The following is a 227,358-nucleotide window of genomic DNA, read 5'->3' as shown; positions in this document are numbered from 1 at the left end:
GCGGCGCCCGCCGGGCCACCGCCGGGGCGCTCGTGCGCCGCGTGCTGCCCGGCGGGCCGGTCACCCGGGCCGCCGCCCGGCACGGGGTGACCCGCTACGTGCTGCTGCTGGCCGCCTACGTCGCCACCCTGGCCCGGATCTGCGGGCAGCGCGACGTCGTGGTCGGCAGCCCGGCGAGCGGGCGGACCCACCCGGCGCTGGAGCGGACCGTCGGCATGTTCGTCAACACCGTGTGCCTGCGGGCCGAGTTCGGCGCCACCACCACCTTCGGTGACCTGGTCGGGCACGTGGCGCGGCGGGTGGCCGAGGCACTGACCCACCAGGCGGTGCCGCACCGGCGGATCGCCGAGGCGCTGGGCGTGCCGAGGGACCCGGCGCGCAACCCGCTGTTCGACGTGTTCTTCGCCGTGCACGACCTCGGCCTGCACGAGCGGCGGGTCGAGCTGCTCAACCCCGGCACCACCCGGTTCGACCTCAACCTGCAGATCCACCCCCGGGGCGAAGAGCTGGGCCTGGACCTGGAGTACGCCACCGCGCTGTTCGACCACGCGTCGGCGGAGTTCCTGCTCGGCGCGTACGTCGCCGTGCTCGACGAGCTGCTGGCCGCCCCGCACGCCCCCGCCGTCCCGGCGCGCCCCGGCAGCTCGCCGGTCGCCCTGGCCGAGTTCGACCTCTGAGGATGCCGATGACCAACGTTCTCGAACAGAGCCAGGCCGCGCACGCCCATCCCGCGCAGGTCGCGTTCTGGCGCGGGGAGATCGCCGCGCTCGGCGCGCCAACCCGGCTGCCCAGGGACTACCTGCACGCCCAGGCCCCGCGCCCGGTGCGCACCGCCACCGCCGCCCTCGACGCGGCGACGCTGGCGGCGGTCGGCCGGATCACCCACGACGACCCGGTGCTGGTGCGGGTGCTGTACGCCGCCGTGCTGGCGGTGCTGGCCGCGCGCGCCACCGACCGGGACCGGGTGGCGGTGGTGCTGCCGGTGTCCGGGCAGGCCGTCGCGGTGGCGCTGGACGTGCCCCGGGCGGCGCCGTTCCGGGCGCTGCTGGCCGCGACCCGCGACGCGGTGGGGCGGGCGTCGGCCAACCTGGACGTCCCGGTCGGCCACCTGTTCGGGCAGGCGGGGGCCGCGCCGACCGACCTGGCGCTGACCGTCGGCGCCGACCTCGACCCGGTGGCCCTGGAGCCGTTCGGCTGCGTGCTGCGCGTGGACGTCACCACCCGGGTCGCGGTGGCCTACCGCGCGGACCTGTTCACCGCCGCGACCGCCGGCGACCTCGCCCTGGCCTACGCCGACCTGCTCGCCGAGGTCGCCGCCGACCCGGCGGTGCCGCTGGCGCGGCTGCTCGACGCCGGGCCCCGGGACCGGGCGCGGCTCGCGGCGTTCAACGACACCGCCGCCGCGCTGCCCGACGACGGGCCGCTGCACCGGTTCCTGGAGCGGCGGGCCGCCGCCGAGCCGGACCGGGTGGCGGTCGCCGGTCTGACCTACGGCGAGGTCGACCGGCGGGCCAACCGGCTCGCCGCGCGGCTGCGCGGTCTGGGCGTGCGCCGGGGCGACGTGGTCGGCGTCGGCCTGCCGCGCGGGCGGGACGCGGTCGTCGCGGTGCACGCCGTGCTCAAGGCCGGCGCCGCGTTCCTGCCGATCGACCCCGCGCTGCCGCCGGCGCGGATCACCCGGCTGCTCACCGGCGGCGGCGCGACGGTGGTCCTCGGCGCACCGCTGGTTCCCGGGGTCGCGACCTGGGTTGACGTCCCGACCGACGGCGATCTGTCCACTGTGGATGATGGGGCCGGTCCGGACGACGCCTGCTACCTGATCCACACCTCCGGCTCGACCGGCCACCCCAAGGGCGTGCTGGTCAGCCACCGGGCGATCGTGAACCGGATCGCCTGGATGCAGCGCGCCTACCCCCTCGGCGCCCAGGACGTGGTGCTGCACAAGACACCCTGTGGTTTCGACGTGTCGGTGTGGGAGCTGTTCTGGTGGGCGCTGGCCGGCGCGTCGGTGTGCACGGTCGCGCCCGGCGACGAACGTGACCCGGAGCGGATCGTCGCGGCCATCGCCCGGCACCGGGTCACCACCGTCCATTTCGTACCGTCGATGCTCGGCGCGTTCCTGCGCTACGTCGAGGCCACCGGCACGGCCGGCTCGCTGCGCTCGCTGCGGACCGTGTTCGCCAGCGGCGAGGCACTCACCGGCGCGCACGTCGAGGCCGCCCGCCGGCTGCTCGGCGACACCGCGCTGGTGAACCTCTACGGCCCCACCGAGGCCGCGATCGACGTCACCCACTTCGACTGCGCGGGCGCCGACCCGCGCCGCCCGGTGCCCATCGGCCGGCCGATCGCCAACACCGCGCTGCACGTGCGCACCCGCGCCGGCGGCCTCGCGCCCGTCGGCACCCCCGGCGAGCTGTCCATCTCCGGGACGGGCCTGGCCATCGGCTACCGCGACGACCCGGCCCGGACCGCCACGGCGTTCGTCCCGGACCCCGCCGGGCGCGCCTACCGCACCGGCGACCTGGCGCGCTGGCTGCCCGACGGCACCCTGGAGTTCCTCGGCCGGCTCGACGGCCAGCTCAAGCTGCGCGGCCAGCGGATCGAGCCCGGCGAGATCGAACACGTCGCCCGCCAGGACGCCACGGTCGCCGACTGCGCGGTGACCGTCGTCGCCGGGGCGCTGTGCGCCTACGTCGTGGTCACCAACGGGTTCGACGAGCGACGCCTGGCGGCCCGGTTCGCCGCCGAACTGCCGGCCGGCCTGGTGCCCGCGTTCGTCCTGCCGGTGCCGGGTTTCCCGGTGGGCCCCACCGGCAAGCGCGACCTGTCCGGGCTGCCGGCGCCCGCCGGCCCGGCCGGGCACGTCGCGCCGCGCACCCCCGAGGAGACCAGCCTGGCCGCCATCTGGGCGCGGGCACTGCGCCGCGAACGGGTCGGCGTGCGGGACAACTTCTTCGCCCTCGGCGGCGACTCGATCACCTTCATCGGCGTGCTGGCCGCCGCCCGCGAGGCCGGGTTCGACTTCACCTTCCAGGACCTGTTCGCCACCCCCACCGTCGAGCAGCTCGCCGGGCGGCGCGGCGGCGCCCGGTCCGGCCGGCGCACCGGGCCGTTCGCCCTGCTCGACCCGGCCGACCGCGACCGGCTGCCGGCCGGCGCGGTCGACGCCTACCCGCTCTCGGCGTTGCAGGCTGGCCTGCTGTACGAGACCGCGCGCCGGGGCCCCGGCCTCTACCACGACGTCGCCAGCTACCGGCTGCCCGAACCGGTGCGGGTGGACGCCTTCCGCGCCGCCGTCGCGGCCGTCGTCGACCACCACCCGGCACTGCGCACGTCCTTCCACACCGGCGGGTACACCGAGCCGATCCAGGTCGTGCACCGGCGGATCGCCGACCCGCTGGTCGTCGAACCGCTCACCGCCGAGGCGCTCGCCGGCTTCCACGACGCCGAGCTGGCCGCCGGGTTCACCCCCGGTGCCACCGACCTGGTCCGGTTCCGGCTGTTCGTGTCGGCGCACCGGGCCCACTACGGCATCAGCTACCACGCCGCCGCGCTGGACGGGTGGAGCGTGAGCCTGGTCAACCGGGACGTGTTCGCCGCCTACGCCGCGATCCTGCGCGGCGAGCGCCCGGTGTTCACCACCCCCTCGGTGTCGGTCGCCGACTTCGTCGCCCTGGAACGCGCCGACGCCGGGTCCGGTGAGCGGCGCGAGTTCTGGGCCGCGCACCTGGACGGCGCGCACGGCACCCGCCTGCCGCGCCCGGACCGCCCGGCCGGCACCCCGCCCGGGGTCGCCGTGCACGACGTGCCGGTGCCCGAGGAGCTGTCGGCGGCGCTGCGGCGGGTCGCGGCGGAGCTGGCGGTCCCGGTGAAGTCGGTGCTGCTGGCCGCGCACGTCGCCGTGCTGGCCGTGGTGTCCGGCTCCGACGACGTGCTCACCGGCTACGAGCACAGCGGCCGGCCGGAGGAACACGGCGGCGAGCACCTGGCCGGGCTGTTCCTCAACACGCTGCCGCTGCGCGTGCGGGTGCCCGGCGGGACCTGGGCGGAGCTGGTGCGCGCGGTGTACCGGGCCGAGACCGACCTGCTGCCCCACCGCCGGTTCCCGCTCTCGGCGGTGACCCGCGCGCTGGGGGAGCGGGCACCGGCGATCGAGGCGGTGTTCAACTTCACCCACTTCCACGCGCTGCGCGACCTCGGCTTCGACCTGGTGCGCACCGCGATCACCTCGCGCACCGAGTTCCCGTTGCGCGCCGAGTTCTGGCAGGACCCGTTCACCGACCACATCGGACTGTCCGTTCACCACGACCCGGCGGAGTTCGGCCGCGCCCAGATCGACCGGATCGCCGGCTACTACCGGCGGGCCCTGGAGCTGCTCACCACCCACACCGGCGAGGACCACCGCGCGCACCCACTGCTGTCCCCGGCCGAGCTGGCCACGCTCACCGACCGGTTCGCCGGCCCGGCCCGGCCGCTGCCCGCCGGCACCGCCCTCGACCTGATCGCCGAGCAGGTCCGCACCCGCCCGGACGCCCTCGCCCTGGTCGCCGACGGGCAGCGGCTGGACTACCGCACCCTCGACCGACGCGGCGGTGACCTGGCCGGCCACCTCGCCGCCGAGGGCGTGCGTCCCGGTGACGTGGTCGCCGTGGCCCTGGACCGTGGCCTGCCGTGGGCGCTGACCGTGCTGGCGCTGCTGCGCCTTGGCGCGGTCTACCTTCCGCTCGACCCGGCCGACCCGCCCGCCCGGCTCGCCGCCATGGTCCGCCACGCCGGCTGCCGGCACGTGGTCGCCACCGGGGACGTGGGCGACCTGCCGGCCACGGTGCTGCGCCCCGAGGACGTCCGGCCCGCGCCGGAGCCGGCGCACCGGCCCGCCGCCGGGGACCTCGCCTACGTCATCTTCACCTCCGGGTCGACCGGCGAGCCCAAGGGCGCGCTGATCCGCCACCTCGGCCTGCTCAACCACCTGCTGGCCAAGGTCACCGACCTGGGGCTGGGGCCGGACGCCGTCGTGGCGCAGACCGCCACCCAGTGCTTCGACATCTCCGTCTGGCAGTTGCTGGTGGCGTGGCTGGCCGGCGGCACGACGGTGGTGTACGGCCGGGACGTGGTCGCCGACCCGCCGGCGCTGCTCGACGCGCTGGCCGCCGACGCGGTGACCGTCGTCGAGGTCGTGCCCCCGCACCTGGACGCGCTGCTGACCGAGGTGGAACACCGCCCACGGCCACTGCCCGCGCTGCGCCACGCGCTGGTCACCGGCGAGACCCTGCCGCCGGCCCTGACCCGCCGCTGGTTCGCCCGGTACCCGGTGCCGCTGGTCAACGCCTACGGCCCCACCGAGGCCTCCGACGACGTCACCCACCACGTCCTGCGCGGCGCGGCCGGCGGCGAGCGGGTCCCGGTCGGCACCCCGGTGCTCAACACCCACCTGTACGTCGTGGCCGGCGACGGCCGGCTGGCGCCGCTCGGCACCTACGGCGAGGTCTGCGTGACCGGCCCTGGGGTCGGCGCCGGCTACGTCAACGACCCGCGGCGCACGGCCATCGCCTTTCGCCCCAACGGGTTCGACGACACCTCGGCGCTGCTCTACCGCACCGGCGACCTCGGCCGCTGGCTGCCCGGCGGGGTGCTGGACTGCGCCGGTCGGGTCGACCAGCAGGTCAAGATCCGCGGCCACCGCGTCGAGCTGAGCGAGATCGAGGGCGCGCTGGCCGGCCTGGCCGGCATCGACCACGCCGTCGCCCTGGTCACCGGTGGCCGGCTGGTGGCCCACTGCACCGGCCCCGCCGTGCCAGCCGCCGCCGAGGTCCGCGCGGCCCTGGCCGCCACCCTGCCCCGGCACATGCTGCCCGACGTCGTCGCGCCGTGCGCGGCGTTCCCGGTCAACCGCAACGGAAAGGTCGACCGCGACGCGCTGGCCCGGCGTGCCCTGCCCGAGCCAGACCACCGCCGCGAACCACCCGCCGGCGAGACCGAGACCCGGCTGCTGGCGCTGTTCGCGGAGGTCCTGCGCCGCGAGCCGGGCGAGATCGGCGTGACCGACAACTTCTTCGCCGTCGGCGGCCACTCGCTGGCCGCCATGCGCCTGGCCTCGCGCCTGGACACCGGGGTCCGCGACGTCCTGGACCACCCCACCGTCCGCTCCCTGGCCGCCAGGATCGGCACCGCCGGCCGCGCGCCGCTGGTCGACCTGACCGCCGCCGCCGGCCGCCGCCTGACCGCGCCGGCCCTCACCCTGGTGTGTGTCCCGGCCGCCGGTGGCGACCCGGTCGGCTACCTGCCGCTGGCCAGGGCCGCCGGCCCGGCCGTGCGGGTGCTGGCCGTCGACCCGGCCGCCCGCGAACCGGCCCAACGGCTGGCCGCCGCCCTGCCCGAGGGTCCCGTGGTGCTGCTCGGCCACTCGGCCGGCGCCGGGCCGGCGCTGGCCATCGCGTTCGCCCGCGAACGGCTCGGCCGGCGGGTCGCCCACCTGGTCGTCGCCGGCACCGTCCTCACCTCGCTCGACCCCGGCGACCACACCGACGGCCCCGAACCCACCGACGACCAGGTGCGGCAGTGGCTGGTGCGGACCGCCGGCCTGGCCCGGGCCGACCTCGTCGACCCGGCCGCGTTCCGCCACGACAGCGCCCTGGCCCGCCGCGCCTACCGCGAGGCGCTGCTGGCGCGCCGCCGCCTGGCCTGCCCGGTGACCGTCGTGCTGGCCGCCGACGACCCGGTCACCGCCGGACGCGAGGACCGGGCGCGGCTGTGGGGCCGGTTCGCCACCGGCGTCGAGGTCGTGGTCGCCGACGGCGGCGGCCACCAACTCCCCACGACCCGCCCGGAGCTGATCACCGGGCTGGTGCACAGGCTCGGGGGGACGCCGTGATCGCCGACCACGCCTACGAGGTCTCCGCCGGCCAGGTGTTCCTGCGCCTGCCGTGGCTGGCGACCGCGTTCGACCCGTACCTCAAGCTGGAGGGCCTCAACCCGGCCGGCTCGATCAAGCTCAAGGCCGCGCGGGAGATCATCGAGACCGCCGAGGCCCAGGGTCTGCTCGGACCGGGCGCCTCGATCATCGAGTCCACCTCCGGCAACCTCGGTATCGCGCTGGCCACCCTCTGCGCCGCCAAGGGCTACCGGATCACGCTGGTCACCGACCCGAACGCCAACCCGCGCGGCCTGGCGCACATGCGTGCCCTCGGCGCCACCGTCGTGGTCATCGACCGGCGCGACCGCGACGGCGGCTACCTGCAGGCCAGGATCGACCACATCCTCGGCGAGCTGGCCGCCGACCCGACCCTGGTGTGGCTCAACCAGTACGCCAACCCGGCCAACGTCGCCGCCCACCGCCGGCACACCGCGCGGGAGATCGTCGAGGGCTTCGGCGTGCCGGACTGGCTGTTCGTCGGGGTCGGCACCTCGGGCACGCTGATGGGCTGCGTCGACCACTTCCGGGACACCGCCACCACCATCGTGGCCGTCGACTCGGTCGGCTCGGTCACCTTCGGCGCACCGCCGGCCCCCCGGTTCGTCCCCGGCATCGGCACCTCGCGGCGCCCGGAGCTGGTCCGCGACGAGAACGCCTTCCGGCTGGTGTACGTGTCCGAACTGGACGCCATCCGCCTGTGCCGGCGGCTGGCCCGGGAACGCGGGCTGCTGCTCGGCGGGTCCAGCGGCAGCGTGCTCGCCGCGATGCTCGCGCTGGGCGAGCAGATCCCGGCCGGCGCCAGGGTGCTGGGGCTGTCCCCGGACCTGGGGGACCGCTACCTGGACACGATCTACGACAACGACTGGGTCACCGAGCGCTTCGGCCGCGACGCGCTCACCGTTCGAGGAAGGAACACAGCGTGCTCGTCGACGAGATGATGACCGGGTCGCGACCGGACTGGCTGCGCGTCCCACCGGACCTCAACGCGTTGGCGCCCCGGCTGTGGCCGCGCTCCGCCCGGCGCGACCCGGACGGCGTGGTCAGCGTCGGCGGCGTGGCGGTCACCGAGGTCGCGCACCGGTTCGCCACCCCCGCCTACCTGTTCGACGAGGCCGAGTTCCTGGCCCGCTGCGCGGAGTTCCGCGCCGCGTTCCACGACTTCGACATCTTCTACGCCGGGAAGTCGTTCCTGTGCAAGGCGGTCGCCCGGCTGGTCGCCGGCGCCGGGCTGAACCTGGACGTGTGCACCGGCGGCGAACTGGCCGTGGCGCTGGCCGCCGGGTTCCCGGCGGAGCGGATCGTCATGCACGGCAACAACAAGTCCGCCGCCGAACTCGACCGCGCGCTGCGCGCCGGGGTCGGCCGGATCGTCGTCGACTCGTTCGACGAGATCACCCTGCTGACCGAGCTGGCCCTGGCCGCCGGGGTCCGCCAGACCGTGCTGGTGCGGGCCACCGTCGGGGTGCGGGCCGACACCCACAGCCACATCGCCACCGCCCACGACGACCAGAAGTTCGGCCTGTCGGTCACCTCCGGCGCCGCCGCCGAGGCCGTCCGGCGGATCCTGGCCGCCGGGGTGCTGGACCTCGCCGGCCTGCACACCCACATCGGGTCGCAGATCTTCGGCACCGGGGAGTTCGCCGAGGCCGCCCACCGCGCGGTCGCCCTGCACGCCGAGATCGCCCACGAGCACGGCGTCGCACTGCCCGAACTCAGCCTCGGCGGCGGCTTCGGCATCGCCTACGTCGCCCCGCACGACCCCGTGCCGCCCGGCGTGCTGGCCGAGCGGCTGCGCACCCTGGTCGCCAAGGAGTGCGCCGAACTCGGTGTCGCCCCACCGAGACTGGCGATCGAACCCGGCCGGGCGATCAGCGGCCCGTCCGGCGTGACGCTCTACCGGGTCGGCGTCCTCAAGCACCTGCCCGGGTTGCGGACCTACGTCGGGGTCGACGGCGGCATGAGCGACAACATCCGCCCGCCGCTCTACGGCGGCGTGTACACCGCGGCGCTGGGCAACCGCACCTCGACCGCCGGCCCGATGCTCTCCCGCGTGGTCGGCAAGCACTGCGACGCCGGGGACATCGTCGTGCCCGACGAGTACCTGCCGGCCGACCTCGCCGTGGGGGACCTGCTCGTGGTGCCCAACACCGGGGCGTACTGCCGGAGCCTGTCGAACAACTTCAACCACGTGCCGCGCCCACCGGTGCTCGCGGTCGCCGACGGCCAGGTCCGGGTGATCATCCGGGGCGAGACCGAGGACGACCTGCTGCGCCTGGACGTGGGATAGGAGGCCCCGGTGAGTCGAAGCATCGCGCTGCTGCGCCAGTACCTCGCCCCCCACTGGCGCAAGGCCACCGCCCTGGCTGTCCTGGTCCTGCTCAACGCCGGCCTCTCGGTGGCCATCCCGCTCATGCTCGGCCGGTTCGTCGACACCGCCCAGACCGGCGGGGAGGTCAGGGCGCTGCTGGTCATCGCCGGCACGTTCATCGGCCTGACCCTGGTCAACCAGGTGATCGTGTCGACGGCGGCCTACCACAGCGAGGACCTTGGGTGGCTGGCCACCAACCGGATGCGCGCCGACCTCGTCGGCCACACCCTGGACCTGGACCAGGACTTCCACCAGCGGCACACGCCCGGCGAGCTGATCGAACGGGTCGACGGCGACGTCACCACCCTCGCCCAGTTCTTCTCCAGCTTCGTGTTCCACGTCCTGGGCAACACGCTGCTGGCCATCGGCATCGTGGTCGCCAGCTTCTTCCTCGACTGGCGGATCGGCCTGGTGCTGCTCACCTTCGGCGTCGCGGCGGTGCTCGTGCTGCGCCGCACCCAGCACGTGGCGGTGCCGTACTTCACGGCGCTGCGCCAGACCAACGCCGACCTGTCGGGCTTCCTGGAGGAGCGGCTGGCCGCCACCGAGGACATCCGGGGCAACGGCACCCGCAACCACGTCGTCGGCCGGCTCACCGGGCTGCTCGACGAGCTGACCCGGTCGATGCGCCGCGCCGGGGTCGCCTCCCGCGCCTCCTCCAGCGCGCTGGAACTGAGCGTGGCGCTGGCCACGGTCGGGATCCTCGCGCTGGGCTCGGTGCTGCTGGGCGCCGGCACGATGACCCTCGGCGCGCTCTACGTCGGCTACCACTACGCCGGCCTGCTCAGCATGACCCTGTTCAAGATCAGCTACCGGATCGACCAGCTCCAGCTGGCGGTGGCCAGCGTCGGGCGCATCGCCGAGATCCACGACCGGCCAAGCGCCGTGGTCGACGGGCCGGGCGCCGACCTGCCGGCCGGCCCGCTGTCGGTGGCCTACCGTGACGTCTCCTTCGCCTACACCGAAGGAAAACCCGCGCTGCGCGAGGTGTCCTTCGAGCTGGCGCCCGGCGAGACGATGGGGCTGCTCGGCCGCACCGGCAGCGGCAAGACCACCGTCGGCCGGCTGCTGTACCGCGGCCAGGACGCCGGTGCGGGCCAGATCCTTGTCGGTGGCGTGGACGTGCGGGAGCTGACCCTGGAGCAGCTGCGCTCGCGGGTGGCCGTGGTGACCCAGGACGTGCGGCTGTTCGCGGCCAGCGTGCGGGACAACCTGACACTGTTCGACGACACCGTGCCCGACGAGCGGATCGTCGCCGCCATCGCCGAGGTCGGCCTCGCTGGCTGGCTCGACGCGCTGCCCGAGGGGCTGGACACGCCGATCGGCGAGGGCGGCGGCGCCCTGTCCGCCGGGGAGTCCCAGCTGCTGGCCTTCGCCAGGGTGTTCCTGGGCGAGCCGGACGTGGTGATCCTCGACGAGGCCTCCTCCCGGCTGGACCCGGCGACCGAACGGCTCACCCAGGGCGCCCAGCAGCGGCTGCTGGCCGGGCGCACGGCGATCGTCATCGCCCACCACCTGGCGACCGTGCGCTGCCTGGACCACATCGTGGTGCTCGACGACGGGCGGATCGTCGAGTCCGGCCGCCGCGAGCACCTCACCGACGATCCCGGGTCGCGGTACTCGGCACTGCTGGCGGGGGTGGGCGCGTGAGCGCGGCACGGATGTTCTGGGAGGTCGTGCGGTACACGCCCGGCCTGTTCGCGCTGGACCTGGTGCTCCAGCTGTTCCGCAGCGGCATCCCGCTGATCCCCGGCCTGATCGTGCGCGAGGTGCTCAACGAGCTGAGCGACGGCTCGTCGGTGGACGGCGCGGTGGACACCGCCGTGTGGCTGCTGCTGGCGTTCCTGGTCGGCGCGGTGCTCGCCCGGCTGACCGCCCTGCTGTTCTGCGTCGCGGTCGACGAGACGTGCGAGGCGCGCGGGCAGGGACTGCTGGTGCGCAACGGGTTCTCCCGGATCCTGGCCGCCCCGGGCGCCCAGCGGCCACGGCACGCGCGCGGTGACCTGGTCAGCCGGCTGACCGGCGACTCGCGGTCGGTGTCCCAGGTCGTGGTGTACACGTTCATGGTCATCGGCGCCGGGTTCCAGGCGGCGCTGGCGCTGGTGGTGATGTTCAGCATCGACCCGCTGGTGACGCTGGTGGTGTGCGTGCCGATGGCGGCCGGCGGGGTGCTGATCACCATCGCCAGCGTGCGGATCCGCAAGTACCACGCGCAGAGCCGCGAGGCCGCCGGGGACGTGAGCGCGTTCCTCGGCGAGATGTACAACTCCGTGCGGACCATCCAGCTCGGCAACGCCCAGTCGCGGGTGCTGGGCCGGTTCCGCGAGCTGAACGAGTCCCGCCGCCGGCGCACCCTCAAGAGCCGGCTGTTCACCGACGTGTTCCTCGGGTCGGTGTGGACCAACACCTCCACGCTGGCCACCGGTGTGGTGCTGGTGCTGGCCGCGCAGGGCTTCGGCTCCGGCCGGTTCACCGTCGGCGACCTCGCGCTGTTCGTCGTCTACGTCGGCTGGACCAGCGACTTCACCGCGCTGTTCAGCCAGAACCTGGCGCTGTTCAAGCAGTCGGCGGCGTCGGTGAAGCGGCTGACCGACGCCGTGCCCGGCCCGCCGGACGAGCTGGTCGCCCACCGCGTGCCCGACGTGCCGGAGCCCGAGCGGGTGGCGCTGTCGCGGCTGTCGGTCACCGGGCTGACCCACCGGTTCGACGGCGGCGGCGGGGTGTCCGAAGTGGACTTTGAGGTCGCGCGCGGCGAGTTCGTGGTGATCACCGGCCGGGTCGGCGCCGGGAAGACCACGCTGCTGCGCACGGTCCTTGGCCTGCTGCCCCGGCAGGCCGGCACGGTGACCTGGAACGGCACCGAGGTCGACGAGCTGGTGCCGCCGCTGACCGCCTACACCCCGCAGCTGCCCCACCTGACCAGCGAGACCGTGCGGGACAACATTCTGGAGGGCCTGCCGGCTGACCGGCGCCACCTCGACCTGGCCGTGCACTCGGCGGTGCTCGAACGCGACCTGAGCGCCCTCGACGACGGCCTGGACACCCTGCTCGGCCCCAAGGGCGCCAAGCTCTCCGGCGGGCAGGCCCAGCGCGTGGCCGCGGCGCGGATGTTCGCCAGGGACCCGGAGCTGCTGGTGTTCGACGACGTGTCCAGCGCGTTGGACGTGGACACCGAGCGGCAGCTGTGGGAAAGGCTGTTCGCCCGCGCCGGCGTCACCTGCCTGGCGGTCTCGCACCGGCGGGCGGCGTTCGAACGCGCCAGCCGGATCGTCGTGCTCAGGGCGGGCCGCGTGCACGCCGTGGGCACCCTCGCCGACCTGCTGGCCGGGGACGCCGAGATGCGTCACCTCTGGCAGGCCGACACCCGACAGTCCGCGATGGCACAGGAGTAGGCATGTCCGAGAACGGTCGGTACGTCGCGCCGAGGAACCCGCGCGAGGAGATCCTGTGTGCGCTGTTCGCCGAGCTGCTCGGGGTGGCGCGGGTCGGGATCGACGACGGCTTCTTCGAGCTGGGCGGGCATTCGCTGCTGGCCACCCGGCTGATGAGCCGGGTCCGGTCGACGCTGGGCGCCGAGCTGACGATCCGTGACCTGTTCGCCTCGCCGACCGTCGCCGGGCTGGCCCTGCGGCTGGACCGCGAACGGGTGAGCCGGCCGCCGCTGGTGCCGGCCCCCCGGGACGGGGACGTGCCGCTGTCGTTCGCCCAGCGGCGGCTGTGGTTCCTCCACCAGCTCGACGGTCCGAGCCCGCTCTACAACATCCCGCTGGCGTTCCGGGTGACCGGTGCGCTGGACGTCGACGCGTTGCGCGCGGCCGTCGGGGACCTCGTCGTGCGTCACGAGAGCCTGCGGACGGTGTTCGCCGAGTCCGACGGTGTCCCGGTCCAGCGGGTCCTCGACGAGGTCACCGTCGCGTTCGAGGTGCTCGACGTGGACGAGTCGGAGGTGGACAAGCGGCTGGTCGACGCGACCGGTCACTGTTTCGACCTGGCGGCCGAACCGCCGGTACGGGTGTCGGTGTTCCGGGTGCCCGACGGGGCCGTGGTGCTGGTGCTGCTGCACCACGTCGCCGGGGACGGCTGGTCGCTGGGCCCGCTGTGCGGTGACCTGTCGGTGGCCTACGCGGCCCGCGTGGGCGGCGGGTCGCCGGTCTGGGACGCGTTGCCCGTGCAGTACGGGGACTTCGCCGTGTGGCAACGGGAGGCGCTGGGTTCGGAGGCCGACGAGGACTCGGTGTTCGCCCGCCAGGTCGGGTTCTGGCGCGAGGCGCTGGCCGGGGCGCCCGACGAGCTGGTGCTGCCGGCCGACCGGCCCCGGCCGGTGGCCGGCACGTTCGGCGGGGACTCGGTCGAGTTCACTGTGGACAGTGAGCTGCATGCGGGGCTGGTTGGCCTGGCGCGTTCCGGCCGGGCGAGCCTGTTCATGGTGTTGCAGGCCGGGATCGCCGGTCTGCTGTCGCGACTGGGCGCCGGCCGGGACATCGTGGTCGGCTCGCCGATCGCCGGCCGGCTCGACGACCAGCTCGACGACCTGGTCGGGTTCTTCGTCAACACGTTGGTGCTGCGGACCGACGTGTCGGGGGATCCGAACTTCGCCGAGCTGGTGGCGCGGGTGCGGGAGTGGGACCTGGCGGCCTACGAGAACCAGGACGTGCCGTTCGAGCGGCTCGTCGAGGAACTGGCGCCCACCCGGTCGCTGTCGCGCCACCCGCTGTTCCAGGTGCTGCTGGTGCTGCAGAACAACGTCGAAGGTGTGCTGGAGCTGCCGGGGGCGCAAGTCCAGGAGGTGCCCGTCGGCGCCGGGGTGGCCAAGTTCGACCTGGAGTTCTTCTTCACCGAGCGGCGCGGGGAGCACGGCGAACCCCTCGGCCTGGCCGGCGAGATCGAGTTCAGCACCGACCGGTTCGACCGGTCCACCGTCGAGGCGCTCGTGGGGCGGCTGGAGGCGTTGCTGCGCGCGGTGGTCGTCGACCCCGACCGTCCACTCAGCACGGTCGAGCTGCTGACCGCCGCCGAACACCGCCAGCTCACCGCGTGGACCACCACGCCCGTGCCGGACACCTCGCCGTCGGAGTCCTTCGAACGCCAGGCCGAGCGCACCCCGGACGCCATCGCGCTGGTCTTCGAGGACGTCCAGCTCACCTACGCCGAGCTCAACGCCCGCGCCAACCAGGTCGCCCACGGGCTGATCGCGCGCGGCGCCGGCCCCGAACACGTCGTCGCCGTGCGGCTGCCGCGTTCCCTGGACCTGGTCGTCGCCGTGCTCGGTGTGCTCAAGTCCGGGGCGGCGTTCCTGCCGGTCGACCCCGGCTACCCCGCCGAGCGGACCGGGTTCATGCTCGCCGACGCCGCCCCCACGGCCGTGCTCGACGACCTCGCCGGGTTCGCCGGCGAACCGACCGCCAACCCGTCGACCGTGGGGCGGCTGCCCGGCCACCCCGCGTACGTCATCTACACCTCGGGCTCCACCGGCACCCCCAAGGCCGTGGTGATGCCCACCTCGGCCGTGGTCAACATGCTGGCCTGGCAGGCCGGCGAGGTCGGCACCGACCCGGCCGGGCGCACCGCCCAGTTCACCTCGATCAGCTTCGACGTCGCCGTCCAGGAGATCTTCTCCGCCCTGTGGCACGGCAAGACGCTGGTCGTCCCCGGCGAGTACACCCGCCGCAGCGCCGCCGACCTCGCCCAGTGGCTCGCCGACCACGCCGTGACCGAGCTGTTCGCCCCCAACCTGGTCATCGACGCCCTGTGCGAGGCCGCCAACGAGAACGGCCTTGACCTGCCGGCGCTGCGGGTGCTCGCCCAGGCCGGCGAGGCGCTCGTGTTCGGCGACACCCTGCGCGCCTTCCTCGCCCGGCACCCGCACGTCGTGGTGCACAACCACTACGGCCCCACCGAGACCCACGCCGCCACCAGCCACGTCGTGCGTGGCGAACCGGAGTCCCCGGCGCCGATCGGCACCCCGATCACCAACGCCAGGGTGTACCTGCTCGACGAGTGGTACCGGCCCGTGCCGCCCGGTGTGCTCGGCGAGGTCTGGGTCGCCGGCGCCGGCCTCGCCCGGGGCTACCTGCGCCGCCCCGGCCTGACCGCCGAGCGGTTCCTGCCCGACCCGTTCGGTCCGCCCGGCGAGCGGATGTACCGCACCGGCGACCTGGCCCGCCGCGACCCCGCCGGGCTGCTGCACTTCGGCGGCCGGGTCGACCACCAGGTCAAGATCCGGGGGATGCGGGTGGAGCTCGGCGAGATCGAGGCCGTCCTCACCCGCCACCCGGACGTCACCCGGGCGGCGGTCGTCGCGCACGGCGGCACCCGCCTGGTCGCCCACGTCGTCACCGCCGGACCGCGCGACGCCGGGGAGTTGCGCGCGCACGCCGCCGCCACGCTGCCTGGCCACATGGTCCCCTCACTGGTGCTGTTCACCGACGCGCTTCCGTTGACCCCCAACGGGAAGCTCGACCGCGCCCGGCTGCCGGAGCCGGCCTCGGACCGGCCGGTCACCCGGAGTGCGCGCACCCCGCAGGAGGAGATCCTGTGCGAGCTGTTCGGTGAGCTGCTGGACGTGCCGCTGGTCGGCATCGACGACGACTTCTTCGAGCTGGGCGGCCACTCGCTGCTGGCCACCCGGCTGGTCAGCCGCATCCGGTCCACCCTGGGCGTGCGGGTCGCGGTGCGGGCGCTGTTCGAGCACCCCACGGTCGCCGGCCTGGCCGCCGCCCTGCGCGAGGACGGCCCGCCCCGCCCGCCGCTGCGGCCCGTGCCCCGGGGCGAGGACGTGCCGATGTCCTTCGCCCAGCAACGCCTGTGGTTCCTCCACCAGCTCGCCGAGGGCGACGAGGCCTACCACCTGCCGCTGGCCTACCGGGTGACCGGCGAGCTGGACGTCGACGCGTTGCGCGCGGCCGTCGGGGACCTCGTCGTCCGCCACGAGAGCCTGCGGACGGTGTTCGTCGAGCGCGACGGCGTCCCGGTCCAACACGTGGTCGCCGACCCGGACGTGCCGTTCACCGTCGGCACACCGCTCGACGAGGCCCTCGGCCACCGGTTCGACCTGGCGCGCGAGCTGCCGCTGCGGGTGTCGGTCCACCCCGACCCCGACGGGTGCGTGGTGCTGGTGCTGCTGCACCACATCGCCGCCGACGGCTGGTCGCAGGGCCCGCTGTGCCGCGACCTGGCCACGGCCTACGCCGCCCGTCTCGGCGGCGCGGCGCCGCGCTGGGAGCCGCTGCCCGTGCGGTACGCGGACTTCGCCGTGTGGCAGCGGGAACTGCTGGAGTCGGTGTCCGCCGGCCAGATCGGGTTCTGGCGCGACGCGCTGGCCGGGGTGCCCGACGAGCTGGCGCTGCTCACCGACCGGCCCCGGCCGGCGATCGGGAGCGTCGCCGCCGACGGCGTCGAGTTCCACCTCGACCGGGAGCTGCACCAGGCCCTGGTGGCCCTGGCCCGCTCCGGCGGGGCGAGCCTGTTCATGGTCGTGCAGGCCGGGCTCGCCGGCCTGCTGACCCGGCTGGGCGCGGGCACCGACGTGGTCCTCGGCTCCCCGCTGGCCGGCCGGCTCGACGACCAGCTCGACGACCTGGTCGGGTTCTTCGTGAACACGCTGGTGCTGCGGACCGACGTGTCGGGGGATCCGGGTTTCGCCGAGCTGGTGGCGCGGGTGCGGGAGTGGGACCTGGCGGCCTACGAGAACCAGGACGTGCCGTTCGAGCGGCTGGTCGAGGAACTGCGCCCGGCGCGGTCGCTGGGCCGCCACCCGCTGTTCCAGGTGCTGCTGGCGTTGCAGAACACCGAGGGGGAGACCCTCGACCTGACCGGCGCCGAGGTCACCGACCACCCCGTTGGCGGCGCCGTCGCCAAGTTCGACCTGGAGTTCGTGCTCAGCGAGACACCCGACGGCCTGACCGGCGTGCTCAACTACCGCACCGACCTGTTCGACCGGTCCACCGCCGAGTCACTGGTCGCCCGCCTGGAGACGGTGCTGCGCGCGGTGGTCGCCGACCCCGACCGTCCACTCAGTACGGTCGACCTGCTCACCGCCGCCGAACGCCACCAGCTGCTCGTCGAGTGGAACGACACCGCCACCGCCGTGCCGGCCACCACCCTGCCGGTGCTGTTCGAACGCCAGGTCGCCAGCACCCCCGACGCCACCGCGCTGGTCTTCGAGGACGACGAGCTGACCTACGCCCAGCTCAACGCCGCCGCCAACCGCCTCGCCCACCAGCTCATCGCCGGTGGTGTCGGCCCCGAGGACGTCGTCGCGCTGGTGCTGCCGCGCTCGGTCGCGCTGACCGTCGCCGTCCTCGGCGTGCTCAAGGCCGGCGCGGCGTTCCTGCCCGTCGACCCCGGCTACCCGGCCGAGCGCCTGCGGTACATGCTCGACGACGCCCGGCCCGGCGCGGTCCTCGACGACCCGGCCGTCGTGCTCGCCGCCACCGGCGCCGACACCGACCCCACCGACGCGCAGCGCACCGCGCCGCTGCTGGCGGCCCACCCCGCCTACGTCCTCTACACCTCCGGCTCCACCGGCCGGCCCAAGGCCGCCCAGGTCACCCACCACGGCCTGCCCAGCATCGTCGGCGCCTACCGCGACCGGATGGGCATCACCGCGCACAGCCGGGTCCTGCAGTGGTACTCGCCGAGCTTCGACGCCTCCTACCTGGAGTTCTTCGGCGCGCTGCTGTCCGGCGCGTGCCTGATCGGCGCCCCCGCGCACCGGCTGCTGCCCGGCGACCCGCTGGTGGACGTGGTCGCCCAGCACCGGGCGACGCACACCGGGATGACCCCGAGCGTCGCGTCGGTCCTGCGCGCCGACCAGTTCCCCAGCCTGGTCGCCGTCGGGCTCGGCGGCGAACAGGTCCCGGTCGACGTCGTGGACCGGTGGGCGCCGGGGCGGGTGCTGCTCAACGTGTACGGGCCGACCGAGTGCACGATCGCCAACACCCTGCACCGGCTGGTCCCCGGCAGCCCGATCCCGCTCGGCGCGCCGGCCGCCAACTCCCGCGCCTACGTGCTCGACGCGGCGCTCAACCCGGTCCCGGCCGGGGTCGCCGGCGAGCTGTACATCGCCGGGCACGGCCTGGCCCGGGGCTACCTGCGCCGCCCGGGCCTGACCGCGCAACGGTTCGGGCCCAACCCGTTCGGGCCGCCCGGCAGCCGGATGTACCGCACCGGCGACCTCGCGCGGTGGAACCGCGACGGCCAGGTCGAGTACCTCGGCCGGATCGACCACCAGGTGAAGCTGCGCGGGTTCCGGGTCGAACCCGGTGAGGTCGAGACCGTCCTGACCCGCCACCCGGCGGTCACCACCGCCGCCGTCCTCGCCCGCGAGGACCGGCTGGTCGCCTACGTGGTGCTCGCCACCGCCCTGGCCGACCTCTCGGCGGAGTTGCGGGCGCACTGCGCGGCCACCCTGCCCGAGTTCATGGTGCCATCGGCCTACCTCGTGATCCCGGAACTTCCGTTGAACCCCAACGGAAAGCTCCTGCGCACGGCGCTGCCCGACCCGGCGGTACGCACCAGTGAACCGGTGGCCGCGCGCACAGCGGCGCAACGGTTGCTGTGCCGGCTGTTCGCCGAGGCGGTCGGGATCGAGCGGGTCGGCATCGACGACGACTTCTTCGCCATCGGCGGCCACTCGCTGCTGGTCACCACGGTGATCAGCCGGCTGCGCGCCGAGCACGGCCTGCACCTGGGGGTCCGGGACTTCTTCGCCACCCCGACCGTGCGCGGCCTGGCCACCGGTCTGCGCGCCGACGACCTGCCGGCCACGATCCTGCCGCTGCACACCGAAGGCAGCCGGCCGCCGCTGTTCTGCGTGCACCCGGTGGCCGGCCTGAGCACCAGTTACGCCACCCTCGCCGAGTACCTCGGCCCCGACCAGCCGGTCTACGGCCTCACCGCGCGCGGCCCCGGCGAGCTGCCGGCCAGCCTCCGGGAGATGGCGCGCGACTACCTCGCCGCGATCCGGGCCGTGGCACCCACCGGGCCCTACCACCTGTTCGGCTGGTCGTTCGGCGGGTACGTCGCGCACGAGATCGCCACCCTGCTCCAGGCCGCCGGCGAGCGGGTGGCGCTGCTCGCCCTGGCCGACACCTACCCCCGGCTGGCCGGCGACCGCCACGAGCCGTTCGACGAGGACACCGCGCGGGAACTGCTCGCCGAGTACCTCGACCACTCCGACCGGGAAACCGACTTCGCCCAGATCGTGGACCACCAGACGGCGGTGATCGTGAACAACGGGAAAATGATGGCCGAATTCATTCCGGGACGGTACGGTGGAGATTGTCTGTTCTTCCTGGCGGAGGACACCGAAACGGCCGGCGAATTCCGGCCGGACCGCTGGCGGCCGCATGTGGCCGGCCGGCTGGACATCGTGAAGGTCGCCGCCGATCACCGCGAGATGATGCTGCCGCGACCGGCTTCCCGGATCGCCGCGGCGCTGGCCAGGGAAATGGGGTGACCGACATGTTCTCCACCCTGCACCACGTGTGTGTCGTGGTGGCCGACATCGACCGCGCCGTGCGTTTCTACGAGAGCGTCGGCATCGGCCCGTGGCACGACTACCCACCGCTCACCCAGTACGTCGACCTGCACGTACCCGACCGCGACGCGTTCCTCGACCTCACCTACAAGTACGCCGACCTGGCCAACGCACAGTTCCAGCTCGTCGCACCCGGCCGGGGCGAATCACCACAGCGCACGTTTCTGGAAACCCACGGCGAGGGTGTGTTCCACGTCGGTTTCTCGGTGCCGGACGTCACCGCCGCCGAGAAATCCTCCGCATTACCCGTCCTCATGCGCGGGCGGCGCACCGACGGCAGCGGATTCACCTACTTCGACACCAGTGAACACGCCGGAGTCACGTTGGAGATCAGGCAGAACCGGGGAAGCGAATGATTACTGGAACCAGGCCGGACGTGACCTCGCCGGCCATTCACCGGCTGGTCGGCGAGGTCGCCGCCAGGAATCCGGAGGCGGTCGCCGTGTCCTGGCCGGGCGGCACGCTCACCTACCGCGCACTGATGGCGCGGGCCAACGCGCTGGCCGCCGAACTGGCCGGCCACGGCGTCGGCCCCGAGTCGCGGGTCGCGGTGGCACTGAGCCGCTCGGCGGACTTCGTCGTCGCCGTGCTGGCCGTGCTCAAGGCCGGCGGCGCGTACGTGCCGGTCGACCCCGCCTATCCCGCGGCGCGGCGCGAGCTGATGCTGGCCGACGCCGGCGCCGACCTGGTGATCGCCGCCGAGGGTGACGGCCACCGCACCCTCGGGCTGGCCGGGCGCACCTGGCCGGCGTTCGCGCCGGAGGTCGACGTGCCGGTCGGCCCGGACAACCTGGCCTACCTGATCTACACCTCCGGCTCGACCGGTGTCCCCAAGGGCGTCGCCGTCACCCACGGCGCCGTGCTCAACCTGGTCACCGGCGACGGGCGGCTGGCGACCGGCGCGGGGGACGTCGTGGCCCACCTCGCGCCGACGGCTTTCGACGCCTCGGTGTTCGAGATCTGGTGCGCGCTGGGCAACGGCGCCCGGGTGGCGCTGCTGGGCGAGGGCCAGCTGTCCATCGGCGAGCTCGGCGCCGCGCTGCGGTCCGTGCGACCCGACCGGCTGTTCCTCACCACCGGCCTGTTCCACCTGCTCGTGGACCACGACGTGGACGCGCTGGGCAGCGTCGGCGTGCTGTACACCGGCGGCGACGTGCTCTCCCCCCGGCACGTGCTGGCCGCCTCGGCGGCGATCGGCGACCGGGTGCACGCCGCCTACGGCCCCACCGAGACCACGGTCTTCGCGTCCCTGCACGCCATCGGCCGGGGGACCGTGGGCGAGCGGGTCCCGCTGGGCACCGCGTTGGGCGGCAGGACGATGCACGTCCTGGGCCCCGACCTCGCCCCGGTGCCCGACGGCGAGCCGGGGGAGATCTGCCTGGGCGGCGCCGGGGTCGCCCGCGGCTACCACCGCCGCCCCGGCCTGACCGCCGAGCGGTTCGTGCCCGACCCGTTCTCACCGGAGCCCGGCGCGCGGCTCTACCGCACCGGCGACCTCGGCCGCCTCCTGCCCGAGGGCACCGTCGAGTTCCTCGGCCGGGCCGACCGGCAGGTCAAGGTGCGCGGCTTCCGCGTGGAGCTCGGCGAGATCGAGGCGGCGCTGGCCGCGCACGAGGCCGTCGGCGCCGCCGCCGTGGTGGCCGCGCAGGACGGCCACGGCAAGCGGGTGGTGGCCTACGCCGCCCCCGCCGCCGGGGGGTCGCTGACCGCCGCCCGGCTGCGGTCGTGGCTGGCGCGGCGGCTGCCCGAGTACCTGCACCCGGCCAACTACGTGCTGCTCGACGCGCTGCCGCTGGACCCCAACGGCAAGGTCGACCGGGCCGCCCTGCCGACCCCGTGGACGGTGCGCGCCGAGCTCGCGCACCTGGACCTGCCGCCGTACGTGCGGCCGAGCACCGACACCGAACGCGCGGTGTGCGCGGCGTTCATGGACGTGCTGGCGCTCGACCAGGTCGGCGTGCACGACAACTTCTTCCAGCTCGGCGGCGACTCGCTGCGCAGCGTCCAGGTCCTGCAACAGCTGCGGGACCACGGCATCGACGTCGGCGCCCGCCAGTTCTTCCGCAACCCGACCGCCGCGCAGCTGGTCGGGCTGGTCGAGACCTGAGGGGGACCCGATGCGCAACGACACCGTGGACCGGCACGACCGCGTCCCGCTGGAGACCATCGACCTGTTCGACGAGGAGCGCTACCGCACGTCCTCGCAGCACGCCGCCTGGCACACGCTGCGCGCCGAGGCCCCGGTCTGGGCCCAGGAGTCCCAGGACGGCACGAGGTTCTGGTCGGTGACCCGCTACGCCGACGTGCTGCGGGTGATCAAGGACCACCGCACGTTCAGTTCGGAGAACGGCACGATCCTGGCCGTGCTCGGCGGCGACAGCGCCGGCGGGCGCACCATCAACCTGATGGACCTCCCACGGCACAAGGGAATCCGCGTGCCGACGATGAAACTGCTTTCCACCTCGGCGGTGCACCGGATCACCGCCACGCTGCGCCGGCGGGTACGGGAGCTGGTCGAGCCGCTGCGCGAGGGCGGCGAACTGGACCTGGTGCCGCTGATGCTGCGGCTGCCGATGCTGGTCGTCGGCGACATCATCGGCATCCCGGAGTCCTACTGGGGTGACGTCGCCCGCTGGACCATGGCCGGCGTCGCACCGGAGGACCCGGTCTATCTCCAGGGCAGCCGCGAGGAGACCCTGCGCAACGTCCACTTCGAACTGTTCGCCATGTTCGCCGACGTGGTCGCCGACCGGAAGGTGCGGCGCCGCGAGGACGTCGCCTCCACACTGCTCGACCTGGAGATCGACGGCGAGAAGCTGTCCTACGAGGAGGTCGTGCTCAACTGCTACAGCTTCTCCATGGGGGCCAACACCACCACCCCGCACGTCGCCTCCCAGCTGCTGCTCGGCCTGACCGAGCACCCCGAGCAGTGGCACGCCCTGCGCACCGGGAAGTCCGATGTGGACCGTGCGGTCGAGGAGGGCCTGCGCTGGGCAACGCCGACCAACCACCTCGTGCGCTGCGCCAACACCGACGTGGAGATCGCCGGTACCCGCATCGCGCGCGGCGAGCAGGTCTGCGCCTGGGTCGCCTCGGCCAACCGCGACGAGCGGGTGTTCACCCGGCCCTACGACTTCGACACCGCCCGCGCGTACAACCCGCACATCGCCTTCGGCAACGGCATCCACTACTGCAACGGCGCCCCCGGCGCCCGGCTGGTGCTGCGCCTGCTGCTGGAGGAGCTGCTGGCGATCGTGGACGGGTGGCAGCCGGCGGGACCGGTGCGCCACCTGCGGTCCAACTTCATCAACGGCATCACCGAACTGCCGGTCCTGGTCCAGCCCGATCCCGTTCCGGGGCCACGGTCACGGACCGCCGTGACCGCCGTGACCGCCTGCCCGGTGCACCACTGACCCCGGCACGAGAGAGCGAGCCATGACAACGACCAGGTCGGCCACCCGGGCCACCCCGTGGCTGGTCCACGGATCGCCGGGCGACGCGGAGTTCCTGCTGTTCGGCTTCCACTACGCCGGGGTCGGCGCCGCGTCCAGCTACCGCGACTGGCCGGCCAGGATCGGCGGCGGCTGGTTCTGCCCGCTGCAACCACCCGGCCGCGAGGACCGGATCATGGAGGAGCCGCTGCGAAGCCACCGCGCGTTCGCCGAGGACCTGGTGCCGGTGCTGCGCGAGCGGCTGGACCGGCCCTACGCGTTCGTCGGCCACTGCGGGGCCTACACCTACATGCTCGACACCACCCTGCACCTGGCCGAACTGGGCCTGCCGCTGCCGGCGAAGCTGTTCGCGTCCTCGTGGGGCGCGCCGCACGCCGGCCTGTACGGGCGGCTGAACTTCCTCGACCTCGACGACGCCGGCATCGAGACCGACCTCGTCGCCGAGATCCAGGACGTCTCGCTGGCCAGGACCGGTCAGCCGCTGCCGGCCGACCTCGCCGAGCTGGCCGCCGAGACCCTCCTGTTCGACCTGCGGGTCCAGCGCGCCTACCGCTACGACGGGACGCCGAAGGTCCCGGTGCCGACCGTGGTGGTCTCCTGGCGCCAGGACACGGTCGTGCCGCCGGAGCTGGTGGTGCCCGGCTGGCAGGAGTGCGCCGAGGTCACCTTCCACGAGTTCGACGGCGACCACTGGGAGTTCCTGCGCTGCCCGGAGGCGCTGCGGTCGCTGATCGTGGCGGAGATGTCGTGAGCCGGTGGCTGCGGCGCCTGGGGACCACGGCCGGGCCGGTGTCCCGGCTGTTCTGCTTCCACTCCGCGGGCGGCGCCGCGTCGGCCTACCAGGGTTGGGCCGAACCGCTGTCCGACGGAGTGGAAGTGGTGGCCGTGCAGCTGCCGGGCCGGGAGAACCGGTTCACCGAGCCGCCGCACGACCGGATGGCGCCGCTGGTCGAGGAGCTGACCGAGGTCCTGGAGCCGTTGCTGGACCTGCCGTTCGCGTTCTTCGGGCACAGCATGGGCGCGCGGGTCGCGTTCTGCCTCGCCCACGCGCTCGGCGACGCCGGGCCCGGCCGGCTGTTCGTCGCCGGCAGCCCGGCGCCGAGCCTGCGCGTGCCGGTGCCGGCGTGGAACGGCAGCGACGCCGGCCTGGCCCGCTACCTCGCCGACCTCGGCGGCACCCCGCCGCAGGTCCTCGCCGACCCCGAGCTGCTCTCGCTGCTGCTGCCCACCCTGCGCGCGGACCTGACGGTCGTGGCGACCTGGGACCACCCCGATCCCGCGCCGCTGGCCTGCGACCTGCACGCGCTGTCCGGGCGCCTGGACCCGTACGCGCCGCCCGCGCGGATGGCTGCCTGGGCCAGGGAGACCTCGGCGACGTTCACGCTGGACCCGTTGCCCGGCGGGCACTTCTTCGTGCGGACCGAGCTGTCGCCGGTCCTGGACATCGTTCGCCGGGCCATGGCGAACCTCGCGGAAAGGGGGGCACATGCCGCTCGATGACACCCAGCTCGACCGCTACCGACAGGAGGGCTACCTGGTCGTCGACTCGCTGTTCGCGCCGGCCGAGATCGAGGTGCTGCTGGCGGCCTTCGCCAGGGACGCGCGCGTCGAGGGCCCGCAGCGGATCCTGGAGGAGGACGGGACCGGTGTGCGCGCGGTGTACGCCTCGCACCTGCGCCAGCCCGAGTTCGCCGACCTGGTTCGCTCGCCCCGGGTCCTCGGGGTGGCCCGCCAGCTGCTCGACGACGAGCTGTACCTGTACCAGCTCAAGATCAACGCCAAGCCGGCGCTGGGCGGCGAACGCTGGGCCTGGCACCAGGACTTCCCGGCCTGGCGGATCATGGACGACCTGCCGGCGCCCCGGCTGGTGAACGTCGCGGTGTTCCTCGACGACGTCACCGAGTTCAACGGCCCGGTGGTCTACGTCCCCGGCTCGCACCAGGCCGGCACGCTCGCCGACACCCGGCGCGGCCCGGCGCGCTCGGCCCAGCACCTCGACCCCGACGACATCGCGCTGCGCCCCGACCAGCTCGCCGGCCTGATGGGCCGCCACGGGATGGTCAGCCCCAAGGGCCCGGCCGGCACGGTGGTCTTCTTCTCCCCGCAGATCGTGCACGGCTCGGCGCAGAACATGTCCCCGCACGCCCGCCGGCTGCTGATCCTGACGTTCAACGAGGTCACCAACCAGCCCCGGCACCGGGGCGCGCCGCGCGCCGAGTACCTCGTCGGGCGGGACACCACGCCGCTGGTCGTCGCCGGCGGCACGCTGACCGGGGCGGCCCGGTGACGCGGGCGGTCGTGCTGCCCGCGTTCGGCGAGCCGGTGCGGGTGCGCGAGTACCCGCCGCCGCGGCCGGTCCCCGGCGGGATGGTCATCGCCCCGACCTACGGCGGCATCTGCGGCACCGACCTGCACCTTCAGCGGGGACACCTGCCGATCCCCACCCCGATCGTGCTGGGCCACGAGGGCCTTGGCCTGGTCCACGAACTCGGCGAGGGCACCGGGACCGACGCCAACGGCGAGCCGCTGGCGCCCGGCGACCCGGTGATGTGGGCGTCCTCGATCGCCTGCGGCACCTGCCCGGCGTGCCGGCTGCACCGCGAGCCGACGCTGTGCGCGCACCGCCGCACCTACGGCGTCAACCGGCCGGTGGCCGAGGAGCCGTTGTCCGGGGCGTGGGCCGAACGGATCGCCCTGCATCCCGGGGCGACCGTGGTGAAGGTCCCCGACCAGGTGGATCCGGTGGCCGCCATGGCTTTCGCCTGCGCCGGGCCGACCCTGGTGCACGCGCTGTTCGAACGCCGCCCGGTGCGGGTGGGGGAGACGGTGATCGTGCAGGGCAGCGGCCCGGTCGGGCTGGCCGCCGCCGCCCTGGCGTCGCTGGCCGGCGCGGCGAGGGTCGTGGTCCTCGGCGGCCCGGCCGGGCGGCTGGACCTGGCCAAGGCCGCCGGGATCGGCGACGCGCACGTCGACCTCGTCGGCGAACCCGATCCGGAGACCGCGCTCGCGCGGGCCAGGGACCTGGCCGGCGGAGCCGGCGCCGACCTGGTCATCGAGTGCGCCGGTGCGCCGGTGGCGGTGGCCCAGGGCCTGACGCTGCCCCGGCGGGGCGGCGCGTACCTGGTCGTCGGTCAGTACACCGACGGCGGCGACACCCTGGTCAACCCGCACCAGATCGTGCACCGGCAGCTGGACGTGATCGGCTCGTGGGCGTTCACCGGCGCGCACGTCGTCGAGTACGTGCGGCTGCTGCCGGCGCTGGCCGCCCGGTTCGACCTGGCCAGCCTGGTCACCGCGTTCCCGTTGGCCGACGCCGAACGCGCGCTGCGCGCGGTCGCCGCCGGCACCGTGCTCAAGGCTGTCCTGGAGGTGGCGGCGTGACGGTCAACTACAGCATCATCCCGCGCCGGGGAACCGGCGAGGTGCTCCTGGTCCGCGAGCCCGGCGGCTGGTCGCTGCCCGGCCACTCGCTGCCCGGCGCGGCCGAGATCAACGCCGACCTGGCGCGCCGTTTCGGGCTGGAGGTCGTACTGACCGGGTTCGTGCAGCAGTTCGTCGACGAGGACCGGGGCCTGTGGTTCGTGTTCGCCCACGAGAACGCCAGCACGGCCGAGCCGGCCGGCGGCGCCCGCTGGGTCGGGCCGGCGGAGCTGGCCGGGCTGGACCTGGCCGAGCCCCGGCTGCGTGCGGTCCTGGCCGAGTGGTTCGCCGAGACCAGCGACGGCGTGTCCCCCCTGGGGCACCTGCCGTGGGCGCGCGCCGGCTGGCTCGACGAGGTCGACGCGTGGGTGCGCGAGCGGCTCGCCGGCCACGGCCTGACCGCGACCGGGCGCGTCGAGCAGTCCCACTCCCAGCCGTGGTCGTGCGTGTCGCGGGTGGCGACCTCCACCGGCGCGGCCTACCTCAAGGCGGTGCCGGCGTCGCTGGACCATGAGCCGAGGCTGACCGCCGCGCTGGCCGACTGGTTCCCCGAGACGCTGCCCCGGGTGCTCGCGGTCGACGAGGCCCGCCACTGGCTGCTGACCGAGGACGTCGGCCCGTTCGACGAGTACGTCGCGACCGCCGAGCACGCCGCCCGGTTCGAGCCGGTCCTGGCGACGGTCGCGGCGATGCAACGCGACACCGCCACCCGCACCGGCGACCTGCTGGCGCTGGGCTGTCCCGACCGCCGCCCGGCGGCGCTGCCCGGCCTGTTCGCCGACCTGCTGGCCGACACCGGCCAGTTCCTGATCGGCCAGGACGGCGGGCTGACGGCCCAGGACCACGACCGGCTGGTGGCCTACCTGCCGGCGTTCGAGCGGACGTGTGCGCTGCTGGCCGACGCCGGCCTGCCCGACACCCTGCACCACGACGACTGCGGCGCCGGCAACATCGCCTTCGCCAGGACCCGCACGGTGATCTTCGACTGGGGCGAGAGTGCCGTCGCGCACCCGTTCTTCAGCCTGCGGGCGTTCCTGCGCGACGTCGGCGACGAGCGGGCGCGCGACCGGCTGCGCACGGCCTACCTGCGGGAGTGGGGCGACCACGGCTCGCCCGAGCGGCTCGCCGGGACCTACGAGCTGACCGCCGCGCCGGCCGCGCTGTGCCGGGCACTGAGCTGGCGGGCGGCGCTGGCCGCCCTGGGGGAGCGACGACCGTTCGTCTACCGGTACGTGATGGCAAGGGCGGTACGGCAACTGGTGCCGTTCGCCGTGGAACTCAGCGAAGGAGTACGGGCATGAGCGAGGTCTACCAGGTGGTCGTGAACGAGGAGGAGCAGTACTCGATCTGGCCGGCGGACCGGGAGATCCCGGCCGGCTGGTCGGCGACCGGCCCGAGCGGGTCCCAGGACGACTGCCTGGCCCACATCGAGGAGGTGTGGACCGACATGCGTCCGCTGAGCCTGCGCCAGCGGATGGCCGCCGACCAGGCCGGCTGAGCGGTGGCCGCCACGTCCTCGCCCGGGGCCGGGCTGCTGGGCAGGCTGGCCGACCTGGCGCGCGGGTCGGTGATCCCGCCCCGCGCGCCCGGTGCCCGGGCCCCGCTGTCCAGCGCGCAGGAACGCCTGTGGTTCCTCGACCAGCTGGAACCGGGCAGCCCCACCTACACCATGCCCGAGGCGTTGCGGCTGGCCGGCGACCTGGACCGGGCCGCGTTCGAGCGGGCCTTCCACGCGCTGGTCGACCGGCACGAGATCCTGCGATCGGTGGTCGGCGAGCAGGACGGGCAGCCGTACCAGACGGCGACCGCCGCGCCGGTGCTGACCTACGAGGAACTCCCGCCGGAGGCCGTGCGGTCACGTCTGGCCGCCGACGCCGCCCGGGGTTTCGATCTGGCCACCGGGCCGCTGGTGTCCGCGCACCTGATCCGGGTCGCCGACCGCGACCACGTGCTGGCGCTGAACATGCACCACATCGTGTCCGACGGCTGGTCGATGGACGTGCTGTGCGCGGACTGGGCGGAGCTGTACCGCGCGGAGCTGTCCGGGGCGCCGCCGGACCTGGCGCCGCTGCCGATCCAGTACGCGGACTACGCGGTGTGGCAACGGGACTGGCTGACCAGCGCCGAGTGCGCCGCGCAGGAGGCGTACTGGCGAAGCCACCTGGCCGGCGCGCCGCTCGTGCACGCCCTGCCGACGGCGCCGCGCCCCGACGCCCTCGGCGGCCCGGCCGGCACGGTCGAGTTCCCGGTGCCCGGCGGTGGTGTCCCGGTCGAGGGGGTCACGCCGACGATGGTCTACCTGGCGGCGTTCCAGCTGGTGCTGGCGGAGGTCGGCGGGGTCGACGACGTGGTCGTCGGCCTGCCGACCGCCGGCCGGTCCCGCCCGGAGACCGAGCCGCTGGTCGGGTTCTTCGTCAACTCGCTGGCCGTGCGCACGGACCTGTCGGGGCGGCCGACGTTGCGGGCGGCGGTGGGCCGGGTCCGCGAGGTGTGCCTGGCGGCCTACGACAACCAGGACGTCCCGTTCGAGCGGCTGGTCGAGGTGCTGCGCCCGCCGCGCAGTCTGGGCAGCCTGCCGCTGTTCCAGATCATGTTCTCCTACGAGCCGCCCGGTGACACCCCGTCGTGGCCCGGCCTGACCGTGCGGCGCCTTCCCCAGGAGTCCGGGGCGTCCAAGTTCGACCTCGGCCTGTCGGTCACCGGGAACCGCGGGGTTTTCAGCTACCGCACCGATCTCATCGACCCCGCCTTGGCCGCCACGCTGTCCACGAGGTTCCAGGACCTGCTGCGCGCCGACCCCGACCTGCGCCGCCGGTGAACGCCGCGTCCATACTCCAGGAGAACCCGCTCCCGGAGAGGACCCGCCGTGCCCGCGACCCGGTACCTGTACCTCACCCGCCACGCCGAGGCCACCCCCGACGAGACGACCCTCACCGACGCGGGCCGCCGCCAGGCCACCCTGCTGGCCGAACGCCTGGCGGGCACGGAGTTCGACGCCGTCCACCACGGTCCGCTGGCCAGAGCCGCCGAGACCGCCGCGATCCTCGCCGCCAGGACCGGCGCGCCACCGCACCGGACCGAGCTGGCCGGGGACTACGTCCCGCACGTCCCCGGACGGGCCGACCTGCCCGCCGGGTCGGCCGACGCGTACCTGGGTTTCCTCGACCAGTTCCCGGAAGCCGACCGGGACAACGGCGCCCGGCTGGCGGCCGGGGCGGTGGCCGAGTTCACCGGCCCGTGCGCCGGGGACCGGCCGCGCCGCGACCTGGTCGTCACCCACCTGTACCTGATCGGCTGGCTGGTCAGGGCGTCGCAGGAGACACCGCCGTGGCGCTGGTTGAGCGTCCAGCACTGCAACGCGGCGCTGACCGTCATCCGCTACGCCCCGCACCGCCCGCCGACCCTGGTGATGTACAACGAGATGAGCCACCTGCCGCCGGAGCTGCGGTGGACCGGCTTCCCCCCGGAGAACCGGATCTGACCGATCCGCGCTAGGCCGGCTCGCGGTAGTGGTGCAGCAGGTTGGTGAACCGCCGGAGCGTGTCGACCACGTTCTCGGGCATCGGGTCCGGGTGGAAGTGCATGACCTTGTTGCGGATGAGGCGGATCTCGTCCAGCCGGGCGATGAAGCTGGGCCGGTCCAGCGGCCACCCCAGGGCGTCCCAGGCCTCCTTGTTCTCCAGGATCCGTTGGTAGTCGCCCAGGGTGAGGTCGTCGAAGCCGCGCACGGCCCTGGTGCACAACCGCCGCACGGTCCCGATGTCCATGGCACGCCCCAGGACCCAGCGCAGCGTCTGGTCGATCTCGCCCAGTTGGAAGAACGGCGTGGCCAGCACACCGAAGTGCCGGGCCACGTCGGCCGTGGTGACGATGCCCGCGATGGACCGGCTCTCGTCGGCGACGAACACGAACTCGCGTTGCCGCAGCAGGGGCAGGACCTCGACGAGGTCCCGGTCGTAGGTGACGAGCTCGACATGCGGGTCGATCGCCTCGGCCACGGTTCCCGCCGACCGCTGGCGGGCCACCAGCGCGATCGAGCGCCAGGTCACCGCTCCTCGCAGGTTGCGCGGGCCGTTGAGCACCGCCAGCTGCGAGTAGTCGTTGAGCTGCATCTTGGTGACGGCCTCGTCCAGGGTGCTGTTCGGGGCGACCGACTCGACGCCCCGCAGCGGCGAGAGGTTCCCGACCGTCAGGCGCACGTCGAGGTCCGTGTCGCCCTCGTCGTCGCCGGTGACCGGCCGGTCCTCGGCGGTGGCCGGTTCGGCGGTCGCCGCCTCGTCGTCGGGTGGTGTGCTCAGCGCGACCACCGTGTCGAGGGTGACCGCGCGGAAGTTCGGTGAGGTGACCAGCCCGTGGTTGGCCAGGTCCGCCTCGATCCGGCCCACCTGCTCGCCCCGGTCGGCCGCGCCCCACAGCGCCAGCAGGTCCCTGACCGAGACGCGTTCCGGGGTGCCGCCGTCGGCGTTGCCGCGCGCCCGCCGCAGCCGCTCGTGGACGCACTGCCGGGTCGCGTTCCGGCGGTCGGCGGCGACCGTGGCGATGGCCTGGTCGAGGAAGTCCTGGCGCACGGAGTCCAGCAGCCGGTCCTGGCCGGCCAGCTGCCACGCCCGCCAGCCGTCGACCGCGCGCATGCCGGCCGCCACGGCCGCCGCGCGCGAGGGCGAGCGGAACTCCTCGCCGCCGGCGTCGAGCCGGATCCGGCCCTGGTCGGTCACGGTCGCCTCGAAGCTGGTGCCGATCCGTTTGCGGTCGAACCGCAGCCTCGTGCCGGCGGGCAGAAGCCCGGCGGCCTGGAGGTCGGACACCGTGACCCGCCGGCCGCCGATCAGGTGCATCGTGCGGGCGCCGGGATCGGTCGGCGTCTCCTCGGCGACGGGCCTCACCATTTGCGCAGCCCGGAGAACTTGCGGCGGGCGCCGATCGCCTGTTTGAGCACCCGTCTCGCCAGTTCCGGCTGGCTGAGCCGGTCGACCCGGGTGAGCCGCAGTTCGGCGGCCACCGCGAGCAGGTCGTCGCGCCCGAGTTCCTGGGAGCGCAGGTAGTCGGCGCCCTGCTCCTCGGTCTCGGTCGCGCGCAGCGTCGCCGCCACCGCCGCCGCGTCGATCCGCGACGCCTCCGCCCCCGGCACCGCCACCGGCTCCGCCACCGGCTCAGGCCGAGGTCGCGGTGTCGGTCGCGGTGTCGGTGTCGGTGTCGGTCGTGGTGTCGGTGGCGGAGCCGGCGGCGGGTCGGCCGCCGGCTCGGGGGCCGGGGCCTGGTCGTGGCCGGCGAGCCGGGTCACCAGGTCGTCGCGGCGCAGCCGGCTGTAGTTGCGCAGGCCGCACAGCCTGGCGACCTGCCGCAGCTCCGTGGTGGTCAGCCCGCTCGTGTCCAGCAGGGCGTGCCGCTCCCGCTCGCCGGACAGCGTCCCGAGGCGCAGCGCCAGCCGCTGGGGTGTCATCGCCGGTTCCCCGGCTGGTTCCCTCGCCGGTTCCCCGGCCTGTTTCCCGGTCGGTGCGGCGCCGGTGGTGGTCAGCGTCGTCGTTCCGTCGATGATCGCGAGGACGGTGGCGTCGTCCAGTCCTTCCAGGAACGTCCAGACCCTGGCCTGGAGCGCGAGGACCTCGCGCAGGCCGGTCACCGGGAACCACTCAGGGCCAGCGCACCGAGCACCTCGTCGGTCAGGCCGTCGAACTCGCGCAGGACGTCGTCGCGCCCGCCGGCCCGCAGCATCGCCGGCACACCGGTCTCGCCGGCGTCGCCGAAGTGTCGCGGGCTGTTGCGGATCTTGTTCGCCAGCACGGGGACCACGGAGTTCAACCGCACCTCCTCGATGTAGTGGTGCTGGGCGAGGGTGACCTGCTGGGAGTAGATCTGCACCATGGTGAACACCACCCCCAGGAAGTCGGTCCTGACCGGCTGGTGGTGCCCGTCGCGTTTGTGGTTCACGAAGTCGTTGAACTGCTCCATCAGCTCGGTGCAGTGGCCGACGAGGTACTCCAGCCCGAGGGTGGACAGGTAGTCGGCCTTCGCCGGCACGAGGATGAACTCACTGGCCACGATCGCGGTCTTGGTGACGAGGCCGAAGTTCGGGGCGCAGTCGATCAGCACCAGGTCGTAGCGGTCGAAGTAGGGGTCGGTCAGTGCCTGCCGCAGGCTGTCGTGCAGGTCGAGGAACTTCTTCTTCGACCCGTCGAGCGTGGTCGCCCCGCCGAGCCGGGCGGCGAGTTCCAGGTCGATGTCGATGAGACCGAGATGGGAGGAGATCAGGTCGAGCTGCCCGGAATTGTTTCCAACGGCTCTGTTCACCCGGTCCGGGGTGACCACGAGTTCGGACAGCGGGGTGTTCTGGCCGGGAATCTCGGCGTCGTACCACTGGCGGATCGTACGTTTGTCCTTGAGCTGGTCGTGCCAGCCGTCAATCGAGAAGAACGAGAAAGTCAGGTTGGTCTGCGGGTCGAGGTCCAGCAGGAGTACGCGCTGGCCGCGACGGGCGGCCAGCGCGCCGAGATTGGCCGTGACCGTGGTCTTTCCCACGCCACCCTTGTAGTTCATGACGGCCACGACCCGCATGGGTTCCCCCCTTCAGTGCCGTCTCGACTTTCGCAGATGCGGGCCGTGGAAGGCAATAGATAAATCGGGGGGAAATGTGTCCAGAAATTGTCCTGTTTTACGTCGCCCGACCGGTGATCAGGAACTGGAGTTGGATCTCGTGGCCGTCGGCCACCCCGAACCGGCGGTCCAGTTCGAGAATGTCCGTCAGCGGGGTGACCACCACGTCGCTGAAACCCGCCGCGCGCACGAGGTCGGCGGTCGCCTCGATCGAGGACGCCTCGGCGAGCGGGAGCAGGGACAGGACATCGCGGTCGTAGAGGTCGCGGAAGGTCGGCAGGTCGTCCAGCGCCCGAGGACCCGGTGACGGGTGCACCCCGCCCGGGAACCACGTGCTGTCCACCGCCGCGAGGACGCCACCCGGGCGCAGCAGCCGGCGCCAGTGGCGCAGGGCCGTCTCCGGGGTGCGCAGGGTCCACAGGACGTAGCGGCTGGTGACGGCGTCGAAACTTCCCGGCGGGAACTCCGGCGCCACCGCGTCGCCCACCCGCAGCTCGGGCGGGTTCGGCAGGGCGGCGGCCTTCTCGCGGGCCTTGGCGAGCATGCCGGGGGACAGGTCGATCCCCACCACGTCGTGGCCCTGGCCGGCCAGCATCAGCGACACGTGCCCGGTTCCGGTGCCGGCGTCGAGGACCCGCCCCGGCGTGGGCAGCGCCGTGCGCCACACGTCTTCCCAGGCGGCACGGATCGCCGGGGTGGCGAGCTGGTCGACGTGGTGGGCGTCGTAGGAGTCGGCGCGGCCGGTCCAGTAGCGGTTGATGTTGTCCTGGGCGGTCATGTCGGATCCTGTTCGTCGAGCGGGCGGAACAGCAGTTGGACACCGTCGTCGGTGGGGATGCGGTGCACGCCGATCTCGTAGACCGGCTCCAGCACTTCGGGGCGCAGCACGGCGTCGGGGGTGCCGGTGGCGGCCACCGTGCCGCCGTCGAGCAGGACGAGCTCGTCGCAGTAGCGGGCGGCCAGGTTGAGGTCGTGCAGCACCACCACCGTGGTCACCTCAAGGCGGCGGACCAGCGACAGGACCTCGTGCTGGTAGCGGATGTCCAGGTGGTTGGTCGGCTCGTCCAGCAGCAGGTGGTCGGCCCGCTGCGCCAGCGCCCTGGCGATCAGCACGCGTTGCTTCTCACCGCCGGACAGGCCGGCGAAGACCCGGTCGGCCAGGTGCCGCACGCCGACCCGGGTCAGCGCGGCCGCGGCGATGCGGTGGTCCTGGCGGCTGGGGCGCTGGAAGGTCGCCAGGTGGGGGGAACGGCCCAGCAGCACCGTGTCGGCGACGGTGAGCGGGAGCTCGGCGGCGCCCTCCTGGGCCACCACCGACAGCCGCCGGGCCAGCGCGCGGGGTTCGAGACCGGCCAGGGGACGCCCGTCGAGGGTGACCAGGCCGGCGCGCGGGGTCAGCGAGGCGTAGAGGGTGCGCAGCAACGTCGTCTTGCCGCTGCCGTTGGGGCCGATGAGACCGACGACCTGACCCGGCTCGACGGTCAGCCCGACGTCGTCGAGGACCAGGGCGCGGCCGTAGCCGAAGGAGACCCCGTCGGCGGTGATCACCGGGAGGCGCCGAAGTGGTCGGCGATGCGCTCCAGGCCGTCCATCGACAGCGGGGTCGGCGGCTCGGTGAAGTTGAACAGCTGCACCAGGATCTGGCCGTCGCGCACCGCGCGCAGGCTCTGCGCGCCGGGCAGCGACTCCACCGCCCCTCGGACCTCGCGGGGGTCGCCGTCGGTGTGCAGCAGGACCAGCACCTCGGGGTCGGCGGCGATCAGCTGCTCGGTGGTGACCTCGAAGACCCGCTCGTCCACGTCGCCGAAGACGTTGGTGAAGCCGGCCGCAGCCAGCTGCGGGTGGGCCATGCTCCGATTGCCGTAGGCGTAACCACTTCCGCCGCCGACGGTCGGGTACAGCACGGCGGCCGTGCGCTGCGGGCGCCCCTCGACCGACCGCTCGACCTCGGTGACCCGCTCCCGCAGCCCGGCGATCATCGTCGTGGCCCGCTCGGCGCGGTCGAAGACCGTGCCGTAGGTCTCGATCTGTTCGTAGACGTCGTCGAAGGTCGTCGCGTCGACGTCGTCGGGGCAGTACACCGGTTGCACCAGCGTGTTGATCCCGTTGCCGGACAGGCTTTCCCGGGTGATGCCGTCGGGCAGGCCCAGCACCAGCTCCGGTTGCTGGGCGATGATCGACTCCTGGGACAGCTGCAGATGCCCGCTGGTGTCGACGTTCTCGCCGAGCGACTCGATGCCGGCGATCGCCCGGTTGGTCGGCTCGTCGTAGTACTCCTCGGGGAACGCGCCGGCCCGCAGCACCGCCCGGTCCAGCACCCCCAGCCCGTCCAGGATCGTCACCGGCGCGCTCTCCAGCAACGCGACCCGCTCCGGCGGCGCGTCGAACCGGACCTCCGCGCCGCAGTTGCGCACGGTCAGCGGAAATCCGCCGGCGCCGGCCGGTGCGTCACCACTGTCGGCACCACTGTCGGCGCTGCCGCACGCGGTGGCGACCATGGCGAGCGTCAGGACGAGAACGCGCGGGCGGAAGGTCATCGGTCTCCTCGGTGGTCAGGTGCTCGTCGCGTGGAAGCGGCGGACCAGGATCAGCAGGAACGGGGCGCCGACGAGGGCGGTGATGATGCCGATGGGCAGCTCGCGCGGCTCCAGCAGCGTGCGGGCCGCGACGTCGGCCCACACCAGGAAGATCGCGCCGATCAGCGCCGCCACCGGGATGACCCGGCCGTGCGCCGCGCCGACGAACCGGCGGGCGACGTGCGGGATCACCAGCCCGATGAACCCGATGCCGCCCGAGGCGGCGACGACCGCGCCGACGCACAGCGCCACCACGACCAGCAGCCGCACCCGGAACCGGGTCGGCGGCACCCCGAGTGTGTGCGCGGTCTCGTCGCCGACGGCCAGCGCGTCCAGCTTCCGGCCCCAGACCATCAGCGCGGCGACGCTCAGGCACACCACCACGGCCACCACCGCGAGCGGCACCGACCAGCGGGCCAGCCCCAGCGAGCCGAGCAGCCAGAACAGCACCGACCGGGCGCCCTCGGCCGAGTCGGCGGCGAAGATCAGGAAGCTGGTGGCCGCGTAGAGCGCGTAGCCGACCGCGACGCCGGCCATCAGCAGCCGCAGCGAGGTGATCCGCCCGCCGGCCCTGGCCACCAGGAACACCGCGAGCGAGGCGGCCAGCGCCCCGAGGAACGCGCTGGCCGACAGCGCGTTCTCGCCGAACCCGGCGCCCAGTCCGAACAGGATGGCCGCCGCCGCGCCGGTCGACGCGCCGGAGGTGACGCCCAGCAGGTACGGGTCGGCCAGCAGGTTGCGGACCATCGCCTGCAACGCCACCCCGCACACCGCGAGGCCGGCGCCGACCAGCAGGCCCAGCACCACCCTGGGCAGCCGCACCCGCCAGACGATCGACTCCTCCGCCGAGGTCGCGCTGACCTCGCCCGGCCAGCCGACCAGGTGGTGGCCCACGATCCGCGCGACCGTCGCCGGGGAGATCGCCACGGCGCCCAGGCCGACCGCCAGGACGAGGGTCACCAGCAGACCGGCGGTCAGCCCGCCGATCCACAGCGCGGTGGAGCGCCGGCGGGCGGCGTGGTCGAGGTCGTCGTCGAGGTCGTCGTCAACGTCGTCGTCGAGGTCGTCCGGGTCGGGTCCGGTGTCGACGGCCGTGGTCAGTCCCATGCCCCCCGCCAGATCCTCGCTACTGCGACCTACTTGCAACAGCGTAGGCGGTTGGAGCGGCTCGGACCTGTAACCCTCACCACAACGGGATGGTCCATACTCCCGCGAATGCGTAACCGCGAGCGGGCCGCCAGTTACCGGGACGTGTTCGCCGTCGGGGAGTTCCGGGTGCTGTTCGGCACCCACGTGGTGTCCATCGCCGGGGACCAGATGGCCCGGGTCGCGCTGGCGGTGCTGGTGTTCGACCGCACCGGCTCCTCGGCGATGGCCGCGCTCACCTACGCGCTGACCCTGCTGCCCGAACTGGTCGCCGGGCCGCTGCTGGCCGGGCTCGCCGACCGCTACCCCCGGCGCACCACGATGATCGTCTGCGATCTGGTCCGCGCGGGGGTCGTCGCGCTGATGGCGTTACCCGGGCTGCCGCTGTGGGCGCTGGGGGTGCTGGTGTTCGCGGTGCCGCTGGCCGGCGCGCCCTACAAGGCGGCCCGCGCGGCGATCATGCCGACGATCCTGCCGGGGGACCGCTACGAGGTCGGGATGGGGCTGACGTTCACCGCGTTGCAGGTCGGCATCCTCGGCGGGTACGCGGCCGGCGCCCCGCTGGTGGCCTGGCTGGGGCCGGCGTGGGCGCTGCTGATCGACGCCGGCACGTTCGTCGTCGCGGCGGTGCTGGTCGCGCTGGGACTCGGCGCGCACCCGCCGGTGGCGGCGGACCGGCGCCCGGCGCTGCTGGCGTCGTTCGGGTCGCTGCTGGGGTTGGTGTGGCGTGACCGGCGGCTGCGGTACCTGATGGCCTTCGGCTGTCTGGCCGGCTGTTACACCGTGCCGGCCGGGTTGGCGGTCCCGCTGGCCGACCAGATCGGCGTCGGCACGGCGGCGGTCGGGCTGCTGCTGGCCGCGCACCCGGCCGGCAGCGCGCTGGGCGCGACGCTGCTCACCCGGCTGGTGCCGCCGGGACGCCGGCTGGTCCTGCTCGGACCGTTGGCGGTGGCCACCAGCGCCGTGCTGCTCCCCATCGGAGTGGCGCCGGGGCTGGTGCTGGTCGTCGCGGCGTGCGCGGTGTGCGGGCTGCTGTCGGGGCACGACGCGGTGGCCGTCGCGACGTTCACCAGGACGGTTCCGGACGAGGTTCGGGGCCAAGCCTACGGGTTGGCGCTGGCGGTGGTGCGCGCGACCCAGGGGCTGGGCGCGCTGCTGGCCGGTGTCCTCGCCCAGTTCAGCGACCCGTCGACGGCGATCGCGGTGTTCGCCGCGCTGGGAGTGCTGGGCGGCGCCGGTGTCGCCACAGGGTGGCGGCGGGCCAGCTGAGATGATCCACTGAGAGTTTTTCCTTGCCCCACACCGAATCCGGACTACTATGCTGCCCGTGACAATTCCCGGCCGGACGGTCCTGGCCAGCGACGACGTCCTTGCCCTTGTCGAACTCCATGACGGTGAACGGGAATCCGTCCTGGAACGGTGCGACGACACCTTCGACCCCGATCCGGACGACCGGCCGATACCGCTGACGGTTCCGCGCTCGTGGGCCGGTCTGGTGCTGGTGGAGACCGGTGAGGTGCTCGGCACGATGAGCTGGCGGCCGGTGCCGCACATCGTCTCGGTGGCCGGGATCGGTTGGAACCAGGGGTTCCACCTGCTGCCGACCGTCCAGGGCAGGGGCCTGAGTTCGCGCGGCGGCCTGCTGCTGGCCCGGTACCTGTTCGACACCACCGAGATGGACCGCATCCAGGCGGTGACCGACCCGGAGAACGTGCCGGCCAGGCGCGGCCTGGAAGGTGCCGGGTTCCGGCTGGAGGGCCGGGTCCGCGGGGTGGTGCGGCGGGCCGGTGTGCCCCGGGACCTGTTGATGTACAGCATGATGCGTGCCGACCTGGACGCCGCCGACGCCGAGCGGGAGGTGCTCGTGCGGGGTGGCGGCGTGCTGCTCGCGACCTCCAGGCCCGGCGACCGTCGCGTTGTCGCCGCTGGTGGCGATGACCCGTTCCGGGTGGACCGCGATCACCGGCTCTCCCCGGAGGCGCCCCGCACGCCCAGTACGGCCGCGGTGCTCGACGAGGCCTCCGGTGACCTGCTCGGCGTGGTTCGCTGGCACGCCGTCGGCCACGGTGACACGTTCGGCTGTGCCGCCTGGACGATCGCCGCCGACCTGGTTCCCGCCGGGCGGGACGTGGCGGTGGCGGTGCACCGGATGCTGGCCGGGCACCTGTTCGACACGACCGGTCTTGACCGGGTGGAGGCCGGGGTGGACGCCGAGGACGAGTCGGGCCGGCGCGTCCTGGAGAAGGCCGGTTTCCAGCTCGACGGCGTCCTGCGCGGTGCCCGGGTCCGCGACGGCCGACGCCGCGACCTCGCCCTCTACGGCCTGCTCCGCACCGAGTGTCCTAAGTGGACATGCAGCCTGGCTCGGTGACCAGGTCCGTGCTGGACCCGGACGAGCGGACCGTCGGCGAGTGGATCGAGACCGCCGGCCGGTTCGTCACCTCCTTCCTCGGCGACCTGGACGACGCGCCGGCGGTTGGCCCCGCCCTGCCGGCGGCACTGGCCCACCGGCTCGGCCAGCCCCCACCGGCCGCCCCCGGCCGCTTCGAGGACCTGCTGGCCACCTTCGGCGAGGCCGCCGGGCACGCCATGTCCACCGCCGGCCCCCGGTTCTTCGCCTACGTCCCCGGCGGCGGGCTGATGTCCAGCGCGATCGCCGAGATGCTGGCCCGCGCGGTCAACCGGCAGACCGCGGTGGCCTGGGCCGCCCCCGGCCTGGTCACCCTGGAACAGGGCGTACTGCGCTGGCTGTGCGCCGAGTTCGGCCTGCCGGAGGGCTCCTCCGGCGTGATCACCACCGGCGCGTCGATGGGCACGCTGTCGGTCGTGGTCGCCGCCCGCCACCGCCACCTTGGCGAGGAGTTCGGCGACGGCGTGCTCTACGTCAGCGACCACACCCACTTCTGTGTCGCCAAGGCCGCCAGGATCGCCGGGCTGCGGCACGTGCGCGTGGTGCCGTCCACGGCCGAGCTGACCATGGACGTGCCGGCCGTCGCCAGGATGATCGCGCGGGACCGCGCGGCCGGGCTGCGCCCGTTCCTGGTGGTGGGCAATGCCGGCACCACCTCCACCGGCGCAGTGGACCGGCTCGACGACCTCGCCGCGCTCGCCCGCCGCGAGGACCTGTGGCTGCACGTCGACGGCGCCTACGGCGGCTTCTTCCAGCTCACCCGCCGGGGCCGCGACCTGTTCACCGGGATCGGTGAGGCCGACTCCGTCACGCTCGACCCGCACAAGGGCCTGTTCCTGCCCTACGGCACCGGTGTCCTGCTCGTCCGCGACCTCGCGGCGCTGCGGGCCGCCCACGCCGAGGACGCCCCGTACCTGACCGGCGACGACGCCGTGCTGCCCAACTACGGCGACCTCGGCGCCGAGCTGACCCGCGAGTTCCGTGGCCTGCGCCTGTGGCTGCCGCTGCACCTGCACGGCGTGGACGCCTTCCGCGCCACCCTGGACGAGATGCTCGACCTGGCCGCCCACGCGCACGAGGTCCTGCGGGAGACCCCCGGTGTCGCGGCGCCGTGGCCGCCGCCACTGTCCACGGCGGTCTTCCGGTCGGTGGACGGCAACGAGGCGACCCGGCGCCTGCTGGAGCGGGTGCACGCGGCGAACACGGTGTCGTTGTCGGCCACCACGGTCCACGAGCGGACGATGATCCGGATGTGTCTGCTCAGCCACCGGTCCCACCAGGTCCACGTGGATGAGGCACTGGACCTGGTGCGCGCGGCGGCCTCCGGTCAGGACTTCGGGAGCAGCTCCAGCAGGCCCCCGGCGGCCCAGATCTGACGGACGAACTCGCCAGGAGGCGTGAGGGCGATGGTGGTGCCGTCCCCGGTGCGCAGCCTCGCCCGGTCCGGGTCGACGCTCACGCGCTGGCCGGTGGTCAGCCGCTCCAGGTCGGCCGGGTCGTCGAAGGTCAGACAGGGCAGGCCGTTGTTGGTGGCGTTGCGGAAGAAGATCCGGGCGAAGTCGACGGCGATCACCGCGCCGATGTGGTTGAGCTTGAGCGCGCGGATCGAGGTCTCCCGGCTGGAGCCGCAGCCGAAGTTGCGGCCGGCGACCACGACGTCCCCCGGCTCCAGGTTGGGTTGCAGTTCGGGGTCGTAGCCGTGGAACAGGCCCCGGCGGACCTTGTCCGGGTCCAGGCTGTAGAACGCCGGCGGGTGGATGACGTCGGTGTTCAGGTCGTCGCCGAAGAGCCACACCCGGCCCGAGATCGGGTTCACGAGTCCTCCCGCGTGCCGTACAGGTCGGGGGCCAGGACACCCCGGATCGCGGCGCGGGCCACGGTTCTGGGGCTGGCCAGGTAGGTCCGGCTCTGCCAGTGGCCCATCCGGCCCCGGAAGTTCCGGTTGGAACTGGACACGCACACGTCCTGCGCGCCGAGCACGCCCTTGTCGATGCCGCCGCACGCCCCGCAGCTGGAGTGGTTGACGATCGCGCCGGCCTCGGTGAGCGTCTCGACGTAGCCGGCGCGCAGCGCCTGCTGGAACACCGCGACCGACGCCGGGATCACCACGAACCGCACCTCGGGGTGCACCTTGCGATCGGCAAGTTCCTCGGCCACGGCCGCGATGTCCGACAGTCGCCCACTCGCGCAGGAACCCAGGAAGGCACTGGTGATCCGCACCGGTTCGAGTTCCCGCAGCGGCACCACGTTCGCCGGCGACCACGGCTTGGCGACCCGCGCGTCCAGCCCGCTCAGGTCGAGGTCGATCACCCGCTCGTACACCGCGTCGGCGTCCGGGCGCACCGGGGTGCCGAGGAACTCGCCGTCGCGCTGGAGGTAGTAGTCCTCGGTGACCTCGTCCGGGACGAACACACCGAACTTCGCGCCGATCTCCACCGCCATGTTCGCGATGGCGAACCGGTCGTCCTGGCCGAGCCGGGTCGTCGACTCGTCGTGGAACTCCAGCGACCGGTACTGCGCGCCGCTCTCGCCGAGCACGGCCAGCAGCGCCAGCACGACGTCGCGGCCGGCGGACTGCGCCGGCAGTTCCCCGTGCAGCCGCACGGCGATGGTCTCCGGCCTGCGCAGCCAGGTCGTCCCGGTGGCCAGGGTGAACAGGATGTCGGTGGCGCCCATGCCGGTCGCGCACGCGCCGATGCCGCCGGCCATCACCGTGTGGCTGTCGGCGCCGACGATCAGCCCGCCGGCCTGGCACAGCCTGTGTTCCACCAGCAGCTGGTGGCAGATCCCCCGGTCCAGCATGAGGTTGGGGATGTCCTGCTCGCGGGCGAAGGCCAGGAACCGGTTGGAGATGTCGGCCCGCTCGGCCGTCGCGGGCGGTGAGAAGTGGTCGTTGGCCAGCAACACCCTGCTTCGGTCCCAGATGGACACTCCGCGCCGCTCGAAGTCGTCGATCAGCAGGGCGGTGGTGGCGTCGTGGCCGAGGACCGCGTCGACCGTGACCCGGCGGAACAGGTTGGTGTCGTGCTCGTCGACGGTGTGCGCGTCGATCACCTTGTCGCTGAGGGTGCGCCCGCTCACGAGGTGCTCGCCAGCCGGTCGTACTCGGCGATCAGCAGCTCCGGCGACACCCCGGCCAGCGCGTCCTCGGTGAACGCCTGCTTGGCGCTGTAGGCGCGCTCGTGCCCGGCCTTGCCGCCGCTCTCCACCGCCTGCTTCACCACGTCGACCAGCGCCCGCGCCAGGTCGTCGTCCACCGCGCGCGGTGGATCGGTCTGGCCGAGGATGTGGCGGACCAGCGAGGTCCCGGAGTGCTTGCCCAGCACGTAACCCCGGTCCTGGCCGGTCCACCCCGGCGGCAGCATCTCGTAGCTGCGGGTGTCCTTGAGCATGCTGTCCACGTGCACCCCGGACTCGTGGCGGTACACGTTGTACCCGGTGACCGGTTTGGTGGCACTCATGTGGATTCCGCTGGCCCGTTCGACGAACCCGGCCAGCTCCGGCAGCGCCTCACCGCGCACGCCGTGCCGCACGCCGTAGAGGTGGGTCAGCGCGGCCAGGCACTCGGCGAGGTCGGCGTTGCCGGCCCGTTCGCCGATCCCGTTGACCGTGCAGGTGATCGCGCGGGCCCCGGCGTCCACCGCCGCCAGGGTGTTCGCGGTGGCCAGGCCGTAGTCGTTGTGCGCGTGGGTGCAGATCGCGATGCCGTTGTCCAGGCGTTCGGCCAGTGTCCTGACCAGCCGGCGCATCCCGTCCGGGTGCGCGCAGCCCACCGAGTCGGCCAGCACCAGCCGGGTGACGGTGCCCGGTGCGCACGTCTGGTCGACCAGCCGGACCAGGTGCTCGGGGTCGGCGCGGGTGGCGTCCTCGAACACCAGGTTCACGCCCATGCCCTCGCCGAGCGCCTCGTCCATCCCGGTTCGCATCGTACGGATGGCCTGATCACGGCTCATACCAAGGGTTTCCCGCAGGCGCAGGTCGCTGGTCGGGAAGAACATGAAGACCTCGTGCGCCTGGGCCTTGGCGGCGGCGGCGATGTCCGCGCGCAGCGGGCGGGCGGTGGCGCCGATCCTCGCGGTAACACCCGAACGGCGCATTTCCTGCATGGCTTCGAGATCCGCGCCCGACGCGCCGGGAAAACCGGCGTCCAGCAGGCCGATACCGGCCTCTGCCAGGAGTTTCGCCAGTTCCACCTTCTCCTCGACGGTGAACCAGACCCCCGGTGTCTGCTCGCCGTCGCGCAACGTGCAGTCGATCACCTCGACCGCGGCGGGCATGGTGGATGAAGCAGTGAGCCGGATGTCCGCCACTGAACCAATTCCTCCTGGCTGGAAGTGCCGATGTATGTCGGTGTACGCCGCGCGACGGGGCAGAATCAAACAGTGCACAACGGTCCGCAGTCAATACCGTTCGCGGCCGAATCTCGGCGGTGTCCGGAAAACGCTGGTGGCGCCGATTCATGATGATCTTCGGAGTTCGTCACATGGGAACGGATGGCGTTGTGCGCCTTGGTGTGTCTAGACTGCGCCGGCGGTTTGACCGTCGCCGACAGATACCCGCTAGTGCGTTTGGACGTAGCGCTGCGTCCGGCTGGCGACGGTAGTGCCAATTCGGACCGTTGGACCTTTCAGAGGAACGGTATGCGGCTGACATATGCCTTTGTGGACGATGAACGCGCGGAATTGCAGGACCTGCTGCTGACGGTGGCCGCGCATCCTTACCGGGACCCGCTCGGGTTCTCGGCCGAGATCGCCGGGTTGGTCGACCAGGGGAAGGTCCCGGCGTCGCTGGTCGCGGCCACCGACCGGGTGCGCGAGGACCGCGAGTCCGGGAACGCCTTCGCCCACGCGCTGCGCAACTGTCCGCTCGACGAGCACGTCCCGCTGCTGGACCAGGAGGATCCGCTCACCGACAAGTACGCCAGGAAGACCACCTTCGTCGCCGAGGGATTCCTCCAGCTGTTCGGCCATCTGGTCGCCACCCCGCTGATGTCCTACGGCACCCGGTTCAACGGCGACTTCTTCATCGACGTGATCGCGATCAACCGGTACCGGGGCAAGCAGACCGGCTACAGCGACGGCGAACTGGCCTTCCACAACGACCGCACGGCACACCCGGTGCGCGCCGACTACATCACCCTGCTCGGCATGCGCTGCCCGGAAGAGGACATCACCTACACCGGGTTCGTCTCCGGCCCCGATCTGCTGGCCCACCTCACCGAGGGTGAGCGGCACACGTTGCGTCAGCCGTACTACTACACCCCGTTCGACGTGCTGTCCCGCGACCAGAACGCGACGCTGACCGTCTCGGACAACCATCCGGTCTTCTACGGCGAGCACAGCGTGCGCTACGTCGACACACACACCACGGTGGCGCCGGAGGCGCCGCCCGAGGCCACGGACGCGCTGCTGTCGCTGAAGAACGCGCTCGTGCGGGTGGACAAGGCGCGCCACCGCATCCGCACCGGCGACCTGTTCACCTTCGCCAACCAGGACGGCCTGCACAGCCGCGAACACCTGGAGATCAACGACCCGGAGCGGGCGCGGACCCGCTGGCTGCTCAAGACCTACGGTTTCCGGGACGAGGCCGCCGCCGCGCGGCACGCCGACCGGTGGCTCGACGGCGTGCCGGGCCGGGTCGGTGACTGAGACCGGCCGGTGGGGCTGGTTGCTGATCACCGCCTAGGGCATCCGGCCCAGCGGCACTGCTCCTCGGCAAAACATACCGTTGGCCTGGCAGCGATCTTGCGGTAAGACGGTGCACCGGAAATCGTGAAGGTCCCGACAACCGGACGGTGGACGTATGACGGCACAGGTGGATCCGGCGGCGCTGCGCGCGATGCTGGACCGGGTCGCACACGGATCGGCCTACCTGCGCGGAAAACTCGAGGCGGCCGGGGTACGGCCACAGGACGTCAGCGAGCCCGACGACCTGTACCGCCTCCCGTTCACCACGAAGGCGGAGATCCGCGAAACGCCCGTACTGGACTACGCGGCAGTGCCCGACGAGCGGATCGTGCGCGTGCACGCCTCCACCGGGACCACCGGCCGCCGCACCGTATGCGCATACACCGCCCGCGATGTCGAGGACTGGACCGAGATGGTGGCCCGGTGCCTGCGCTACGCGGGGGTGACTGAGCAGGACCGGGTGCAGATCGCCGTCGGCTACGGGTTGTGGGCGGCCGGCGTGGGGTTCCAGTCGGGCGTGGAGCGGGTCGGCGCGATGGTCGTACCGACCGGCGCCGGCAACACCCAGCTCCAGGTGGAGATGCTCGGCGAAATGCGCAGTACGGTCCTGTGGGCGACCTCGTCGTTCACCCTGCTGCTGGCCGAACTGGTCGCCCGGGACGAACTGCGCGCCGACCTCGCGCTGCGGATCGCGCTCACCGGCTCGGAACGCTGGGGTGAGGGCACCCGCGCGCGGATCGAGTCGCTGCTGGGCGTGCGGACCTTCGACCTGTACGGGCTGACCGAGCTGTGGGGCGGCGGCGTGGGCGTGGAATGCGACCGGCACGACGGCATCCACGTGTGGGACGACAACTTCCACGTGGAGATCATCGACCCGGACACCCTCCAACCGGTGCCGGCGGGCACCCCGGGCGAACTGGTGGTGACCACGCTGCGCAAGGAGGCCACGCCGCTGATCCGCTACCGCACCCGCGACCTCACCCACCTCTACGACGAGCCCTGCCCGTGCGGCAGCCCGTACCCGAGGATCGGCCGCATCCAGGGCCGCTCCGACGACCAGATCAAGGTCCGCGGGGTGATCTTCCTGCCGATGCAGGTGGACACCGTGCTGGCCGAGATGCCCGGTGTCGGCCCGGAGTTCCAGGCGCACGTCGACCGCGACGCCGGCGGGCGCGACAGCCTCACGGTGCGGGTGGAGACCGACGACCGGGACGCGGTCGGCGAGCTGGAGAGACGGTTGCGGGACAAGATCGGCCTGCGGATCGGGGTCGAGCTGGTCGAGCCGGGCTCGCTGCCCCGCAGCGAACGCAAGACCCAGCGGGTGTTCGACCACCGCGTGCTGTGAGGTACACCCGCGTCGTCCACCACGGCCGGCCGCGGTGGGCCAGGCTGGAGGGCGGCGCCCAGGACGGTGTCGCGCACCTGCTGTCCGGCTCACCCGTCGACGGCGACCCGGTCGACGTCGCGACCGTGCCGCTGGATGGTCTCGGACGGCTGCCGCCGGTGGTGCCGGGCGTGTTCTACGCCGTCGGCCTGAACTACCGCGCCCACCTCGACCGGGCGCGGGAACTGGGACTGGCCGGCCGCCCGGAGGTCGGCTACCGGGCGTCCAACGCGCTGGTCGGCGACGGCGCGGCGATCCGCGTGCCGCCCGACCTGACCGGCCAGCTGGAGGCCGAGGGGGAGCTGGTGGCGGTCATCGGCGCGCCGCTGCGCCGGGCCAGCCGCGAGCAGGCGCGAGCGGCGGTGTTCGGCTGGACGATCGGCAACGACGTCAGCGCGCGGGACTGGCAGCGCACCGACAGCTCCCTGCTGCGCGCCAAGAACAGCGACACCTTCAAGCCGATGGGCCCGTGGATCGAGACCGACGTCGACCCGATGGCCCAGACCACGACCGTGCGGGTGAACGGTGTGCCCGCCGCCAGCTTCGCCACCGGCGACATGATCTTCGACCCGTGGGAGCACCTGGTCGAGGCGTCCCGCTACGTGACCTTCCACCCCGGCGACGTGCTGTGGCTGGGCACCGGCGCCGCCTGCCCGATCACGGCCGGCGACGTGGTCGAGGTGGAGATCACCGGCATCGGCACGTTGACCAACCCGGTGGAGTGAGCCTCACCCGGCGAGGAAGTCCACGGCGCGTTTGGCCAGCGCCGGCCGGTCGGGGCTGGCGGTCTTGGTGAGCAGGCTCGCCACGTGCTTCTCGACCGTGCGCGGCGAGATGTGCAGCCGTTCGGCGATGCCGCGCGTGTCCAGGCGTTCGATGAGCAGCTCCAGCACCTCGAACTCCCGCAGGGTGACGCCCAGCGCCCGCAGGGTCCTGGGCACCCGCTCGGTGCCGGCGCGGCGCTGCTGGACCGACACGCCCAGCTGGCGCAGCAGGCCGCGGCAGGCGCTGGCGACCGCCGGCACCTGGCCGTCGTGGAAGTACTCCTCGGCGGTGCGCAGCCACCCGGCCGGGTCGCCCCAGCCGTCGGTGACCGCCGCCTCGGCCACCAGCCGCAGGCCCAGCTGGCGGGCCATGGCGAAGGGCGCGGCGCTGTGCTGGGCGGTCACCACGGCCGCCGCCGCCTCACCGACCCGGCCCGACCGTCCCAACAGGACAGCGCGGGACAGTTCGACGAACTGGCGGTTCCAGCGCATCGCGCCCTGGGCGGTGTCGCGGACCTGCTCGTAGCGCGCCCAGCCCGCCTCACCTTCCAGCACGGCCAGCAGCAGGTCCAGCCCGTGGCGGCCGTAGAGGCTGAACGTGGTCGGGTTGACGTCGTCGCTGGCCAGCGCCTGCGCCAGGTCGTCGCGGGCGCGGTCGCGGTCCTCCTCCAGCAACGCGCAGAACGCGCGCGCCAGGCCCAGCGCCATCGGCTGTTCCTGCGACCGTTCGCCGTCGAGGCGCTGGAAGTCCAGCAGCGCCGCCTCCATCTCGCGTCGCCGGCCCTGGTGGGCGGCGACCACCGCCCGCGACATCAGCACGTGCCGGCCGACGAGCTCCAGCTGCATCCGCCGCGCGGCCGCCCAACACTCGTCGATCACCGGCACGGCGGCGGTGAAGTCCCCGCACAGCACCAGGTGCAGCGCCATCGTGGCGTCCACGATCTGACCCATGGTGATCGCGCCGACCCGCTGGGCCTCCCGCCCGGCGGTGAGCAGACCCTCCGGGTCGGCCTCGGCCAGCCACTCGTTGCCGGCCATCCGGACCAGCCCGTGCACCCGCCACATCGGCAGGTGGTGGTTCTCGGCGAGGTCGCGCACCCGCTCGTAGCAGGCGGTCGACTCGGCCAGGTTCCGCTCGCGCACGATCGCGCCGATCGCCAGCCACGCCTGGCAGGCGATCGTGGGCAGCGGCACCCGTTCGGCGGCGGCGACCGCCCGCCGGGCCAACTGCTCGGCCTCCTCCTTGCGCCGCGCGCCGGGCGCCTCCAGGGCCAGGTCGGCGTCGACCGCGTCCAGCGGCGCGGTGTCCTCGTCGGCGGCGTCGGGCCCGAGCAGCTTGCGGGCGACCGCCAGCTGCGCGAGCCCGTCGGTCCAGCGCCCGGCCAGGTGGGCGACCCAGGCCAGCCGCACGTGCAGCGCGGCCCGGCGCCCGGCCGGCAGGCCCGCGCTGCCCAGGTCGTCGAGGGTGTGCGCGAGCTGGAAGGCCCGCTCGAACTGGCTGCCCTCGGCCAGCGCGTAGAGCAGGGTCTCGATCACGTCGGCGCGCAGCCGGGTGTCCTCGTGGTCGCCCAGCAGCGCCTCGGCCTGCTCCAGCAGGGTGACCGCCGAGCCCGGCGCGCCGTCGGCCAGCGCGCGGCGGCCGGCGTCGGCGAACAGCCGGGTCGCCTCGACACCGTGCCCGGCGCGCAGCCGCAGCGCGGCGACCCGCTGGCACCACTCGCCGGGCAGCCCCGGGTGCAGGCTCTCGATCGCGTCGGCGGCCTGCGCGGACAGCTCGGCCTGCTCGGTCGGGGTGAGCCTGGCCAGCAGCGCCTCGCCGGTGAGCGGGTGCGCGAAGGCGTACCAGTCCGGCGCCGGCTCGTCGGTGGTCACCAGCCGGGCGGCCACCCCGGCGTGCAGGTGGCGCAGCAGCTCGTCGTAGCTCAGGCCGGTGACCGTGTGCACCACCGAGAGCGGGAACCGGTGCCCGAGCACCGCGGCGACCGAGAGCATCCGGCGGCCCTGCGGGCCGAGCCGGTCGGTGCGCTCGGCGATCGTGCGGACCAGGCTGGCCGGGACCTCGGTACGGATCCGACCGGTGACCCGCCAGCCGTCGGGGCCGGCCACCAGCTGGCCGTTGGTGACCAGCCCGTGCAGCAGCTCCTCGACCATGTAGGGGCTGCCGCCGCTGTCGGCCCACAGCTGCTCGGCCACCACGTCGGGCACGTCCCCGGTCTCCAGACAGGCTCCGATCAGCTCTCGCACGTGCGGCGGGCCGAGCCGGTCCAGTTCCAGGACCGTGCCGGCGCCGCGCTGCACGGTGGCCTGGGCCAGCCGCAGCGCCTCGCACGGCCCGTTGCGCAGGGTCGCCACCAGCAGGGCGGGCAGTCCGTCGAGGTTGTCCACGACGTACTCGACGACCGCGAGGGTCTCCACGTCGGCGTCGTGCAGGTCCTCCAGTACCACCAGGCAACCCTGGTCACGGCCCAGGAGCGCGATCAGCCGCAGCACCGCCTCGGCGAGCACCACCAGCGACCCGCCGTCGGTGCCGTCACCCGGCTCGTGCCAGTCGGGCACCAGCCGGCCCAGCACCGGGCGGTAGGGGCCGAGGGTGTCCACCGGCGGCGCGTTTCCCCCGCGCAGCAACGACATCAGCGCCTCGGACAGCGCGCGGAAGGGCACCGCCGGCCCGAGCCCGCTGGCCCGGCCGCGCAGCACCCGCATGCCGGCGGCGACCGCGAGACCGGTGCCCTCCAACGCCAGGCGCGACTTGCCGATCCCCGGTTCGCCGGTCACGAAAGTGGCGCCACCGCGACCCGCCCTGGCCGAGGCCAGGGCGTGCCCGAGATGGGTCAGCTCCGTGTCACGGCCGACGACGACCGGCGAATGTGGGTGCATGGGTGGCCGAACGGGCGAAGGGCGGACCGGCCCGGGTTCAGGGTGCGCTGGTGGTGTGCGGGATGTGCTCGGCGGCGGTGATCAGCGCGCCCATGGCGAGCCCGCCCAGCGCGGTGACCTTCAGACCGATGGCCCTGGCCGGTGAGAGCCGGATCTCCCCGGCCGGGTTGGGTTCGGTGTCGTCCCCGGTGGATTCTTCTGCCGGCAGCTGATCGTCCCGCACGGTGCTCTCCCCACACGTCGATGCCCACGAGTTGTCCGTCGTTCTCCCGACTCCGACCCGGAAACCATAGGCCCAGTGGCCCACCGTGGTCGAGGGATCACGGTCCGCTCGTCCGAGGTGTCGTCGTCCGGTCGGGAATCGTCAGGCCCCGGCTTCGAGCCGCAGCACGGACGGCACCGAATCCGGAAAACCCAGCCGCAGCAGACCGTAGCCGATTCCGGACAGACCGGAAAGGAGCCCCGGCGTGGGTACGCCGTCCGGGGTGGCGCAGCGCGGCCCGCGTTGCTCGACCGCGCCGAGCACGCGGGCGGTGTGGCGCTCCAGTGCGTCCCGCGCGGCGTCCTCGCCACGGCGCGACAGGACGAGCAGCGACTCGAGAACACCGAGTTCACCGTGGCACAAGCTGGTGTCCCGCAACGGTTCGCGTGTGCGAAGACGTTGCGCCATCCGGTCGAACGGGTCGCCAGGCGCGGGCAGCGCGGACGCGGCGAGGACGGTGCCGGCGAGGCCGGAGCACCACGCGTGGTGGGCGCCGGGGCCCGGGACGCGGCGCAGCGCGGCCAGGCCGGCGGTCGCGTACCGCTGGCCGCCGCCGGCCGCCGCGTGGCGCAGCAGCGCGTGACCGGTGCCGGCCGGGCCGTCGGCGAAGCCGTGGTCCACACCGGATCCCACGCGGTCGTCGTCGGTGAGCCGGTCGGCCAGCACACCGGCGAGTTCCTTCGCCCGCGCCAGACCGGTCCGTTCGTGCACGGCCAGCAACGCCAGCAGCCCACCGGCGCGGCCGTCGCGGACGCCGTTGTCGGTGTTTCCCGTGTCGCTGTCGGCCAGCAGCTCGACGGCGGCCGGGAGCCAGCCGGCGACCTCGGACCCGGTGAGCGCGGCGATCTCGGCCAGGGCGTAACAGATCCCGCCGAAACCGTGGAAGCCGCCCGGCCCCACGGCCGAGACGAGTTCGGGGTTGTCGGCCAGCGCGACGAACAGCGACGGCAGCGCGGGCAGCGCCCGCTCGGCCAGCGCGGTGTAGCGGCCCTCGCCGGTGAGCGCGCCGAGCCGGGCGAGGAACAGCGCCACCCCGGGGTAGCCGTCGGCGAGGCCGGCGCCCAACGGGAGCACCGACCAGTGCCGGCCATCGACCGCCTCCACGCCCAGCCAGTTCGCGCGGGCCTCGTCGTGCACGGCGCTGGCCACGAGCCGGTCGCCGATGCCGCGCGCGGCGGCCAGCAGCCGCGCCGGGTCGGGCCCGGCGGGCGTGACCGCACCGGGCAGCACGTCGCCCGCCCGGTGGTCGGGGCCGTCGTCGCGGGTGGCCAGGGCGGCGGTGATCAGCCACTCCTGACAGCGCCGGTCGGCCGGGCCCAGCGCGGCGAGCTTGGCGTGCACGGCGCTCAGACCGGGGACGTCGAGCACGTCCGGCAGCCGGTCGCCGGCGGCGGTCCACGCGTCACGGCTGTCGGTGCGGCCGGTGAACAGCGGGACGTCGCCGGCCCACAGGTCGGCCTGTTCCCGTCCGACCAGTCGGGTTCGGACGGGGTCGTGCGCGGAGTCGGCCCACAGCACGTCCAGGACCTGGTCGCGCTCCAGCGCGTCGCGCAGGACGTCGGGGTGGGTGGACTCGTCGAGCAGCGTGACGTAGGCGCGGGTCGCCCGGACCACGATCCGGATCTCGTCGCCGGCGAAGCGGTCCAGCGGCCCGCCGGGCGCGCCGAGGGCGTCGCGGCCGGCGACGATCGCGTCGTAGGCGACGCGGAAACCGTCGAGCAGCGCGGTCCGGTGGGCCACCGGGTCGGCGTCGGCACCGTCGAGCAGCGGGCGGTTGACCGCGCCGGTGAACTCCACCGGCCGGCGGGTCAGGCGCATCCGGTCGGTGCCGGCGGCCTCCCAGACCACCCCGTCGGTCGGGTACGGGGAGCCCTTGTCGCCGCCGAGCCCGGAGATGTCCAGCGCGCCGTGCTCGCCGAGCAGCTTCTGCGGCAGGATCGCCGATCGGTGCACCGACGCGGCGAGTGCCGCCGCCGCCGGGTCGGCGCCGGCGAGCACGGCGATCGGCAGCGTCGGGTGGAACAGGGTCTCCACGTCAACCAGCACGGGCGAGTCGCCGCAGGCGATCAGGTTCTGGAAGTGGATGTCGGTGCCGTCCACCAGGTACAGCAGCGCGAGCAGCGCGCCCTGCCGGCGGTAGAACCGGACCACGTCGTCGGCCCCGGCGCACGGCCGGTGCGCGATGTACTCCAGCCAGCCGTAGCCGGGGCGCACCAGCGCCCGGACCGCGCGCAGGCCCAGCCCCGGGACGGCGTCGTTGAGCCAGCCGACCAGTTCGCCGAAGTGGGTGTGCACGGCCAGCGGCCGGGGCTTGTACACCACGGTCGCGCCACCGGCGAAGCGCAGCACGGCCACCGCCCGGCCGCCCTGGTGCCGGTCGCCGGAGCCGGCCTCGACGGCGACCAGCGGCCCGGGGTCGGTGCCGCCGAGCAGGCCGGTGACGATCGCCGCGCGGTCGGCGGACAACCGCCCGAGCAGCTCCAGGGTGCTGGTGACCGTCTGCTCGCAGGTCTGGGCCAGCAGCCGGCCGAGCACCGGGTAGCGGCCGAACAGCTCACCGAGCGCGGACCGGGTGCCCAGCCGGGCGAGGAAGTCGGCGAACCGCGCGGTCGGTGTGTCGCCGGTCAGCCGGCCGGCTTCCCGTGCCCGGTGCAGTTCCAGGACCGCGGTCCTGGCGGCCAGCCCGGCCAGCCGGGTGGCGAGGTCCCCGACCACCCCGTCGGCGACCGCCTCGGGCGCCCCACCGGCGACCAGCCGGTCGCGGGCCGCGTCGACGAACGGCGCCAGCGGCACGGCGAACGCCGCCGGCGCCTCCGGCACGGGGTCGACCGCGACGGGGGTGTGCGGCGCCGCGGCGACCGCGCGTTCGACCACTTCGGCCCAGCCCGGACGGTCGGTCCTGGCGGCGAGCGCGGCGGGCGGCTCGGCCAGCAGCGCCGCCAGCGTCGCCTCGGTGAGGCCGGCGTCGGCCAGCATCGGCGCGAACTGTCCGGTGGCGCCCAGGTCGTGCGCCGCGCGCCACCGCGCCAGCCGCTCGCCACCGGCGCCACCGGGCGGCGGCGGGGTCGTCAGGCGCTCCCGGAGGGTGAGACCGCTGGCCCACCACGGGAAATCCGGCGTCGAGGAGGCAACCATGCCGTCATCGTGCCCGGCCTCCGTCGGCGAGGTCGTGGCGGCGCACCGAATCTGGGTACCGGCTACCCATGTCACCCCGCCCGGCGTTCTGTGACCATCGGCGCCATGCTGACCCCCGCGCAGCTGGCCCGCCGCGCCCGGCTGTCCATGCCGCTGGCGCGTCGCGAGAACGCGCTGCGCACCGGGGTGCTCGATCCGGCCGAGTTCCGCGCGGACCTCGTCGCGCACGTCGACGAACTCGACCCGGTGCTCGGCGCGTTCACCGGCGCCCGGCCGGAGGTCCTGCGCCTGGCGAGCCTGCCGTGGAACCCGTCGGTCACCTACAACGACACCATCGACGTCGCCGGCTACCCGACGACGCTGGGCATCCGCGCCGGCCACGCGCCGACCCCCGCGACCTCCGCGCAGATCGTGCGGCTGATGGCCAACCAGGGACTCGCCGGCATCGGCAAGGTCGCCAGCACGGAGTGCGCGCTGGACACCGAGGGCCCCAGCCGCAACCCGCGCTACCCGCACGTGTCCGCCCCTGGCGCGGGAACCGGCGGGGCGGTGGCCGTGGCGGCCGGGTTCTGCGACGTGTCGGTCGTGGCCGACGCGGGCGGTTCGCTGCGCTGGCCGGCGGTCCACTGCGGGGCGACGGCGCTGCGGCTGACCCCGACCCCGGCGCTGCTCGACGGCGTGCACTGCGTGTCGCCGAGCCTGGAGTCGGTCGGGCTGGTCACCCGCAGCCCGGCCGACCTGGCGTGGCTGTGGCGCGCGCACGAACTGGCGCGGGCGCTGGGGCTGCGCACCGAACCGGGGTGGCACCCGCTGCGGGTGGCGGTGGCCAGGCCGCCGGCACCGGTGCACCCCGACCTGCTGGCCGCGCTGGGCCGGATGCGCGACCGGCTGACCGAACTCGGCCACCGCACCCACGAGCCGCCGCTGCCGGCGGTGTGGGAGATGGTCGCGCCGGCCAGCGCGCTGCTCGCCGGGGAGGCCAGCGTCAGCTTCGGGTGGCTGCGCCGCGAACCCGGGGTGGCACTGCGCCCGGGGACGCTGCGCGAGATCGAACGCGGGGAGGCCGTCGGCTCGGTGCGCCTGGCCGGGCTGCGTCAGACCCAGCGGCGGGCCGGGGCGCACCTGCGCCACCTGCTGACCCGCGAGTTCGACCTGCTGGTGATGCCGCTGGAGACCCGGCTGCCCGGCCACCGGGCGCCGGCCGGGGAGGGGTCGCTGGCGCTGGTCGCGAACTTCGCGGTGCTCCCGGTGCTCGCACTGCCGGTCGCACTGTCCTGTGAGGACTCCCCGGCGGGCGTTCAGGTGTTGGCCGCACCCGGCCGGGAGGATCTGCTGGTCACGGTGGGCGAGGCCGTGGCCGGCGACGCCGAGTTCGGCGCGGGCCGATGGATGGGGGCCGACGGCGCCTGAGTCCACACCATCGAGCCGGCCGGCTCGATGGTGTGCCACGACGAACGGATCATCGACAGCGGTCGGCGCCGGCCACCGCATCCCGAAACCGCCGCACGTGCTGATGGGTGCGACGTCGTCGAGCCCGGTCCACCCGTGGTGGTGTCTAGGGTGGGGACACGTCGTGTGATGGGGGCGGACTTGGCGGACTACTCGGGCGTGGAGCGGAGCTTCGTCGAGCTGTGGGAGCGGCTGGGGCACCACGAGCGCACGGGCGAGGTCGCCGCTCTGCATGACACCGAAGCCCTTGTCGACATCCTGCGGCCCTACTCCGTCTTCCTCGCGCCCGAGCGGGGGCTGCCGCCGTTGGTGGTGGACTGGGAGGTGACGCTGCTGCTCGCCACCTGGCACCACGCCGTGGGTCAGACGGCTCAGGCCGCCGCGTTGTTCTCCATGGTGAACGTGGTGGCGCCGGACGCGGTGCCGGAACCGCTGCGTGAGCGGGTGCGAGCGCTGCCGGTCCCGGACGTCACCGATCTCACCGGTGCGGGGAACGAGTCCCTCAAGGCCTTCGCCCGGTGGGAGGCGGAGGGGGACCGGGACGCGCTCGAGGGCATGGTTCGGTTGTCCTCGTGGGCCGCTGCGGGGATTCCGGACGGGCATCCGGACAAGCCGGTCTTTCTGACGAACCTGTGTGCCGGGCTGCGGGGCCGGTTCTCCGTGACGGGGGACACTGCCGATCTCGACAACGCTGTCGCCGTGGGGTGGGCGGCGGTGGGCCTTGCTCCGGATGATCATCCGGAGTTGGGGCTGATCCTCAATAATCTCAGTTTCGCCTGCTACGGGCGGTTTCCGCGCAGCCGGTCGGCGGCCGACCTCGATCACGCGGTCGATCTCGCCCGGCGGGCCGCCACCCTGGCGGGCGCGCCGGTGGCGACGTGTCTGTTCAACGCCGCCACGGCGTTGATGGTGCGGCACGAACTTCGGGACGATCTCGACGACCTCGACCAGAGCGTGGACACCTTTCGCCGCGCTGCGGCGTCGGGCGCTGACCCGCCCTTGCTGGCCAACGTGTTGGCCAACCTCGCGCTCGCCCTGCGCACCCGGTACAACCGGCTCGGAACGACGGCGGACATCGACGCCGCCACGCAGGCGGCCGAGGACGCGGTGGCGGCCTGTCCGGCGCACCATCCCCGCCTCGCCCACTGTCTGACCGTCATCGGGCAGGTGCGGACGGCGCGGTTTCGGCACAGCCGCGATCCGCGCGACCTGGAGATCGCCGTTGACGCCGCCCGGCGGGCGGTGGCGGCCACCCGGGACGGTGACCCGGCCCTGGCCGATCGGCTCGACACGCTGGGGCTCGCGTTGCTTCGTCAGGACGTGCCCGAGGCGGTGCGGGTGCTGGAACGGGCGGTCGCGGTCGAACCGGACGCCCAGTACCTCGTCAGCCTGGGGCGGGCGCGGGCCAGGCTGTTCGAGGAGACCGGGGACCTGGCCGACCTCGACGCCGCGGTGGACGCGGGGCGGCGGGGGCTGGGAGAGGGCGACCAGGTCGGGGCGATGGTGGCGTTGGCCGCGACCCTCCAGGTCCGGGCCGATCGGATGCCCGCGCTCGACGACCTCGACGAGGCGATCGGGTTGTTGCGGCGGGTGGAGAACATCACCTCCGCCGGGCATCCGGCGCGGGCCAACGCGCTGTCGGAACTCGGCGGCGCCTACTCGGCGCGGTTCCAGATCACCTCCGATCTCGCCGATCTGGACGCGGGGATCGACGCGACGCGGCAGGTCGTCGGGCGCGACGATCCGGAGAGGGTGGTCGACGTGACCAACCTGGCGGGCGCCTACCAACTCCGGTTCGGGCGGACCGAGGACCTCGCGGACCTGCGGACGGCCGTCGAGTGGGGACAGGAGGCTCTGCGGATCACACCGGAGGACCACGCGTCCCGGGCCGGCGCGGAGTTCCATCTCGGGCGGGCGATGCAGAGCCGCTACGAGCGGACCGGGGAGCCCGCCGACCTGGACGAGGCGGTGCGGTTGTTCGACAGCGCCGAAGCACGGTCGCGGACCGAACCGGTCAGCCACGCCAAGATGCTGTCCAACCTGGGCGCGGCGCTGCGGCACCGGTACGAGCGCCGGGACGAGCCGGCCGACGGGGACCGGGCCATCGACCTGAGCCGGCGGGCGGTCGAGGTCGTTCCGGCCGCGCACCCCGACCGCGCCATCTACCTGGCCAACCTGACCACCGCGCTGTTCACCCGCGCCACCAGAACCGGGGCGCCGCAGGACATCGAGGCCGCGGTGGGGGCCGCCAGACAGGCGGTGCGGCTCACCGAGGGGCAGGGGCTCGGCCACGCCATCAACCTGACCACCCTGGCCACCGCGCTGCGCCGGCGCCACGAACTGACCTCGGCGCTCACCGACCTCGACGAGGCCATCGGGGCCAACCGTCAGGCCGTCGCGGTCGCCCCGACCGATCACCCGCTGCGGGTGGTGATGCTGTCCAACCTGTCGGTCGCGCTGATGTCGCGGTACCACCGCACCCGGGACGCCGCCGTGCTGGACGAGCTGATCGACGCGTCCCTCGCGGCCGTCGACGCCACGCCGGCCGACCACGCCGGCCGGCCCCGCGTCCTGGCCAACCACGCCAACGCGCTGCACCAACGCCACCTGCTCACCGGCGACCCCGGTGACGCGGAGGACGGGCTGAGGGCACTGCGAACCGCGTTGCGGCTCACCCCGCCCGACCATCCGAACCGCATGCTGTACCTGGGAAATCTGGCCCTCGCGCTCCAGGACCGGTACACCCGCACGGCCGACCCGGCCGACCTCGACGCGGTGATCGAGGCCGGGCGGGCGGCCGTGGCGGCGGCCCCGGCCGGGCATCCCGGCGGCGGACGCTGCCGCTACAACCTCGGCCGCGCCCTGCTCCTGCGCGCCAGGAAGTCCGATGTGGACACCGCGGTGGCGTTGTTCAAGGAGGTGGCCGGCGACGACATCGTGCCGACCGAACTGCGGGTTCGTGGCGCCCGGTCCTGGGGCGCCACCGCCGCCGTGCTGGAGAACTGGGCCGAGGCGGTCGCCGGCTACCGGACGGCGATCGAACTGCTGCCGGTCCTGGCCTGGCACGGGCTCGACCGCGACGACCGGGTCAGCGTGCTGGGCGAGTTCGCCGGTCTCGCCAGCGACGCCGCGGCCGCCGCGCTCAGGCTCGGCGACCAGGAGCAGGCGCTGCGCCTGCTCGAACACGGCCGGGGCGTGCTGCTCGCCCAGGCCCTGGACGCCCGCGACGACCTCGGCGAACTCAGCGCCGTCGACCCCGGCCTGGCCGACCGGGTGCGGGCCGTGCGCGCCGAACTCGACGCCGCCGCCCCGGACCTGCTCACCGGCGAACCCGAACCCGACCCCACCGAACGCCGCCGCGCGCTGGCCCGTGAGTGGGACACGCTGCTCGCCAGGGCCCGCGCCCTGCCGGGGCTGGCCGGGTTCCTGCGGCCGCCGTCGCTGGACCGGTTGCGGGGCGCGGCGGCCGGCGGCCCGGTCGTGGTGGTCAACGTCCACCGCGACCGCTGCGACGCCCTGATCCTGACCACCGCCGGCCTGACCACCGTCGGGCTGCGCGACCTCGACGAGGACGCGGTCGCGCGGCGGGCCACCGCGCTGCTGGAGGCGTTGACACACACCGGGTCCGCGACCGGGCTGTGGCGCGCGCGGCAGATGCTGACCCGGCTGCTGGGCTGGCTGTGGGACACCGTGGCCAGGCCGGTGCTCGACGCCCTGCCGGGCGACCCGGAACGGCTGTGGTGGTGCCCGACCGGCCTGCTGACCTTCCTGCCGGTGCACGCCGCCGGCCACCACGGCTCCGGCGACACCCTGCTCGACCGGGTCACCTGCTCCTACACGCCGACCCTGCGCGCGCTGGCCGAAACCCGTGCCGGCGCGACGGGCGCGGCCAGTCTGCTGGCCGTCGGGCAGCCGGCGACCCCGGGGCTCACGCCACTGCCCAACGCGGCGACCGAGATCGCTGACCTCGCCGCCCTCGTCCCCGGCGCGACCGTGCTCACCGGTGAGGACGCCACCCGCGCGGCGGTGCTCGCCGCCCTGCCCGCGCACACCCACCTGCACTTCGCCGGGCACGGCAGCCAGGACCCGCTCGACCCGGCCGGCGGCGCGCTGTACTGCGCCGACCACCAGCGGACCGCGCCGATCACCGTCGGGGACATCGCGCGGCTGCGGCTGGACCGCGCCGAACTGGTCTTCCTGTCCGCCTGCGAGACCGCGCGCGGCGTGCTCACCGTGCCCGACGAGGCCCTGCACCTGGCCGGCGCGCTGCGGCTGGCCGGGTTCACCCACGTCGTGGCCACCCAGTGGGTCGTCAGCGACGCGCACGCCGCCCGGATCGCCGCCCGGTTCTACGCGGGGCTCGGCGGTGGGGCGTCGCCGCTGGCCAGCGACCGTGCGGCGACCGCGTTGCGGGACGCGGTGGCGCGACTGCGCGCCGAGAACCCGGATCCGGTGCTGTGGGCGTCGTACGTGCACACCGGTCCGTGACCGAGGACAGGGTTACGTCGTAAGGCTAGCCTGGGCTAAGTTCTACGCCGTCGAAGCAATCGGCCGCGCATGCGCGGTCCAGGCCAGTGGTGAGGTTATCCGGATGAACCGTCGTGCCCAGACCCACCCGATCATGAGCCGGCGGCGGTTCCTCACGGTGAGCGCGGCCGGTGTGGGAGCGGCGGCGTTACTGGCGGCCTGCGGTACCGAGGAGCCGGCCGAACCGGCCGAGGGCGGCGGCGCGACCGGCGGCGGTTTCCCCGTCACCGTCGAGGACACGTTCGGCCAGGTGACCGTCGAGGCCGCGCCGACGCGGGTGCTGTCGCTGGGCCGCACCGACCACGACGTGTTGCTGGCGTTGGGAATCGTGCCCGTCGGGGTGTTCCGGTTCGTGCCGACGATGGAGCGCGGGGTCGGGGTGTGGGCGGAGGACCGGCTCGGGGACACCACGCCCGAGTTCTTCCGGCCGCCGTTCAACTTCGAACTGGTCGGCCAGCTCGAACCGGACCTGATCGTCAACGTGCAGTCCTCCGGCGACGACGCCGAACACGAGACCCTCGTCGGCTACGGCACGACCGTCGGGCTCGCGAAGGGCTGCGAGCCCAACCAGGTGCCGTGGCAGACCTCCACCGAGCTGATCTCCCGCGCGGTCGGCAAGGGCGACGAAGGCGCCGAACTGGTTTCCCAGACCAGGGCCGCGCTGGACGCGGTCGGCAGGGACAACCCCGGCTTCGCCGGCAAAACCGTGTCGATCCTGTTGGCCTACAGCGGAAAGGTCGGGATCTACACGGTCAACGACACCCGCATGCAGGTCGTCACCGCCTGGGGGCTCACCCCGTCCCCGTACGTCGAGAGCCTGGGCAAGGACGACTACTTCGTCGAGATGTCCCCCGAGCGGATGGCCGATGCGGACGCCGACGTGGTGATCGTGCTCAGCCAGCAGGGTTCCCCGCGCGACGACGTGATGTCCGAGTACCCGCAGATCGAGCGGATGGCCGCCAACGCCGAGGGCCGGATGGTGTTCCCGGAGGACCCCAACATCGGCCTCGCGCTGTCGGCCGCGTCGGTGCTGAGCATCCCCTACGTCGTCGACGGCCTGGTTCCCCTGGTCGCCGAGACACTGGCCTGAGCACCCGACCGGCCGGCGCGGCCGGTCGGCACGACCATCGGTGTGCCGGTCTCCGGGTCGGGGATCACCGTGCACGGCAGGCCGAACACCTCGGCCACCAGCGCGGCCGTGACCACGTCGGCCGGCGGGCCGGTGGCGACGATCTCGCCGGCGTGCATGACGACCAGGTGGGTGGCGTAGCGGCTGGCCTGGTTGAGGTCGTGCAGGACCGCGACCAGGGTCTGGCCGCGCTGGTCGTGCAGATCGGCGCACAGGTCCAGCACGTCGTACTGGTGGGCGATGTCCAGGAACGTCGTCGGCTCGTCGAGCAGCACGATGCTGGTCTGCTGGGCGAGCACCATGGCCAGCCAGACCCGCTGGCGCTGCCCGCCGGACAGTTCGTCCACGAACCGGTTCGCGAGGTCGGCGACCCCGGTCAGCGCCATCGCCTCGGTGACCGCCCGCTCGTCGCCCACCGACCACCGGCGCAGCAGCGACTGGTGCGGGTACCGGCCCTGGGCGACGAGGTCGCCGACGGTCACCTGGCCAGGCACGATCGCCGACTGCGGCAGCAGGCTCAGCCGGCGGGCGATCTCCTTGGTGGGGTAGCGGTCGATGTCCCGGCCGTCGAGCACGACCCCGCCCGCGCGCGGGGAGATCATCCTGGCCAACGCCTTGAGCAGCGTCGACTTGCCGCACGCGTTCGGCCCGATGATCACGGTGAACGAGCCGTCCGGGACGACGACGTCGAGGTCGCGCACGACGACCCGGTCGTCGTAGGCGAGGGTCAAACCGTTGCCGGACAACCGGTTCCGCTCGGCGTGCACCGGACTCCCTTCGGTGTTCACGGTCGCCGCCGCAGTTCCCCGGCCAGCAGCCACGCCAGGTAGAGCCCGCCGAGCGCGGCGGTGCCGACCCCGACGGGCAGTTGCAGCGGCGCGACGACCCGCTGCACGGCGAGGTCGCTCGCCACCACCAACACGACCCCGGTCAGCGCGGCGGGCACCAGTCCCGGCCCTGGCGCGCCGGTCAGCCGGCGGGCGATGTGCGGGGCGGCGAGCGCCACGAACACCACCGGCCCGGCGACCGCGGTCGCCACCCCCACCAGCGCCACCCCGGCGAACAGGGCGGCGATCCTGGTGCGGCGCACCGGGACCCCGCGCGCCTGGGCGGTCTCGTCGCCGGTCTCCAGGACCGTGAGCCGGTGCCCCAGGGTGAGCACCCCGGCGACCAGCACCGCCAGCAGCACCGCCGGGGCGACCAGGGCCTCCCAGCGCACACCGTTGAGCGAGCCGGACAGCCACCGGCGCGCGGTCTCCGCGTCGGCGATGTCCGCGCGGGTGATCAGGTAGGAGTTGACGCCCACCAGCAGCGCGGACAGCCCGATGCCGGTCAGGATCAGCCGGAACCCGGACGCGCCGTGCCGCGAGGTCAGCAGGTACACGAGCACGCCGGTGAGCAGCGCGCCGGCGAACGCGCCGGCCGCGACGTCGGCCGATCCGCCGCGCAGCACCAGAATCGCCACGATCGCGCCGGTCGACGAGCCGGCGGTCAGCCCGATGATGTCCGGGCTGCCCAGCGGGTTGCGGGACACGCTCTGGAACAGCGCCCCGCTCATCCCCAGCGCGGCACCGACCAGCGCGGCGCCCGCCAGCCGGGGCAGTCGCAGGTTGAGCACGGTCTGGGTGAGCCCCCGGCGGCCCTCCCCGACGAACACCGCCAGCACCTCGCCCACCGAGGACCGGTAGGAGCCGGTGACCAGGGTCCACAGCCCGATCGCCAGCGCGACCGCCAGCAGCGCCACCGACATCCACACGGCCCGGCGGCGCACCCGTAACGACAGGCGGCCGGTGCGCAGAACCCAGGTCGCGGTCACGGCGTGGCGATCCGTCGGCGGCGGGCGAGCAACAACAGGGCCGGCGCGCCGAGCACGGCGGTCACGATCCCGACCTCCAGCTCGCCGGGGCGGGCGACGACCCGGCCGAGCACGTCGGCGGCGATCAGCAGCACCGGCCCGATGACCAGCGAGTACGACAGCACCCAACGCTGGTCGGGGCCGGTCACCAGCCGCGCCAGGTGCGGCACCGCGAGCCCGACGAACACGATCGGGCCGACGGCGGCGGTGGCCGCGCCGCACAGCAGCGCCACCGACAGCGCCGCCGCTGTCTGGGTGCGCGTGACGTGCACGCCCAGCGAGCGGGCGACGTCGGTGCCCAGGCCCATCGCGTTGAGCGGGCGGGCCAGCGCGAGCGCGACGACGATGCCGACCGCCAGGAACGGCCCGACCTGCCACACGACGTCGACCTTGCGCCCGGTCAGCGACCCGACCTCCCAGAACCGGAACGCGTCGAAGCTCTGCGGGTCGAGGAACAGCACCGCCGAGACGAACGCGGCCAGCGCCGCGCCGATCGCCAGCCCGGCCAGCACCAGCCGGTCCGGGGTGCCGGGCCGGCCGCCGGCGCCCAGCAGGTACACGATCACCGACGCCGCGCCGGCCCCGGCGATCGCGAACCACACGTACCCGCCGGGCGCGCTCACCCCGAACAGCGAGATCGCGACGACCACCGCGGCCGACGCGCCGTGGTTGACCCCCAGCAGTCCCGGGTCGGCCAGCGGGTTGCGGGCCAGGGCCTGCATCAGCGCCCCGGCCAGCCCCAGCGCGGCGCCGGAGAGCAGCCCCAGCACGGTCCTCGGGACGCGGACGTCGTGGATGGCGAAGGCGTCCTCGCCGCCGTCGTCGTGCCACAGCAGGTCCCACACCGTGGCCAGCGGCAGGGTCCGCGAGCCGACGGCGATGCTCAGCAGACACACCAGGACCAGCACGCCCAGCACCGCGACGAGCCCGCCCCACCGCCACCATCGGCGGACGCCGGGATCGGCGCTGACCTCAGCCGAGGCCGGTGCCGGTGCCGGTGTCATCGTGTTCCTCCGTCACCCGTTCGACGCCTCGCCCATCGCGACCGCGATCCTACGTGGACCGGTGAACGGCTCCCGACCGTGTGCCACCAGCATGTTGTCCACCACGAGCAGGTCGTCGCGCTGGTAGTCGAACCGGGTCGACGCGTCCCGGTAGGCCTGCCGGAGGTGGTCGACGACCTCGTCGGGGATCGGCTGGCCGTCGCCGTAGTAGGTGTTGTTCGGCAGGCCGTCCTGGCCGTAGATCTCGATCATCGCCGCGCGCACCTCGGCGGGCAGCGAACTCTCGTGGAACAGCACGACGTGGTTGAACCACACCGGGTCGCCGGTGCGCGGGTGCCGGTGCACGGCGTCGCGCACGGCGGTGGTGCGCAGCCCGTTGTCCCCGATCCACTCCGCGCGCAGCCCGCCCTCGGCGCACCGCCGCTCCACCTCGGCGCGGTCCTCGGTGCCGAACGCCTGCCACCACCGCAGACCGACCTCGTCGCCGTAGTTGCGCACCACCATCCACCGGCGGCGTTCGAACTCGGCGCGCACGTCCGGGTCGAGCGCGGCCAGCACGGCGCGGGTGGAGGCGAGCGGGGTGGCGCCGAGCGTGTCGGGCGGGGTGACGCAGTGGAAGTACAGCACCAGCGGCCAGGCGGCCTGGTAGGACATCTCGGTGTGCAGCGGGATCTCGGCGTTGGCCGGGTAGTCGGTGGAGGTGTAGACCCGGCCCTTGATGACGCTGCGCGGGGTGGACTGCTCGGTGTAGGTCAGCGGTGTGCCGGACAGGGCGCGGACGGCGGCCTCGAACCCGTCGACACCGCCGACGTCGAACCCGCGCAGCAGCAGGGCGCCGTGCTCGGTAAGCAGATCACGCAGGTGGTCGCGGTCCTCGGCGATCGCGTGGGCGGCCGGCTGGCCGTCGCCGTGGATGGTCAGGGTCACGGGGTCTCTCCTGTCATCGTCGCGCGCCACCGGGCGACCAGGTGCGTCACCTCGGGTTCGTCCAGTACGGCGGTGGGGAAGGTCCAGGTCGTGGTGAGCACGTCGTCGCGGACCAGCGAGGTGACGTCGAGCGCGGCGGCGGCCAGCAGACCGGGGACCGCCGCGCGGGTGGCCGCGCCGGCCGCGAACGCGGGGTCGCGGGTCCACGGCGCCCCGGTGGGGCCGTGCGTGCGGCCGAGGTGGTTGAGCCGCACGTTCGGGCCGGGGTGGCGCAGCAGGTCCTCGGCGCCGTCGACGTGGCGCAGCAGGCCGTGGCCGACGCCGCCGTCGGGCACGGCGTCCAGGGCGTCGCGGACGCGGCCGGTCATCGCGGCGAGTCCGGGGTCGCCGGTGGTGTCCAGCCGCAGCGGGTGTTCGGCGGTGAACCAGCCGACGGTGCGCGCCAGGTCCAGGCCCGCCGGCTCGTACCGGCCGTGCCGTTCCAGGGCCACCAGCACCGACCTCGCGCCGCCCAGGTGGTCGGACAGCGCGGTGGCCAGCGCGGCCAGGACGGTCTCGGCGACCCGCGCGGCCGGCGCCGGGACGGTCGCGGTGATCGTCGCCGTGGTGGCCCAGGTGTCCTGGCCGGCGACCGGTCTGCGGGTGCCCAGCGGCGGTTCCGGTTCGCCGAGTACCGCCAGCCAGTACGGGAGTTCCGCGCGCCGGGCCGGCACCTGGGCGGTGAGCGTGCGCGCCCAGTGCCGGTAGGACGTGCCGGCCGGCGCCAGCACGGGCGGGCGGCCCTCGGTCACCGCGGCCCACGCCGAGGCCAGGTCGTCGGTGAGGATCCGCCACGACACGCCGTCCACCACGAGGTGGTGGGCGAGCACCAGCAACCGGTTCGCCTCGGGGAAGTGGACGAACTCGACGGGCAGCCCGGCCGCGAGGTCCAGCCGGTCCACGGCGTCCCGGAACGCCGCGTCGACGTCGCCGCCGGTGGTGCACCGGGCGGCGACCAGCTCGGGGGCCAGGTCCTCGACGGGCGGCACCGACAGTTCGCCGCCGCGCCAGCGGGCGCGCAGCACGTCGTGCCGCCGCGCCAGCGCGTCGAGGACGGCGGGCAGCCCGTCGGGCGGCAGGCCGGGCGGTGTCACCAGGTAGGCGGCCTGCGTGAACCGGGCGAACTCGCCGCCCTTGGCCAGGACCTGCGCCACGACCGGGGTCCTGGGCACCAGCCCGACCACGTCCGAGGTGACGGCGGCCGCGCGCCCGGCGACGGTGGCCAGCCCGGCCGGTGTCGGGTGGGTGAACACGTCGCGGGCCGAGACCGTCAGCCCGGCGGCGCGGGCCCGGCTGACCAGCTGGATCGACAGCACGCTGTCGCCGCCCCGGTCGAAGAACGAGTCCTCCGCGCCGACCCGCTCGACCCCCAACAGGTCCGCGAACACCGCGCACAGCGCGGTTTCGGCGTCGCCGGAGGGTGCCCGGTAAGGCCGGGTGCCGGTGAACTCGGGGCGCGGCAACGCCCGCCGGTCCACCTTGCCGGCCGGGGTCAGCGGCAGGTCCGGCAACGCCACCAGCACGGCCGGCACCAGGTGCTCGGGCACCCGCGCGGCCAGCCAGTCGCGCACCTCGTCGGGCCGCGCCCCGGTCAGCGCGCAGTACCCGACCAGCTGCCGGGTGCCGCCTTGGGTCTCGCGCACGACCACGGCCGCCGCGCGCACGGCGGGATGGCGGGCCAGCTCCGCCTCGATCTCGGCCGGCTCGATCCGCCGGCCACGCAGCTTCACCTGGTCGTCCGCGCGGCCAAGGAACTCCAGCCGTCCGTCCGGCCGCCAGCGGGCCAGGTCGCCGGTGCGGTAGAGGCGCGCGCCGGGCGTGAACGGGTTGGCCACGAACCGGGTCGCGGTCATCGCCGGGTCACGCAGGTAGCCGCGCCCCAGCAGCATCCCGGCCGCGTACAGCTCGCCGGGGGTTCCGGCCGGCACCGGGGCGAGCGTGTCGTCCAGGACGTAGAGGCGGGTGTTGGGGTTGGGGGTGCCGATGGTCATCTCGCCGCAGTCGACGCCGGGCGGGTAGGACTCCTGGCTCACGCCGATCGTGGTCTCCGCCGGGCCGTAGCCGTGGATGACCGTGCAGTCCAGCTTCGCGCGCAGCCGGCGGAACTGGTCGGGGCCGAACACCTCGCCGCCGCACCACAGGTGCCGCAGCGACCGGGCGGACCCGGCGAAGGCGTCCAGACGCACCATCATGTCCAGCATCGACGACACCAGGTAGGCGAAGGTGACCCGGTGCCGCTCGATCAGCCCGAGCAGGTACTCCACGTCCCGTTCGCCGCCGGGGTCGGCGACCACGACCCGCCCGCCGGTCACCAGCGGCAGGAAGATCTCGTTGATCGAGATGTCGAAACCCAGCGGTGCCTTGAACAGCGCCGCGTCGTCCACCCCGAACCCGAGCTTGTCGCGCTGCCACTCCAGGCGCGCGCAGATCGCCGAGTGCAGGATCATCGCGCCCTTGGGCGTTCCGGTGGACCCGGAGGTGTGGATGACGTAGGCGAGCGAGTCCGGCGCGGCCGGGCCGGGGAGCGTGCCGGTGGGCGCGTCGCGGCAGTCGGCGACCGCGACGACCGGTGCGGTGATCACCCCGGTGAGCGCGTCCGGGTCGGCGGTGAGTACCAGCGCCAGGCCCGAACTCGCGCCCAGCGCGGCGATCCGCCCGGCGGGCCACGCCGGTTCCAGCGGCAGGAACGCCGCGCCGGCCCGCAGCACCCCCAGCAGCGCGGCGACCAGGTCGGGTGACCGGTCGAGGTGTACGCCCACCACGTCCTCCCGGCCGACCCCGGCGGCGGTGAGCCGGGCGGCGATCCGGGCGGCGCGGTCGTCGAGCTGGCGGTAGGTCAGGGTCGTGTCGCCGTGCTCGACGGCGACCCGGTCGGGGTGCGCGGCGATCTGGGCGGCGACCAGCGCCACCAGCGTGGTCGGCTCGACGTCCTCGTCGGTGTCGTTCCACCGCTCGACGATCCGGTGCCGTTCGGGCCCGGACAGGACGTCGATGGCCGACAGGTGCGCGCCGGGGGCGGCGGTCATCGCCGTGAGGACCCGCACCAGCCGCCGCGCGAACGTCGTGGCGGTGGCCCGGTCGTAGTGGTCCACCGAGTACTTGACCGCGCCGGTGATCTCCCCGGAGTCGTGCTCCACGACGTCCACGGCCAGCTCGAACTTCGCCGCGCGCGGCGCGCCCAGCAGCAGCTCCGGGTGCCCGCCGGCCAGGGGCGGCGGCCGGTCGTGGCGGCGGTGGGACACCATGACCTGGAACAACGGGTTCTCGCCTGCCGCCACCGTCGGCCGCAGCGCGGCGACGACCCGGTCGAAGGGCACGTCCTGGTTGGCGTAGGCGTCCAGCGCGCGGTCCCGCACGCGGGCCAGCAGCTCACGCACGGTCGGGTCGCCGGACAGGTCGTTGCGCAGCACCAGCGTGTTGACGAAGAACCCCACCAGGTCGGTCAGCGCCTCGTCGGTGCGCCCGGCGGTCGGCACCCCGATCGGCACGTCCGGCCCGGCGCCGAGCTTGGCCAGCACCACCGCCACCGCCGCCTCGACGACCATGAACGCGGTCGCCCCGGATTCCTGGGCCAGCGCGTGGATCGCCGTGGCCAGCCCGGCCGGCAGGGTGAACGGGACACCGTCGCCGCGTCCTCCCGGCGCCGCCGGCCGCGCGCGGTCGCGGGGGAGCGGGAGGTCCTCCGGCAGGTCCGCCAGCGCGTCGCGCCAGTGCCGCAGCTGTTCGGCGGCGACGCTGGCCGGATCGTTCTCGTCGCCGAGCAGCGCCGCGTGCCAGCGGGTGTAGTCGCGGTAGGTCACCGGCGGCGGCGCCCAGTCCGGCGCGCGCCCGTCGGCGCGGGCGGCGTAGGCGGTGGCGAGGTCGGCCAGCAGCGGGCGCATCGACTGGTCGTCGCCGGCGATGTGGTGCACGGCCAGCGACAGCACACGGTGCCCGCCGGGCTCCCGGTACAGCCTGGCCCGCCACGGCGAATCGTGCGCCAGGTCGAACCGGTGCGCGGCGTCGAGGTCCAGGGCGTCGTCGGTGAGGTCGGCGACCGGAAGTTCCGGGACGACCGCCGGCAGGACCTGCTGGCGGGGCACGCCGTCGACGACCGGGAACACCGTGCGCAGCGCCTCGTGGCGTGCGTGCAGGTCGCCGAGCGCGGCCCGCAGCGCCACCTCGTCCACCGGCCCGGCCAGGCTCAGCGCGAACGCCATCACGTAGCCGTCGCCGCCCAGCTGGTCGAGGAACCACAGCCGCCGCTGCCCGGGGGACAGCTCGGTGGTGGCGTCGCCGGGGGTGAGCGCCGGGCGCCGCCGCTGGCCGAGGTGGGCGGCGAGCCCGGCCGGGGTGGGTGCGTCGAACACCGCGCGGATGCTCAGTTCCGTGTCCAGCGCCGACCGCACCCGCGACACCAGCCTGGTCGCCAGCAGCGAATGCCCGCCCAGGTCGAAGAACGAGTCGTCCGGCCCGACCCGGGCCACGCCGAGCGTGTCGCCGAACAGCCCGCACAGCACCCGCTCGACCTCCCCGGCCGGTTCCCGGCCCCCACCGGCGCCGGGGTCGGGTTCGGGCAGCGCCGCGCGGTCGAGCTTTCCGTTGCTGGTCAACGGAAGCGCGTCCAGCACGACGACCGCCGACGGCACGAGGTGTTCGGGCAGCAGCGTCGCGACGTGCGCCCGCAGCCGGGCCGGCGTGGTCTCGGTCACCACGTAGGCCACCAGCCTCGGGTCGCCGTCGGGGCCGGGCCGGGCGAGGACGGCGGCCTGGGTGAGGGCGTCGTGGGTGCGCAGCGCGGCCTCGACCTCGCCAGGCTCGATCCGGAAGCCGCGGATTTTGACCTGGTCGTCGGCCCGCCCGAGGTACTCCAGCGCGCCGCTCGCCGTCCAGCGCACGACGTCGCCGCTGCGGTAGAGCCGCTGACCGGCGGTGAACGGGTCGGCGACGAACCGTGTCGCGGTCAGGCCGGGGCGCCCGAGGTAGCCCAGCGCGACCTGCGGTCCGCCGACGTACAGCTCGCCGGGCACACCGGGCGGGACCGGTCGCAGCCGGGAGTCCAGGACGTGGGTGCGGGTGCCGGGCAGGCCGTGGCCGACGGGGCTGGCGGTGCCGGTCAGGTCGGCCGGGGTCAGCGTCGCGGTGGTGACGTGCACGGTGGTCTCGGTGATCCCGTACATGTTGACCAGCCGCGCGGTGTCCCAGCCGGTGAGGCGGCGCGGGTCGAGCGCCTCACCGCCGAAGATCACCAGGCGCGGCGTGGGCAGGTCGCGGGCGTGCGGGGCGAGCGCGTGGAACGCCGAGGGCGTCTGGTTGAGCACGCTCACCCGGTGCTCGGCCAGCAGCGCGGCGAAGTCCTCGGGGGAGCGGGCGACGTCGCGGGGCACCACGACGAGCGTGCCGCCGGTGCTCAGCGCGCCCCACAGCTCCCACACGGAGAAGTCGAAGGCGTAGCTGTGGAACAGCGTCCACACGTCGTCGGGCCCGGTGGGGCAGCGTTCGCGCAGCGCGGTCAGCATCGCGACGACGTTGCGGTGGGTGACCGCGACGCCCTTGGGACGTCCGGTCGAGCCGGAGGTGTGGATCACGTAGGCGACCCCGTCGGGCAGCCGGCCGGACCGCCCGGTCCGCTCGACCGTGAGTCCTAAATGGACGGTGAGGCTCGGTCGGGCGTCGTCCAGCAGGAAACGGACCCGCTCGTCGGGCAGGTCCGGGTCCACCGGCAGATAGCCGGCGCCGGTCATCAGCACCCCGATGATCGCCACGACCAGGTCGGCCGACCGGGGCAGCCGCAGCGCGACCAGGTCGCCCGGCCCGGCGTCCAGCCGCCCGGCCAGCTCCCGCGCCCGCCGCGCCACCTCGGCGTAGGTCAGCCGCTGCTCGCCGGCCACCACCGCGACCGCGTCCGGGGTCGCCGCCGACTGACGGGTGAACAGGTCGACCAGCGTCTCGTCCGGGACCGTCAGCGGCGGCGGCTGCCAGAGGTCGGTGAGCCGGCGGTACTCCTCGCCGCCCAGCACGTCCACCGCCGCCACCGGCCGGTCTGGCCCGTCGAGCAACGCGTCGAGGACCCGGCGGTAGCGGGCCGCGACCGCCGGCCCGTCGACCCGGCCGGGCAGGTACTTGACCGTCAGGTCCAGACCGCCGTCCTCCCGTGGCATGGCCAGCAGAGTGACCGGGTAGTGGGTGGAGATCGGCCGGGCGGTGGCGACGGTCAGCCCGGCGCGCCGTTGCAGGTCGGCCAGCCCACCCCGGTCGAACGGGAACGACTCGTACACCACCAGGCTGTCGAACAGCTCACCGCTGCCCAGCCCGGCCTGCCGCTGCACGTCGGTCAGCCCGGCGTACTGGTGGTCCAGCAGCGCCGACTGCTCACGCTGCACCCTGCCCAGCAGCGCGCCGACCGTCTCGCCCCCGGCCAGCCGGACCCGGACCGGCACGGTGTTGATGAACAGCCCGACCGTCGACTCCACCCCGGGCAGCTCCGCGGGCCGCCCGGCGACGGTCGTGCCGAACACCACGTCGTCGCGGCCGGTGAGCCGCGCGAGCAGGATCGCCCACGCCACCTGGACGACCGTGTTCACCGTCGCCTCGCCGCGCCGGGCCAGGGAACCCAGGCGCGCCACCGACTCCGGCGACAGGACCTCGGTGACCTCCTCCGGCGGCCCACCGCCGGACGCCGGGGCGCCCAGCCGGGTCGGACCCGGCAGGCCGGCCAGCGCGTCGCGCCACACCGCCAGCGACCGGTCGCGGTCGCGGGAACCCAACCAGGCCAGGAAATCCCGGTAGGGCCGGGCCCACGGCAGGACCACGTTCTCGTCGGCGTACACGGCGAGCAGGTCGCGCAGCAGCAGCGGCGTCGACCAGCCGTCCAGCACCAGGTGGTGGTTGGTGATCACCAGCCGGTGGCGGTCGGCGGCGAGCCGCACGAGCTGGAAACGGATCAGCGGCGGGGTGGCGAGGTCGAAGCGGGTGCGCCGGTCCTGCTCCAACAGCCGCGCCAGCTCGCCCGGCTGGTCCGGTTCGGCGATCCGACTCAGGTCGACGTCGGTCCACGGCGGCGCCACCGACCGCAGCACCACGTGCACCGGGTCGGCGAAGTCGCGGACGAACGCGCCGCGCAGACAGTCGTGGCGCGCCAGCAACGCCGACGCCGCGCGGTACAGCCGGTCCCGGTCCAGCGGGCCGTCGACGTCCAGCACGAGCTGCGCCAGGTACCGGTCGACGTCCCGCTCGTCGTAGAGCGCGTGGAACAGCAGCCCCTCCTGCAACGGGGTCAGCGGCAGCACGTCCTTGAGGTTCGACACGGCGGTCATCGCGTCCACCGCGACCGCAGCTGGTCGAGCTGGTCCTGACCCAGGTCGACCAGCAGGTCACCCGCGCTCGGCCCGCCGGCACCCGGCCGGGCGGCGTGCGCGGCCAGACCGGCCAGCGCCCGCCCCCACAGCTCACCCAGTGCGCGGACCGCCGCGTCGTCGTACAGCGCGGCGGGGAACATCCAGTGCGCCGTCAGCACCGGCCCGTCGGGGCCGTCCTCGGCCAGCGCGTTCACCACCAGCGGCGCCGGCGCCGGCATGTCGGGGTCGGCGGCGGCCGACAGCCCGCCGGGCACCAGCCGCCAGTCGGCGCGCCCGCCGGTGCCGAACCGGCCCAGGTAGTTGAAGCCCAGCGCCGGTTCCGGGCAGGCGGCGAGCACGGAGCCCTCGTCGAGGTGGCGCAGCTGGCCGTAGCCGAGGGTGTCGGCGGGGACCGCCCGCAGCTGCTCCTTCACCCGGCGCAGCGCGTCCCCGGCGGCGTCGCCACCGGCGAGGGCGTCCCGTGTCGGGATCCCGGTCAGGTCAAGGCGAACCGGGTGCTGGCTGGTGAACCAGCCGACCGTGCGGGCGAGGTCGGCGTCCTCGCCCCGGCCGTGGCCCTCCAGGGTCAGCAGGACCGTCGGGTCGTGCCGCCACGCGGCGACCGCCAGGCCGAACGCGGTGAGCAGCACGTCGTTCACCCCGGCGTGGAACGTCTCGGGCACCGCGCCCAGCACGGCCGTCGTCACCTCCGCCGGCACGGTCGTGCTGACCGTGCGGACCGTCGCCCAGGTGTCGCGCCGGGGATCCAGCTCCGGTGCGGCCGGCGGGTCGGCCAGGATCGCGCGCCACCGCTCCAGGTCGCCCCGGCGGTCGGCGGCGCGGCGCACGAGCCCGGCGGTCCACGCCCGCAACGACACCGGCACCGGGTCGAGCCGGACCGGCCGGCCGGCGCTGACCGCGTCCCACGCCTGCGCGAGGTCGTCGGTGAGCACCCGCCACGACACCCCGTCGACGGCCAGGTGGTGGACCACCAGCAGCAGCCGGCCGGGGTCGAACCAGACGGCCTGGACCATCACCCCGTCGGCCGGCCGCAACCGCCCGGCGGCGGCGGTCTCCTCCTCGGCGACGTCGGCGTCGGGCGCGACCCGCCGCACGAGCGTGGCCGCGTCGACCGACCCGGCCGGCGGGACGGTCAGGGTGGGACCGGGGCCCAGCCGGCAGCGCAGGGCGTCGTGGTGGTCGAGGACCGCGCCCAGGACGGTGACCAGCGCGTCGGTCGTCAGGCCGGCCGGCACGTCCAGCAGCGCGGACATCCGGTGGCGGGCCAGCAGCGGCCCGCGCGCGGCGAACGAGCGCATCAGCGGTGTCGGCGCCACCGCGCCCACCCCGGACTCGCCCGGCCCCGCCGCCCGCGTCGTCGTGCCAGCCGACGCGGCCAGCGCCGCCGGCGTGCGCAGCGTCAGCACGTCGCCGGGGGTCAGCGTGAAGCCGCGCCGCCGGGCACGGGCGGCCAGGGTGATGGCGACGATGCTGTCACCGCCGAGCGCGATGAACGAGGCGTCCGGGTCGACGCTCTCACGCCCCAGCACCTCGGCGAACAGCGCACACAGCGCGCGTTCCCCGTCGTTGGCGGGCGCGCTGACCCGGGTCGGTTCGGGGTCCGGCGGGTCGGGCAGGGAGCGGCGGTCGGTCTTGCCCGACGCGCCGATCACGAACCCGTCGACCACCACGATCGCCGAGGGAACCAGGTGGTCGGGCAGCCGCGCGGCCAGCCGTTCCCGCAGCCGCAGCGGGTCGACGGTCGCGCCCGGCGCGGCGGTCACGTAGCCGACGAGCCGGCGGTCGCGGACGGCGGCCACCGCGCGCGCCACGGTCGGCTCCCGCGCCAGCGCGGTCTCCACCTCGCCGAGCTCGACCCGGAACCCCCGGATCTTCACCTGGTCGTCCACCCGGGTCACGAACTCCAGCTGCCCGTCGGGCCGCCAGCGCACCAGGTCCCCGGTGCGGTACAGGCGTTCCCCGTCGCCGAACGGGTTGGCCACGAACCGTTGCGCGGACAGCGCCGGGCGGTTCAGGTAGCCCCGGGCCAGCTGCGCGCCGCCGACGTACAGCTCGCCGACGACCCCGACCGGCACCGGGTCCAGACGCCCGTCGAGCACGTGGACGGTGACGTTGGCGACCGGTGAACCCACCGGCACCGGGCCCGCCGGCAGATCCTTGCCCTGACCGAGGTCGCTGATCAGACAGCCGACGGTGGCCTCCGTCGGGCCGTACTCGTTGACCACCGTGACCCGCCCGTGCGGCGGGCGCCAGCCGGCGAACGCCTCACCGCGCAGTGCCTCCCCGGCGACGACCAGCGTGCAGTCGGTGTCCGGCGCGAACGTCACCGCTCCCAGCAGCGGCAGGTGGCTCGGGGTGAGTTTGAGGAACGCCGGGGGCGCGGAGCCGGCCGCCGGGCCGTCGAGGGTACCGGTGGTCAGCTCGACCGTGCCGCCGGCGAGCAGCGGCCCGAACAGCGGCGTCACCGCGAAGTCGAACGAGGTCGAGGTGTGCAGCAGGGTGTGCCCGCGCAGGCCGGCGAACGCGCGCAGCGCCCACTCCAGGTGGTTGCGCAGCGCGTCGTGGGTGACCACCACGCCCTTGGGCACGCCGGTCGACCCGGAGGTGTGGATGACGTAGGCCGGGTGGCCGGCCAGCAGCGGCCGGGTCCGTTCGTCGTCGCGCACGGCCGAAGCGGACAGCCCGCCCAGGTCCACCGTGTCGACCCGGACCACCGGCGCCGGCGTGTCCGGCAGGGTGACGCCGGTGGCGGTGAGGATCGCCGTCGGGTTGGTGTCGGCGAGTTGCAGGCTGATCCGCTCGGCCGGGTGGTCGGGGTCGACCGGCAGGTAGGCCGCGCCGCAGGCCAGCACGGCGAGCGCGCCGGCCACCAGGTCGACCGAGCGCGGCAACGCCAGCGCCACCACGTGCTCCGGCCCGGCGCCCAGCCCGATCAGGTGCCGCGCCAGCCGGTGGGAGCGGTCCGCCAGCTGGCGGTAGGTCAGTGACCGGTCCCCGGCGCGCACCGCCACCGCGTCGGGGGAGTGCGCCACCCGGCCTGCGAACCACGCGGGCAGCAGCGGTGCCGTGGCGGCGGTCGCGGTGTCGTTCCACGACGTCACCAGGGTGTGCCGCTCGTCCGGGGACAGCAGCGGCAGCGCGGCGAGGGTCGTGTCGGGGGCGGTGAGGGCGGCGTCGAGCAGCCGGTCGAGGTGGGCCAGCAGCCGGGTGACCACCTCGCCGGCCTGGTCGGTGACCGGGTGGTTGGCCTCCACGGTCAGGTCGTCGCCGTCGGTCTCCACCGACAGGGTCAGGTCGAACCGCGCGCTGCCGTTGGCCAGGTGCCGTCTCACCGCGCGCAGGCCGTGCCGGGCGAACACCGCGCCGGCCGGCGCGCGCAGCGAGAGCACCACGTTGAACAGCGGTGACCGGCCGGCCGCCTTCGTGATGTCCTCCAGTTCGACGTCCTGGTGCGCGTAGGCCCGCACACACACCTCGCGCGCCCGGCGCACCAGCGCGGCGAACGTGTCGCCGCCGGTGACGCCCAGCCGCAGCGGAACCGTGTTGCCCAGGTAGCCGACGATCCGCTCGGCGCCGGGGAAGTCGCGGTTCACCACGGGCGCGCCGATGACCAGGTCCGTGGCGCCGGTGTAGCGGTGCAGCAGCGCGGTGACCGCCGCGCACAGCACCATGTACGTCGACGCGTTCTCCCGGCGGGCCAACTCGCGCACCCGCGCACCGGTTCCCGGCGGCAGCCGGCGGGCGGTCCCGTCGCCCTCGGCGTCGGGCCCGGACACCCGCCCGCCGACGGCCGGCAGGTCGACCGGGTCCGGCGGGTCTGCCAGCTCCGCGCGCCAGAAGTCCACATCGGACTGTCCGGCCGGCGGCGGGTGGTGCGGCGGCGGGGCGAGCGGGCGGCCGGCGTAGGCGGTCAGCAGGTCGTCGAACAGGACCGTCGTCGTGCCGTCGTCCCAGGCGACGTGGTGGGCGACCACGACCAGCGTGCACCGGCCGTCGCCGGTGCGGATCAGCCGCACCCGCAGCGGCGGCTCGGCGGCCAGGTCGAACACGTGCCGGGCGAGGTCGGTGGCCAGCGCGTCCACCTCGCCCGGATCGGCGTCGTACCAGTCGAACGGGGTGCCGGCCTCGGCGCTCACCACCGGCCGGGGCTCGCCGTCGGGGTCGGCCGGGTAGGTCGTGCGCAGCACCGGGTGCGCGCCGACGACCGCCGCGACCGCCGCCGCCAGGCGCGACGGATCCAGGTCGGTGTCCAGGTCGGTGTCCAGGTCGGTGGCGATGAACACGTTGTAGGCCACGGACTTCGGGTTGAGCTGCTGGACCGACCACATCCGCCGCTGACCCGCCGTGAGCCCGCTCGCGGCGACCGGGGTGCTGGTGTCGCCGCGCAGGCCCTCCTCGGCCAGCCGGCGGCGCAGCAACTCCCTTCGTTTGTCCACAGTGGTCACCGAGGGGTCCCCTCCCGAGGGTCGTGACTGGTCACCAGCGCCCGCTTGTCGATCTTCCCGACGGCGGTCAGCGGCATCCGGTCGGTGACGATCAGCCGGTCGGGGTGCATGAACCTGGCCAGCCCCCGGTCGAGCAGGAAAGCCTTGAGCTGCTTGAGTTTCGGCGCCCGCTGGTCGGGCGCGAGGGTCACCACCGCGGCCACCAGCTCGCCCAGCGTCTCGTCCGGCAGGCCGATCACCGCCGCCTGGGCGAGCGCCGGATGGGTGAGCAGGTGCTCCTCCAACTCGGCGGCCGACACGTTCTCCCCGCCCCGGTTGACCACGTCCTTGGCCCGCCCCTCGACCACCAGGTGCCCGGTCGGCAGCCGCCGCACCAGGTCGCCGGTGCGGAAGAACCCGTCGGCGTCGAACACCGTCGCGTTGTGCGCGGCGGCCCGGTAGTAGCCGCGATGGGTGTACGGGCCGCGCGTCCACAGCTCGCCGATCTCCCCGTCGGGCACCGGCGTCCCGTCGGGGGCGAGCACCCGGATCTCGTCGGCCGCGCTCAACGGCCGGCCCTGCGAACCGGTGACCAGGTCGTCGGGGTCGGTCAGCCGGGTGTAGTTGAGCAGGCCCTCGGCCATGCCGAACACCTGCTGCACCGGCCAGCCAAGGACCCGGGGGATCGCCCGCGCCAGGTCGGCGTCCAGCTTCGCGCCGCCGACCTGCAGCAGCCGCACGCTCGACCGGTCGGTGTCGTGCCAGGGCGCCTCGTCGGCCAGCATCCGCGCCAGCGGCGGCACCAGCGCGGTGACCGTCACCCGCTCCCGCGCCACCAGCCCGAACACCACCTCCGGGCTCGGCGCCGGGCACATCACCACCGTCCCCCCGACGCCGAAGGTGCCCAGCATCCCCGGGCAGGCCAGCGGGAAGTTGTGCGCGATCGGCAGGCACGCCAGGTACACGTCCTCGGCGCCCAGCCCGCACACCCGCGCGCTGGCGCGCGCGTTGTAGGCGTAGTCGTCGTGGGTGCGGGGGATGAGCTTGGGTTTGCCGGTCGTCCCGCCCGACACCAGCAGCACCGCCACCTCGCCGGCCGCCGGGTCCTCACCCGGCGCCGGGTCCCCGACCACGTCGGCCAGCGCGGTGAACGGCCCTGGCTCACCGGCGACCAGCACGTGACGCACCGACGGGGCGGCGGCCAGGACCTCCCGCGCCAGCTCCCGGTGGTCGAACCCGTCGACGACGTCGGCCGTCACGAACGCGACCGCCCCGGACAGCGCCGCCAGATGCGTGAGCTCCGACCGGCGGTGCGCCGGCAGCGTCAGCACCGGGACCGCCCCGAGCCGGACCAGCGCGAGGAACACCACGACGAACTCGGCGACGTTCGGCAGCTGCACGAGAACCCGGTCCCGCGCCCCGATCCCCAACCCGGCCAGCCCGGCCGCGCGGACCTCGGCCAACCGGTCGAGGTCCCGGTAGCTGATCCGCCGTTCACCCTCGACCACCGCGATCGCCTCGCCGAACCGCCGCGCCCACCGCCGCGACAGCGCGCCAAGCGACTCCCCGCGCCAGAACCCCTGCGCCCGGTACCGCTCGGCGAACTCCGCCGGCCACGGCGTGAACCCCTCCAGCGGCGCGCTCACCGGCCACCCGCCAGCGCCTCGGCGACGTCCTCGTCGGACAGCGCGCCGATCTCCTCGGCCAGCGTCGCGACCCGGTTCAACCGGTGCGGATCCGGGGTCCCCGCCAGCAGCCGCGCGGCGAGGGCCGCGACCGTCGGCCCGGCGAACAGGTCGCGGACGGTCACCGGCGAGTCCAGCTCGTCGCGCAGGCGGGCGACGATCCTGGTGGCCAGCACCGAGTCGCCGCCGAGGGTGAACAGCGGGTCGGTCGTGCCGACCTCCTCGACCTCCAACACCTCCCGCCACACCCGGGCGATGACCCGTTCCAGGTCGGTCGACGGGGCGGTTCTGGCCGGGGCCCGGTGGTCGCCGACCAGGGCGGTGACCGCCGCCCGGTCCACCTTTCCGTTGTGGGTCAACGGAAGGGCGTCGACGGCGAGCAGCACGTCCGGGATCAGGTGGGCCGGCAGTCGCTGCGCCAGACGCTCGGTGAGCGCCGCCGGGTCGGCCGTGGTGACCACCGCCGCGCCCAGCGACGCCCGGCCCACCGGCACGACGGCGGCGGCCGACACCCGCTCGTCGGCCAGCAGCGCCGCCACCACCTCGCCGGGCTCCACCCGGAACCCGCGCAGCTTGAGCTGGTCGTCGCGCCGGCCGAGGAACTCGATCGTCCCGTCCGGCAGGTAGCGGGCCAGATCGCCCGTGCGGTACCAGCGAACGCCCTCGTGCACGACGAACCGCCGCGCGGTCCGCGCGGGATCGTCGCGGTAGCCGTCGGCCACGCCGGCGCCGCCGATCCACAGCTCTCCGGTGACCCGGTCCGGGCAGTCCCGGCCGCGCTGGTCGACCACCCGGCAGCGCACGTTGCGCAGCGGCGTCCCGTACGGCACGCACGTCCACGCCGGGTCGACCACCCGCACCTCGCACACCGTGGAGTGGATGGCCGTCTCGGTCGTGCCGCCCAGCCCGGCGAACCGGCAGTCCGGTGCCACCCGCGCCAGCCGCGCCGGCAGGTCGGTGCCCACCCGGTCGCCGCCGAGCAGCACCACCCGCAGCGCGTCGCCGAACCCGCCGGTCACCAGCAGCATGTCCAGCAGCGCCGGCACACAGTTCAGCACGCTGACCCGGTGCTCGCGCATCAGCTCGGCCCAGTGCGCGGGCGCCCGCTGGTCGTCCTGGTCGACCAGCACCACCGCCCCGCCCACCGACAGCGGCGCGAACAGGTCGAACACCGACAGGTCGAAGTCCAGCGAGGACACCGCGAGCGTGCGGTCGGCCGAGGTGACGGCGAACCGGTCCACCAGGTCCTCGACGGTGTTCACCGCCGCCCGGTGCGGCACCGCCACCCCCTTGGGCTCCCCGGTCGACCCCGAGGTGAACAGCAGGTACGCCGCCCGCGCCGCGTCCACCGGCACCGGCCCTGGCAGCGGCCGGTCACCCGCGACCAGCTCACCGGAGAGCAGCTCGGCGACCCCCGCCAGCTCGGCCCGCCGCCGCGCCCGCGCCGGCGGCTGGTCCAGCCCCAGCGGCACGTACACCGCCCCGGCGGCCAGTACCCCCAGCACCGCGGCGACCTGGTCGGGCCCGCGCTCCAACCGGATGCCCACCGCGTCGCCCGGCCGGACCCCACGCGCCACCAGCCCGGCCGCCACCCGCAGCGCCCGCTCCGCCAGCTCCCCGTAGGACAGCGTGCCCCCGCGCCACAGCAGCGCCGGCTCGTGCGGCGCCCGCCCGGCCAGCGCGAAGAACGGGCCGTGCAGGGTGTTCCCGCTCTCCGGCGAGGCGGTGTCGTTCACCCGCGCGCGGACCGCGCGCTGCGCCGCCGGCAGCAGGTCCCCGACCGGCTCGTCCCACCGCTGCCCGGCGAGCAGATCGGCCACCAGCGCGCGGAACGCGTCGAACATCGCGTCCACCACCCCGGCCGCCAGACCGGGCTCACGCACGTCCCAGTTCACCAGCAGCCCGCCGTCCAGCTCGGTGACCTGCGCGTCCAGCAACACCTGCGGGCCCTGCGAGACGATCCACACCGGGTCGCCGAACGTGGCCCGCACCGCCTCGGCGAACAGCTCACCGAGGTTGAGCGCGCTGGTGAACACGACCGGGGCGATCACCTGCTCGCCGGTGCGCCTGGTCAGGTCCCGCAACACCTCCACCCCGGAGTACGCGGCGTGCGAGGTGTCGGTGTGCAGCCGGTGCTGCACGTCCCGGACCCGTTCGACGAACGTGCGCTCCCCGGTCAGGTCCACCGCGAGCAGCACGGAGCTGGTGAAGTCCCCGACCAGCTCCGGCACCCGTGGATGCACCGGCTCCCGGTCGAACAACGGCACGTTCACCAGGAACCGGGGTCGCGCGCTCCACGCCCCGACCACCTCGGCGAACGCCGTGGCCATCACGGCCGCCGGGGTCACCCCGCGTGTGCGGCACACCTCGTCCAGCCGCCGCCGGCCGGCCGCGTCCAGGCGCACGTGCCGGCGGGTCACCCGCACCGGCCCGTTCGCCGGCGAGGTCGGCAGGTCCGGTGCGCCGGGCAGCTCGTCGAGCCGCTCCCGCCACCACCGCTGGTCGCGGGCCGCCGCGTCGCCGGTGGGTCGGGTCAGGCGGTAGTCCGGGTAGTCGAAGTCCAGCGCCGGCAGGGTCTCGCCGGCGTAGGCGGCGGCCAGGTCGGCCAGCAGGATCCGGTAGCTGACCGCGTCGGCGGTGATCATGTCGACGTCCACGTGCAGCCGGTCGCGGCCGCCGGGCAACCGGGTCAGCCCCAGGGCGAACATCTCGCCCTGTTCCACGTCGAGCACCTGGTGGGACCACTGGTCGCGCAACCGGTCCAGGCGCGCGTCGACCTCGGCGGGGTCCAGCGACCGCAGGTCCTCGACCCGCACCCGGGGGCTGGCGTCGCCGTCGAACCGCAGCGTGCCCTCCTCGCCGACCCGTGCGCGCAACATCGCGTGCCGCGCGACGACCGTGCGCAGCGCGCCGGCCAGCCGGTCCGCGTCGACGTCCGCGCCGTCGAACTCGACGTACAGGTGGGCCGCCACCGAACCGAACCGCTGCGCCTCGCCCCGGCCGATCCAGTAGGCGTGCTGCAGGGTCGCCAGCGGCAGACCCTCGGCCGGCACCTCGGCCCGCGTCGCCGGCGCGGCCGGGGCGGCGGGCCGGCCGCCGGTGAGCAGCTCCGTCCAGGCCCGCAGCGTCGGCCGCTCGGCCAGCTCCACGAACGTCACGTCCACACCGGAACGCCGCCACGACGACACGACCTTCATCAGCGCGATCGACTCCAGGCCGAGGGTGAACAGGTTGTGGTCCTCGTCGAGCGAGTCCGGGTCCTCCTCGACCAGCTCGGCCACCAGCAGCCGCAGCTCCCGCTCGTCCATCACGCGCGGCCCTCCCCGGCGACCAGGCTCGCCGGGCGCAGGTCGGTCCAGTGGCGCTCCACGTACCCCAGGCAGGTGGCCCGGTCGCTGTCGGCCAGCACGACCGACCAGCCGGCCGGCACGGCGATCGTGTTGGGCCACAACGAATGCTGGCCCTCGTCGTTGACCAGCACGTGGAACGTCCCGGTCTCGTCGTCGAACGGGTTCATCGGTGTCCTCTCCGCTCAGCCGGTCGTGCCGACCAGGTCGTGGTCACGGTCGTGGTCACGGTCGTGGGCGGACACGAGGTGCGGGGCGACGCTGCGTAACTTCTCGCAGGTTTCCTCGTACTCCCGGGCGGGCCGGGAGTCGGCGACGATGCCCGCGCCCGCGCGCAGCCACGTCCGGCCGCCGCTGCGGAACAGCGCCCGCAGCACCAGCGCCGCGTCCAGGTCACCGTCGGCGCCGGCCATCAGCACCGCGCCCGCGTACAGCCCGCGCGGCCGGTCCTCCAGCCGGTCGATCTGGTCGAACGCCGCCGCCTTCGGGATGCCGGACGCGGTCACCGCCGGGAACAACGCCTGGAGCGCACCGAACGCGGCCACCGGCCCCCGGCGGTCGCCGGCCAGCCGCCCACCCACCCGCGAGCCGAGGTGCTGCACGCTGCCCCGGTGGCGGACGGTCATGAAGTCGGTGACGGCGACCGACCCGGCCGCGCACACGCTCGCCAGTTCGTCGCACGCGAGCTTGACCGACGCGGCGTGCTCGTAGACCTCCTTCGGGTCGGACTCCAGCTCGCGGCGCAGGGACGCGTCGGTGATCTCGTCGTCGTGGAGGGCGCGGGTGCCGGCGAGCGCCTGGGTGCTCACCGAACCGTCCGGCGAGACCTCCGCGACGGTCTCCGGGCTGAACCCGGCGACCTGCCAGCCGCCGAGGTCGAGCAGGAACGACCGGGCGGGCGTGTTGTGCCGGCGCCCCACCAGGTAGGTGGCGGGCATGTCGACGTCGAACGGCACGTCGACCACGCGGGACAGGATGACCTTGCGCACCACGCCGCGGCGGATCGCTGCCACGACCTCGGCGACCGTGGCCTGGAAGCGGTCCCGGTCGGTGTCCACGTCCAGTGGCCGCGCCTGACGCGGCGGGGCGTTGTCCGGCGCGGCGACCATGTGCTCGATCTCCGCGTGCCGCCGGGGATCGAGCGTGCGCACGACGATCTCGGTGGCGTTGAGCCGGATCTCGGTGCGGGGCACCAGCAGACGCAGCTGGACACCTTCGGTTCCGGGGCGGCCGAAGGAGAACCCGGTCCAGCCGAACGCACGCCAGTCGGACGGTTCGACCTCGCCGAGCAGCTCCCCGACCCGCTCGATCGGCCGCTGTCCCAACGGAACGGCCCGTTCCCGCCCGCCCTGGCGCAGCCGCGCCGACCGGTGGTCGGCGACGACCTCGGCCAGCGCGTCGCCGGCGAACCACCAGGTGCCGCCGCGCTCGTAGACGACGTACTCGGCGAACAACCCGGATCCGGCCAGCCGGGCGGCGAGAGCGGCGGCGTCGAACTCTCCGACGAGGCGGCGTTCGTGGTACTCGTGCACCGTTGTCCTTCCTGCGCCGTGTCGCGGGCGCGACGAACAACCCCGGGGCCCTGGTCGGGACGGGCACGGGGCGACGAGTCGAGCTGGATCCCTCCGTGGCCGACCGCGCACCGCGCGTGATCATCGACCACCAGATAGAAGGTTAGCCTGGCCTAATCGAAATGGGAACCCGCGAGTTCTAGGCGGTGAGTTCGGCGATCGCGTCGATCCCCAGCCACACGGCGAACGCGAAGAACAACACCGAGGCACCGATCCGGATGGCCCGCTCCGGCAGCGACCGCCCCAGCCAGCGTCCGATGATGATCGCCAGCGCGTCGGCGGCGACCATGCCGAGCGTCGACCCGATCCAGGTGCCGAACCAGCCGTGGTCGGTGGCCAGCGTGATGGTGGCGAGCATCGTCTTGTCACCCAGCTCGGCCAGGAAGAACGCCGTCCCCACGGCGATCACGACCGACTTGACCTGGCGTTGCGCCTTGGCCTTCTCCTCGTCGGTGAGCACGTCACCGCGCAACGTCCACAACCCGAACGCGACGAACGCCAGCGCGGCGGCCAGGTTGATCCACCCGGTCGGCAGCGCGGCGCCGAGCCCCGCGCCCAACGCCACCGACGCCAGATGCACGACCGCGGTGGCGACGGTGATACCGATCAGAACCGGCCACACCCGGTAACGGGTGGCGAAGGTCAGGGCCATCAACTGGGACTTGTCGCCGAGCTCGGCGACGAAGATGACCCAGAAGGAAACGAGAGTGCTGACGAGGACGGCGTCCACGGGGATGTGCTCCTGGTCTGTGTGGACCGGACCAGGGCCGTGACGTGCGCGACCTCGATCCGGCATATGACTATGCCTGGATCGAAGGTCTCGCCCGCCTCGGAAGAGGCCGCCCGACCGGACCCCCGCGGGGGTCAGTGTGTCGATCGGGACGTTGGGGGCTACTCCCCTTCGCTACCGGTGGCCACCCTACCTCATGTGGTGATGATGGTGGGTGTGTGGCTGGCCACCTCTCGTGTCCTGTGTGGTCAGGGGTTCGGGGTCAGTGGCTCAGGTTCGCGCCTGTCGCCTGTGGTGGTTCAGTTGTCGAGGCGGCCGGGCGTGATGTCTGGCCGGATTCGCGTGGGGGACCGGTCGGCGGTTGTCGCCGTGGCTCGCGGCGGCGTGCCCTGGAGGGGGATCTGGATCGTTGTTTCCGCCAGGTTGACCGTCACGCGCGGAAGTTGGCCGGGGGTGGTGGTCATGCTGCTGTCGTTGCCGGCGATGACCAGGGCCAGGCGGTGTCCCGCCGGGACTGTCCAGTCCGTTGTGGACAGACGGAACGTCATGGTGTACTTCGTGCCGGGGGTCAGCGGGCGGGGAGTCGTGAGGGAGGCGTGGTTGGCCAGGTCCGCCCAGCCCCTGGCGATGATCTGGGCATCGACGGTCGCCGTGGTGGGTTCGGTGTCCCGGTAACAGGCGTCGTCGCCCGGGCGGGACTCGCCCCAACAGGACTCCGTGGACAGCGTGCGGATTCCTTCACCCGTGGCGCTTCTGGCGGTGGCCGGGCCGTAGTCGACCAGGTACGCCGACAGGTGGGCGGTGGACGTGGACGGGGTCGCGGCGACCGTCAGCCGGGAGATCCCGGCGACCCGGAGGTCAGCGGTGAGGGGGGCGGTGCTGTAGACGACCCTCCTCGCGGACGTGACCGTGGGGGAAGAGATGTAGGACGTGGGGGTTCCGGAACCGTTGTCGGTGAACGACGACGTCGCGGGGGAGCCGGGTGTGACGGACAGGGCGCCCACCCCCGCCACCGGGCCGGACACCGGGTGCATGGTTCGCGCGGTGGTACCCGAAGGAGGCCAGGTCGCGGTGTCGGTCCACTGGTTGACGCCGCGTTCCACCGACACCTGGGGCTCGGTGTCGATGCCGTTCTGGACGTCCAGCAGCCAACGGTCGAACCAGCGGTGCAGGGTCGCCACCCATTCGGCGCGGCGGAAGTCGAAGGGGTCGATGTGACCCGTCTGGGACAGCCACAGTTTACGGGGGACCGACGCCGGCACGGCCGCCAGCCACTGGCCCCAGTTGACCGGTTTGACGTTCAGGTCGGCCCGGCCGTTGACCGAGAACACCGCGGCTCGGACGTTGGCGGCATTCCGCACGTAGTCACGTTGTTGCCACATCGGGGTGTAGTCGCCGTTGCCGGGGGCGCCGGTGGTCATGTCCTGGCGGACCGCCGCACATCGTGCCCTGGCGTTCGTGTTCTCGAAGCCCGACGCGAGGCTGGTGGGGGTGCCGAAACCCCGGAACGACACACCGTCGGCACGGAACCAGTCGTACCAGGAGCTGATGGCGGCGATGGGGACGATGGTGCGCAGACCCTCCACACCCGTCGCCGCCACGCCCTGGGTGACGCTGCCGTCCCAGGACTTGCCGATCATCGCGGCGGCGCCGGTGGACCACGTCGCCGGCACGGACGTGCCACCCGAGGGCGCGGTGTAGGCGGTGGCCCGGTTGTTGAGCCAGTCGATGACCGCCTTGCCGGACGCCACTTCCGAGCGTCCGCCGGTGTCCAGGCACCCGGTCGACCGGCTGGTGCCGCTGAAGTCCACCAGCGCGACGGCGTAGCCCCGGGGGACGAAGTAGTTGTCGTAGTACAGCGGGAACTTCAGCGGTAGGCCGGCCGAGTCATAGGACTTGCGTTCGCTTTCGTTGCCCCGCCCCGACGTCGCGTAGTACGGGCTGGCGTCGATGATCACCGGCACCCGCTCGGTCGTGTCCGGGCGGATGATGTCGACCGCCACCCGGTCACCGACGCCGTTGGTGTCCAGGTCCAGACCGATGTCCACCCACACGGACTCGCGGACGGCGTCGGCCAGGGAGTGGACCGGTTGGGTCACACCGTTCTCGACCACGAACGCCGCCGGTGGTTCCGCCCGCGCGGGGACCACCACCAGACCCGACACGACCCCGACCAAGCCCGCCAGCAGCCAGCCTCGACCCACCATGCCAGGCACGCTAGGTCACCGTTCGCGCACTCCGGCAGGGCCAACCGGGGATGCCAGTTGCCAAAGGAACACCAGCGGGCCTCGGTCGGCCACCAGCGCGACGGCCGGTTCACCGTGACGGCGCACCACCCGAAGCCGGCTGGGCGACCGCCCCCGCCGGTCAGACCGGCAGGGGGACGGCCGCGGCGCGCACCATCCTGCTCACGAGGTCCACATAGGACACCCCGGCGGCGGCGAACATGCGCGGAACCTGGGACTCGGCGGTCATCCCCGGCATCGTGTTGACCTCGTTGAGCACCGGGCCGTCGGCGGTGAGGAAGAAGTCCAGGCGGGCGACCCCGGCGCACCCGAGCCGGTCGAACATCAGCAGCGCGGCGCCGGTGAGGTCCTCGCGGGCCGGCCCGTCCAGCTCGGCCGGCACGGTGAACCGGGCGCTGCCGTCGTACTTCGTGGCCGTGTCGAACACGCCGGTGGCGTGGATCTCCAGCGGCGGCGGGGCCCACCGGGTGCCGTCGGGCTCGCTCAGCACCGCGACGTCGATCTCCCGGCCGTGGATGACCTTCTCGACGAGGATCCGGTCGTCGTAGCCGGCGGCGGTGCGCAAGGCCGCGCGCAGCTGCGCCGGGTTCGTGGCCAGGGTGACCCCGTAGCTGGAGCCGGCGGCCACCGGTTTCACCACGACCTCGCTCTCGAACTCGACGTCGTCCAGCTCGTCGCGGTGCACCAGACGTCCCGGCGCGGTGCGGATCCCGACCGCCTCGGCGACGAGTTTGGTCGCCCACTTGTCCATCGCGAGCGCCCCCGCGCGCAGACCCGAGCCGGCGACCGGGAGGCCGGCGAGCGCGCACAGCGCGGCCAGCGCACCGTCCTCGCCGCCGGGGCCGTGCACCGCCGGGAACACCACGTCGGCCCGGCCGACCACGGCCAGCGCGGCGGCCAGCGACGCGGCGGCGGTCCCGCCCAGCGGTGCGTGGTCGTCGGCCCAGACCCCGTCGCGGCCGATGGTCAGCGCGCTGACGGTGAACCCGCCGGCGCGCAACGCCTCCGCGATGCCCGAGGCGCTCCCCAGGGAGACGGCGTGTTCGGCGTTCTGGCCGCCGCCGATCACCACGACGTGCTCGTTCATGCGATCGTCCTTCTCACTCGTGGCCCGATGCCGGTGACGATGGTGTGCGGGATGGTGCCGGCCCAGCGGGCCCAGTCGTGGATGGTCGGCGTCTCCCCGCCGCCGGGGCCGAACACGGTGGCGGTCGTGCCGGGGGAGACCCGCCGGTCGCCGGTGTCGACGACGAGCTGGTCCATCGAGACCCGGCCCACCACCCGGTGGCGCCGCCCGTGGATCGCCACGGCCGCCTCCGGCGAGAGCTCCCGGGGGATCCCGTCGGCGTAGCCGAGCGGCACGACGGCCAGGTTCGTCCGCCGGGCGGTGACCTGGGTGCCGCCGTAGCCGACGGGTGTCCCCGCGCCGACGGTCGTGCTGTGCGTGACCGGCGCGGTCAGGCTCGCCGCGCCGCGCAGCCCGACCGTCCCGGACGGGTCGATCCCGACCAGCCCGGCGCCCACCCGCACCAGGTCGAAGTGCGTCGACGGGTCGGTCAGCGTCGCCGAGGTCGCGGCCAGGTGGGTGAGCGGCGCGGCGAACCCGGCCCGCACCAGCGCCCGCCCGGCCGCGCGCAGCCGCGCCACGGCCGGGGCGTTCGCCGCCGGGTCGGCCCGGTCGGCCAGCGGCAGGTGTCCCATCAGGCCCACGACCCGGACGCCGCCGCGCCGCGCCGCTTCCACCAGCGTGTCCCATTCGCCGACGGGGCAGCCCTCCCTGGCCATCCCGGTGTCCAGGTGCAGGTGCACCCGGACCGGGGCGCCGCCCAACGCCTCCAGCGCGTCCACCGACCCGACGGCGACGTCGATCTGCCCGGCCGCCGCGGCCTGCGCGTCCACACCGGACGGGTTGAGCCAGGTCAGGATCGGCACGGTCAGCCCGGCCGCTCGCAGCGCGAGCGCCTGCGCGACCTCGGTCGTGCCGAGCCAGTCCACCCCGGCCGCGACCGCCGCCCTGGCCACGGCGAGAGCACCGTGGCCGTAGCCGTCGGCCTTGACCACCGCCATCATCCGCGAGCGGGTCCTGGCCAGGGCGGTCGCCACGTTGGCCGCCACCGCGTCGGGCAGCGTGCGCAGCGTCGGCGGATCCAGGGCCGTTCCCAGGGCGGCCGTCACGGCCACAGTCTCGGGTCGTGCGACGGGTCGGCGTACATGCCGACCGCCTCGGAGCGCAGCTCGTAGTGCCACGGCTCGTTGCGGTAGATCTGGTACAGCCCGTAGCCGGCGCCGTGCGCGGACAGCCACGCCGTCGCCTCAGCCGGGCCGAGGTCGACCGCGTCGCCCGACACGTGCGCCGAGGTCTTGGCCGGCGCCACCCAGCGGGCCGCCGCCTCCTCCGACCCGTGGCGGGCGACCGCCTCGCGGAGCAACCGGTCCTGGTACTCCGGGGTCCGCCAGCCGCTGGTGACGTGGAACACGATGCCGTCGTTGGCGGCGTCCGTGGCGGCCCGGCGCAGGGCGTCGAGCAGGGCCGGGGCGAGGTTGGCGACTCCCGGGACGTGGTCGGCGAAGACCGTCGTGCCGGCCGGGACCGCGCCGTCGCTGGTGATCATGCGGGGAGTCAAGGGGGTGGCGTGTTGCCGGCGCGTACGCGGTTTCCGATATGCCGGCGATAGGCGCCGGCTCGTAGCATGCGGACATGAGGGTGCTGATCGTCGAGGACGAGCCCTACATGGCGGAGGCGATCCGCGACGGGCTGCGCCTGGAGGCGATCGCCGCGGACATCGCCGGGGACGGGGACACCGCCCTGGAACTACTGAGCGTGAACACATATCACATCGCCGTGCTGGACCGGGACATCCCCGGGCCGTCCGGCGACGAGATCGCCCGGCGCATCGTCGCCTCCGGCAGCGGGATGCCGATCCTCATGCTGACCGCCGCCGACCGGCTCGACGACAAGGCCACCGGGTTCGAGCTCGGCGCCGACGACTACCTGACCAAGCCGTTCGCGCTGCGGGAGCTCGTGCTGCGGCTGCGCGCGCTGGACCGGCGGCGCGCGCACAGCCGCCCGCCGGTGCGCGAGATCGCCGGGCTGCGGGTGGACCCGTTCCGCCGCGAGGTCTTCCGCGACGGCCGCTACGTCGCGCTGACCCGCAAACAGTTCGCGGTACTGGAGGTCCTGGTCGCCGCCGAGGGCGGGGTGGTCAGCGCCGAGGACCTGCTGGCGCTGGCCTGGGACGAGAACGCGGACCCGTTCACCAACGCCGTGCGGATCACCGTCTCCGCGCTGCGCAAACGTCTCGGCGAGCCGTGGGTGATCGCCACCGTGCCCGGTGTCGGGTACCGCATCGACACCCCGGCCGACGCCGGACGTGCTGGGGGAGGACGTGACTAGACCGCCGGGGATGAGCGCCCGCGTCAAGCTCACGCTCAGCTACGCCGGTTTCCTCATGCTCGGCGGGGTCGTGCTGCTCGCGTTGGTCTGGATCTACCTGCTGCGCTTCCTGCCCAACGGCGGGATGGACCGCCCCGGCATGTGGCCGAACCGGGGCCTGGTGCTGCGGACCTTCGTGTCGGCCGCCGGCCCGATGCTGCTGTTCCTGCTGGTCATCGGGCTGCTCGGCGGCTGGGTGCTCGCCGACCGGATGCTCGCGCCGCTGAGCCGCATCACCGAGGCCACCCGCCTGGCCGCCAAGGGGTCGCTGTCGCACCGGATCAATCTCGAGGGCAACCAGGACGAGTTCCGTGAGCTGGCCGACGCGTTCGATACCATGCTCACCCGGCTGGAGGCGCACGTCGCCGAACAGCGAAGATTCGCGGCCAACGCCTCCCACGAACTGCGCACCCCGCTGGCGATCTCGCAGACCCTGCTGGAGGTCGCCCGCAACGACCCCACCCAGGACCACGCGGAACTCGTCGACCGGCTGCACGTCGTCAACGCCAGGGCCATCGACCTCACCGAGGCGCTGCTGGTGCTCAGCCGCGCCGACCAGGGCTCGTTCAGCCGCGAGCCGGTCGACCTGTCGCTGCTGGCCGAGGAGGCGACCGAGACGCTGCTGCCGCTGGCCGAGGGGCGCGGGGTCACCCTGGAGACCGCCGGCGAGTTCGCCCCGGCGCTCGGCTCGCCGACGCTGCTGCTCCAGCTCACGACCAACCTGGTGCACAACGCGATCGTGCACAACCTGCCGGCCGGCGGCACCGTGTTGGTGACGACCGGTGCCGGCCAGGACACGGTCGAGCTGACCGTCGAGAACACCGGCGCGGAGCTGAGCCAGCGGTTCGTCTCGACGCTCACCGAACCGTTCCGGCGCGGCACCGAACGGATCCGCCACGACCAGGCCGGCGTCGGTCTCGGCCTGACGATCGTCAGGACCATCACCGGGGTCCACGACGGGACGCTGACGATCTTCCCGCGCTCCGCCGGCGGCCTGCGCATCGTCGTGACCCTGCCGCGCGGGTGACTCAGCCGCTCGCCTCGGCGAACAGCGGAACCGCCTTGTCCACCGCGTACAGCGTGCCCAGCGCGGAGCCGCTGGAGAACGCCGAGATCAGCGCCGGGTCGTCCAGCACGACCAGGTGGCCGGCGGTGGCCGAGGGCAGCTGGTTGAGCACCCGGTCCGAGCGCAGCGCCGAGGCGTCGGCGCCGATGGGGAACACCACGGTCAGGTCGGCGTCGAGCAGCTCGACCTGTTCGCGGGCCAGCTCGACGTAGAACGACTCGGTGGCCAACGCCTGGATCTGGGGTTTGAGGGTGAACCCGAGGCTCTCCATCAGGTCGACCCGGGCGTCGCCGCGCACGTAGGCGCCGTACTGGTCGGAGAAGTACGCGCCGACCGCGACCGACCTGCCGGCGAACTCGGGGTGCGCGTCGGCGGCCTTCGCGAGGCTGTCCTCGACCTCCGCGACCAGCGCCGCGCCCTCGTCCTCCTTGCCCAGCGCGGTCGCCACCAGCTCCACCTGCTGCCGCCAGGTCGTGCCGTAGGCGATCACGTCCTGCGGCGCGGCGACCGTCGGCGCGATCCGGGACAGCTCGCGGTGGGTCTCCTCGTTGTTGTCCGAGCGGGTGTTGAGGATGACGTCCGGGTCCAGCTCGTGGATCTGCTCGTAGTCCAGCTCCTGGGTGCCCAGGATCACTGGCGCCTTGCCGTACCGGTTCGCCGCCCACGGGCCGACGCCCTCGCCGCCGAAGCCCAGCCAGTCGCTCGCGGCGATCGGCGCCACGCCCAGCGCCAGCGCGGTCTCCGCGTCCGACCAGCCGACCGCGACCACCCGCTTCGGCTCGGCCGGCACGGTCACCGGGCCGAACCGGGTCTGCACCGTCGGGCCGTCCGCCGGGGTGTCGGTCTCCTCGACCTGGCCGCAGGCGGTGCCGAGCAGACCGGTGAACACCAGTGCCACCAACAGTTTTCTCACGACATGTGCTCCATTCGGTGTCGGCCAACCGGCACGACCATCGGGGTCGCGGACAGCGGGTCGGGGATGATGCGGCAGGCCAGCCCGAACACCCGCTCGATGACCTCGGCGGTCACCACCTCGCCCGGCGGGCCCTGCGCGAGGATCGCGCCGTCGCGCATCGCGATCAGGTGGTCGGCGTAGCGGCAGGCCAGGTTCAGGTCGTGCAGCACCACCACGACGGTGGTGCCGGTGGACTGGTTGAGGTCGAGCAGCAGGTCGAGCACCTCGACCTGGTGGGCGACGTCGAGGTAGGTGGTCGGCTCGTCGAGCAGCAGCAGGTCGGTGCGCTGGGCCAGCGCCATCGCGATCCACACCCGCTGCCGCTGCCCGCCGGACAGCTCCGCGACCGGGCGGGCGGCCAGGTCCAGCGTGTCGGTCGCGCGCATCGCCTCGGTGACCGCGTCCTGGTCGCCGGCCGTCCACCGGCGGAACCAGCCCTGGTGCGGGTAGCGGCCCCGGCCGACGAGGTCGGCGGCGGTGATGCCCTCGGGCGCGGTCGGGGTCTGCGGCAGGATGCCGAGCACGGTGGCCACCGCGCGCCCGGACAGCGTGTGGATGTCCCGCCCGTCGAGTTCCACCACGCCCGCCGCCGGGGCCAGCAGCCGGGCCAGCCCGCGCAGCAGGGTCGACTTCCCGCACGCGTTCGGCCCGACGATCATGGTGACCCGTCCGGGTGGCACGGCCAGGGTGAGGTCGGCCACGACGTCGCGGCCGTCGTAGGCCAGCCGCAGGCCGGTGGCGGTCAGGGTGTGTGTCTCGGTCATCCGCCGTGGCCTCCTCGGTTCGTCCTGGCCAGCAGGACCAGCAGGTAGGGCGCGCCGATCGCCCCGGTCAGCACGCCGACCGGGACCTGCGGCAGGCCGGGGGTGTGCTGGGCGGCGACATCGGCCAGCACCACGATCGCCGCGCCGACGAGCGCCGAAGCCAGCAGCGCCGGCCCGCCGCCACCGGCCAGCCGCCGGCCGATCGGCGCGGCGAGCAGCGCGACGAACGCGATCGGCCCGGCCGCCGCGGTCGCCGTGCCGGCCAGGGCCACCGCGCACAGCAGCAGCCCGAACCGGGCGCGCCGCACCGGGACGCCCAGCCCGCTGGCGGTGTCGTCGCCGAACCCGATGAGGTCCAGCGCCCGCGACCCCGCCACGGTCAGCGGCGCCAGCACGGCCAGCGCCACCGCGAGCGGCGTGAGCTTGGCCCAGGCGCTGTTGTTGAGGCTGCCGGTCAGCCAGACCAGGGCGCTCTGTGCGCTGGTGACCTGGGAGCGGGTCATCAGGTAGCTGGTGACCGACAGCAGGATCGCCGCCAGCCCGATGCCGACCAGCACCAGCCGGTAGCCGGTGACCCCGTCCCGCCAGGCCAGCAGGTACATCGCCAGCGCCGTGCCCAGCGCCCCGGCCAGCGCCGCCCCGGCGACCCCGGGGCCGCTCAGCCCGAACACCACGATCGCGACGACCGCCCCGGTGCCCGCGCCCGCGCTGATGCCGATCACGTCGGGGCTGGCCAGCGGGTTGCCGAGCAGGCTCTGCAGGATGGCGCCGGAGAGCCCGAACCCGATGCCGACTCCGACGGCGGTCAGCGCCCGGGGCAGCCGCCGGTCCAGCACGATGTAGTTGGTGTCGTCGCTGCCCTGACCGGCCAGGGTGGACAGCACGTCGGGCACCGACACGAACGCCGTGCCCACGCTCAGTGCCAGCAGGAACGCCCCGGCCACGACGAGCGCGAGCACCAGCGCGACCAGCCTGGCCCGCCGGCGCACGGCACCGACCACTCCCCGCGGGGTCATCGGCGCCGCACCAGCGCGATGAACACCGGAGCGCCGAGTACCGCCGTGACGATCCCCACCTGCACCTCGCCCGGCCGGGCGACCACGCGGCCCACGATGTCGGCCACCAGCACCAGGATCGGCGCGAACAGCAGCGCGGCCGGCAGCACGATCCGGTGGTCGGTGCCGGCGACCATCCGCGCCACCGGCGGCACCGCCAGCCCGACGAACGCGATCGGCCCGGCGGCGGCGGTCGCCGCGCCGGCCAGCAGGACGACCGTCACCCCGGCGATCACCCGGGCGAGCGCGACGTTCTGCCCGAGCCCTCTGGCCACGTCGTCACCGAGGGTCAGGGTGTTGAGCAGCCGCCCGGAGGCCACCGCCAGCACGGCCCCGGCGATCAGGAACGGCGCCACCTGGGCGAGGACCTCGCCGTCGCGGCCGGCCAGCGAGCCGACCTGCCAGAGCCGGAATCGTTCGAAGGCGTCGGTGTCGGACAGCAGCACGGTGGTGGTCAGCGACACGAACGCCGCGTTGGCCGCCGCGCCGGACAGTGCGATCTTGACGGCCGTCGCGCCCTCGCGGCCCAGCGCGCCGACGCCGTAGACGAGCACGGTCGCCAGCAGCGCCCCGGCGAAGGCGAACCAGACGTAGCCCGACAGTGAGCCGACCCCGAACACGGTGATCCCGACGACCACCAGGAACGAGGCGCCGGCGTTGATCCCCAGCACACCGGGGTCGGCCAGCGGGTTGCGGGCGACGGCCTGCATCACGGTTCCGGCCAGCCCCAGTCCGATGCCCACGAGCAGCCCGAGCAGCGTCCTGGGCAGCCGTTCCTCCCGGACGAACAGGTGGTCGTTGTTCGTCGGGTCGAAGGCGGTCAGCGCGTCGAGGACCGTCGCGACCGGAATGGCCTTGGACCCGACGAGCAGGCTCACCGCCGACAGCGCGACGAGGACCAGCGCGGCCCCGCCGAGCCACCACCACACCCGCGCCGCCCGCCGCACGGGTAAGGCCGCTGTGGACACCACCCGCCACCGCCTCCCAAGAAACTTAGGTGAGGCTAACAAAGCCTCCCCCGTAGGTGGCCGTGGCGTTTCTGACAACCTGCGAAAGTCGGAAGATTACCGAAAATGACTCTATCGGGTGAATTCTGGACATCTGGGCCCCGTGTCTGGGATGGTGCGGTGGGACCCACCCCACAGGGAGGAGCGTTTCCATGGCACGACGATCGAAGCGGCTGCTCGTGGCGGTGATCGCGGCGGTCGTGCCGGCGGCCGGGGCGGTGACCGTCACGGCACTGGCCGACCCCGGGACCCGCGCGGTGAGCTACCACGGCTACCAGGTCGAGGTCCCCGACTCCTGGCGGGTGGTGGACCTGGACGCCGATCCCGCCGCCTGCGTCCGGTTCGACACCCCGGCCGTCTACCTCGGCACCCCCGGCGACGTCCTCGACTGCCCGGCCACCATCTCCGGCGGACGCACCGCCGGGCTGGTGATCTCCGCACTGGACAGGGAAACCGCCGCCACGGCCACCGCCGACACCGCGCGCACCACGACCGCCGCCGGGGCCGGCGGCGTCGCGTCGGTCAACCACCGCCTCCACCTGGCCGTCGAGGACGCCGGGGTGCTGGTGTCGGCCGTGCACACCTCGCGGACCGAGGGTCAGGTGCGCGACATCCTGGACACCGCGCGGCTGACCGAGGGCGCCGAGCAGGCGCGGCTGGACTCGTTCGACACCGGCCAGGCCAGGGTCGCCGCGCCGATCGTGGCGCCGGGAACCCTGAACGACAACGCCTTCGACACCTGCACCGCGCAGAGCCAGTCCACGATGGACGCCTGGCGGTCCTCGCCGTTCCAAGCCGTCGGCATCTACACCAGCGGGATGAACCGGGCCTGCGGCCAGGACCTGCTGACCCCGGAGTGGGTCGCGACCCAGTTCGCCAACGGCTGGCAGTTCATCGTCATCCACCACGGGCTGGAAGCGCCCTGCAACCCGCGCTACGACGAGGTGTTCTCCACCGACCCGGCCACGGCCAGGCAGCAGGGCGTCGACGAGGCCAACGCCGCCGTCGAGGCGGCGACCGCACTGGGCTTCGGCGCCGGCAGCGCGATCTACGTGGACATCGAGGCCTACGACGGCTGCACCGACGCGGTGCTGTCGTTCGTGTCCGGCTGGGCGGAGGGCCTGCGCGCCGCCGGGTGGCTCTCGGGCATGTACTCCAGCGGCGCCTCCGGCGTGGCCGACCTGTGCGCCAACTACACCAACGACCAGTACACGATGCCCGACCACCTGTGGTTCGCCTGGTGGAACGGCCGCGCCGACACCGACTCCGGCCAGTACTGCCCGGCCGACCAGTTCACCGACGGCCGCCGCCTCCACCAGTACACCGGCGACACCCCGGAAACCCACGGCGGCGTCACCGTCAACATCGACCGCGACTTCCTGGACGTCCGCGCGCCGGCTTGACCTCGACCTTGCTGGAGGTCGCAGGATCGTGGGGTGAACAGCGAACCGTTGCGAATACTGGTGTTCGGCGCGACCGGGAACGTCGGACGTGCGCTCGTCGACCGTCTGGCCGGCGAGCCCGTCCGGCTCAGGGCGATGGCCCGCACCCCGGGGACGGCAGGTCTGCCGGCGGGGGTGGAGGTGGTGCGCGGCGACCTGACCGACCTCGACAGCGTCGCGGCCGCGCTGTCCGGCGTCGACCGGGTGTTCCTCCTGTGGCCCCTGGGCGGTGGGGAGCTGACCGGTTCGGTGGTGACGCTGATCGCCGCCCACGCCCGGCGGATCGTCTACCTGTCGGCCATCGGCGTGAGCGAGGACGGGACGCCGGCCCCCGACCCGATCCTCCAGTTCCACACCGACATCGAGCAGGCCGTGCGCGCCAGCGGTGTCGAGTGGACGTTCGTCCGCTCCGGTGGGATGGCGTCCAACACCCTCGGCTGGGCAGGCCAGATCCGCGAGTCCGCCACGGTCAGCTGGGTCCACGGCGAGGGCGGCCGGGCCCTCGTGCACGAGGCCGACCTCGCCGAGGTGGCCGCGCTCGCCCTGCTGACCGACCGGCTCGTCGGCACGTCACCGGAGATCACCGGCCCCACGGTCCTGACCCAACGCGAACAGGCCGCCGCCATCGGCACGGCCCTCGGCCACCCGGTGACCTGGCACGAACTCCCCGCCGCCGACGTCCGCACCCACCTCGTGGACACCGGCTGGCCCCCCGACGCCGCCGACGGCGCGCTGCGCGCCTGGGCCGGCCTGGTCGACAACCCCGAAGTTCCCACCCCCGACCACGAGGCCGTCACCGGCCGGCGCGCGCGGACCTTCGCACAGTGGGCCACCGACCACGCCGACGCCTTCCGCTGAACGGCAGGCGTTCGGGATCACATCGTTAGCGGAGCTCACCTGACGCGCTGGTACGCTCGGCTCGTTTGGCCAGATTGACAACTGGATAGTCGCTGCCCGTGATGGGGAAGCCGGTCGAAGTCCGGCACTGTCGCGCAACCGTGGGTCACCGTCGTGGTGGCAAGTCGGGTTACCGGACCGGGCAGGTCATTCCATACCACTGTCGCGAGAACAGGGGTTGACGCATCGGCGCGCACGCACCGGTCTCTCCCCCGGATCACAGGGGGATGAACAGCCGTGCGGTACCTGTTGGCGAGTCTGTTGGCCGTTGGCCTGTTCACCGCTCCCGTCGCCACCGCTCCCGTCGCCACCGCGGCGAGCCGTCCGGCGGCGAAGACCAACTCGCAGTGGCTGGCCAACCAGCTCGGCCCGGACGGCACCCTGCGCAACCCGCTCGGCGGTGTGCTGCCCGACCACGGGCTGATGGTCGACACGCTCTACGCGCTGCACGCCTCGGGTGACGCCGCCCTGGCCGCACCGGTCGTGTCCTACCTCGAGCGGCACGCCAGCGACTACTTCACCTGGGACGGCCTGGTTCCCGGCCAGGGTTTCGAGAACATCATCGTCGGCGGGGCCACCGCCAAACTCCTGGTGGCCGCCGAGATCGCCGGCAGGGACCCGAGGAACTTCGGCGGGCACGACCTGGTCGCCGAGACCCTGGGCACCATCAGGCGGTCCGGCCCGGACCGGGGGAGGGTCAGCGACTACGCCAAGACCCCCGACCTGGCCGACTACGTCAGCAACAACGCCAACATGTTCGGCCAGGCGCTGGGCGTCATCGGCCTGGCCGGTGTGGGGGCCAACGACCAGCTCGCCATCGACACGATGCTGACCCAGCAGTGCTCGGAGGGCTACTTCCGGATCTTCTTCGGCTACGTCCCCACCGACGAGACCGGCGACCACGTCACCCCCAACGGATCCAGGCTCTCGACCTGTGACGAGGGCAAGGCGTTCGGCCAGTCCTCGCCGGACGGGGACGCCACCGGGCTCGCGCTCTCGGCGATGCTCGCCGCCCGGGAGGCCGGCGCGGCGAACCTCGACACGCCGATCTCGCGGACCGTCGCCTGGTTGACGGCGAACCAGTCCGCCGGCGGCGGCTGGGGCGGCGGCGTGGGCACCGAGGCCCCCAACACCAACAGCACCGGCCTGATAGTCCAGGCGCTCACCGACGCCGGCGGCGCGGACACCCAGGTCGCCAAGGGGATCGACTACCTGCTCTCCGCCCAGGCCACGGATGCCGACGCCGGGACGGCGCTGGCCGGCCACGTCGGTGCCATCGCCTACGACCCCGCCTCGTACCAGGCGGCGCGCACCAACGGCATCGTCGGCATCGACACCTGGATCCGGGCCAGCGCCCAGGCCTCGCTCGCCCTGTCCGGGGTCGGCTTCCACGACCTGACCCAGGGCGACCTTCCCACCGGCCCACCACCGCCCGGCGGCGGCAAGAAGCCCCCGAAACCCCCGCCGCCACCGCCGCCGCCGGTCAGCGGCAAGGCCGGCACTCCCGCCCCACCACCCGGCCCCGGTGACCGGGTCATGGTGACCCCGCCGGTGAGCGCGGCGACGCCGGGTTCGGCGACGCCGGCCGGGCGGCTGGGCCGCTACCTCGCGGGGACGCTGGTCGACGGCGACCACGTCGAGGTGACCGAACAGGGCCGCACCTACACCGACTACGAGACCACCGCCGACGTCGTCCTCGCCCTGCGCACCCTGGGCGAGCAGCCCCAGGCGGCGGTCCGCGCCTCCCGGTTCCTGCTGCACGAGGACTCGGTCGCCGCCTACGCCAATGGCGTCCCGTACGAGAAGGCCCCGGCGGCCTACGCCGAGCCGCTGGCGAAGCTGCGGATCGTGGCCGGGTTCCTCGACGAGGACGTCCATCCGGTCGTCGGCGCGCTCGACGCGGACCTGGCCGCGCTGCGCGGATCCGACGGCCGGTACACCGACACCGGCGAGTTCGGCGACGCCGGCGACTCGGTCCGCCGGCACACCTGGGCGATGCTCGCCGCGACCGCCGGCTCGGAGTCCACAGAGGACTCCGTGGCGGCGCTGCTGGACAGCCGGTGCGCCGACGGCACGTTCCCGGCACGGCTGGGCACCGGGTCCTGTGAGACCGGGGACCTGGCCGCGACGGCCGCGGCGGTCGAGGCACTCAACGGGAAACGTTCCCGGCCGGCGACGGTGAGCCTCCGGGGCGACACCCCGCCGGGCAACGCCGCGCCGGCGGACTGGACGCCGGGGCGCGCGGACGCCGTGGCGCGCGCGGCGCTCGCCCTGACCGACGCGACCGACGCCACCGGCCTGGTGCGTGCCGGCCGGGCGGTGGACGTCGTGGCGAGCGCCGGGGTGGCGGCCGGACGCCAGTCCGCCGGTCTCGACGTCAGCGCCACCGCCCGTGGGCTCGCCGCGCTGCTGCGCGCCGACGGGGGACTGGCCGACCTCACCACCAGTGCCCAGGCGGCCCCCGGCATCGCCGGCCGGTCCTGGACCAGCGCCGAGCGGTCCCCGGTCGTCCCGGCCGTGCGCCTGCCGCTGGTCGCCGCCGCCGACCCCCGGGAACCGGCCCCGGCGGCCCAGGACGGCACGTCCGGGCCGGCGACCTGGCAGCTCATCGGTCTCATCGCACTCGGTTCACTGCTGGCCGCCGGCATCGGGTTCGGCGCACGGCGTCTCCACTCGAGAATCAAAGGGGTTCCCACCGCATGAGAAGAACACTGGCCGCGCTCGTCCTGACCGCCGGTGCCGTCCTGGTCGCGCCGCCGAGCGCCTCGGCGGCCGGCTACGACGGGATCTGCACGGGTGACGACGCGCTCACCGGCGTGACCGTCGTGATCGACTTCCAGGAACTGGACGGCAACGGCGGCACGGCCGCGCCGACGATCACCCGCTGCTCGCCCAACGCCGCCCCCGGCACCGACCGGACCGGCATCCAGGCACTCCAGGACGCCGGGATCCCGGTGGCCGGCACCGCCCAGTGGGGCCTGGGTTTCGTGTGCCGGCTGAACAACCGGCCCTCGGCCACCGAGGCGATCCCCCGGACCAGCAACCCCACCTACCAGGAGGCGTGCGTGCTGACGCCGCCGGCCGAGGCGTACTGGTCCTACTGGCACGCCGACGGTTCCGGCACCACCTGGACCTACAGCAGCTACGGCGCGCTCAACCGCACCGTCGTCCCCGGCGGGTTCGAGGGCTGGTCGTTCTCGCTGAACCGGACCGCGACCACCAACCCGCCGCCCGGCGTGACCCCGACCAACCCGGCGTACCCGACGGCGACCCTCACTGTCCGATGAGGACGCTCGTGGTGCTGGCGGTGGCCGCGTTGACGGCCACCCTCGCCCCTGTCGCGCGGGCCGTCGACCACTCGAAGGGATACCCCGGCTACTGCCGCAACGCCACCGGGGTGACCGTGGTGGTGGACTTCCAGCAGCTGGGCGGCACCACGATCGTGCGGTGCGACCCGCGGCCGACGCGCGGCACCGGGCTGGACGCGGTGAAGGGCGCGGGTTTCCAGATCGAGGGCGTCGTGCGCTGGGGCGAGGGTTTCATCTGCCGGATCGAGAACCGGCCCTCGGCCGTGGAGGAGATCCCGGTCGCCGGCGACGACGGCTACCGGGAGGCCTGCCGGGACACCCCGCCGGCGTCGGCGTACTGGTCGTACTGGCACGCCGGCAACAACTGCCAGTGGGAGTACTCCCAGTGGGGCGTGAAGAACCGGGACTTCGTGCCCGGCGGGTTCGAGGGCTGGTCGTTCTCGCTCAACGCCACCGCCGACACCAACCCCACGCCCCGCATCGCCGCCGTGCGACCGGGCACCACCGGCCAGCCGTGCGACGCGCCCGACGAGCCGGAACCCACCACCGCCGACCCCAACGCCCGGCAACCGGGGGCGGCCGGCGCCCAGAACGGCGCCGGTGGCGGATCCGGTGGATCCACCGAGACCTCGACCGCCCCCGGCCGGGACGCGTTGCCGCCGCCCAAACCCCGCACCGGCTCGCCGGACCGGGCCGAGGCGGACGACCCGTCGGGCAACGTGGCGTTCACCGGCGGGGAGAAGGCCCGCGACGTCACCGAGGTCGTCCGCGAGCAGTCCGGCGCCAGCGACTACGCGCCGTGGGCGGCCGGGGGAGCGGTCGTCCTGTTGGGACTCGCGACGTGGCTGACCGCCAGGCGCCGCAAGCGGTCCCGGGAAGCGTAGTGCTCGCTCGGTACTTCCTGCCCCGGGACCTGCACCCCGGCGCGTGGTGGGTGTGGGCCCTGGGGCTGGCGGTGGCGGCCAGCCGCACCACGAACCCGTGGCTGCTGCTCACCATCCTCGCCGTCGCGTGCTACGTGGTCATCGCCCGGCGGGCGGACGCGCCGTGGGCCATGGCGTTCCGGCTCTACCTGTACCTCGGCGCGTTCATCGTCGCCATGCGGGTGTTGTTCCGGTTCGTGTTCGGCGGCGCTGAGGGCTCGACGATCATCCTGGCGCTGCCGGAGATCCCGCTGCCGGCGTGGGCGGCGGGCATCCGGCTGTTGGGCGACGTGTCGGCCGAGTCGCTGCTCGGCGGGCTCTACGACGGCCTTCGGCTGGCGACGATGGTCGTGTGCCTGGGCGCGGCGAACGCCCTGGCCAACCCGAAACGGCTGCTCAAGGCGATGCCGCCGGCGCTCTACGAGGTCGGCACGGCGGTGGTCGTCGCGCTGTCGGTGTTCCCGCAGCTGGCGGAGAGCGTGCTGCGGGTGCGGCGGGCCCGCACGCTGCGCGGCGGCGCGACCGGCCGGCGGTTCCGGGCACTGCACGCGATCATCATCCCGGTCCTGGAGGACGCGCTGGACCGGTCGCTGCGGCTGGCCGCGTCGATGGACTCGCGCGGGTACGGCCGCGCCGGCCGGGTCGCCGCGCGCGCCCGGCTCGCCACCGGCGCGCTGATGATCGTCGGGCTGATCGGGGTGTGCGTCGGCGTCTACGCCACCCTGGACGGCTCGACGCCCCGGTTCCTCGCCGCCCCGGTCCTGGTCGCCGGGCTGGTGGTGGCGCTCGTCGGGTTCCGGCTCGCCGGCCGGCGGGTGCACCGGACCCGCTACCGGCCCGACCGCTGGCGGGCGCCGGAGATCGTGGTGGCGACCAGCGGCGTGGCGGTGGCCGTCGCGTTCTTCGCCACCTCCGGCGTCAACCCGACGAACCTCAACCCGTCGCTGGTCGTTTTGTCGTGGCCGTTGCTGTCCTGGCCGCCGCTGCTGGGCGCGGCCGTCGGCCTGGTGCCGGCCGTCCTGTCCCCGATCCCGGAACCGGTGACCGCATGATCGAACTGGACCACGTGAGCTTCTGGTACCACGGCCGCGAGTCGCCGGTACTCGACGACATCTCACTGTCCATCGGCGACGGTGAGCTGGTGCTGCTGGCCGGTCGCACCGGGGCGGGCAAGTCGACCCTGCTGGGCACGCTCAACGGGCTGGTCCCGCACTTCACCGGCGGCCACCTCGACGGCGAGGTGTCGGTCGACGGGGTGACGACGCGGTCGCGGCCGCCCAGGGAGTTCGCCCACCTCGTCGGCCTGGTCGGCCAGGACCCGCTGGCCGGGTTCGTCACCGACACCGTCGAGGAGGAACTGGCCTACGGCATGGAGCAGCTCGGCCTGCCCGCGCAGGTGATGCGCCGCCGCGTCGAGGAGACCCTGGACCTGCTCGGGATCGCCGAGTTGCGCCGCCGTCCGCTGCGCGCCCTCTCCGGCGGGCAGCAGCAGCGGGTGGCGATCGGCTCGGTGCTCACCACCCACCCGCGCGTCCTGGTCCTCGACGAGCCGACCTCCGCGCTGGACCCGACCGCCGCCGAGGACGTCCTGGCGACCCTGGCCCGGCTGGTCGAGGACCTCGGCACGACCGTGATCCTCGCCGAACACCGGATGGAACGCGTGATCCCGTTCGCCGACCGCCTGCTGTACACCCCCGGCGACGGTTCCGTGGTGGACGGCCCGCCCCCGGAGGTACTGCGGGACATGCCCATCACCCCACCGATCGTCTCCCTGGGACGGTTGGCGGGCTGGACCCCGTTACCCATGACCGTCCGCGACGCCCGCCGCCGCGCGCCGTCCCTGCTGGCCGCGCTGGCCGAGCCCCCGCCGCGCCCGCCGCTCGCGCCGTCCCCCCGGCTGACCGCGTCCGGCGTCGTCGTCCGCTACGGCCCGACGGTCGCCGTACGCGGGGTGGACGTGGAACTGCACGGTGGAACGGTCCTGGCGATGATGGGCCGCAACGGTTCGGGCAAGTCCTCGCTGCTGTGGGCGTTGCAGGGTTCCGGTCCCCGCCAGGGCGGCACCGTCCAGGTGGCCGGCAAGGACCCGAAGGATCTCCCGTCGGCCGAGGCAAGGGCCCTGGTCGGACTCGTCCCGCAGACCGCCAGCGACCTGCTCTACCTCGACACCGTCGCCGACGAGTGCCGGGCCGCCGACACCGAGTCCGAGGCGTCGCCAGGAACCTGCCGTGCCCTGCTGGACCGGCTGACCCCCGGCATCGACTCCCGGGCGCACCCCCGCGACCTGTCCGAGGGCCAACGCCTGGCGCTGGTCCTGGCGGTCCAACTGTCCGCCACCCCCGGGGTCCTCCTCCTGGACGAGCCGACACGGGGCCTGGACTACACCGCCAAGGCCACCCTGGCGCGGATCATCACCGCGCTCACGTCCCAGGGCCGCGCCGTGGTGGTCGCCACCCACGACGTCGAGTTCGTGGCCACGGTCGCCGACCACGTGGCCATCATGGCCGAGGGCGAGATCGTCGCCACCGGCCCCACGGCCGAGATCATCGCCGGTTCCCCCGCCTTCGCCCCCCAGACGACCAAGATCCTCGGCGCCCCCTGGCTGACCGTCGACGACGTCCGCGCGGCCCTGCGGGAACCCGCCCGATGACCGCCGTCGGTGGGCGGCGGCGGTGGGGGCGGGCCGACCAGGCCGTGCGGCTGGGGCCCCGGTCGGCCGTCGTGCTCGGGTTGGCGTCGGTGGCCGGGTTGATGATGTTCGTCTGGCCCCTGCTGGTCCGGGTGGAGCCGCAGTCGATGCAGCACGGGCCGGACGCGCCGTTCGTGTTCATCGGGATCCTGCCGGTGCTCATCGTCATCGTGTTGGCCGAGCTGTCCGAGGGCGGGCTGGACTCGAAGGCGTTGGCGATGGTGGGGGTGCTCTCGGCCGTCAACGCCGCCCTGCGGCCACTGGGGGCGGGGACGGCCGGGATCGAGACGGTGTTCTTCCTGCTCGTGCTGTCCGGGCGGGTGTTCGGCGCCGGGTTCGGGTTCGTGCTCGGGTGTACCTCGTTGTTCGCCTCCGCCCTGTTGACCGCCGGGGTGGGGCCGTGGTTGCCGTTCCAGATGTTGGCCTCGGCGTGGATCGGGATGGGGGCGGGGCTGCTGCCGCGCAGGGTCACCGGGAAGGCCGAGATCGCGATGCTCGCCGGCTACGGCATCGTGGTGGCCTACCTGTTCGGGTTCCTGATGAACCTGTGGTTCTGGCCGTTCATCACCGACGCCGAGGTGTCCTACCACGACGGTCACATCTCCTACGTGCCCGGTGCTCCCGTCGGGGACAACCTCCACCGGTTCGTCGTGTTCACCCTGCTCACCTCGACGGCCGGGTGGGACACCGGGCGCGCGATCACCAACACCGTCGCGATCCTGGTCATCGGGCCGGCGGTGCTCGCCACCCTGCGCCGTGCCTCCCGCAGGGCCTCCTACGGCGCCACCCCCACCTTCGCGGCGCCGGTCGACCGGTTCCGCCGTGCGGGCGGCGCCCTCGGGCGGAATGCTGGGGGTCGACCAGCCGACCAGGAGGTACCGATGGATCCCACCGACCCGACCGTGCGCGCGTTCGTGGCGGCGATCAACGCCGGCGACCGCACGGCCTTCGACGCCCTGCTGGCGCCCGGTGCCACCATGTCCGACGACGGCACCGAGCGTGACCTCGACTCCTGGGTGGACAAGGAGATCTTCTTCGCCGACGGGAGGATGACCGTCGAGTCCGAACAGGACGGTGGCCTCTCGCTGGTCGCGACGTTCACCAACTCGACCTGGGGCGACATGCGCACCCGGTGGCGGTTCACCGTCGAGGACGGCAAGGTCAGCCGGTTCGACACCGGTCAGGCCTAGCGGCCCTGCTTGCGGTCGTCCTGCACGTCCACGACTTCCTTGCGGACCTGGCCGGTGACCGTCTCGTTCTCGGTGATCTCCTCGGTGTCCAGCCTGATCCGCTCGACGGGCACGGTTTCCTTGTCCACGACCGGCTTCTCGGCGTGCAGGATCACCTCGTGCTCGGCATCGGCCAGGTCGGCGCCGCTCATCGCCTTGTCGGCGTTACTGGCCGTGATCGGTTCGCGGACCACCCGAACCTCTTCGTGTGACACCGGTACGGTGACCTGCTGCTCCTCGGTGACGACGTGCTTCACCAGGCGGACCTTGCCGGTCTCCACGCGTTCGGTGTGCACGCGCAGGTGCTCCTCCGAACGGGTCATCGCGTCCCCGTTCAGGCGGTGATGCCCACCGGACGCGGCGGCGTCCGCCCGCGCGTTCCCCGAGGCGTTCTTCGCGCTGTCGGCCATGGCGCCGTCGGACTTGGCGCCGGCGGATTTCGCGTTGGCGGATTTCGCGCTGGCGGCCGAGGCGTCGGTGCTCGCCGCGGCCGACTGGCCGGCCCTGGCGTCCCGTTCACCGGCGGCGGTCCTGCCGGACATGCCCTCCGAGCTGGTGCGCTGGGGGCCGAAGCCGTAGTAGCGGAGCAGCAGGCTCTGCTCCTCGTCGCTGATGTGGTCGTTGCTCGCGTCGACCTTCGGCGAGTTCCTGATGCGTTCCTTGTCGACGGCGACCCGCACCTGGTGTTCACGCAGGTTCGCGCTCTGCAACGGGACGAACGACTCCCGCATACCGAACAGTCCGCCGTGGACGGACGCCCAGATCGGGACGCCGGAACGGTCATCGACCCAGACCTGTTTGACGGAGCCGATTTTCTCGCCACTGGCGTCGAAAACATCGCAGTCGTACAACTCGGTGACCATTTCCTGGCCGATCACGGTTCTCACCCTCCACTGTCGAGTGTCGGTCCTGATGTACGGGGCTAGCCCCGAAGGCGGCCAATCATTCACCCGTTCGGACGCGTCACCCGATCGGGTGATCTGTTCTCGGACGCGGTGCGCTCGACCCGTTCCAGGGAGTCACCGGCGCCAGGGGGTAGGCTGGACGGGCCGACGGTTCACCCGCTCCCGCGGGTGAGGCAAGAGGGAACCCGGTGTGAGTCCGGGACTGCCCCGCAGCGGTGAGTGGGAACGAAAGCCGTCAACGAAGCACTGGACGCGAGTCCGGGAAGCGACGGCCGGTAGGCGCGAGAGGTGTGCCCACGAGTCCGAAGACCTGCCGTCGGTGCGCGCGCCGCCGGCGCGCGCGGTCCGGAGCCCCTCGGGAGGGCCACGGCCGCGATCGACTCGCGTGCCGGGCTGTCCCGTGACTCCGTGCCATCGGCACGCTCGCGAGGAGAGAGCCTGTGACCATCGGTACGACCGTGCTCGGCTACCCCAGGATCGGCCCGCGCCGCGAACTCAAACGCGCCGTCGAACGCTACTGGTCCGGCCGGGCCGACGAGGCGACCCTGCGGCGCACGGCCCGTGAGCTGCGCGCCGCGACCTGGACCGAACTGCGCGACGCCGGCCTGGACTCGGTGCCCGGCAACACCTTCTCCTTCTACGACCAGGTACTGGACACCGCCGAGCTGTTCGGCGCCATCCCCCGACGATTCCACGACCTCGGCTTGTCCACACTGGACACCTACTTCGCGGCGGCACGCGGCAGGGACGGCGCGCCGGCCCTGGAGATGACCAAGTGGTTCGACACCAACTACCACTACCTGGTCCCGGAGCTCCACCAGGAAACCGCTTTCCGCCTGGCCGGTGACAAGCCCGTCGCCGAGTTCCGCGAGGCCGCCGACCTGGGGATCACCACCCGCCCGGTCCTGCTCGGCCCGGTGACCTTCCTGCTGCTGTCCAAGTCCGACCAGGCCGGCTTCACGCCCCTGGACCTGCTCGACGACCTGCTCGCCGTCTACACCGAGTTGCTGGCCGCACTGCGGGCGCAGGGCGCGCCGTGGGTCCAGCTCGACGAGCCCGCGTTCGCCGCCGACCGCACCGACGCCGACCTCGCGGCCCTGCGCCACGCCTACGACCGGCTCGGCGCGGCGCCCGACCGGCCGAAACTGCTGGTGACCGGCTACTACGGGAACCTCGGCCCCGCCCTGCCGGTCCTGGCCGCCAGCCCGGTGGAGGCGATCGCCCTGGACCTGGTCAGCGCGCCGGACACGGCTCATGCCACGGTGCCGGCGCTGCGGGACAAGACCGTCGTCGCCGGTGTCGTCGACGGGCGCAACGTGTGGCGCACCGACCAGCGGGCCGCGCTGGCCACGGTCGCGACCGTGCTCGGCTCGGCCGGCGAGGTCGCCGTCTCGACCTCCTCGACGCTGCTGCACGTGCCCTACGACCTCGACGCCGAGACCCGCCTTGAGCCGGGGGTGCGCTCCCGGCTCGCGTTCGCCAGGCAGAAGGTCGCCGAGGTCGTGGCCATCGGCCACGCCCTGCGTGCGGGCGTCGCCACCGGCGCGGCCACTGACCCGCCGGCCCCGCACCGCGACGAGCGGGTGCGCGCCAGGATCGCCGCGCTCACCCCCGCCGACCGCGTCCGCGCGCCCTACGCCGAGCGCGCACCGGCCCAACAACGCCGCCTGGACCTGCCACCGCTGGCGACGACGACCATCGGTTCGTTCCCGCAGACCGCCGGCCTCCGCAACGCCCGGGCCGGCCTGCGCGAGGGCACCCTCGACGAGCGCGGCTACCTGGCCAGGATGCGCGAGGAGATCGCGCGGGTGATCGCGTTGCAGGAGGACATCGGCCTGGACGTGCTCGTGCACGGCGAGCCGGAACGCAACGACATGGTCCAGTACTTCGCCGACTTCCTCGACGGGGTCGCGTCCACCGACCTCGGCTGGGTGCAGTCCTACGGCTCGCGGTGCGTGCGTCCGCCGATCATCCACGGTGACGTCTCCCGCCGCGAACCGATGACCGTGGCGTGGAGTTCCTACGCCCAGAGCCTGAGCGTCAAGCCGGTCAAGGGCATGCTCACCGGCCCGGTGACCATCCTGGCCTGGTCGTTCGTCCGTGACGACCAGCCGCTGGCTGACACCGCGACCCAGGTCGCACTGGCCCTGCGCGACGAGGTCGCGGACCTGGAGGCGGCCGGGATCGGCATCATCCAGGTCGACGAGCCGGCGCTGCGTGAGCTGCTGCCGCCGAGGGCCGTCGACCAGCCGTCCTATGTGGACTGGTCGGTCGGCGCGTTCCGGCTGGCGACCGGCGGTGCCGGCCCGTCGACGCAGATCCACACCCACCTGTGCTACTCGGAGTTCGGCGAGGTGATCGAGGCGATCGACGCCCTGGACGCCGACGTGACCACCATCGAGGCCGCCCGGTCGACGATGGCGATCCTGGACGACCTGCGGTCGTTCGGGCGGGGGATGGGGCCTGGGGTGTATGACATCCACTCGCCTCGGGTGCCGGACGTCGAGGAGATCGTCGAGTTGCTGACCAGGGCGGTGGCGGTGGTGCCGGCGGAGCGGTTGTGGGTGAATCCGGACTGTGGGCTCAAGACTCGGGAGTATGCGCAGGTGGAGTCGGCGTTGCGGAATCTCGTGGTGGCCGCCGGGCTGGTTCGGGGTGATTCCCTGGGATCGTAGGGTGTTTCGCTGAGTGGGGGACGAACTGACCGACAGGTGTCCGCCGCCCACATGCGTGACCGGTGCGCTGTGGGCGGCGCACACATGGTCGTGCCCGCCCGCGCTCCCTAGCGTTGACGGACATGGACAGTGGCCCAGCTCACGCCGATCTGGCTGGTCGAACCGCCCTGGTCACCGGCGGCGGCAGCGGCATCGGGCGCGCCTGCGCGCACGCCTTGGCCGCCGCCGGGGCGACGGTGCATGTCGTCGACCGTGACGCCGCCACCGCCGCCGAGGTCGCCGCCGAGGTCGGTGGCAGGGCGCACGTCGTCGACCTGGCCGACGCGGCGGCCATCGACACGGTGCCCGCCGAGGTCGACATCCTGGTCAACAACGCGGGCCTGCAACACGTGGCTCCGCTGCACGAGTACCCGCCGGAGATGTTCACGCTGCTCCAGCAGGTCATGGTGACCGCGCCGTTTCTGCTGATCCGCCGCTGCGTGCCGCACATGTACGCGCGCCGCTGGGGCCGGATCGTGAACGTGTCCAGTGCACACGGCCTGCGCGCCAGCCCCTACAAGGTCGCCTACGTCGCCGCCAAGCACGGCCTGGAGGGCCTGTCGAAGGTCGCCGCCGTCGAAGGGGCGCCGCACGGGGTCACCAGCAACTGCGTGAGCCCCGGCTACGTGCGCACCCCGCTGGTCGACCGGCAGATCGCGGCGCAGGCCAGGGCCCACCGCCTGTCCGAGGACGAGGTCGTCGAGAAGGTCCTGCTCGACCGGTCCCCGGTCAAACGGCTGGTCGAACCGGCCGAGGTCGCCGCGCTCGTGCGGTGGCTGTGCGGCGAGCACGCCGCGTCCCTGTCCGGCGCGTCGGTCCCGCTCGACGGCGCCTGGACGGCGACCTGACGCGACCAGATTTCCCCCGCCCCCCAACGAAGTGTGGTGATGGATGTGTCCTCCCTGCCCCAACCCGGCCAGCGGCGGTCGCTGGTGCGGATCGTGTCCGCGAGCATGATCGGCACGACGGTCGAGTGGTACGACTTCTTCCTGTACACCTCGGCCGCCGCGCTGGTGTTCAACACGCTGTTCTTCCCCACCTCCGACCCGCTGACCGGCACGCTGCTCGCGTTCACCACCTACGCCATCGGGTTCGCCGCGCGGCCCATCGGCGGGCTGGTGTTCGGCCACTTCGGTGACCGGATCGGGCGCAAGAAGCTGCTGGTCGCCAGCCTGCTGATGATGGGCGGCGCGACGTTCCTGATCGGCCTGCTGCCCACCTACGCCTCGATCGGCGTCGCCGCCCCGATCCTGTTGACGCTGCTGCGCCTCGTGCAGGGCTTCGCGTTGGGCGGCGAGTGGGGCGGCGCGGTGCTGATCGTGTCCGAGCACGGTGACGCGCGGCGTCGCGGGTTCTGGGCGTCGTGGCCGCAGGCGGGGGTGCCGGCCGGGAACCTGCTGGCCACGGCCGTGCTCGCGGTGCTGGCGGCCTGGCAGCCGGCGGACGCGTTCGAGGCGTGGGGCTGGCGGATCCCGTTCCTGCTCTCGGCGCTGCTGGTGGTCGTCGGCCTGTGGGTGCGGCTCGCGGTCGCCGAGTCGCCGGTGTTCCTCGACGCGGCGCGCCGGGCCAGCGAGCGCGGCGCGGACGAGCGGGCGCCGGTCGTCGAGGTGTTGCGGCGCAGCTGGCGGCAGGTGCTGATCGCCATGGGCGCGCGGATGGGTGAGAACGTCTCCTACTACGTGATCACCGCGTTCATCCTGGTCTACGTCACCCAGACGCTGGGTCTGGAGCGGTCGGTCGCGCTCAACGCCGTGCTGGTCGCCTCGGCCGTGCACCTGGTGGTGATCCCGTTGTGGGGCCTGCTGTCCGACGTGGTCGGCCGGCGCGCGGTGTACCTGTTCGGCGCGGTCGGGATGGCGGTGTGGAGCTTCGTGTTCTTCGTGCTGCTGGACACCCGCTCGGCCGGGGTGATCATGGTGGCGGCGACCGTCGGGCTGGTGCTGCACGGCGCGATGTACGGGCCGCAGGCGGCGTTCTTCTCCGAGCTGTTCGGTACCCGGGTGCGCTACTCGGGCGCGTCGATCGGCTACCAGCTCGCCTCGATCGGTGCCGGTGCGGTGGCACCGTTGATCGCGGTGGCGCTGCTTGCCGCGTGGGACAGCACGGTGCCGGTGTCGCTGTACGTTGTCGGCATGTGCCTGCTGTCCGTCATCGCGGTGCTCCTCGCCACCGAGACCCGGGGCGCGGCCCTCGACGACGGCGACACCGTGGTCGCGGAACTGCCCTCCGGGAAGGCCCGCGTCACCACATGACGTCCGCATGACGTCCGAGGCGGCGGCGATGCGCCGGCTGCTCGACCTGCTCGCCGCCGGGGCGGGCGGCGAGCGGCTGGCGCACGTCGCCGTCGAGACGCGGGAGCTGTCCGGGCCGGCGCGCGCGGAGCTGGAGGAGGCCATCGAGGTCGCGCTGCGGATCCGGCGGACGCTGGCCGAGCACCGCCGCCGCGAGACCGAGCTGACCGCGCTGTTCGACACGGCGCGGGACCTGTCGAAGCTGCGGGACCTGGACGAGGTGCTGCGCTCGATCGTGCGGCGGGCCCGGCAACTGCTCGGCGTCGACCTGTCCTACCTGAGCCTCAACGACGAGGCCACCGGCACGACGTACATGCGGGTCACCGACGGCTCGGCGTCCTCGCTGCTGCCGCGGCTGCGGATCGGTCTCGGCGAGGGACTGGGCGGACTGGTGGCCCAGACCGCGCACCCCTACGCGAGCGCGGACTACCTGACCGATCCCCGGTTCCGGCACACCGGGACGATCGACGCGGCGGTGGCCGCCGAGCACATGGTCGGGATCCTCGGGGTGCCGCTGTCGCTGGGCAACCAGGTGATCGGCGTGCTGTTCGCGGCCGACCGGGCGCGCCGCGAGTTCACCGCCTCGGAGGTCGCGCTGCTCTCCTCGCTGGCCGACCACGCGGCCATCGCCATCGACAACGCCCAGCTGCTGGCCGGGACCAGCGCGCACAACGAGCAGATGCGCCGGGCACAGGACGCCCACGACCGGCTGATGGACCTGGTCCTGCGCGGCGGCGACCTGGTCGAGGTCGCCACCGAGGTGGCCGAGGTCCTCGGCGGCGGCCTGGTGCTGTTCGACGACACCGGCGGCGAGCTGGCCAGGGTCGGCACCGCGCCGGTCGACCCGCCGGTGGCGGCGCTGGCCGCGTCCCGCTCCTCCGGCCGCGCCGTGTGCTCCGGTGCGGACTGGGTGTGCTCGGTGGTCGCCGGCCAGGAACCGCTGGGCAGCCTCGTCCTCACCGGCCGCCCGGAGCTGGACGAGGCAGACCGGCGGCTGTTCGAACGCGCGGGCGTGGTGGCCGCGTTGTTGTTGCTGCTGCGCCGTTCCGTGGCCGCCGCCGAGGACGAGGTGCGCGGCGAGCTGCTGACCGACCTGCTGACCGCGCCGGACCGCAACCCGGCGGCGCTGCTGGCCAGGGGCCGGCGCCTGGGCATCGACCTCGGCGCCCGCCACACGGTCCTCATCGCCTCCTGCGACGGTGTCTCCCGCCGCCGGCTCGCGCTGGCCTGCGCCCGGCACGCGACGCTGGTCGGCCTGCACGCCGACCAGGTGGTGCTGCTGGCCGACGACGCCCCGTCGCTGGCGGCCACGCTCGCGACCGAACTGAGCGCGGCGGTCGACGCCCCGGTCACGGTCGGCGCGTCCGGCCCGGCGGCCGGCCCGGTGGCGCTGGCCGGGGCGGCCGCCGAGGCGGCCCGCTGTGTGCGGACCCTGCTGGCGTTGGGCAGGGCCGGCTCCGGCGCGGCGCTGGCCGACCTGGGGTTCGTCGGCCAACTGATCGGCGACCGCACCGATCTGGCTGGCTACGTCCGCTCGGTGCTGGGCCCGGTGCTGGACTACGACGCCCGGCGCGGCACCGAGCTGGTCGGCACGCTGCGCGCCTACTTCGACTGCGGCACCAACCTCACCCGCGCCAAGGACCGGCTGCACGTCCACGTGAACACCGTGGTGCAGCGGTTGGAACGGATCTCCTCGCTGCTCGGGGAGGACTGGCAGACCCCGGAACGCGCGCTGGAGGTGCAGGTGGCGCTGCGCCTGCTCACGGTCGGCCAGGCCTGACCGACACGATCAGGTCGCGCAGGTGCTGGACGTACAGGCGCATGTTCTTGTGCGCGACGGCGGTGTCGGGGTAGCGGCAGGCCAGTTGCAGGCCCTCGTGCAGCCGGGTGATCCAGACGCACACCTGGTCGCCGTAGGACACCCGGATCAGGCCGTAGGCCCGCAACTCCTGCCACCGTCGCGATCCGGGGATCCCCCGGGCGTCGACGAAGGAGACGATCGAGTACAGGTCGGGGGAGGTGGGGCGGAAGTCGGCGCCCAGCAGGTTCAGCACACGGGCGACCGGGATCCGTGACATCGGCCGGTTCTTCCGTAGTTGGGCGCGGACCAGGGACATCGCTCCGGCGAGGTCGCAGACCTCGTCGACGGGGATCTCCAGCGGCGCGCCGCCGACGTACCAGCCCACCGAGTCCGACCAGCGGGATTTGACCCTGGTGTGGAACGGGACGACGGTGCGGTACACCTGCCGCCCGCCGATCTCCCGTGCGATCAGGCCGGTGGCCGCCAGGGCGCCGACCAGGCTGCCGCCGTAGGGGCGGGTGTAGGCCTCGAACGCCGTCGCGTCGGCGTCGTCGACCAGCGTCTCCTGCAGGAACTTCTGGGTGGGCAGCGGGCCGTCCGGCTCCAGCCCGAGGTCCAGCGGGAAGGCTGGCAGCATGCCGTCGCAGTCGGCAACGAACTCCCGCCAGCGGTCGACGATCGGGTGGGTGTCGTCGATCTCGTCGGCCGTGGACCGTTCGGCCGCGCCGAAGTCGATGTAGCTGGCGACCGGGGTGCCGCCGTCGGCCGAGAGCGCGGGGCCGGCGGTGTACAGGTCGTGGATCTCGGCGGGGATGCGTTGCAGCGAGTAGGCGTCGACGTTGCTGTGGTCGAAGGCCATGTAGACGCTGGCGCCGTCGTCGCGGACCACCGCGGCGTAGATGAAGTTGGGCCAGGCGAGGGCGTCGGCCGCGACGTCGAACCGGTCCTGGAGGTGCTGGGTCAGCACGTTCTCGTCGGGGAACTCGCCGACGTCGTGGCGGCGCAGCTCGACGGAGTCGGCGTCGAGGGTGAACCGGCGCATCCGCTGGCCGATCCAGCGGAAGCCGCTGCGCAGCGTCTCGTGCCGCAGCGTCCACCGGTGCAGTGCCGTCTGCAGGGCGTCGAGGTCGATCGGGCCGGGGACGTCGAAGGCCGCGCCGAGCCAGGTCGGCACGAACAGGCCGTCCTCGCGTACCGACCGGGTCGTCCGGACGTGGGACTCCTGGAGGTAGGTCGGCGGGCGCGGGTCCTCCGGCACCTCGGCCTCGGTGACGATCACCGGTTGCGGGGTCCATTCGACCAACCGTCCCGGTCGGACCTCGCAACGCTGGATGTCGGTGACTCGCACGATGTTTCTCCGTTCACGTGACCGGCAAGCTAACAACCTGTCCGGCCGGACAGCCACCGCGCGCACCGCATGCCACGCGATCGAGTGAATTCCTGACCGGTTTGACAGCGGCCATAGATAACGGTTATCCATATCCGGTGCAGGACGTGGTGTTGGCCATGCTGGCGAAGGAGCCGGCACACGGGTACGAGCTGCGCGGACGGCTGCGCGCGGCGCTGGGCCCGCTCGGCGAGGCGATGAACGCCGGACAGATCTACGTGACGCTGACCCGTCTGGCCAAGGCCGGCGCGGTCACCTCCGAACGGGTCGATGGCTCGCCCGACCGGCCGGACCGGCGGGTGTACGCGCTCACCCCGGCCGGCCAGGAACGGGTCACGGCCTGGCTGGCCGAGGTCAGCTGGCCCAAACCGGACCTGGCGGAGTTCCACCTCAAGCTGGTCGCCGCCGCCACCGCCGGGCTCGCCGACCCGGTCGCCCTGGTCGACGCCCAGCGGCGCGAGGTGCTGCGCCGCCTGCGGGAGGCCCAGCGGGCCGCACTGGACCGGGCGGTCGACCCGGTCGCCGGGTTGCTGCTGGAGGGGGTCGTCCTGCGGTTGCGGGCCGACCTGGACTGGTTGGAGGCGTGCGAGCGGATGTGGACCGAACACGGCCGGACGGTGCGGTCATGACGGTGCGGTCATGACCGAATCGGCGCTGGTGCGGGCGCGCGGGCTGACCAGGCGCTACGGCCGGGGCGGCGGGCTGGTGCGCGCGGTCGACGAGATCGACCTGACCGTCCCGGCCGGACAGACGCTGGCCGTCATGGGGCCCAGCGGCTGCGGCAAGTCGACGCTGCTGCACCTGCTCGGCGGCCTGCAACGCCCCACCGGGGGCCGGGTGTGGCTGGCCGGCCACCGGCTCGACACGATGAGCGAACGGGCGCTGGCCCGGCTGCGGCGCGACACCGTCGGGTTCGTCTTCCAGTCCTTCCACCTCATGGACGAGCTGACCGCGGTGGAGAACGTCGAACTGGCCGGGCTGCTGGCCGGACACTCACCCCGCCGGGCCAGACGGCGCGCGCTGCACCTGCTCGACCGGGTCGGGCTCGCCGAGCGCGCCGGCCACCTGCCCGCCGCGCTGTCGGGCGGCCAGCGCCAGCGGGTCGCCATCGCCCGGGCGCTGTGCAACGAGCCGCTGGTCGTCCTGGCCGACGAGCCGACCGGCAACCTCGACAGCGCCGCCACCCTGGAGGTGCTGCGGCTGTTCGAGGACCTGCGCACCGCCGGCCAGACCCTCGTCGTGGTCACCCACGACACCCGCATCGCGGCGGTCGCGGACCGGCTGATCACCATGCGCGACGGCGCCTTCGCCGACGACAGCCGGCTGGCCACCGCGGTGACCGGTCCCGTCGGCGACGGGTGGCGCTGAGGTGGCCGGCCGGCTGCTGCTGGTGTGGCGGCTGATGGTGCGCGACCTGCGCCGCCACCCCGTCGAGTCGCTGCTCCTGCTGGTGGCGGTCATCGCCGCCAGCGGCACGCTGACCGTGGGGCTGTCCCTGGGCGACGTGGCCGACCAGCCGTACCAGCAGACCAGGCGGGCCACCGCCGGTCCGGACGCGGTGGCCCGGCCGAGGGCCACCGGCGAGGAGGCCCTGGCCGCCCTCGCCCCGCTGACCACCGCGCCCGGCGTCGCTGACCACAGTGGACCGTTCCCGGTCGCCTTCCTCGATCTGACCGCCGGCGGACGGACCGCGCACGCCGTCGTCGAGGGACGGGACACCGCACCGGCGCGGCTGGACCGGCCGGCGGTGGTCGACGGCGGCTGGGTGCGGCCGGGCGGGGTGGTGGTGGAGCGCGCCTTCGCCGACGCCCTCGGCGTCGGCCCCGGGGACACCGTCAGCGTCGCCGGCCACCCGCTGCGCGTGGCCGGCACCGCGGTGACCGCCGCCAGGGTGGCCTACCCGTACGCCGGCTGGCACTTCCCGGGCAGCGAGCTGGCCCAGCGCGGCGGCCTGGTCTGGGTCGACCGGGGCGACCTGGCCGCCCTCGCCGGCGCCGAACCGTTGTCCTACACGCTGAACCTGCGGGTCACCGGCACGCTGGACGGTGTCCTGGACGGCGCCCCCGGGCTCACCGTGCTCACCTCGGCGCGGATCGCCGAGGCCGACGCCCGGACGGTGGCCCAGGCGCGGGAGGCCCTGCTCGTCGGCAGCTGGCTGCTCACCGCGCTGGCGATGGCCGGCGTGGCCGGGATCGTCGCCGGCCGGGTCGCCGGGCGGCGACGCCAGGTCGGGCTCCTCAAGGCCGTCGGCGCCGGCCCGGCCGCGGTCGCCGTCGTGCACCTGGCCGGGTACCTGGTGATCGGGCTGGCCGGCGCGGCGGCCGGTCTGCTCGCCGGCCTGGCGGCCGGCCCGGCGCTGATCCAGCCGTCCGCCGGGCTCCTCGACGTCGTCGACCCGGCGGCGCCCTCGACGCGCACGGTGCTCGCCGTGACGGCCCTCGCGGTCGCGATCGCCGTGGCGGCGGCACTGGTGCCCGTGGTGCGGGCGGCCACCACGAGCACGGTCCACGCGCTGGCCGACACCGCCACACCGCCCCGCCGCAGCCGGTGGCGGATCGGGCTGTCCCGGCTGCTGCCGGTGTCGCTGCTGATCGGCGTGCGGGTCAACGCGCGCCGGCCGCGCCGCGCCCGGCTCGTCGTGCTGAACACCCTGATCACCACGACCGCGCTGGTCGCCGTGCTGATGAACAACGCGCGCGAGGACCACTTCGACGTCGGCGGCGCGGACCTGGTCGATCCCCGCGCGCAGCGGGTCGACCAGGCGATGCTGGTGATCACCGTCGTGCTGTGTGTGCTCGCGCTGGTCAACGCGGTGGTGACGACCTGGACGGCGGTGCTCGACGCCGGCCGGCCGCTGGCCCTCACCCGGGCGTTGGGCGCCACCCCCGGCCAGGCCGGTCTCGGGCTGGCGATGGCGCAGCTGCTGCCCGCGCTGCCCGGTGCCGTCGCCGGGATCCCCGCCGGCCTGGGGCTGTTCCTGGTCGCCAGCCGGGGCGAGGTCCAGTACCCGTCGGGTGTGCTGCTCTCCGCCGTGGCGCTCGGCGTCCCGCTCGCCGGTGCGGCGCTCACCGCGGTCCCCGCGATCGTCCTGGCGCGCCGGCCGGTCGCCGACACCCTCCGGTCCGGCTGACCTGTCCGTGTCCGGAAAGGACGCGGGTGCCCCGATAACCTCGGTTGCGTTCCCGGACGGGCACATCGGCGCACGATCGCTTGGTTTCCCCGCGACCGTGGTGGAGCCTGGGGCACACACCCCAGGCTCCTGGCGGAGGTGCGATGCGATCCGATGACGGCGGCGCTGCCGGGCCGGAACCGTTCGCCGGCGACCTCCTGCTGCGGTTGGCGGTCGAGGGCTGGCTGGTGATCTCCCGCGAGGAGGCCGAGCGGGTCGTCGCCGAGCTGGAGTCGACGCTGGCACAGGTCCGGGCCCGGCTGCGGCCGGCCGCGCGGCCGGCCGGCCACTTACCGTCCGATGTGGACACACCGTCGGTCGACTCGGCGTTCGCCGGGCAGATCGCGGCCGACCGGTGGGAGCAGGCGCTGGTCGAGCTGCCCAAGTACATCCAGGCGCTGCGGATCGCGGGGGACTGCCGCTGAGAACATTCCTGCGGACATCCCTGAGGACATCCCTGGGGACGTCGCTGGGGACGTCGCGCAGAGGCGACCACCGGGCGGTGTGCCCGCTGGACGCCTCCGCAACCGGCTCCGGCCATCAGCCGCCGTTCGGCTGGTCGAACAACTCACCGCTGACATTGAGCACCTGGAAGCAGTTGGGTGCCTGCCGGCCGCTGATCGGCGTTCCGGGACGGACACACTCGACGGTCGCGGTGACCTGCGACCCGGCCTGCACGTCGATCGGCGTGACCCAGTGGTAGTCCTGGTTGCGGAAGGTCTCCAGCGCGATCGTGGTGATCGTCCGGTCGCCGAAGTCGATGGTCAGCACACCCTCGTCGCCCTGGTGGTTGGCCAGCACGATGTCGGTGATCCGGAACACCTTGCCCGGCGGCACGGTGTAGGTCTCCACGCCCTGCCGGCCGGCGTTGGTCCGCACCTCGATCGTGGCCGAACTCTGTTCCCCGCCAGACGTTCCGCCGCCACCGCCGCCACCACCGCCCGGACTCTGGGCGCCGTTGGTCTCCTGGCCGCCACCCTCCTGTTGGGACGATGTCGGGGCCGCCGGCGGTGGCTGGGCCTGCTCGGACCGGGCGATCTCCTCCGCCCGGTCGTCGGCGGCCTCCCTGGCCGCGCTGCGCACCGCCGGGCGCACCAACAGCAGCCACGCCAGCAGCAACGCCAGCAACGCGGCCAGCAACGCCAGCAGCCACTTGGGAAACACCGGGAGCTGGATCAGCTCACCGTCACGCGGGTGTTCGGTGGTCTGCTCGCCGGCCGTGGCCAGCGCGTCGACCCGCAGCGGCCACTCCACCGGCTTGCCCAGCCACAGGATCTTGGCCAGGCGCACCCGCAGTTCCAGCTCGGCGTGGTCGCCCGGGTCCACGGTCACCGGCCGGTTCGGCAGGTCGTAGGTGAGCTGGTCGTCGGTGTCCGGCGCGGACAGCGCCACCGCGACCGCAGTGTTGCCGTCGTTGTGCACGTCGACGTGGTAGCGGGCACGACGCCACGCGCGGCGGCGTTCGGGCACGAGCTCGGCACGCTGCTCGGCGAACGGCTCGACGACCACGGTCGCCTCGGACACCGTCACCGTCTCCGGCCGCTCGGTGGGCAGGACCCGGATCCCCAGCGGCAGCTCGCCGGCGCGCACCGACGGCGAACGCGGGGGCCGCAGGACGACGGTCACCTGCTCGGACGTTCCGGGATAGAGCGAGAGCCGCTCGGGCTCCACAAAGGTCCACGGCGCGCACTCACCGACGACCTCGAACCCGTACGCCTCGACGATGTCACTGTCGTTGCGCACCGTCATCGCCGTCCTGGTCTCCTGGCCGGGCGTGACGGCCACGATGGGGAGACCGAATTCTGTCGTTGCGGTCACGTCAGGAACGTAGGCCCACGGGTCGACCCGCTGGCAGGGACAAAAAGGCACCGTGCGGGCAATCCGCGTGCACCGGTGTGCCGATGACGTTGTCCGCACGGCCCCCGGGGGCAACAAGATGGGACCGCAGGCGCGTTCGAGGAGGCAGATGGCCATGAGAGTTCCGGTGATGGTCTACGCGGAGGATCCGGTACTGCGAGCCGGTGTCACCCACCAGCTTCGTACCCGGCCGGAGGTGGAGGTGCTGACGTCCCAGGACGAGGCGCGGGCGGCGGTGTCGCTGGTGGTGGTGGACGAGGTGGACGACGCGGCGACCAGACTGCTGCGCCGGCTGCAACGCACCTCGCCGGCCCGCACCGGCGTGATCGTCGGGCGGATCGACCGGGAGTCGTTGCAGATCACGGTGGAGTGCGAGGTGTCGGCGGTGATCCGGCGGTCCGACGCCCGCGAGGACCGGCTGGTGAGCGCGGTGCTCGCCCTGGCCAACGGGGAGGCGGTACTACCCGGTGACCTGCTGGCCACCCTGCTCGACCACGTGGGGAAACTCCAGCGCGCGTCGCTGGATCCCAACGGCCCCACGCTGTCCACGCTCACCCCGCGCGAGGTGGACATGCTGCGGCTGATCTCGGAGGGCCTGGGCACCGCCGAGATCGCCACCAAACTGTGCTATTCGGAGCGGACGGTCAAGAACATCCTGCACGGGGTCACCACCAGGCTGAACCTGCGCAACCGGGCACACGCCGTGGGTTTCGTGATGCGCCACGGGCTCATCTGAGCTGCCCGAAACTCCCTCGGTCGTGCCCCGGACGTGCCCGTCCGGACCTCGGCCCGGCGCCCGGTCACGGGCGACGATGCCGGTGAGGTCCCACGACCGGAGGTACGATCTTGTTCCCCAGGCTGAGAAACCGGTTCCTCGTGGTGGTCGTCGCGGGGGCGGCGCTGGGCGGGGTGATCCTGGCCGTCCCCGGCGCCACCGCCCCGTCGGCGACCGCCCAGGTGCTGGAGCCGGCGGACGGGCGGATCGCGTTCGCCGGCACCGCGCACCGCAGCCTCGGTGTGCTCACTGACCCGGTGCCCGAACAGCTCCGGTCGACCGAGCCGCTGTTTCCCGGCGGCCAGGCCCACTTCGACGACCAGGTCTCGACCCGTGGCGGGCTGGTGGTGTTCACCAGCCTGCGCGACAGCGTCACGCCGGAGGTCTACCTGCGCGCCGAGGACGGCTCGGTGCGCCGGTTGACCACCGGCCACGACGCCGGCCACCCGCAGCTCTCGCCCGACCTTGGCTCGGTGGTGTTCGACTCCGCCGTGGACGGTCAGCGTGACCTGTGGCTGGTCGGCGTCGACGGGTCGGCGCCGCGCCGGCTCACCGACGACCCGGCCGACCAGACCTGGCCGTCGTTCTCGCCCGACGGCACCGAGGTCGCCTACGCCGACGCCGGGGACGGCCAGATCCACCGTCGCCCGGTGGCCGGCGGCGACGACGTCCAGGTGACGTTCGAGTCGGGTGTCGCCGGGTCCCCGGCCTGGAACCCGGTCGACGGGAACAGCATCGCCTACACCGTCGAGCAGGACGGCGAGGTCCCTGTCCAGATCTGGGTGACCGGCACCGGCACCGGCGCGGCCAGGGACGAGTACCCCAGCTACCCCGAACACCCCACCTACACCCAGCTGCTCGGCGGGGACCACGCCGGCTGGGCGAGCCACTGGCCGGTGTGGAAAACCGACGGGACGGGACTGCTGTTCCTCAGCACCACCCAGGTGTGCGGCTGCCCGGCCGACCCGAACGCCGAGAAGGTGTACCAGGTGGACACCTCGGGCGGGCTGCCGGTGACCGAGGTCCCCGGCCTGCTGCTCGCCGAGGACCGCCTGCTCTCCGCACCCGCCTGGCTGACCGACCCGCCCCGGCTGCTGGTGTCCCGCACCACGGCCGCCACCCGCAACACCGTCACCCTGCAGGACATCCGCCCGGACGGCGTCGACCCGCGCGACCTCGGGCTGGAGCTGCTGCGCGAGGACCCGGAGGCGGTCAACGACCCGAACCTGCTGTTCCGTCCACGCCCCGGCTACGACCCGTGGTTCCAGCGGCAGAACTACTCCCCGGACGGCCGCAGCATCGTGGTGAGCCGCTTCGAGGACCTCGACGGCGCGCGGGTGCAGCGGATCTGGGTGGTGGACGCCGACGGCGCCAACCCGCGCCGGCTGCCGGTCGCCGACCGCGCCGCGACCGACTGGGAGTTCGACCCGACGTGGTCACCCGACGGGCGGTTCGTCGCGTTCGCCCGCCGCTCCCCGGGCGGGGTGCGGCCCGAGGGCGGCCAGAGCCGGGTGGTGGTCGTCGAGGTGGCGACCGGCGCGGTGGTCGGCCAGCTGCGTCCACCGGCGGAGGTCGCCGACCAGGAGGACACCCAGCCGGCGTGGTCGCCGGACGGCACGACGCTCTCGTTCACCCGGGGCCTGGTCACCGACGGCCCCGACGGCGAGGTCCGCTACAACCACATCTGGACCGCCCGCGCCGGCACGCTGGACCAGCAGCGCGACCTCACCACCGAGATCTGCGGGTTCGACTGCGACGTCACCGACGACAGCTCGGGGTTCGACAACGCGGGCCAGTACCTGGTGTTCAACCGGGAGGCCGACGGGCTGCTGCGCGTCCCGCTCACCGACGGCGGCTGCGAGGTCCTGCTGCCCGCGACCCCGGCGACCTGCGCCGGACCGGTGTCCGCGCCGGGCGGTCCGTTCCAGCCGCGCGACGCGGCGTTCGCGCCCGACGACGGGCGGCTGGTGCTCACCGACCGGCGCGCCCAGGACGCGGCCTCACCGGAGCAGCTCACGGTCCTCGACCCCGCCACCGGCACGCTCGACCCGATCACCGCCGGTCTGCCCGGCCGGCAGAAGGAGCCGACCTGGCAGCCCTCGGCCGACCTCACCGTCTCCGCCCCGCCCACGACCCCCGACACGCCACCGGACACGACGGTGACGGTCCCGGTCCAGGTCGGCAACCAGGGCCCGGCGACCACCGAGGCCAGCCTCACGGTCGTCGTGCCCGACGGGCTGCGGCTGGACGCGCTGCGCCCGGAGCGGGGGACCTGCGCCGAGCAGCGCTGCGACCTGGGGACGCTGGTCCCCGGCGACGTCGTGCTGGTCGAGGCCGACCTGGTGGGCCTGGCCCCCGGCCGGCCGACGGTGACCTGGTCGGTCGCCGGGCCGGTGCTGGACACCCGCCCCGCCGACAACGCCTCGGAGACCGAGATCCCCGTCGGCTCGCCGCCGCCCCCACCGGCCCCGCCCGCCCCGCCGCCCTCACCACCGCCGGCCGCCGGACCGGGCGTGACCGTGGTCGTCGGACCTGACCCGTCCTATGTGGGCGGCCGGGCGACCGTGCGCTACACCGTGCGCAACCGGGGCGGATCGCTGGCGACCGGGCTGCGCCTGGACTTCCGGCTGCCCGCGCGGGTGCCGGTGGCCGCCGTGCCGCCCGGCTGCTCGGCCAGCGGCTGCGCGCTGCCCGACCTGGCGCCGGGCGTCAGCGGGGTGGTCGTGGTGCTGCTCGCGCCGACGGTTCCGCTGCGCACCACCGTGCGTGGCGAGCTGCGGACCACCGGTACCGACGCCGACCGGGGCGACAACGTGGCCAGCGCGCGGCTGCGGGTGGTGCGGCCCAGGATCGTGGCCGTGCCGGCGATCGGCGAGCCGGGGTTCGTCACCTCGGTGCGCGGCCTGGACTTCCCGCCCGGCACCCCGGTCCGGCTGACCTGGACGCCCGGCATCACCGCGTCCGCCGTGCCGACGATCCCGCGCCGCGACGGCACCTTCGCCGCCCAGCTGCTGATCCTGGCCAAGGACCAGACCGGGCCGCGCACGATCACCGCCACCGGTGCCGGGTTCACCCCCGCCACCACCCCGTTCCTCGTCGTGCCCGGCTCGATCGGGCCGCCGGACATGGTCGCCCGCAGATGAGGGGAGTCGGCCCGTGATCGACGAAGTGGACGAGGGCATCCGGGCGCTGCTCGCCGAGGGCGACATCCCCGACGACCAGGGCGAGCTGGCCTTCGACGCGCCGACCACCGACTGGACCTCCCGGCGCAACGCCCCCACGGTCAACGTGTTCCTCTACGACATCCGCGAGGACCTCGAACGGCGCCGCACCGGCTCGGTCGAGGTGCGCGGCGAGGACGGCGACCTGCTCGGCTGGCGCGGCGTGGCCCGCTGGTTCCGGCTGTCCTACCTGGTCACCGCGTGGACCAACCGGCCGCGTGACGAGCACCGGCTGCTGTCGGGGGTGTTGCGCTGCCTGGTCGGCCACGAGCGGCTGGAGCGCAGGCTGCTGACCGGTTCGCTGGCCGAACTGGACCTGTCGGTCACCCTCGACGTGGCCGGCCCGATGTCCGACAGCGGCGCGGCCACCGACGTGTGGTCGGCGCTGGGCGGCGAGCTCAAACCCGCCATCCAGCTGGTGGTGACCGCGCCGCTGGCGGGGGAGTGGCGGCCCGCCGGCCAGCCGGTCACCGAGGGCGTGGTGCTGCGCCCGGCCGCCGACGAGTCCCGCCGGCTGCGCTACGCCGGCCCGACCACCGCGCAGGGCGAGGGGTTCGCCGCGGCCCGCCCGCGTCCCACGCCCGGCCGGCGCCGCCGGGGTGAGCCGATCCGATGACGCCCAGCCACCTGTGGCGGCGCCTGGCGGCGGTCGAGCAGCGGATCCGGCAGGCGGTGGCCGGCCGGCTGGCCACCGACCCGGCGCCCGACGACCCCTACCGGGGCCTCTACCTCACCCCCGAGGCCGTCGAGCGGGTCCTGGCGGGCCGGCCCCGCCCGGTCCCGGTCGAGCCGGGCGACCCTGGCGAGGGCTCCCGGCTGGCGGGCCTGGCCGCCCGGTTCGGGCTCGACGACCTGGACGTGGAGTTCCTGCTGGTCGCGCTGATTCCCGACGTCGACGCCCGGTTCGAACGCCTCTACGGCTACCTCAACGACGACCTCACCCGCCGCCGCGCCAGCGTCGGCCTGGCGCTGGAGCTGTGCGGCCAGCCACCGGCCGGCCCGGCCCGCTTCCGCCTGTCGCCCGCCGCCGCGCTGGTCGCCGGCGGCCTGGTCGAGGTCCAGGAGGCCGCGCTGCCCGCCCTGTCGCGGGTGCTGCGCGTGCCCGACCGGGTCACCGCCCACCTGCTCGGCGACGACACCCCCGACGACACCCTCACCGGCCTGGTCACCGTCGAGACCTCCGCCGACGACACCGCCGACGGGGGGCCCGACGACCTGGCCCGGCGGGTCGGTGCCGCCCTGCGCGCCGGGGTCGGCCCGCTGCACCTGCGTGACACCGACGGCGACGCCGGCACGACGGCCGTGGCCGCGCTGGCCGCCGCCGGGCACGACGCCGTCGTGGTGGACACCGTGGCGCTGGCCGACCGGGACCGCCCGCCGGTCGCCGAGCTGGTGCGCGAGGCCCGGCTGCGCGGCGCCGGGATCGTGCTCGGCCCACTGGAACCGCTGCTGCCCGCACGGGTCCGGCTGCTGCGCGAGCTGGCCGCCGGCGGCGTTCCGCTGGTCCTGCACGGCCGCGACCCGTGGGACCCGAAGTGGACCTCGGCGGTGTCGGTTCCGGTGCCACCGCTGGACTCCCGGCGCCGCGCCGACCGGTGGGCGGACGTACTGCGGGCCTCGACCGGCCTGGACCCCACCCGCGAGCTGCTGGCCGGCCTCGCCGGCTACCGGCTGGGCACCGGTGAGGTCACCCGGGCGGTCGACCTCGCCACCCGCCTCGCGCTGGTCGAGGACCGGCAGGTCACGCTGCCGCACGTGCGGGCCGGGGTCCGTGCGCACAACGGCGCCGGCCTCGACCGGCTCGCCCGGCGGATCGTGCCGGCGGTCGGCTGGGACGACCTGGTGCTGACCGGGCCGACCCGCGCCCAACTGGCCGAGCTGGTGACCAGGGCGCGGTACCGGGACCGGGTGCTGGGGGAGTGGCGGATGCGTCCCGGCGGCGGGCGCGGGCACGGCGTGGTCGCGTTGTTCGCCGGCGAGTCCGGCACCGGCAAGACGATGTCGGCCGAGGTGGTGGCCGCCGAGATCGGCATGGACCTCTACGTCGTCGACCTGTCCACAGTGGTCGACAAGTACGTCGGCGAGACCGAGAAGAACCTGGAGCGGATCTTCACCGAGGCCGCCGGAGTACACGGGGTGCTGTTGTTCGACGAGGCCGACGCGGTGTTCGGCCGGCGCTCGGAGGTCAAGGACGCGCGCGACCGCTACGCCAACGTCGAGTCGGCGTACCTGTTGCAGCGCATGGAGTCCTTCGACGGCATCGCCGTGTTGACCACCAACCTGCGGGCCAATGTGGACGAGGCGTTCATCCGGCGGATCGACGTCATCGCCGACTTCCCGGTGCCCGACGTCGCCCAGCGGCACGCGCTGTGGGACCGCTGCCTCGGCCCCGCGCTGCCCCGCGCCGACGACCTCGACCTCGGGTTCTGCGCCGAACGGTTCGAGCTGACCGGCGGGTCGATCCGCGCGTGCGCGGTGACCGCCGCCTACCGGGCCGCAGAGTCCGGCACCGCGCTCACCATGGCCGGCCTGGTCGACGCGGTGCGCCAGGAGTACCGCAAGCTCGGCCGCCTGGTGCTGGCCGGCGAGTTCGGCGCGTGGGCCACCCGGTGACCCACCTCTGACCAGCAACCCCGAACAGGAGCGCCATGCACGCACGGGAGGAACCGGAGCACGAACGGTCCGGCGCCACGGTGCGGCGGCCGGAGTCCGACACGGAGTCCTTGTCCCCCAGCGCGTTGCTCGGTCTGCAACGCAGCGCCGGGAACGCGGCGGTGTCCCGGCTGGTCGAGGAGGGTCGGACCGGACCGGCCGCCCACGACGTGCTGCGCACGCCGGGACGCCCGCTGGACCAGCCGGTCCGCTCGGAGATGGAAGCCCGGCTGGGCGCGGACTTCTCCGACGTGCGCCTGCACACCGACGGCGCGGCCCGTCGCTCGGCCGAGGAACTCGGCGCCCGCGCCTACACCTCGGGCAGCCACGTCGTGCTGGGCAGCGGCGGCGCGGACCAGCACACCCTGGCCCACGAGCTGACCCACGTCATCCAGCAGCGCCGCGGCCCGGTCAGCGGCGTCGACCGGGGCGACGGGCTGAGCGTGTCCGACCCGGCCGACGCGTTCGAACGGGCCGCCGAGGCCAACGCGCGCCGGGCCATGACCGGACCCACCCCGGCGGCGGCCCCGGAGCCCGAGACGCACCAGTCAGGCGACACCCGGGCCGTGCAACGGATGCCGCTGGCCGAGTTCACCCAGCACGTGTCCACCACGGCGGTCGCCGGCGACCCGGACTTCCTGACCTACTTCCAGATCCGCCGGGGCCGCGAGGACCCGGCGGCCGTGGTCGAGCACACCGGGCAGGAGCGGCTGCGCCGGCTCGTCGAGACCGACGACGTGACCACCGACCTGGTCGACCAGTACGTCACCGACTACCAGCGCGGCGCGCCGGGCACCCCGACACAGTCCACGATCCTGACCAACCCCAACGTCACCGGGCTGGAGGTCGAACTCGGCGAGGTCGTGCTGAACGTTCCCAGCGGCGCCGGCATCCGCAACGGCGTCCTGCTCGCCACCACCCCGACCACACCGCAACAGGATCCCACCCGCGGCCCCACCGAGGCGGGTCCGCCGGTGATGAAGCTGGAGGTCGAGGGCATGGACCGGCTCAACCCTCGGGGCGCCAGGCGGTTGCGGGCCAACGTCGAGATCATCTACGGCCCGCTGCCGGCGACCGACTACGCCGACGCGGCGCTCATCTCGGCCAGGCGCACACTCCGGGCGAGCCTCCAGGCCAGTGCGACCGGGCAACGGTCGCTGACCGATCTGATCAACAACTACAACAGCCGGTTGCGGGGCGCGGAACTGCGGTTCGAGCTGACGCCGACCCCGGAGGCCGGTCAGCTCACCAAGGGCGCGACGCCCCAGACCAACCCCAACACGCAGACCAACGTCTCCACCCCCTACGACAAGCTCGGCACGCCGGCTCCCGGGCAGCGAGACTTCGGCGGCTTCTTCGAGGACCGCCAGGACCAGCAGATGTTCGCGCGGGCACGCACCGAGGCCACCCGGCTGACCGGCCTGGTCAACACCAGCTGGGCCGAGCGCGACACCGGCGACGGGCTGACCGCCGGGGCGAGCACCACCGCGCTGCTGACCCACGTCCTGTTCCAGGAGGCCAAGTACCTGCGCCACAGCACGGTGGACCGCGCCGTCGAGAAACCCGGGGACAAGCACCACTTCCACGTGATGATCAAGGCCAGTCCACAGGACGCGATGATGTCGGTCATCCCCGACGACGACGCGAAACTGCTGCTCGGCTGGCTGAGCGGCAACCGGGCCCAGCCGCTGGCGACGGCCGCGCGGGACACCTTCCGGGCCACCGGCACCTCCAACCGGTCCGCGGCGGTCGACGCCGGGACCGTCTACGCCTATCTGGTCGAGGCGCTGGTCGCGCGGCTGGTCGCCGGCCGGCAGCTGCTGGAGGTGACCGGGCGGGAGTCGCGCGTGTTCGGCGAGGCGCGGGAGGTGGGTTCGGTGGGGCACTTCCACCCCCGGCCCAGCAACCGGCGTCCCATCACGGTCAACGGCCACCGGTACTACATCGTCGTCGAGCAGCGCTCGTCGGCGCACGCGCTCAACAAGAACACCGACACCGACGCCGCCGCGCACGCCAGGCGGATCGGCGATCTGCAACGACCGTGACGGGTGTCCTTCCGGGCACCCGCGTTGCCCGGGATCCGGGTCCGGCGGTCCTGTCGCCGCCCCCGCTCCCCGGGTGAGGCTGGAAGGGCACGAGCACACGCGAAGGAGCCAACATGCCGCAGTACCTGTCCCCAGGGGTGTACGTCGAGGAGGTCCAGTCCGGGGCGCGACCGATCGAGGGGGTCGGCACCGCGGTGGCCGCCTTCGTCGGCTTCGCCCAGCAGGGGCCCTTCCACCAACCGACCCTGGTGTCCAACTGGAACCAGTACGTGCAGAGCTTCGGTGGCTTCGTCGACGGCGCCTACCTGCCGCACGCGGTGTACGGCTACTTCGCCAACGGCGGCGGCGCGGCCTACATCGTGCGGGTCGGCGGCAGCTCCGAGCAGTCGGCGCCGGTGTCCGGGTCGCCGGTGCGCCTGGGCGGGTTGCGGGTCGCCGCGCTGCCGGGCGCCGGCCAGGACGTGTCGGTCGAGGTCGCCGACGCCGAGGGGGAGAACCCGCCGGACGACCGGTTCCGGCTGCTGGTGCGCCAGGGCGGCAAGGTCGTGGAGACCCACGACGTGTCGACCCGCAAGAACGTGAAGAACTACGTGGTCAACCAGGTGTCGGCGCAGTCGACGCTGGTCGAGATCACCGAGCAGGGCAGTGGGACGCTGGCCCGGCCGGACAAGCAGACGGTGAGCCTGCCGGCCGCCGGCGACACCCCGGCGCGGGTCGACGCCCAGGAGTACCTGGGTGACCCCGAGGCGCGGACCGGCTTCGGCGGTCTGGAAAGTGTCGACGAGATCACGATGGTGGCGGCGCCGGACCTGATGAGCGCCTACCAACGCGACCTGATCGACCTCACCGGCGTGAAGACCGTGCAGCTGGCGATGATCTCGCACTGCGAGCAGCTCGGCGACCGGGTGGCGGTGCTGGACACGCCGCCGGGGATGTCGGCCCAGCAGGTGCGGTCGTGGCGGATGGACGAGGCCGGCTACGACTCGCGCTACGCCGCGCTGTACTACCCGTGGATCTCGGTGTTCGACCCACTGGGCGGCCGGAACACGACCGTGCCGCCGTCCGGTCATATTGCCGGCGTGTGGGCACGCAACGACGTGGAGCGTGGTGTCCACAAGGCACCGGCCAACGAGGTGATCCGGGGCGCGGTCGACCTCGACTACGGGTTGAGCAAGGGCGAGCAGGACCTGCTGAACCCGATCGGGGTGAACTGTGTGCGGGCCTTCCCGGGGCGGGGCATCCGGATCTGGGGCGCGCGCACGCTGTCCTCGGACCCGGCGTGGCGGTACCTGAACGTGCGGCGGCTGTTCAACTTCCTGGAGGAGTCGATCCTCATCGGCACCCAGTGGGTGGTGTTCGAGCCGAACGACGACCGCCTGTGGTCGAGCATCCGGCGCAACATCGCGGCGTTCCTCACCGAGCAGTGGCGGCAGGGGGCGCTGTTCGGCCGCACCCCCGCCGAGGCGTTCTACGTCAAGTGCGACCGGGAGAACAACCCGCAGGAGTCGATCGACCTGGGCCAGGTGGTGTGTGAGATCGGGGTGTCGCCGGTCAAGCCCGCCGAGTTCGTGGTGTTCCGCCTGGCGCAGTTCTCCGACAGTACGAGTCTGGTCAGCGAGTAGGAAGGCGATTCGATGGCAGAAGGTGACGCCCTTGCCACCCATGTGTTCGGGGTGCAGCTCGGCGGGTTCATGGTCGAGTCCCTGCAGGAGATCAGCGGGCTGACCGTCGAGGAGGACGTGGTCGAGGTGTACCAGGTGTCCTCGACGGGCAAACCCATGCTGCGCAAGCAACCCGGCGCGCAGAAGGGTGGTGAGGTCACGCTGACGCGGGGGCTGGACCAGAGTTCGGAGTTCACCAAGTGGCTGACCGAGACCCTGGAGAAGGGCGCGGTGGCGTCGGCCAGGCAGAACATCACGATCGAGATCAAGGACACCGAGGGCAACTCGGTGCGGCGGATGCAGTTGATGAACGCGTGGGCGAGCAAGTGGGAGGGCCCGTCGCTCAAGGCCGGTGAGTCCGCGGCGGCCACGGAGAAGGTCACCCTCACGTTCGAGGAGATCAAGGTCGAATGAGGCGCCGAACGATCGCCCTGGACTCCCTGCTGGAATCCCGCCCCGAGGCGGCGGCCCCGTCCTACCGCACGGAGTTCGACTTCGAACTTCCCCGCGGCTACCTCGACGAGGACGGCACTGTTCACCGCACTGGCAAGATGCGCCTGGCAACGGCACGCGACGAGCTGCGTCCGCAGATCGACCTGCGGGTGAAGGAGAACCCCGGCTACCTGAGCGTGGTGCTCCTGAGCCAGGTGATCACCGAGCTGGGAACGGTGCCCGAGGTGCACGTCGGCGTGGTGGAACGCATGTACGCCACCGACATCGCCTTTCTCCAGGAGTTCTACCGACGGATCAACAGCGAGGGCCACACGAGGGCCGGGGTGTCCTGCCCGTCGTGCGGCGCGGCGTTCGAGATCGACATGGCGGGCGGTGGGCGCCTGGGGGAATCGTGACGTACGCGCCCGACCGGCTGCTCGAGGAGGTCGCGTACGTGGCCTACCACTTCCACTGGCAACGTTCGGAAATCCTCGACCTGGAACACCACGAACGCCAGCAGTGGGTGAAGGAGATCGCCCGAATCAACACGAGGGCCAACGAGGGAAGGTGATGGCGGATGTCCCTGTGGACCCGGTGGCAGTCTCGTCGGCGCCAGCCCACCCCCCAGCCGCCCTGGGACGGCGGCTGGCGCGCCGCCCCCACCCTCACCGGCGTCATCACCCCACCCCCGATGGTGTCCGACGGCCTCCGCTTCCGTTCGACCCTCACCTCCTGGTCAGATCACCGATTCGACACCCCCCTGGCCCACAACATCACCGCCGACGCCCCCTCAGGGGTGATGCACAACGTCGCGACTCCGGTAACTCCGCCTCCCGAACGCCGTTCCCGCCACCGGAAACCGTCTGACCCTGTCCTGAGCGGATCCGGCCGTGGTCCGTCGGTGGGCTCCTCGACCGGAGCGCTGCGCGGACCAACGGTCGGCTCCTCGACCAGGGCGGGGGAGAGCGGCTCACCGACCACAACACCGTCCGTGCAACGAACTACGAACCACAAGCCGTCGACCACGACAACGGGATCGCCCACCACGGCCACGGTCACCACACCCGGTGGGCCCACCACGCCAGCCGGCCCGGCCGGGCCTGTCGTGTCCACCGGGTCCGCCGGGCTCGTCGCACCCGCCGATGTCGGCGGACCTGTCCCGCCGGTCGGGCGTTCCGTCGCTGCCGGCCCTACCGACCTCGTCACGCCAGCAGGGTTCACCACCAGGCCCGGCGTGCCCGCCGCGTCAGACAGGGCGGACGTGTCCGGCAAGCGGGGCGCGCCTGGCGGGCGTGCTCCGGTTGGCGTGCCGGTCGTGTCCGGCGCATCGACCTGGCCTACCAAGGTTGTCGCGCGGGCTGAGGCGATCACGCCCGCCAAGCCTGGCATGCCCGCCGCGTCAGACAAGGTGGACGTGTCCGGCAAGCGGGGCGTGTCCGACGGGTCATCTGCCGGGCGTGCTCCGGTTGGTGTGCCCGGCGCACCGACCCGGCCTGCCGAGGTTGTCGCGCGCGCCGAGGCGACCGAGCCCGCACCCGACGGGCTCGATGCGCCCAGCGCGCCAACGAAGCCCGCCGGGCGTGCTCCGGTTGGCATGCCTGTCGCGTCCGGCGCACCGGCCCGGCCTGCCGTGGTCGTCGCGCGGGCTGCGGCGACCGCGCCCGCCAAGCCCGCCGCACCAGACGGGCTCGATGCGTCCAGCGAGCGAGCCGCACCCGACAGGTCGTCCGCGCCAACCAAGCCCACCGGGTCCGCGGCCGCTGATGTGCTCCCCGTGTTCACCGCCCCCGACAGGCACGCCCGGCCCACCACACCCACCGAGCCAATGAGGCCCGCCGCGCCCGCCATGCCCACCGCGCCCGCCGCGCCCGCCATCCCCACCGCGTCAGCCATGCCCGCCGCGTCAGCCATGCCCGCCGCGTCAGCCATGCCCGCCGCGTCAGCCATGCCCGCCGCGTCGGCCAGGTCGGATGGGCTGGTCATGCCCGCCCCGCCAACCACGTTCGGCGGGCCTGCCGTATCCGCCGCGCCAACCACAGCTGATCCACCTGCCGCGTCAGCCACCGCCGGGCCTGTCATGCCCGTCGCGCCGACCAGGTCCGGAGGGCCTTCCGCGTCAGCTGGGCGTGACGGTTCTGCCGTGTCCGCCGTGCAGCGCGGGTCCGTCGGGTCTGCTGCGCCAGCCGGGCGTGACGGTTCTGCCGTGTCCGCCGTGCAGCGTGGGCTCGACGGGTTTGCCGCGCCAGCTGGACGTGACGGTTCTGTCGTGCCCGTCGTGCAGCGTGGGCTCGACGGGTCTGCCGCGTCAGCCGGGCGTGACGGTTCTGCTGTGCCTGTCGTGCAGCGCGGGCTCGACGGGCTTGCCGAGCCAGCCGGGCGTGCCCCCGCTGACCTGCCTGTCGCGCCCAGCGCACCAGCCAACCTCATCGCGCGAGCGGCGGCCACCACGTCCGACACGTCCATGGGGCGCGCCGAACCCGCCGGGCCAGGCACGCCCGTCGGACACGCAGCGCCCGACCTGTCCACCGCATCAACCAAGCCCACCGGGCCTGCCCCGCCAGTCAGGCTCGCCGCCGCGGACCTGCTCGCCGCGCACGACATTCCCGGAACTCCCACCAGCACCGCCACACCTCCAGCCGGGTCCACCGGCCGCGGTGCGCCGGCCATGCCGGTCAGGCCGGCCGGATCCACCCCCGTCCAGCGCGCGACACGTGCCGGACCGGACACCTCCGCCACACCAGGTGCGTCCGCGGCCTCCGCCAACCCGCCGATGTCCGTCCCGCGCGCCCCCCTCACGTCCGTCGAGCCGGTCACACCGGGTGCGTCCGGAACCCCCGGCCCCCCGGGCACCATGCCGCTGTCACCGGCGACCCACCCGGACCTCCCCCCAACGGCGACCTCGCCGAGAGCACCCGTGCGCCAGGTGGGCCCACCCCTGACCGTCGCTCGAACGGCGTCGAACCCGATCGGGCAACGGCCGCCCGCCGGCGCCGCACCGGGGCGACACCGTGCGCCCACCAGGTCCACCCGCGACACCGCCGCCGTACTCGGCCAGCCACTCACCGAGATGCCACCGACAGCCAGGCCGCCTTCCGACCAGGCGAGCCCACCCACCATCAGCCCGACCCCACGACGTCAGGGAGCCGCGACCCCACCACAGAACATCCCCACCCGACGCCAAGTCCGCTCGCCTCTGGTCGCGACCCCACTGAACACCGTCGCACCCACCCGCACCCCGCACCTCCCGCTGCTGGGCGGCAATCCCCTCACCACCCACCTCACCACCGTGACCGCCCGCCACGAGCCCGCGCCCGTCGTCCAACGCGCCCCGAAACGCCCCACCCCACCGGACCTCCCCCACGCCAGACCCGCGAAACCCCCACAACCCCCCACACCCTCACCCCCACCACCCGGCCCCCCAACCACTCCCACCGTCCAACGCCGCACCACCACCAAACCCCCCAACGCCAACCGCGACCTCGACGACCTCGCCCGCCGCCTCCTGGAACCCGTGGCCCGCCTCCTGCGCGCCGAACTACGCCACGGCCGCGAACGCTCCGGCCGCCTCCACGACCGCCGCCGCTGACCCCACCCCACCGACCACCACCCTGGTCTCGACCACCGACCTCGACCGTTGACCGGACCACCGCCCCGCTGTCTCCACACGACAAACCGCCGGACTCGACACCGCCGGGCCTGACAACCGCCGGGCCTGACAACTGCCGGGCTCGACACCGCTGGACCCGACACCGCCGGGCTCGACACCGCCGGGCCCGACAACCGCCGGACCCGACACCGCCGGGCCGGGCCCGGCCCGCTACCCGCCCATCCACCATCCGATCGAACCGACTGCCGAGGAGGCATTGTGGTTGACACCGTCTTCGCGAGCAGCGTGTTCTTCCAGCTGTCCATCGCCGGTAACAGTCTTGGGGCGTTCCACACGTGTGACGGGCTCGGGGCCCAGATCGAGGTCGAGCAGTTCACCGAGGGCGGCAACAACGAGTTCACCTGGCAGTTGCCCTCCCGCATCACCTGGTCGAACGTCACGATGACGCGGCCGGTCACCTCGGACTCGGGCAAGATCCTCACCTGGTTCAACGAGATCATGCGGCAGGCCACCCGCAAGGACGGGGAGATCGTCGCTCTCGCCCCCGATCTGAGTCCGATCGTGCGGTGGCAGGTGTTGGGCATCGTCCCGATCCGGTGGCAGGGGCCGACGTTCGATCCGGGGCAGTCGAAGGTCGCGGTGGAGACGTTGGAGTTCGCGCACGAGGGGATCCAGGCGTCGTGACGGGGAGATCCGGTTCCAGTCTGGTGAAGGCGCGGCTGGTGATCATGGAGCCACCCGCGTCGGTCGGGGCCAAGCCGGGCGGGCGGTTGGGCACGGTCCAGTTCCAGTTCAACCCCAGTACGCTCTCGCTGTCCAAGAGCACCGAGTGGCGGCGCAAACCCGCCCGCATGGCCGGGCAGGCCTCGTTGCCGGAGTTCGTCGGCAGTGGACCCCGGACGCTGTCGGTCGACGTCTTCCTGGACGCCACGGCGACGCACGACAACTCCGTCGAGCAGCGGGTCGAGAGCCTGCTGAAGGCCTGTGTGCCCACCAAGAAGAGCATCGGGCGCAAGAAGCCGGCCAGCCCCTGGGTCCGGTTCGAGTGGGGGACCGCGCGGTCGGTGTCCTTTGACGGCGTCCTGTCCAGTCTGTCGGTGGACTACGCGTTGTTCGACGTCGACGGCAAACCGCTGCGCGCCACCTGCTCACTGTCCATCGAGGAAGCCGGGGTGGACACTCCCGGCCAGAACCCGACCTCGGGCAGCCGCGAGGCCCGGCGCACCCACCGCGTCGTCGCGGGCGACAGCCTGCCGCAGCTGGCGTGGCGGGAGTACGGGGACGCCACCGAGTGGCGGGTCATCGCCGAGGCCAACGACATCGACGACCCGATGGTGCTCACACCGGGCACCGAACTGCTGGTCCCCGCCATGGGCGGCACATCCGAGGAGGTCCGGTGACCGGGGGACGTTCGCACGCGGTCAGCGTGGTGGTCGCGGCCACCGGGCTCGACCAGCCGCCGTGGGTGGAGAAGCTGCGCAGCTGTGTCGTGGAGGAGAGCGTCGACCTGCCGGACACGGCCGTGCTGGTCTACGAGGACGGCGACCGCGAGCTGCTCGCCAGGACCGGTATCACCATCGGCAGCCCGGTGACCGTGTCGGTGGCGGTGACCAGGACCCAGGCCACCGAACGCCTGTTCCGGGGCGAGGTCACCGCCCTGGAGATGGACGTGGACGGCACCGGCGCGTACACGGTGGTGCGGGCGATGAGCAAGGCGCACCGCCTGTTCCGGGGCCGCCGGGTGGCCGCGTTCACCAGCATGACCGCCGCCGACGTGGTCCGCAGGGTCGCCAGGAACGCGGGGCTGACCGCCGGCCGGATCGACGCCGCGCGCATCACCTACCAGCACCTCACCCAGCCCGGGGTGTCCGACTGGGATTTCCTGCAGACCCTGGCCCGTGAGCACGGCGCCGTGGTGAGCGTCGACGACCAGGGGCGCCTCGACTTCACCAGGCTCGCCCCGGCGTCGGGTGCTCCCGCGCCGACCACCTCGGCCGCCACCAACCCGTACGTGCTGGAGTTCGGCGCGAACCTGATGGCGCTGCGGGTCGCGTTGAGCAGCGCGGAGCTGGCCGGCGGGGTGGAGGTGCGCGGCTGGGATCCCGTGCGGAAACAGAAGATCGCCGCCGTGCGCAAGAACGTCCGGAGCAAGACGGTCCTGCCTGGGCTGACGGTGGGTGAGGCCGGCGCGGCGGTCGGCACCAAGACGCCGCTGCTGGTGACCGGCACCCCCTACACGACCCAGGCGCAGGCCGACGCGGCCGCCGACGCGCTGGTCGAGTCGATCGGCGCCGGCTACGGCGAGCTGGAGGCGGTGGTCGAGGGCAACGCGAAGCTGCGGGCCGGGGTCCCGATCGCGCTGGGCAACGCCGGGCCGGCGTTCTCCGGCCGCTACACCGCCACGGCCGTCACCCACTCCCTCGACCCCGACTCCGGCTACCGGACGACGGTGCTGGTCAGCGCGTCGCACGACCGGTCGCTGGCGGGGCTGACCGCGTCGGCCGGCCAGGCCCAGATGCCCGGCCTGGCCATCGGGATCGTCACCAACATCAAGGAGGCCAGCGGCGAACACGGCTGGGTGAAGCTGCGCTTCCCCTGGCTGGACGAGACCTACGAGACCGACTGGGTCCGCACCGTGCAGTTCGGCGGCGCCCGGGGCGGCGGGGTGCTCAGTCCCGAGGTCAACGACGAGGTCCTGGTCGGGTTCGAGCTCGGCAGCCTGGACCGCCCCTACGTCCTGGGCGGGCTCTACAACGGACAGGACCAGCCCTCGCCGCACGACCAGCCGCTCGTCGACGGGACCAGCGGTCGGGTCAACCGGCGAACCCTGGTGTCCCCCAAGGGAAACCGGGTCGAGCTGTTGGACGGCACGCGCAGGTCGGGGGTGCGGGTCGCGTCCGGGGACGAGCGGCTGGAGGTGGTGCTCGACGAGCGGGCCAAGAGCCTGCGGCTGGTGATGCGCGGCCCCGGCGGCCGGATGGAGACCGGGTCGATCACGCTCGACGCCACCGGCATCACCCTGGACGCCAAGACCGGTGTGGTGCAGATCAAGGGTCAGCTGATCCGGCTCAACTGAAAGGAGACGGGCGATGCCACTCGCTGCCCGGTTGGGTGACAAGACCTCGCACGGCGGAGCGCTCGGCCCGCCGCCGCCCCCGCTGGCGGTCCGGGTGGCGACCGTGCTGATCGAGGGTCTGCCGGCGGCCGTCGTCGGCAGTGTGCACGTGTGCGTCAAGCCGCCGGATCCGCTGCTCGGACCGTCCAATGTGGTCCTGCCGAGGATCGGGCCGCCGCACCGGGTGCTGATCGCCGGGGTTCCGGCGGCGACGGTCGGCGACCGAACCGTCTGTCAGGCCACGATTCTGCTCGGTGCGCGGACCGTCCTCATCGGAGGTCCGCTGTGAGCAACGCCGACTTCATCGGCCGGGGCTGGGGTTTCCCGCTCGGCGTCGGGCCGACCGGCGGCATCGGGATGGTCGAGCGGGAGCAGGAGATCTCCGAGGCCATCCGGCTGGTGCTCGGGACCGCGCCGGGCGAACGTCCGATGCGCCCGGAGTTCGGTTGCGGTATCCACGAGCTGGTGTTCGCCGCCGCCGACCACGCCACGGCCGGTGACATCGCCCGCGAGGTGCGCTCGGCGCTGGACCGGTGGGAGCCGAGGATCGAGACCACCGACGTGGTGGTGGCGTTCGACTCGGTGGAGGCCGGCTGCGTCTACATCGAGGTGCGCTTCACCATCCGGTCGACCAACGACCAGCGCAACCTGGTCTTTCCCTTCTACACCATCCCGTCCGAGGAAGCAGAGGCGAGCTGATGGCCCTGCCAGCGCCCAACCTCGACGACCGCCGCTTCCAGCAGCTGGTCGACGAGGCCAAGCGATACGTCCAACAGAGCTGTCCTGAGTGGACGGATCACAACGTGTCCGACCCGGGCGTGACGCTGATCGAGACCTTCGCCCACATGGTCGACCAGCTCGTCTACCGGCTCAACCGGGTGCCGGAGAAGAACTACCTGGCGTTCCTGGACCTGCTGGGGGTGCGGCTGTTCCCGCCGAACGCGGCCCGCAGCGCGGTCACCTTCCTGCTGTCGGCTCCCCAGCAGGAGACCGTTCAGGTGCCCACCGGCACCGAGGTCGCCACCGAGGCCGCCGACAACGCCGAGCCGGTGGTGTTCGCGACCACCGAGGCGCTGCCGATCGTGCCGTGTTCGCTGTCCTGGCTGGTGACCGCCACGGCGGCCGGTGAGTACACCGACCGCAGCCGCGACCTCGCCGAGGGCCGCGACGTCCCGTGCTTCCAGTCGACGCCCGCCCCCGGCGACGCGACCCTGTTCGGTCTGTCGACGCCGGTGCCGCGCTGCGTGGTGGTGCTGCGGCTGGACAGCCAGGTCGAGGGTGTCGGCGTGGACCCCCGTCAGCCGCCGCTGGTGTGGGAGGCGTGGGACGGGCAGGACTGGGTCGGCTGCGTCACCGACCGGGACACCACCGGCGGTCTGAACCGGCCGGGGGAGGTGGTGGTGCACGTACCGGCCGGGCACACCGCGTCGGCGATCGCCCGCCACCGCGCCGGCTGGCTGCGTTGCCGGGTGACCGAACCCGTTGCCGGGCAACCGTTCTACTCCGAGTCGCCGACCGTGCGGGAGGCCGAGGCGTTCACCGTTGGCGGCACGACGGCCGCCGAGCACGCCCAGGTGGCGACCGACGTGCCGGTCGGCGAGTCGGCCGGGGTGCCCGGCCAGCGGTTCCGGCTGCCGGAGGCGCCGGTGCTGCTCGACGCCGAGCCGGTGGTCGTCGAGGTGTCCTCGCCGGAGGGCTGGCAGCGCTGGGACGTGGTGGCGGACTTCGGTGGGTCGGGGCCGGCGGACCGGCACGTCGTGCTGGACGCGAGTGGCGGGGAGGTGTGGTTCCCGCCGGCCGTGCGGGACGCGGACGGGACGCTGCGCCGGTACGGGGCGGTGCCGGCGAAGGGCGCGGCCATCCGGATTCCCCGCTGCCGCACCGGCGGTGGCCGGTCCGGCAACGTCGCCCGAGGGGCGATCTCGGTCCTGCGCAGCTCGGTGCCGTACGTGGCGGAGGTGGTGAACCGCGAGGCGGCGACCGGCGGGGTGGACGCGGAGACGGTCGCCGAGGCGAAGGTACGTGTGCCCAACCAGCTGCGGGTGCAGGAACGGGCGGTGACCGCCGGTGACCACGAGCTGATCGTCAGGCGGGCGGTGCCGTCCCTGGCCCGGGTGCGGTGCCTGCCGGAGCCCGGCGGCGCACGGGTGCTGGTGGTGCCCGACGCCGTCGCCGACACCGGCGACCGGCTGCGGTTCGAGCAGCTGGAGCCCGCCCCGGAGGTGCTGGCGACGGTCGCCGAGCAGCTGGACCGGCGTCGCCTGCTGGGCACGCGGCTGGTGGTGGAGCCGCCGCGCTACCAGGGCGTGACCGTGGTCGCGCGGCTCGTCGCGCCGGAGCCGTCGGCGACGCGGGTGCGGGAGCGGGCGCTCGACGAGCTGTACCGGTATCTCAACCCGCTGCGCGGCGGGCCGTCGGGGGACGGGTGGGAGTTCGGGCGGCCCGTGCAGTTCGGTGAGATCTTCTCGGTGCTGCAACGGGTTCCGGACGTGGCGCTGGTGGCGGAGGTAAGGCTGTTCCCGGCCAACCCGCTGACCGGCGAGCGCGGCGCGCCGGTGGAGCGGCTGGAGATGGCGCCCAACGCGTTGGTGTTCTCCCACCAGCACCAGGTCGCGGTCGGTGAGCGATGAGGGGCGCCGTGCCGGGCCTGCCCAGCCGGCACCCACTGGGCGAGATGCTGCCGGCGATGTACGCGACGGACGGGTTCGCCCTGCGCTTCACCACCGGCCTGGACGCGGTCCTGTCCTCCTTGCTGTCCACAATGGACAATTTACCGGCCTATCTTGACCCGACACTGGCCCCCGAGGACTTCCTCGACTGGCTGGCGACCTGGGTGTCGGCCGAACTGGACCCGGCGTGGCCGGCGCCCCTACGGCGCGCGGTGGTCGGCCGGGCGATAGCCCTGCACCGGCAGCGCGGAACCGCCGCCGGCCTGGTCGAACGGCTGTCGCTGTCGCTGAACCTGCCGGCCTCGGTGGTGGACGGGCCGGGGGTGCGCTGGTCGACCACTCCGGACACGGCGCTGCCGGACACCCCGGCGGACCCGGTGGTGGTGCGGGTCCGGGGGCCGGCCGACCGCGCCAGGGTCGAGGCCGTGGTGGCCTCGGTGTGCCCGGTACACGTGACCTGCGTGGTCGAGATCGAGGACGGCCAGCCATGACCACCTGCCCGCAGTGCGGCACCCGCGTCACCACCAACGACGACTTCTGCGGCAACTGCGGCAACTACCTCGGCTGGGGCTCGGCGCCCACGCCGGAAACCCCACCCCCGACAGAACCTCCGAACCCGGCCGGCGGGTCGGGGGAAGAACGTTGGGTGGGTGGTTCGGCCGCTGGTTCGACCGGGCGGTCAGGTCCGGCTGGTGGTGCAACCGCCGGGTGGGCGGGGTCGGGGGACGCTGGCCGGTCTGGTGGCCGGGCGGATCACTCGACGGGCGGCTCGTCCGCTGGGCGGTCGGGTCCGTCCGGCGGGGTGGGGGGATCCTCGTCCACCGGTCCGGTGTCGCCCTCGGATTCGGGGGAGGGTGGCGCGGGGCGGGAGGACGAGTTCGGGCCGGTGCTGCCCGGTCGTCCGCAGGCCCGGCGGCCACTGCCCTCCGCCGCCGAGGAGGTTGAGGTTGTCGGGCCGGCGTGTCCGGTGTGTGGGACGGCGAACCCGCCGGACCGGAAGTTCTGCCGGCGGTGCGCCACACCGCTGCACCCGGTCGTCGACCGGCCGGGCACGACCCGGCGCCGTCGGTGGCGGTGGCGCGGGGATCGGTCGCGCTGGCTGCGGCGGCTGGTCGCGCTGGTCGTGGTGGTGCTGGTGGTCGTGGCGGCGGTGGTGTTCTTCCCGCAGGCCACGGCCCTGTGGGAGGACCTGCGCGACCGGCTCGCCACCCCGGCGCCGATGGCCGTCGACGGCGTGACGGCCAGCGCGTCGGTGCCGCAACACCCGGCCAGCGGCGCGGTCGACGCGCTGACCAACCGCTACTGGGGCACCACCGGCCGCGGCCAGTCGATCGACTTCACCTTCGCCGAGCCGTTCCGGTTGTTGTCGGTCGTGGTGCACACCGGGGCGTCGACCGAGGAGGACGTGTTCGCCTCGCAGGCGCGGCCCTCGGCGCTGGACATGGTCGTCACCAGCGAGGACGGCCAGACCCGCACGATCCCGATCACCCTCGCCGACGACCCCGGGCCGCAGACCACCGACACCGGGATCAGCGACGTCGTCCGCATCAGCCTGGTCGTGCGGGCCGTCGCCGGTGCGGCCCCGGGACGGCACGTCGCACTCGGGGAGGTCGAGTTCTTCCGCCGGCCCTGAGCCGCCATGAAGAATCCGTGAAGCGTGCCGGCGCAGACTCGGGGGACGGGGGAACGAACGCCGGGGAGGACACAGGTGGAACAGCACGTCCGGGTCGCCGTGCACGCCGGGGACGACCTCAGCCTGACCGGTCTCACCAGCTATCTGGCCCACCGCCCCGACATCACCGTCGTGCCGGCCTGCGACCGGGCGCGGGCCGACGTGGTGGTGATGGCCCTGCCCGGCCTCACCGCCGACGCCGTCACCTGCCTGCGCGAGGCGGCCGACGCATCACCCGTCCCGGTCGTCCTGATCCTCGATCACCTCGGCGACGCCGACGCGCTGACCGTCGCCGAGTGCCGGATCGTCGCCGTCCTCGCCCGGGCGACGGTGACCGGCGACCGGGTCCTGCGCAGCGTGCTCGCCGCGGCGGCCGGCGGCGGGTTGATGCCCCCGAACCTGGTCGCCGAACTGCTCGAACACGTCCGGCGACTGCGTGCGGAACTGGCGGCGCCGTTGTCGGAGAGCGGTCGGCTGACGGCCAGGGAGATCGATGTCCTGCGGCTGATGGCCGACGGGCTGGACACGGCTGAGATCGCGAGCATGCTGTCGTACTCGGAGCGGGCGATCAAGAACGTGTTCTACGGGATCACCGGTCGTCTCGGGTTGCGTAATCGGCCCCATGCCGTCGCATACGCGTTGCGCCGGGGGATGATCTGAGTCCGCCTCAGCCGAGCAGGCGGTCGTGGGCTCGGCGGACGTCCCAGGCGGCGCCCAGCGTCCGGTAGCGGTCCACGGCCAGCGTCACCGTCCTGGCCGCCTCCTCCCGCCTGCCGGCGCGGTGCAGCAGCACGGCCTGGTCCTCCTCGGTCTGGGCCAGTTCGTGGAGGCGGCCGACGGACCGGTAGTGGTCGATCACCGGCCGCAGTCGGTCAGGGTCACCGGCCAGCATCGCTCGGCACCGCGCTGCCGCCGCGGCGGCCCGCGCCGGGGTCGGTTCCGACTCGGCCTCCGCGTCGCAGGCCGCGACGGCCGCCCGGGCGGTGGGGCGGTCACCGTGTTCGAGCGCCATGCGGACCAGGTCGGGCAGCCACTGGTGGCGCAGCATCATCAGGGCGTGCCGGCTGTCCAGAATCGTGCCGAGTACGTCGATCGCCGCGGTGAGGTTGTCGGTGCGCCAGTGGGCGGCGGCCCGCGCGGCCAGCAGGAAGTCGCAGTTCTCGCGGTCGGCGGCGGTGGCCATCGGCAGTGACTGGCCGGCGTCGAGGTAGGTGGTGAGGGCCGACTGGTCGTCGCGGTGGGCCGCCACGAGGGCGGCCACGCCGTACAGGAGCAGTTGCGGGCCACCGCCTTCGCGCAGGCCGAAGCCGGTGAACCGGCGGTCGCGCAGGACCGAGTCGATGCCGGCCATCGCCTCGTCCCAGCGGCCCAGCCAGAAGTGGTGGACCGCGCCGGCGACCCGTAACCCGGCCGACGGGTGGCTCTCGCCGGCGATCTCCAGGGCCAGGCGCAGGTCCGCGCCGGCCTCGTCGAGCCGGTCGAGGCACTGCAGGGTGAACATCCGGTTGTCCAGCAGCACCAGGCGAAGATCGGTCAGCCCGAGGTCGGTGCCGACGACCGCCATCGCCCGGTCGAGATGACCGACCGCCCCCAGATAGTCCCGCCGCACCGCCTCCACCTGCCACAGGATCTCCAGCGCCTGACCCACCGCGAACGGGTCACTGGCCCGCTCACCCAGCTCGACGGCCCGCCGCGCGGTGTCCGCCGCGACCTCCAGCTCACCCAGACCGGCCCGCTGCACCAACGCCAGCAGCGCGGTCAGCCTGGCCCGCCACGCGTCGGGCACCATCGGGTCGGCCAGCGCGTCCACACACGCCTCCCGTGCTTGTTCCGCCCGCGACGCGCGGTACGGGACGTAGGCGAGGATCCAGCGGATCTTGGCCACCAGCGCCGGATCCGACAGTGACGGCAGCGCCTGCCGCGCGTTGTCCTCCGCCTCGCCGTCCCGGCCGATCCGGAACAGCACCCCGGCCAGCTGCGCGCGCAAGGTCGCCAGCGCCGAGTCGTCCCGGTCGCCCGAGCGCAGCGCCCGGTGCAGCAGCTCACCGGCGACCAGCGGCGCGCGGTAGGTCAACAGCGGCACGGCGGCCACCAGCCACCGCGCGACCCACGGCGCGCACCGTTCACCGGCGGCCAGCAACTGCCCGGCGACCTGGTCGACCGGCGCACCCGCGTGGGCCAGCGCGCCCGCCGCCTGGCGGTGCAGCTCGTCGCGGACGGACGCCGCCATCCCCTCGTAGAGGGCCTGGCGGATCACCGGGTGGCGGAAGACCAGCCGTCCACCGGCGTCGCGCAGCACGTTGGTGGTGATCGCCTCGTCGAACGGGCCGACCAGCTCCGACACCGGGCGGCCGAGCACCACCGACAGGTCGGCGACGGTGAACTCGACCCCGAGCAGCGCCGCCGTGCGCAGCACCTCCAGCGCGGTGGCCGACAGGTAGCGCAGCCGCCCGGTGATCGCCGAGACCAGCGAGACCGGCGCCCGCTCGACCCACTCCGGCGCGACCTCGGCCTCGCTGCGGCCCACCGACACCGCCCGGTCGCGGACCAGGGCGTCGGTGATTTCCCTGACGTACAAGGGGTTTCCGCCGGCGCGGGCGGTGACAACGCGTAGCCGGGGGCCGGGTGGGGCGCCGACGAGGTTGTTCACCAGCGTCACCACGGTGGACTCGGCCAGCGGTTCGAGGTCGGCGACGACCCCGTTGCCGGCGGCGACGTCCTGGCGCAGCCGCAGCAGGTCGGAGCGCTGCGGCGCCGGGCGGGTCGCACCGATCAGCAGCAGCGGGTGGCGGGCGGTCTGCCCGGCGAGGCGGTGCCAGACCATCAGGCTGGCCTCGTCCGACCAGTGCAGGTCGTCCAGCGCGAGCACCAGCGGCCCGTCCCGGCACAGCGCCCTGACCAGGGCCATCACCTGGTCGATGGCGGCGGTGCCGATCGTCCCCTCGGGGACGATCGGGCGGCCGGACCGGTCGTCGTGCAGGGCGGCGGCGATGGCGGCGCGGCGCGGGTCGGGCGAGTCGGCGGTCACGGCGAGGCTGTCGAGCACCAGGTGCAGCGGGAACCGTTGCGCGAGTTCGTCGGCGGCCGCGTGCGCGGTGCGGGCACCGGCGCGTTCGGCCAGCGCCAACGCGGCCGCGACCAGCGAGGACTTGCCGATCCCCAGCTCGCCCTCGATCCACAGGCACCGCCCGCGTCCGCCGAGGACGAGTTCGTTGACCAGCGTGCCGACCAGCTCCAGCTCGGCGGCGCGGCCGACGAGCGTGGGGGTGGCGCGGCCGGGTCCCGGGCGCGCGGGGGCGGGGGCGAGGTCACCGGCCAGGATCAGGTCGTGCAGCCGCCGCAGCGACGGGTTCGGCTCGATGCCCAGTTCGGCGACGAGCACCTCACGGGTCTCGCGGTAGGTCGCCAGCGCCTCCGCGGTGCGCCCGCACCGGTGCAGCGCCATCATCAGCAGTTCCCTGGGCCGTTCCCGCAGCGGGTGGTCGCGCACCATCAGCGTCAGCTCGGCCACCAGGTCGGCGTGCCGGCCGGCGGCCAGCCCGGCCTCGGCCCGCATCTCCATCGCCGCGAGCCGGTGTTCGCCGAGCCGGGCCCGCTGGGCCTCGGCGAACGGGCCGTGCACGCCGGCGAGGGCCTCGCCGTGCCACAGGGCGAGCGCCTCGTCGAGGGTGCGCAGCGCGGCGTGCACCTGACCGTCGTCGAGCTGGCGGCGGGCGACCGCACGCAGCCGGGCGAACTCGACGACGTCCAGCTGCCGGGGGACGACCTGGAGCCGGTAGCCGCCGCCGACGGAGACCAGCAGGCGGGGGGCGGTGCCGCGCGCCCGGCTCGGTTCGAGGGACTTGCGCAGGGTGGAGATGTAGGTGTGCAGGCTGCCGGCGGCGGTGGCCGGCGGGTCGTCACCCCACACGCCGTCGATCAGTTCGGAGCGGGAGACCACCGCGTCGCGGCGCAGCGCGAGCATGGTGAACACCGCGCGCGGCCGGGACGAGCCCAGCGCCACCTCGTGTTCGCCCGACCAGGCCCGCACCGGGCCGAGCAGTTCGACCCGAAGTTCTGCCGTCATGTCCTGCCTCCACGCCACGTCGTGTCCCGGGCTCGAGCCTGTGGGGGACTAAACGGTCGCGGACGCCGGTACTGCGGGGAGAGACCACACAAGAATGATCGGGCACGAAACCTCCACCGTGGATACGGCGAACGGCTAATTCCGTGCCGGAACGGGTATTTCCGCTTTGCGCCGGGGCCGGATCCGTGTGGTTCGACAGGGTTTCTCGTGGTTGCGGCGCTGGCAAGAAATGTTTCCGTCCCGCGTGGAGCTGGCTTTCGCCGGTCACGCGGAAGCCGGGCGGCTGTGACCGAGGACACGTTCCGGTGTCTCGTTCCACATTCTGGACACCGCCACCGGCACCGGTTCCGGCGTGACCCTGTTGATCGTCCACTGTGGACGGATCCCGCGTGCTGGCACGCGGGACCCGGTTCTCACAGCGTCAGCCCGCGCATCTCGACGATCTCCGCCTGCTGGGCGTCGATGATCCGCTGGGCCAGTTCCTTCGCCTCGGCGTTGGCGCCGCCGGAGAGCTGCGCGGTCGCCATGGCGACCGCGCCCTCGTGGTGGCGGATCATCAGCCGCACCCAGGTGCGGTCGAAGTCCGGCCCGGTGGCGGTCTCCAGCTGGCCCATCTCCTCGTCGGTCATCATGCCCTCGTGGGACATGTCGCCGTGGTCCATTCCGGACTCGGCGGGGGCACCCCAGCGTTCGAGCAGCCCGGTGAGCTGCTCGATCTCGGGGTCCTGGGCGTCCTGGACGCGGCCGGCGAGGTCCTTCACCTCGGCGCTGGTCGCCCGTTCGGCGGCGAGCAGCGCCATGTCGATCGCCTGCTGGTGGTGGGGGATCATCCCCTGGGCGAAGGCGATGTCCTGGTCGTTGCGGTCGGCCTGGTTGGCTCCGGCGGTGGTGGCCGGCGCGGAGATCTCGCCCGGCTGGTGGGTGGCGTCGGTGTCGCCGCAGCCGGCGACGAGCGCGGCGATCGCGGCCGCGCCGATACCCCACAGGTACTTCCTCATGAAATCCTCTTCGGTGTGTGTCTGGCCTACGGTCACTGGAAAGGCACGCGCCGTGACGGCCTATAGGCGCAACACGCACACCGAGGTGAGCAGCGATCTCCCCGCGACGACCCGCGTCCGGGAAAAGGCGGGAGGGCGACCGGCCCGGGTCGCCCCCGTTGGGAAGGTCGTGGCCAGCCCCCAACCAACCAGCAGCAGTACGGCGGCCGACAGCACGACCAGGCACAGGTGCAGCAGGTCGTGCCCGGTGTCTGGCTGGTGATCACCGGCCGGCGGCTCGACGGTCGGCGCCTCCACGGTCATCGCCTCGACGGTCATCGCCGGACCGGCCGCATGGGACGGTGCCGCGACGTGGTGCATGCCGAGCACGGACAGCGCCAACGCGCACAGCAGCAGAATCTGCCGTGCACGGGAGGCCGCACCCGATCGCATGCCACCCACGCTAGTTGACGCCCACGCACGCCCACCGCCGGGTCTCCTATGTGAAATAGTAGTCGCCGGCGGCTCCCTGACTCGCGGGGCCCACACGAGCCAGGCGCCGATCACCACTCGCGGCCCAGGTTGTCCACAGCCAAGCCCCAACGGCTGGGAACCACCGCCGCCACCGACTAACGTGGAAAGCGGGGGGCCCCCGCGAGCCAGGTACTGATCTACCCCTCGTTCTCGCCGATCCAGTCGTCGACGTGGGTCGGGCCGAGCGGGCGCCTGGTCAACGTGCTGCCGACACCGACCGCGTGCACCCCCGGCAGTTCCGATCGGATGCGGTGCACCACTCGCGGCCGAGGTTGTCCACAGCCATGTCCCGACCTCCCCGAACCGTCACTTTCTCCAGCTAGGCTGGAAATCGGGGGGCCCCCGGGGCGCCCCGGGGGGTTGTGCTGTCGGTGGCAGGGGTCGTCATTCGGGTTTGATCCCGGCCACCAGGTTGAACGACCTGGTGAGCAGGTTCAGCGACACCAGCCCGACGACGTCGGCGATCGTCCGGTCGGTCCACCCGTGGCCACGCAGCTCGGCGACGTCCTCGGCGGTGACCGAGGCCGGTTCGGCGAGCACCCGCACGGCGAAGGTGAGCAGGGCCGCTTCCCGGGGGTCGGTGGCGCTGGCCTCGGTGGCCAGGGCGATGTCCGTATCGCTCAACCCGGCGGCGCGCCCGGCGGCGGTGTGCGCCGCGAGGCAGGTTCCGCACCCGATCCAGCCCTGGGCGGCGAGTGAGATCTTCTCGCTGAGCTGGCGGGGGAGCTTGACCCGCTTGAGGGCGCGGGAGAGGTCGAGGAAGCCCTGGAGGAGGGCGGGGGAGTGGGCCATGGTGGCGACCATGTCCCCGACCGTTCCGTGCCGGGCGATGATGTCCTCCAGCAGTGCCCGCGACTTCTCGGGGGCGTCGGCCGGTTCCAGTGGCGCGATGGTGCGCATCGTCGCTCCTTATCGGTTGGCGAGGGCGCGGTGCCCCCGCAGCGTCAGGCCCGCGAGCAGTGCCCCGGCGACCGCGACCGCCCCGGCCCCGACGAACGCCGAGGAGAGCCCGTCGGTCAGCAGTGCCGTGTCGCCGGTCTGCCCCGCCCCCAACGCACTGGCCACCGCGGTCATCGCCGCGAGCCCCAGCGCGGAGCCGACCTGGTAACTGGTGTTGACGATCCCCGAGGCCAGCCCGCCTTCCTCGGGTCGGGCGCTGGACAACGCGGTTCCCAGCGACGGGATGAACGCCAACGCCATCCCGGCCGCGGTGACCAACGAGGCAGTCAGCACGTCGACCCAGAACGTCCCAGTAGGACGAACGAACGACAGCCACCCCAACCCGACGGCCAGTGTCGCCAACCCCGCGACAACCATCGCCCTGGCCCCGAACCGCGCCGCGAGCCTGGGCGCGACCACGATCATGATGAGCATGATCATCGTGGTCATCGGGAGGAGAGCGGCCCCACTGGCGAACGCGCCGAGGTCGAGCACCTGCTGGAGGTAGAGGTTGAGGAAGAACCACATCGGGATCCAGGCCGCGCCGAGGAGCAACTGGGCCAGGTTGGCCGCACTCAGGTCCGGTGTGCGGAAGATTCCCAGCCGTACCAACGGATCCCGCCGCCGAGCCTGAAGCGCGACGAAGGTGCCCAACAACACGACCGCCACTCCCAGCCAGAGGATCGTTGACGCGGAACCCCACCCGGCCTCGGGGGCGCGCACGATCGCGTACACCGCCGCCGCGAGCCCGCCGGTCACGGTGAGGGCGCCAGCGAGATCCATCCCGCCCCGCCGCGCGACCCCCTTGGGCATGAGCCTCGGGGTGACGGCCAGAATGACCACCGCGATCGGAACGTTGAGGTAGAACACCCAGGGCCAGCTGACATATTCGGTGATCACGCCACCAAGAAACACGCCCGCCGTGCCGCCGGCCGGCGCGGCCGCCCCGTAGAGCGCGAGCGCCTTGGGCAGTTCCGCCGGCCGCCCGCCGAACAACACCATGAGCATGGTCAGCGCGGCGGGTGCGATCAGCGCCGCCCCGGCGCCCTGAACCGCGCGCCCGGCCAGCTCGACCCAGACCTGCGTAGCCGCCCCCGCCACCACGGACCCGACCGCCAGAATCCCCCACCCGACGGCGAAGATCCGTCTTGCCCCGACAAGGTCGGACAGTCGCCCACCAAGAAGCAGCAGCCCCCCGAAGGCGACGACATAGGCATTGAACACCCAGGAAAGATTCCCCTGCGAGAACCCAAGCTCCTCACGCATACGCGGAAGCGCCACGCCGATGATCGAGGTGTCCATGATGACCATGAACTGGGCGGCGGCGATCACTGCCAACGCCCACCAACGTCGATCCGTACTCATCGCTACTCTATACCGGTAGGGGGTATCAACGTATCGGGACGCTACACCGGCAACTGGCACCCACCAACCCTGCCGGGGGTGATGTGCGTCTCGCTACCCTATGGGGGTATGCGGACGGATGTCAGCGCGGGATTGTCGTTCGGTCCTGACGATGGATCTTGTGGGCGGCGCAACAACTAACCCGCCTCGGCGGCCTCCAGGGCGGGAACCAGCACCCCGACAGCCCTCCGAATCAACCCCTCCAGCGACCCGGACACCACAACCAACCCCCCGCCCCGAACCTCGACCCACTCATCGAGCGCGACCCGAACGGCTCCCACGACCCCCGCCGCCAACACCCGCCCCACCCGGGCGTCCCCGACCCGCTCCCCGACAACCCTGGCCAGTCCCCCTTCGATCCCGCCGGCCGACGCCACGAACCCCTCCCGCAGCGACCCGGTGATCAGCGACAGCACCTCCGGCCGGGAATCACCCGTGTACACGCCGACAACCGCCTCGACCACGGCCTCCGCCAGGCCAACCTCGCCCGCTCGGCGGGCGACGATCTCGGCCACCCGAGCCTCCCGCTCTGCCGTCACCCCGGCGACGATCGCCTCCTCGCGACTCGAGAAGTAGTTGTTGTACGTCCGCGGCGAAACCCCGGCGGCCGCGGCGATGTCGTCCACCCGAACGTTGTCCACCCCGCGCTCCAGTGCGAGCCGCAGGGCCGCCTCCCGCAACGCCACCCGCGTCGCCTGCTTCTTCCGTTCGCGCAGTCCCGTCATCCCCGGACTCTAACATGCGTGTGCGCAAACTTGCGTGCACGCATGTTATGGTCGCCGGCATGCGCACCAACGGGATCGCCTACGACACCGGCTTCGTCCGCCACGGCCAGAACTCACGTGACCTGTTCACCCCGACCCTCGTCCGGCGGGAGCTGGAGATCATCCGCGACGACCTGCACTGCGACGCCGTGCACATCGTCGGCGGCGACCCCGATCGGCTGGAACTCGCCGCTCGTGCCGCGGTCGAGCTCGGCCTGGAGGTGTGGTTCTCGCCCTACCCGCTGGATCTGGCGCCGGCGGAGATGGTGGCGCTGTTCGCCGACTGCGCGCGCCGGGCGGAACGCGTCCGGCAGGCCGGCGGCGAGGTCGTGTTCGTCACCGGCGTGGAACTGACGCTGATGGCCAGGGGATTCCTGCCGGGCGACGACATCACGGCACGGCTGGACCATCTGCTCGGCCAGCCTGAGAAGCTCGGGGAACGCGTCGCCGACGCCAGCGCCCGGCTCAATGCCTTTCTCGCCGACGCCATCGCCACGGTTCGGGAGCACTTCCGAGGAAAGCTCACCTATGCCTGCGTCCCGCTGGAACGGGTCGACTGGACCCCCTTCGACTACCTCTCGGTCGAACTCATCCGGTCGGCGGAGGTCGCGGGGCAGTTCCGGGAGGGCGTGCGGACGCTGGTCGGACAGGGGAAACCGGTGGCCATCACCGGGTTCGGGACCGCCACCTGGCGCGGCGCCCCCGAGGTCGCGCCGCGCAGTATGGAGATCGTCGAGTACGACGACGCGGGGGAGCCGGTCGCGCTGATCGGGGACTACGAGCGGGACGAGGACGGGCAGGCCGACTATCTTCGTGACCTTCTGGAGATCTTCGACTCCGAGGGGGTCGACAGTGTCTTCGTCTACCTGTTCGCCCTGTACAACTTCCCGCACCGGCCGGACGAACCGCGCCGTGACCTGGATCTGGCCAGTCTGGGAGTGGTGAAGGTTCTCGACGGCGCGCTCGGCGAGACCTATCCGGACATGCCGTGGGAACCCAAGGCTGCCTTCGCCGCGCTGGCTGAGTACTTCTCCCGATAGGGCCTGCGGCCGGCGACAAATGATCCGACGTTTAACCACAACTTCCTGCAACTGGTGCTTGTCTGACCCAGGTTCGCCTGCTTTGATCGGAGGTCTGATCGCTCGACGATGAGAGGTGCTGGCGATGCGCGCACGGATCGGTGCCCTGCTCACCTTCCTGATGGTGTTGTCCACCCTCGCCGCACCGGCATCCGCGACCGGCTCGACCGAACCCCCCGGCAAGCGGGTTCGCGGCGTCCCCGGCACCGTCGAACTCAGCGCCGACCCCGACCTGGCCGCCTGGCAGCGCCTCCAGTTCGGCATGTTCATCCACTGGGGCATCTACTCCGAACTCGGCGGCGTCTGGCAGGACAAGCCGGTGACCAGCGGTTACAGCGAGCAGATCCAGATGTGGGCCAACATCGACGAGGCCGACTACCGCGAGGTGGCCAGCCGGTTCCAACCCGACCGGTTCGACCCCGCCGCGATCTGCGGCCTCGCCAAACGCGCCGGCATGCGCTACGTCGTGATCACCAGCAAGCACCACGACGGCTTCTCCATGTTCGACACCGCCACCACCGACTACGACGTCGTCGACGCCACCGCCTACGGCCGCGACCCGCTCAAACGCCTCGCCGACGAGTGCCGCCGGCAGGGCCTGGGCTTCGGCTTCTACTTCTCCCTCGTCGACTGGCACCAGGGCCACGAGTTCGACGGCGGCAACAACAACCCGATCCCGCCGTCGATGGAACCGGTCATCGAGGGCCAGCTGCGCGAGCTGATGACCAACTACGGCCCGATCTCCGAGGTCTGGTTCGACATGTCGTCGCCGACCGTGGCGCAGAGCGAGAAGTTCGTCGACATCGTCCGCGAGCTCCAGCCGCGCGCGGCCGTCAACAGTCGCGTGTGGAACAACGCCGGTGACTTCCGCACGTTGGGGGACAACGAGATTCCCTCCGTGCCGCTGGAGGGCACCTGGCAGACACCGGCCTCGGTCTACCACGAGACCTGGGGCTACCGCAGCTGGCAGGTCCGCGACGACCTGCCCGGCAAGATCCGCGACCTCGTCGTCGGCCTGACCAGCGTCCGCGCCCGGGGCGGCAACTACCTGCTCAACATCGGCCCGCGCGGCGACGGCTCGGTCGTGGAGTTCGAGGCCGACGTGCTGCGCGGCATCGGCGACTGGCTGGGCCGTCACCCCGGCGCCGTGCTCGGCGCGTCGGCCACCCGCTTCGGCGGGCAGCCGTGGGGCGAGGTCACGGTCAACGGCACCGACCTGTTCCTGCACGTCACCGAGTGGCCGGAGTCCGGCGAGCTGGTCCTGCCCGGCCTCGCGACCCGCGTGCGGGGCGTCACCGAGGACGGGCGCCGGGGCGCGCTCGACTGGCGGAGGTCCGGCGACGACCTGGTGATCGACCTGCCCGACCGGCCGCACGACCCGGTCCTGCCGGTGCTGCGGGTGTCGCTGGGCGGTGAGCTGCGGGTCATCCCCGCCGGCACGGCGCGCGGCAGCGACGCCTGGCCGCTGGCCGAACTCGAACAGGGCTACAGCTACGCCGACACCGGCAGCTACCCCAGCACGCGGCGCACCGTCGTGCGCCAGACCGGCCACCTGCTCAGCGACCGGGGCGGGCGGGTCGTGGTCGCCGCGACCGGCACCGCCACCGATCCGGCCACCCGCTACCGCGTCGAGGTCGGCGGCCGGCACCGAATCGTCACCGGCGCCGAGCTGACCGGCGGGACCGTCGGCCCGTTCACCGTGCCGGCCAACCAGGTCACCCCGGTCACGATCACCCTGGCCGACCCGGCCCACCAGGGCCAGGCCCTCGGGCTGAGCACCGGCGCGCTGCTGGTCGCCCGCGCCGACCGGGTGGCCGGCTGGGTCCAGGCCCCCGCCCAGCTGGAAACCGGTGCCACCACCGCCCTCGCGGTGCACGTGACCAACACCTCGCGCACGCCGGTCACCGGCACGATCGGCGTGCGCGCCCCGGCCGGCTGGACCACCGGGCAGGCCGTGGCGTTCGCCGACCTCGCCCCCGGACAGTCGAGCACCGCGCGGATCCCGGTCACCGTGCCCGCCGGCGCGGACCTCGGCCCGGTCGCCCTCACCGCCGCGTTGACCGGCGACGGCCGGCCCGTGACGGCGAGCGCGCTGACCGAGGTCGTGGCGCCCAACGTCGCCGCCGGCAAACCGGCCAGCCAGATCAGCACCGCGTGGGACGGGGTGCCGCAACGGGCGGTGGACGGCAACACCGCCGGCGACTACCTGGTCGACCAGTCCTCGTCGCACACCGCCGAACCGTCCCACCAGGCGTGGTGGCAGGTCGACCTCGCCGGGCAGTACCCGGTGGACACGGTGGAGATCTGGAACCGCACCGACTGCTGCACCGAGCGGCTCGCCGACTACTGGCTGATCGTCTCGCCCACCCCGATCACCACCGACTCGTTGACCGAGGCCCTCGCCACCCCCGGCGCCACCGCGATCCACCAGCCGGGCACCGCCGGGCGGCCGACCGTCGTCGACCTCGACGGCGCCACCGGCCGCTACGTCCGGGTCCAGTTGGAGTCGGCGACCAACCCGCTCTCGCTCACCGAGGTCGTGGTGCGCGCCGCGACGTGAGTCAGCCCCACCGGGTGAGGTCGGCGGTCGCCGCGAGGTCGTCGGCCACGTCGAGGAGGTTGCGCAGCACCGGACCGTCGTCACCGGCGCGCCACGCGACGACGGTCCGCGCGCGGTCGTCGGCCAGCGGGACGAACACCACGCCGGTGCGGCGGATGCTGCTGGCCGAGCGGGCGAGCCTGGTCACGCCGACCCCGGCGGCGACCAGACCGAGCAGGTTCGACACCCCGGCGGCGCGCTGGACGACCCTCGGCGTGAAGCCGGCGCCGGCGAAGTCCCGGTCGTACTTGTCGTGCCAGGGCGGCCAGGACGTTCGCGGGGTGAGCACCCAGTCCTCGCCGGACAGCTCGGCCAGGCGCAGTGTCGTGCGGGTGGCGAGCGGGTGGGTCTCCGGCAGGACCGCGCAGACCGGTTCGGTGGCCAGAACGCGGGTGGCCAGGTCGTCGACCAGCGGCGGGCGGGTGAACGCGGCGTGGAAGCGCCCGTCGCGCAGTCCGGTGACGAGTTCGTCGATCTGTCCACTGTGGGTGGTGAGTTCGAGGTCGGGGAACCGGTCGCGCAACGCCCGTACGACCGGCGGCAGCATGTAGTTGGCCGTGGAGGCCAGAAACGCGAGATCGAGCCGGCCGATCTCCCCGCGCCCGGCCCGCCGCGCGACCAGAGCCGCGCCGTCCGCGGCGTCGAGGACCGCACGCGCCCTCGGCAGGAACAACCGCCCGGCGTCGGTCAGCCGGGTCCCCCGGGTGTCCCGATCGAACAGTCGCACCCCCAACCCGCGCTCCAGCGCCGCGATCTGCTGGGACAACGACTGCTGGGCCAGGTGCAGCTCCCTGGCCGCCCGCCCGAACCCGAGCCACTCGGCGACGGCGACGAAGTACCGCAGCTGCCGCAACTCCATGCTCACAGCCGTGGACTGTAACCGTGGGCGGCAACGTGTGTTGGCCAGCCCCCGCCCACCTCGGCAAGGCTGACCCCATGCGAACGACCACCGGCACCGACCGGGTGTGGTTGATCACCGGGTGCTCGACGGGCTTCGGCCGGGAGCTGGCGTCAGCCGCGCTGGCCGCCGGCGACCGCGTGATGGCCACCGCCCGCCACCCAGCCACCCTGACCGCCCTGTCCGGCGACCGAATCCGAACCGCCGCCCTCGACGTCACCGACCAGGAGCAGATCGACGCCGCCGTGGCCGCCACCCTCGCCGAGTTCGGCCGGATCGACGTGGTGGTGAACAACGCCGGCCACGGCAGCGTGGGCGCGGTCGAAGAACTCGACCTGATCGAGCTGAGGGCCCTGCTGGACGTGATGTTCTTCGGCGCCGTGGCCGTCACCAAGGCGGTACTGCCGCACCTGCGCGCCCAAGGCAGCGGTGCGATAGTCCAGGTCAGCTCGATGGGCGGACAACTGAGCATGCCAGGCTTCGGCGCGTACTGCGCGGCCAAGCACGCGCTCGAGGGCCTGTCCGAGGCGCTCGCGGCAGAGCTCGCCCCGTTCGGCGTCCAGGTCCTGATCGTCGAACCCGGCGCACTGCGCACCGAGTTCGGCGGCCGGCGCATGCACCGGTCACGAACCATCCCCGCCTACGAGCTGTCGACCGGCGCCACCCGAGCAGCCGTCGACACCATGGACGGCACCCAACCCGGCGACCCGCGCAAGGCAGCGCGGGCGGTACTGGACGTACTCGCCAGCCCGGACCCGCCACTGCGCCTCGCCCTGGGCGACGACGCGGTCGACACCATCGCCGCCCACCACGAACTCCTCCGCACAGACCTCGCCCGCTGGGAGAAGCTGAGCCGCTCGGTGAGCCTCGACGAGACGCCCTGACGTCCCGGCGCCGAACAACGACCGGCGGGCTTGTCCCGAAGCCGACCAACTCTGGTCCGGATCGGCCCGTCGATCTTCCAACCGCACCCCTACTTGTCCACAGCCCCGCCGCCACCGGCGTCCGCCCTCCGTTTCCCGGATAGAATGGCGCTGAGGGGTGCCCCCGGAGCGGGTGGGGTTTGTTATGGGCCGGGAATGCTGGTGATCGACCTCCTCTGAGCCGTGCGCGAAGGTTCCTGACCTGGCCGGTCAGGGCTGGCACGGCACCAGTTCAGGTCAGGCGGACCTTCAGGGTGTCCAGTTTGCGGACCTTCCAGCCGTAGGGGCGGGCGTCGTCGGTCAGGAGCGGGGGGCCGACCCGGGTCAGGAGCGCGCGCAGGGTGGTGGCGATGACCGCCGGGAGGACCGCGGCCGCCAGGCAGCGGTGGCGGCCGTAGCCCAGGCCCGTGTTGGGCAGCGCCGGGCGGTCGATGTCGAAGTGGTTGGCGTTGTCGTAGATGTCCTCGTCGCGGTTGGCCGAGGCCACGGCGGCGGCGATCACCGCGCCTTCGGGGAGGTCGCGGCCGGCCAGGGTGACCGGGCGGGTGGTGACTCGGCCGAGGGTGGCCACCGGTGGGCGCAGGCGCAGGCCTTCCCGAACCGCGTCGCGGAGGCGGTTCGGGTTGGTGTGGACGGCGCGTAGCTGGTCGGGGTGGCGCAGCAGTTCCAGGAGGGTCGATCCGGCCGCCGTGACCGGTTCGGCCAGGGCGCTGACGATGTTCACCAGGGTCGGCAGGAGGTCCGTGGGGGAGCGGCGGACCAGGACCGACAGCGGCCCGTTCGGGTGGTCGACCAGCGGGCGCAGCGCCGAGGCCACCTCCCGCGCGGTGGCCTCGGCGCGCCGGCGCCGGTCCGGGTCGCCCGTCGGGTTGTCGAACCCGTCGAGCAGGTCCTCGGACCAGTGCAGGAGGGTGGCCGGGTCGAGATCGCCCAACCCGAGGAAGCGGCCGAGAGCCGAGCCGAGGACCGGCCGGAAGTACTCCGTCATCAGCTCCGCACCGTCGCGACCGGACAGCGCGGCGGCGTGCTCGGCGGCGATCGCCCCGGTCGTCTCGACCAGGGCGGGGACCATTTCGGGGGAGAAGTGGTCGTCCAGTGCGGCGCGCAGCTCGGCATGCCGGTCGCCTTCGGTGGCCAACATCGTGTCCTGGCCACAGATCTGGGCGACCGTCGACGGGTACGCGGTGGCGAACGAGTCCGGACTGGACAGTACGCGCCGAACGTCGGCCCACCGGGTGACGAGCCACAGGTCCAGTGACGGCACCCGGGCGACCGGATCGTCGCGGCGCAGGCGCGCGTAGACACCGTCCGGATCGGACTCGAGGTCCGCCACGTCCACCACCGAGTCCACGGCCGACATCAGTGGGTGACCGTGGAGCGGGTGGCGTGCGCCGTCCTGGCCGGCAGCGCCGAACCACCGAGCAGGGTCTGCGCCTCGGTGCGCAGGTCATCGAGCAACATCTCCGCCACGTCGCGGCTGAAACCGTTGCGCACCACCATCCTGATCACCGCGATGTGTTCCAGTGCCGGTGCCAGGTGGTAGGCGGGGACCTCCCAGCCGTAGCGGCGCAACCGGTCGCTGAGATCGAACACCGTCATCCGGTCCTCGTCGGCGCGGACCCGGAAGGTCACCACCGGCAGGTCCGACCCGTCGGTGATGACCTCCAGCCCGGGGATCTGGGCGACGCCCTCGCCGAGGAACGACGCCACGTCGCGGCACTCCTGCTGCACCGCCCGGTAGCCCTCGAACCCCAGCCGCAGGAAGTTGTAGTACTGGGCGACCACCGGCGCCCCGGAGCGGGAGAAGTTCAGCGTGAACGTCGGCACGCTGCCGCCGAGCAGCCCGCAGTCGAAGACCAGGTCCTTGGGCAGGAAGTCCGGGTTCTGCCAGATGATCCAGCCGACACCGGGATAGGTCAGGCCGAACTTGTGGCCGGAGGCGTTGATCGACGCCACCCGGCGCAACCGGAAGTCCCACACCAGGTCCGGCTCCAGGAACGGCGTGACGAACCCGCCGACCGCCGCGTCGATGTGCAGCGGGATGTCCAGGCCGCCGTGGGTCGCGAGACCGTCCAGGCCGCCGGCGATCTCGGTCACCGGGTCGTAGGTGCCGGTGGCGCTGGATCCCAGGATCGCCACCACACCAATGGTGTTCTCGTCGCAGTGCTCGATCACCTCCGCCGCGTCGACGGCGAACCGGGGCTCGTGGATGGGCACGTACCGGGGCTCCACGTCCCAGTAGCGGCAGAACTTCGGCCAGCAGGTGTGGACGGCGCTGGACATCACCAGATTGGGCCGGTCGGTGGCCTCGCCGCGCGCCCTGCGCTGGTCGCGCCAACGGAACTTCATCGCCAGACCCGCGAGCATCGCCGCCTCGCTGGAGCCGCCGGTCGAACAGCCGATGCTCTGCCGGTCCGGGTCGTTCCACAGGTGGTCCAGGATGTTGACGCAGCGCGCTTCCAGCTCCGCGGTCTGCGGGTACTGGTCGTGGTCCACCAGGTTGCGGTCGAGGGTCTCGCTGATCAGCGCCTTGGCCTGCGGCTCCATCCACGTGGTGCAGTAGGTCGCCAGGTTGAGCCGGGAGTTGCCGTCCAGGATGAGTCCGTCGCGGACCAGCGCCGCCGCCGCGTCCGGCGCCATCGGCTGCTGGGGCAACATGAAGCGCGGCAACCCGCCCTCGGGGACCAACCCGCTGTAGAGCGGGTTGACCCCGAGTGCCGCGTTCTGGTCGTGGTGTACCTGCTTGAGCATCAATTCCTCCGCCGCGCGTGATGAACGGGCACCATGACAGCGCGGAGACGCTCATGATCGCAGTAGTTTTCCCCCTGATGGACCAGCCAAGTTCACTCGACGGAGATGTCCTTTCGCGAGTTTCAGCAGAACAGGCACAGTTGGTAGGTCGCGCGGAACGTCGCCGGGCTCACCGGCGCGGTGACGTTGTGGCTCTGCGCGCCGCCGTCCGACCACCGCGCGAACCGGAAACGCAGACCCAGGGTGAGGTTCTGCGGGCTCGGCGCGCTGACCGAGTTGCTCGACCCGACGATCACCGTCCGCGTGAACGGCGTGACCTGCTCGACCGAACCGACCACCAGCCGCGCCCCGCTCGGGCTCGACGTGAACGTGAGCGCGACCGTGCGCGGGTCCAGCCGGACGGTCGTCGACGTCGTGTTGGCGTCGGAGTCGGTCGCGGACAACGTCAGGTCCAAATAGGACGGATACTCGTGGTCGGGTGCGACGAAGTCGCCGGCGGCGACCCCGTCCCACGAACGCACGTTGTGCGCGTGACAGTTCGTCGGGGTCGTGCAGTGCTGCAACGTCAGCTGCCAGCGCAGCGCCGAGGCCGGCAGCGGGCCGTCCTGCGGGTCGGCAGCCCGCCCGGCGAACGGGATGGTCTCGCCGACGCTCCACCGGGTGGCCGTGGTCGGGGCGTCGATCGTCACCACCGGCAGGTCGTCGGGCGGCTCGCCGACGGTCACGGTGACCGTCGTGGTGTCCGACAGTCCGCCGGGGTCGGTGACCCGCAGCCCGACCTGGACCTGCTCCTGGGTCAGGTAGGTCCAGGTGGGGTTCGCGGCCGTCGAGTCGTCGTGGGAGCCGTCGCCGTCGAGGTCCCAGGCGTAGGTCAGCGCCGCGCCCTCCGGGTCCGACGAGCCGGTGCCGTCGAAGGTCACCGTGAGCGGCGCGGCACCCGAGGCAGGGTCGGCGCCGGCCACCGCGACCGGCGGCAGGTTCGTCCCCGCCGGATAGCTCACCCGCCGCAGCTGCCCGGCGCCCAGCGCCACGTAGAACAGATCGCCGCCGGGCCCGGTGAGCACCTGCACCGGCACGTTCGCGCCGGTCACGAACGGCACGATCGACCCGGGGTCCGGCTGGCCGTTCGCACCCCGGCGCATGGCCCACACGCACCCGCGTGAGCTGTCGGCGAAGAACAGCGCGCCGTCGTAGGCGGCCGGGTAGTTGCTGTCGTGCTCGAACGCGATCCCGCTGACCGACGAGCCGCCGGTGGGGCAGCCGTCACCGGTCACGACCGACGCGCTGTGGTTGTAGGCGTGGTAGGGCGCGGTCTGCCCGGTGCCGTACAGCGACTCGCACAGCGTCAGATTCGCCCCGTCGTAGCCGGACTGCCGCGCCGCGCCCTCGTAGCACGGCCACCCGAAGTTCTCGGCGACGCCGTCGGTCGCGTCGGCGACCCGGTTGATCTCCTCCCAGGTGTTCCAGCCGACGTCGCCGGCCCACAGCTCACTGGTCCCCGGCCGGAACGCGAACCGGAACTGGTTGCGCAGCCCGTAGGCGATGATCCGGCGGGCGTTGACGTTCGTGCTGCCGGCGAACGGGTTGCCGGCCAGCGGCGCCCCGGTGTCCGGGTCGACCCGGATGATCGTGCCGTCCAGCGACACCGGCTCCCCGGCGGGCCGGCGCACCGACTGCGAGCGCAGCGCCCCACCCCGCGCGTCCGGCGGCGCGAGGTCGGCCCCGGCCGGTCCCGGCGGGTCCGCGCACGGGTTGCCGCGCTGCCCCCAGTCGGCGAAGTTGAAGCTGGCCCCGTCGCCGCCGCCGACGTAGAGCGCCCCGTCCGGCCCGAACGCCACCGAACCGACGGAGTGCGACGGGTACTGCTGGCACCAGTCGGTGATCAGCACCTGCTCCGCCCCGGTCGCGACCCCGTCGGCGCCCAGCGTCAACCGCGACAGCCGGCCGGTCACCAGACACCCCTGCTCGGTCGCCCCCGGCGGCGACGGGCACTGGTCACCCCACCTCGGCGCGGTGCCGCCCGGCTCGGCGTCGTAGGTGTAGAGCACGTACAGGTAGGGACGCGCCGGATAGCCGGGATCGAGGGCGAGACCCAGCAGCCCCCGGTCCCAGAAGTCCTGCACCTGGGTCCGCAGGTCGGCGGTGACCGTCGCCGTCGTGTCGGCCAGCGAGTCGAACGTCTTGACCAGCCCGCTCTTCTCGCTCACGAACACCCGCCCGTCGGCGGCGAACACCGCGTTGGTCGGGGAACTGAGCCCGCTGATCACCGCCGTGTCGGTGAACCCGCTGGGCACCGCCGCCCCCGCCACCGTCGGCGCGATGGCCATGACCCCACTGGCAACCAACCCGACCGCGAGCACAACAGCGGTTCTCGGGCGCGCGAAAAAACCCACGTGACACCCCATCCGGTCGACCACGAACGGCTGACTCTCCAGGGGAGTCGGTCGCCATCACCGGCACGTTTCACCCGATTTCCGACCGACCGGGCCGGAGGTTGCGCAGGCCACGAACGGCCGGGGCGGCGAGCAGCAGACCGACGGTGACCAGCAGCATCGCCGTGGAGAAGAACAGCACCGGCGCCGCGCCGACCCACAGCGCCGCCGGCCCGGCCGCCGTCTGGCCCACCGGCCGCATCACCAGCGACCCGGCGACGTCGTAGGCGTGCACCCTGCCCAGCACGTCCGGCGGGATGTGGGTCTGCACACTGGAATGGAACATGACCAGCCAGAACGCCCCGGCCACCCCGTGCAGCAGGTAGCCGGCGGCGATCAGGGGCGGCGGCAGGTGCAGCGCCAGCGCCAGCAGGCTGAACGCGCCGCCGACCATCGCGATCGCACCGGCGCGCAGCGGGTACCGGGGCCTGAAGCGCGCGGCCGCCAGCCCACCGAGCACCGCGCCGGCGCCGAAGGTCGCCATGACGAACCCGAGGGTGCGTTCGCCGTGGTCGAGGGTGATCAGGCTCGGCCCCAGCGTCAGCGACGGGCCGTTCACCGTGACCTGGAACAGCATGTAGATGACGATGACGTTCCACAGCCACCGCCGGGAACGGAACTCGTGCCACCCCTGGACGAGATCGCGCCGGAACGACGCCGTGGACTCCGGGCGCGGGATCCGCAGCCGCATCAACAGCAGGAACACCGCGCTGAGGGCGTAGGTCGCGGTGTCGATCGCCAGGACGACCGACACCGGCGCGACGCTCAGGATCAGGCCGGCGGCGGCCGGACCGGCGACGGCGACCAGCGCCTCCGCCACCCGGATCGCCGCGTTGGCCTTCTGGACGTCGACGGCGACCCTCGGGATCACGCTGGCGTAGCCGGGCTGGAAGGCCGCCGTGCACACGCCGCTGAGCGCCATCACCGTGATGATCAGCCACAAGTCGGGGGTGCCGAGGACGAACGAGAGCACCAGCGTCGCGTGGATCACCACCCGCGCCAGGTCCGCGGCGACCATGACCCGGATCGGGGTGAGCCGGTCGACCAGCACACCGCCGAGGATCACGAAGGCCGCCAGCGGCGCGGTGTGCGCGGCGAGCGCGAAGCCGACACCGCTGACGCCGTAGCCCGCCTGGAGCACCGCGACCGTCACCGTGATCGGGATGAGCATCTGGTCGCCGAGGATGGACACCGTCCTGGCGGCGAAGAACAGGGTGAAGGCCCGCGTCCAGACGCCCTTCGACGGAGGCGTCCCGGTCTCGATCACTGGAGGAAATCGTAGTCGATCCGGTTGTCGATGCCCAGATCGCGCACGAGCCGTTCCCCTCGAATCGCCTTCGGGGAACGCCCGGGGTTGGTGGCCGAGCGGCCGCTCGCGACGGCCGCGCAGCGACCTGCCGACAAGGCCCCGGTGTGTTAGCTTGATCGACCCCAGACTGATGAGGATCTGACCATTAATCTCCCACCAGAGCTGCCCTCCCCGGGGCGCGGAGGCTACTTCGGGGACTTCGGCGGCGCGTTCATCCCGGAAATGCTCCACGAGACGTTCGCCGAGCTGCGTGCGACCTTCGACAGCGCGCGCCGCGACGAGACGTTCTGGCAGTCCTATGTCGACGTGACGACCAGCTACGGCGGACGTCCGACCCCGGTGACCTATTGCGACAATCTCAGTAGGACTTTCGGCGGTGCGCGGATCTACGTCAAACGCGAGGACCTGAACCACACCGGCGCGCACAAGGCGAACAACGTGATGGGCCAGGGGCTGCTCGTCCAGCGGATGGGCAAACGCCGGGTGATCGCGGAGACCGGCGCCGGCCAGCACGGCGTCGCCACGGCGACCATGGCCGCGCGTCTCGGCCTGGACTGCACGATCTACATGGGCGAGGTGGACGTCGCCCGCCAGCATCCGAACGTGTTCTGGATGCGCCAGCTCGGCGCCGAGGTCGTGTCGGTCACCGACGGCACGCGGACCCTCAAGGACGCGATGAACGCGTGCCTGCGCGACTGGGCCGACTCGATGGCCGACACCCACTACGTGATGGGCACGGTGTGCGGGCCGCATCCGTTCCCACAGCTGGTGACCTACTTCCAGTCGATCATCGGTCAGGAGGCGCGCGCGCAGATGCTGGCGGTCGCCGGCCAGCTGCCGAGCCGGGTGTACGCGTGCGTCGGCGGCGGCTCGAACGCCTCCGGCATCTTCACCGGTTTCCTCGACGACCCGGAGACCGAGTTGGTGGGGGTGGAGGCCGGCGGCAAGGGCGTCGAGACCGGTGAGCACGCCGCGCGCCTGGCCGGCGGGCAGGGCAGTCCCGGGGTGGCGCAGGGCTACAAGACGGTGTTCCTGCAGAACGAGGAGGGGCTGATGCGCCACACCCACTCGGTCGCGGCGGGCTTGGACTACATCGGCATCGGGCCGATGCTGGCCGACCTGCACCAGCGGGGACGCGTCCGGTTCGAGTCAGCCACCGACGCCGAGGTCGTCGAGGCGTTGCGGCTCACCATGCGCAAGGAGGGGATCATTCCCGCGTTGGAGAGCGCCCACGCGTTCGTCGCGGCGTTCCGGGAGGCACCGACCCTCGCGGACACGTCGGCGATCCTGGTCAACCAGTCGGGGCGGGGGGACAAGGACATCTTCACCGTCGCCGACGCGCTGGACGACGAGGACTGGAAGGACTTCATCGGGCAGACGGCGGCGAGGTACGCGAGATGAGCCTGGAAGGTGTACTCCGGCGGGGGTTGGAGCGCAAGCCGATCCTGCTGATGACGCACCTGGTCGTCGGCTATCCGTCTCTCGAGGACAACTGGGCGATGCTGGAGGCGATGAACCAGGCGGGGGTGGACCTCGTGGAACTCCAACTGCCGTTCTCCGAGCCCATCGCCGACGGCCCCCGGTTCGTGAAGGCCAACCACGACGCGATCCAGGCGGGCGTGTCGTGGTCGACGTATTTCTCGTTCGCCTCGCGGGCCGCGCGGATCGGTTTTCCGGTGGTGTTCATGGGGTACTACAACAGTGTCTTCCGGATGGGGGCGGAGGCGTTCTGCTCCCGGTTGGCGGAAGCCGGATTGTCGGGTTTCATCATTCCTGATCTGCCACCGGAGGAAGCCGTCGACCTGAACACCCTGGCGCGGGACTGCGGACTGGACCCGATCCTCACGATGACCCCGACCAACTCCCCCGAGCGGTTGGCCCAGATCGGGCGACAGGCCTCCGGGTTTCTCTACTGCACGGCGCGGACCGGGGTCACCGGGCGCCAGACCGATCTCTCCCAGGGAGTCGCGGAGTTCCTGCGCCGCTGCCGGGAGGCCACACCGTTGCCGCTGGGACTGGGCTTCGGAATCCGAACGGCGAAGGACGTTCGGGTGGCCAGGGAACATTCCGCCGACATCGCCATCGTGGGAACGGCGGGGACCCAGGCGTGGGAGGAACTGGGCGTCGAGGGATACCGGTCGTTCCTGAAGGGACTGGTGGACGCGTGACCGGGCTGGGTGGTTCTCGGGGGGCCTCAGCGGCGGATCAGGCCCAGGTCGGTGGCCGTCGCCACGGCGGCCGTGCGTGAGTCGACGCCGAGTTTGCCGAACACCCGCACCAGGTGGGACTTCACGGTGCCCTCGGTGAGGTGCAGGCGACGGGCGATGGCCTGGTTGGACAGCCCGTCGGCCACCAGCAGCAGGACGTCGGTCTCGCGTCGGGTCAGGGTGGTGGCGGGGCTGCGCAGCCGGTGCAACAGGCGGTCCGCCACCGTCGGCGCCAGGGTGGTGCGGCCGGCGGCGGCCGTGCGCACCGCCGCCACCAGATCCTCGGGCGGGGCGTCCTTGAGCAGGTAGCCGGTGGCACCGGCCTCGATGGCCGGCAGGGTGTCCGCGTCGGAGTCGTAGGTGGTGACGACCAGCACGCGCGGGGCGTCCGGCCGGGCGGTGATCCGCGCGGTCGCCTCGGCGCCACCCATACCCGAGCCGAACCGCAGGTCCATCAGCACGACGTCGATGTCGCCGCGCAGCGCCCGGTCGACGGCTTGCGCGGCCGTCGCCGCCTCGGCCACCACGGCCAGGCCGGGTTCGGTCTCCAGCACGGCACGCAGCCCGGCCCGGACAATCGGGTGGTCGTCGGCCAGCAGCAGACGGATGGGGGTGTCGGTCACCGGCGGGCCTCGGTCTCGTCGAGCGGAAGTCGGGCGGTCAGGGTGGTGCCGTGGCCGGGGGTGGACCCGACGGTCAGGGTGCCGCCGAGGGCGTGCGCGCGGGAGCGCATGGCGGCCAGGCCGAAACCGCCGCTCGCCGGGTCGGGGGCCGGCAGGCCATCGGGGTCGAAACCGGTCCCGTCGTCGGTGACCTCCAGGACCACCCGGTCGCCGTGGTAGCCGAGAGTGACCTCGGCGGTGGTGGCGCGGGCGTGGCGGACGGTGTTGGTGAGGGCCGACTGGGCGATCCGCAGCAGGCCGACCTCGTGCGCGGTCGGCAACGGCACCGGGGTCCCGGTGAGGTGGAACCGCGCGGTGAGCGGGTACCGGACGCTGGTGGTGGCACACAGCCGGTCGAGCGCGCCGGCCAGGGTCGCGTCGTCCAGGGCGGGTGGGGTGAGGGCGGCGACGAACCGGCGGGCCTCGGCCAGGTCGTCCACCGCCGCCTGGCGGGCCTGGACGACGTGGCGCAGCGCGGTGTCCGGCGCGGCGGGCAGGGCGCGTTCGGCGGCGCGCAGCAGCAACTGGATGCTCGACAGGCCCTGCGCGAGGGTGTCGTGGATCTCGCGGGCCAGACGTTCCCGCTCGGCCAGGGCGCCGGCCGTGTGCTGGGCGCGGGACAGGTCGGCGCGGGTGGCGGTGAGTTCCTCGATCAGCCGGCGGCGCTGCTCACTCTCCCGGTACAGCGCCTGGTAGCCCCACACGACCGTGACAGCGACCGCCGCGCCGAGCACCGGGCCGATCACGACGGCGGCGGTGAGCGAACCGGTGTGCGCGGCGAACGCGCCGACCGCCAGCAGGGTCGTCGCGGCCACGGCGACCAGGCCGGTGCGGCGTGGCAGCAGATCGAGCTGCAGAAAGTACAGCGGGAACGCCACCCACACACCGTCGGCCGACAGGACCAGCAACGCCAGCCAGCAGACGCCGATCACGCCCAGCCACCACGCCGCCGCCCGGCGCGTCACCAGCGCCCCGGTCACCGCCGCCGCCGCGCCCGCCGCCGCCACCGCGACGGTCGCCCCGGCGTGCGGCTGGCGGTCGAGCACGGCGCGCACCGAGGCCAGCGCGAGCAGCCCGACGATCAGCAGGTGCGGGCCCCAGGCCATGGCCCGGATCGCCGGGGTCGGAACGGGAGCCGTGATGTCCGCCGTGCTGTCCACAATGGCGTCCAGCATACGGACCGGGGCGCGCGGCGCCCTCTGTCGAAAGTGACAACTCCGATGCCGTCCTGAGCGGGATGCGCGGCCCACCGTCCAGCGGGGACGGTGAAGTCCTACCGATCCGCGACCGGAAAGGACGGTCACCGCCGTGTTCGTCGCCTGGAGGGACCTGAGGTTCGCCAAGGGGCGCTTCGCCCTGATGGGCACCGTCATCGTGCTCATCACCCTGCTGGTGGGGCTGCTGTCCGGGCTGACCGCCGGCCTCGGCCGGCAGAACGTCTCGGCCGTCACCGGCCTGCCCGCCGACCGGATCGCCTTCGGCGGTGAACTGTCCTACGCCAACTCCACCGTCACCGAGGGGCAGTGGCGGCGGTGGACGCGGACCCCCGGGGTCGAGGCCGCCGAACCGCTGGGCGTCACCACCACCCGGGCCACCGCCGGCGGTCGCGGTGTCGGCGTCTGCGCCTTCGGCGTCCGGCCCGGCTCGGACCTGGCCCCCGACAGCGACCGGCTCACCGACCACGCCGTGGTGCTGTCCCACTCCGCCGCCGCCGACCTCGGCCTCACCGCCGGCGACACCCTCACCCTCGCCGGCCAGCGGCTCACCGTCGCCTCGGTCACCGGCGACGCCTCCTTCAGCCACACCCCGGTCGTGTGGACCAGCCTGGACACCTGGCAGCGGACCGCGCCGCCCGACGGTCCCTTCGCGACGGTCATCGCCCTGAGAACCTCCGGCGCCGACACCGCGACCGCCGACCGGGCCGCGGGCACCATGACCGTCGAGCGGGACGACTCGCTGTCGGCCATCGGCTCCTACAGCGCCGAGAACGGCTCCCTGCAACTGATGCGCGGCTTCCTGTTCGCGATCTCCGCACTGGTCGTCGGCGCGTTCTTCACCGTGTGGACGATCCAGCGCGGCGCCGACATCGCGATCCTCAAGGCCCTGGGCGCCACCACCGCCACCCTGCTGCGCGACGCGCTCGGCCAGGCCGCCGTCCTGCTGGCCGGCGGTACCGTCATCGGCTCCGGGCTCGCCGCCGGTCTCGGCGCCGCCCTGGCCGACACCGTTCCGTTCCTGCTCACGCCGAGGACCGTTCTCGTGCCGGCCGCCGTGATGATCGTGCTCGGGATGGCGGGGGCGGCGCTGTCGGTCCGCCGGATCACCGCCGTCGACCCGCTGACCGCCCTGGGGAGTGCCCGATGAGCCTGCGCCTGACCGATGTCACCCTCACCTACCCCGACGGCCAGAGCCGGCTGACGGCCCTGGACCGGGTCACGTTCGCGGTGCCCGCGGGCGCCCTCGCCGCCGTGGTCGGGCCGTCCGGCTCGGGCAAGTCCAGTCTGCTGGCCGTCGCCGCCACGCTCATCGCCCCCGACTCCGGCACGGTCACCGTCGCCGGCGCCGACACCACCGGGCTGGGCCGCGCGGCCCTGACCGACCTGCGCCGGCACACCATCGGGATCGTCTTCCAGCAGTCCAACCTGCTGCCGTCGCTGACCGCCGCCGAACAGCTGCGGGTGATGGCCCACCTGGACGGTCGTGGCCGCGCCGGTGCCCGCACCCGAGCCCGCACCCGGGCTCTCGACCTCCTCGACGCCGTCGGCCTCGCCGGCCAGGCGCACCGCCGGCCCCACCAGCTCTCCGGTGGACAGCGCCAGCGCGTCACGATCGCCAGGGCACTGATGAACGACCCGACCGTCCTGCTGGTCGACGAGCCCACCAGCGCCCTGGACAACGACCGGGGCGCCGCCGTCGTCGACCTGCTCACCCGGCTCACCCACGAGCGGGGCACCGCCACCGTCCTGGTCACCCACGACCGCACCCATCTGGGCGCCGTCGACCGGATCGTCGGCGTCCACGACGGACGGCTCCGTGAGGAAATGGTCACCGAAAGTCAGTGATCACATTCGGACTCGGTTCTTCATGCCGGGGACGTGAATTTTTCACTTATGACCCCCCGACCGGCGGAGGTAGCGTGCCTTAGCACATTAGGGAACGTCCTAGGGAGTGGTAAGCAGTGACGGTAACAAGTGACCCCGGCGTCGAGGGCTTCGTCCCGCCGACTCCCGAGGGTATCGGAACCAATTATGACCAGTTCGCTGCCCTCCATGGCCTGATCGCCAGCGATGTCAGCTTACACATCGGAATGTGGACCCTGCCCGGAGAACGCGAGCCGGCGGCCACCCTTCTTGATCTGTCGAACCGGTCGCAGGAACGGGCCGACGACTACCACTTCGAAACCCTCGGTCTGAAGGCGACCGACCACCTGCTGGACATCGGCACCCGCAGCGGCGGCACGGCCATTCGGCTGGCCCAGCACAGCGGCGGCCGGTCCACCGGTGTCGACGTCAGCCGCAGCCAGCTGGCGAAGGCCGCCGAGAGCGCCGAGGCCGCCGGGGTCTCCGACCGCGTGACGTTCCAGTACGGCAACGCCATGGAGCTGGAGTTCCCGGACGAGACGTTCGACGCCGCCGTGGCGCTGGAGGTGTTCCCGCACCTGTACGACCGGCAGAAGGGCTACAACGAGGCGTTCCGCGTCCTCAAGCCCGGTTCCTACTTCCTGGTGAGCGAGTTCATCCTGCGCAACGGGAAGCCCTCGGACGAGGAGCTGGACGCGTTCCTGCAGACCTGGCAGATCATGCCCCCGACCACGGCCGCCAAGACCCTGGAGCGCGCGGCCGCCGCGGGCTTCGACCTGGTCAAGGTCGAGGACATGAGCCAGAACGTGGCCTTCAGCGGCGAGGGAATGGCGTTCCTGTACAACGACCGGCGCGACGAGATCGTGAAGACCTACGGTCCCGAGGCCGGCGAGCACATGGACCACATCATGCCGCTGATCCGTTCCTTCTTCAGCAACCACCTCGGTTCCAACCTGTTCCTCCTGCGGAAGCCCCGCAAGGTGTGAAACCGTTCAGAAAAAAGAACCGCAGGGTGCGGCCATCGCTGCTTCGGAACTGATCCGAAGCGGACGCGGTGGTCGTGCTCTGCTGTTTTTGTGTCCCCTGTGTGTTTCGGCTGTCGTCGGATCGGGAGTACCGCTCGAGTTTCGCTGGGGAGTATTGCCCTGACGTGGTCCGGCGTATAGAAATCAGCCATGAATGATGTTGTCGCCAGTTACGTGAAGGTTTTCAACGCGGCCGCGCGCAGTCGTCAGTGGTCGGCACTGGCCGCCGCGCACGCGCCCGACGGTGTCCTCGAGTTCAGTGGTGTTCCGCTGCCCCCGGTGCGGGGCCGCGAGGCGATCGAGGCGATCTACACCGAGTACCCGCAGGCCGAACTCGTCGTCCTGGACTCCCGTTCGGACGGTGACGTGCACGTGGTCGACTACAAGTGGGGCGACGGCTCGGGCACCGGGTCGGTCCGGCTCACGTTCCAGGACGGGCTGGTCGCCCACTCGTTATGCACGATCGACGCGGCCGAAGGAGGCGACCACTGAGAACGGTCCTCCAGGCAGGGTAACCACCGTCCACGGAGGGCGGCCCACCGTCGCCCTCCACCACCAGTGTGCCGCTCACCGGCCGCGTATGAATTTCTCACACCGGGCGGCACACCGTCTCACATCGGCCTTCGTGCCCTGATCACTGCCGGCGGCTCGACCCTTCTGAGAGCGTTACACCAGCGCATCGGCCCAGTCATCCGACTCCTGTTCCGGCCGAGCTTGGGAGGTTGTGGCCATGCAGATCAACGTGCTGGGACCCCTGGAGACCTACGTGAACGGCGTCGCGGTCACCCCGACCGCGGCCAAACACCGCCAGGTGCTCGCCCTGCTCGCGTTACACGCCGGCGAGATCGTCTCGGTCCGCCTGCTGCTGGAGGAACTGTGGGGCAACGAGCCCCCGGAGACCTCGCACCAGACGTTGCAGACCTACATCCTGCACCTGCGTCAGCGTCTCGCCGACGCCATGGGCGTGAGCAAGTCCGAGGTCGGCAAGACCCTGCTGGTCACCCGGCACACCGGCTACTCGCTGCGGATCAACTCCCGCGACCTCGACGCGGGGGAGTACGAGATCCTGGCGCGGAAGGGGATCCAGGAGATGGCCCGCGCGGACTACCGCGCGGCGTCGAGCACGCTGCGCCGCGCGCTGGCGATGTGGCGCGGCCCGGCGCTGGTCGACGTGGCGGCCGGCAACCCGCTCAGCGTGCACGTCAACCGCCTGGAGGAGAGCCGGCTGGGCATCGTCGAGGACTGTGTGGACGCCGACCTGTGGCTCGGGCGCCACCACCTGGTGCTCAGCGAGCTGGCGGAGCTGACCGCGAAGTACCCGATGAACGAGCGGCTGTGCGCGCAGTACATGATCGCCCAGTACCGCTCGGGCCGGCAGTGGCGGTCGCTGGAGATCTTCCGGCGCCTGCGCCGCACGATGGTCGACGAGCTGGGGCTGGAGCCGTCGGTGTGGATCCAGCGGCTTCAGCGGGCGATTCTCAATTCCGACCCCGCACTGCACCAGCAATACACCAGTGGGCAGTTGCTGACCACTGCCTCCTAGTCCACGAAGCGGGGTGACCATTTCGGCAACTACCATTTCCCACACCTACGCGACACCAGATAGGGTGCGACATGAGTACCAAACCCAATCCTGAGGTTCATTCCCTCTCGGACGACGTGACGGTCACCCGTTCGCCGTCGGGCCGGCTGACCGGGATCGTGCACGGCACCGCCACGGTGTCCGTCGGCCTCGTCGCCGGCCTGTTCTTCGACTGGGCGGTCTCGATCATGCCGGCGCTGGCCGAGTCGGACGACCGGACCTACGTGACCGTCATGCAGGAAACCATCAGGGCGATGAACAAGAGCCCCTTGTTCGTCGGCACGTTCATCGGCGCGTTCGTGTTCACCGGGGCGGCGCTGTTGTTGCAGCGCCGGGCGGGCGCCAAGGCGGCCGTGCGGTGGATCCTCGGCGGGCTGCTGCTCTACCTGGCGGCCCTGCTGATCACGTTCGGCATCCACTTCCCGATCAACGACACGCTGGACAAGGCCGGTGATCCGGACACGATCGCCGACCTGGCGGCGCTGCGCAAGGACACCGAGGAATCGTGGGTGAACGCCCACACGGCCCGGACCATCGCCTCCGCGCTCGCCGCGGTGTGCCTGATCCGTTCGCTGTGGGTTCGCCGGGGGTGAGTCCGCAACCGCGCACGCCCCCGCCGCCACGCGACGGGGGCGTTCCCCGTGCCTGGTACACAAGGAAAAGCCGGGCGGTTCCAGCGTCGCGCTGGAACCGCCCGGCCGGACTGGTCGCCCTACGCCGGGTCCCACACCCCGGTCAGGGCCATGGCCTTGACGTGGTCGGCGAAGTCCCTTGGCTCCCGGCCAAGGGCCGCCCGAACCCCGTCGGTGAGCCGGGCGTTGCGCCCGTCGAGGGTTTCGGTGAACAGTCCGATCAGCAGGTCGGCGTAGTCGGCAGGAACCCCGTGCTCGACCGCGCCGGCGTGGTACTGCTCCATGGTCACCGGCACGTGGACGATGTCCCGGCCGAGGGCCTGGCCGATCTCCTTCGCGGTGTCGGCGAAGGAGAGCAGCCGGGGCCCGGTTACCTCGTAGAGCCGGCCGATGTGCCGGTCGTCGGTCAACGCGGCGACCACCACCTCGGCGATGTCGTCGACGTCGACGAACGGTTCCCGCACGTCGCCGCCCGGCATCGCGATGACTCCACTGTGGATGGCGTCGACGAGGAAACCCTCGCTGAAGTTCTGGGTGAACCACGCGGACCGGACGATCGTCCAGTCCGCGCCGCTGCCCGCGAGGATCTCCTCGGTCTTCTCCGCCTCGTGCTCGCCCCGGCCGGACAGCAGCACCAGCCGGCCGACCCCGCTGCGCACGGCCAGCTCGATGAACGAGCCGATGCGGTCAGCGGCGCCGGGGAACGCGATGTCGGGGAAGTACACGATGAACGCCGCGTCCGCGCCGGCCAGGGCGGCCGGCCAGGTGTCCGGCGCCTCCCAGTCGAACGGTGGGGTGCTGCCGCGGGACGCGCCGCGGACCGTGACGTCCTCGTGCGCCCGCAGCAGCGGCACGACCCGCCGCCCGGTCTTGCCGTGGGGTTGGAGTACCAGGATCTCCCTGGTCATGGCTGGTTCGCCTCCCTGTCAGGCCAGGGGGATGCGCAGAACGCGACCCTCGTCCGGGCAGACGCCGCAGTCGGTCAGGTAAGCGTTGTCCCCCTTGATGACCAGTCCACCGGGACCCTTGAGGTTGTCCTTGAGGATCTGCTGGGTGCCGTTCGGTGCGACCTTGATCAGCGCACCGATGTCCCCGGTGCTCAGGCCCTCGTGCGAGACCTCCAGGACGTAGAGCGTCCCGGTGTGGTCGAAGGCGATGTCGATGATGTTGGTGAACCCGCTGGCGTACACGGTGGGCTGCTGGCCGTCCACGACCCGGTAGACGCGTGCGGTGCCCGGCACGAACGGGTAGCCGGTCAGCTCACCGACGTAGTACGCGCCGTCCGGACCCTTGACGACACCGGTCGGCACGGACTGGGCGGGGATCTGGGTGCCCGGCGGCAGACCGAGCTCCGGCGGGGCGTCGACCAGCTGGTCGGGGAAGGTGGCGATGACGGTGCCGGCGCCGTTCCAACCGAAGCGGACCAGCATGTTGCCGGCGGAGTCGGCGACCGTGGCGCCCTTGTTGTCGACCACGAGGGAGTTCGGGTTGCCGCCGTCGGGGTTGACGGTGGAGACGAAGCCGCCGACGTCGGCGAGCTGGACGATCTGGCCGCCGAGGGCGCTGAGCAGCCAGCTGGCGGTCTTCTGGCCGGCCACCGGGAGCTCGGCGCGCTGCTCGACCTTGACGGCGTAGCCGTTGGTGAACACCGGGAGACCGGCGACGAGCGTGACGTCCGACGGGCCCATGGAGCCGACGCCGGTGTCCGGGGCGAAGGACGACAGGCCGGTCACCACGCGCTGCACCGCACCGTTGCTGATCTTGGCGATGGCGCCGGTGTCGCCGTAGCAGACCGGGAAGCCCTCCGGGCCGGGGAAGCACGGGCCGGCGCCGCCGGAGCCGGCCTCGGCGACGTAGAGCGACCCGTCCGGGGCGAAGGCCAGGCCCCGCGGGTTGTTCAGTCCGGTCGCGAGGACGGCGACCCCGCTGGTGGCGGCCGCGGCCGGGGTCAACAACGTGCCCAGGGTGACGGCGATCGCCGAGGCGAGGGCCAGTCTCTTTCTTGTTCGGGTGAACATCGGGGTCCTTCCCATGTCATTGAGATCTACAATGGACATTCGGGCGCGCGCGTTTATCGCGCGTCGTCCAACGATCCCGGGATCGGGGTAGGGGAACCAGGGACGACGCCATGTTCGGAAGGTGAAAAATTCCTGTGGTTCAGTCCGGGAAATGCGGGCATAATGTCCGTTTGTCCGGCTTTCTGCCGCAGGTGGAAGGCAACAGGAAGTTGCTGGTACCGGCCGGCTGGTCTTGCGGACCTGTTGCGACCACCGCGATTGTCTGGGGACGCGACAGGCCACCTCCGAGGAAGAAGGAGCGACCGGGTGACTCGACTCAGGACGACGAGTCGAGCACGGTCACGGACCTCGGCGGCGACCGCGCCTCTGTGCACTTGGCGGTGGACGTACGGGGCGCGGTCGTCGCCGGGCACTGTGCCCGCCGTGCCGAACCCGCCCCATGGCAGGCTGTCGGGGCGCCAGCGACTGGAACTACGGCACGAGGAGTGGTAATGGACACCGTTCGGCTCATCGCACTCGCCTTGGCGACGATCAGCTCCGGACTCATCGCCGGTTTGTTCTACGGCTACCACGTCGCGATGGTGACCTCACTGCGCGCGGTGGACGACCGGACGTACGTGACCGTCAACCAGAAGATCAACATTCACATCCTGAACGGCGGCTTCTTCCTGCCGTACCTGGGTTCGGCGCTGTTCAGCGCACTCGCCGCGGTGTTGTTGCTCGGCGGGGACCGGGGCTCGGTCCTGCTGCCGACGATCCTGGCGTTCGTCCTCAACGTCGCCGCGATCCTGGTGACCGGCGGGGGCAACATGCCGCTGAACCGGGAGCTGGACAAGTCCCACCTGGACCAGGCCACCAGGACCCGCGAGCGTTTCGAGAAGCCGTGGAACAAGTTCAACGCGATGCGCAGTTGGCTGCACAGCCTCGGTTTCATCTGCATGTGCTGGGCGCTGGTCGCCTGGGGCGCCCTGTGACGACGCCTTGTGTTGTCACCGGGGGAGATCGGGACGTTTCCCCTGGCGCGTGATCAGGCGCTGGCGAGGCTGATCTGGCCGCCGACGTCGTCGCTGGTGGCCGCGCCGAGGATGGCGTTGAGGAGGCCGGGGAAGCGGGCGTCGAGGTCGCGGTGGCGCAGGGTGACGTAGCAGCGGGTGCCCTCCTGCCGCGTGCGGGTGATGCCGGCGTCGCGTAGGACGCGCAGGTGGTGGCTCAGCGTCGACTTGGCGACGGGGGCGCGGAGTTCGCCCCAGCCGCGTTCGCGGCCGTCGGCCAGGACGCGGACCAGGCCGAGGCGGATGGGGTCGCTCAGTGCGCCCATCACCTCGATGAGGGTGATGTCGGTCAGCTCCGGGTGCCGCGCCTCTTTCATGGGACCGATGATACCTTGTTCGATGTTTCACGAACTTCGAACAAGGAGGGTTCGGTGTCCGGACCACCGCTCACCGGCAAGATCGTCATCCTCACCGGCGCCGGATCGGGCATTGGCCGCGCGGCGGCCCGCGCCTTCGCCGCCGCCGGCGCCCAGGTACTCGGCGTCGGCCGACGCGCGGACGCGCTCCGGCAGACGGCCGCCGGCCACCCCGGCATCGTCGCCCACCCCGCCGACCTGACCGCCCCGGACGCCCCCCGCGAGATCGTCGACGCGGCCGTCGACCGGTGGGGCCGGGTGGACGTCCTGGTCAACAACGCCGGCGCCACCGCACTGATGCCCCTGGCCGACACCACCGCCGAGCGCATCGGCGACCTGTTCGCGCTCAACGTCACCGCGCCCAGCCTGCTCGCCGCCGCCGCCCTGCCCCACCTACGCCACGCGGCCGGGTCGATCGTCAACGTCTCCAGCACCTACGGCCACCGCCCCCTGCCCGGCGCCGCGCACTACGCCGCGTCCAAGGCCGCCCTCGAACAGCTCACCCGCTGCTGGGCACTGGAACTCGCCCCCACCGGCATCCGCGTCAACGCCCTCGCCCCCGGCCCCACCGACAGCGACGCCCTCGCCGCCGCCGGACTCCCCCCGGAAACCGTCAACCGCGTCAAGTCCGACGAGGCCGCCCGCATCCCGCTGCGCCGCCGGGGCGAGCCGGACGAGGTCGCCACCTGGATCGTCCGCCTCGCCGACCCGGACACCACCTGGCTCACCGGCCAGATCCTCACCGTCGACGGTGGCCTGGAACTCGTGTGAGCGCGGCACCCGGGTGGTTCGGTGGGGCCTCGGTGATGCCGAGGCGTTCGTGCAGGCGGCGCAGCGGGGCGGGAGCCCACCAGTTCGCCGTGCCCGCGATCCGGATGGCGGCGGGCAGCAGCACACCCCGGATGAGCAGCGCGTCGACCAGGACGGCGACCGCCATACCGACGCCGATCATCTTCAGGTAGACGACGCCGCCGGTGGCGTAGACGGCGAACGAGGCGGCGAGGATCACCGCGGCGGCGGTGACCAGGGGGCCGCTGCGTTGGAGGCCGACGGCCACGGCCGTGCGGGTGTCGCCCGTGGACAGGTACTCCTCGCGGATGCGGGAGACGATGAACACCTCGTAGTCCATCGACAGGCCGTAGACGATGCAGAACATCAGCACCGGGATGCTCGACTCCAGTGTGCCGGTCGGTGTGAAACCGAGCGCGCCCGATAGGTTCCCGTTCTGGAAGACCCACACCAGCACGCCGAACATCACGCCCAGGCTGAGCAGGTTCAGTACGGTCGCCTTGAGGGGGAGCAGCAGGCTGCCGGTCATCAGGAACAGCACCACGAACGTCAGGGCCAGGATCACCGCCAGGACCAGCGGCAGTCGTTCGGTCATCTGGTCGCGCCAGTCGACCGACTCGGCGGGGCTGCCGCCGATGAGCACGTCGAACGGTGGGGGTACGGCACGCAGGGCGTCCACCAGGGCGGCCGGGTCGTTCTCCAGCGCCGACTGGGTGGGGATCGCGACCAGGTAGGTGCCGCCGTCGGTGGTGAAGCGTGCGTCAGCGGGGGCGGTGCGTCGTCCGTCAACGAAACGTCCGGCGGCCGAGTCCACCTGGGCGATTCCGTCTACTTCGGACAGCTGGTTCGCGTAGGCGGTGACGTCGCTGGTGTCGTGGGGGGCGACGACGTAGAGCGCGTCGGACTCCTCCTGGGCGTAGTCGGCGCGAATCGTGTCGGCGGTGGTGCGGCCCGGTGAGTCGGCCGGCAGGATCCGGGCGTCCGGCATGCCGAAGCGCAGGCCAAGCGCCGGGGCGGCGATCGCCAGGGCGACCACCAGCAGGAGACCGCCGGTGAGGGCGGGTCGCCGCATGACGGTGTGTGCCAGTCGGAACCACCTGCCTTGTTCCACAGCGGACTCCCGGGGACGCCGGGGCAGGGCCCGGTCGCCGAGGACGGCGAGTGCCGCCGGCAGGATCACCAGTGCGCCGACGACCGCCGTGACCACCACGAAGGCCCCGGCGTAGCCGAAGGAACGCAGGAACGACAACGGGAACAGCAGTAGCGCCAGCAACGACGTGGCGACCGTGATCCCGCTGAACAACACCGTCCGGCCGGCCGTGCGTAGCGTCTCGACCACCGCGTCCTCGACCGTCGCGCCCTCGCGCAGCCGTTCGCGGAACCGGGCGATCATGAACAGGCAGTAGTCCACGCCGAGCGCGAGTCCCATCACCAGCGCGATGTTCGCGCCGAACGTCGACACGCTGGTCACCGTCGCGACCCCGCGTAGCGCCGCCAGCGTGCCGAGGATCGCGAACACCCCGACCCCCAACGTCACCAGCGCGAGCACCACCCGCCGGAACCACAGCAGCAGCAACACCAGCACCAGCGGGATCACGAACAGCTCCGCGGCGAGGAAGTCGGTTCGGGCCTGGGCGCCGATCGCGCGGAACACGACGTCCTGGCCGCCCGCCTCGACGGTGACCGTCGCCGACTGCCGGGTGAACAGCTCGGCCAGTTCGCCGACCCGCGCGCGGGCGGCGTTGACCTCGCCGGGCACGCGGGCCAGCACCAGCGCCGAGGTGCCGTCCTCGGCGCGCAGCGCGGGGGAGTCGCCGCGCGTCCAGTAGGAGGCGGCCTCGGCGACACCGGGCTGCGCGGCCAGTTCGGCGGTCAGCCGCTCGCCGTCGGCGCGGATCCCGTCGACGTCACCGTTCCGCGCGGTGACCAGCAGGACCAGGTTCGGTGGCCCGGTGTCGAACTGGTCGGCGAGTACCGTGCGGGCGCGGTCGGACTCCGAACCGGGCGCGTCGATCCTGGACAGAGACAGCGCGTCGATCGCACCGGCGCCGAACACGCCGAGCAGCAGGGTGAGCAGGACCGCGGCGACGAGCACCGGACGTCGTCTGCGCACGGTGAACCGACCGAGACTGGGCAGCACGGGGGAACTCCTGAGGAGGGTAGAGTCGAACAGAACACGAGTGATCGCTCGCATTGGAAATTACGAGCGATTGCTCGCGTTTGTCAACTCGATCCTGAGAGGACCGGCATGTCTCCTCAGCCACGGCGCCAGGAACGCGGCCAGCGGCGCATGGCCCAACTGCTCGACGCCGCCGCCGAGGTCTTCGCCGACACCGGCTACGCCAAGGCGACCACCAACGCCGTCGCCACCCGCGCCGGCGTGTCACCCGGCACGCTCTACCAGTTCTTCCGCAACAAGGAGGCCCTGGCCGAGGGCCTCGCCGAGCGCTACCAACAGGCCCTGACCGACGCCCACCGCCGCGCCTTCGACAGCGGCCTCGCGTCCCTGCCGCTGCCCGACCTCGTCAGCCGGATGATCGGCCCCATGATCGAGGTGAACATCGCCAATCCCGGCTTCAAGGCCCTGTTCACCGCCACCGACATGCCCGAGCACCTCGGCGCCCCCGCCCGCCGCATGCACGCGGCCGTCGTGGACCGCATCGCCGAGGTGCTCACCGCCCGGTCCCCCGACCAACCCGCCACTGACCTGCGGCGCACGGCCGTGGTCGCCACCCAGATCTTCGGCTCCCTGCTCGGCACCATCGTCGCCGCCAAGCCCGCCGATCGTTCACAGTGGATCGCCGAGCTCGAACGCGCCCTGGTCGGCTACCTGTCGCCGGGCTGAGGCTCGCAGGAGCCGGTGATCGGGTTCTGGGAGCTGAACTGGCCGTCGACCCGGACCAGACACGGCTGACCGGTGTCGGTGATGCGCAGGACCATGATCGCCTTGTTGGCCGGGGCGCGGGGTTCGGCGGGATCGGAGTAGTCGAGGTCGCCGCTGACCCCGCTGACGCGGCCCTCACCCCGGATCTTGGACAGGCCGGGTTCGATACCTTGGGACCACAGGAACTCCGGGTCGCTGTTCAGGACGTTCGTCGCCGCCTGGCGGACCAGGGTGAGCGCGTCGAACGACAGCAGCGCGCGGCCGTCACGGTTCTCGTCGCACGCGTTGGTGAACAGGTCGTCGTAGTGGATGTAGAAGCTGCCCTGTTCCTTCATGGCCTCGCATTCCGAACCCCACAGCGCACTGCTGGCCAGGGCGATGTAGTCCAGGCGCAGGTTCGGGTAGTACCGGTTCGTTCCCTCCAGGACGAAACGGGACACGTCGTCGGTGGCCAGAATGCGCGGGTAACGGTTCTCGCAGCGGGATTTCATGCCGTTCAGGAACTGTCCGAAACGTTCCGCGCGGCCCGCGTACACGACGATCTCGTCGGGGTCCACGGCGGCGGTGCAGGCCTCTCTGCCCAGCTGGAAAACGCTTTCTCCGTCGTCGGTGTCGGTGGTGCGGTAAGCGGCATGGTCGGTGATCTCGACGGTGTCGTCCAGGTGGTCGCGGATGGCGGTGGCCAGTTCGGAGCTGTAGGTGTCGGCCGGGTCACCGGAGAAGTACACGCGGGCACTGCTGGCCCGCATGTCCCCGGTGGCGTACTCGGCGGCGAAGGCGGCCTGGCGCTTGTTGCTCACGCTCACCTGGTAGTAGAACGGCGAGGCCGTGAGCAACTCGTCGGCCGTGGTGGACGAGCCGATGGCGGGCAGGGCGGCCCGGCCGAGGTCGCGGACCGCCGCGATCGTCTCCTCGGTACTGATCCCGAGGCCGACGACGGCGTCGATGCGTTCCCGGTGGTGCGCCTGGATGATCTCGCGGGCGGCCTTGTCCGCGTGACGCATCCCGGCGCCCGCGTTGGCCAGCAGCAGCCGGATCGGCGTCTCGCTGCCCAGCGACTCCCGCTGGGCGATCGCCAGCCCCCGCAACTCCTCGCGGGTGGCCCGCACGCCCTGGTCGGTGCCCGGCGAGAGCATCGTGAGGTGCACGACGGTCAGGTGGTGCTCGGCGCGCAGCGCCTCCGCGTTGGCCTGCCTGATCCGCTCGATCGGATCGTCGAGATCCGGGGACACCAGCGGGGGACTGTCACCGACCAGGCCGACACACTGGTCGACGTCGCCGAGATCCTCCCGTGACATCTCGTCGCGTGGTTCGGGGGGAAACAGGCCGATCGGCGAGGACAGCGGCGGCCGGCAGAACTCGTAGTTCACCACCGGCACCGCGACCAGGGCCGCGAGCACCGCCAGCACGCTCGCGAACGACATCCACGGCACCCGGCCCGGCGGCCTGACCTTCCTGACCCTGTCCCGCTCGTTCTGCGGCGCTCGCTGCGCGGGGGCCTCGAAAGCCAGCAGCCACACGCGTTGCCGCCGCCCGGCGGCCGCGAGGTCCGCGCGCCAGTCCTCGTAGGCGGACTCCGGGCTGCCCGGTTCCTGGGCCTCCGGTTCCGGTCCGTCGCCGGCCAGTCGCCCGGCCACGACCACCAGCAGCGGGTCCCGCTTGACGGTGCCGCGCCGGGGCTGGCCGTTGCGCACGTCGGTGATCGCCCTGACCAGGGCGGCCGGCGCGGGTTCGCCCTCGCTGGGCAGCAGCAGGACCGGGTAGGTACGCCGCCGCCGGCCGCCGCCCAATGGCCGGGACCGACTGTAGGTGCGCCGCAGGTCCTGGAGGAACGCGTCGGCGAGCAGGGCGTCGATCTGCCGCTGGGACGGCACCTCGCCATCGATCCCGGCGCACCGCTTGGCCAGGGCGAACAGGGTGCCGCGCAACGGTTCCGCCTCACCGCGCACCGTGACCCGCCGGTGACTTCCGCCCCGGCGTTCGAACCATCGCTGCGGCCCGAACACGGTGTCGGCCAGGCGCAGAGCCGCGCGTGGCAGCAGGTGCGCCGGCAGCTGGATCCACCAGGGCAGCCCGCTGATGGTGTCCAGCGGCACCCGGATCATCGGGTCCGGCGACTCCCGGGCCTCCTGGTAGGCGAGCTCGTAGCGGGAATGGTGGTTGCGGATCTTCGCGATGACCTCGGCCTCGGACAGCGTCGAGGGCTTCTCCCGCCGCAGCGCCGCCAACCACGACGCCAGCGCGAAGTGCGGCGCCCGCTGCCCACGGCCCAACCACGTCCGCCGGGAGAACCGGGCCAGCGCCGCCGCCAGCAACTGCTCCACCCCGTCGTCACCGCTCCCGCCACCAGCCGCGACGACGACGCACTGGCGTGGTCCGCGTCGCCGCAGACGGGTCCAGTGGTCGGCCAGTGCCGACAGGTACTTCCGGGGGGCGCGGTGGCGCAGATAGACGATGGGCAGCAGTTTCTCGCGGGTGAATATCCACGGCCGCCGGTCGAGCGCGTAAAGCCAGGACAAAAACTCCGACGCCCCGTCGAACGCCAACTCACGATGATCTTCAGCCATGTAAGAAACCCCCATGAGACGGACCTCACATCATGCCATCCCGTGGCGAACCACCGGAACAAATTTCCCTTTCCGGAATGATCAAGAAGGAATTGTTTGACGTGGCGGCCACAATGGAGCGGTGACGCAGGAGCACGTGCACAACGTCGTCAACGGGCAGGTGTACGGCACGGTCGTGCAGGCCGGCACGATCCACCAGGTGGTGCTGCCCGACCCGGTGCCGGTGCCCCGGCAACTGCCCCCCGACCCGGCGCACTTCGTCGGCCGGGCGGCGGAGTTGGCGCTGCTGGACGACGCGGCGCCCGCCACGGTACTGATCACCGCGGCGGGTGGCAGCGGAAAGACCTGGCTCGCGGTGCGCTGGGCGCAGGGCGCGGCCGAACGCTTCCCCGACGGGCAGTTGTTCGTGGACCTGCGCGGTTTCAGCACCGACACCGGGCCGATGGACCCGGCGGTCGCGGTGCGCGGGTTCCTCGACGCGCTGGGCGTGGCCCCCGGACGGATCCCGGCCGCGCCGCACGCGCAGGCCGCGCTCTACCGCAGCCTGGTGGCCCAGCGGCGGATCCTGGTGGTCCTGGACAACGCCGCCAGCACCGAGCAGGTCGTGCCGCTGCTGCCCGGCGGCCGCGCGGCGACGGTGGTGGTCACCAGCCGCCGCACCCTCACCGCGCTGGTCAGCCGGCACGGCGCGACCCAGCTCCACCTCGACCACCTCACCGCCGAGGAGGCCCACGCCCTGCTGACGTCCAGGCTCGGGCCGGCGCGGGTCGCGGCGGAACCGGACGCGGTGGCCGAGCTGATCGGGTTCTGCGGTGGGTTCGCGCTGGCGCTCGGGCTGGTCGCCGCGCGGGGACGCCCCGCCGACACCGCCCGCGAACTGCGCGAACTGGGCCTGGACGGCCTCGACGACGAGGACCCGACCGCGAGCCTGCCGACGGTCCTGTCCTGGTCCTACCGCGCGCTGGGCGCCGAGCAGCGGACGATGTTCCTGCTCCTGGGTATCGCCCCCGGCCCCGACCTCGACCAGTACGCGGCGGCGAGCATCAGCGGCTGGCCGCCGCCGGTCGCCGGCCGGGTGTTACGTGAGCTGACAGCGGCGTCCCTGGCGCAGCGCGACACCCACGGCCGGTACCGGCTGCACGACCTGGTCCGCGCCTACGCCCTCGCCCAGGGGCCGGCGGCCCCCGAGCGGACGGCGGCCCTGCGCCGGGCTGTCGACTTCTACCTGCACACCGCGCGCGCCACCGACCACCTCCTGGAGCCCGGCGGCCACTCCCTGGACCTGGGTCGGCCGGCGCCGGGCGTCCACCTCCGGCCGCTCGCCGACGCCGACACCGCGCTGGCCTGGTTCGACACCGAACACCAGAACCTGCTTGCCGCCCAACGCATCGCGGTGGAGCAGGGGTGGCACGCCGACGTGTGGCGGCTGGCCTGGGGCCTGTACACGTTCCACCACCGGCGTGGGCACCGCCACGACGACCTGGCCGTGTGGCAGGCGGCGCTGGTCTCGGCTCCGCACCTGCCCGACCCGACCGCGCTCGCCAGGACCCACCGCTACCTCGGCCGCGCCCACACGGCACTGGACCGCCACGAGGAGGCGGTCCGCCACCTGGAACACGCCCTCGACCTGGCCGGGGACGACCGGACGGCCCAGGGGAACACCCACCAGATGCTCGCCTGGTCGTGGGGCCGGCAGGGCGAGGACCAGCGGGCCCTCGACCACGCGCGGCGGGCGCTGGCCGCCTTCCGCGGGCTCGACCAGCCGGTGTGGGAGGCCGAGGCCCTCAACGACGTCGGCTGGTTCGCCGCCAGGACCGGTGACCTCGACGCCGCGTTGACCCACTGCCAGGCAGCCCTCGACCTGCACCGCGCCCACCGCAACGCCGACGGGGAGGCCGCCACCCTCGACAGCCTCGGCCACGTCCACCACCGCGCGGGCCGACCTCGGCAGGCCGTCGACCACTACCGGCAGGCGCTGACCCGGTACCAGCAGGCCGGCAACGACTACCAGCGCGCCGACACCCTCGAAGCCCTGGGCGACACCCACGCCGAGGCGGGCGACCCCGACCAGGCGGCGGCCGCCTGGCGCGCGGCGGCCGAGCTGTACGAGTCGCAGGCCAGGGAGGCCGACCTCACCCGAGTGCGGACGCGGCTCGGCGACCGATAGGGAAGGATGGGCCGGTGTCACGATCACCGATCCAGGACGTTCCCGTCGACGACATGCCGATCCGGCTCGGTCAGTTCCTCAAGCTGGCCGGCCTCGCCGAGCACGGCGCCCACGCGCGCGAACTCGTCGAGACCGAGCAGGTGCTGGTGAACGACGAGATCGAGGTCCGCCGGGGAGCCCAGCTGCGGCCGGGGGACGTGGTCACGGTCGAGGGGCAGCGGGCCCGCCCCGTGGTGTCCTCAGCCGACTGAGCTCTCCTCGCGGCGGGCGGCGGCCTCGTGCAGGGCCCGCAGTTCCCGCAGCTCGGCCAGGACGGCGGCCAGGGTGGGCTCGTCGTCCTCGGGTTGCGGTGCGGTGCGCCGGGACGTCTGCGCCTCCATCGCGCTGACGGCGACCGCGATGAACAGGTTGAGCACGGTGAACGTGGTCACCACGATGTAGGTGACGAAGAAGATCCACGCCAGCGGCTGTTTGCTCATCACCGTGCGCGCGACCTCCGACCACGCCTCGCCGGTCATCACCTGGAACAGCGTGAACAGCGAGTCGCCGAGGTCGCCGAAGTACTCGGGGGACAGGCCGCTGAACAGCTTGGTCGCCATCACCGCCGACACGTAGAGCACCAGCAGCAGCAGCGCCGCGATCGACGCCATCCCCGGCAGCGCGCCGAGCAGGGCCGACACCACGCGCCGCATGCTGGGCACGATCGAGATCAGCCGCAGGGCCCGCAGGATCCGCAGCGCGCGCAGCACCGAGAACGCCCCCGACGTGGGCAGCAGCGCGATCCCGACGATCACCGTGTCGAACCAGTTCCACGGGTCGGTGAAGAACCGCCAGCCGTGCGCGTAGATCCGGGCCACCAGCTCGACCACGAAGACCACCAGCACCGCGCGGTCCACCGCGTGCAGCACCGGCCCGTACTCGGCCACCAGGGACGGCGACGTCTCAGCGCCGAGGGTGATCGCGTTGAGCACGATCACGCCCATGATCACCTGCTGGAACACCGGCGCGTCGACGATCTCCCGCAACCGCACCCGCACACTCACCAGTACCGCTCCCCACAACGATGTCCTGTCAAGATCAAATCTAGCGGGTGGGGTTGACCTGGAGCGCGCTCCGGGTCGCAGACTCGGCGGATGCGAACCACCGAACTCGGCCAGCTGACGGTCAGCCGTCTCTGTCTCGGCGCCATGCACATGGGCGGGGACACCCCGACCGACGAGGCGTACCGGATCCTCGACCGGTTCCGCGACGCCGGCGGCACGTTCATCGACACCGCGGACGTCTACGGCGACGGAACCTCCGAGCGCGTCCTCGCCCCGTGGCTGGCCCGGCACCGCGACGACGTCGTGATCGCCACCAAGGTCCGTTGGCGGACGAGCGACCCGGCCGGCGAAGGCCTGTCACCGGACCGGATCCGCGCCGCCTGCGACGCCAGCCTGCGACGCCTCGGCGTCGACACCATCGACCTGTACCAGGTGCACGGGCCCGACCCGACGACACCGATCGAGGACACCCTGGCCGCCCTCGACGGACTGGTGCGCGCCGGCAAGGTCCGCGCGCTCGGCGCGTCGAACTTCCCGGCGTGGCTGCTGGCCTGGTCGGTCGCCACCCAGGACCGCGAGGGCTGGGCACCGTTCGTCAGCCTGCAACCCCAGTACTCCCTGGTGGAACGGTCCGCCGAACTGGAGTTGCTGCCGTTCTGCCGCGCCGCCGGCCTCGGGGTACTGCCCTGGGGCCCGCTGGGCGCCGGCTTCCTCACCGGCCGCTACCGCCGCGACACGATGCCCGACGGCCGAATCACCCGCGCCCCCGCGTCCCTGGAGGAGGCCGCCCACCGCCGCGCGACCGAACGCAACTTCCGCGTCGTCGACGAGCTCACCGCGCTCGCCGCCACCCTCGACCGCCCGGTGCCCCAACTCGCCCTGGCCTGGCTGCTCGGCGAACCGGGCGTGACGGCCCCGATCATCGGCCCCCGCACCCTCACCCAACTCGACGACCTCCTCCCCGCCCCCGACATCGACCTCGACGACCAACACCGTGCCCGGCTCGCGGAACCGGCGCCACCGCCGGAGGTCTCCCCACACCGGATGCTGCGCGAGCAGATGTCGCTGCCGGACATCCCCGCCCTGAGCCGCCGCTGACGTCCCGTTCGGTCGGGATCTGGTGAAGGTCGTTTCCGCGCAGTACCCTGGCGGATCGGCGTGGCACGTTTCGGAGGCGTTGGTGTGCATGGTGATCGCGTGGGGTCCGGGGGTGGCTGGTGACCGCCGATCGTGTCGTTGTCGAGCTTGATGGGGACGAGGCGTTGGTCCTGTTCGACTGGATCAGTCGGATCAACCGGCGTGGGGCTGCGGAGTTCGAGGACCAGGCCGAACAGCGTGTGCTGTGGGACATCGAGTGTTCTCTTGAGAAATCGCTGGTCGAACCGTTCGGTGAGGATTACCCCGCTCTGCTCGCGGCGGCACGGGATCGGGTTCGGGATGTCGTCGAGTAGTGGGTGCTGGTCCGGATGGCGGTGACTCAGCAACTCGTTCGTATCCCTGCCGAGCGGCTTGCCGTGTGTCGCCGGTCGGTGGAGGCCGTGGACGAGGTCTGTTCCTTCCTGGCTGTCTCTGACGAGGATCAGCTCGATCTGAACTGGTGGCCGAGTGTTCTGAAACGTGTGTGGGAGTTGGCCGGGGTCGAGGCGCGGACCCTGGCGTTGTTGCGGCGCGCCGTCGACGGGGATGACGAAGTCAATCCCGCTTATCGGGACTGTCCGGACACCATCTGGCAACATCCGGTGACCGCGCTGGAACCGTCGCCGGTCGGCGAGGTTGCCGACGCGTTGCGTGCCGTGACGTCCCAGGACATCCGCGCGGTTGTGCCGCCGGATCCGGGCGAGGTCGAGGCCGAGCTGGCCAGGGTCGCCCGGTGGGTTGATGGGGATCTGGCCGGACCGCTGATCATCCAGCACGCCCTCCTGCGGGACTTCTACGAGGAGGCGGCACAGCGTCACCTGGCCGTCGTGCTGTGGTGGGACTGAGCCGGCGCCCCCGTCCTCCCGCGGGCCGGCTCGACGCGGCCGCCGGCGACCTGGCTGACCGCGTGGTGGGCCGCTCGGCCATGACACCGAGTTCGTGGCCCGGTTGGACCGTTCGGTGAAAGGTATCTGGGATCGGTCGAACCGGATTCGATCCGAGCCGATGACGAACGTCATTAGTTCAGGTGCGCGCTACGACCAATGAGTGATTGTTCCATCGGGAAATGTCGGTGGGCTTGCTGGATCGTCGCGGCGAAATCTAGGCTTGCCTGACGGGCCTGGTGAATCGAACAGGGCTCGGAAATCATTTCCTTCATTCAGTTCCGCGACCTCGGTGGGGTGTCATGACGGGCGAAAACGATCGGCAGGAGTTGGCGACCATTCCGAGAAATGTGCTGATCATCTATGCGGTGAGTCAGGCGAAGGCGAGTACCACGCTCACCTTCAGTGGCCACAACCTGGGAAACAACTCGGATTTCGGGCCGGTGACCAAGGCGATCTTCGTGCCGGACGGTGGCACCGCCCAGTACCAGGCCGACGCCGCCCCGGGGGCGGCGGTCTGGGCGCCACCGCCGTCCTTCCCTCCAAGGTGGACGGTGACGCGCTGACCTGGCTGGAGGACGACGACGGCAACCGCAGCTGCACGCTGCACGGCACGTTCACCGCCCCGAACTGAGGCCGAACGGGTCACGGCCACCGGCGCTGATTCACTCGGTGTCCGCCCGAACACGGGCCGGTCGCGTGGCGGGGAACGCGCGACCCGGTCCGCGAGTACTCGCGTCGCGAACGGGTAACCGTCGGGCTCGACTGTTTCCGATGAGGGAGGTGTGTGGTGAAGGCCGTCGTGTTCAACGGCGCGTTCGACGTTGCCGTGCGGGAGGTTCCCCGGCCCCGGCTGGAGAAGCCGTCGGACGCGGTGATCCGGGTGACCACCGCGAACATCTGCGGGTCGGACCTGCACCCGTACGAGGGCCGCGCCCCGCTGGACGAGGGGATGGTGCTCGGCCACGAGAACATGGGCGTGGTCGAGGAGACCGGCGACGCGGTCGAACGGATCGCCGTCGGCGACCGCGTCTCGGTGCCGTTCAACATCGCCTGTGGCACGTGTCGCAACTGCGATGCCGGCTGGACGAACGCGTGCCTGCGCGCGAACCCGTCCGGGCGGCCGACCGCGGGCTACGGCTACCCGATGATGGGCCCCTACTGGGGAGGGCAGGCCGACCACCTGCGGGTGCCGTGGGCGGACTTCAATCTGCTGACCCTCCCGCCGGGCACCGACCACGAGGCCGACTTCGCGATGCTGTCGGACATCTTCCCGACCGGGTTCCACGGCGCCGAGTTGGCGGGCGTCGGCGCGGGTGACACGGTCGCGGTGTTCGGCGCCGGCCCCGTGGGTCTGATGGCGGCGCACAGCGCGATGATCCGGGGCGCGGCGCGCGTGTTCGTGGTGGACAAGGAACCTGACCGGCTCGCGCTGGCCCGGCGGTACGGCGCCACCCCGGTCGACTTCTCGACGGCCGACCCCACCGAGGTGATCATGGACGCCACCGGCGGGTTCGGTGTGGACCGCGGTATCGAGGCCGTCGGGTACCAGGCGCACGACCACACCGGCCAGGAACACCCGGAAATGGTGCTGGACAAGCTCATCGAGGTCGTCCGCTCGACCGGACGGATCGGTGTGGTGGGTGTCTACAACCCGGAGGATCCCGGCGCGGCGACCGAGGGCGCCAAGAAGGGCCGGATCGGGTTCGACTACGGCTCGGTGTTCGACAAGAACATCGCGATGGGCCACGGTCAGTGCCCGGTGAAGCGGTACAACCGCCAGCTGCGGGACATGATCATGCACGACCGCGCCAACCCTGGAATGATCGTGTCCCACGAGCTGCCGCTCGACGAGGCGCCGCGCGCCTACGACCAGTTCGACAAGCGTGTCGACGGATGGACCAAGGTCCTGCTCCACCCCGCGGCCTGACCGGGTTGAGCCGGTCGCCCTCGGGTAACCGGCGGGCATGGTCAGTATCGGATACTTCCTGTCCTGTGAGGAGTTCGGCCCGCGGGAGCTGGTCGGCCAGGCCCGGCTGGCGGCCGACGCCGGGTTCGAGCGGCTGTGGATCTCGGACCACTTCCACCCGTGGCTGGACGCCCAGGGCCAGAGTCCGTTCGTGTGGTCGGTGATCGGCGCGCTGTCCGAGGCCGTCGACCTGCCGGTCACCACGGCGGTGACCTGCCCGACGGTGCGGATCCACCCCGCGGTGCTGGCGCAGGCCTCGGCGACCGCCGCGGTGCAGACCGGCGGCCGGTTCACCCTGGGCGTCGGCTCGGGTGAGGCGCTCAACGAGCACATCCTCGGCGACGCCTGGCCCGAGGCCGACGTGCGGCTGGAGATGCTGGCCGAAGCGGTCGAGGTGATCCGCCTGCTGCACTCCGGCGGCCGGCACAGCCACCGGGGCCGGCACTACACCGTCGAGAACGCCCGCGTCTACACGCTGCCGGACCAACCACCGCCGATCGCGGTGTCCGCGTTCGGTCCGAAGGCCGCCGAGGTGGCCGCCCGCATCGGTGACGGGTTCGTGAGCGTGAACCCGGACGCCGAGCTGCTCGCCCGGTACCGGGAGGCGGGCGGTACGGGACCGGCCCAGGGCGGGTTCAAGGTCTGCCACGCGCCGACCGAGGAACAGGGCCGCGCGATCGCCCACCGGACCTGGCCCAACGAGGGCCTTCCCGGCGAGCTGGCGCAGGTACTGCCCGAGCCCGAACACTTCGCGCAGGCCAGCACCCTGGTCACCCGGGACATGCTGACCCAGCCGGTCGGACCGGACCCCCGCCCGTACGTCGACGCGGTGCGCGCGTTCACCGACGCCGGGTTCGACCAGGTGCACGTGGCGCAGATCGGCCCGCACCAGGAGGAGTTCTTCCGCTTCTGGCAGAACGAGGTCGCCCCGCGACTGTGACCAGGCGACGACGCCGGCCCGGTGCCGGGCCGGCGTCGTCGCCTGAAGCTCACCCGGTGAGGCGGCGGGACAGGATCTCCTTGCCCTGCTCCGCACCCTTGCGGCTCTCGCCCTGTGCGCGGCGGAAGAAGTCGGCGAGCTCGGTGTCGCCGTCGCGGTCGGCGTCCTCGATGTAGGTCTCCAGGCGCAGCGCGTTGCTCAGGCACGCCTCGGTGAACCAGAGGATGTTGTAGACCTTGTCCTTCGTTCCGGTGACGTGACCGGCTTCGGTCGTCGTCATCGTTCCTCCCATCCGATCTCGGTTGTGGTGCGCCTCCTTCGGCTACCACGCCACCGGGTGACGAAACGTGCGGCGCAGGCGGACACTGGTGTTGTCCAGGGTCGCCGGCAGGGGCTGCGGTGGGTGGAGGCCGTGGTCGCCGAGCAGCGTGATGTCGTGGCCGTCGAGGACGGTCGCGATCGCGGTGCTGGTCGCGTGCAGCACGACGTTGCGGCCAGGGCACTGGCCGGCGCCCGCGCTGAACGGGACGAGCGCCGGGTGGGCGGCGGCGGTGCCGTCCAGCCACGTCTCGGGGGCGAACCGGTCGGCCCACGGCAGGGCGACCGGGTCGCGGTGGAACAACGGGGTGTGCAGGAACGTGGTGGTCCCGGGCGGTCCCCACCCGGTGTCCCGGACGCTCTCGCGCAGCAGCGCGGGCGTGGTCGGCCACAGCCGGATCGTGTCGAGCACGCACGCGCGCGTGTAGTGCTGCCCCTCGGCGCGGGCCGTGTCGAGGTGGCGTGGGTGTCGGGCCAGGAGGGCGAGGGTGCGGACGGTGACCATGCCGGCGGCGTCGAAGGCGAACAGCCAGTGCGGGGCCTGGCCGGCCGGGTCCACGCCGTCGCCGTGGGCGGTGGCCAGACGGTCCGACGGCGACCGGAGGTGTTCGGCCAGCGCGGCGTCGAACCGGGCACGGTCCCGGCGCCGGAGCGGATGGAGGTAGGCCCAGTTGCCCGCCGCGCGCAGCCTGCCGAGCAGGTCGGTCAGTTCGTCGTCGTCGCGGGCCTGGTCGCCGAGCACGATCCGGCGCACCGCGCGCCACCAGACCCGGGCGAAGCTGTCCCAGTCGATCTCGGCCGGGAGCGTGCCGATCTCCTCGCGTACGACGGCCGCGATCCGGCCGGCCTGCGAGTGGAGTTCACGTTCCGGTTCGAGCGCCGCCTCGGTGAACGCGCGCCGCCGGTCGCGGTCGCGGCCGGTGGAGATCAGCACGCCGTGCGGCTGGAAGTGCCGCAGCGCGGCGCGTTTCTCGGTCGTGGCCGGGGTGAACGGGTCCGGGGTGCCCGCCAGCACCCGTCCGGCGTCCACTTCGGACAGCGGAAGGACGAGGGAGCGGCCCGGCACCCGGACGGCGACCGGCGCGCCGCCGTGGCGCTCGCGCAGGCGGGTCAGCGTGGCGATGGCCCGGCGGTCAAGGCCCCACCGTTCGGTCAGCCACATCAGCCGGGGTCGCCGCCTGATGACCCCGGCGGCCAGTGTGGGCACCACCACCGACGTCAACACCCGCACCGAGTCCAGGGCGCCGAGGGTGGTCACCGGCAGGTGGGGTTTCTCCGGCTGGGCGACCGGGAGGTCGGGGACCGGGCGCAGCGTCATCGTCTCCTCCTGCTAGGCGGGCACGGCGTCGGTGTCGCGCTCCCACGCGCGGTGCCGGGCGAGCTCGGCGACGAAGGCGGTGGCCAGGTCGTCGCCGATCCGGCCGGCTTCGGCCAGGGTCGTGACCACGCCCCGGTCGGTGGTCACGTCCGGACCACCGGCCAACCGGACGTTCCCGAGTGGCGCGGCGCGCAGCACCTCGACACCGGAGCCGAACGCGGCCAGCGGCTTGGCGTGCTTGTAGGCCTCGGCGACGAAGTGCACGGCGTAGCCGTCACGCACCAGGTCCGTCGTGCCGGACGGGACGATCACCGCGTCGTAGAGGACCGAGGACATCGTGTTCATGGCGCGGTCCACCGGCAGGTCGCCCTCGGCCGTGCGGACCGTGCCGTCGGCCGGGGCCAGCGTCTCGACGACCGCGCCCCGCTCCCGCAACGCGGACGCGACCGTGGCCAGGCCCGCGCCGTCGACGCCGTCGGTGACGAGCACCGCGACCCGCCGCGTGGCGACCGAGTCCGAGCGGACGGGCAGCTGGCTCAGCGCGGGCGAGCGGCGGTCGCGCGGCGGGGCGGCGGTCGCGGCGGGCACCGGTACACCGACGCCGGTGGCGACCCGTTCGGCCAGGTCGTGGGCGACGCGGTTGAGATGCCCGACGACCCCGGCGCGGATGTCCCGTTCCGCCACCTTGCCCAGCTCGAACCGGAACGCGGCGACGATGTGCTCACGTTCCACATCGGACATGCTGTGCCAGAACAACGCTGCCTGACCGTAGTGGTCGCGGAAGCTCTCGGCGCGCTCCCGGACCGCCGCGCCGTCGACCTTCTCCTGGTAGTGCGCGAACACGCCGTCGGCCAGGTCGCCGCCGACCACCGGGCAGCCGCCGGACAGGGTGTTGCGGTGGTAGGCGGCGCGTCCGGTGTGGATGGTCTGCTGGTGGTAGCCGTCGCGCTGGTTGGTGGTCACCGGTGCCACCGGCCGGTTGACCGGCAGCTGCGCGAAGTTCGGCCCGCCGAGCCGGATCAGCTGGGTGTCCAGGTAGGAGAAGTTGCGTGCCTGGAGCAGCGGGTCGTTGGTGAAGTCGATGCCGGGCACCACGTTCGCCGTGTGGAACGCGACCTGCTCGGTCTCGGCGAAGAAGTTGTCCGGGTTGCGGTCGAGCACCATCCGGCCGACGGGCCGCACCGGCACGAGCTCCTCCGGGACGAGCTTGGTGGCGTCCAGCAGGTCGAAGTCGAACGCGAACTCGTCGGACTCCGGGATCAGCTGAACCCCCAGCTCCCACTCCGGGTACTGCCCGGCCTCGATCGCGTCCCACAGGTCGCGGCGGTTGAAGTCGGGGTCCTTGCCGGCGATCTTCTGCGTCTCGTCCCACACCAGCGAGTGCGTGCCCAGCCGAGGGGTCCAGTGGAACTTCACGAACGTGCCCCGGCCGTCCCCGGCGACCAGCCGGAAGGTGTGCACGCCGAAGCCCTGCATCATCCGGTAGCTGCGTGGCAGCGCGCGGTCGGACATCAGCCACAGCATCATGTGCAGCGTCTCGGGTTGCAGCGCCACGAAGTCCCACAGCGTGTCGTGCGCGGACGCCGCCTGCGGGATCTCGTTGTGCGGCTCGGGTTTCACCGCGTGCACGAAGTCGGGGAACTTGATGCCGTCCTGGATGAAGAACACCGGCATGTTGTTGCCGACCAGGTCGTAGTTTCCCTGGCCGGTGTAGAACTTGGTGGCGAACCCGCGCACGTCCCTGACCGTGTCGGCCGACCCGCGCGACCCGGCGACGGTGGAGAACCGCACGAACACCGGCGTCTCGACCGCGGGATCGGTCAGGAAACGCGCGCAGGTGAACTCGGCCAGCGCGTCGTCGTAGGGGGCGAACGTGCCGTACGCGCCGGCGCCGCGCGCGTGCACGACACGTTCGGGGATCCGCTCGTGGTCGAAGTGGGTGATCTTCTCCCGGGCGTGGAAGTCCTCCAGCAGCGTCGGCCCCCGCACCCCCGCCGAGAGCGAGTCGTCGGTGTGGTCGACCCGCACCCCCTGCTGGGTCGTCAGCGGCGACAGGTCCGGCCCACTGCGGTGACCGGCGAGCTGCTCGTCCTTGCGGTCGGTCATGACCTGTCGCGTACCCGAACGGGACGACGGGAAACCGGCCACCGGATTGCGCCGGTGTCGTGCGGGTAGGTCCCTGTCATGGCCACATCACTGAAGGCACTGGCACTGACCTGCACGCTCAAGTCCTCGCCCGAGGCGTCGAGCAGCGACCTGATCGCCCGTCAGGTGCTCGACGAGCTGCGGACACAGGACGTGACCGGCGAACTCGTGCGGGTCGTCGACTTCGACGTCCCGCCCGGGATCGCGACCGACCTGGGCCAGGGAGACCAGTGGCCGACCATCCGCGAGCGCGTCCTGGACGCCGACATCCTGCTGCTGGCCGTGCCGACCTGGCTGGGGCACCCGTCGAGCATCGCGCAGCGGGTGCTGGAGCGGCTCAACGCCGAGGAGCACCCGTCGGTGTACGGCAAGGTCGGTGTGGTCGCCGTCGTGGGCAACGAGGACGGCGCGCACAAGATCATCGCGGATTGCTTCCAGGCGCTCAACGACATCGGTTTCACCGTGCCCGCCGGTGGCGGCACCTACTGGAACAACGAGGCGATGAACCCCAAGGACTACCTGGACCTCGACAGCACTCCCGACGCGGTCGCCGCCACCACCAGGACCCTGGCCGCCAACGCCGCGCACCTCGCCCGCCTGCTGCGCGGGTCCGGCTACCCGACCTGACGCCGCCCAGTGCCGGCGTCAGCGGGTGTCGGCCGGGTCGGGGGCGTCGGTGAGGGTGCGCAGTGCTCGTTCGACCGCGACCAGGGCGGCGGCGTGGGTGCTCCAGTCCTTCGGGGGGTCGAGGTCGGGCGACGGGACGATCCTGGCCATCGCGGCGCGACGGTCGCGGGCGTGGGCCAAGGCCGCGGTGAGCGCGTCGCGGTCGAGGCGGTGGCTGTGCGGGTCGCGGTAGGCGCGGACGGCCTCGGCGAGCGTGTCGACGGGGTCGGCCAGGCGCGCGTCGAACGTGGTGCCGGTCGCGGGCAGAGTACTGGCGGGTTCGGCCGACGCGGCCAGGGTCTCGGTGAGCTGCTGGGTGTGCCGCACCAGTGCCCGCAGCACCGACAGCCTGCGGTCCTCGACCGACGGGTGCGCCAGACCGGTCCGGCGGCGGCGGCGCGAGTTCAGCCGCAGGCTCTCGTGCCCGTGGCCGATCTCGTTCTCGGCGTGCCGGGCCGCCACCTCCAGCTGGCACGCCGACCGGCGCCACCCGCGGGCGTCGTCCTCGGCCCAGCCGCCCCGCAGGCCGGCGGCCGCCGCGGTGAGCAGGTTCGCGAGGTCGGCGCTGAGCGCGGCGACCGCCCGGCCACCGGCACGCAGCCGCAGCGGCGGCGCGACCAGCGCGTTCACCGCGATCCCGACGACCGCGCCGAACACCGCCTCACCGACCCGCAGCGCCAGGTAGGACACGTCGTCGGCGGTGCCGAAGGTGACCATCAGCAGCGCCACCACCCCGACCCAGATGCCGTCCGGACCGAGCCGTCGCCACGAGCCGAGCATCATGCCGGCGAACACCGCGACTCCCAGCTCGGCCGGCGGCCACGGGATCACCAGCACCGCCACGAACGCCACCAGCACGCCCAGCACCACCGTGGTGACCTGGCGGGCGGCGTCGAGCAGCGACCGGTACACGGTCCCGGCGACCATGAACACCGCCGCGTACGCGGCGATGAACGACTGCGTGTCGTCGAACAGCCGGGCGACCGACCACGCCACCACCGCGGCGACGGCCATCTTCGCCGCCGGAACCAGGCTCGGAACCAGGCGCGGGACCAGGCGCGGGACCGACCACGCGACCGTGCCGCGGATCGTCCCTGCCGTGCCCATGACGACGGCGTACCCGACCTGAGGCCGAGTATCCGCCGGCGAGCGGGTCCCGTCGGGGGAGCGCACAGTGGAGGGATGGATCGCATCGCTGATCTCTGGGGTCCACGCACCCCGCACGCGAAGGGCACCGTGTGGCCGGCCAGGGTGGACCAGTACCTGGCCGACGGTCTGGCCGAGGACCAGGTCGACCGGTGGGTCCAGAGCGCCTGTCTGTTGTGCAGCAACGGCTGCGGCTGCGAGATCGCGGTGCGGGACGGGCGCATGGTCGGCATCCGGGGACGCGCGGGCGACGTGGTCAACCACGGCCGGCTGGGGCCGAAAGGGCTGTACGGCAGCACACCGTGGGCGTCCTCGCCCGACCGGCTCACCCACCCGCTGGTGCGGGAGGCGGGGCGGCTGGTGGAGACCGACTGGGACACCGCCATGGCCAGGATCGTCGAGGTCTCCAGGCGCCTGCTGGCCGACAAGGGCCCGCTGACCCACGGGTTCTACACCACCGGGCAGCTGTTCATCGAGGAGTACTACACCCTCGGCGTCATCGGCAAGGCCGGCCTCGGCACCCCGCACATGGACGGCAACACCCGGCTGTGCACGGCGACCAGCGCGGCGGCGTTCAAGGAGTCCTTCGGCGCCGACGGGCAGCCCGGCTCCTACACCGACATCGAGCACTGCGACGCGATCTTCCTGTACGGCCACAACATGGCCGAGACCCAGACCGTGCTGTGGTCACGAATCCTGGACCGCACCCGCGCCGCCGACCCGCCGTTGATCGTGTGCGTCGACCCGAGGCGCACCCCGGTCGCGCGGGAGGCGGAGCGCACGGGCGGGGTCCACCTCGCTCCCCGCGTCGGCACGAACCTCGCCCTGATGAACGGCCTGACCAGGGAGCTGTTCGTCAACGGGTGGGTCGACGAGCCGTGGGTGCGCGCGCACACCGTCGGCGCGGCGGACCTGCGGTCCATTGTGGAGCCGTACACGCCCAGGGAGGTGGCGCGGGTGTGTGACGTGGACGCCGGGGAACTGAGCCGGGCGGCGCGGATCTTCGGAGAGAGCCGCGACGTGCTGTCCACGGTCCTGCAGGGCTTCTACCAGTCGCACCAGGCGACGGCCTCGGCGGTCGCCGTGCACAACCTGCACCTGCTGCGCGGCCTGATCGGCCGGCCCGGCTCGGGGATCCTGCAGATGAACGGCCAGCCGACCGCGCAGAACAACCGCGAGTGCGGCGCCGACGGCGACCTGCCCGGCTTTCGCAACTGGGACAACCCGAACCACGTGCGGGAGCTGGCCGAGCTGTGGAACGTCGACCCGCTGACCATCCCGCACTGGTCACCGCCGACCCACGCCATGCAGATCCTCAGCTACGCCGAGGAGGGCAGTATCGGGCTGTTGTGGATCAGCGCGACCAACCCGGCGGTGTCGATGCCCGAGTCCGCGCGGGTCCGCCGCGTCCTGGCCGGCGACCAGTGTTTCGTGATCGTGCAGGACCTGTTCCTCACCGAGACCGCCCAGCTGGCCGACGTGGTGCTGCCGGCCGCCGGGTGGGGCGAGAAGACCGGGACGTTCACCAACGTCAACCGCACCGTGCACCTGTCGGAGAAGGCGGTCGATCCGCCCGGCGAGGCCAGGAGCGACCTGGAGATCTTCCTGATGTACGCCGACGCGATGGACTTCCGTGACCGCGACGGCGCCCCGCTGATCCGGTGGCGCCACCCCGAGGAGGCGTTCGACGCGTGGCGGGAGGCGAGCCGGGGACGGCCGGTCGACTACACCGGCCTGACCTACGAGAAGCTGCGCGGCCCCACCGGCATCCCGTGGCCGGTCAACGACCAGGCCCCGGAGGGCACCGACCGGCTCTACACCGACGCGGTGTTCCCCACCGACACCGACCGGTGCGAGACCTACGGCCACGACCTGCTCACCGGGGCGACGGTCACCGAACAGGAGCACCGGGCGCTGCGCCCGGCCGGGCGGGCGTTGCTGAAGGGCGCGCGCCACACACCGCCGCACGAGACCCCCAGCGAGGACTACCCGCTGCTGTACACGACCGGCCGGACGGTCTACCAGTGGCACACGCGGACCAAGACCGGTCGCGCGCGCACCCTGAACGACGCCGCGCCCGACGCCTGGGTCGAGCTGTCGGTCGCCGACGCCGCCCGCCTGGAGATCACCGAGGGCGACGTCGTCCGGGTCGAGTCACCGCGCGGCGCGATCCAGGTCAGGGCGCGGGTGGGGCAGGTGCGGGAGGGCGCGGTGTTCGCCCCGTTCCACTACGGCGCCTGGGATCCCGCCGGCCTCGACGTCGACGCGTCCCCGTCCCGTCAGGCCAACGAGCTGACCATGACGGTGTGGGACCCGGTGTCCAAACAGCCCTACTTCAAGACCGCCGCCTGCCGGGTGACCAAGATCCGCGCCGGCGCCGGCCCCGCGCCGGCCCCCACCACCGCGGCCTCCGCCCCCGCGACCGACGGGGTGCCGCCCACGGCGGGCGGCCCGCCGACGACCACCCGCCGCGTGGACACCCCGCACTACCCGAACGACCCGGGGGCCCGCTGATGCACCTCGTCACCTACATCGGGCTGGCCCACCACAGCGAACAGACCCTCGCCGAGTCCCTCCGCGTCATCGGCGACGGCCACGCCAGCCAACCCGACGTGCTCCACACCTGCCACACCCTGGCCGGGTTCAGCGACGGTCACCTCGCCCGCCTCGCCCCGATCGTCGCCCGCTACGGCGAACAGGGCCACGGCGAGGTCGAGGAGCCGGAACGCCTGCACGCCGCCGGCCTCGCCCAGGTCCGCTCCGGTCCGGTGGGGCTGCTGCGGGACCTGCAGGACCTGCACGTCCTGGCCACCCTCGTCCTGACCACCTGGACGGTGATCAACCAGGCCGCCCAGGGCCTGCGCGACCACGAACTGCTCACCCTCGCCGGCGAGGCCGGCGGGGAGACGAGCCGTCAGCTGTCCTGGCTCAACACCCGCATGAAGACGGCCGCGCCACAGGCCCTCATCGTCGCGACGTAGGGCCGCGACCACTGGCCGACGGTCACGGTGCCGGCAGGGAGTTGACGTACTGGTGGGCCTCGTGGGCGAGGGTGCGCCAGAGGGTGAGGGTGGCGTCGCGGTCGGGTCGGGTGGGGAGTTCGATCCACTCCCGCATCGTTCGGGTGCCCATGGTCACCCGCTGGGCCGTGCCGGCGGTGACGAGTTCGTGGGCGCGGTCGGCCGGGAGCTTGAGGATGAGTTCGCCGCCGTGGCCGAGGAACGCGAAGATCCTGCCGCCGACGCGCAGGCCGGGGCTGCGGAACATCGTTCCCAGCGTGACGTCGTGGGGGAAGTCCTCGGCGAGGCGGTCGAGCAGGTCGGCGTTGGGTGGCTCAGGCACCGGTCCTCCTGGGGAGTACGCGTTCGAGGGCGGTGACCGAGCCGATGACGGTCAGGCCCATGGTCATCGCGGTGGGCAGGGGCATGGCGCCGGTGAACAGGGCGACGAACACCTGTGGGGGGCCGGTGATCGTGACGTCGGGCCGGTAGTCGGTCGAGCAGGGGAGGACGTCGACCCGGCCGTGGGCGGCGATGATGTCGCAGCCGTCGGTGAGGTCGCCCAGGCGCACGACGCTCGACGGCGCCTGCGGGGTGTGGTCCGTGCACAGGTGACGCAACGGCAACGCGAACCAGTGCACGCGGAACGCGTCGCCCTGCGCGGGGGCGGCCATCAGGGGAGCGCCCCAGCGGGTCAGTTCCCGGACGACGCCGGTCAGGTCGCGGCCTCGGGCGGTGAGGCCGATGAGCGTGGCGGCGACCGGCGGCGGCTGCTCGTGGCGGATGACCAGACCGGCGGTCTCCAGGTCACGCAGGCGGTCGGCCAGCAGGTTGCTGGCGATGCCCGGCAGTCCCCGGCGCAGGTCGGAGAAGCGGCAGGGGCCCTGGGTGAGCAGTTCGCGGACGATCAGCAGCACCCAGCGGTCGCCCACCACGTCGAGGGTGCGGGCCAGCGAGCAGTACTGGGCGTAGGAGCGCACGTTCACAGGCTAAACAAGGTGGTTGAGAAACTCAACCAGGAGGTTGATTTTCTCAACCATGTGGAAGTTAGCGTTCACAACCAGTGTTGACCGCGTCACGGGCGAAGTGGTTTCATGGCTTCGGGTAATGGGTCCGCTTGGCCGCTTCAGTGTGGCGAAGTGTTGAACGTCTGCGGCACCGAGGTCAGCTGGGTGAATGCTGTCCTTGATCGAATTGTTAGCGCTAACATCGAGCGGAAGGACGCGACCGTTGACCATCAACCGGAGGATGTTCACCCGAGGTGCCGTGGCCGGCGCGGCGGTCCTGATGAGCGGCGCCGGCCGAACGGCCCTCGCCCAGCCGACGGCCGCCGCCAACACCGCCTACCTCATGACCTACTTCACCGAGTCCCCGAACATGGTGGGCGCCAACTACGGCCTGCACCTCGCCGTCAGCCGGGACGGTCTCAACTGGACACCGTTGAACCAGAACAACCCGGTCGCCACCCCGACGGCGGGCGAACTCGGCCTGCGCGACCCGTTCATCCTGCGCAGGCAGGACGGCACCTTCGTCGTCGTGGCCACCGACCTCAACGGCACCGACTTCCAGCGGGTCAGCCAGTACCTGCACGTGTGGGACTCGCAGAACCTCACGAGCTTCACCGGCTACCGCCGTATCCGCATGCACACCTGGGCCAACACCCACACCTGGGCGCCGACCGTGTTCTGGGACGCCGCGCGCGGGCAGTACGGCATCGTCTACTCCGCCAACCAGGGCGGCGACGTCCTCATGGTCAACTACACCAGCGACTTCCGCACGGTGAGCACCCCGCAGGTGTTCTTCAGCCCCGGGTTCGGCGTGCTGGACGGCGACATCGTGGTCGACGGCGCCACCACCTACCTGTACTACAAGAACCTCGCCAACGGGAACCTCTACGGCGCCCGGTCGACCACCGGTGCGCCGAACAGCTTCACCACCTACACCGGCGGCCTGCGGCAGGGCAACGCGATCGAGGCCCCGCTGCTGCACCGCACCAACGAGGGCGGCTGGCGGCTGTGGGGCGACTCGTTCAGCCCGGTCAACAACGACTACTACGCCTGGTCCACCACCAGCATCACCTCCGGCTCCTGGCCGGTGCTCAACCAGCGCGACTACACCCCGCCGCTCAACGCCAAACACGGCTCGATGATCGGCATCACCGACGCCGAGTACTCCGGCGCCGTGGCCCGCTGGGGCCTGCCGAACTGGGTGCGTCTCAAATTGTCCAACTTCCCGGACCGGTTCGTGCGGCACGCCAACAACATCGTGCGGACCGACCCGTACCCGTTCGACTCCTACCAGGACCAGCTCTGGCGCCTGGTCCCCGGCCTGGCCGACTCCGCCGGGGTGTCCTTCCAGTCGGTGAACTACCCCGACCGGTACCTGCGACACTTCGACTACGCGGCCCGCCTGGACCAGAACGACAACAGCGCGACCTTCCGCGCGGACGCCACCTTCCACCGGGTCGCCGGCCTGGCCGACTCCGCGTGGTCCTCGTTCCGCTCGTACAACTTCCCCGACCGCCACCTGCGGCACGCCAACGACCTGGTCCGCGTCGACCCGATCAGCACGGCGACCGACCGGCAGGACGCGACCTTCCGGGTCACGCCGTGACCGGGCACCGGCCGATCAGGCCCTTCAGCCGCCGGGACCTGTTGCGCGCCACGGGAATCGCCGCCGCCGCGACCGTCCTGCCCACCGGGGTGGCCGCCGCGTCGGCCGGGCGCGCCGAGATCGGCGACCTGGCCGCCGCGTTCGACCTCGGCGAGGTGCGCCTGACGGCGGGCCGGTGGCTGGACAACCAGAACCGGACGCTGTCCTACCTGCGGTTCGTCGACGTGAACCGACTGCTGTACAACTTCCGCGCCAACCACCGGCTGTCCACCAACGGCGCGGCGCCGCTGGGGGGCTGGGAGGCCCCGGACTTCCCGTTCCGCACGCACAGCCAGGGCCACTTCCTCACCGCCTGGTCCCAGGCCTACGCCACGCTGGGCGACACGACCTGCCGGGACCGGGCGACCCTGATGGTCGCCGAGCTCGCGAAGTGCCAGGCGAACAACGCCGCCGCCGGGTTCGCCGCCGGCTACCTGTCCGGCTTCCCGGAGTCCGACTTCGACGCGCTGGAGGCCGGCTCGCCCCGGTCGGTGTCGTGGTACGCGGTGCACAAGACGGTGGCCGGGCTGCTGGACGTGTGGCGCCTGGTCGGCAGTACGCAGGCCCGCGACGTGCTGCTCAACCTCGCCGACTGGGTCGACCGGCGCACCGGCCGGCTGTCCTACGACACGATGCAGCGCGTGCTCGGCACGGAGTTCGGCGGCATGAACGCCGTGCTCACCGACCTGTACCAGCAGACGGGCGACGCGCGCTGGCTCACCTCGGCGCGGCGGTTCGACCACGCGGCCGTGTTCGATCCGCTGGCCGCGCGGCAGGACCGCCTGAGCGGGCTGCACGCCAACACCCAGGTCCCCAAGTGGGTGGGCGCGGCCCGCGAGTACAAGGCGACCGGCACCACCCGCTACCGCGACATCGCCGTCAACGCCTGGGACATCACGGTCGACGCGCACACCTACGTCATCGGCGGCAACAGCCAGGCCGAGCACTTCCGGGCCCCGGACGCCATCGCCGCCCACCTCGCCCGGGACACCGCCGAGGCGTGCAACACCTACAACATGCTCAAGCTGACCCGCGAACTGTGGCTGCTGGACCCGACACGGGTCGCCTACGTCGACTTCTACGAGCGGGCGCTGCTCAACCACCTCATCGGCCAGCAGAACCCGGCCGACGCCCACGGGCACATCTGCTACTTCACCGGGCTCAACCCCGGCCACCGCCGGGGCACCGAGGGGCCGGCGTGGGGCGGCGGCACGTGGAGCACCGACTACGGCACGTTCTGGTGCTGTCAGGGCACCGGCATCGAGACGAACACCAAGCTCGCCGACTCCGTCTACTTCCGCGACGGCACGACCCTGTTCGTGAACCTGTTCACGCCGTCGGTGCTGACCTGGTCCGAGCGCGGGATCACCGTCACCCAGACGACGACGTACCCGGTGTCGGACACGGTCACGCTGAGCGTCACCGGCAGCGCCGGCGGGTCGTGGACCATGCGGATCCGCGTGCCCGGCTGGACGACCGGTGCCACGGTGAGTGTCAACGGCGTCGTCCAGGACATCGCGACCACCCCCGGCACCTACGCCGCCGTGACCAGGTCGTGGGCGTCGGGCGACACGGTGACCGTCCGGCTGCCGATGCGGGTGGTCGCCGAGCCGGCCAACGACAACCCGGGCGTCGGCGCCCTCACCTACGGCCCGGTCGTCCTGGCCGGCAACTACGGGAACGCCACCCCCGCCGCACCGCCCGCCCTGGATGTTGCCAGCGTGACCCGCACCAGTCCGTCATCGCTGGCGTTCACCGCGACCGCCGACGGGTCCCCGGTGAACCTCGGCCCGTTCCACGACGCCCACGGCTTCAACTACACCGTCTACTGGACCATCGGGGGCGGGGCGGCCCACCGGCTGGTCAACGCCGCCAGCGGCCTGGTCCTGGGGGTGCGCGACATGTCCACGGCCGACGGCGCGTCCGCCGTGCAGTGGAACGACACCGGCACACCCGACCACGGCTGGACGCTGATCCCCGACGGCAACGCCGTGCGGCTGCGCAACCTCCACAGCGGCAAGGTCCTCGGCGTGGAGAACATGTCCACCGCCGACAACGCGCGCGTGCTGCAGTGGAGCGACAACGGCACCGCCGACCACCGCTGGACGGTCGTCGACCACGGCGACGGCACCCACACGCTGCGCAACGCCAACAGCGGCAAGCCGTTGGGCATCGAGGGCAACTCCACCCAGGCGGGCGCCCAGGCCGTCCAGGCCCCCGACGACGGCAGCGCCGACAACCGCTGGCGGTTCGTCCCGGTCGGCGCCCGCCGTCTGCGGAACCGGGCCAGCGGTCTGGTCGTCGGCGTGCTGGACATGGCCACCGCCGACGGCGCCCCGGTCATCACCTGGGACGACAACGGCACCGCCGACCACCTGTGGACGGCGATCCCGGACACCGACGGCCACGTCCGCCTCCGTAACTCCCACAGCGGCAAGGTCCTCGGCGTCGAGAACGCCGCGAACGCCGACGGCGCCCGCGCTCTCCAGTGGACCGACAACGGCACGGCCGACCACCGCTGGCGGCTGCGGTACTCGGGCTCGGGCCACTTCCGGCTCCAGTGCGGCAACGGCGGCCGCGTCCTGGGGGTCGAGGGTGGTTCGACGGCCAGGGGCGCGCGCCTGGTCCTCTGGCAGGACACCGGCGCCGCCGACCAGCAGTGGCGCTTCCTGTGATTCAGCACGCGACCGTTGGCAGGCGCCCGGCGGCGAACGCGGTGGGCGTCACGCGCATGACCTCGTGGAACTGGGCGGTCATGTGTGACTGGTCGTAGTAGCCGGCGTCGCTGGCCAGACGTGCCAGGGGATCGCGGTGCAGCCGGGGGAGAATCGCGGCGATCCGGGCGATCCGGGTGAACCGTGTCGGCGGGATTCCGACGGTCGTGGTGAAGACCTGGCGCAGGCGGCGTTCGCTGACGCCCAGCCACCTCGCCGACCCGGGGACGGGGGTCATCGCCCGGTGACAGCGCGGCGGCCGCGCGGCGGACCAGGGTCGCGGTCGCACGGTCCCGGGGCGGCACGGCGTCGGCCCTGGCCGACAGCGCGGCCTCCAGGTGCCGGGCGGCGGTCATCGGCCGGGCGGCGAGCCCGGTGAGCTGGGCGGCGAGCCGGACGCCGGACGGCCCCCAGAGGTCGCCGAGCGGCACGACCTTGTCGGTGAGTTCGTCGATCGGCGTGCCGAGCAGGGCGCGGGCGGCGCCGGGCGCGAGCCGCACCCGCACGCACGCGGGGACGTCCTTGCCGTCGTGGTAGGCGGCGCGGGTGCGTGGGCCGATGACGAACACGGCGCCGGAGCCGTCGGCGACGGTGCGCCACACGAGCGTGGTGGCCGCGTCGGGCAGGTGGACCAGTGGGCACGTGCCCGCGCGGTGGGACGCGAGGTCGACGCGGTCCACCCAGTGCGCCAGGGGATCCGGGACCGGCAGCCGTCGACTCGCGTGCACGACGTCAGGCTATCCCCGTCCGGGGAGTGCCGGATCTTCCTAGAGACCCGTGCGCGGCGGTGACAGGCTGCCGCCATGATTCTGGTTACCGGTGCCACCGGCACCGTCGGTCGTGAGGTCCTTCGGCTGCTGGTCCGGCGGGGCGAACCGTCGCGGGCGATGACCCGCGATCCCGCCCGGCTGTCGTTCGTGGGCGCGGGCGTGCGGGTCGTGCCGGGCGATTTCGAGGCGCCCGAGACGTTGCGGGCCGCCGTGTCCGGTGTGGAGGGTGTCTTTCTGCTGACCGCTCCGGGAGCCCGGGTTCCCGAGCACGACCTGGCGATGATCGACGCCGCCCGCGCCGCCAACGTGCGCAAAGTGGTGAAACTGTCCGCGATCGGTGCGGACGTCGGCCCGGCGGCCTGGCACGCGCCCGGCGAACAGGCACTGGCCGGCAGCGGGGTGGCCTGGACGACACTGCGGCCGTCCTCGTTCGCCTCCAACGTGCTGCGCTGGGCGGACTCGATCCGTGCCGGCCGTCCGGTGCCGAACATGACCGGGCCCGGGACCCAGGGTGTCGTCGACCCCCGCGATGTGGCCGAGGTGGCGGTGGAAACCCTGCTGGGCACGGCGTACGACGGCCTGGCCCTCACCCTGACCGGGCCCGACCTGGTCAGCGTTCCCGACCAGGTCGCCGACCTGTCCGACGTGCTCGGCCGGCCGATCCGCACGGTCGACGTCGCGCCGGCGGCGGCCAGGGAGCACATGCTCGCCGGGGGGATGGATCCCACCGTGGTCGACGTCGCGGTCCGCGGGTTCCAGGTGGTGCGCGAGGGCGGCAACGCCGTCGTGACCGGTGACGTCCGCCGTGTCCTCGGTCGCCCGGCGCGGGCCTTCCGGGTGTGGGCACGGGATCATCGCGACACGCTGCTGGGCGCGATCGAATGACATCGTGTCGCACGATCGGATGAGACGACGGGTGTGTCGCGTTCGGACAGTGCGAGCATGCACTGCCACCCCCGACAGAGATCCGACGGGCGAACACGCGGGAGCGACATGACCACGGTGAAACCAGCCCCCATCTCCGTCGAGACCGGCGTGCGGCGGCCGGGTCCGAGGGGGTCGGCGTTCCTGGCGTGGTTCCGGACGACCGATCCCAAACAGATCGGTGTGCTGTACCTGGTCACGTCCTTCGGGTTCTTCATGGCCGGCGGCGTCATGGCGCTGCTGATGCGCGCGGAGCTCGGGCAGCCGGGAATGCAGTTCCTCTCGCCGGAGCAGTACAACCAGCTGTTCACCATGCACGGCACGATCATGCTGCTGCTGTACGCGACGCCGATCCTGTTCGGGTTCGCCAACTTCGTGCTGCCGCTGCAGATCGGTGCCCCGGACGTCGCCTTCCCCCGGCTGAACGCCTTTTCCTACTGGCTGTTCCTGATCGGCGGTCTGACCGTGATGTCCAGTTTCGTCACGGCGGAGGGCGCGCCCGAGTTCGGGTGGACGGCCTACACCCCGCTCTCGGACATCACCCGGTCTCCCGGGGTGGGCGGCAACCTGTGGGTCGTCGGGCTGATCCTGTCCGGGCTGGGCACGATCCTCGGCGGGGTCAACATGCTGACCACCGTCGTGTGCCTGCGTGCCCCGGGGATGACGATGTTCCGGATGCCGATCTTCACCTGGAACATCTTCATCACCACGATCCTGATCCTGGTCGCGTTCCCGATCCTCACCGCGGGGCTGTTCGCGCTGCTGGCCGACCGGGTCGTCGGCGCCCACGTGTTCGACCCGGCCCACGGCGGCGTGATCCTGTGGCAGCACCTGTTCTGGTTCTTCGGCCACCCCGAGGTCTACATCGTCGCGCTGCCGTTCTTCGGGATCATCAGCGAGGCGATCCCGGTGTTCTCCCGCAAGCCGCTGTTCGGCTACCGCGGCATGGTCTACGCGACCCTGAGCATCGCCGCGCTGTCCATGGCGGTGTGGGCCCACCACATGTTCGCCACCGGGGCCGTGCTGCTGCCGTTCTTCTCGATGGCGACGTTCCTGATCGCCATACCGACCGGGATCAAGTTCTTCAACTGGATCGGCACGATGTGGAAGGGGTCACTGACCTTCGAGTCGCCGATGCTGTTCTCGGTCGGCTTCCTGGTCACGTTCCTGCTCGGTGGGCTGACCGGGGTGCTGCTCGCGGCGCCGCCGATCGACTTCCACGTCACCGACACCTACTTCGTCGTCGCGCACTTCCACTACGTGCTGTTCGGCACGATCGTGTTCGCCACCTACACCGGCATCTACTTCTGGTTCCCGAAGATCACCGGGCGGTACCTGGACGAGCGGCTCGGCAAGCTGCACTTCTGGACCACGTTCATCGGCTTCCACGGCACGTTCCTGGTGCAGCACTGGCTGGGCAACGAGGGTTTCCCCCGCCGCTACGGCGACTACCTGGCCAGCGACGGCTTCACCACACTGAACATGATCTCCTCGATCAGCGCGTTCCTGCTCGGCCTGTCGGTGCTCCCGTTCGTGTGGAACGTGATGAAGTCCTACCGCCGGGGCGAGCCGGCCACCGCCGACGACCCGTGGGGCTACGGCAACTCCCTGGAATGGGCGACCTCCTCACCGCCGCCCCGGCACAACTTCCTGGAGTTGCCCCGGATCCGGTCCGAACGGCCGGCGTTCGACCTGCACTACCCGCACGCGGCCGAGGCCGCCCACCAGGAGAAGTACGCCGGCCGGTGGGGCGGCCACACCGCCAGGCACGCGGCGCCCTCGGAGCGGATCGCCGCGACGATGACCCCGCCGGAGTCCAGGAAGGACGATCCGACGGAGCCGTTCTGACGCGCCGTTCTGACGTCGTTCCGAGCTTTCTCAGCCGATGATCGCGCTCAGGGCCGGCAGGTAGCCGTCGCGGTGGCCCTCGGTGTTGGGGTGGTAGGACTCGTTGATCTTGTCCCATTCCAGGCTGGTCACCCAGGTGTCGTTGCCCGAGCACAGGGTGTGCGGGTCGAACACCGGGCGCGCGTCCAGGTAGGTGAAGCCCGCCGCGCCGGCCTGGGCGGAGATCACGTCGGCCAGCGTGTCGGCCGCCGAGTTGAGCGCGGTCCGCTCCCGGTCGCTCAGGCCGAAGATGCCGCAGTCGCCGCCGATCGTGTACAGCCGGGGGTAGCCGACGGCCACCACCCGCGCGGACGGGGCGGCCGCGCGGATCGCCTGGTAGGTCTGGGCGAGCGCGCCCGGCAGCACGCTGGTCGCGGCGGCCTTCGCTGCCTCGACGCCGTCGATGCAGTCCTGGTCGTCGATGGTCAGGATGCAGTTCTTCAGCACCTCGACGAACCCGACGTCGTTGCCGCCGGCCTGCACGGTGACGACCGTCGTGTCCGGGGTCAGCTGCGGCACCTGGGCCGAGACGATGTCGGCGGTGGTGGCGCCCGAGCAGGACGCCTCGGTGAACGCGACGTCCGGGTGCGCCGCCGCCCACAGCCGGGTGTAGGTCAGCGGGCCGCGCCGGCACGGGTCGTTCTCGCTCGGGTCGTCGTAGGTGCGGGTGCCGGGCGCGACCGCGTAGGAGTCGCCGAGGGCGACGTACTTGCCGGCCAGTGACGCGGACGCGGGCGCGGTGAACGTCGCGACCGCGGCGAGGGCGAGCAGCGCGGTCAGGACGGGGGTGGTGCGGCTCATGGCAGGGACTCCGTGTCGCAGCAGGGGATTCGGTTGTTCTCCGGCGTGTCGGGCACACCGGGAGCCAGGGGAACCGAGGTCAGGTGGTCGGCGGCGGTCAGGACGCCGTCGCCGGCGCGCAGGACCCGGCCGATCGCCGCGGCGCACGCGTGGTGTCCGGTCGCCGGATCGAGCACGGTGTCGACGGCGGCCGCCAGCCGAACAGCGTCGACCCGCCCGAACCGCACCCGGACCCCCGCGCCCGCCGCGACGACCTGCTCCGCGACGATCGGCTGGTCGTCACGGATCGGCGCCAGCACGAGCGGCACCCCGTGCCACAGCGCCTCGCACACCGTGTTGTGCCCGCCGTGCGAGACGACCGCGTCGACCTGACTGAGCAGGTCGAGCTGCGGTACGTACTCCCGCACCACGGTTCCCTCGGGCAGCGGTGTGCGGTCCAACACGTGCCCCGGGTCGACGACGACCCCCTGCACGCGGTCGGTGAGCAGCGCGAGCGCCCCGGCGGCCTCGGTGAGGAACCGGGTGGCGGCGTCGGCGTTCGCGGTGCCGAGGGAGACCAGTACGGTCGCGCGCCGCTGGTCGAGTGCCTCCCACGGGAAGTCCGGCGCGGTGCGGCGCGGCGCGATGGCCGGTCCGAGCACCCGCACCCCCGCCGGCACGTCGCCGACCAGCGCGGTGGCGGTGAAGGCGAGCACGCCGTGCGGGGAGAACCGGGGGTCGGACGTCGCCGCCGGGTCGCCGATGGCGGCCCGCAGCGCGGCGAGCCGGTCGGTGAGCCAGCGGCCGATCTTCGGGAACGCGGCGAGCGGGTCGACGATCTCCGCCGACGTCGACGCCGACGTCACGTGCACCACCCCGTACCGCTGGGCGACCAGCGCCCCGGCGACCGCGTGCTGGTCGCACACCACCACGTCGGGGGCGAACGCCTCGATCGCGGCGGCCACCCCCGGGGCCATCGCCTCGGCCAGCGGCAGCAGGAACTCCGCCCACAGGAAACGGAACGCGGCCGGCCCGGTCAGGTCCGGGGTGCGCCCCGGCCCCTCGGGCACCGCGCAGTCGAAGACGCGCTGGTCGTCGCCGGCGAGCCGGTGGACCAGCCCGGGGTGCCCGGCCCACGCGACGTCGTGGCCGCGCCGGGCCAGCTCGGCGGCGACGCCGACGAGCGGGTTGACGTGCCCGACCAGCGGCGGCACGACGACGAGGAACCGGCGCGTCCCGGTCACGGCACCGGCTCCGCGACCGGGGTGTGGTCGCGGACCCAGTCGAGGATCAGGTCCCTGGTCCGCACCGGCTGCTCGATGAGCACCGAATGTCCCTGCCCCGCCAGCACGACCGTGCGGCAGTCGGCGACCCGCGCCCGCAGGTGCGGCACCTGTTCGGCCAGCCCGGAGTCGCCGCCGAAGATCGCGAGCAGCGGGCGGGTGAGCGCGCCAAGGTCGTCGTCGATGACCCGGCTCGCCGGCACGTCGTCGGCCAGCGTGGTCGTCCGCAGGATCCGGTGGGCGCCCTGGGACAGCCGCGCGGTGTGCGCGCCGTGGTGGCGCGCGATCCAGCCGAACGCCTCCGCGTGCGCGAGCCGGGTCCTGGCGTCGGCCAGACCGTCGGCCATGTGCCGGGTCCAGGTCGCCACCGGCGGCTCCGACTCGATCATGGTGACGGTCGCGACGCGCTCCGGGTGCCAGGCGGCGAGCGCCACGGCGACGGTGCCGCCGAAGGAGTTGCCGACCACGTGCGCCGGGCGGGTCTCACCCAGCTCGGTGAGCAGCGCGACCAGGTCACCGACGAAGTCCTCCAGCCGGTAGCCGCTGGCCGGCCGGTCGCTGCGGCCGTGTCCGCGCAGGTCGTACATGAGGGTGTCGATGCCCTGGGCGGCGAACGCCGGGCCGAGGGTGAAGTAGTAGCTGGCGAGGCTGTCGGTGAGCAGCCCGTGCACGAACACCACCAGCGGCGGCTCACCGGTGTCCGGCGCCCGGGTGGCGTCCAGCCGCGCGACGTGGGTGGTGATCCCGCCGGCCGCCACGCGTTCGGTCATGCCGGCGCTCCCGCGTCCAGCGAGGCGACGACGTGGTCCACGAGCCGCCCGACGGTCAGGGCGATGATCTCGTCCAGCTCCAGACCGGCGACGAACTCGGCGAAGTTGACCCGCTCGCCGTAGTGGTCACGTAGCGAACCGGACAGCACGACCAGGTCGATGCTCTCCAGCTCCAGGTCGTCGTGGAAGGTGGTCTCGCGGGTGATCTCGGCGTCCACCAGGCCGTACTCGGCGACGACCTTGCCGAGCATGCCGGCGAGGTCGGCGAGCACGGTGTCGGGGTCGGTGCGGGTGTTCATCGGTTGTCTCCTGTCGTCCAGGCGACCACGTGGTCGCGGGGCGGCTGGCCGGGTGGGCTCGGCACGTGCGCGAGGCGCACCAGGTGGGTGTCCCCGCCGGCCAGGACCAGCACGGTGTCGGGGTCGGCGGCCACGACCCGGAAGTCCCGCGGCCGGCCACCGAGCCCGGTTCCCCGTGCCTTGGCGACCGCCTCCTTGGCGGTCCAGAACCGGGTGAACCACAACGCGGCCGTGGTGTCCCCGGTGCGCTCGACCACCTCGTCGAACACCGTCAGCTCCGCCGCCGAGCACGCCGCCTCGACGGCCGAGCGCGGCCGGTCGGCGACCTCCTCGATGTCGATGCCGCACGGCCCGCGCCGGGCGATCGCGACACCGAACACGCCGTGGTGGGCCAGCGACACGGTCAGCTCGCCGACCTCGCGGCCGTGCACGCCGCGCACCACCGGGCGCCCCGTCGGGTCGTTGTCGACGGCGATCTCGGCCGGGTAGATGTCGCCGGCGGTCTCCGACCACAGCAACGCGCGCACGGCGTCCTTGGCCGCGATCCGGCCGAGCAGCCAGCGGCGGCGGCGCGGCGGTGGCAGCGCCGCGTAGACCGCGCGTTCGGCGGCGCCCAGGACGTTGCGCATGATCAGTTCGCGGGTGGCGAGGTCGGGCCAGCGTTCGTGCACCAGCGACCAGCCGCCCGGCTCCGCCGAGGACAACGTGTGCGTGCCGGGGTAGCGGTCGACCTTGCGGATGCCCGGGTCGGTGTCGAAGCGCCGGTCCACCCAGCCGGTGATCTCCGCCCACACCCGGCCCTCGTGCACCAGCTGCATGTCGGCGGTGAGCGTGCCGTCGGTGACCTCGGTGATCCGCACGAGGCACTCCAGCGTCGCGGCCGGGCCGGGTTGGCGGCCGAACTGCCGCAGCCGCGCGATCCCCACCGGGAACACCGTGGTGCGCTCGGTGTGCGTGGCCATGATCCAGTAGCCGAGGACCTGGCCGACGTTGTCGAGCAGCGCGCCGGGGGTGGGCAGCGCGGCGAGCACGGCCCGGATGTGCCGCTCGCCGATGGCGGTCAGCTCCCGCACGCCCTGGAACCGGGGGCCGTGGAACATCCAGCGCTCGTCGTAGAGCTGGGCGGCGGTCAGCTCGGGCGGGCGTTCGGTCGCCGGGTCGAACCGCCACGGCGCCGGCGGGTCGGGGTACCGCGCGGCCAGCTCCACCACGGCCCGGGCGCTGTCGCCGAGCGCGACCCCGACCCGGCCGGGTCCGGCCGGCTCGGTGCGCACCGGGAGGTCCACGGCGGGCAGCGCCTCGACCCATTTCGTCAGCCGCGCGTCGTGCACGGCCACCGGGGTCGCGCCCGGCGTGGCGGCCAGGTCCATCAGGTGGGTGATCACGGTGGTGGCCGGCACGATCGGCCACCGGTCGACGTCGTCGGGCCAGTCCGGGCGCTGCCGGTAGAAGCAGTGGTCCAGCAGGTAGGGCATGGTCGTCACGTCGACGCGCAGCACGCGCGGCGGCGCGGCGCGGGCGGTCAGCAGCGTCGTGGCGGCTGCCTCGGTCTCGCGCAGCAGCGCGGACAGCTCGGCGGCCACCGGTGACCGGGCGCCCAGCTCGTGCAGCGCGGTCGGGGTGCTGGTGGCGACGGTGAGCGCGGCGCGGTCGGGCTCGGACAGCGACACCAGCGCGCCGCCCAGGTCCAGCCGCACTCCGGGACGTCGGGCGGCCGGGGCCGGGCGGGTGCCCAGCAGCGGCCCGACGTCGGGTTCCGCGCCGTCGGCCCACAACGCGGTGACCACCCGGCGCAGCTGCGCCAGGCAGTCCCGCGCACCGGAGTGGGCGGCGACCACGAGGTGCTCGCGCCCGGCCAGCGTGTCGCCCACCAGCGAGCCCAGCTGTCCGGCGCCGAGCTGGAGGAACGCGCGGACACCGGCCGCGTACAGGGCCTCGACGAGCTGGCGGAACCGCACCGGTTCGAGCAGGTGCCGCACGAACAGCGCGCGCACGGCGTCGGCCGGCGCCGGGTAGGGCGAGGCGGTGGTCGCCGACCAGACCGGCGTGGTCGGCGGGTGCAGCGTGAGACGCTCGGCCGCGTGGCGGATCGGGTCAAGGTAGGGCGCCAGCATCGGCGTGTGGAACCCCGACCGGAACGGCATGATCTGCCCCAGCACGCCCCGCCCGCGCAGCCGCGCGACCAGGTCGGCGACGGCCTGCTCCGGCCCGCAGACCATCGACTGGTTGGGCGCGTTGTCGTGCGACAGCACGATGTCCGGGCGCCCGTCCAGCTCGGCCAGCACCGTCGCGGCGGACGTGCCGAGCGCGGCGAACACCACGCCCGGCACCCGCAGCGCGTCCGGGTCGAACCCGGACAGGAACGCGTCGACCTCGTCGGTGGTGTGGATGCCGCCGCAGGCCATCGCCGTCCACTCGCCGACGCTGTGCCCGGCGAGCGCGTCCGGCACGACCGACAGCCGCCGCAGCGCGGTGTCGAGGATGCGGCCGAGCTGGAACACGGCGGTGCCGTGCCGGCCGACGTGGCCGACAACGCCGTTGTCGCCGTCGTTGTCGCCGCCGTCACCACCGTCACCGTCGCCGCCGCCGGTGCGCCAGGGCAGGCCGAACCGGGCGGCGAGCCCGGCGACGTTCGGCTCGAACTCCGCCTCCAGTCCCGGGAACACGAACGCGGTCCGCCCGCCGCCCGGCCCGAGCAGCGGCCGGGGGCTGAACCACAGGTCGCTGCGTCCGCGCCACGGCGTGCCGCCCGCGACGACCTTGCGGGCCAGCGCGAGCCGCCGCGCCGTCGGGTCGACGACACCGAGCCGCACCGGTCCGGTGGCCGCCGCCCTCTCGTCGAGCCCGGCGGCGAGCACCTCGGCGTCCGGGACGGCGAGCGCCTCGGCGAGGGTGTCGCGGTCGGGCGCGGCCAGGCGCAGCACCCGCTCGGGCTCGCTGACCCCGGCGGGCCGGCGGGCGTGTTCGGCCAGCACCACGTGGGCGTTCACCCCGCCGAAGCCGAACGCGTTCACCCCGGCGCGGCGCGGCCCGCCCGCCGGCGCCCGCCACGGGCGGGCGGTGTCCAGCGGCGCGAACCGGGTGGCGGCCAGCGCGGGGTTCGGGTCCTCGCAGTGCAGCGTCGGCGGCAGCACGCGGTGGTGGATCGCCAGCGCCGCCTTCACCAGCCCGGCGACCCCGGCCGCCGGCATGGTGTGGCCGATCATCGACTTCACCGATCCGATCGCCGCCCGGTCACCGGTCGCCGGGCCGAACACCTCCGCGATCGTCGTCAGCTCGGCGCCGTCACCGGCCGGGGTCGCGGTGCCGTGCGCCTCCAGCAGCCCGATCGCGTCCGGCGCCGCCGGGTCGAGGCCGGCGGCGTCCCACGCCTGGCGCACGGCCCGCACCTGGCCGCCCGGGTCCGGCCGCACCAGGCTCGCCGTGCGGCCGTCGCTGGCGACCCCGGTGCCCGCGACCACCGCGTACACCCGGTCGCCGGCGCGTTCGGCGTCGGCCAGCCGTTTGAGCACGACCACCCCGGTGCCCTCGCCGATGAGCACGCCGTCGGCGTCGCGGTGCAGCGGCCGGATCCGCTCACTGCGCGACAGCGCCCCCAGCTGGCTGAACACGCTCCACAGCGTGATGTCGTGGCAGTGGTGCACTCCGCCGGCGAGCATCAGGTCGCACCGGCCCGACGCCAGCTCGCGCACCGCGTGGTCCACCGCCACCAGCGACGACGCGCACGCCGCGTCCACCGTGTACGCCGGCCCGCGCAGGTCCAGCCGGTTCGCCACCCGCGAGGCGGCCAGGTTGGGCACCAGCCCGATCGCCGACTCCGGGTTCGCCGCCCCGGCCGGCCCGGCGAACGCCTCCCGCACCCGCGTGAGCTGCTCCTCGCCGAGGCCGGGCACCAGTTCCCGCAGCGTGCGCACGACCTGGTTCGCGGTGCGCACCCGCTGGTCGAGCCGCACCAGCCCGGGGGTCAGGTAGCCGCCCCGGCCGAGCACGATCCCGGCGCGCTGCCGGTCGGCGGGCAGCGCGCCACCGGCGTCCTCGACGGCCCTGGCCGCGACGTGCAACGCGATCAGCTGGTCGGGCTCGGCGCCGGGCACCGAACCCGGCATGACGCCCAGACCGGTCACGTCCAGCTCGACGTCGGTGTCCACGAAACCGCCGCGCCGGCAGTACACCCGGTCGGCGCGCGGCGGGGCGTCCGGCGCGTAGAACTCGGCGTCCCACCGCCCGGCCGGTACCTCGCCGATCGCGTCGACACCGCCGACGATGTTGCGCCAGTACGTGTCGAGGTCCGGGGCGCCGGGAAACAGCACCGACATCCCGACGATCGCCACCGGCTCCACGGCCCTCACCAGCCGGACGCCGTGTACACGACAGCGTGCGTGTCCGGCGCGCCCCAGGCCAGCTCCCGCAGCAGGGCGAGCGGGCCATCCTCGGGGTCGATGAGCTTGACCCCTCGTGCGAGGTAGGAACGCATCAGCTCCGGGGACACCATGCCACCGCCCGTTTCCGTCGCCGCCCACGGTCCCCAGTGGACGGTCAGGCCGCGCCGGTCGGCGCCCGACCAGCCGCGCCCGAGCGCCTCCAACGCGTCGTTGGCCGCCGCGTAGTCGCACTGGCCCCGGTTGCCGAGCGCGGCGGCGATGCTGCCGAACAGCACGGCGAAGCGCGGCCCGCCGTCGGGCAGCGCGCCGATCGTGTCGAGCAGCGTGGCCGCGCCGTCGACCTTCGTGCCGAACACCCGCCGGAACGACTCGACCGACTTGTCGGCCACCAGCCGGTCCTCGATGACGCCGGCCGCGTAGACAACGCCGTCGAGCCGGCCGTGCTCGGCGTGCACCCGTTTCACGGTGGCGCGCAGGGCTTCCGCGTCGCGGACGTCGACACAGTGGTAGCGCACCGGGCTGCCCAGCTCGCGCAGCGCGGCGACCGTGGCCGCCACCTCCTGCTCGGCGAACGCGGCGGCGACCGCCCGCTCGATCTCCGGCGGCGAGGTCATGCCGGCGGCGACGAACCCGGCGCGCAGTGCGGCCCGGTCGCCCCTGGGCGCGGTGTCCCCGGTGGGCACCGGGGTGCGGCCCAGCAGCTCGATCCGGCACCGGGACGCGGCGGCCAGCGTGCGGGCGAACCGCGCGGTGATGCCCCGGGCGCCGCCGACGAGCAGTACCACCGAGTCGCGGTCGAGCCCGGCGGCCTCGGCCTCGGCGGTGCCGTCGCCGGCCGGCCCCGCGCCGCTGGCGGCGACCGCGCCCAGCCCGACGGGCCGCAGCCGCAGTGCGTGCCGGGCGCCGTCGTCGACGAGCACCACCGGCTCGCCGGCCGGGGAGCCCAGCTCGGCGATCACGGCGGCGGCCGGGTCGCCGTCGGTCTCCACGAGGGTGGCGGTCAGGTCGGGGTACTCCCGGGCGACCGAGCGGAAGAACCCGCGCAGGCCGGTCGCCGCGCCCCGGGGCTGCACGGCGAGCAGCCGGCGCGGGGCGCGGGCCAGCACGTCACGCAGCAGCGGGAACGCCTCGGGCAGCGGCGGTTCGGCGCCGACGAGGTACACGGCGGTGTCGTAGGTCGTGGCCGTCGGGTCGCCGCCGGCCGTCGCGCTGCGGGCGCCGGCCGTCCGCAGGCGCCCGGCGACCTCGCCGGCCGGTCCGTCGCCCAGCACCAGCACGTCGGTGCCGGCCGGCACGGTGTCGCCGCCGCCGGTCAGCTCCTCGGTGACCAGTTCGAGCCGCTCCGGCGCGACGACCCCGGGCTCCGGCGCCTGCTCGGTCCGAGTGTGCTCAGTTTGGGTGTGCTCGGTCCCGGTGGGCTCGCCGATCAGCTCGGCGATCGCGGCCGCCGTGCGGGCCTGGCCGAAGGAGTCCAGGTCGGTCGTCGGCAGTCCCAGCCGGGTGGCCAGCTCGCCCGCGATCTCGGTCCGTTTGATCGAGTCGATGCTCAGGTCGGCCTCGAGGTCCAGCCCGGGATCGATCATGTCCACCGGGTAGCCGGTCCGTTCCGCGATCACCCCGAGCACCGTGTCCAGCACCGACACCGCTACCGGTTCGGGCGCGGCCACCGGTTCCGGCAGCGGTTCGGGCACCGGTTGGGTCAGCGGTTGGGGCACCGGTGCGGGCAGTGCGACGGCGGGCACGGCCGGGACGGCGCCGAGGTAGTTGAGCAGCACGTCGCGCTGGGCGGCGATCAGGTCGCGGCTGGTGCGCAGGTAGTCGGCGATCAGGGCGTCGGCCGTCGAGGGCGCGGCGGTGGGCTCGGTCATGGTCAGCTCCGGGACTCGGTGGGCGGGACGCAACGCGCCGGGAACGACCGAGCCGTCCGCGCGGCGCACGAGATGACCGTCGACGGTCCAGCCGGGGGCGGTCGCGGCGCTCGGGTCACGCACGTCGCGACCCCGGAACAGCGGACCCGTGCGCAGGTCAGCCCCGGCGACCGCCAGCCGCGCCACCGCCGCCAGCAGCCCCGCCAGCCCGGTGCGTCCCCGTTCCGCCAACCCGAACGTCCGATGTGGACGGTCGGTGAGGCAGGCCTCGACCAGCCCGCTCAACACCCGGCCCGGCCCCACCTCGACGAACGTGCGGACCCCCGACTCGTACATCGCCGTGACCTGGTCGGCGAACCGCACGGCCGCGCCGATCTGGTCGGCGAGCCCCGCGCGCACCGCCGCCGCGTCCGCCGGGTACGGCGCCGCCGTCCGGTTGGCCCACACCGGCAGCGCCGGGGCACGCACGTCCAGGCCGGCGAGCGTCGCCGCGAACTCCGCGCCGGCCCCGGCGACCAGCGGGCTGTGGAACGCGCACGCGACCGGCAGCGTCCTGGCCGACAGCCCCGCCGCCGCCAGCGCGTCGACCGCCGCCGCGACCTCGCCCGTCGGCCCGGACACGACCGTCTGCGCCGGCGAGTTGTGGTTCGCGGCGACCACCCCACCGCCGAGCCCCGCCAGCACCTCCTCGACGGCCGCCGCGGGCGCGGTGACCGCCGCCATCGCCCCCGGGTCACCGTCCCGGACCTGCGCGAGGATCGCCGTCGCGCGGGCCGCGCTCGCCGCCAGCAGCTCGGCCGGGTCCAGCGCCCCGGCGACACTCAGCGCGACCAGCTCGCCGTAGCTGTGCCCGGCCACCGCGTCCGGCCGCAGTCCCAGCGTCGCGAGCACGTCGGCGGCGGCCAGCTCCACCATGCCCAGCGCGGGCTGCGCGACCGTGGTGTCGGTGATCGCCGCCCGCTGCCCGGCCGTCGCGTCGTCGTCGAACGCCGCCGGCGGATACAGCGCGCCGGCCCACCGGGCGCCGGCCACCAGGTGCCGGTGGGTCTCCGGGAACGCCACGAACAGCTCGGCCAGCATCCCCGGCCGCTGGCTGCCCTGCCCGGGGAACAGGAACGCGACCCCGCCCGCCTCCCCGGCCTCGGCCGGGTCGGCGAACAGTCCCGCCGCCGGGTCGTGCTCGCCGGAGGCGGCCCGCGCCAGCAGCGCGCACAGCTCGGCGAGATCCCGCGCCACCACCGCGATCCGCACCGGCTCGCCCCGCTCGGCGGCCAGGTCGCTGTGCCGGGCCGTGCTCGCCGCGTGGTCACGCAACCGGGCCGGACCGTCCGGGTCGACCACGTCCAGCAGCGTCCGCGCGGCCCGCCGGGCCGTGTCGTCGTCGTGGCCACGGAAGGTGAACAGCTCGACCGGCCACGCGTCCAGCGCGTGCGCCGCCGGCGCCTGCTCGTGGGCGCGCAGCACGACGTGGAAGTTGGTGCCACCGAAGCCGAACGCGCTCACCCCGGCGATCCGCTCGCGCGCCGCCCACGGGCGGGCCTCGGTGTGGAACACGAACGGGCTCGCCGGCCCCCACGCGGCGTTCGGCGCGTCGAGGTGCAGCGTCGGTGGCCGCACCCCGTGGTGCACCGCGAGGGCCGCCTTGATCAGCCCGGCGAGCCCGGCCGCGCACTTCGTGTGCCCGATCTGCGACTTGACCGAGCCGAGCGCGCACGCCCCCGGCGCCGCGCCCGCCTCGGTGAACACCTCGGTCAACGCGGTCAGCTCGGTGCGGTCGCCGACCACCGTCCCGGTGCCGTGCGCCTCGACCAGCCCGACCTGGCCGGGGGAGACGCCCGCGTTGCGGTACGCGCGGGTCAGCGCGGCGCGTTGGCCCTCGGCGCGCGGCGCGGTCAGGCCGAGCGCCCGGCCGTCGCTCGCACTGCCGACGCCGTCGATCACCGCGTAGATCCGGTCGCCGTCGCGTTCGGCGTCGGCCAGCCGCTTGAGCACCACACACGCCACGCCCTCGCCGAGGGCGATCCCGTCGGCCGCCTCGTCGAACGTCGCCGACCGGCCGGTGGGCGAGAGCGCGTGCACCGAGGAGAACAGCAGATAGTCGTTGATGCCGTTGTGCAGGTCCGCGCCGCCGCACAGGACCAGGTCGCTGGTGCCGGCGACCAGTTCCTTGCACGCCACGTCCACCGCGGTCAGCGAGGACGCGCACGCGGCGTCGACCGTGTAGTTCGCGCCGCCCAGGTCCAGCCGGTTCGCGATGCGGCCGGCGATGACGTTGGCGAGCATGCCGGGGAACGAGTCCTCGGTCAGCTCCGGCAGCTGCTCGGCGAACCCGGGCGGGAGCTCGCCGAGGTAGCTGGGCAGGACGGTGCGCAGCGTCGTCGCGTTCGACAGGTCGCTGCCCGACTCGGCGCCGAACACCACCGACGTCCGCTTGTGCGAGGTCTCCGGCCCCGCGTACCCGGCGTCGGTCAGCGCCCGGTGCGCCGCCTCCAGCGCCAGCAGCTGCACCGGCTCGATGTGCGCGAGCGAGGCGGGTGGGATGCCGTGGCGCAGCGGGTCGAACGGGATCCGGGGCAGGAACCCGCCCCAGCGTGACGGGGTGCGGTCACCGCCAGCGTCGCCGTGACTGTCGTCGCCGCCGTGGTAGATCTCCGGGTCCCAGCGCGACACCGGCACCTCGGTCACGGAATCCTTGCCGGACACCACGTTCGCCCAGTACGTCGCGAGGTCCGGCGCGTCGGGGAACATCGCCGCCATGCCGACGATCGCGACCCGCAGCGGCGCGGGCGCCGGCTCGGCGGCCGGCTCGTCGCGCAGCCGAGCCCCGCTTCGGCGCAACCACGCCGCCGCGCCGACGGTGACCGACTCGTGCAGCGCGGCGACCGTCGTCACCCGGTCGCGCAGCACCGCGACCTCGCCGGCCATGAACATGCCCTCGGCGGCCTGCCGGTCGGCCCCGACCGCGCGCAGCTCGTCGCCGACCCGCTCGATCCCCTTGCTGGCCAGGCGAAGGCGGCCGATGTTGAGCCGTTCGAGCCGTTCCCAGCGCTCGCGGTCCGGCACCCCCTCGGCCAGCAGCTCGGCGCGGGTGCGGGCGAAGTCGGCGGTGAACCCGCTGTGCACGCAGCGGGTGGCGTGCCCCGGCGCGGTCTCCAGCAGGTCGGTCCGCGTCGCGGCGACCACCTGCCGCTGGAACAGCGGCTGGATCGCCCCGGCCGCGACGGCCTCCTCGGTGAACAGGTACGCGGTGCCCATGAGCACGCCGACCGCGACCCCCGCCCTGGTCAGCGGTGCCGCGAGGGCGGCGATCATCGCGACGGAACGCTCGTCGTGGGCGCCGCCGGCGAACAGCACCGTCGGCGGTGTCCCGCCCCTGTCGAGGTGGTCGAGCAGCACGTCGATCTGGCTCTGCCACAACGGGAAGCTGGTGCGCGGGCCGACGTGCCCGCCGCACTCGGCGCCCTCGAAGACGAACCGGCGGGCGCCGGCGGCGAGGAACTGGCCCAGCAGCCCGGGCGACGGCACGTGCAGGTAGGTGGCGATGCCCTCGGCCTCCAGCGCGGCGGCCTGCGAGGGCCGCCCGCCCGCGATGATCGCGTGGGTCGGCCGCAGCTCGCGCACCACGTCCAGCTGCGCGCCCCGGACCGACTCGTCGGCGAAGCCGAGGATGCCCACACCCCACGGCGCGTCGCCGAGCGCGTCGCGGGTGCGGGTCAGCATGGTGCGGGTCTGGTCGGCGGTGGACAGGGCCAGCGCCAGGAACGGCAGCCCACCCGCCCCGGCGACGGCGGCGGCGAACTCGGGCTGGTCACTGACCCGGGTCATCGGCCCCTGCGCCACCGGCAGCGGGGCGCCGATCGCGGCGGCGGCCGGCGACCCGGGACTGAGCGCGTCCGCCGGCACGTCGTCGGCCACGGCGGCGGCCAGCGCCGCCCGCAGGCCGCGCACGGCGGCGCCGACCCCCGGCCAGCGCCGGGCGAAGGACGTGGCCAGCCCGACGTCCTGGCCGACGGGCAGGTACTGGGTGCGCGGGTCGGGCCCGAGCCGCCCGGCGAGGTCGGCCGGCGGGTCGCCGGCGCGCGGGCCCCGGCGCCGCAGTACGCGGATTCCCTGCCACAGCACGGTTTCCGACCCGTCGAGTCCGTCGAGGGCGGCGGTGGTGGCGGTCGGCAGTCCGGCGTCGTCGTAGAGCGCGAACTGGGTGTCCAGGACGACCCCGGCGGCCCCGCCGACGATCGCCGCGGCGCCGGTGTCCGGCCCGATGCCGCCCCACGCCCACACCGGCACGGTGGTTCCCAGGTCGTCGAGCAGGTGTTGGAGCAGGACGAACGTGCTCAGCTCACCGGCCGCGCCGCCGCACTCGGAGCCCCGGGCGAGCACACCGCGGGCGCCCCGGGCGACGGCGTCCCGGGCGGTGGTGACCGACCCGGCCTCCACCAGGACGGTGCGTCCGGGGAACTCGGCGGGGTCGCGGCCGGGGTCGGCGAGCAGCACGACGCGGACCGCGTCCGGCAGGCGTTGGGGGTCGACGTCGACCCCGGGCCGTAGCCGCACCCCGAACGGGTGCGGTGACCAGGCGGCGGTGCGTTCGGCGAGTTCGGCCGCGCGCCGGGCGTCGGCGGTGGGCAGTTCGAGGACCCCGAGCGCACCGGCGGCGCCGGCGGCCGCGGTGAGCCGGGGGGAGGGGTGGTGCACTGGGTTGACCACGATGACAAGCCCGCGTGCGGAAGTGAGGCCGTTGTTCGGGTGCCGCATCAACACTCCCGACAGACACGATGGCGAATATGACGGTCAGTACTCAACTGACCGCGAGGCGGCACGGTCAACCATTCGATCGGGTCGCCGCCATCCGGGGGATTCCGCGCGTCCGCCTTTGTCGGTGAATCTTCGTGGCGCGCCGAGCAGGGCGTTTTCCGGTTTGTCATCTGTCCACAACACGCACGCCGTCAGAACGACACCAAAAAGGCGATCCCGTCAGCAAATCTTGTGAGGGAGATCACATAATACCCGCCGTGTTGATTGGCCCAACCGTCGCACGCGCATTCGTCCGGTCGTCAGACGAAGTCAGGAACACTGGCAATACTGGTAATCTGGTTCGGGACGCTCCGCGCACCGTCCACAAAGTACTGATTCGGGGAATGGTGTCCGCGCGACGGCACATGGATCAGAAATTCTCGATAGCGAATTCCGAGGAATTCCGGGTCACACGCGATACCCGGGATGCGACTGGCTGACCACGGTGACCGGTTCGGTGCCGTCGACGTACTGGGTGGTCCAGGGAAGCGCGCACACGGCACGCGTCGGTCAGACACGATCGGGTGATCGTCCGCGAATCACGACATTGGCCGTCGTCTCCGTTGCCAACTTACGTGCCCGCTTGGGTCCAGAGGGGCGGACGTGACGGAGTTCTGTACCGACGACGACTCCCTTGACGCGATCGCCGAGGTAGCCGCCTACCTGCCCCGCCGGTGACGCTGCTAGGAAGGCACGATCTCCTTGCCCAGCGGCACGAGCGACACCGGGATCAGCTTGAAGTTCGCGACGCCCAGCGGGATCCCGATGATGGTGATGCACAGCAGCAGACCGGTGACCAGGTGCCCGATCGCCAGCCACCACCCGGCGACGATGATCCAGATGACGTTGCCGAGGAACGACGCCACCCCGGCGTCGGAACGGTTCACCAGCGTGCGGCCGAACGGCCAGAACGCGTAGTTCGCCATCCGGAACGACGCGACGCCGAACGGGATCGTGATCACCAGGACACAGCAGATGATCCCCGCGATGGCGTAGCCCACCGCCATCCAGAAACCGCTGAGTACCAGCCAGATGATGTTGAGGATCGTCTTCACGTCCCTATTGTCCCAGAAGGCCGGAAACGGCCCGACGTGGCCGTGCGGTTACGCACGGCCACGTCGGGACGATCTCAGGATGTCCGACGGCGAGCGGTCGCGGCGGCCAGGGTGTGCAGGACGTCGGCGGTGGTGTCCCAGCTCAGGCAGGCGTCGGTGATGGACTGGCCGTAGACCAGCGGCGTGCCGGGGTGGAGGTCCTGGCGGCCGGCGACCAGGTTGGATTCGAGCATCACGCCGGCGACACCGTGCGCGCCGGTGGCGACCTGCTCGGCGATCTCCCCGGCGACGACGGCCTGCCGGACGTGGTCCTTGCGGCTGTTGTCGTGGCTGGCGTCGATGACGACGCGGGGACGCAGGCCGGCGCCGGTGAGCAGGTCCAGCGTCGTGCCGACCGACCGGGCGTCGTGGTTGGGGGCGGTGTCGCCGCCGCGCAGAACGACGTGGCAGTCGGGGTTTCCGGTGGTGTGCAGGATGGCGGGCAGGCCGCCGGGGTCCACGCCGGGCACGACGTGCCGGGCCGCCGCCGCGCGGACGGCCTCGACGGCGACGGTGACGTTGCCGTCGCGGCGGTTCTTGAAGCCGACGGGCATGGACAGGCCGCTGGCGAGCATGCGGTGGGTCTGGGATTCCACGGTTCGGGCGCCGATCGCACCCCAGGAAACAGTGTCGGCGAGGTAGGCGGGAATGGTGGTGTCCAGCCATTCGACCGCGGTGGGAAGGCGGCGTTCGGCGAGGGCGATCAGGAGTTTCCTGGCGGTGCGCAGGCCGTGGTTGACGTCGCCGGTGTCGTTCAGGTGAGGGTCGTTGATCAGGCCTTTCCAGCCGGCCGTGGTGCGGGGTTTCTCGAAGTACACGCGCATGACGACCAGCAGGTCGTCGGCGAGTTCCTGAGCGGTGTCGGCGAGCCGGCCGGCGTAGTCGAGGGCGGCGTCGGGGTCGTGGATCGAACACGGGCCGACGATGACGATGAGGCGGTCGTCGGTGCCGTCGAGCACCCGCGCGACCGCCTCACGACCTCGTCGAACGGTGTCGGCGGCTGGTTCGGACAGCGGTAGTTCGTGGTGCAGCAGAGCGGGGGTGACCAGCGGCACCAGGTGGTCGATGCGCTGGTTGTCGAGGGTCGCCGCCGACGCGGTGAGGATCACGGGAACTCCAGGTTTCTGCCGGCACGAGCATGGGGAGAGCCGGTTTCCTGGGCCCGGCCGGCGGTTTCGGATCGAAATGCCGGCTCGGGAGAATGACGACAGCGTCAGATGGCGTGTCGCCGGCTCGCGGCCGGCCACTCAAACCATCGATACGTGATCGTCATGTGGACCAGAATAGCCCATGCCGGACAGCGGCTCGGGCATGATCCTCGGTCATGGTGGCCTACCACAGTTTCGGATCACGCCGCGCGACCGAGGCGATGCGCGAGGTCTATCCACGGCCCCGCCCCGACGACCCCGCTGACGCGGCGGCGGCGTCGGCGGCGCGGACCCGGTCCGGCTGGGCGATCGCCGAGCGGCTGTTCCCCGGGCGGGTCTACGACCACACGTGCGCGTGTCCGCTGTTCGAGAAGTCGCATCTGGCGTCGCCGGAGGTGTGGGTCGGGGAGTTCGGCGACACGGTGATGTGCATGGTGCCGTCCAACGCGGAGAACCAGCGGAGGGACCGGCGGGTCGGGGAGGACCGGCCGGTGCGGGTCGAACTGGTGGTGGACATGCTGGCGACGCTGCGCCACGTCGACCAGGTCGCCGGGACGCGGCGGTTCGTCGAGGTCGCCGTCGGCGCCACACGCGGCGCCGTGCTGGGATCCGCCCGGGGTGAGCCGCTGGAGTTCGAGTCGCCGTTCCTGGACGGGCCGGCCGACGCGGAGTTCCCGAGGTTGGAGTACCTGACGCAGGCGCGGCGGTGGCTGTTCGGGCTCAGCCTGCCCCCGCGCCTGGTGCCGCCGGCCGCCACGGTCGTCCGTGGCTACCTGCTGGCGCCGGTCGGCGCTGCGCTGCCGCTGGCCGACGGGCGTCCGGTGGTGCACCTGCCGCCGCCCGACGAACTGGCCGCCCGACTCGCCGGCGCGGACATGCTCGACGAACACCACGGGCGCTACGTCACGGGCGGCGGTGACTGGTTCCAGCTGCACCGCCTCGACGCGGATCGCGCGCTGCTGGTCGGGTGCGACGTCGAGGACACCGAGACCTTCTTCGCCGCGGGGATGGCCATGTTCGGCGGCGACGACGAGACCGACCTGCTCGCCGGGGTTCCCAAGTGGTGGGGCGACCTGCTGCACACCCGCCATCCCGGTGCCTTCACGACCGACGACCGGTTCGATCCGGTCAACGTCGTGTTCGGGTGGGACGGACACCGGTGGACCAAGGCGATCGGCGCCCCCGACCCCGGCCTGCTGCACCACTTCCTCGACCCCGACGACACCTGACGGCCCGCCGCCGGTTCATGATCACTTTTCGTTGGTCGTCGCGTCATCTGTTGTTCTCCCAGGGTCCCTAGCCTGTGCGGCGTGAGCACCGTCGCCGAGGAACCGGGCAGGTGGTCGTCCACGCCGACGCGGTTACGCCTGTCCCTGGCGGTCGGCCTGGTCGCTGCGGCCGCGGTTGCCGCCCTCACCAGCCTGTTGATGGCCCGGGTGCAGGACCAGGTGCGCACCATCGGCGAGTCGGCGGCGCCGCGCGCGGCCATCGCGTCGGACCTGTACTTCGCGCTCAGTGACCTGGACGCGCAGGTGGCCCGGCTGATCCTCATCGGCAACGCCGAAACGCAGGCGGGCAACCGGATCGACGCGCTCACCACCTACGGCCGACGCAGCCGGCAGATCGACGCCGACCTGGAGCGCCTGCTGACCACCGAGGGCGCCACCGCGCGGGACCGCGAGGTCGTCACCGGGCTGCTCAACGACCTGGCCGTGTACCGGCAGTGGACGTGGCAGGCGATGACGATCGTCTGGCAGACCTCCGACGGGCCGGCGCACGCGCCCCCGCCGACGGCGCTGGGCTACTACTCACAGGCGACCAACGTCGTGCACCACGACCTGTTGCCCGGCGCGCAACGGCTGCGTGACGCCAGTCAGGCCAACCTCGAACGCGCCTACGCCGCCCAGCGAACGACCGGGGTGTGGGGGATCGTCGCGGTCAGCGTGCTCGGCGGTGTCCTCGCGGTGTTCCTGATCGTGACGCAGGTCTGGCTCACACGGCTGTTCCGCCGGCGGCTCAACCCGGCCCTGCTCGCCAGCGCGGTCCTCACGATCGGGCTGGTCGCCTCGGCCGCCGCCGTGTTCGCCGTCGGGACGAGCCGGCTCACCGCGGTCCAACGCGACAGCCTCGGCCCGTACCTCGCCCTGTCGAAGGCGCAGGCGATCAGCTACGACGCGGCGGCCGACACCAGCCGCTACCTGCTCAGCGAGCGGCTGCCGTCCTACCGCCAGGACTTCACCCGCAAGTCGGACTGTCTGCTGGGCGGTGGCGCGTGCGGACCGGACGGCGACCAGCTCGCCGGCGGGCTGGCGACCCTGGCCGGGGGCCCTGGCGTGGCGCCGGCCGACGCCGAGCAGGTGGCCAGCCGGTGGGAGGGCTACGTCAGCACCCACGAACGCGTCCTGGATCTGGCCGACTCCGGGCGGCCCGTCGAGGCGATCGACGCGCTCACCGGCATCAGCCGGGGTGACGCCGCCTTCGACTTCCACTACTACGACACCGCCATCAGCCGGATCGCCGAGGACCGCAGACAGTCCTCGGACGCGGCGTTCGTGAACGTGCGGGGACTGCTGGCGGGCTGGACGGTCGTGCCGGTCGTGCTGATGGGCATCGTGCTGGTACTCGTTCCCCTCGGCGTGTGGCCACGCCTGTCCGAGTACCGCTGACGGGACGGGAGACCACAGGTGAGGTTGCGCGTGTTGCCGGCGGTGCTCTCGGCGGCGGTGCTCGCCGGGTGCGGCGCGGCTCCGGCGCCGGTCGGGGGCGGGGCCGACTCGCCTGTCCGGTGCGCGAGCGGGTCGGTCACCGCGGAGGGTTCCACCGCGCAGGCCAACGCGATCAACACGTGGATCACGACGTTCCAGGCCGCCTGCCCCGACGCGACGGTCGAGTACCGCAGCAGCGGGTCGGGCGCCGGGCTGCGGGCGTTCATCGCCGGCACCAGTGACTTCGCCGGCTCGGACGCGGAACTGGCGGCGGCCGACCAGCCGGCGGCCGACGCCCGCTGCGCCACCGGCCCCGCGATCCACCTGCCGATGGTCGTCGGCCCGATCGCGCTGGCCTACACCGTCGCGGGGGTCGAGGACCTGCGGCTCTCGCCGCCGACGATCGCCGGGATCTTCTCCGGCCGGGTGACCCGGTGGAACGACCCGGCGATCGCCGGGGACAACCCGGACGCGGCGCTGCCCCCGACGGCGATCCGCACGATCCACCGCGCTGACGGTTCGGGCACCACCGACAGCTTCACCCGGTACCTCACGGCGACCGCGGCGGGGGACTGGCCGTTCGGGAGCGGGACGGCCTGGCCGGCGCCCGGTGGCACGGCGGAGAAGGGCAACGGCGGGGTGGCGGCGGCCGTCGCCGAGACGAACGGCTCGATCGGCTACCTGGAGGGGTCCTACGCCCAGGCACTCAATCTGCGGACCGCGCGGATCGGCAACCAGGCCGGTGAGTTCGTCGAGCTGAGCGCCGAGGCGGGCGCGCTGGCCGTGGCCGACGCCGACGTCGCGGGCACGGGCAACGACCTGCGGCTGCGGATCGCCTACACCAGCGAGGCAGCGGGGGTGTATCCGATCGTGCTGGTGACCTACGAGGTGGTGTGTGAGCGGGGTACCCGATCGGAGTCGCTCGATCTGGTGAAGGCGTTCCTGCGGTACGCGGCGGGGGAGGACGGCCAGCGGGCCGCGTCCAGGCTCGGCTACAGCCCGCTGCCGGAGCGGATCCGGACGCGGGTGGTGGCCGCCGTCGACGCGCTGGCCTGACGCCCCGTGGCCTCGGGCGCTGTGCCCTCACCCGTCTCGTCCGCCGCCAGGTGAGGGGAAGGTGCCACGGGTGGCACCTTCCCCCTCGGGGCAGGTTGGGCTTTGTCGGAGCGTCAACCTGCCTGTCGGTGGGCGGCCCTGGCCGCCTCGAAGCGGCGGGTCACGTCGGCCCAGTTGACCAGCGACCACAGTTTCTGGACGTAGTCCGGCCGGACGTTGCGGTACTGCAGGTAGTAGGCGTGCTCCCACGCGTCGAAGACCAGCAGCGGGGTGGTGTTCAGGCCGACGTTGCCGTGGTGGTCGTAGATCTGTTCGACGACCAGCCGCTGGGACAGTGGTTCCCAGGCGAGCACACCCCACCCGGAGCCCTGGACGGTCGCGGTGGCGGTGGAGAGCTGCTTGCCGAAGGCCTCGAAGGAGCCGAAGTGCTCGGCGATGGCGGCGGCGAGTTCGCCGTCGGGGCGGTCGCCGCCGTCGGGGGAGAGGTTCTCCCAGAAGATCGTGTGCAGCACGTGGCCGGACAGGTTGAACGCGAAGGTCTTCTCCAGCCCGACCAGCCCGGAGAAGTCGTCGGCCGCACGGGTCTCGGCGAGCCGTTCCAGGGTGTCGTTGGCGCCCTTGACGTACGCGGCGTGGTGCTTGCTGTGGTGCAGTTCCAGGATCTCGCCGGTGATGGCGGGTTCCAGCGCGCCGTAGTCGTAGGGCATGTCGGGCAGAACGTACCGGGTCATGCGGTGACTCTAATTGCAAGTAATGTGCAACAGCAAGTTCGAGGCGATCATCGTGGGGTGAAGCGTTCGCGGGCGCCGTCGTTCTCGCCGCTGCGCCCGGTGAGCACGGCGTGGTCGACCTCGGTGGCCAGGGCCTGGTCGAGCGTGGCGGCCAACCCCAGGTCGACCGCCCGCTTGGCGATGCTGGTCGCGACCGGAGGCCGGGCGGCGATCCGCGCGGCGAGTTCGAGCGCCGTGTCCAGGTGCCGGCCCGGTGGCGTGACGGTGTTGACCAGCCCGAGCTCGGCGGCGCGGCCGGCGGTGAGCGGCTCACCGAGTACGAGGAGTTCCTTCGCGCGGTGCGGCCCGACGATCCTGGGCAGCAGCGCGGAAACACCGCCGGTGACCGACAGCCCGACCCCCACCTCCGGAAACCCGAGCCGGGCATCCTGATCGGCGACGACGAGGTCACAGGCGAGCGCGAGTTCGACGCCGGCACCGAGCGCGTGCCCGTGGACCGCGGCGATCGCGATACCGGGGAAGTCCCGCAGCGCGCGGGTGAGGTCCTGAAGCCGTTGCACGCGGCGGCGGGTGTCGAGTTCGGACTCGGCCGGAAGGGTTTCCTTGAGGTCGTGGCCGGCGCAGAAGGACCGGCCCCTGCCGGCGAGCACGATCACCGGGGCGGCGGCGTCATGGGCGCGGTGCAGCGCGGACAGCAGGTGCTC

Annotated in this window: 165 protein-coding genes, 3 pseudogenes and 2 riboswitches (1 of these 170 cut by a window edge); of the genes and pseudogenes, 95 read left to right on the top strand and 73 right to left on the bottom strand. The window is 73.1% G+C overall.

The window, feature by feature from the left end; translation table 11 throughout:
• The 18 genes and pseudogenes from BLA60_RS18940 to BLA60_RS18855 form a co-directional block, all read left to right on the top strand.
• Positions 1-677: condensation domain-containing protein (locus tag BLA60_RS18940; RefSeq protein ID WP_211288778.1), on the top strand; the 677-nt coding region annotated here is incomplete at its 5' end.
• A gap of 8 nt (positions 678-685) precedes the next feature.
• Positions 686-6,871 carry a non-ribosomal peptide synthetase gene (locus BLA60_RS18935; RefSeq protein WP_075134229.1) on the top strand — a complete coding sequence of 2,062 codons (6,186 nt, stop codon included), beginning with the start codon at positions 686-688 and terminating at the stop codon, positions 6,869-6,871.
• Entirely contained in the window at positions 6,868-7,851 is a 984-nt protein-coding gene (sbnA, locus tag BLA60_RS18930) for a 2,3-diaminopropionate biosynthesis protein SbnA (protein ID WP_084735077.1), read from the top strand. Before BLA60_RS18935 ends, sbnA begins: the two co-directional genes overlap by 4 nt.
• Entirely contained in the window at positions 7,833-9,200 is a 1,368-nt protein-coding gene (gene lysA / locus BLA60_RS18925; protein ID WP_245812045.1) for a diaminopimelate decarboxylase, read from the top strand. Before sbnA ends, lysA begins: the two co-directional genes overlap by 19 nt.
• A 9-nt stretch (positions 9,201-9,209) precedes the next feature.
• Positions 9,210-10,931 (top strand): ABC transporter ATP-binding protein, encoded by a 1,722-nt coding sequence (locus BLA60_RS18920; RefSeq protein WP_075134228.1) that lies wholly within the window; start codon positions 9,210-9,212, stop codon positions 10,929-10,931.
• Positions 10,928-12,673 carry an ABC transporter ATP-binding protein gene (locus BLA60_RS18915; RefSeq protein ID WP_084735076.1) on the top strand — a complete coding sequence of 582 codons (1,746 nt, stop codon included), beginning with the start codon at positions 10,928-10,930 and terminating at the stop codon, positions 12,671-12,673. The genes BLA60_RS18920 and BLA60_RS18915 overlap by 4 nt, the downstream gene beginning before the upstream one ends.
• Before the next feature lie 2 nt (positions 12,674-12,675).
• On the top strand, positions 12,676-19,740 hold the full coding sequence (locus BLA60_RS18910) for an amino acid adenylation domain-containing protein (protein WP_075134227.1): 7,065 nt from the start codon (positions 12,676-12,678) through the stop codon (positions 19,738-19,740).
• Between the two features lie 5 nt (positions 19,741-19,745).
• Positions 19,746-20,036: pseudogene (locus tag BLA60_RS18905) on the top strand (VOC family protein); the annotation flags it as partial.
• Positions 20,037-20,173: 137 nt separating this feature from the next.
• Positions 20,174-21,928, top strand: a complete 1,755-nt coding sequence (locus BLA60_RS18900) for a non-ribosomal peptide synthetase (protein ID WP_084735075.1) — start codon at positions 20,174-20,176, stop codon at positions 21,926-21,928.
• A gap of 10 nt (positions 21,929-21,938) precedes the next feature.
• Complete coding sequence (locus BLA60_RS18895; protein WP_075134225.1) at positions 21,939-23,234, top strand: cytochrome P450; 1,296 nt, start codon at positions 21,939-21,941, stop codon at positions 23,232-23,234.
• A gap of 22 nt (positions 23,235-23,256) precedes the next feature.
• Positions 23,257-24,024, top strand: a complete 768-nt coding sequence (locus BLA60_RS18890) for a thioesterase II family protein (RefSeq protein WP_211288776.1) — start codon at positions 23,257-23,259, stop codon at positions 24,022-24,024.
• On the top strand, positions 24,021-24,773 hold the full coding sequence (locus BLA60_RS18885) for a thioesterase II family protein (RefSeq protein WP_075134224.1): 753 nt from the start codon (positions 24,021-24,023) through the stop codon (positions 24,771-24,773). Before BLA60_RS18890 ends, BLA60_RS18885 begins: the two co-directional genes overlap by 4 nt.
• On the top strand, positions 24,760-25,560 hold the full coding sequence (locus BLA60_RS18880; protein WP_075134223.1) for a phytanoyl-CoA dioxygenase family protein: 801 nt from the start codon (positions 24,760-24,762) through the stop codon (positions 25,558-25,560). The genes BLA60_RS18885 and BLA60_RS18880 overlap by 14 nt, the downstream gene beginning before the upstream one ends.
• Positions 25,557-26,654 (top strand): zinc-binding dehydrogenase, encoded by a 1,098-nt coding sequence (locus tag BLA60_RS18875; RefSeq protein WP_075134222.1) that lies wholly within the window; start codon positions 25,557-25,559, stop codon positions 26,652-26,654. The genes BLA60_RS18880 and BLA60_RS18875 overlap by 4 nt, the downstream gene beginning before the upstream one ends.
• A complete protein-coding gene (locus BLA60_RS18870; RefSeq protein ID WP_075134221.1) occupies positions 26,651-27,994 on the top strand; it encodes a protein kinase family protein in 1,344 nt (447 codons plus the stop codon). Before BLA60_RS18875 ends, BLA60_RS18870 begins: the two co-directional genes overlap by 4 nt.
• Positions 27,991-28,191 carry an MbtH family protein gene (locus BLA60_RS18865; RefSeq protein WP_075134220.1) on the top strand — a complete coding sequence of 67 codons (201 nt, stop codon included), beginning with the start codon at positions 27,991-27,993 and terminating at the stop codon, positions 28,189-28,191. The genes BLA60_RS18870 and BLA60_RS18865 overlap by 4 nt, the downstream gene beginning before the upstream one ends.
• Before the next feature lie 3 nt (positions 28,192-28,194).
• A complete protein-coding gene (locus BLA60_RS18860) occupies positions 28,195-29,511 on the top strand; it encodes a condensation domain-containing protein (RefSeq protein WP_075134219.1) in 1,317 nt (438 codons plus the stop codon).
• Between the two features lie 48 nt (positions 29,512-29,559).
• Positions 29,560-30,174: a histidine phosphatase family protein gene (locus tag BLA60_RS18855; protein ID WP_075134218.1), complete on the top strand. Its 615-nt coding sequence runs from the start codon at positions 29,560-29,562 to the stop codon at positions 30,172-30,174.
• Positions 30,175-30,184: 10 nt separating this feature from the next.
• On the opposite strand, the gene BLA60_RS18850 is transcribed toward BLA60_RS18855, so the two are convergent.
• From BLA60_RS18850 to BLA60_RS18820, 7 genes are all read right to left on the bottom strand, one after another.
• On the bottom strand, positions 30,185-31,579 hold the full coding sequence (locus tag BLA60_RS18850; protein WP_075134217.1) for a restriction system modified-DNA reader domain-containing protein: 1,395 nt from the start codon (positions 31,577-31,579) through the stop codon (positions 30,185-30,187).
• Positions 31,573-32,313: a Rho termination factor N-terminal domain-containing protein gene (locus tag BLA60_RS18845; protein ID WP_075134216.1), complete on the bottom strand. Its 741-nt coding sequence runs from the start codon at positions 32,311-32,313 to the stop codon at positions 31,573-31,575. Before BLA60_RS18845 ends, BLA60_RS18850 begins: the two co-directional genes overlap by 7 nt.
• Positions 32,310-33,245 (bottom strand): ParA family protein, encoded by a 936-nt coding sequence (locus tag BLA60_RS18840; protein WP_075134215.1) that lies wholly within the window; start codon positions 33,243-33,245, stop codon positions 32,310-32,312. Before BLA60_RS18840 ends, BLA60_RS18845 begins: the two co-directional genes overlap by 4 nt.
• Positions 33,246-33,342: 97 nt before the next feature.
• Positions 33,343-34,062, bottom strand: coding sequence for a class I SAM-dependent methyltransferase (locus tag BLA60_RS18835; RefSeq protein ID WP_075134214.1), 720 nt, complete (start codon positions 34,060-34,062; stop codon positions 33,343-33,345).
• Positions 34,059-34,832 (bottom strand): ABC transporter ATP-binding protein, encoded by a 774-nt coding sequence (locus tag BLA60_RS18830; RefSeq protein ID WP_075134213.1) that lies wholly within the window; start codon positions 34,830-34,832, stop codon positions 34,059-34,061. The genes BLA60_RS18835 and BLA60_RS18830 overlap by 4 nt, the downstream gene beginning before the upstream one ends.
• On the bottom strand, positions 34,829-35,821 hold the full coding sequence (locus BLA60_RS18825; protein ID WP_084735074.1) for an ABC transporter substrate-binding protein: 993 nt from the start codon (positions 35,819-35,821) through the stop codon (positions 34,829-34,831). The genes BLA60_RS18830 and BLA60_RS18825 overlap by 4 nt, the downstream gene beginning before the upstream one ends.
• A 15-nt stretch (positions 35,822-35,836) precedes the next feature.
• Positions 35,837-36,967 carry a FecCD family ABC transporter permease gene (locus BLA60_RS18820; protein ID WP_084735073.1) on the bottom strand — a complete coding sequence of 377 codons (1,131 nt, stop codon included), beginning with the start codon at positions 36,965-36,967 and terminating at the stop codon, positions 35,837-35,839.
• A gap of 108 nt (positions 36,968-37,075) precedes the next feature.
• On the opposite strand from BLA60_RS18820, the gene BLA60_RS18815 reads away from it, so the two are divergent.
• Genes BLA60_RS18815 through BLA60_RS18805 form a run of 3 tightly spaced genes read left to right on the top strand, consistent with a single transcriptional unit; the run spans position 37,076 to position 40,792 of the window.
• Complete coding sequence (locus BLA60_RS18815) at positions 37,076-38,275, top strand: MFS transporter (protein ID WP_075134212.1); 1,200 nt, start codon at positions 37,076-37,078, stop codon at positions 38,273-38,275.
• 58 nt (positions 38,276-38,333) lie between these two features.
• Positions 38,334-39,377 (top strand): GNAT family N-acetyltransferase, encoded by a 1,044-nt coding sequence (locus tag BLA60_RS18810; protein WP_162292983.1) that lies wholly within the window; start codon positions 38,334-38,336, stop codon positions 39,375-39,377.
• Positions 39,374-40,792 (top strand): pyridoxal phosphate-dependent decarboxylase family protein, encoded by a 1,419-nt coding sequence (locus tag BLA60_RS18805; RefSeq protein WP_075134210.1) that lies wholly within the window; start codon positions 39,374-39,376, stop codon positions 40,790-40,792. The genes BLA60_RS18810 and BLA60_RS18805 overlap by 4 nt, the downstream gene beginning before the upstream one ends.
• Here the strand turns inward: BLA60_RS18805 and BLA60_RS18800 are convergent.
• From BLA60_RS18800 to BLA60_RS18790, 3 genes are read right to left on the bottom strand one after another with little or no spacing between them, the layout of a single operon-like run.
• Positions 40,744-41,232 carry a LeuD/DmdB family oxidoreductase small subunit gene (locus tag BLA60_RS18800; protein ID WP_211288775.1) on the bottom strand — a complete coding sequence of 163 codons (489 nt, stop codon included), beginning with the start codon at positions 41,230-41,232 and terminating at the stop codon, positions 40,744-40,746. The two genes, BLA60_RS18805 and BLA60_RS18800, sit on opposite strands and share 49 nt — an antisense overlap.
• Positions 41,229-42,497, bottom strand: coding sequence for a 3-isopropylmalate dehydratase large subunit (locus tag BLA60_RS18795; protein WP_075134209.1), 1,269 nt, complete (start codon positions 42,495-42,497; stop codon positions 41,229-41,231). Before BLA60_RS18795 ends, BLA60_RS18800 begins: the two co-directional genes overlap by 4 nt.
• Entirely contained in the window at positions 42,494-43,693 is a 1,200-nt protein-coding gene (locus tag BLA60_RS18790) for a LeuA family protein (protein WP_075134208.1), read from the bottom strand. The genes BLA60_RS18795 and BLA60_RS18790 overlap by 4 nt, the downstream gene beginning before the upstream one ends.
• Before the next feature lie 363 nt (positions 43,694-44,056).
• Between BLA60_RS18790 and BLA60_RS18785 the strand changes: the two genes are divergently transcribed.
• From BLA60_RS18785 to BLA60_RS18775, 3 genes are all read left to right on the top strand, one after another.
• Positions 44,057-45,064, top strand: coding sequence for a TauD/TfdA family dioxygenase (locus BLA60_RS18785; RefSeq protein WP_075134207.1), 1,008 nt, complete (start codon positions 44,057-44,059; stop codon positions 45,062-45,064).
• Positions 45,065-45,218: 154 nt separating this feature from the next.
• Entirely contained in the window at positions 45,219-46,448 is a 1,230-nt protein-coding gene (locus tag BLA60_RS18780; protein WP_075134206.1) for a phenylacetate--CoA ligase family protein, read from the top strand.
• On the top strand, positions 46,445-47,212 hold the full coding sequence (locus BLA60_RS18775) for a fumarylacetoacetate hydrolase family protein (RefSeq protein ID WP_075134205.1): 768 nt from the start codon (positions 46,445-46,447) through the stop codon (positions 47,210-47,212). The genes BLA60_RS18780 and BLA60_RS18775 overlap by 4 nt, the downstream gene beginning before the upstream one ends.
• A 3-nt stretch (positions 47,213-47,215) precedes the next feature.
• Here BLA60_RS18775 and BLA60_RS18770 read toward each other — a convergent pair whose 3' ends face one another.
• The 3 genes from BLA60_RS18770 to BLA60_RS18760 all read right to left on the bottom strand — a co-directional run bounded on the left by BLA60_RS18770 (position 47,216) and on the right by BLA60_RS18760 (position 53,525).
• Positions 47,216-50,128, bottom strand: coding sequence for an ATP-binding protein (locus BLA60_RS18770; RefSeq protein ID WP_075134204.1), 2,913 nt, complete (start codon positions 50,126-50,128; stop codon positions 47,216-47,218).
• Between the two features lie 37 nt (positions 50,129-50,165).
• Positions 50,166-50,351: a hypothetical protein gene (locus tag BLA60_RS18765; protein WP_075134203.1), complete on the bottom strand. Its 186-nt coding sequence runs from the start codon at positions 50,349-50,351 to the stop codon at positions 50,166-50,168.
• Between the two features lie 141 nt (positions 50,352-50,492).
• Complete coding sequence (locus BLA60_RS18760; protein ID WP_084735071.1) at positions 50,493-53,525, bottom strand: type 2 lanthipeptide synthetase LanM family protein; 3,033 nt, start codon at positions 53,523-53,525, stop codon at positions 50,493-50,495.
• 105 nt (positions 53,526-53,630) lie between these two features.
• Here BLA60_RS18760 and BLA60_RS18755 point away from each other — a divergent pair, with 105 nt between their 5' ends.
• The 3 genes from BLA60_RS18755 to BLA60_RS18745 all read left to right on the top strand — a co-directional run bounded on the left by BLA60_RS18755 (position 53,631) and on the right by BLA60_RS18745 (position 60,591).
• Positions 53,631-54,935, top strand: coding sequence for an amidase family protein (locus tag BLA60_RS18755; protein WP_154814446.1), 1,305 nt, complete (start codon positions 53,631-53,633; stop codon positions 54,933-54,935).
• 168 nt (positions 54,936-55,103) lie between these two features.
• Positions 55,104-59,462 (top strand): CHAT domain-containing protein, encoded by a 4,359-nt coding sequence (locus BLA60_RS18750; protein ID WP_075134201.1) that lies wholly within the window; start codon positions 55,104-55,106, stop codon positions 59,460-59,462.
• Positions 59,463-59,565: 103 nt separating this feature from the next.
• Positions 59,566-60,591: an ABC transporter substrate-binding protein gene (locus tag BLA60_RS18745; RefSeq protein WP_211288774.1), complete on the top strand. Its 1,026-nt coding sequence runs from the start codon at positions 59,566-59,568 to the stop codon at positions 60,589-60,591.
• Here BLA60_RS18745 and BLA60_RS18740 read toward each other — a convergent pair.
• The 15 genes from BLA60_RS18740 to BLA60_RS18670 all read right to left on the bottom strand — a co-directional run bounded on the left by BLA60_RS18740 (position 60,543) and on the right by BLA60_RS18670 (position 88,407).
• Positions 60,543-61,397, bottom strand: coding sequence for an ABC transporter ATP-binding protein (locus tag BLA60_RS18740; RefSeq protein ID WP_075134200.1), 855 nt, complete (start codon positions 61,395-61,397; stop codon positions 60,543-60,545). The two genes, BLA60_RS18745 and BLA60_RS18740, sit on opposite strands and share 49 nt — an antisense overlap.
• A gap of 17 nt (positions 61,398-61,414) precedes the next feature.
• Positions 61,415-62,446 (bottom strand): FecCD family ABC transporter permease, encoded by a 1,032-nt coding sequence (locus BLA60_RS18735; RefSeq protein ID WP_245812044.1) that lies wholly within the window; start codon positions 62,444-62,446, stop codon positions 61,415-61,417.
• The gene (locus BLA60_RS18730) at positions 62,443-63,489 is read right to left on the bottom strand and encodes a FecCD family ABC transporter permease (RefSeq protein ID WP_075134199.1); all 1,047 of its coding nucleotides are present in this window, start codon (positions 63,487-63,489) and stop codon (positions 62,443-62,445) included. The genes BLA60_RS18735 and BLA60_RS18730 overlap by 4 nt, the downstream gene beginning before the upstream one ends.
• A gap of 12 nt (positions 63,490-63,501) precedes the next feature.
• Positions 63,502-64,416 (bottom strand): TauD/TfdA family dioxygenase, encoded by a 915-nt coding sequence (locus BLA60_RS18725; protein ID WP_170108402.1) that lies wholly within the window; start codon positions 64,414-64,416, stop codon positions 63,502-63,504.
• On the bottom strand, positions 64,413-71,750 hold the full coding sequence (locus tag BLA60_RS18720) for a non-ribosomal peptide synthetase (protein WP_154814445.1): 7,338 nt from the start codon (positions 71,748-71,750) through the stop codon (positions 64,413-64,415). The genes BLA60_RS18725 and BLA60_RS18720 overlap by 4 nt, the downstream gene beginning before the upstream one ends.
• Entirely contained in the window at positions 71,747-76,237 is a 4,491-nt protein-coding gene (locus tag BLA60_RS18715; protein WP_075134197.1) for a non-ribosomal peptide synthetase, read from the bottom strand. The genes BLA60_RS18720 and BLA60_RS18715 overlap by 4 nt, the downstream gene beginning before the upstream one ends.
• Complete coding sequence (locus BLA60_RS18710) at positions 76,234-77,862, bottom strand: (2,3-dihydroxybenzoyl)adenylate synthase (protein ID WP_075134196.1); 1,629 nt, start codon at positions 77,860-77,862, stop codon at positions 76,234-76,236. The genes BLA60_RS18715 and BLA60_RS18710 overlap by 4 nt, the downstream gene beginning before the upstream one ends.
• On the bottom strand, positions 77,859-81,209 hold the full coding sequence (locus BLA60_RS18705; RefSeq protein WP_154814444.1) for a non-ribosomal peptide synthetase: 3,351 nt from the start codon (positions 81,207-81,209) through the stop codon (positions 77,859-77,861). The genes BLA60_RS18710 and BLA60_RS18705 overlap by 4 nt, the downstream gene beginning before the upstream one ends.
• On the bottom strand, positions 81,209-81,418 hold the full coding sequence (locus BLA60_RS18700) for an MbtH family protein (RefSeq protein ID WP_075134194.1): 210 nt from the start codon (positions 81,416-81,418) through the stop codon (positions 81,209-81,211). The genes BLA60_RS18705 and BLA60_RS18700 overlap by 1 nt, the downstream gene beginning before the upstream one ends.
• Before the next feature lie 15 nt (positions 81,419-81,433).
• Positions 81,434-82,780 (bottom strand): salicylate synthase, encoded by a 1,347-nt coding sequence (locus BLA60_RS18695; protein WP_075134193.1) that lies wholly within the window; start codon positions 82,778-82,780, stop codon positions 81,434-81,436.
• A 178-nt stretch (positions 82,781-82,958) separates the two neighbouring features.
• Positions 82,959-83,549 carry a TMEM165/GDT1 family protein gene (locus BLA60_RS18690; RefSeq protein ID WP_075134192.1) on the bottom strand — a complete coding sequence of 197 codons (591 nt, stop codon included), beginning with the start codon at positions 83,547-83,549 and terminating at the stop codon, positions 82,959-82,961.
• Positions 83,550-83,848: 299 nt separating this feature from the next.
• The gene (locus BLA60_RS18685; RefSeq protein WP_154814443.1) at positions 83,849-85,756 is read right to left on the bottom strand and encodes a Xaa-Pro dipeptidyl-peptidase; all 1,908 of its coding nucleotides are present in this window, start codon (positions 85,754-85,756) and stop codon (positions 83,849-83,851) included.
• A gap of 160 nt (positions 85,757-85,916) precedes the next feature.
• Complete coding sequence (locus BLA60_RS18680) at positions 85,917-86,882, bottom strand: D-alanine--D-alanine ligase family protein (RefSeq protein ID WP_075134191.1); 966 nt, start codon at positions 86,880-86,882, stop codon at positions 85,917-85,919.
• On the bottom strand, positions 86,879-87,970 hold the full coding sequence (alr, locus tag BLA60_RS18675) for an alanine racemase (RefSeq protein ID WP_084735088.1): 1,092 nt from the start codon (positions 87,968-87,970) through the stop codon (positions 86,879-86,881). The genes BLA60_RS18680 and alr overlap by 4 nt, the downstream gene beginning before the upstream one ends.
• Complete coding sequence (locus tag BLA60_RS18670; RefSeq protein WP_075134189.1) at positions 87,967-88,407, bottom strand: M15 family metallopeptidase; 441 nt, start codon at positions 88,405-88,407, stop codon at positions 87,967-87,969. Before BLA60_RS18670 ends, alr begins: the two co-directional genes overlap by 4 nt.
• A gap of 86 nt (positions 88,408-88,493) precedes the next feature.
• Between BLA60_RS18670 and BLA60_RS18665 the strand changes: the two genes are divergently transcribed.
• Both BLA60_RS18665 and BLA60_RS18660 read left to right on the top strand, forming a co-directional pair.
• Positions 88,494-89,189 carry a response regulator transcription factor gene (locus BLA60_RS18665; protein WP_075134188.1) on the top strand — a complete coding sequence of 232 codons (696 nt, stop codon included), beginning with the start codon at positions 88,494-88,496 and terminating at the stop codon, positions 89,187-89,189.
• Positions 89,190-89,199: 10 nt separating this feature from the next.
• Positions 89,200-90,255 carry a sensor histidine kinase gene (locus BLA60_RS18660; RefSeq protein WP_075134187.1) on the top strand — a complete coding sequence of 352 codons (1,056 nt, stop codon included), beginning with the start codon at positions 89,200-89,202 and terminating at the stop codon, positions 90,253-90,255.
• A gap of 1 nt (position 90,256) precedes the next feature.
• On the opposite strand, the gene BLA60_RS18655 is transcribed toward BLA60_RS18660, so the two are convergent.
• Genes BLA60_RS18655 through BLA60_RS18640 form a run of 4 tightly spaced genes read right to left on the bottom strand, consistent with a single transcriptional unit; the run spans position 90,257 to position 94,036 of the window.
• On the bottom strand, positions 90,257-91,207 hold the full coding sequence (locus BLA60_RS18655) for an iron-siderophore ABC transporter substrate-binding protein (RefSeq protein ID WP_075134186.1): 951 nt from the start codon (positions 91,205-91,207) through the stop codon (positions 90,257-90,259).
• The gene (locus tag BLA60_RS18650) at positions 91,204-92,013 is read right to left on the bottom strand and encodes an ABC transporter ATP-binding protein (RefSeq protein ID WP_075134185.1); all 810 of its coding nucleotides are present in this window, start codon (positions 92,011-92,013) and stop codon (positions 91,204-91,206) included. The genes BLA60_RS18655 and BLA60_RS18650 overlap by 4 nt, the downstream gene beginning before the upstream one ends.
• Entirely contained in the window at positions 92,010-93,029 is a 1,020-nt protein-coding gene (locus BLA60_RS18645; RefSeq protein WP_075134184.1) for a FecCD family ABC transporter permease, read from the bottom strand. Before BLA60_RS18645 ends, BLA60_RS18650 begins: the two co-directional genes overlap by 4 nt.
• Positions 93,026-94,036, bottom strand: coding sequence for a FecCD family ABC transporter permease (locus BLA60_RS18640; RefSeq protein ID WP_245812043.1), 1,011 nt, complete (start codon positions 94,034-94,036; stop codon positions 93,026-93,028). The genes BLA60_RS18645 and BLA60_RS18640 overlap by 4 nt, the downstream gene beginning before the upstream one ends.
• Before the next feature lie 191 nt (positions 94,037-94,227).
• On the opposite strand from BLA60_RS18640, the gene BLA60_RS18635 reads away from it, so the two are divergent.
• The 8 genes and pseudogenes from BLA60_RS18635 to BLA60_RS18600 form a co-directional block, all read left to right on the top strand.
• Entirely contained in the window at positions 94,228-95,478 is a 1,251-nt protein-coding gene (locus BLA60_RS18635) for a DUF1906 domain-containing protein (RefSeq protein WP_075134182.1), read from the top strand.
• A 33-nt stretch (positions 95,479-95,511) separates the two neighbouring features.
• Positions 95,512-96,375, top strand: a complete 864-nt coding sequence (locus BLA60_RS18630) for an SDR family oxidoreductase (protein ID WP_084735068.1) — start codon at positions 95,512-95,514, stop codon at positions 96,373-96,375.
• 46 nt (positions 96,376-96,421) lie between these two features.
• Positions 96,422-96,570, top strand: a riboswitch (cobalamin riboswitch).
• Between the two features lie 81 nt (positions 96,571-96,651).
• Positions 96,652-99,117 (top strand): hypothetical protein, encoded by a 2,466-nt coding sequence (locus tag BLA60_RS18625; RefSeq protein ID WP_075134181.1) that lies wholly within the window; start codon positions 96,652-96,654, stop codon positions 99,115-99,117.
• Positions 99,114-99,701, top strand: a complete 588-nt coding sequence (locus BLA60_RS18620) for a flagellar hook-length control protein FliK (protein WP_075134180.1) — start codon at positions 99,114-99,116, stop codon at positions 99,699-99,701. Before BLA60_RS18625 ends, BLA60_RS18620 begins: the two co-directional genes overlap by 4 nt.
• Positions 99,698-100,606, top strand: coding sequence for an ABC transporter substrate-binding protein (locus BLA60_RS18615; RefSeq protein WP_075134179.1), 909 nt, complete (start codon positions 99,698-99,700; stop codon positions 100,604-100,606). Before BLA60_RS18620 ends, BLA60_RS18615 begins: the two co-directional genes overlap by 4 nt.
• A complete protein-coding gene (locus tag BLA60_RS18610) occupies positions 100,606-101,697 on the top strand; it encodes an energy-coupling factor transporter transmembrane component T (protein WP_211288771.1) in 1,092 nt (363 codons plus the stop codon). The genes BLA60_RS18615 and BLA60_RS18610 overlap by 1 nt, the downstream gene beginning before the upstream one ends.
• Positions 101,694-103,295, top strand: coding sequence for an ABC transporter ATP-binding protein (locus tag BLA60_RS18605; protein ID WP_075134177.1), 1,602 nt, complete (start codon positions 101,694-101,696; stop codon positions 103,293-103,295). The genes BLA60_RS18610 and BLA60_RS18605 overlap by 4 nt, the downstream gene beginning before the upstream one ends.
• Positions 103,292-104,131: pseudogene (locus BLA60_RS18600) on the top strand (ECF transporter S component family protein); the annotation flags it as partial. The gene BLA60_RS18605 and the pseudogene BLA60_RS18600, both read left to right, overlap by 4 nt.
• A gap of 389 nt (positions 104,132-104,520) precedes the next feature.
• On the opposite strand, the gene BLA60_RS18595 reads toward BLA60_RS18600, so the two are convergent.
• Complete coding sequence (locus BLA60_RS18595; RefSeq protein WP_075134176.1) at positions 104,521-105,441, bottom strand: DUF2382 domain-containing protein; 921 nt, start codon at positions 105,439-105,441, stop codon at positions 104,521-104,523.
• A gap of 158 nt (positions 105,442-105,599) precedes the next feature.
• A riboswitch (cobalamin riboswitch) is annotated at positions 105,600-105,800 on the top strand.
• A 108-nt stretch (positions 105,801-105,908) separates the two neighbouring features.
• On the opposite strand from BLA60_RS18595, the gene metE reads away from it, so the two are divergent.
• The 4 genes from metE (at position 105,909) to BLA60_RS18575 (ending at position 112,253) form a co-directional block, all read left to right on the top strand.
• A complete protein-coding gene (gene metE, locus BLA60_RS18590) occupies positions 105,909-108,143 on the top strand; it encodes a 5-methyltetrahydropteroyltriglutamate--homocysteine S-methyltransferase (protein ID WP_075134175.1) in 2,235 nt (744 codons plus the stop codon).
• A 122-nt stretch (positions 108,144-108,265) separates the two neighbouring features.
• Positions 108,266-109,030 carry a 3-hydroxybutyrate dehydrogenase gene (locus BLA60_RS18585; protein ID WP_075134174.1) on the top strand — a complete coding sequence of 255 codons (765 nt, stop codon included), beginning with the start codon at positions 108,266-108,268 and terminating at the stop codon, positions 109,028-109,030.
• A gap of 39 nt (positions 109,031-109,069) precedes the next feature.
• Positions 109,070-110,434, top strand: coding sequence for an MFS transporter (locus BLA60_RS18580; RefSeq protein ID WP_084735086.1), 1,365 nt, complete (start codon positions 109,070-109,072; stop codon positions 110,432-110,434).
• A 7-nt stretch (positions 110,435-110,441) separates the two neighbouring features.
• Positions 110,442-112,253, top strand: a complete 1,812-nt coding sequence (locus BLA60_RS18575; RefSeq protein ID WP_075134173.1) for a helix-turn-helix domain-containing protein — start codon at positions 110,442-110,444, stop codon at positions 112,251-112,253.
• Here BLA60_RS18575 and BLA60_RS18570 read toward each other — a convergent pair.
• The gene (locus BLA60_RS18570; protein WP_075134172.1) at positions 112,234-113,622 is read right to left on the bottom strand and encodes a condensation domain-containing protein; all 1,389 of its coding nucleotides are present in this window, start codon (positions 113,620-113,622) and stop codon (positions 112,234-112,236) included. The genes BLA60_RS18575 and BLA60_RS18570 overlap by 20 nt on opposite strands.
• Positions 113,623-113,759: 137 nt before the next feature.
• Here BLA60_RS18570 and BLA60_RS18565 point away from each other — a divergent pair, with 137 nt between their 5' ends.
• The 4 genes from BLA60_RS18565 (at position 113,760) to BLA60_RS18550 (ending at position 117,255) form a co-directional block, all read left to right on the top strand.
• The gene (locus tag BLA60_RS18565) at positions 113,760-114,290 is read left to right on the top strand and encodes a PadR family transcriptional regulator (RefSeq protein ID WP_075134171.1); all 531 of its coding nucleotides are present in this window, start codon (positions 113,760-113,762) and stop codon (positions 114,288-114,290) included.
• Positions 114,291-114,300: 10 nt separating this feature from the next.
• Entirely contained in the window at positions 114,301-115,029 is a 729-nt protein-coding gene (locus BLA60_RS18560) for an ABC transporter ATP-binding protein (protein ID WP_075134170.1), read from the top strand.
• Position 115,030: 1 nt separating this feature from the next.
• Positions 115,031-116,791 (top strand): FtsX-like permease family protein, encoded by a 1,761-nt coding sequence (locus tag BLA60_RS18555; RefSeq protein WP_154814442.1) that lies wholly within the window; start codon positions 115,031-115,033, stop codon positions 116,789-116,791.
• Between the two features lie 143 nt (positions 116,792-116,934).
• The gene (locus tag BLA60_RS18550) at positions 116,935-117,255 is read left to right on the top strand and encodes a hypothetical protein (RefSeq protein WP_075134169.1); all 321 of its coding nucleotides are present in this window, start codon (positions 116,935-116,937) and stop codon (positions 117,253-117,255) included.
• 115 nt (positions 117,256-117,370) lie between these two features.
• Here BLA60_RS18550 and BLA60_RS18545 read toward each other — a convergent pair whose 3' ends face one another.
• The gene (locus BLA60_RS18545) at positions 117,371-118,648 is read right to left on the bottom strand and encodes a COG1470 family protein (RefSeq protein ID WP_075134168.1); all 1,278 of its coding nucleotides are present in this window, start codon (positions 118,646-118,648) and stop codon (positions 117,371-117,373) included.
• A 154-nt stretch (positions 118,649-118,802) separates the two neighbouring features.
• Between BLA60_RS18545 and BLA60_RS18540 the strand changes: the two genes are divergently transcribed.
• The 9 genes from BLA60_RS18540 (at position 118,803) to BLA60_RS44585 (ending at position 130,044) form a co-directional block, all read left to right on the top strand.
• Positions 118,803-119,423, top strand: coding sequence for a helix-turn-helix transcriptional regulator (locus BLA60_RS18540; RefSeq protein ID WP_245812042.1), 621 nt, complete (start codon positions 118,803-118,805; stop codon positions 119,421-119,423).
• Between the two features lie 110 nt (positions 119,424-119,533).
• Complete coding sequence (locus BLA60_RS18535) at positions 119,534-122,605, top strand: PD40 domain-containing protein (protein ID WP_084735063.1); 3,072 nt, start codon at positions 119,534-119,536, stop codon at positions 122,603-122,605.
• A gap of 13 nt (positions 122,606-122,618) precedes the next feature.
• Positions 122,619-123,299 (top strand): Pvc16 family protein, encoded by a 681-nt coding sequence (locus tag BLA60_RS18530; protein ID WP_075134166.1) that lies wholly within the window; start codon positions 122,619-122,621, stop codon positions 123,297-123,299.
• The gene (locus tag BLA60_RS18525; protein ID WP_075134165.1) at positions 123,296-125,296 is read left to right on the top strand and encodes an ATP-binding protein; all 2,001 of its coding nucleotides are present in this window, start codon (positions 123,296-123,298) and stop codon (positions 125,294-125,296) included. The genes BLA60_RS18530 and BLA60_RS18525 overlap by 4 nt, the downstream gene beginning before the upstream one ends.
• Before the next feature lie 35 nt (positions 125,297-125,331).
• The gene (locus tag BLA60_RS42240; RefSeq protein ID WP_154814441.1) at positions 125,332-127,380 is read left to right on the top strand and encodes an eCIS core domain-containing protein; all 2,049 of its coding nucleotides are present in this window, start codon (positions 125,332-125,334) and stop codon (positions 127,378-127,380) included.
• Between the two features lie 113 nt (positions 127,381-127,493).
• Positions 127,494-129,002, top strand: a complete 1,509-nt coding sequence (locus BLA60_RS18515; RefSeq protein ID WP_075134164.1) for a phage tail sheath family protein — start codon at positions 127,494-127,496, stop codon at positions 129,000-129,002.
• Between the two features lie 12 nt (positions 129,003-129,014).
• Complete coding sequence (locus BLA60_RS18510) at positions 129,015-129,455, top strand: phage tail protein (protein ID WP_075134163.1); 441 nt, start codon at positions 129,015-129,017, stop codon at positions 129,453-129,455.
• The gene (locus BLA60_RS18505) at positions 129,452-129,889 is read left to right on the top strand and encodes a hypothetical protein (protein ID WP_075134162.1); all 438 of its coding nucleotides are present in this window, start codon (positions 129,452-129,454) and stop codon (positions 129,887-129,889) included. Before BLA60_RS18510 ends, BLA60_RS18505 begins: the two co-directional genes overlap by 4 nt.
• Positions 129,886-130,044 carry a DUF6760 family protein gene (locus tag BLA60_RS44585; protein ID WP_170108401.1) on the top strand — a complete coding sequence of 53 codons (159 nt, stop codon included), beginning with the start codon at positions 129,886-129,888 and terminating at the stop codon, positions 130,042-130,044. Before BLA60_RS18505 ends, BLA60_RS44585 begins: the two co-directional genes overlap by 4 nt.
• A gap of 170 nt (positions 130,045-130,214) precedes the next feature.
• Here BLA60_RS44585 and BLA60_RS43370 read toward each other — a convergent pair whose 3' ends face one another.
• Positions 130,215-131,456, bottom strand: coding sequence for a hypothetical protein (locus BLA60_RS43370; RefSeq protein WP_154814440.1), 1,242 nt, complete (start codon positions 131,454-131,456; stop codon positions 130,215-130,217).
• Positions 131,457-133,338: 1,882 nt separating this feature from the next.
• Between BLA60_RS43370 and BLA60_RS18500 the strand changes: the two genes are divergently transcribed.
• The 9 genes from BLA60_RS18500 (at position 133,339) to BLA60_RS18460 (ending at position 141,196) form a co-directional block, all read left to right on the top strand.
• Positions 133,339-133,764 (top strand): phage tail protein, encoded by a 426-nt coding sequence (locus tag BLA60_RS18500; RefSeq protein ID WP_075134161.1) that lies wholly within the window; start codon positions 133,339-133,341, stop codon positions 133,762-133,764.
• Entirely contained in the window at positions 133,761-134,480 is a 720-nt protein-coding gene (locus tag BLA60_RS18495; RefSeq protein WP_211288770.1) for a CIS tube protein, read from the top strand. The genes BLA60_RS18500 and BLA60_RS18495 overlap by 4 nt, the downstream gene beginning before the upstream one ends.
• Complete coding sequence (locus BLA60_RS18490; protein WP_075134160.1) at positions 134,477-136,156, top strand: VgrG-related protein; 1,680 nt, start codon at positions 134,477-134,479, stop codon at positions 136,154-136,156. Before BLA60_RS18495 ends, BLA60_RS18490 begins: the two co-directional genes overlap by 4 nt.
• Positions 136,157-136,169: 13 nt before the next feature.
• The gene (locus BLA60_RS18485; protein WP_075134159.1) at positions 136,170-136,484 is read left to right on the top strand and encodes a PAAR domain-containing protein; all 315 of its coding nucleotides are present in this window, start codon (positions 136,170-136,172) and stop codon (positions 136,482-136,484) included.
• Entirely contained in the window at positions 136,481-136,894 is a 414-nt protein-coding gene (locus tag BLA60_RS18480) for a GPW/gp25 family protein (RefSeq protein WP_075134158.1), read from the top strand. The genes BLA60_RS18485 and BLA60_RS18480 overlap by 4 nt, the downstream gene beginning before the upstream one ends.
• Positions 136,894-138,825, top strand: coding sequence for a putative baseplate assembly protein (locus tag BLA60_RS18475; protein ID WP_075134157.1), 1,932 nt, complete (start codon positions 136,894-136,896; stop codon positions 138,823-138,825). The genes BLA60_RS18480 and BLA60_RS18475 overlap by 1 nt, the downstream gene beginning before the upstream one ends.
• Positions 138,822-139,355 (top strand): phage tail protein, encoded by a 534-nt coding sequence (locus tag BLA60_RS18470; RefSeq protein WP_075134156.1) that lies wholly within the window; start codon positions 138,822-138,824, stop codon positions 139,353-139,355. The genes BLA60_RS18475 and BLA60_RS18470 overlap by 4 nt, the downstream gene beginning before the upstream one ends.
• A gap of 338 nt (positions 139,356-139,693) precedes the next feature.
• On the top strand, positions 139,694-140,497 hold the full coding sequence (locus tag BLA60_RS18465) for a zinc ribbon domain-containing protein (RefSeq protein WP_154814439.1): 804 nt from the start codon (positions 139,694-139,696) through the stop codon (positions 140,495-140,497).
• A 75-nt stretch (positions 140,498-140,572) separates the two neighbouring features.
• Positions 140,573-141,196, top strand: a complete 624-nt coding sequence (locus BLA60_RS18460) for a helix-turn-helix transcriptional regulator (protein ID WP_075134154.1) — start codon at positions 140,573-140,575, stop codon at positions 141,194-141,196.
• A gap of 7 nt (positions 141,197-141,203) precedes the next feature.
• Here BLA60_RS18460 and BLA60_RS46245 read toward each other — a convergent pair whose 3' ends face one another.
• From BLA60_RS46245 to BLA60_RS18430, 6 genes are all read right to left on the bottom strand, one after another.
• A complete protein-coding gene (locus BLA60_RS46245) occupies positions 141,204-144,602 on the bottom strand; it encodes an ATP-binding protein (RefSeq protein WP_075134153.1) in 3,399 nt (1,132 codons plus the stop codon).
• A gap of 413 nt (positions 144,603-145,015) precedes the next feature.
• Positions 145,016-145,600, bottom strand: coding sequence for a DUF305 domain-containing protein (locus BLA60_RS18450; protein ID WP_075134152.1), 585 nt, complete (start codon positions 145,598-145,600; stop codon positions 145,016-145,018).
• Between the two features lie 60 nt (positions 145,601-145,660).
• The gene (locus BLA60_RS18445; RefSeq protein WP_075134151.1) at positions 145,661-146,032 is read right to left on the bottom strand and encodes a hypothetical protein; all 372 of its coding nucleotides are present in this window, start codon (positions 146,030-146,032) and stop codon (positions 145,661-145,663) included.
• Positions 146,033-146,497: 465 nt separating this feature from the next.
• Positions 146,498-147,013, bottom strand: a complete 516-nt coding sequence (locus BLA60_RS18440) for a carboxymuconolactone decarboxylase family protein (RefSeq protein WP_075134150.1) — start codon at positions 147,011-147,013, stop codon at positions 146,498-146,500.
• 9 nt (positions 147,014-147,022) lie between these two features.
• A complete protein-coding gene (locus BLA60_RS18435) occupies positions 147,023-148,417 on the bottom strand; it encodes an MFS transporter (RefSeq protein WP_075134149.1) in 1,395 nt (464 codons plus the stop codon).
• Positions 148,418-148,593: 176 nt separating this feature from the next.
• Positions 148,594-149,181: a TetR/AcrR family transcriptional regulator gene (locus BLA60_RS18430; protein ID WP_075134148.1), complete on the bottom strand. Its 588-nt coding sequence runs from the start codon at positions 149,179-149,181 to the stop codon at positions 148,594-148,596.
• A gap of 59 nt (positions 149,182-149,240) precedes the next feature.
• On the opposite strand from BLA60_RS18430, the gene BLA60_RS18425 reads away from it, so the two are divergent.
• Together BLA60_RS18425 and BLA60_RS18420 are read left to right on the top strand one after the other, a co-directional pair.
• Complete coding sequence (locus tag BLA60_RS18425; RefSeq protein ID WP_075134247.1) at positions 149,241-150,260, top strand: glycoside hydrolase family 113 protein; 1,020 nt, start codon at positions 149,241-149,243, stop codon at positions 150,258-150,260.
• A 124-nt stretch (positions 150,261-150,384) separates the two neighbouring features.
• Positions 150,385-152,859, top strand: coding sequence for an alpha-L-fucosidase (locus BLA60_RS18420; RefSeq protein ID WP_154814438.1), 2,475 nt, complete (start codon positions 150,385-150,387; stop codon positions 152,857-152,859).
• A 1-nt stretch (position 152,860) separates the two neighbouring features.
• On the opposite strand, the gene BLA60_RS18415 is transcribed toward BLA60_RS18420, so the two are convergent.
• Positions 152,861-153,757, bottom strand: a complete 897-nt coding sequence (locus BLA60_RS18415) for a LysR family transcriptional regulator (protein WP_245812049.1) — start codon at positions 153,755-153,757, stop codon at positions 152,861-152,863.
• Positions 153,758-153,834: 77 nt separating this feature from the next.
• On the opposite strand from BLA60_RS18415, the gene BLA60_RS18410 reads away from it, so the two are divergent.
• Positions 153,835-154,680, top strand: a complete 846-nt coding sequence (locus tag BLA60_RS18410) for an oxidoreductase (RefSeq protein ID WP_075134145.1) — start codon at positions 153,835-153,837, stop codon at positions 154,678-154,680.
• Positions 154,681-154,951: 271 nt separating this feature from the next.
• Here BLA60_RS18410 and BLA60_RS46240 read toward each other — a convergent pair whose 3' ends face one another.
• From BLA60_RS46240 to BLA60_RS18390, 4 genes are all read right to left on the bottom strand, one after another.
• Positions 154,952-156,079, bottom strand: a complete 1,128-nt coding sequence (locus tag BLA60_RS46240) for a cytochrome P450 (protein WP_075134144.1) — start codon at positions 156,077-156,079, stop codon at positions 154,952-154,954.
• Positions 156,079-157,470, bottom strand: coding sequence for a glutamate decarboxylase (gene gad / locus BLA60_RS18400; protein ID WP_075134143.1), 1,392 nt, complete (start codon positions 157,468-157,470; stop codon positions 156,079-156,081). The genes BLA60_RS46240 and gad overlap by 1 nt, the downstream gene beginning before the upstream one ends.
• Before the next feature lie 122 nt (positions 157,471-157,592).
• A complete protein-coding gene (locus BLA60_RS18395; protein ID WP_154814437.1) occupies positions 157,593-159,797 on the bottom strand; it encodes a PQQ-dependent sugar dehydrogenase in 2,205 nt (734 codons plus the stop codon).
• Positions 159,798-159,933: 136 nt separating this feature from the next.
• Complete coding sequence (locus tag BLA60_RS18390; protein ID WP_075134142.1) at positions 159,934-161,169, bottom strand: MFS transporter; 1,236 nt, start codon at positions 161,167-161,169, stop codon at positions 159,934-159,936.
• A gap of 180 nt (positions 161,170-161,349) precedes the next feature.
• On the opposite strand from BLA60_RS18390, the gene trpB reads away from it, so the two are divergent.
• Positions 161,350-162,612 (top strand): tryptophan synthase subunit beta, encoded by a 1,263-nt coding sequence (gene trpB / locus BLA60_RS18385; RefSeq protein ID WP_075134141.1) that lies wholly within the window; start codon positions 161,350-161,352, stop codon positions 162,610-162,612.
• Positions 162,609-163,379 carry a tryptophan synthase subunit alpha gene (gene trpA, locus BLA60_RS18380; protein WP_075134140.1) on the top strand — a complete coding sequence of 257 codons (771 nt, stop codon included), beginning with the start codon at positions 162,609-162,611 and terminating at the stop codon, positions 163,377-163,379. The genes trpB and trpA overlap by 4 nt, the downstream gene beginning before the upstream one ends.
• A 26-nt stretch (positions 163,380-163,405) precedes the next feature.
• Here trpA and BLA60_RS18375 read toward each other — a convergent pair whose 3' ends face one another.
• Positions 163,406-164,041 carry a response regulator gene (locus BLA60_RS18375; protein WP_075134139.1) on the bottom strand — a complete coding sequence of 212 codons (636 nt, stop codon included), beginning with the start codon at positions 164,039-164,041 and terminating at the stop codon, positions 163,406-163,408.
• Positions 164,038-165,186 (bottom strand): sensor histidine kinase, encoded by a 1,149-nt coding sequence (locus tag BLA60_RS18370; RefSeq protein ID WP_245812047.1) that lies wholly within the window; start codon positions 165,184-165,186, stop codon positions 164,038-164,040. The genes BLA60_RS18375 and BLA60_RS18370 overlap by 4 nt, the downstream gene beginning before the upstream one ends.
• A gap of 202 nt (positions 165,187-165,388) precedes the next feature.
• Here BLA60_RS18370 and BLA60_RS18365 point away from each other — a divergent pair, with 202 nt between their 5' ends.
• The 6 genes from BLA60_RS18365 to BLA60_RS18340 all read left to right on the top strand — a co-directional run bounded on the left by BLA60_RS18365 (position 165,389) and on the right by BLA60_RS18340 (position 170,360).
• Positions 165,389-166,444 (top strand): ABC transporter permease, encoded by a 1,056-nt coding sequence (locus BLA60_RS18365; RefSeq protein ID WP_075134137.1) that lies wholly within the window; start codon positions 165,389-165,391, stop codon positions 166,442-166,444.
• The gene (locus BLA60_RS18360) at positions 166,441-167,142 is read left to right on the top strand and encodes an ABC transporter ATP-binding protein (protein WP_075134136.1); all 702 of its coding nucleotides are present in this window, start codon (positions 166,441-166,443) and stop codon (positions 167,140-167,142) included. Before BLA60_RS18365 ends, BLA60_RS18360 begins: the two co-directional genes overlap by 4 nt.
• 245 nt (positions 167,143-167,387) lie before the next feature.
• Complete coding sequence (locus BLA60_RS18355) at positions 167,388-168,146, top strand: class I SAM-dependent methyltransferase (protein ID WP_154814435.1); 759 nt, start codon at positions 167,388-167,390, stop codon at positions 168,144-168,146.
• A gap of 189 nt (positions 168,147-168,335) precedes the next feature.
• Positions 168,336-168,677, top strand: a complete 342-nt coding sequence (locus tag BLA60_RS18350) for a nuclear transport factor 2 family protein (RefSeq protein WP_084735061.1) — start codon at positions 168,336-168,338, stop codon at positions 168,675-168,677.
• 238 nt (positions 168,678-168,915) lie between these two features.
• Entirely contained in the window at positions 168,916-169,728 is an 813-nt protein-coding gene (locus BLA60_RS18345; RefSeq protein WP_075134133.1) for an AfsR/SARP family transcriptional regulator, read from the top strand.
• A 71-nt stretch (positions 169,729-169,799) separates the two neighbouring features.
• Positions 169,800-170,360: an anthrone oxygenase family protein gene (locus BLA60_RS18340; protein ID WP_084735060.1), complete on the top strand. Its 561-nt coding sequence runs from the start codon at positions 169,800-169,802 to the stop codon at positions 170,358-170,360.
• Positions 170,361-170,479: 119 nt separating this feature from the next.
• On the opposite strand, the gene BLA60_RS18335 is transcribed toward BLA60_RS18340, so the two are convergent.
• Together BLA60_RS18335 and BLA60_RS18330 are read right to left on the bottom strand one after the other, a co-directional pair.
• Positions 170,480-171,307: an NAD(P)H-binding protein gene (locus BLA60_RS18335; RefSeq protein ID WP_075134131.1), complete on the bottom strand. Its 828-nt coding sequence runs from the start codon at positions 171,305-171,307 to the stop codon at positions 170,480-170,482.
• A gap of 18 nt (positions 171,308-171,325) precedes the next feature.
• Positions 171,326-172,417: a ScyD/ScyE family protein gene (locus tag BLA60_RS18330; RefSeq protein WP_075134130.1), complete on the bottom strand. Its 1,092-nt coding sequence runs from the start codon at positions 172,415-172,417 to the stop codon at positions 171,326-171,328.
• 491 nt (positions 172,418-172,908) lie between these two features.
• Here BLA60_RS18330 and BLA60_RS18325 point away from each other — a divergent pair, with 491 nt between their 5' ends.
• Positions 172,909-173,391, top strand: a complete 483-nt coding sequence (locus tag BLA60_RS18325; RefSeq protein ID WP_075134129.1) for an anthrone oxygenase family protein — start codon at positions 172,909-172,911, stop codon at positions 173,389-173,391.
• A 53-nt stretch (positions 173,392-173,444) separates the two neighbouring features.
• Here BLA60_RS18325 and BLA60_RS18320 read toward each other — a convergent pair whose 3' ends face one another.
• Complete coding sequence (locus BLA60_RS18320; protein ID WP_075134128.1) at positions 173,445-173,786, bottom strand: ArsR/SmtB family transcription factor; 342 nt, start codon at positions 173,784-173,786, stop codon at positions 173,445-173,447.
• A gap of 54 nt (positions 173,787-173,840) precedes the next feature.
• Here BLA60_RS18320 and BLA60_RS18315 point away from each other — a divergent pair, with 54 nt between their 5' ends.
• Entirely contained in the window at positions 173,841-174,596 is a 756-nt protein-coding gene (locus tag BLA60_RS18315; protein ID WP_075134127.1) for an SDR family NAD(P)-dependent oxidoreductase, read from the top strand.
• On the opposite strand, the gene BLA60_RS18310 is transcribed toward BLA60_RS18315, so the two are convergent.
• Positions 174,565-176,754, bottom strand: coding sequence for an MMPL family transporter (locus BLA60_RS18310; protein WP_245812041.1), 2,190 nt, complete (start codon positions 176,752-176,754; stop codon positions 174,565-174,567). The two genes, BLA60_RS18315 and BLA60_RS18310, sit on opposite strands and share 32 nt — an antisense overlap.
• A 108-nt stretch (positions 176,755-176,862) precedes the next feature.
• Between BLA60_RS18310 and BLA60_RS18305 the strand changes: the two genes are divergently transcribed.
• Entirely contained in the window at positions 176,863-177,459 is a 597-nt protein-coding gene (locus tag BLA60_RS18305; protein WP_075134125.1) for a TetR/AcrR family transcriptional regulator, read from the top strand.
• Here the strand turns inward: BLA60_RS18305 and BLA60_RS18300 are convergent.
• Complete coding sequence (locus tag BLA60_RS18300; protein WP_154814433.1) at positions 177,441-180,065, bottom strand: type 1 periplasmic-binding domain-containing protein; 2,625 nt, start codon at positions 180,063-180,065, stop codon at positions 177,441-177,443. The genes BLA60_RS18305 and BLA60_RS18300 overlap by 19 nt on opposite strands.
• Before the next feature lie 121 nt (positions 180,066-180,186).
• Here BLA60_RS18300 and BLA60_RS18295 point away from each other — a divergent pair, with 121 nt between their 5' ends.
• Together BLA60_RS18295 and BLA60_RS18290 are read left to right on the top strand one after the other, a co-directional pair.
• The gene (locus BLA60_RS18295; RefSeq protein WP_075134123.1) at positions 180,187-182,232 is read left to right on the top strand and encodes an ATP-binding protein; all 2,046 of its coding nucleotides are present in this window, start codon (positions 180,187-180,189) and stop codon (positions 182,230-182,232) included.
• A gap of 53 nt (positions 182,233-182,285) precedes the next feature.
• Positions 182,286-182,483: an RNA-binding S4 domain-containing protein gene (locus BLA60_RS18290; protein ID WP_075134245.1), complete on the top strand. Its 198-nt coding sequence runs from the start codon at positions 182,286-182,288 to the stop codon at positions 182,481-182,483.
• Here the strand turns inward: BLA60_RS18290 and BLA60_RS18285 are convergent.
• Complete coding sequence (locus BLA60_RS18285) at positions 182,472-183,275, bottom strand: ion transporter (RefSeq protein WP_075134122.1); 804 nt, start codon at positions 183,273-183,275, stop codon at positions 182,472-182,474. The two genes, BLA60_RS18290 and BLA60_RS18285, sit on opposite strands and share 12 nt — an antisense overlap.
• Positions 183,276-183,365: 90 nt before the next feature.
• Between BLA60_RS18285 and BLA60_RS18280 the strand changes: the two genes are divergently transcribed.
• The 6 genes from BLA60_RS18280 to BLA60_RS18255 all read left to right on the top strand — a co-directional run bounded on the left by BLA60_RS18280 (position 183,366) and on the right by BLA60_RS18255 (position 188,205).
• Complete coding sequence (locus BLA60_RS18280; protein ID WP_075134121.1) at positions 183,366-184,373, top strand: aldo/keto reductase; 1,008 nt, start codon at positions 183,366-183,368, stop codon at positions 184,371-184,373.
• A 119-nt stretch (positions 184,374-184,492) separates the two neighbouring features.
• On the top strand, positions 184,493-184,726 hold the full coding sequence (locus BLA60_RS18275; RefSeq protein ID WP_075134120.1) for a hypothetical protein: 234 nt from the start codon (positions 184,493-184,495) through the stop codon (positions 184,724-184,726).
• Positions 184,727-184,729: 3 nt separating this feature from the next.
• Positions 184,730-185,257, top strand: a complete 528-nt coding sequence (locus BLA60_RS18270; RefSeq protein ID WP_075134119.1) for a hypothetical protein — start codon at positions 184,730-184,732, stop codon at positions 185,255-185,257.
• 341 nt (positions 185,258-185,598) lie between these two features.
• Positions 185,599-185,862: a hypothetical protein gene (locus tag BLA60_RS18265; protein ID WP_154814432.1), complete on the top strand. Its 264-nt coding sequence runs from the start codon at positions 185,599-185,601 to the stop codon at positions 185,860-185,862.
• Between the two features lie 224 nt (positions 185,863-186,086).
• Positions 186,087-187,226, top strand: a complete 1,140-nt coding sequence (locus BLA60_RS18260) for a glutathione-independent formaldehyde dehydrogenase (protein ID WP_075134244.1) — start codon at positions 186,087-186,089, stop codon at positions 187,224-187,226.
• A 37-nt stretch (positions 187,227-187,263) separates the two neighbouring features.
• Positions 187,264-188,205, top strand: coding sequence for a TIGR03557 family F420-dependent LLM class oxidoreductase (locus BLA60_RS18255; RefSeq protein WP_075134117.1), 942 nt, complete (start codon positions 187,264-187,266; stop codon positions 188,203-188,205).
• A gap of 49 nt (positions 188,206-188,254) precedes the next feature.
• On the opposite strand, the gene BLA60_RS18250 is transcribed toward BLA60_RS18255, so the two are convergent.
• From BLA60_RS18250 to BLA60_RS18240, 3 genes are read right to left on the bottom strand one after another with little or no spacing between them, the layout of a single operon-like run.
• Entirely contained in the window at positions 188,255-188,485 is a 231-nt protein-coding gene (locus BLA60_RS18250; protein ID WP_075134116.1) for a hypothetical protein, read from the bottom strand.
• Between the two features lie 42 nt (positions 188,486-188,527).
• Positions 188,528-189,841, bottom strand: a complete 1,314-nt coding sequence (locus BLA60_RS18245) for a cytochrome P450 (RefSeq protein WP_084735058.1) — start codon at positions 189,839-189,841, stop codon at positions 188,528-188,530.
• A gap of 12 nt (positions 189,842-189,853) precedes the next feature.
• Complete coding sequence (locus BLA60_RS18240) at positions 189,854-191,947, bottom strand: catalase (protein ID WP_075134115.1); 2,094 nt, start codon at positions 191,945-191,947, stop codon at positions 189,854-189,856.
• 78 nt (positions 191,948-192,025) lie between these two features.
• On the opposite strand from BLA60_RS18240, the gene BLA60_RS18235 reads away from it, so the two are divergent.
• Complete coding sequence (locus tag BLA60_RS18235; protein WP_075134114.1) at positions 192,026-192,613, top strand: flavodoxin family protein; 588 nt, start codon at positions 192,026-192,028, stop codon at positions 192,611-192,613.
• 18 nt (positions 192,614-192,631) lie between these two features.
• Here the strand turns inward: BLA60_RS18235 and BLA60_RS18230 are convergent, their stop codons facing one another.
• Positions 192,632-193,759 (bottom strand): aromatic acid exporter family protein, encoded by a 1,128-nt coding sequence (locus BLA60_RS18230; RefSeq protein ID WP_084735057.1) that lies wholly within the window; start codon positions 193,757-193,759, stop codon positions 192,632-192,634.
• 75 nt (positions 193,760-193,834) lie between these two features.
• On the opposite strand from BLA60_RS18230, the gene BLA60_RS18225 reads away from it, so the two are divergent.
• Together BLA60_RS18225 and BLA60_RS18220 are read left to right on the top strand one after the other, a co-directional pair.
• Positions 193,835-196,312 (top strand): molybdopterin oxidoreductase family protein, encoded by a 2,478-nt coding sequence (locus BLA60_RS18225; RefSeq protein WP_075134113.1) that lies wholly within the window; start codon positions 193,835-193,837, stop codon positions 196,310-196,312.
• A complete protein-coding gene (locus BLA60_RS18220) occupies positions 196,312-196,779 on the top strand; it encodes a hypothetical protein (RefSeq protein WP_075134112.1) in 468 nt (155 codons plus the stop codon). Before BLA60_RS18225 ends, BLA60_RS18220 begins: the two co-directional genes overlap by 1 nt.
• Positions 196,780-196,801: 22 nt before the next feature.
• Here BLA60_RS18220 and BLA60_RS18215 read toward each other — a convergent pair whose 3' ends face one another.
• The gene (locus tag BLA60_RS18215) at positions 196,802-197,140 is read right to left on the bottom strand and encodes an MmcQ/YjbR family DNA-binding protein (RefSeq protein WP_075134111.1); all 339 of its coding nucleotides are present in this window, start codon (positions 197,138-197,140) and stop codon (positions 196,802-196,804) included.
• On the bottom strand, positions 197,133-197,777 hold the full coding sequence (locus BLA60_RS18210; protein ID WP_075134241.1) for a winged helix-turn-helix transcriptional regulator: 645 nt from the start codon (positions 197,775-197,777) through the stop codon (positions 197,133-197,135). Before BLA60_RS18210 ends, BLA60_RS18215 begins: the two co-directional genes overlap by 8 nt.
• A gap of 250 nt (positions 197,778-198,027) precedes the next feature.
• Between BLA60_RS18210 and BLA60_RS18205 the strand changes: the two genes are divergently transcribed.
• Both BLA60_RS18205 and BLA60_RS18200 read left to right on the top strand, forming a co-directional pair.
• Positions 198,028-199,410 (top strand): glycoside hydrolase family 43 protein, encoded by a 1,383-nt coding sequence (locus tag BLA60_RS18205; RefSeq protein ID WP_075134110.1) that lies wholly within the window; start codon positions 198,028-198,030, stop codon positions 199,408-199,410.
• Positions 199,407-202,124, top strand: coding sequence for a beta-L-arabinofuranosidase domain-containing protein (locus BLA60_RS18200; protein ID WP_170108400.1), 2,718 nt, complete (start codon positions 199,407-199,409; stop codon positions 202,122-202,124). Before BLA60_RS18205 ends, BLA60_RS18200 begins: the two co-directional genes overlap by 4 nt.
• Before the next feature lies 1 nt (position 202,125).
• On the opposite strand, the gene BLA60_RS42235 is transcribed toward BLA60_RS18200, so the two are convergent.
• Entirely contained in the window at positions 202,126-202,401 is a 276-nt protein-coding gene (locus BLA60_RS42235; protein WP_084735056.1) for a helix-turn-helix domain-containing protein, read from the bottom strand.
• Positions 202,402-202,600: 199 nt separating this feature from the next.
• A pseudogene (locus BLA60_RS46630) lies at positions 202,601-202,891 on the bottom strand (DUF6597 domain-containing transcriptional factor); the annotation flags it as partial.
• Positions 202,892-202,966: 75 nt separating this feature from the next.
• On the opposite strand from BLA60_RS46630, the gene BLA60_RS18190 reads away from it, so the two are divergent.
• Complete coding sequence (locus BLA60_RS18190; RefSeq protein WP_075134109.1) at positions 202,967-203,818, top strand: NAD(P)H-binding protein; 852 nt, start codon at positions 202,967-202,969, stop codon at positions 203,816-203,818.
• Between the two features lie 108 nt (positions 203,819-203,926).
• Positions 203,927-205,705, top strand: coding sequence for an aa3-type cytochrome oxidase subunit I (gene ctaD / locus BLA60_RS18185; RefSeq protein WP_075134108.1), 1,779 nt, complete (start codon positions 203,927-203,929; stop codon positions 205,703-205,705).
• A gap of 30 nt (positions 205,706-205,735) precedes the next feature.
• Here ctaD and BLA60_RS18180 read toward each other — a convergent pair whose 3' ends face one another.
• The 8 genes from BLA60_RS18180 to BLA60_RS18145 all read right to left on the bottom strand — a co-directional run bounded on the left by BLA60_RS18180 (position 205,736) and on the right by BLA60_RS18145 (position 222,120).
• The gene (locus tag BLA60_RS18180) at positions 205,736-206,545 is read right to left on the bottom strand and encodes an SGNH/GDSL hydrolase family protein (protein ID WP_075134107.1); all 810 of its coding nucleotides are present in this window, start codon (positions 206,543-206,545) and stop codon (positions 205,736-205,738) included.
• Positions 206,542-207,768 (bottom strand): glycosyltransferase, encoded by a 1,227-nt coding sequence (locus BLA60_RS18175; RefSeq protein WP_075134106.1) that lies wholly within the window; start codon positions 207,766-207,768, stop codon positions 206,542-206,544. Before BLA60_RS18175 ends, BLA60_RS18180 begins: the two co-directional genes overlap by 4 nt.
• Entirely contained in the window at positions 207,765-208,577 is an 813-nt protein-coding gene (locus tag BLA60_RS18170) for an alpha/beta fold hydrolase (protein WP_075134105.1), read from the bottom strand. The genes BLA60_RS18175 and BLA60_RS18170 overlap by 4 nt, the downstream gene beginning before the upstream one ends.
• Positions 208,574-208,876: an acyl carrier protein gene (locus tag BLA60_RS18165; RefSeq protein ID WP_075134104.1), complete on the bottom strand. Its 303-nt coding sequence runs from the start codon at positions 208,874-208,876 to the stop codon at positions 208,574-208,576. The genes BLA60_RS18170 and BLA60_RS18165 overlap by 4 nt, the downstream gene beginning before the upstream one ends.
• Positions 208,873-213,225 carry a beta-ketoacyl synthase N-terminal-like domain-containing protein gene (locus tag BLA60_RS18160; RefSeq protein ID WP_281257457.1) on the bottom strand — a complete coding sequence of 1,451 codons (4,353 nt, stop codon included), beginning with the start codon at positions 213,223-213,225 and terminating at the stop codon, positions 208,873-208,875. The genes BLA60_RS18165 and BLA60_RS18160 overlap by 4 nt, the downstream gene beginning before the upstream one ends.
• Entirely contained in the window at positions 213,222-219,881 is a 6,660-nt protein-coding gene (locus tag BLA60_RS18155; RefSeq protein ID WP_075134238.1) for a type I polyketide synthase, read from the bottom strand. The genes BLA60_RS18160 and BLA60_RS18155 overlap by 4 nt, the downstream gene beginning before the upstream one ends.
• Before the next feature lie 722 nt (positions 219,882-220,603).
• A complete protein-coding gene (locus BLA60_RS18150; protein WP_075134103.1) occupies positions 220,604-220,975 on the bottom strand; it encodes a YccF domain-containing protein in 372 nt (123 codons plus the stop codon).
• Positions 220,976-221,049: 74 nt separating this feature from the next.
• Entirely contained in the window at positions 221,050-222,120 is a 1,071-nt protein-coding gene (locus BLA60_RS18145; RefSeq protein WP_154814448.1) for a 3-deoxy-7-phosphoheptulonate synthase, read from the bottom strand.
• 218 nt (positions 222,121-222,338) lie between these two features.
• Between BLA60_RS18145 and BLA60_RS18140 the strand changes: the two genes are divergently transcribed.
• From BLA60_RS18140 to pstS, 3 genes are all read left to right on the top strand, one after another.
• A complete protein-coding gene (locus BLA60_RS18140; RefSeq protein ID WP_075134101.1) occupies positions 222,339-223,391 on the top strand; it encodes a hypothetical protein in 1,053 nt (350 codons plus the stop codon).
• Positions 223,392-223,472: 81 nt separating this feature from the next.
• A complete protein-coding gene (locus BLA60_RS18135) occupies positions 223,473-224,828 on the top strand; it encodes a hypothetical protein (protein ID WP_075134100.1) in 1,356 nt (451 codons plus the stop codon).
• An 18-nt stretch (positions 224,829-224,846) separates the two neighbouring features.
• On the top strand, positions 224,847-225,923 hold the full coding sequence (pstS, locus tag BLA60_RS18130; protein ID WP_075134099.1) for a phosphate ABC transporter substrate-binding protein PstS: 1,077 nt from the start codon (positions 224,847-224,849) through the stop codon (positions 225,921-225,923).
• A 113-nt stretch (positions 225,924-226,036) separates the two neighbouring features.
• On the opposite strand, the gene BLA60_RS18125 is transcribed toward pstS, so the two are convergent.
• Both BLA60_RS18125 and BLA60_RS18120 read right to left on the bottom strand, forming a co-directional pair.
• Positions 226,037-226,654, bottom strand: a complete 618-nt coding sequence (locus BLA60_RS18125) for a superoxide dismutase (RefSeq protein WP_075134098.1) — start codon at positions 226,652-226,654, stop codon at positions 226,037-226,039.
• Between the two features lie 47 nt (positions 226,655-226,701).
• A protein-coding gene (locus tag BLA60_RS18120; RefSeq protein WP_075134097.1) for an enoyl-CoA hydratase/isomerase family protein crosses the window boundary here: on the bottom strand, positions 226,702-227,358 show its 3' portion. It continues 93 nt past the right edge of the window; 657 of the gene's 750 nt are visible here — the last part of the coding sequence; its start codon lies beyond the right edge, outside the window — the gene reads right to left on this strand; it ends in the stop codon at positions 226,702-226,704.

Source organism: Actinophytocola xinjiangensis (genome assembly GCF_001921215.1).
Classification (GTDB): Bacteria; Actinomycetota; Actinomycetes; order Mycobacteriales; family Pseudonocardiaceae; genus Actinophytocola; species Actinophytocola xinjiangensis.
Note: the sequence above shows the minus strand (reverse complement) of the source record. Positions and strands in the feature narration are given on the sequence as shown.

What these genes read in the sequence shown, in the direction of transcription:
- BLA60_RS18935 (WP_075134229.1), top strand. Translation starts at nt 686, where the DNA reads ATGACCAACGTTCTCGAACAGAGCCAGGCCGCGCACGCCCATCCCGCG.
- BLA60_RS18910 (WP_075134227.1), top strand. Translation starts at nt 12,676, where the DNA reads ATGTCCGAGAACGGTCGGTACGTCGCGCCGAGGAACCCGCGCGAGGAG.
- BLA60_RS18900 (WP_084735075.1), top strand. Translation starts at nt 20,174, where the DNA reads ATGATTACTGGAACCAGGCCGGACGTGACCTCGCCGGCCATTCACCGG.
- BLA60_RS18895 (WP_075134225.1), top strand. Translation starts at nt 21,939, where the DNA reads ATGCGCAACGACACCGTGGACCGGCACGACCGCGTCCCGCTGGAGACC.
- BLA60_RS18890 (WP_211288776.1), top strand. Translation starts at nt 23,257, where the DNA reads ATGACAACGACCAGGTCGGCCACCCGGGCCACCCCGTGGCTGGTCCAC.
- BLA60_RS18880 (WP_075134223.1), top strand. Translation starts at nt 24,760, where the DNA reads ATGCCGCTCGATGACACCCAGCTCGACCGCTACCGACAGGAGGGCTAC.
- BLA60_RS18865 (WP_075134220.1), top strand. Translation starts at nt 27,991, where the DNA reads ATGAGCGAGGTCTACCAGGTGGTCGTGAACGAGGAGGAGCAGTACTCG.
- BLA60_RS18850 (WP_075134217.1), bottom strand. Translation starts at nt 31,579, where the DNA reads ATGGTGAGGCCCGTCGCCGAGGAGACGCCGACCGATCCCGGCGCCCGC.
- BLA60_RS18840 (WP_075134215.1), bottom strand. Translation starts at nt 33,245, where the DNA reads ATGCGGGTCGTGGCCGTCATGAACTACAAGGGTGGCGTGGGAAAGACC.
- BLA60_RS18835 (WP_075134214.1), bottom strand. Translation starts at nt 34,062, where the DNA reads ATGACCGCCCAGGACAACATCAACCGCTACTGGACCGGCCGCGCCGAC.
- BLA60_RS18825 (WP_084735074.1), bottom strand. Translation starts at nt 35,821, where the DNA reads ATGACCTTCCGCCCGCGCGTTCTCGTCCTGACGCTCGCCATGGTCGCC.
- BLA60_RS18820 (WP_084735073.1), bottom strand. Translation starts at nt 36,967, where the DNA reads ATGGGACTGACCACGGCCGTCGACACCGGACCCGACCCGGACGACCTC.
- BLA60_RS18815 (WP_075134212.1), top strand. Translation starts at nt 37,076, where the DNA reads ATGCGTAACCGCGAGCGGGCCGCCAGTTACCGGGACGTGTTCGCCGTC.
- BLA60_RS18790 (WP_075134208.1), bottom strand. Translation starts at nt 43,693, where the DNA reads ATGCCCGCCGCGGTCGAGGTGATCGACTGCACGTTGCGCGACGGCGAG.
- BLA60_RS18785 (WP_075134207.1), top strand. Translation starts at nt 44,057, where the DNA reads ATGCGGCTGACATATGCCTTTGTGGACGATGAACGCGCGGAATTGCAG.
- BLA60_RS18780 (WP_075134206.1), top strand. Translation starts at nt 45,219, where the DNA reads ATGACGGCACAGGTGGATCCGGCGGCGCTGCGCGCGATGCTGGACCGG.
- BLA60_RS18770 (WP_075134204.1), bottom strand. Translation starts at nt 50,128, where the DNA reads ATGCACCCACATTCGCCGGTCGTCGTCGGCCGTGACACGGAGCTGACC.
- BLA60_RS18760 (WP_084735071.1), bottom strand. Translation starts at nt 53,525, where the DNA reads ATGGTTGCCTCCTCGACGCCGGATTTCCCGTGGTGGGCCAGCGGTCTC.
- BLA60_RS18755 (WP_154814446.1), top strand. Translation starts at nt 53,631, where the DNA reads ATGCTGACCCCCGCGCAGCTGGCCCGCCGCGCCCGGCTGTCCATGCCG.
- BLA60_RS18750 (WP_075134201.1), top strand. Translation starts at nt 55,104, where the DNA reads ATGGGGGCGGACTTGGCGGACTACTCGGGCGTGGAGCGGAGCTTCGTC.
- BLA60_RS18745 (WP_211288774.1), top strand. Translation starts at nt 59,566, where the DNA reads ATGAACCGTCGTGCCCAGACCCACCCGATCATGAGCCGGCGGCGGTTC.
- BLA60_RS18730 (WP_075134199.1), bottom strand. Translation starts at nt 63,489, where the DNA reads ATGACACCGGCACCGGCACCGGCCTCGGCTGAGGTCAGCGCCGATCCC.
- BLA60_RS18720 (WP_154814445.1), bottom strand. Translation starts at nt 71,750, where the DNA reads ATGACCGCCGTGTCGAACCTCAAGGACGTGCTGCCGCTGACCCCGTTG.
- BLA60_RS18705 (WP_154814444.1), bottom strand. Translation starts at nt 81,209, where the DNA reads ATGGACGAGCGGGAGCTGCGGCTGCTGGTGGCCGAGCTGGTCGAGGAG.
- BLA60_RS18700 (WP_075134194.1), bottom strand. Translation starts at nt 81,418, where the DNA reads ATGAACCCGTTCGACGACGAGACCGGGACGTTCCACGTGCTGGTCAAC.
- BLA60_RS18685 (WP_154814443.1), bottom strand. Translation starts at nt 85,756, where the DNA reads ATGGTGGGTCGAGGCTGGCTGCTGGCGGGCTTGGTCGGGGTCGTGTCG.
- BLA60_RS18680 (WP_075134191.1), bottom strand. Translation starts at nt 86,882, where the DNA reads ATGAACGAGCACGTCGTGGTGATCGGCGGCGGCCAGAACGCCGAACAC.
- BLA60_RS18670 (WP_075134189.1), bottom strand. Translation starts at nt 88,407, where the DNA reads ATGATCACCAGCGACGGCGCGGTCCCGGCCGGCACGACGGTCTTCGCC.
- BLA60_RS18665 (WP_075134188.1), top strand. Translation starts at nt 88,494, where the DNA reads ATGAGGGTGCTGATCGTCGAGGACGAGCCCTACATGGCGGAGGCGATC.
- BLA60_RS18660 (WP_075134187.1), top strand. Translation starts at nt 89,200, where the DNA reads ATGAGCGCCCGCGTCAAGCTCACGCTCAGCTACGCCGGTTTCCTCATG.
- BLA60_RS18650 (WP_075134185.1), bottom strand. Translation starts at nt 92,013, where the DNA reads ATGACCGAGACACACACCCTGACCGCCACCGGCCTGCGGCTGGCCTAC.
- BLA60_RS18645 (WP_075134184.1), bottom strand. Translation starts at nt 93,029, where the DNA reads ATGACCCCGCGGGGAGTGGTCGGTGCCGTGCGCCGGCGGGCCAGGCTG.
- BLA60_RS18635 (WP_075134182.1), top strand. Translation starts at nt 94,228, where the DNA reads ATGGCACGACGATCGAAGCGGCTGCTCGTGGCGGTGATCGCGGCGGTC.
- BLA60_RS18620 (WP_075134180.1), top strand. Translation starts at nt 99,114, where the DNA reads ATGAGAAGAACACTGGCCGCGCTCGTCCTGACCGCCGGTGCCGTCCTG.
- BLA60_RS18615 (WP_075134179.1), top strand. Translation starts at nt 99,698, where the DNA reads ATGAGGACGCTCGTGGTGCTGGCGGTGGCCGCGTTGACGGCCACCCTC.
- BLA60_RS18605 (WP_075134177.1), top strand. Translation starts at nt 101,694, where the DNA reads ATGATCGAACTGGACCACGTGAGCTTCTGGTACCACGGCCGCGAGTCG.
- BLA60_RS18585 (WP_075134174.1), top strand. Translation starts at nt 108,266, where the DNA reads ATGGACAGTGGCCCAGCTCACGCCGATCTGGCTGGTCGAACCGCCCTG.
- BLA60_RS18580 (WP_084735086.1), top strand. Translation starts at nt 109,070, where the DNA reads ATGGATGTGTCCTCCCTGCCCCAACCCGGCCAGCGGCGGTCGCTGGTG.
- BLA60_RS18575 (WP_075134173.1), top strand. Translation starts at nt 110,442, where the DNA reads ATGACGTCCGAGGCGGCGGCGATGCGCCGGCTGCTCGACCTGCTCGCC.
- BLA60_RS18560 (WP_075134170.1), top strand. Translation starts at nt 114,301, where the DNA reads ATGACCGAATCGGCGCTGGTGCGGGCGCGCGGGCTGACCAGGCGCTAC.
- BLA60_RS18550 (WP_075134169.1), top strand. Translation starts at nt 116,935, where the DNA reads ATGCGATCCGATGACGGCGGCGCTGCCGGGCCGGAACCGTTCGCCGGC.
- BLA60_RS18540 (WP_245812042.1), top strand. Translation starts at nt 118,803, where the DNA reads ATGAGAGTTCCGGTGATGGTCTACGCGGAGGATCCGGTACTGCGAGCC.
- BLA60_RS18525 (WP_075134165.1), top strand. Translation starts at nt 123,296, where the DNA reads ATGACGCCCAGCCACCTGTGGCGGCGCCTGGCGGCGGTCGAGCAGCGG.
- BLA60_RS42240 (WP_154814441.1), top strand. Translation starts at nt 125,332, where the DNA reads ATGCACGCACGGGAGGAACCGGAGCACGAACGGTCCGGCGCCACGGTG.
- BLA60_RS18515 (WP_075134164.1), top strand. Translation starts at nt 127,494, where the DNA reads ATGCCGCAGTACCTGTCCCCAGGGGTGTACGTCGAGGAGGTCCAGTCC.
- BLA60_RS18510 (WP_075134163.1), top strand. Translation starts at nt 129,015, where the DNA reads ATGGCAGAAGGTGACGCCCTTGCCACCCATGTGTTCGGGGTGCAGCTC.
- BLA60_RS18505 (WP_075134162.1), top strand. Translation starts at nt 129,452, where the DNA reads ATGAGGCGCCGAACGATCGCCCTGGACTCCCTGCTGGAATCCCGCCCC.
- BLA60_RS43370 (WP_154814440.1), bottom strand. Translation starts at nt 131,456, where the DNA reads ATGACCAGCCCATCCGACCTGGCCGACGCGGCGGGCATGGCTGACGCG.
- BLA60_RS18485 (WP_075134159.1), top strand. Translation starts at nt 136,170, where the DNA reads ATGCCACTCGCTGCCCGGTTGGGTGACAAGACCTCGCACGGCGGAGCG.
- BLA60_RS18475 (WP_075134157.1), top strand. Translation starts at nt 136,894, where the DNA reads ATGGCCCTGCCAGCGCCCAACCTCGACGACCGCCGCTTCCAGCAGCTG.
- BLA60_RS18470 (WP_075134156.1), top strand. Translation starts at nt 138,822, where the DNA reads ATGAGGGGCGCCGTGCCGGGCCTGCCCAGCCGGCACCCACTGGGCGAG.
- BLA60_RS46245 (WP_075134153.1), bottom strand. Translation starts at nt 144,602, where the DNA reads ATGACGGCAGAACTTCGGGTCGAACTGCTCGGCCCGGTGCGGGCCTGG.
- BLA60_RS18450 (WP_075134152.1), bottom strand. Translation starts at nt 145,600, where the DNA reads ATGAGGAAGTACCTGTGGGGTATCGGCGCGGCCGCGATCGCCGCGCTC.
- BLA60_RS18445 (WP_075134151.1), bottom strand. Translation starts at nt 146,032, where the DNA reads ATGCGATCGGGTGCGGCCTCCCGTGCACGGCAGATTCTGCTGCTGTGC.
- BLA60_RS18440 (WP_075134150.1), bottom strand. Translation starts at nt 147,013, where the DNA reads ATGCGCACCATCGCGCCACTGGAACCGGCCGACGCCCCCGAGAAGTCG.
- BLA60_RS18435 (WP_075134149.1), bottom strand. Translation starts at nt 148,417, where the DNA reads ATGAGTACGGATCGACGTTGGTGGGCGTTGGCAGTGATCGCCGCCGCC.
- BLA60_RS18430 (WP_075134148.1), bottom strand. Translation starts at nt 149,181, where the DNA reads ATGACGGGACTGCGCGAACGGAAGAAGCAGGCGACGCGGGTGGCGTTG.
- BLA60_RS18425 (WP_075134247.1), top strand. Translation starts at nt 149,241, where the DNA reads ATGCGCACCAACGGGATCGCCTACGACACCGGCTTCGTCCGCCACGGC.
- BLA60_RS18420 (WP_154814438.1), top strand. Translation starts at nt 150,385, where the DNA reads ATGCGCGCACGGATCGGTGCCCTGCTCACCTTCCTGATGGTGTTGTCC.
- BLA60_RS18415 (WP_245812049.1), bottom strand. Translation starts at nt 153,757, where the DNA reads ATGGAGTTGCGGCAGCTGCGGTACTTCGTCGCCGTCGCCGAGTGGCTC.
- BLA60_RS18410 (WP_075134145.1), top strand. Translation starts at nt 153,835, where the DNA reads ATGCGAACGACCACCGGCACCGACCGGGTGTGGTTGATCACCGGGTGC.
- BLA60_RS46240 (WP_075134144.1), bottom strand. Translation starts at nt 156,079, where the DNA reads ATGTCGGCCGTGGACTCGGTGGTGGACGTGGCGGACCTCGAGTCCGAT.
- gad (WP_075134143.1), bottom strand. Translation starts at nt 157,470, where the DNA reads ATGCTCAAGCAGGTACACCACGACCAGAACGCGGCACTCGGGGTCAAC.
- BLA60_RS18395 (WP_154814437.1), bottom strand. Translation starts at nt 159,797, where the DNA reads ATGGCCATCGCGCCGACGGTGGCGGGGGCGGCGGTGCCCAGCGGGTTC.
- trpA (WP_075134140.1), top strand. Translation starts at nt 162,609, where the DNA reads ATGAGCCTGGAAGGTGTACTCCGGCGGGGGTTGGAGCGCAAGCCGATC.
- BLA60_RS18370 (WP_245812047.1), bottom strand. Translation starts at nt 165,186, where the DNA reads ATGGCCTGGGGCCCGCACCTGCTGATCGTCGGGCTGCTCGCGCTGGCC.
- BLA60_RS18360 (WP_075134136.1), top strand. Translation starts at nt 166,441, where the DNA reads ATGAGCCTGCGCCTGACCGATGTCACCCTCACCTACCCCGACGGCCAG.
- BLA60_RS18355 (WP_154814435.1), top strand. Translation starts at nt 167,388, where the DNA reads ATGTGGACCCTGCCCGGAGAACGCGAGCCGGCGGCCACCCTTCTTGAT.
- BLA60_RS18350 (WP_084735061.1), top strand. Translation starts at nt 168,336, where the DNA reads ATGAATGATGTTGTCGCCAGTTACGTGAAGGTTTTCAACGCGGCCGCG.
- BLA60_RS18345 (WP_075134133.1), top strand. Translation starts at nt 168,916, where the DNA reads ATGCAGATCAACGTGCTGGGACCCCTGGAGACCTACGTGAACGGCGTC.
- BLA60_RS18340 (WP_084735060.1), top strand. Translation starts at nt 169,800, where the DNA reads ATGAGTACCAAACCCAATCCTGAGGTTCATTCCCTCTCGGACGACGTG.
- BLA60_RS18335 (WP_075134131.1), bottom strand. Translation starts at nt 171,307, where the DNA reads ATGACCAGGGAGATCCTGGTACTCCAACCCCACGGCAAGACCGGGCGG.
- BLA60_RS18330 (WP_075134130.1), bottom strand. Translation starts at nt 172,417, where the DNA reads ATGTTCACCCGAACAAGAAAGAGACTGGCCCTCGCCTCGGCGATCGCC.
- BLA60_RS18325 (WP_075134129.1), top strand. Translation starts at nt 172,909, where the DNA reads ATGGACACCGTTCGGCTCATCGCACTCGCCTTGGCGACGATCAGCTCC.
- BLA60_RS18320 (WP_075134128.1), bottom strand. Translation starts at nt 173,786, where the DNA reads ATGAAAGAGGCGCGGCACCCGGAGCTGACCGACATCACCCTCATCGAG.
- BLA60_RS18305 (WP_075134125.1), top strand. Translation starts at nt 176,863, where the DNA reads ATGTCTCCTCAGCCACGGCGCCAGGAACGCGGCCAGCGGCGCATGGCC.
- BLA60_RS18300 (WP_154814433.1), bottom strand. Translation starts at nt 180,065, where the DNA reads ATGGCTGAAGATCATCGTGAGTTGGCGTTCGACGGGGCGTCGGAGTTT.
- BLA60_RS18290 (WP_075134245.1), top strand. Translation starts at nt 182,286, where the DNA reads ATGCCGATCCGGCTCGGTCAGTTCCTCAAGCTGGCCGGCCTCGCCGAG.
- BLA60_RS18280 (WP_075134121.1), top strand. Translation starts at nt 183,366, where the DNA reads ATGCGAACCACCGAACTCGGCCAGCTGACGGTCAGCCGTCTCTGTCTC.
- BLA60_RS18265 (WP_154814432.1), top strand. Translation starts at nt 185,599, where the DNA reads ATGACGGGCGAAAACGATCGGCAGGAGTTGGCGACCATTCCGAGAAAT.
- BLA60_RS18255 (WP_075134117.1), top strand. Translation starts at nt 187,264, where the DNA reads ATGGTCAGTATCGGATACTTCCTGTCCTGTGAGGAGTTCGGCCCGCGG.
- BLA60_RS18250 (WP_075134116.1), bottom strand. Translation starts at nt 188,485, where the DNA reads ATGACGACGACCGAAGCCGGTCACGTCACCGGAACGAAGGACAAGGTC.
- BLA60_RS18245 (WP_084735058.1), bottom strand. Translation starts at nt 189,841, where the DNA reads ATGACGCTGCGCCCGGTCCCCGACCTCCCGGTCGCCCAGCCGGAGAAA.
- BLA60_RS18240 (WP_075134115.1), bottom strand. Translation starts at nt 191,947, where the DNA reads ATGACCGACCGCAAGGACGAGCAGCTCGCCGGTCACCGCAGTGGGCCG.
- BLA60_RS18235 (WP_075134114.1), top strand. Translation starts at nt 192,026, where the DNA reads ATGGCCACATCACTGAAGGCACTGGCACTGACCTGCACGCTCAAGTCC.
- BLA60_RS18230 (WP_084735057.1), bottom strand. Translation starts at nt 193,759, where the DNA reads ATGGGCACGGCAGGGACGATCCGCGGCACGGTCGCGTGGTCGGTCCCG.
- BLA60_RS18225 (WP_075134113.1), top strand. Translation starts at nt 193,835, where the DNA reads ATGGATCGCATCGCTGATCTCTGGGGTCCACGCACCCCGCACGCGAAG.
- BLA60_RS18220 (WP_075134112.1), top strand. Translation starts at nt 196,312, where the DNA reads ATGCACCTCGTCACCTACATCGGGCTGGCCCACCACAGCGAACAGACC.
- BLA60_RS42235 (WP_084735056.1), bottom strand. Translation starts at nt 202,401, where the DNA reads ATGACCCCCGTCCCCGGGTCGGCGAGGTGGCTGGGCGTCAGCGAACGC.
- BLA60_RS18190 (WP_075134109.1), top strand. Translation starts at nt 202,967, where the DNA reads ATGATTCTGGTTACCGGTGCCACCGGCACCGTCGGTCGTGAGGTCCTT.
- ctaD (WP_075134108.1), top strand. Translation starts at nt 203,927, where the DNA reads ATGACCACGGTGAAACCAGCCCCCATCTCCGTCGAGACCGGCGTGCGG.
- BLA60_RS18180 (WP_075134107.1), bottom strand. Translation starts at nt 206,545, where the DNA reads ATGAGCCGCACCACCCCCGTCCTGACCGCGCTGCTCGCCCTCGCCGCG.
- BLA60_RS18170 (WP_075134105.1), bottom strand. Translation starts at nt 208,577, where the DNA reads ATGACCGAACGCGTGGCGGCCGGCGGGATCACCACCCACGTCGCGCGG.
- BLA60_RS18165 (WP_075134104.1), bottom strand. Translation starts at nt 208,876, where the DNA reads ATGAACACCCGCACCGACCCCGACACCGTGCTCGCCGACCTCGCCGGC.
- BLA60_RS18155 (WP_075134238.1), bottom strand. Translation starts at nt 219,881, where the DNA reads ATGCGGCACCCGAACAACGGCCTCACTTCCGCACGCGGGCTTGTCATC.
- BLA60_RS18140 (WP_075134101.1), top strand. Translation starts at nt 222,339, where the DNA reads ATGGTGGCCTACCACAGTTTCGGATCACGCCGCGCGACCGAGGCGATG.
- BLA60_RS18125 (WP_075134098.1), bottom strand. Translation starts at nt 226,654, where the DNA reads ATGACCCGGTACGTTCTGCCCGACATGCCCTACGACTACGGCGCGCTG.